The following is a 221,085-nucleotide window of genomic DNA, read 5'->3' on the forward strand; positions in this document are numbered from 1 at the left end:
CGCATATCCCTTCGCCGAAGCGAAAGTGCGACCCGCCCTGCGGCGAGGGGCGTCTGATATGTCGGGCGAAGACTCGTGTCAACGGCCATATCGAAGAAGCGGCAAATAGCCCGGCGGGGCTGGGCGATTTCATGTGGATGGAGCAGAGCGGGGCGGTCGCGCCGGTCCTTTGAGACACAGACGAAAGCGTTCGCGTGCAATCGATCGCCGTTAGCGGAAACAACTCTAGTTGCGATCGTTTCTCAATGTGGTTCCGGCGTTTGAAGCGTTGGCGACAGTGGGCTACAACCCGCTCGATTCAAGCCAAGGGCTGTCATGACCGCCTTCCTTCTCCAGTATCTGCCGATCGTGATCTTCCTAGGGATCGCGGCGGCCATCGGCATCGTCTTCATCCTCGCGGCAGCCGTGCTTGCGCCGAAGGCGCCGGACCCGGAAAAACTGTCCGCCTACGAATGCGGCTTCAACGCCTTCGACGATGCGCGCATGAAATTCGACGTCCGGTTCTATCTGGTGTCGATCCTCTTCATCATCTTCGACCTGGAAGTGGCGTTCCTGTTCCCCTGGGCGGTCACGCTGATGAAGCTGCCGCACGACGTGGCCCAGTTCGCCTTCTGGTCGATGATGACCTTCCTGGGCGTGCTGACCGTCGGCTTTATCTATGAATGGAAGAAGGGCGCCCTCGAATGGGAGTGATCGTTCCCGCCAATTCATCGTCGGTTCCGGCGCTTTCGGGCGGCCGTTCGACGGTCGAGGGCTATGACCCCAAACTGCACGACCCGTTCTTTGATGGCGTCTCGCAGCAGCTGGCGGACAAGGGCTTTATCACGGCCGCCGCCGATGACCTGATCACCTGGGCCCGCACCGGTTCGCTGATGTGGATGACGTTCGGCCTGGCGTGCTGCGCCGTCGAGATGATGCACTCGGCCATGCCGCGTTATGACCTGGAGCGCTTCGGCTTCGCGCCGCGCGCCAGCCCGCGCCAGTCGGACGTGATGATCGTCGCGGGCACCCTGACCAACAAGATGGCTCCGGCCCTGCGCAAGGTCTATGACCAGATGCCGGAGCCGCGCTACGTCATCTCGATGGGCAGCTGCGCCAATGGCGGCGGCTACTATTACTACAGCTACAGCGTCGTGCGCGGCTGCGACCGCGTCGTGCCGGTCGACATCTACGTGCCGGGCTGCCCGCCGACGGCCGAAGCCCTGGTCTACGGCGTGCTGCAGCTCCAGAAGAAGATCCGTCGCACGGGGACGATCGAGCGATGAGCCAAGACCTCGATACCCTGGGCCAGGACATCGTCGCCCGCGCGCCCGGCGTGCTGGGCCACTCGGTGGCGTTTGGTGAACTGACGATCGTGGCCAAGGCCGCGACCGTGGTCGAGACCCTGACCTTCCTGCGCGATGACGCGGCCTGCCGCTTCCACCAACTGGTCGACCTGACGGGCGTGGACTATCCGGAGCGAGCCGCGCGCTTCGACGTCGTCTATCACCTGCTGTCGATGGTGAAGAACACCCGCGTCCGCCTGAAGGTGATGACGGACGAGGACACCCCGGTGCCCAGCGCCACGCCGGTGTTCCCGGTCGCCGACTGGTTCGAGCGCGAGGCGTTCGACATGTTCGGTATCTTCTTCGAAGGCCATCCGGACCTGCGCCGGATCCTGACCGACTACGGCTTCCACGGCCACCCGTTGCGGAAGGACTTCCCGATGACGGGTTATGTGGAAGTGCGCTACGACGACGAGCTCAAGCGCGTCGTCTATGAACCCGTCAAGATCACCGAGTTCCGCGCGTTCGATTTCCTGTCTCCGTGGGAGGGTGCCAAGTACGCCCTGCCGGGCGACGAGAAGGCCGAGAAGCGGGCAGGGGACGCTTAAATCATGACTGGCGCCAATTCGCCCGCCGCGGCGACCGACTTCTTCCGCGATCAACCGACGACTCCGGCCATCCCGGAGACGCCCGTTCGCAAGTTCAACATCAACTTCGGCCCGCAGCACCCGGCCGCGCACGGCGTGTTGCGCCTGGTGCTCGAGCTGGACGGCGAAATCGTCGAACGCGTCGATCCGCACATCGGCCTGCTGCATCGCGGCACCGAGAAGCTGATGGAAGCGCGCACCTACCTGCAGAACATCCCGTACTTCGACCGCCTCGACTACGTGGCGCCGATGAACCAGGAGCACGCGTTCTGCCTGGCCATCGAGAAGCTGCTGGGCGTGGAAGTGCCCCGGCGCGGCCAGATCGTGCGCGTGCTGTTCTGCGAGATCGGTCGCATCCTCAATCACCTGCTGAACGTGACGACCCAGGCCATGGACGTCGGCGCCCTGACGCCGCCGCTCTGGGGCTTCGAGGAGCGCGAGAAGCTGATGGTGTTCTACGAGCGCGCCTGCGGCGCTCGCCTGCACGCCAACTATTTCCGTCCGGGCGGCGTCCACCAGGACCTGACCCCCAGCCTGATCGACGACATCGAGACCTGGGCGAAGGCTTTCCCCAAGATCTGCGACGACATCGAAGGCCTGATCACCGACAACCGCATCTTCAAGCAGCGCAACGTCGACATCGGCGTCGTGACCAAGGAAGACGCCTGGGCCTGGGGTTTCTCGGGCGTGATGGTCCGGGGCTCGGGTATCGCCTGGGACCTGCGCCGCAACCAGCCCTACGAGAACTACAACGAGTTCGAGTTCGACATCCCGCTGGGCAAGAATGGCGACTGCTACGATCGCTATCTCTGCCGCATGCAGGAGATGCGCGAGTCGACGAAGATCATCCTGCAGGCGGTCGCCATGCTGCGCGGTACGCCGGGTCCTGTGCTGACCGAAGACAACAAGGTCAGCCCGCCCCGTCGCGCCGAGATGAAGCGTTCGATGGAAGCCCTGATCCATCACTTCAAGCTCTACACCGAGGGTTTCAAGACGCCGGAAGGCGAGGTCTACGCAGCCGTCGAAGCCCCCAAGGGCGAGTTCGGCGTCTACGTGGTCAGCAACGGCGCCAACAAGCCGTATCGCGTGAAGATCAAGGCGCCGGGCTTCTCGCACCTGGCGGCGATGGACTGGATGAACCGCGGCCACCAGCTGGCCGACGTTTCGGCCATCCTGGGCTCGCTCGACATCGTGTTCGGCGAGGTCGACCGGTGAGCCTGGAAGCGATAGCCCAAGCTCAGCTGGACGCCTACAACGCCCAGGACCTGGACGCGCACTGCACCCACTTCGCCGACGACGTCGTCGTGGCGGGCCTGAACGGCGACGTGGCGCGCACGGGGCTCGACGCCTATCGCGCCTTCTACGCCAAGACCTTCGCCGAGTTCCCCAAGAACCAGGCCAAGCTGCTGAACCGCATCGTGGTCGGTGCGAACGTGATCGACCACGAGCATGTTGACCGCGGCAACGGCGATGCGCCGTTCCAGGTCGCCGCCATCTACACCTTCAAGGGCGACAAGATCGTCCGCGTGGATTTCGCCCGATGAGTGTTCGTCGTCTCGCCAAGGAACAGCCGGCCAGCTTCGCCTTCTCCAAGGACAGCCAGGCCAAGGCCGACTGGTGGAAAGCCAAGTATCCCGCCGCCCGCAAGCAGTCGGCGGTGATCCCGATGCTGTGGCTGGCCCAGAAGCAGGAAGGCTGGATCTCGGAACCGGCGATCCAGGAGATCGCCAAGCAACTCGAGATGCCGGTCATCCGCGTGCTGGAAGTGGCCACCTTCTACGTGATGTTCCAGCTGCAGCCGGTCGGCAAGGTCGCCTTCGTGCAGCTGTGCGGCACCACGCCGTGCCAGCTGCGCGGCGCGCTGGACCTGAAGGCCGTGCTGAAGGCCAAGATCGGCGACGCCAACCACGTCTCGGCCGACGGCAAGTTCAGCTGGGAAGAGGTCGAGTGCCTGGGCGCCTGCTGCAACGCCCCGATGGCCGCGATCAACGACTACTATTACGAGGACCTGACGCCGGAGAGCCTGGCTCAGATCCTCGACGACTTCGCGGCTGGCAAGTCGCCCAAGCCGGGCAGCTACGACGGTCGGGGCGCCTCGGAACCGAAGGGCGCGATCCACACCCTGACGGACCCGAAGCTGTACGACGGCAGCTACGCCAAGAAGATCAAGATCCCGAACCTGCCGGAGAAGCCCAAGGCCACGAAGGCCAAGCCTGAGGCGACCGCCTAACATGACCGCCGACGCCGCCCTGCAAAAGAAGCGCCTGACCGCGATGCTCGTCATCAACGCGGTGTGCTTCGTGCTGGCTGGCGTCGCGATCTATGGCGCGGTGTCGCTGCGGATCGACTGGCTGCGGCTGGTCTTTCTGGGCGCCATCATCGCGGGCCTGGGCTCGCACGTCTGGTTCATCCTGGGCTGGATGCGCGGCCCCAAGGGAGAGGGGACTTCGTCATGATTGACGACAGCGAACTCAACCTCCGCCGCGCGGCCTATGCCGACACCATCCGGGGCCTCCATCGCCGTGAACGCGGCGTGGGCTTCGTGGCGTGCCTGCTAGGCGCGATCCTGCTGATCTGGGGTCGCACCGTGCAGGGCGCCCCGTTCTGGGCGGTCGTCGCCGGTCTGGTCACGATTGGCGCCGGCTGGCTGCTTTTCGCCTATGTCATCATTCGTCGGACGCGCTATGTGCGCGCCCATCCATTCGATCCGCAAAGCTGAGTCATGGTCGGTATCCTCGAAGACAAGGACCGCATCTTCACGAACCTCTACGGTCTCCATGATTGGGGCCTCGAGGGCGCGAAGAAGCGCGGCTGCTGGAATGGCACCAAGGACATCCTGGACGCCGGGCGCGACTGGATCATCGACAACATGAAGAACTCCGGCCTGCGCGGCCGGGGTGGGGCGGGCTTCGGCACCGGCCTGAAGTGGTCGTTCATGCCCAAGGAAGTGAAGGACGGTCGTCCGCACTACTTGGTCGTCAACGCCGACGAATCCGAGCCGGGCACCTGCAAGGACCGGGAGATCATGCGGCATGATCCGCACCTCCTGATCGAGGGCTGCCTGATCGCCTCGCGCGCCATGCTGGCCCACGCCTGCTACATCTATATTCGCGGCGAATATGTCCGTGAGCGCGAAGTGCTGGAAGCCGCCATCAAGCAGGCCTACGAGGCCAAGCTGATCGGCAAGAACAACGTCCACGGCTGGGACTTCGACCTCTACGTCCACCACGGCGCCGGCGCCTATATCTGCGGCGAAGAGACGGCCCTGCTGGAAAGCCTGGAAGGCAAGAAGGGCCAGCCGCGCCTGAAGCCGCCGTTCCCGGCCGGCGCGGGCCTCTACGGCATGCCGACCACGGTCAACAACGTCGAGAGCATCGCCGTCGCCGGCACGATCCTGCGTCGTGGCGCCGCCTGGTTCGCGGGCTTCGGCCGTCCGAACAACGCCGGCACCAAGCTGTTCTGCGTCTCGGGCCACGTGAACCTGCCTTGCAATGTCGAAGAAGCCATGAGCATCCCCTTCCGTCAGCTGATGGAAGATCACTGCGGCGGCATCCGCGGCGGCTGGGGCAACCTCAAGGCCGTCATCCCGGGCGGTTCGTCCGTGCCGATGATCCCGGCCGAGCAGTGCGAAGACCTGCCGATGGACTTCGACGCCCTGCGGAACCTGCGCTCGGGTCTCGGCACCGCGGCCGTCATTGTCATGGACAAGTCGACCGACCTGGTCCGCGCCATCGCCCGCCTGAGCTACTTCTACAAGCACGAGAGCTGCGGCCAGTGCACGCCGTGCCGCGAAGGCACCGGCTGGATGTGGCGCGTCATGGAGCGCATGGCGACCGGCGAGGCCGATCCGAAAGAGATCGACACCCTGCTGGACGTCACGACCCAGGTCGAGGGTCACACCATCTGCGCCCTGGGCGACGCGGCCGCCTGGCCGATCCAGGGCCTGTTCCGTCACTTCCGCCACGAGGTGGAGGAGCGGATCGCTTCCTATCGTAGCGGTCGCCTGCACGTGCAGGGCGCCAAGCTGATCGCGGCGGAGTAACGATTATGGCTATCGCCAAGGTCAACGGCGTCGAAGTCGAGTTCGAACCCGGCATGACGGTTCTGCAGGTCGCGGAACTGGCTGGGGAAGAGATCCCGCGCTTCTGCTATCACGAGCGCCTGTCCATCGCCGGCAACTGCCGCATGTGCCTGGTCGAGGTGAAGCCCGGCCCGCCGAAGCCTCAGGCCTCGTGCGCCCTGCCGGCCGCCGAGGGCCAGGAGATCTTCACCAAGACCCCGATGGTCAAGAAGGCCCGCGAAGGGGTGATGGAGTTCCTGCTCATCAACCACCCGCTGGACTGCCCGATCTGCGACCAGGGCGGCGAGTGCGACCTGCAGGACCAGGCCGTCGGCTACGGCCGCGACGACAGTCGCTATGACGAGAACAAGCGCGCGGTCGAAGAAAAGGCCATGGGCCCGCTCATCAAGACCGTGATGACGCGCTGCATTCAGTGCACGCGCTGCGTCCGCTTCATCACCGAAGTCGCCGGCTCGCCGGAGATCGGCCTGATCTCGCGCGGCGAAGACGTTGAAATCACGACCTATCTGGGCGCGGCGGTGACGTCGGAGCTCAGCGCCAACGTGATCGACCTGTGCCCGGTCGGCGCCCTGACCTCCAAGCCCTACGCCTTCGAAGCCCGTCCGTGGGAGCTGAAGAAGACCGAGAGCATCGACGTCATGGACGCGCTGGGCTCGTGGATCCGCGTCGACAGCCGCGCCGCCGCCGTGCTGCGCGTGCTGCCGCGCAACAACGACGACGTCAACGAGGAGTGGATTTCGGACAAGACACGCTACGCCGTCGACGGCCTGGGCCGTCAGCGTCTCGACCGTCCGTACGTCCGCGTCGGCGGCAGCCTGAAGCCGGCGACCTGGGCCGAAGCCTTCGCCGCCATCGCCGCCAAGATCAAGACGACCGCGCCCGAGCGTATCGGCGTCATCGCCGGCGACCTGCAGGACGCCGAGAGCCTGAAGGCGACCAAGGACCTCTTCACCGCCCTGGGCGTGAAGAACCTGGACAGCCGCCAGGACGGCGCCGCGCTGGGCGCTGGCCCGCGCGAGAGTTGGCTGTTCAACTCGACGATCGCCGGCATCGAGAACGCCGACGTCGTGCTGTTCGTCGGCGCCAATCCGCGCATCGAGGCCCCGGTCCTCAATGCCCGCTTCCGCAAGCAGTGGATCGCCGGCAAGACCCGCTTCGGCGTCATCGGCGAGCAGGCCGATCTGACGTTCGACTACGACTACCTCGGCGCCGGCGCCAAGACCCTGTCGGGTCTGGCCAAGAGCAAGGGCGACTTCATCGACGCCCTGAAGGCGGCCGAGCGTCCCGCCATCATCATCGGCCAGGGCGCTCTGGCCCGCGCCGACGGCGCGGCCATCCTCAAGGCCGCCGCCGGCCTCGCCAAGACCGTCAAGGTCGTGCGCGAGGGTTGGAACGGCTGGAACGTCCTTCACACCGCCGCCGCGCGCGTCGCCGGTCTCGACATGGGCTTCGTCCCGGCCGAGGGCGGTCTGGCCACGGCCGACATGCTGAAGCCGGGCGCCCTGGATGTCCTGCTCCTGCTGGGCGCCGACGAGTGCGAGACGGCCGCCTCGGGCGCCTTCAAGATCTATCTCGGCACGCACGGCGACAACGGAGCCCACAAGGCCGACGTGATCCTGCCGGGCGCGGCCTACACCGAGAAGAACGGCCTCTACGTGAACCTCGAAGGCCGGGTCCAGATGGGCCGCCGCGCGGTGTTCCCGAAGGGCGAGGCCAAAGAAGACTGGTCGATCCTGCGCGCCCTGTCGGAGGTGCTGGGGCACAAGCTGCCCTACGACAGCCTGGACCAGCTGCGCGCCAAGCTGTTCGCCGACCACCCGACCTTCGGCCAGATCGACTACGCGCCGGGCTCCGTCGCGACCTCGTTCGATGTCGGCGCGCTCGGCGCTGACGGCGAGGTCTCGGACGCGCCGTTCGAAAGCCCGATCAAGGCTTTCCACCTGACCAACCCCGTCGCGCGCGCCAGCGTGACCATGGCCGAATGCGCGGCCGTGGCGTCCGGCGCCGCCAAGATCGCCGCGGAGTAAATCGTGGGCTCGACTTCTCCGCTTCTCTGGTTTGGGCTGACGACCGGCGGCATCCTGCTCGTCGTGATCTGGGTCCTGCTGAGCCTGGCCTTCCTGCTGCTGGCCGACCGCAAGATCTGGGCCGGCGTCCAGATGCGCAAGGGCCCCAATGTCGTGGGTCCGTTCGGCCTGCTGCAGTCCTTCGCCGACTTCTTCAAGTTCGTGCTGAAGGAGATCGTGATCCCGGCTGGCGCCGACAAGATCATCTTCATCCTGGCGCCGCTGATCAGCCTGGTCCTGGGCTTCGTCGGCTGGGCCGTGGTGCCGTTCGCGCCGGGCTGGGTCGTCTCGAACCTCAATGTCGGCATTCTCTATCTGCTGGCGATGAGCTCGCTGGGCGTCTACGGCATCATCATGGGCGGCTGGGCTTCGAACTCGAAGTACCCGTTCCTGGGCGCGCTGCGTTCGGCGGCGCAGATGGTGTCGTATGAAGTCTCGATCGGCCTGATCATCATCACGGTGATCCTGCTGGCTGGTTCGATGAACCTGTCGACCATCGTCGAGAAGCAGTCGGGCTGGTTCTGGAACTGGAACGTCTTCGGCGGCGGCCTGAAGAACATCATCCTCGTGCCGATCATGGTCGTCTCGATGGGCATGTTCTACATCTCGGCCCTGGCCGAGACCAATCGCCCGCCCTTCGATCTGCCGGAAGCCGAATCCGAACTCGTGGCCGGTTACCAGGTCGAGTACAGCTCGACGCCGTACCTGCTGTTCATGGTCGCCGAGTATTCGAATATCGTCCTGATGTGCGCCATGATCAGCGTACTGTTCTTCGGCGGCTGGAATCCCGGTTTCCCGACCGACTTCCTGAAGAGCTGGGGCTGGTGGGGCAATCTATTCCTGGCCTTGGTGTTCTACGCCAAGATCTGCTTCTGGTTCTTCATGATCGCCATGGCGAAGGCCATCGTGCCGCGCTACCGCTACGACCAGCTGATGCGCCTGGGTTGGAAGGTGTTCCTGCCGACCTCGCTGGTGCTGGTGGCCGCGGTCGCCGCCTGGCGCGTGTTCGGTCCGGGGGCCTGATGCGTCGCGCCGCGATCCTTGTGCTGGGTCTTTCCGGACTTGCCCTGACGGCCTGTGCGGGCGTCGCGGCGACGGATCGGTCCTATTCGCTGGGCGACGGGGTGGTCAGCTATGACGACCTCCGCCGCGAAGGCGACAAGTGCAAGGCCTCGGGCGGCGTGATCCAGGCCAAGCAGGACGGGGGCGACCCCGCTCAGCTGTCGAACTACACCTGCGTGATCCCGCGCGGGCCGAAATAGGGGCTTTCAGCCCAGATCGAGACGGGGAGGGGCCAACGCCCCTTCACGAAGTATAGGTTTAGGAGAGCTCTGGTGTTCCAGCGCATCACTCAAGCGGTCAAGGGCGCTGCCCTTCTGGACTTCGCCGGCGCCTTCGGCCTGGCCATGAAGTACATGATCGCGCCGAAGAAGACGGTGATCTATCCGAACGAGCGCGGCCCGCAGTCGCCGCGCTTCCGGGGCGAGCACGCCCTGCGCCGGTATCCGTCGGGCGAAGAGCGCTGCATCGCCTGCAAACTCTGTGAAGCCATCTGCCCGGCCCAGGCCATCACCATCGAGGCCGAACCGCGCGAGGACGGCAGCCGCCGCACGACCCGCTACGACATCGACATGGTCAAGTGCATCTACTGCGGCCTGTGCCAGGAGGCCTGCCCGGTGGACGCCATCGTGGAAGGCCCGAACATCGAGTTCGCGACCGAGACCCGCGAAGAGCTCTACTACGACAAGGAACGTCTTCTCGATAACGGCGACCGCTGGGAGCGCCTGATCGCGAAGAATCTGGAGTTGGACGCGCCCTACCGTTAAAGGGACGGGCGAATCCTAGGAGGCGGCGCGCCGTTCGGCCGCGTCGTCATTGGACTTAAGTTTTCAGGGGAGCACCTGGGCCAATGGCCTTGCAGGCGATCGCTTTCTATCTGCTGGCTTTCACGACCATCGCGGCGGGCTTGCTCGTCGTGTCGGCGCGGAATCCCGTGCACTCGGTGCTCTTCCTGATCACCGCCTTCTTCTCGGCCGCCGGCCTCTTCGTCCTGCTGGGCGCGGAGTTCCTGGCGATGCTGCTGATCGTCGTCTATGTGGGCGCGGTCGCGGTGCTGTTCCTGTTCGTCGTCATGATGCTGGACGTGGACTTCGCCGAACTCCGGCAAGGCTTCGTGCAGTACCTGCCGTTCGGCGGGGCGATCGCCCTGGTCATCGCCACCGAGATGGTGATGGTCGTGGCCGCGGTCGCCACCAACGGCGCGGCCTCGCGGAACGCGCTGCCAAACGCTTCGCCGGGCGGTGTTCCGAACACCGAGGCGATCGGTCGGGTGCTCTACACCGACTATGTCTTCTTCTTCCAGCTGGCGGGCCTGGTGCTGCTGGTCGCCATGATCGGCGCCATCGTCCTGACCCTGCGCCACAAGCCGGGCGTCAAGCGCCAGGACATCGGCAAGCAAGTCGCCCGTACGCCGAAGACCGGCATGGAACTGGTCCAGATCAAGCCGGGTGAGGGGATCTCCGAATGATCGGCCTGTCGCACTATCTCGTCGTCGCCGCGATCCTGTTCACGATCGGCGTCTTCGGCATCTTCGTGAACCGCAAGAACGTCATCGTCATCCTGATGTCGATCGAACTGATCCTGCTCGCGGTGAACATCAATCTCGTGGCGTTCTCTTCGTTCCTGCACGATGTGGCGGGGCAGATCTTCGCCATGTTCGTGCTGACCGTCGCCGCCGCCGAGGCGGCCGTGGGTCTGGCCATTCTCGTCACCTTCTTCCGAAACCGCGGCGACATCGCGGTTGACGACGCCAGCATGATGAAGGGCTAAGCGACGTCATGCAGACGCTTGTCACCATTCTCGTTTTCGCGCCGATCATCGCCGCGGCCATCGCCGGCCTGTTCGGTCGCCGCATCGGCGACGTGGCCTCGCAGTCGGTCACCACCGGCGCGCTGATCCTGGCCTGCGGCCTTAGCTGGTACACGTTCAGCCAGTGGACCTGGGGGCACATGGAAGCCTTCACCGTCCATCTGCTGCCGTTCATCCACATCGGCGACTTCCAGGCCGACTGGTCGATCCGCATCGACGCCCTGTCGGCGACCATGCTGATCGTGGTCACGACCGTTTCGATGCTCGTGCATATCTATTCCTGGGGCTACATGGCCGAGGACGACAGCAAGCCGCGCTTCTTCGCGTACCTGTCGCTGTTCACCTTCGCCATGCTGTCGCTGGTCACCGCCGCCGACTTCATGCAGCTGTTCTTCGGCTGGGAAGGCGTGGGCCTGGCCTCGTACCTGCTGATCGGCTTCTGGTACAAGAAGCCGTCGGCCAGCGCCGCGGCCATCAAGGCCTTCGTGGTCAACCGGGTCGGCGACTTCGGTTTCGCCCTCGGCATCATGACCACCTTCTGGGCGTTCGGCACGATCCAGTTCGCCGAGCTGTTCCCGATGATCGCCAGCCACGCCGGCAAGACCTGGGAATTCGCCGGCCACACCTGGCCGCTGATGGATATCGCCTGCTTCCTGCTGTTCATCGGCGCGATGGGCAAGTCAGCGCAGTTCTTCCTGCACACCTGGCTGCCGGACGCCATGGAAGGCCCGACCCCGGTCTCGGCCCTGATCCACGCGGCCACCATGGTGACCGCCGGCGTCTACATGCTGTGCCTGCTGTCGCCGATGTTCGAATACGCCCCGGTGGCCAAGAACATCGTCACGGTGATCGGCGCGGTGACGGCCCTGTTCGCCGCCACGGTCGGCCTGACCCAGAATGACATCAAGCGCGTGATCGCCTACTCGACCTGTTCGCAGCTCGGCTACATGTTCTTCGCCGCCGGCGTTGGCGCCTACCAGGCGGCCATGTTCCACCTGTTCACCCACGCCTTCTTCAAGGCGCTGCTGTTCCTGGGCGCCGGTTCGGTGATCCACGGCATGCACCACGAGCAGGACATGCGGAAGTACGGCGCCCTGGCCAAGCTGCTGCCGGTGACCTTCATCGCCATGACGATCGGCACGATCGCCATCACGGGCCTGGGCTTCCCGCCGCTGCACCTGGGCTTCGCCGGCTTCTACTCGAAGGACACCATCATCGAAGCGGCCTTCGCCGCGGGCGGCCAGAACGGCATCGCCATGTTCGCCTGGGTGATCGGCGTGCTCGTCGCGGGCCTGACCTCGTTCTACTCGTGGCGCCTGGCCTTCTTCACCTTCAACGGCAAGGCGCGCTGGGGTCATGACGACCACCACGCCCACGGTGACGCCCACGCCGCCCAGGGTCACGACGCCCATGCGCACGGGGCGCACGATGACCACGCGCATGACGATCACGGCCATGGTCACGACCACAAGCCGCATGAGAGCCCGTGGGTGATGCTGATCCCGCTGGTGGTGCTGTCGCTGGGCGCGATCTTCGCCGGCTTCGTGTTCACCGACTACTTCGTCGGCCACCACCAGGAAGAGTTCTGGCGCGGCGCGATCTACAACGCCCCGACCAACCACGTCCTCCACCAGGCGCACGAAGTGGCCGAGTGGGTGAAGTGGAGCCCGCTGATCGCCTCGATCCTGGGTCTGCTGGTCGCGGTCTACGTCTACCTCATCAAGGGCAACGAGCGGCTGGGCCTGAAGCTGGCCGAGCGCAAGGGCCCGCTGTACGTCTTCTTCTACAACAAGTGGTTCTTCGACGAACTTTACGACGCCACCTTCGTGCGCTTCGCCAAGTTCCTCGGCGACCTGTTCTGGAAGGGCGGCGACCAGAAGATCATCGACGGCCTCGGCCCGGACGGCGTCAGCAAACTCTCCTATGAGGTAGGCAGGCGCACCGGCAAGCTGCAGACCGGCTATCTCTATCACTACGCGTTTGTCATGCTGCTCGGCGTCGCCGGCCTGCTGACCTTCGCCCTGTACGCCTTCCGTTGAGGGGGACGGAGCTTATGAGCGGCCTTCTCAGCCTTACGACCTTCGCGCCGATCGTCGGCGTCGCGGTGATCCTCGCCGCGCGCGCCTTCAGCGGCGCGAGCGAAAAGACCGACACCCTGGCCAAGTGGATCGCGCTCGCGACCACCCTGGTCACGTTCGGCCTGTCGATCGTCCTGACCCTGCAGTTCGATCCGAAGAACCCGGGCTTCCAGTTCGTGGAAGACTTCGCCTGGTTCGCGGGCCTGCATTACCGTATGGGCGTGGACGGCATCTCGGTGCTGTTCGTCCTGCTGACCGCGTTCCTGCTGCCGATCTGCATCATCGCCAGCTGGAAGTCGATCGAGAAGCGCGTCGTCGAATATCTGATCGCCTTCCTGGTCCTGGAGACCCTGGTGATCGGCGTATTCTGCGCGCTCGACCTGATCCTGTTCTATCTCTACTTCGAATTCAGCCTGGTCCCGATGTTCCTGATCATCGGCATCTGGGGCGGCAAGCGTCGGATCTACGCGGCCTACAAGTTCTTCCTCTACACGCTGCTGGGTTCGATCCTGATGCTGGCCGCCATCCTGGCCATGATCAATATCGCCGGCACCTCGTCGATCCCGGCGCTGATGACGTTCAAGTTCGCTCCGTGGCTGCAGACCTGGCTGTGGCTGGCCTTCTTCGCCTCGTTCGCGGTGAAGATGCCGATGTGGCCGGTGCACACCTGGCTGCCCGACGCCCACGTGGAAGCCCCGACGGCCGGTTCGGTCATCCTGGCCGGCATCCTGCTGAAGCTCGGCGGCTACGGCTTCATGCGCTTCAGCCTGCCGATGTTCCCCAACGCCTCGGAGATGTTCCAGCCGCTGGTGTTCGCGATGTCGGCCATCGCCATCGTCTACACCTCGCTGGTCGCCTTCCGTCAGACCGACATCAAGAAGCTGATCGCCTATTCGTCGATCGCCCACATGGGCTTCGTGACCATGGGCATCTTCTCGGGTAACGCGGCGGGCGAGCAGGGCGCCCTGTTTCAGATGCTGAGCCACGGGGTGATCTCCGGCGCGCTCTTCCTCTGCGTCGGCGTGGTCTACGACCGCATGCACACCCGCGAGATCGCCTTCTACGGTGGCCTGACCAACCGGATGCCGCACTACGCCTTCGTGTTCCTGCTGTTCACCATGGGCAATGTCGGCCTGCCGGGCACCTCGGGCTTTGTCGGTGAAATCCTGACCATGACCGGCGTCTACAAGGCGTCGACCTGGACGGCGATCGTGGCGGCCACCGGCGTGATCCTGTCGGCCATGTACGCCCTGACCCTTTATCGCCGGGTCATGTACGGCGAGATCACCAATCCCGAGCTGAAGACCATCACAGATCTGGACGCGCGCGAGATCGTGCTGTTCGTGCCGCTGATCGCGATGACCCTGCTGCTGGGCGTCTATCCCAATCTCGTGTTCAACCTGACCGCGACGTCCGTCGACGCGCTCGTCGGCGCCTGGCGCGCCGCCGTGGGCGGGTGAGGAGCCTATGACCTTTTCCGCCCACTTCACGCTCGTCCTGCCTGAGATCGTTCTCGCGATCGCGGCGCTCGTCCTGCTGGTCGCCGGCGCCTTCCGGGGCAAGGTCGGGGCCATCTTCACCCTGGCCGCCGTCGCGGCGCTGATCGCGGCCGCCGCCACGGCCGTCCTTGGGCCGCATGGCCGCGCCTTTGGCGGCGTCTACGCGGCCGACGCCGCGGCGACCTACGCCAAGGTGGCCATCTATCTCTCCAGCGCCATCGCCGTGGTGCTGGGCGACCGCTGGCTGGCCCAACGTAACGACCAGAAGTTCGAATACGCCGTCCTGGTGATCCTGGCGGCGCTCGGCATGGGCGTCACCGCCTCGGCTGGCGACCTGATCAGCCTCTATGTCGGCGTCGAGCTGCAGTCCCTGGCCCTGTACGTGCTGGCCGCCATGCGCCGCGACGACGCCAAGTCGTCGGAGGCGGGTCTGAAGTACTTCGTGCTGGGCGCTCTGTCGTCGGGCCTGCTGTTGTACGGCAGCTCGCTGATCTACGGCTTCACCGGCTCGACCCACTTCAGCCAGATCGCCCTGGCCGCCGCCCACGGCGGCGCGCACGGCACGGGCCTGCTGTTCGGCCTGGTGTTCCTGATCTGCGGCTTGGCCTTCAAGGTCTCGGCGGCGCCGTTCCACATGTGGACCCCGGACGTCTATGAAGGCGCCCCGACCCCGGTCGTCGGCTTCTTCGCCGCCGCGCCGAAGCTGGCCGCCATGATGATGTTCGCCCGCGTGCTGGGCGACGCCTTCCCAGCCGCTGGCGACCAGTGGCGTCAGATCCTGGTGATCGCGGCCCTGCTGTCGATCTTCATCGGCGCCTTCGCGGGCCTGGCCCAGACCAACCTCAAGCGCCTGTGGGCCTATTCCTCGATCGCCAATGTCGGCTACGCCCTGCTGGGCGTCGCGGCGGGCGGCGAGGTCGGCCTGCATGCGATGCTGGTCTTCATGGTGCTCTACATGGTCGACGTCACCGGCTTCTTCGCCTGCCTGCAGGCGCTGAACCGCGACGGCAAGCCGATGGAGACGATCGAGGACATGGCGGGCCTGATCAAGGAACGTCCGGGCGTCGCCCTGGCCATGACGGCGTTCTCGCTGTCGGCCCTGGGCCTGCCGCCGTTCTCGGGTTTCTGGTCGAAGTACTACGTTTTCAAGGCCGCCCTGGGCGCGGGCGACGTGGTCCTGCAATGGGCCGCCGTCCTGGGTCTGGTCGGCTCGGTTGTCGCGGCGTTCTATTACCTGCGACTGATCAAATCGATGTGGTTCGACGCACCGGCCGGTTCGGTCGACGCGCCGTCGCCTTCGGCGCAAGCCGTCGGCATCGCGGCCGCGTTCTTCTCGTTCCCGATCGTGCTCGTGGCCCTGGTCTGGCTGGATCCCGCCGCCAAGGCCGCCGCGGCCGCCTTTGGTCACGCGTGACGTGACGGGCGTTCCGCCCGTCGTCGTCCCACCCATCGTCGTTCTCGATGAGATCGACTCCACCAACGCCGAAGCCCGTCGCCGGGCCGAGGCTGGCGAGGCCGGCCCCGTGTGGCTGGTCGGCCTTCGCCAGACCGCCGGCCACGGGCGTCGCGGTCGGGCCTGGGAAACGGGCGAGGGCAACCTCGCCGCTACCCTGCTTCTGCGTACCGACAAGCCGCCGGCCGAAGCCGCCCAGGTCTCGTTCGTCGTCGCCCTGGCCGTGGCCGACATGCTGGGCCAGTACGTGCCGGCCTCCCTGGTCAGCCTGAAGTGGCCCAACGACCCGCTGCTGGGCGGACTGAAGGTCAGCGGCATACTGATCGAGTCGGGCGCCTCGCCCTTGGGCGGCCTGTGGCTGGCCGTCGGCGTCGGCGTCAACCTGGCCCGCAAGCCGACCAACAGCGAACGACCCGCCACCTCGATCGCCAGCCATCGCGACATTCCGCCGCCGGGCGCGCCCGAGGCCGCCCAGGCCCTGGCCGAGGCGTTCGAGCGCTGGTCGCGGGTCTGGACCTCGCTGGGCTTTCCCGCGATCGCCGACGCCTGGACGGCCCGCGCCCATGGCCTGGGTGAGCCTTGCGTCGCGCGCCTGGGAACCGAGACGGTCGAAGGGATCGCCGAGGGGCTGGACGGCGACGGGGCTCTACGGCTTCGTCTGGATGACGGCAGGATCCGCCGGATCACCGCCGGCGATGTATTCTTCGGAGGCGCGTGATGCTTCTCGCCATTGAACAGGGCAACACCAACACCATGTTCGCCATTCACGACGGCGCGTCGTGGTTGGCTCAGTGGCGCGCGGCCACCGAGAGCACCCGCACCGCCGACGAGTACGTGGTGTGGCTCTCGCAGCTGCTGTCGATGCAGGGCATCGGCTTCCGCGCCATCGACGCGGTGATCATCTCCAGCGTCGTGCCGCAGTCGATCTTCAACCTGCGCAACCTCAGCCGGCGCTACCTCAACGTCGAGCCGCTGGTGATCGGCGAGAACGCCCGGCTGGGCATCGATGTCCGCATCGAGAAGCCCTCCGAGGCCGGCGCCGACCGCCTGGTCAACGCCATCGGCGCGCACATGGTCTATCCGGGCCCGCTGATCGTGATCGACAGCGGCACCGCCACCACCTTCGACATCGTGGCCGCCGACGGCGCGTTCGAGGGCGGGATCATCTCGCCGGGCATCAATCTTTCGATGCAAGCCCTGCACGAGGCGGCGGCCAAGCTGCCTCGGATCGCCATTCAGCGGCCGGCTGGTAACAGGATCGTGGGCACCGATACGGTGTCGGCCATGCAATCGGGCGTCTTCTGGGGGTATATCTCTCTGATCGAAGGGCTCGTCTCGCGTATCAAGGCTGAGCGCGGCGAGCCCATGACCGTTATCGCCACCGGCGGCGTCGCCTCGTTGTTCGAGGGCGCCACCGACAGCATCGACCACTTTGACTCCGACCTGACGATACGGGGTCTTCTCGAAATCTATCGTCGAAACACCATTTCCGAGACCTGATGAAAAAATCCAAGAGCGACGAGCTCGTCTTCCTGCCGCTGGGCGGGTCGAACGAGATCGGCATGAACTTCAACCTGTACGGCTTTGGGCCGGCGCACGATCGCAAGTGGATCGTCGTCGACCTGGGCGTGACCTTTGGCGACCAGACGACGCCGGGGGTCGAGATCATTCTGCCCGATCCGTCCTATATCGAGCCCTATGCCAAGGACATCATCGGCATCGTCCTGACCCACGCCCACGAAGACCACCTGGGCGCGGTGCACTGGCTGTGGCCGCGCCTGAAGGCGCCGGTCTACGCCACGCCGTTCACCGCCTTCCTGCTGCGCGAAAAGTTGCGGGACGCGGGCATCCTGGACGACGTGCCGATCACCGAGGTGCCGCTGGGCGGCAAGTTCTCGCTCGGCCCGTTCGACCTGGAACTGATCACCCTGACGCACTCGATCCCCGAGCCGAACGGCCTGGCGATCAAGACGCCGCTGGGCACGATCCTGCACACCGGCGACTGGAAGATCGATCCCGAGCCGCAGCTTGGCGCGCCGACCGATGACGCCGCCCTACGCCGCCTGGGCGATGAAGGCGTGCTGGCCATGGTCTGCGACAGCACCAACGTCTTTGTCGAAGGCTCGGCGGGATCGGAAGCCGATGTCCGCGAGGCGCTGGGGAACCTGATCCAGAGCTTGTCGGGCAAGATCGCCGTGGCCTGCTTCGCCTCGAACGTGGCGCGCATGGACACCGTGATCCGCGCCGCCCAGGCCTGCGGCCGTAAGGTCAGCCTCGCTGGCCGCTCGATGCACCGCATGGCCGCCGCCGCGCGGTCGGTGGGGCTGCTTCAGGGGCTCGAGCCTTTCATCAACGACGATCAGGCCAAGCACCTGCCCGAGAACGAGGTCCTGTTCCTCTGCACCGGCAGCCAGGGCGAGGCTCGCGCCGCGCTGTCGCGCATCGCCGACGGCAGCCACCCGCACGTGAAGCTGGGGCAGGGCGACCATGTGATCTTCTCCTCAAGGGTCATCCCGGGCAACGAGATCCCGATCCGCAACCTCCAGAACAAGCTGGCCGACCGAGGCGTGCGCCTGCACACCGAGCGCGACACGCCGGGCATCCACGTGTCGGGTCACCCGTGCCGTGAAGAGCTGCGCCAGATGTACGCCTGGGTCCGTCCGACGATCGCGGTGCCGACCCATGGCGAGCGCCGTCACCTGATCGAGCACGCCGCCTTCGCCAAGGACCTGCAGATCCCGCACGCCATCTCGCCGCGCAACGGCGACATGGTGCGCCTGGCGCCGGGGCATCCGGAGATCATCGACGAGGTGCCGGCCGGGCGCCTGTATGTCGACGGCGGCGTGGTCACGCCCGAGAACGGCGACGCCCTGCGCGAGCGCCGTCATGCTGCGTTCAACGGGATGCTGGTGGTGTCGATCGTCCTGGACGGTCGCAACAAGATCGTCTCGGGTCCGCAAGTGCGCGGCATCGGCTTGGCTGGCGACGAAGAGTATTCGCTGGACGACGCGCTCGACGATCTCGCCGAGGAGGCCGAGACCGCCTACAAGAAGCTGGCGGGCGATACCCGCGAGCAGGACGAAGCGATCGAAAGCGCCATCTCTCGCGCCGTGAAGAAGGCCGCGTTCCGGATCTGGGAACGCAAGCCGGTCGTGGAAACGACGGTCCTGCGCCTGTGATCTTCCGTCGTAGCCGTTCCGCCGAGCCCAGGATGTCGGCCTCGCCGACCTCGGGCGCCGGCGAGAACGGCTACGCGGTCCAGATCGTCCGCCACCTCTACCAGGATCTGCTCAAGCGCGAGCCGGATCCCGACGCCCTGGCCGCCTGCGTGGCCTGGATGGAGCGTGGTGCGGCGATCGAGGACATCAAGACCGAGATCATCGGTTCGCCGGAATATCGCGAGCGTGTCTCGGGGCATCCGATCGCCAAGTTCCCGGCCATCTACCGTCCGGAGCGGATCTCGTACTTCACCCACAGGGGCCGCTTCCGTCCGCTGGCGATCAGCATCGAGACGGTCAATATCTGCAACAACGACTGCGTGATCTGCCCGTACTCGATCCAGACCCGCAAGAAGCAGGGCATGGACATGGCGGTGTTCGCCAAGGTGGTGGCCGACTACGCGGCGCTGGGCGGCGGTCCGGTCACCCTGACGCCGATGGTCGGCGAGGTGCTGCTGGACAAGCAGCTTCTCGAACGCCTGAAGCTGCTGCGCGCGACGCCGGCGATCTCCCGCGTCTCGGCGATCACCAACGCCACCATGGCCTATCTCTATACGGACGAAGAGCTGGCCGAGCTGGCCGGCTATTTCGACCGCATCACGGTGTCGGTCTACGGCCTGGACGCCGAAGAATTCGCGCTGATGACCCGCAAGGACCAGTACGATCAGTTCATGGACTCGCTGGGCCGGCTGATCCGCATTTTCGGCGTCGGCAAGGTGGGGTTGGGCGCGCGGCACCTGCGGGAGCGCACGACCGACGAGATCGACGCCTGGCTGGCCGATGTCGCCCAGCGCGCAGGCATCGAACCGGGCCAGCTGTCGCTGCCCGGCACGCGGACCTACGCCAACTGGACGGTGTTCGATACGTCCAAGCCGTTGCCGCTGGACGCCGAGTGGATGCCGCCGCGGCGCAACACCGAGCAGTGCGCGCTGCCGCTGATCAGCCTGCAGGTGCTGTCGAGCGGCAAGGTGTCATTCTGCGGTTGCGCCGACTTCGACGGCAAGACGGCCCTGATGCTGGGCGATATTCGCGAGGCCAGCCTGGCCGAACTGCTGGGCTCGGAACGGGTCAAGGCGCTCTGGGATTGGCAGGGTTGCGGCGTTCCCGAGCCCTGCAAGGGCTGCAGCTTCTACATGCCCATCAGCCAATTGAACGATCTGCACTCGGCTTTCAGCGATCCGATTGGTACCTTCGGCGGCTAGGAGAATAACATGATCGGCAAGCTCAACCACGTGGGCGTCGCGACGCCCTCGATCGACGACTCGGTGAAGATGTACCGCGACCTCCTGGGCGCCACCTCGGTGACCGAGAAGTGGGCGATGCCGGAGCAGGGGGTCTGGGTCTGCTTCGTCAACCTGCCCAACAGTCAGATCGAACTGATCGAGCCCTATGGCGAGAACTCGCCGATCCATGGCTTCCTGGCCAAGAACCCCAAAGGCGGCCAGCATCACATCTGCTTCGAGGTCGAGAACATCTACGAAGCACGCGACGATCTGGTGGCCAAGGGCGCGACCGTGCTGGGCGAGCCCCGTATCGGCGCCCACGGCACGCCGGTCATCTTTGTTCACCCCAAGGACATGGGCGGCCTGCTGGTCGAGCTCATGGAAACGCCCCAAAACACTGCTGGTAAGGATGCTCACTGATGAGCCCGATCACCTGGTTCGCGATCTACCTGACCATCTGGTGGACGGTGCTGTTCGCCGTCCTGCCGCTGGGCTCGCGCAGCTACCACGAGGCCGGCCTCAAGACGCCGGGCGGGGGCGATCCGGGCGCGCCGATCAATCCGAACCTGAAGCGCAAGTTCATCACCACGACCTGGGTCTCGGCCGTCGTCTTCGTGCTGTTCTTCCTGATCGTGCGCTTCAACCTGATCACCCTGCCGGATCTTCCGCGATAAGGCCGGCGTGCGAATGCACAAGCCTTGGGCGCGAGGTGAGCAATCTGCCCTCGAACGCCCAAGTCTTGGGCGAACGGTCTCATTGTGAGCGCTTCCCTCGCATGGCCGTGCCCCAACAGATGTTTGGTTGGTAAGGTGACTTCAGGAGATCGGCCTTGCCGGTCTCGCTCTGTGGCGTCTTCCCCGACGATGACTTGATAGGCCGCGCGGCGATCCGCGCGGCCTCTCTTTTATTCGCGTCGGGAGCCATACTTTAGTCACGCGCGTTGCCAAGCTGTCGGACGAGAGGCTATCTCAGGCCTCCTTGAATTCCCGGAGTTTCCACGCGCATGCGCTTGTCGCGCTATTTCCTGCCGGTGCTGAAGGAAGCACCGTCCGACGCCCAGATCGTTTCGCACCAGCTGATGCTTCGCGCCGGCATGATCCGCCAGGAAGCGGCGGGCATCTATGCCTGGCTGCCGCTGGGTTTCCGCGTGCTGAAGAAGATCGAGCAGATCGTCCGCGAGGAAATGGATCGCGCCGGCGCCATCGAGCTGCTGATGCCGACGCTGCAGTTGGCCGACCTGTGGCGCGAGTCGGGCCGTTACGACGCCTACGGTCCGGAGATGCTGCGCATCACCGACCGCCACGAGCGCGAACTGCTGTACGGGCCCACCAACGAGGAAATGATCACCGAGATCTTCCGCGGTTCGGTGCGCAGCTACCGTGACCTGCCCAAGAATCTCTACCACGTGCAGTGGAAGTTCCGCGACGAGACCCGCCCGCGCTTCGGCGTGATGCGCGGTCGCGAGTTCCTGATGAAGGACGCCTACAGCTTCGACCTCGACGCCGAGGGCGCGCGCAAGGCCTACAACCGCATGTTCGTGGCCTATCTGAACCTGTTCGAGCGCATGGGCCTGAAGGCGGTTCCGATGCGCGCCGACACCGGTCCGATCGGCGGCGACCTCAGCCACGAGTTCATTGTCCTGGCCGAGACGGGTGAAAGCGCCGTCTTCTGTCACAAGGACCTGGTCGAGATGCCGGCGCCTGGTCCGGACGTCGACTGGTACGGCGACCTGCAGCCTCTGGTGAACCAGCGCACGGCGCTTTACGCCGCGACCGAGGAAATGCATGACGAGGCCGCCTTCGGCGCGCTGCCGGAAGGCGACCGCCTGTCGGCGCGCGGCATCGAGGTCGGCCACATCTTCTCGTTCGGGACCAAGTATTCCGAGCCGATGAAGGCCGTGGTCACGGGTCCCGACGGCAAGGACGTGCCGGTGCAGATGGGCAGCTACGGCGTGGGGGTCTCGCGCCTGCTGGGCGCGATCATCGAGGCCAGCCACGATGAGGCCGGCATCATCTGGCCGGAAAGCGTCGCGCCGTTCCATGTCGGTATCGTCAACATGCGCCAGGGCGACGCGGCCTGCGACGCGGCCTGCGAGACGGCCTATGCCGCGCTCAAGGCCGCCGGCAAGGATGTGCTCTATGATGACACCGACGCCCGCGGCGGCGCCAAGTTCGCCACCATGGACCTGATCGGCCTGCCCTGGCAGATGGTCGTCGGCCCCAAGGGCATCGCCGAGGGCGTGGTCGAGATCAAGAACCGCAAGACCGGCGAGCGCCACACCGCCTCGCTGGACTCGGTCATCGAGGGCCTGACCAAGAGCAAGACCGCCTGATGCCAGACGTCCGCGCCGCCGGCCCCTTCAGTCGCTGGGAGCGCTCCGTCGCTCGCCGGTATCTGTTCGCCAAGCGCAAGAACGGCGGCGTGGCGCTCATCGCGGTCATATCGTTCTGCGCGGTGATGCTGGCGGTCTTCGCCCTCATCACCGTGATGAGCGTCATGAACGGCTTCCGGGCCGAGCTCCTGGGCCGGATCGTCGGCTTCAACGGCCACCTCTACGCCCAGTCGCCGCTGATCAACGGCCCGGACCGCGACACCATCATCCGTCGCATCAAGGCCGCGCCGGGCGTGATCCAGGCCGCGCCGATGGTCGAGGCCCAGGCCATGGTCATCGGCCCGACCCAGGTGACCGGCGCCATCGTGCGTGGGGTGACGCCCAGCGACCTGCGACACATGTCGCTGATCTCCAGCAACATCAAGAAGGGCTCGCTGCAGGGCTTCGGCCAGGGCGAGTACGGCGGCGACATCGTCCTGATCGGCGATCGCATGGCCCAGACCCTGGGCGTGCAGCCGGGCGATCCGATCACCCTGATCTCGCCGACGGGACCGGCCACGGCGTTCGGCACCTCGACCCGCGAAAAAAACTACATTGTCGGCGGCCTGTTCAGCGTCGGCATGAGCCAGTTCGACGAGGCCTTCATCTATATGCCGCTGGAGCAGGCTCAACTGTTCTTCGGCCGCGACACCTCGGTCGACTATGTCGAGATCAAGGTCGACGACCCCGACAAGGCCAAGGAATACAAGCATGATGTCGAGGTCGCCTCCGGTCCCGGCGCGCTGGTGACCGACTGGCAGGACAAGAACCACAGCTATTTCACCGCCCTCCAGGTCGAGCGGAAGGTGATGCGATTGATCCTGTTCTGCATCGTCGCCATCGCCACCCTGAACATCATCTCCAGCCTCGTCATGCTGGTGAAGAACAAGGGCAAGGACATCGCCATCCTGCGCACCATGGGCGCCAGCCAGGGCGCGGTGCTGCGCATCTTCGTCATGGCCGGCGCCTCGATCGGCGTGGCCGGCACCCTGTGCGGCCTGGCCCTGGGCGTGGTGTTCTGCGCCTACATCACCCCGATCCAGAACTTCGTGGAGTGGGTCACCGGCACGGCCGTGTTCAGCGCCGACGTCTACATGCTCTCGCACATTCCGGCCAAGATCGACTGGACCGAGGTGGGCGGCATCGTCGCGCTGTCGGCCCTGATGAGCATCCTGGCGACGCTGCCGCCAGCCATGCGCGCCTCGCGCCTCGATCCGGTGGAGGCGCTTCGCTATGAGTGATCCAATCCTGGCCCTGCGCGGGGTCGAGCGCGTCTACAAGACCGAGGCCGGTGATCTGCCAGTGCTGCGCGGCGTCGACATCGACGTCTATCCGGGCGAGGTGGTCGGGCTGATCGGTCCCTCGGGTTCGGGCAAGTCGTCGCTGTTGCACTCGGCGGGCCTGCTGGAGCACCCCGACGCGGGGCTCGTGGCCCTGGAAGGCCGTGACTGCTCCAAGCTGTCCGAGCGCGCCCGCACCCGTATTCGCCTGGGCACGGTCGGCTTCGTCTATCAGTTCCACCATCTGCTGCCCGAGTTCTCGGCCCTCGAGAACGTGGCCATGCCGCTCAACATCGCCGGCAAGAGTCGTCGCGAAGCCGAGGCGCGCGCCAAGGATCTGTTGGAGGGGCTGGGCCTGGGTCCACGCATGAACCACCAGCCGGCCCAGATGTCCGGCGGCGAACAGCAGCGCGTGGCCATCGCCCGCGCCCTGGCCAACCGTCCCAAGCTGCTGCTGGCCGACGAGCCGACCGGCAACCTCGATCCGGCGACGTCGGCGACGGTGTTCCAGGCCCTGTACCAGACCTGCCGCCAGCAAGGCGTGGCGGCCCTGATCGCCACGCATAACATGGAACTGGCCCGCTACATGGACCGCGTTCTCGCCCTCAAGGACGGCCACCTGGAAGCGCAGCGGTTCTAGCCAGCACGCGCGTCGCCATTCGGTCGCCGAAACAGGGCCGAACCGCCCGCGACGCGGTTAAAGCAGCGCGCTCTTCATGGCCGCGAAGAAGCCGTCCCGGTCGATCTTCTTGATGACCCTGGCATTGGGTTGTCGCCGTTTCAGAGCTGGATCGGCGATCTCGATATCGGGCAGGATCGAGTGTGAGACGCTCAGGTAGCCGCGTGTCAGTTCGCCCTGGATCTCGACATCGACCACGCAGTCCTCGGCCTCCAGGATCAGGTTTTCATCAAGCGCGATGGCGCAGGTCATGGCGTCTGGGTGCAGGCTGCCGTCCAGCCCCTCCGTTTCCCGGGCGAAGGCGAGGGAGGCGCGGTTCACGTCGGTGAAGAACCCGGCCTTGCCAGTACCCACGGCTTCTAGCTCCGCTAGCTGCGCCGTGGTCCACAGGCCGTCCCGCAGGGTGAGGGTCCAGGTGGCGATCGACAGGTTGAAGCCGGCGTTGACGACGATCTTGGCGGCCTCCGGATCGACATAGAAATTGTACTCGGCCGCCGGCGTGACATTGCCGACGCCATTGTCCGTGCCGCCCATGACCCAGAGGTGTTTCACGGCCTTGGCGATGCGCGGCTCGCGCAGATAGGCCAGCGCGATGTTGGTCAGCGGCGCCTGGGCGATCAGGGTGATCTCGCCGGGCGCGTCCATGATCCGCCGGACCAGTTCGTCGACCGCGTGCCCCTCGGCGGGGCGCTGGGCGGCCCTGGCGAAGCCGCTGTCGCTCATGCCATCGTGGCCGAACACATAGGCGGCGTCGAGCGGCGCTCGCGTGAACGGCGTCTGGGCGCCCAGATAGACGGGGACCTCGCCGGCCTTGCCGCACCGCTCCAGCGTCACCAGCGCGTTCTCGGCATGCTGCTCGAAGCCGACATTGCCATGGGCGATCGTGATCGCCTCGACGGTCACGCCGGGGCGGGTGAGGGCCAGCATCAGCGAGAAGACGTCGTCGCCGGCGGTGTCGGTGTCGATGATCAGGCGCATGGCCTCGATCTGGACCGATCCGCTCGCCTTGACCATATCGAACATCGATGCGTTCGGCCGTGTGTTACAAGACGCGGGCCGGAAAAATGGGGTGGAACGTCGCGGAACATCTTGTGAACAGAACAAAAGCGGAATATGGAACAAAACAAGAAATCTGTGGAGGCTCCTATGATCCGTATCGCCCGTGAGTCTTTGGCCCTTGTGTCGGTCGTCAGCTTCGTCTGGATGATGTGTACGGTCGCCAATCTGGTGGCCTGAGTCGTATGACGACGGTCGTCTAGCGGAGGTTGGTCATGGCGGACGGGGAGGGACAGGGTTTCGTCCATCTGCGGGTTCGCTCGGCCTATTCGCTGCTGGAAGGGGCGATCAAGGCCGACCAGATCGGCAAGCTGGCCGCCGGGATCGGCATGCCGGCCGCGGCCATCGCGGATCGCGCCAATCTGTTCGGGGCGCTTGAATATTCGTCCTACGCCAAGGATGCGGGGGTCCAGCCGATCATCGGCTGCGCCATCCCGATCACCGGCATCGGCGGCGGTCCGACCGAACGCTGGGCCCGGGCCCCGACCATCGTGCTGCTGGCCCAGAACGAGCGGGGTTATCTCAACCTCTCGGAACTGTCGTCGATCGCCTATCTCGACAGCGCCGAGTTGCCCGAGCCAATCGTGCCCTGGGCCAAGGTCATCGAACACAATGAAGGCCTGATCCTGCTGTCGGGCGGTACGGACGGTCCGGTGGACGCGCTATTCGCGGCCGGCAAGTCGGCCGAGGCCTCGGCGGCCCTCGCCGAGATGCAGCGTGTTTTTGGCGACCGCTTCTATGTCGAGCTTCAGCGCCACGGTCTGCCCAAGCAGGCGGCGGCCGAGCCCGGGCTGGTCAACTGGGCCTACGAGCACGACGCGCCGCTGGTCGCCACCAACGACGTCTATTTCGCCAAGGAAAGCTTCTACGCCGCCCACGATGCCTTGTTGTGCATCTCGGACGGCTCGTTCGTCGGCCAGGATGAGCGCAGGCGTGTGACGCCCGAGCACTGGTTCAAGCCGGCGGCCGATATGCGCAAGCTGTTCTCCGACCTGCCGGAGGCCTGCGACAACACGCTCGATATCGCCCGCCGCTGCGCCTTCATGGTGCACAAACGCGACCCGATCCTGCCCAGCTTCCCGACCGGCGACGGTCGCAACGAGGCCGAGGAGTTGGAGCACCAGGCGCGGGAAGGCCTGAAGGCGCGCTTCGTGGGCCTGACCTTGTCGGCGCCCGAGGAGGAGTACTGGAAGCGGCTCGATTTCGAGCTCGACATCATCAAGAAGATGGGTTTCCCGGGCTACTTCCTGATCGTGTCGGACTTCATCAAGTGGGGTAAGGCGCACGGCATCCCGGTGGGGCCCGGGCGGGGTTCGGGCGCCGGTTCGCTGGTCGCCTGGGTGCTGACCATCACCGACCTCGATCCGTTGCGCTTCGGCCTGCTGTTTGAACGCTTCCTCAATCCCGAACGGGTCTCCATGCCCGACTTCGACGTCGACTTCTGCCAGGAGCGGCGCGAAGAGGTGATCTCCTACGTGCAGGAGAAGTACGGTCGCGACCGTGTGGCCCAGATCATTACCTTCGGTTCGCTGCAGGCCCGCGCCGTGCTGCGCGACGTCGGCCGGGTGATGCAGCTGCCGCTGGGGCTGGTCGACCGTCTCTGCAAGATGGTGCCCAACAACCCGGCCGCGCCGGTGACCCTGGCCCAGGCGATCGACCTGGAGCCGCGCCTCAAGCAGGCCAAGAAGGAAGACGCCAACGTCTCGGCCTGTCTGGACGTGGCGCTGCAGTTGGAGGGGCTGTTCCGCAACGCCTCGACCCACGCCGCCGGCGTGGTGATCGGCGACCGGCCGCTGACCCAGCTGACCCCGCTGTACAAGGATCCGCGCTCGGACCTACCGGCCACCCAGTTCAACATGAAATGGGTCGAGAGCGCCGGCCTGGTGAAGTTCGACTTCCTGGGCTTGAAGACCCTGACCGTGCTGGATCGCGCGGTGAAGCACCTGAAGAAGCGCGGCTTCGAGATCGATCTCGGAAAGTTGGCCTTCGACGACAGCAAGACCTACGAACTGCTCGCTTCGGGCCAGACGGTCGGCGTGTTCCAGCTTGAAAGCCAGGGCATGCGCGACACGCTGCGCAAGATGCGCTGCGGCTCGATCGAGGAGATCACCGCGCTGATCTCGCTCTATCGCCCGGGTCCGATGGACAACATCGACACCTTCGTCGACTGCAAGTTCGGCCGCAAACCCGTCGACACCCTGCACCCGTCGCTGGAGGCGGTGCTGAAGGAGACCTACGGCGTCATCGTCTACCAGGAACAGGTGATGCAGATCGCCCAGATCCTGGCCGGCTACAGCCTGGGCGAAGCCGATCTTCTGCGTCGCGCCATGGGCAAGAAGAAGAAGGAGGAGATGGATCTCCAGAAGATCCGTTTCGTCTCCGGCGCCAAGGAAAAGAACGTCCCCGAGGAGCAGTCGGGCTCGATCTTCGAACTGGTGGCCAAGTTCGCCGGCTACGGCTTCAACAAGTCGCACGCCGCCGCCTACGCCTTCATCTCGTATCAGACGGCCTGGCTGAAGGCGAACACGCCGGTCGAGTTCTTCGCCGCCTCGATGAGCCTCGATCTGTCGAACACCGACAAGTTGGCCGTCTTCCACCAGGACGCCCGCAAGTTCGACATCACGGTGCGAGCGCCGGACGTCAATGTCTCGGGCGCCGACTTCGAGGTCGAGAACGGCGAGGTGCTCTACGCCCTGGGCGCCATTCGCAACGTCGGTCTGGAGGCCATGAAGCATCTGGTGGCGATCCGCGAGGAGGGCGGGCCATTCCGCGACATCTTCGATTTCGTCGAGCGGATCGATCCAAAGCAGGTCAACAAGCGCGCCATCGAAAACCTGGCCCGGGCCGGGGCTTTCGACCAGATCCACAAGAACCGCGCCCAGATCGTCGCCTCGGCCGACGTGCTGATCGCCCATGCCCAGAGCTGTCACGCCGACCGCCAGGGCGGGCAGGGCGGCTTGTTCGGCTCGGACCCGGGCGCCGGGCGCCCGCGCCTCTCCAAGACCGAGAACTGGAACCAGGTCGACCTGCTGGACGAGGAGTTGTCGGCTGTCGGCTTCTACCTGACCGGCCACCCACTGGAAGACGTGGTCGGCATGCTGCGGCGTCGTCGCACCGTGATGCTGACCGAGGCCATGGCCCAGGCCGAAGCCGGCATGGAGGCCCTGCGCATGTGCGGCGTCGTCCGTCGCCGCCAGGAGCGGGCTTCGCAAAGCGGCGAGAAGTTCGCCTTCGTCTCGCTCTCGGACCCGACCGGCGAGTACGAGGTGCTGTTCCCGCCGGAATCCCTGCGCAAATGTCGTGACGTTCTGGAGCCGGGCAAGGCCGTGGTCATCAAGGTTCGCGCCAAGGCCCGCGACGGCGAGGTTCGCTTCTTCGGCGATGACGCCGAGCCAATCGAGAAGGCCATCGAAAACGTGGTGGCCGGCCTGCGGGTCCACCTGTCGCCATCGGCGACCGAGATCGAAGCGCTGAAGCGTCGCCTCGAGCCGGCGCAGGGGCAGAAAGGCGGAGAAGTGACCTTCGTCGCCGCTATCGGCGGGGGGCGCGAAATCGAACTGCGTCTGCCGGGGCGCTATACGCTGGATGCTGCGCTGCGCGGGGCGCTGAAGACCGCGCCCGGCGTGGCGCTGCTGGAGGATGTTTAGGAATAAATTCCTATTTTTGGCTTGATGTTCCGGTTTCGGGTTGGAGGTCTCGACGGGATTTCCACCGCCGGCGGCGGTCGCCGGCATCATTGCGATAGAAGAGCCGGAACGGGCGGACACAGGGGAGAGGGCCAATGGCCAGTCACGAAGGCGGTTGCCAGTGCGGACGCGTGCGCTACGCGGTCGATGTCGAGCTGGAGGGCGTGATCAGCTGCAACTGTTCCCGTTGCGGCAAGTTGGGCGCGATCCTGGCCTTCGCGCCGGAGAGCGCCTTTGAGCTGAAGAGCGGCCAGGACGCCCTGACCGAATACCAGTTCAACACCCACAAGATCTCGCACCTGTTCTGCGAGACCTGCGGCATCCAGTCGTTCGGGATGGGGACCGCGCCTGACGGCCGGAAGATGGCGGCGATCAATGTCCGCTGCCTGGACGGCGTCGACGTCTTCGCCCTGAAGCCGCGGCCGGTGGACGGCAAATCGTTCTGAGGGCGAGGCGGCGGCGCTAGCCGCTCGTCGCGAGCCCGGGTCGGATCTGGGTTCGACCTGATGCCCAGGCGAAGTCTGCGGTGACTGATGGGAGGGGGCGAGGCTGGATTTCAGGCGCGCAGCTTCAATCGAGCAGCGGATTGCCGACGCCGCTTAGGTCCACGTTTTCGCGAGGATGATCGTCGTCAGGTTCCGGGGGATCCTTTCGGGGACTTTCGACCGTGCTATGGCCCGGACGCCAGCGCGCCGGGCCGTGAGCAGGCCGGCCTACCAGGCCGCCGCCCGACCGTTGGCCAGTCCGGCTCGGAACAGTCGCCGCTCGGCCTTCTTGCCGCCCTTGACGATCACCGGCGTCTCCGCGCCGCGCAGCAGGGGCAGGTCGTCGAGGCTGTCGGTATAGGCATAGGCCCAGCGCGCGCCATGGCCGGCCTCGGCCAAAGCCTGGCACTTGCGCTGGTGGCGGCAATGGACATCGGCGACCCAGCCGCCGCCGCGGCGCTTCAGAGAGGTGCCAAGCACCTCGATCGGGTGGCCCAGAGGCCCGATCAACGCCTGCGCCAGGATGGCCGGGGCGGCGGTGACCACCACGACGCGGTCGCCGGCGTCCAGATGCGCCTTCAGCGCGGCGAGACCGCCGGGGCGCCAGGCCAGGGTGCTGCCGCCGGCCCGGAACGCTTCGCCGAACCCCGCGCAAGAGTCGCGCAAGGCCCGCTCGCCCAGGCCCGCCGTGGCGATCCACAGCAGGATCGAGGCGCCGAGCCGGCGCGTGCGCGGGATCATCACCATGGGCGCGGCGAACGGAACCACGGCCAGGACCGCCAGGGCGCGCAAGGGCGAACGCCTGACCCGTCCCCATAGCCAAAGGCCAGTGGAGTCGCCGTCCAGCAAGGTTCCGTCCAGATCGAAGACCGCGAGCATGACGTTCTCCAGCTATGCCTTGTGTAACGACGACGCCGGGTCGATCGGTCCACATCAGTATGTCGGAACGGCGACGACTTTCCGGTCGCCCTGTGGAGCGTCGGTGGATGTTCGCCGGTCTGGAGGGGATGGATCTGGCGGTCGGCGTGGTCGCGACGGATCAACCGTGCGGCCGGCGCCCCGATCGCGCCGAGGGCTTGCTTTTTCTTCGCCGAGAGACTATCTGCGCGGCCATTCCACACGTGGACGTTCGGTTGCACTGGGGAGACATCCCGGCGTCGCCGTTCCGGTCCCGCTCCAGAATGGTCTGGAACGGGGGTGTCCGCGGAGGTTCAACCGGAAAAAGGATATAGGCCCGATGGCTCTTCCCGAATTCTCCATGCGTCAGCTCCTGGAAGCCGGCGCCCACTTCGGCCACCAGACGCACCGCTGGAACCCGAAGATGGATCGCTACATCTTCGGCTCGCGCTCGAACATCCACATCATCGACCTGTCGCAGTCGATCCCGTTGCTGCACCAAGCCCTGGTGAAGGTCCGTGAAGTCGCCGCCGCCGGCGGCCGCGTGCTGTTCGTCGGCACCAAGCGCCAGGCCAGCGACCCGGTCGCCACCGCCGCCAAGCGCTGCGCCCAATACTACGTGAATCACCGCTGGCTCGGCGGCACCCTGACCAACTGGCGCACCGTTTCGGGCTCGATCGCGCGTCTGCGCGAGCTGGAAGGCGTCCTGGCCGGCGAAGGCCAAGGCCGTTCCAAGAAGGAGCTGCTGCAGCTGACGCGCGAACGCGACAAGCTGGAACTGTCGCTGGGCGGCATCAAGGACATGGGCGGCATCCCCGACATCATGTTCGTGATCGACACCAACAAGGAAGCGATCGCGATCCTGGAAGCCCGCAAGCTGAACATCCCTGTCGTCGCCATCCTCGACACCAACTGCGATCCGGACGGCATCACCTACCCGATCCCGGGTAACGACGACGCCGCCCGCGCCCTGCAACTGTACTGCGACCTGATCGCAGACGCCGTTCTGGACGGTCTGGCCGCTGGTCAAGCCGGCTCGGGCGTCGACCTGGGCGCCGCCGTGAACCCGACCGAGCCGGCCCTGGCTCGCGCCCTGGCTCCGGAAGCGATCGCTGAAGCCGTCCCGGAAGCCGCTGTCGAAGCCGCTCCGGAAGCGCCGGTTGAAGTCGCCGCCGAAGCGGCTCCGGAATCGGCCGAGGGCTGATTTCCCGCGCGCCTCTCTCCTGGCCTGGCCGGGGTGGAGAGGCCGTCGCGACCCTGACATGCGACCGGGCTACAAGCCCGGTCGCTACTCTTTATGGATTAGGCGGGCCACAAGCCCGGTCGCTAACCGTTTGAATCTGGAGATTTTCCATGGCTGAGATCACGGCTGCGCTCGTCAAAGAACTGCGCGAAAAGTCCGGCGTCGGCATGATGGACTGCAAGAAGGCGCTGTCGGAAAACAACGGCGACATCGAAGCGTCCATCGACTGGCTGCGCGCCAAGGGCCTGTCCAAGGCCGCCAAGAAGGCCGATCGCGCCGCCGCCGAGGGCCTGGTGGCCGTCGCCACGGCCGAGCAGGGCGCGGGTGAAACCGCCACCGCCGTCGAAGTGAACGCCGAAACCGACTTCGTGTCGCGCAACGACCTGTTCCAGGGCGCTGCTCGCCAGATCGCCGGCGCGGCTCTGACCACCGACGGTTCGGTCGACGCCATCACCGCGGCCAAGCTGGCCGGCGGCGAGAGCGTGCAGGATCACCTGACCAACCTGATCGCCACGATCGGCGAGAACATGATGGTTCGTCGCGCGGCCAAGCACACCGTCGAGAACGGCGTCGTCGCCTCGTACATCCACAACGCCACCGCGCCGGATCTCGGCCGCATCGGCGTGCTGGTGGCCGTCGAGTCGACCGGCGACAAGACCGCCCTGCGCGAACTGGGCCGCAAGATCGCCATGCACGTCGCCGCGACCGCCCCGCTGTCGCTGTCGCCGGACGATCTCGACCCGGCCGCCATCGAGCGTGAAAAGGCCGTGTTCACCGAACAGGCTCTGGAGTCGGGCAAGCCGCCGGCGGTCGTCGAAAAGATGATCGAAGGCCGTATCCGCAAGTTCCTGGAAGAAGTCGTGCTGCTGAAGCAGGCTTTCGTCATGAACCCGGACCAGACCGTCGAGCAACTGGTCGCCGAGACCGCCAAGACGCTGGGCGCGCCGATCGCCGTGAAGGGCTTCACCCGTCTCGCCCTGGGCGAAGGCGTTGAAAAGAAGCAGGACGACTTCGCCGCCGAAGTCGCCTCGATGACTGGCCAGGCCTAAGGCTTGAACGCTGGGTCCTTCGGGGCCCGGCAAACAATCAGGGCGCGGCGCGTCTAGACGCGCGCCGCGCCCTTTTTGCGCCTGCCGTTCGACAACCCCGTCAGAGGGTCAGGACGGTTGGCAAAACCCACCTCACTTCTGTAGAACGCACTTAATGTGCGTGCCGACGACTCAGGAATAGCGGTCCAATGTCCGATACCAGCGCGCCCCAGAAATACCGCCGCATCCTGCTGAAGGTGTCCGGCGAGGTCCTGATGGGCGACACGCCCTACGGTATCGACACCAACACCGTGCAATCCGTGGCCGAAGACGTGGCCGAGATCGTCAAGTCCGGCGTCGAATTGTGCCTGGTGATCGGCGGCGGCAATATCTTCCGCGGCATGGCCGGCGCGGCTAAGGGCATGGAGCGCTCCAGCGCCGACTACATGGGCATGCTGGCCACCGTCATGAACGCTCTGGCCATGCAGGACGCGCTCGAGCGTATCGGCGTCGAGACCCGCGTGCAGTCGGCCATCCCGATGGCCACGGTCTGCGAGCCCTACATCCGCCGCCGCGCCCAGCGGCACCTGGAGAAGGGCCGCGTCGTGATCTTCGCCGCCGGGACCGGAAATCCGTTCTTCACCACCGACACCGCCGCGGCCCTGCGCGCCGCCGAGATGCAGTGCGACGCCCTGTTCAAGGGCACCAGCGTCGATGGCGTCTATACGGCCGATCCCAAGAAGGATCCGAAGGCCGAGCGCTACGAGCGTCTGAGCTACATGGACGTGCTGGCCAAGGACCTGCGGGTCATGGACGCCTCGGCCGTGGCCCTGATGCGCGACAGCAACATTCCGATCGTGGTCTTCTCGATCAAGGGGCGCGGCAATCTGCTGACCGTCCTGCGAGGCGAGGGGACCCACACCGTGGTCGCCGCCGACCGCGCCGCCTGAAGATAGAGAACCGCGAGGAGAGCCCGCCATGGCCGCCGCCGAGAAACCCGTCCTGTCGCGCTACCGCGAGCGAATGGACAAGACCATCGCCGCCCTGAAGGACGAATTCGCCAGTCTGCGCACCGGTCGCGCTTCGGCCAGCCTGCTGGATCAGGTGATGGTCGAGGCCTATGGCTCGACCACGCCGCTGAACGCGGTGGCTTCGGTCAGCGTGCCCGAGCCGCGCCAGATCAATGTCAGCGTCTGGGACCGCGGCGTCGTGGTCTCGGTCGAGAAGGCGATCCGCGCCTCGGGCCTGGGCCTGAACCCGGTCGTCGAAGGTCAGAATCTGCGCATTCCGATTCCGCCGCTGACCGAGGAGCGCCGCAAGGATCTCTCCAAGATCGCCGGCAAGTACGCCGAGCAGCAGAAGATCGCCGTCCGCAACGTCCGCCGCGACGCCAACGACGACCTGAAGAAGGCCGAGAAGGACGGCGCGATCGCCGAGGACGAGCGCAAGAAGATGGAAACCGAGGTCCAGAAGATGACCGACGAGGCCATCAAGCGCGTGGACGAGGCCTTGAAAATCAAAGAACAAGAGATCATGCAAGTCTGATCGCCCTTCCTGCGAGTTGATGGGGGAGCGACGAGGGAAGGTTGAAGCGAATGCCGGCGACCACCGGTCCGCAGAACGTGTCGGGGCGCGCCGGGGGCGAGGCGACCGACCAACGTCTGCACGTGGCCATTATCATGGATGGCAACGGCCGCTGGGCGAAGCAGCGGGGGATGCCGCGCGTCCTCGGCCATCGAGCCGGGGTCAACGCCCTCAAGCGCACCGTCGAGGGCGCTCAGACTCAGAACGTCGGCGTGCTGACCGTCTTCGGCTTCTCGACCGAGAACTGGCGCCGGCCGGCGCACGAGGTCTCCGAACTGATGAGCCTGCTCAAGGCCTATGTTGAATCGGACCTGGAGCGCCTGGCCAAGGCGGGCGTGCGCGTCCGCATCATCGGCCGCCGCACGGGGCTGTCGGCCGATATCGCCGAGGTGATCGACCGGGCCGAGAAGCGCACCGAGGGTAACACCCAGTTCACGCTGCAGGTGGCCTTCAACTACGGCGGTCAGGCTGACATTACCGATGCGGCCCGCGCCTTCGCCGAGAAGGTCGAGCGCGGCGAAGCCAAGGCCTCGGACCTGACCGAAGAGACCTTCGAGCGCTTCCTGTCGACGGCTTCGGCCCCGGCGCCGGACCTGATCGTGCGCACCAGCGGCGAGCGCCGGATTTCCAACTTTCTGCTCTGGGAATGCGCCTACGCCGAGCTGATCTTCCAGGACGTGCTGTGGCCCGACTACGGGCCCGAGGCCCTGGCGGCCGCCATCGCCGAATATCGCCGTCGGGACCGACGCTACGGAGGGGTCGCTGCCGATGACGTCGCCGTCGCCGGCTAAGCGTTTCAACTGGGGCAATCTTCGGACGCGCGTGGTTTCGGCCACCGTGCTCGTGCCCATGGTCGTGGCCGCCGTCTGGTTCGGCGGCTTCTGGATTCTGGCCCTGGCCCTGGTCTGCGTGGCCCTGTTGGCACGGGAATGGGGCAAGATCAGCGCGCCCAAGGCCCCGCGCGCGGTCGGCGCCGTGGTTGGCGTCTTCTGCGCGATCGCCGTGCTCGCCGGCTTCTTGCACAACTTCTACATCGCCTGGTCGGTCGTGCTGGTCGGCGCCTTCCTGGCGGGGCTGATCGCGCGGGGCGCGGTCGAGCGGCGGGCCGACGCGGCCTATGGCGTGGTCTATATCGCCCCGGCGGTCATCGCTCTGGTCTGGGTTCGCTCCCTGCCCGACGGTCTGTGGTGGACGCTGCTGCTGTTCGTGGTGACCTGGTTCGCCGACATCTTCGCCTATGTGGTGGGCAGTCTGCTGAAGGGGCCCAAGCTGTGGCCCCAGATCTCGCCCAACAAAACCTGGTCGGGTTTCATCGGCGGCCTGGTGGCGGCGACGATCGGCGCGGTCCTGGTGGCCCACTTCGCCCATCTGAAACTGGTTTGGCCCGCGGCGGCCCTGATCGGCCTCCTCGGCGGTCTGGCGACCATGGCCGGCGATCTCTGGGAATCGATCCTCAAGCGCCGCTTCGGCGTGAAGGACAGCGGCGACATCATCCCGGGCCACGGCGGCCTGCTGGATCGCGTCGATGGCCTGATGTTCGCGGCGATCGTCATCGCCGCCGTCCGGCTGGTCGACCACGTGGGATGGGCGCATTGACCTTACCCCGCAAGGTGGTGGTGCTGGGCTCGACCGGGTCGATCGGCCTTTCGACCTTGAGCCTTTTCGAGGAATCCGGCGTCGAGATCGAGATTCTGGCCCTGACGGCTGGGCGCAATGTCGAGCGCCTGATCCAGCAGGCCCGGCGCTGGACGCCGACGGTCGCGGTCATCGAGGACGAGAGCAAGCTGCAGGCGCTGAAGGACGGTCTGGCCGGAACCGGCGTGCGCGCCGCCGCCGGCGCGGCCGCCGTGACCGAGGCCGCCGCCATGGGCGCGGACTGGGTGATGTCGGCGATCGTCGGCGCGGCGGGCCTCCCCCCCACCGTCGCGGCCGCCCGCACCGGCGCGATCGTGGCCCTGGCCAACAAGGAAAGCCTCGTCTGCGCGGGGCCGGCCCTGCTGGCCATCGCCAAGGCGGCCGGCGGTTCGGTGATCCCGGTCGATTCGGAGCACTCGGCCATCTTCCAGGTGCTGCAGCCCGACTGCGCCCACCGGGTGGCGCGGCTGATCCTGACCGCCTCGGGCGGGCCCTTCCGCACCTGGGACAGGGCCGCCATGGCCGCCGCGACCCCGGAACAGGCCATCGCCCACCCGAATTGGAGCATGGGCGCCAAGATTTCGGTCGATTCCGCGACGATGATGAACAAGGGCCTCGAAATGATCGAGGCTTCCTACCTGTTCGGAACGCCCGAAGACCGTATCGACGTCGTGATCCATCCCCAGTCCGTGATCCACAGCCTGGTCGAGTACGCCGATGGCTCGACCCTGGCCCAGATGGGCCCGCCCGACATGCGCGCTCCGATCGCCTGCGCCTTCGCCTGGCCGGACCGGCTGCCCTGGCCGGCGCCCCGCCTGGATCTGGCCGCCTACGGCCAGCTGACCTTCGAATCGCCCGACCTGGACCGGTTCCCGTCGATCGGCATCGCCCGCGAGGCTCTGCGCCTGGGCGGCGGCGCGCCGACGGCGATGAACGCGGCCAATGAGGTCGCCGTTGCTGCTTTCCTTGACCGGCGGATTGGCTTTCTCGATATTGCCGCCTCGGTGGCGGGAACCCTTGAGCGTATGAACAGTCTGGGCAACCTCGCCGTGGCGGAAAGTGACGCTGTCGATAATGCGATGATGATCGACGCCAGCGCTCGCCGCATTGCGGCCGAGGTTGTCGCGCAAAAGCATCGCCGGCTCTGATCCGGGGGACCGGCCAACCTATGACTGACGTCTTGATCTTCATCCTGTCCACGGCCTTCGTGCTGTCCGTCGTGGTGACCATCCACGAGCTCGGGCACTATTGGGCCGCGCGGGCTTGCGGGGTGGCCATCGACTGCTTCTCGATCGGTTTTGGCCCGCCGCTGCTGTCGTGGACCGACAAGCACGGCGTCGAATGGCGCGTCGCCTCGATCCCTCTGGGTGGCTATGTCCGCTTCTCCGGCGACGAGAACGCCGCCAGCGTGCCCGACCAGGACAACCTGGCCGCCATGCGCGACTCGATCGTGCGGCGCGAGGGCGAGGCGGGGGTCTCCAAGTACTTCCATTTCAAGCCGGTCTGGCAGCGGGCGATCATCGCCGTGGCCGGCCCGGTGTCGAACTTCGTCCTGGCCATCCTGATCATGGCGGTTTTCCTGGTGCTGGTCGGCTCGCCGCAGCGTGTGGCCAGCGTCAACGGTGTCGTGCCGGGCGGCGCGGCGGCGGCGGCCGGCTTCAAGAAGGGCGATATCATCGTCGCCGCCGACGGGCGCAAGATCGGCACGTTCCAGGACCTGCAAGGCTATGTCTCGCTGCGCGCCAACCTGCCGATCGACTTCACGGTCAAGCGGGGCGAGCAGCAGGTTCACCTGACCGCCACGCCGCGCCTGGTCGAGATCAACGACAAGATCAGCGGGCGCATGAAGACCGGCCAGCTGGGCATCGAGAACGCCGGGATCACCCAGTTCAAGCGCTCCAGCGTCCTGACCGCCATTCCCGACGCCACGGTCGAGGTGTGGGGCATGATCAGGACGATCGGCTTCTATCTGGGCCGCCTCGTCACCGGTCAGATGCCCGCCGACCAGATCAGCGGCCTGATCGGCATCGGCCACACCGCCGGCGCGGTGACCAAGGCCAGCGCCGCCGGCGCGCCCGACGTGGGCACCATGGCCCTGCGCGTCTTCATGTCGTCCATGCTGCTGATCGCCAGCCTGTCGGTCAGCATCGGCTTCATGAATCTGCTGCCGATCCCGGTCCTCGATGGCGGACATCTGCTGATGTACGCCTACGAAGCCGTGGCCAAGCGGCCTCTACGGGCGGATTTCCAGGCGGCCGGCTTCCGCGCGGGGCTTGCCTTGATCCTGGGTTTCATGCTGTTCGCGGCGTGGAACGACCTCAACCGCTACGACGTGTTCAAATTCATCGGCGGCCTGTTCACGTGAACGCCCGCTCTTCGTCCATGATTGGTCCCATGAACAAACTTCGCGCCCAAAGCGCCGCGTTCGCCACGGGTATGGCGCTGCTCCTCGGCTCGACGGCCCTGGTGGCTCCGCAACAGGCTTTCGCCCAGGCCGCTCAGACCGGCGTGGTCCAGCGCATCGTCGTTCAGGGTAACGAACGCATCGAGCAGGGCACGGTTCTGTCCTATCTGCCGATCCAGCCGGGCGACACGGTCGATTCCCAGCGCCTCGACCTGGCGCTGAAGACCCTGGCCCGCACCGACCTGTTCGCCGACGTGAAGATCGAGATGCAGGGCGGCGACCTCGTGGTGAAGGTCGTCGAGAACCCGATCATCAACCAGGTGGTCTTCGAGGGGAACTCGTCCCTGAAGGAAGACAAGCTGAAGGACGAAGTGCAGATCCGCCCGCGCGGCATCTTCACCCGCGCCAAGGTGCAGGCCGACGTCCAGCGCATCATCGAACTGTATCGCCGTTCGGGCCGCATCTCGGCGACCGTGACGCCCAAGGTGGTGGAACTGCCGCAGAAGCGCGTCGACCTGGTCTTTGAAATCAGCGAAGGCCCCAAGAGCGGCGTGCTGGGGATCAACTTCCTGGGCAACAGCGAGTATTCGGACAACGACCTGCGCGACGTGGTCGTGACCAAGGAAAGCCGCTGGTACAAGATCCTGACCAGCAACGACAACTACGACCCCGACCGGATCGAGTATGACCGCGAGCAGCTGCGCAAGCACTACCGCAACCGCGGCTTCTTCGACTTCCGCGTCGTCTCGTCGGTGGCCGAGCTGGCGCCCGACAAGAACGGCTTCGCCGTCACTTACACCCTCGACGAAGGCCCGAAGTACAAGTTCGGCAAGGTCACCGTCGAAACCGAACTGAAGAAGCTGGACGGCAACCTGCTGGCGCAGATCCTGCCGATCCGCGCCGGCCAGCTGTACGAGGACGAACGCATCGAGCAGGCCACCGACGCCCTGACCTTCGCGGCGGGCGCGGCCGGCTTCGCCTTCGTGGACGTGCGTCCGCGCTACGTGCCCAATCGCGAGACCAAGACCGTCGACGTGGTGTTCTCGGTCCGTGAAGGCCCGCGCGTCTATGTCGATCGCATCGACATCGTCGGCAACACCCGCACGCTGGACTACGTCCTGCGCCGCGAGCTGGAGGTGGCCGAGGGCGACGCCTACAACCGCGTGCTGGTCGACCGCTCGAAGAACAACATCCGCCGCCTGGGCTTCTTCAAGGAAGTCGACATCGAGGACACCCCCGGTTCGGCTCCGGACCGCACCAGCCTGAAGGTGAAGGTCGAGGAGCAGCCGACGGGCGAACTGTCGTTCAGCGCCGGCTACAGCTCGGTCGACAAGCTGGTGCTCGACGTCGGCATCACGGAACGCAACTTCCGTGGCCGCGGCCAGAACCTGCGGGCCCGCGCCTCGGTCGGTTCGCTGCGCCAACAGATCGACTTCGGCTTCAGCGAGCCGCGGTTCGCCGGTCGCAACCTGGTGGCGGGCGTCAACCTGTACACCTTCCGCTACAACCTGTCGGACTACGCGGCCTACGACACCAAGTCAGTCGGCGGCGACATCCGCTTCGGCTTCCCGCTGACCAACGACTCGTCGATGAGCCTGCGCTACACGATCCGTCAGGACGACGTCAGCGTGGCCGACAGCCTCTGCACCAGCGGCTCGGTCTCGCAGATCCTCTGCCTGCAGCGCGGCGCCTACATCACCTCGCTGATCGGCTATGGCCTGCGCATCGACAAGCGCAACGACCCGATCAACCCGACCCGCGGCTGGTTCGCCGACCTGAACCAGGACCTGGCCGGCATCGGCGGCGACGTGAAGTACCTCAAGACCGAAGCTGACGCCGGCTGGTACTGGGGCTTCACCAAGGACCTGGTGTTCAGCGCCACGGGCTCGTTCGGCTATATCGAGGGCTGGGGCGGCGACAATGTCCGCATCAACGATCGCTTCTATCGCGGCGGCACCTCGTTCCGCGGCTTCGAGATCGCCGGTATCGGTCCGCGCGACATCTCGAGCACCAACAACTCGATGGGCGCCAAGCTTTACGCGATCAGCACCTTCGAGCTGACCATCCCGACCTTCCTGCCCGAGCAGTACGGCATCAAGGCCGCCCTGTTCAGCGACGTGGGTACGGCGGGTCTGCTGGATGATGTGGATCGTCAGAAGTCGCCTGGCATCTTCGATCCGTTCATCAAGGATAACCTCGGCCTGCGTGCGACGGCGGGTATCTCGATCGACTGGAAGTCCCCCATGGGTCCCATCCGATTCGATATCAGCCGCATTTTGGCCAAGGAAGACTACGATCGAACCGAAACCTTCCGGTTCTCCACCTCCACAAGGTTCCAATAAACATGTCCAAGTTCCTGTCCGCGGCCGCGTCCAGCGTCGTCGCTCTCGCCCTCGCGACCAGCGCCTCGGCCCAGACGGCTCCGGCCGCCGCTCCCGCGGCTCCGGCTGTCACGCACGGCCCGGCTCTGCCGGGCGTCTGCATCTTCTCGAGCCAGGGCGCCGTCGGCAACTCGCTGGTGGGTAAGGCGGTCGACGCCCGCCTGAAGACCATCATCCAGCAGGTGAACGCCGAGCTGACCGCCGAGCGCACGGGTCTCGACAACGAAGCCAAGGCTCTCGACGCCAAGAAGGCCACCCTGGCCCAGGACGCCCTGGAGCAGCAGGCCGCCGCTCTGCAGGTCAAGGCCAACGCCTGGCAGCGCAAGGGCCAACTGCGCCAGAAGGAAGTGGAAACCACCGAGCAGAAGGCGCTGCAGCGCGTCTATCAGGAGATGGATACGCCGATCCGTCAGGTCTATCAGGCCCAGAAGTGCAGCATCCTGTTCGATCGCGAATCGGTGATGCTGGCCAACCCGGCGATGGACATCACCGGCGCCGTGGTCGCCGCTCTCGACGCGCGCATCAAGACCCTGACCTTCGATCGCGAACGTCTGGACCAAGGCGCTCCGGGCGCCGCGGCCCTGCAACCGACCAATAAGTAAGCGAATCGTCTCCTTTAGGATTACCTAGGGGAACTTATTCGTGAGGAGCCATGCCGGACCCCCGTTTCTTCGACAACCTGGGTCCGGCATCGCTTTCCGAGTTGGCCCGGGCCGGCGCCGCCGAACTGGCGGACGCCGCCCTGGGCGACCGGGCCATCGCCCGCGCCGCGCCGCTGGATAGCGCTGACGCGCAGAGCGTCGCCTTCTTCTCCGACGCCAAGCGCAGGGACGCCGCCGGGTCCACCCTGGCCGGGGCGTGTTTCGTGCGTCCCGAGCACGGCGATCTTCTTCCCGAGACCTGCGCCGCGCTGATCACCAGGCACCCACAGGCGGCCTGGGCCGCGGCCGTGGGCCGTCTTCACGCGCCGCGCCGTCACGATCCCTCCGCCGCCGCCCTTCATCCGGAAGCGGAGCTGGAGGATGGCGTCCTGCTGGCGCCCAACGTGACGATCGGGCAGGGGGCGAGAATTGGGCGCGGCACGAGGATCGGCCCTGGGGCCGTCATCGGTCCGGGCGTGCTGATCGGGCGTGACTGCGTGATCGGCCCCAATGCCGTGATCGGTTTCGCGCTGCTGGGCGACCGGGTGTCGGTCTCGGCCGGCGCGGTGCTGGGCGAGGCGGGCTTCGGGGCCGCCGTCGGGCCGCGCGGCATGGTCGACATGCCCCAGCTGGGCCGGGTGGTGATCCAGGACGACGTCACGATCGGCGCCAACAGCTGCGTCGACCGGGGCGCCTTCGCCGACACCACGATCGGCGAGAACACCAAGATCGACAACCTGGTGCATGTCGCGCACAACGTCCGTGTAGGACGCAATTGCGTGCTGGCGGCCTATACCGGGCTGTCGGGCAGCACGATCGTCGGCGACGGTGTCGCCTTCGGTGGCAAGGCCGGCGTCGCCGACCATTTGAACATCGGCTCGGGCGCGAGCATCGGGGCGGCCGCCTCGGTGTTCAAGGACGTGCCGGAAGGCGAAACTTGGACGGGATTTCCGGCGCGGCCGCTCAAGCGGTGGCTTCGGGAGACCGCATGGCTGTCGCGCATGGCGGGCGGTCGAGGGACGAGGGGCAGACCATGAGCGAGAACACCGAGCAAACGGTGCGGACCGACATCGACATCGCGGAGATCCTGGCGCGCATCCCGCACCGCTATCCGTTCCTGCTGGTCGACCGCGCCGAGGACTACAGGCCCGGCCAGTCGATCGTCGGCATCAAGTGCGTGACGATCAACGAGCCGTTCTTCCAGGGCCACTTCCCGGGCAACCCGGTGATGCCCGGCGTGCTGATCATCGAGGCCCTGGCCCAGACGGGCGCGGTGTTGATGAGCAAGACGCTCGAGGTCGACACCGAGGGCAAGACCATCTTCTTCATGTCGATCGACGGCGTGCGCTTCCGCAATCCTGTGCGTCCCGGCGACGTGATCCGGATGGAGGTCGAGGTGGTGCGCGCGCGCTCGTCGATCTTCAAGTTCAAGGGCGTGGCCAAGGTCGGCGACAAGGTGGCCGCCGAGGCCGAGTTCGCCGCCATGGTGGTCGAGACGGGACCCAAGGCATGACCATCCATCCCACCGCCATCATCGCGCCCGAGGCCAAGATCGCCGCGGATGTCGAGATCGGACCCTACAGCATCGTCGGCCCCGACGTGACGCTGGAAGCAGGCGTGCGGCTGTTGTCGCACGTCGTGGTGGAGGGCGCGACGACGATCGGCGAGGCTTGCGTCGTGCATCCGTTCGCCAATCTGGGCGGCCCGCCGCAGCATCTGGGCCACAAGGGCGAGCGTACTGAACTGCTGATCGGGCCACGCAATATCATCCGCGAGCACGTGACCATGCATACGGGCACCGCGTCGGGTAAGGGCGTGACGACGATCGGTTCGGACGGCCTCTACATGGTCGGCTCGCATGTCGCTCACGACTGTTCGGTCGGCGATTTCGTGGTGCTGGCCAAGGGAGCGACCTTGGGGGGGCACGTCGCCATTGGCGACTACGTGTTTATGGGCGGCCTGGCCGCCGCGCACCAGTTTTCGCGCATTGGCCGCTACAGCTTCATCGGCGGCCTGGCCGCCGTGACAAAGGACGTCATTCCGTACGGCTCGGTCTGGGGCAACCATGCCCATCTCGAGGGCCTGAACCTGGTGGGCCTCAAACGACGCGGCTTCTCGCGCGAGACGATCAATGCGCTGCGCGCGGCCTATCGCCTGATGTTCGCCGACGAAGGCACCTTCCAGGAGCGTCTCGAGGACGTGGCCGAAACCCATGCGGCGATCCCGGAGGTGATGGAGATTGTCGACTTCATCCGCGCCGACGCCAACCGCCCGCTCTGCCTGCCCGAGCGCGAGGTCTAGGGTCGGGTGATGCGCAAGCTCGGTCTGATCGCCGGCGGCGGGGCGTTGCCCGTCGAACTGGCGGCCCATTGCGAGGCCGCCGGCCGCGCCTTCGCGGTGATGCGCCTGCGCGGCTTCGCCGACCCGGCCTTGGCGCGCTATCCTGGCGCCGAGGTCGGCATCGGCGAGTTCGGCAAGGCGTTCAAGGCGCTGCGGGCCGAGGGCTGCGAGGTCGTCTGCTTCGCCGGCGACGTGAAGCGCCCGGACTTCGCCGCCCTGATGCCGGATGCGCGCGGCCTGCTGATCGTGCCCAGCCTGATCAAGGCGGCGCGCCAAGGCGATGACGCCTTGCTGCGCCGGGTGCTGGACGAGTTCGAGAAGGAAGGCTTCGAGATCGAGGGAGCACACGAGGTGGTCGGCGAGATGACCTTGCCGCGCGGCCGCCTGGGCAAGTTCTATCCGCGCGACGATCACATGGCCGATATCGACAAGGCCCTGCTGGTGGCGCGCGAGATCGGCCGACTGGACGTGGGGCAGGGCGCCGTGGTCTGCAACGGCCTGGTCCTGGCCGTCGAGGCCCAAGAGGGCACCGACGCCATGCTGCGCCGGGTAGCCGAGCTGCCTCAGGCGATCCGTGGCTCGGCCGAGCGTCCGCGCGGCGTGCTGGCCAAGGCGCCCAAGCCGATCCAGGAGACCAAGGTCGATCTGCCGACCATTGGCGTCGCCACTATCCAGCGCGCCGCCCGCGCGGGCCTGGCGGGCGTGGTCGGCGAGGCCGGCGGTCTGCTGGTGGTCGACCGCGAGGCCGTGACGGCCTGCGCCGACGATCTGGGGCTCTTCGTGCTGGGGGTTGATCCGCAGGAGCGGACTTGATGCTGAAGGTCATGCTGGTCGCCGCCGAGGCCTCGGGCGACGCCTTGGGCGCCAGTTTAGCCAAGGCGTTGCGGGCGCGGCTGGGCGACAAGGTCGCGTTCGTCGGCGTCGGCGGAGCCAAGATGGCCGAGCAGGGGGTCGACAGCCCCTTCGATATCGCCCAGCTGTCGATCCTGGGCATCGTGGAGGGGCTGAAGGCCTATCCGACGGTCAAGGCCCGCCTGAAGGACACAGTGGCCCTGGCGGCCCGCGAAAAGCCCGACGTCGCCATCCTGATCGACAGCTGGGGCTTCAACATTCGCCTGGCCCATGCTCTGCGGAAACTGGATCCCAGGTTGCCGCTGGTGAAGTACGTCGCGCCGCAGGTCTGGGCCTATCGCGCCGGCCGAGCCCGAAGCCTGGCCAAGGCCGTCGACCTGCTGTTGTCGATCCAGCCGATGGACAAGCCGTATTTCGACGCCGTGGACCTGCCCAGCGTCTTCGTCGGCAACTCGGCCCTGGCCAAGCGCTTCGACCATGCCGACGGTGCGAGATTGCGCGCGGCGATCGGCGTCTCGGCCTCCGATCAGATCCTCCTCGTGCTGCCCGGCAGTCGTCCGTCCGAGATCGAGCGCGTGCTGCCGGCCTTCGAGGACGCCGTGCGCCTTCTGAAGGCCGAGCGGCCTGAGCTTGAGATCGTCGTCCCCGCCGCCTACACGGTGGCCGAGGCCGTGAAGGCTCGTATCGCCGGCTGGCCGTTCCGGGCGCACGTGATCGAGGACGAGCAGCAGAAGGACGACGCCTTCGTCGCCGCCGACGTCGCCCTGGCCTGCAGCGGCACGGTGACGACCGAGCTGGCCCTGGCCGGCCGGCCGATGGTGGTCGGCTACAAGATCGCGCCCCTGACCTACGCCATCCTCAAGCGCTTGATGAAGCCGCGCTGGGTCACGCTGTTCAACATCGCCGCCGACCGGGAGATCGCGCCCGAACTGCTGCAGGACGCCTGCGAAGGTGAGGGCCTGGCCCGCGAAGTCTCGCGGTTGCTGGACGATCCGGCGTTGCGCGCCGAGCAGTCCGCCGAGCAGAGCGCCGCGCTGGACAAGATGGGCCGCGGCATGCCCGACCCGTCGGAAGCCGCTACCGACGCCTTAATCGACTTCCTGAAGGCGAGGGGCCTGGTTGCGGCCTGAAACCGCTCGGTCGAGCGCGCCCAGTAGCTTGGCGACGTCGATCGGCTTGCTGACGTGGTCGTCCATACCCGCCTCGATCAGCAGTTCTATCTGGTGGCGCATGGCGTTGGCCGTCAGGGCGATCACCGGCGTGCGCGGACGGCCTTCCTCGGCTTCCAGGCGTCGGATCTCCTTCAGCGCCGTCAAGCCGTCCATGACTGGCATGTGGATGTCCATCAGCACCGCGTCCCAGGGTTCGTCGCGCCACGCGGCCAGGGCCTTGGCGCCGTCGTCGACGATGAGGGGCTCGACACCAGCCTGGCTCAGCACTGAGCGCAGAACCAGCTGGTTGGTCGGATTGTCCTCGGCGGCCAGGATGCGCAGTCCCGGCGCGGCGTCGGGCGCGGTCTCGTCCTCGGCCTGCGCGAGCGTGGCGACCTTGGTCAGCGGCAGGACGACCGTGAAGGCGCTGCCTTCGCCCAGGCGGCTGAACAGGGTGACGTCGCCGTCCATGCGCCGGGCCAGTTCGCGGCTGATAGCCAGCCCCAGGCCCGCGCCGCCGTGGCGACGGGTGGCGATGTCGTCCAGCAGCACGAAGCGGTCGAACAGGCGCTCCTGCGCGTCGGCGGCGACGCCGGGACCGGTGTCGGCGACAGTCAGTTCCAGCCGGCCGGCCACGTAGTCAGCCACGATGGACACGCCGCCGGTCTCAGTGAACTTCACGGCGTTTGACAGCAGGTTGTGCAGGATCTGTCGCAGCCGGGCGGCGTCGCCCAGATAGGCGCCCTCGGCGGTCGGGGAGATGGACAGATCGTGGCTCAACCCCTTGCCCAGCGCCAGGGCGGCGAAGGTCTGGCCGCAGCCGACCAGTAGGTCGCGCAGGTCGAACGGCTCGAGCCGCAGCTCCAGTTGGCCCGACTCGATGCGGGCCAGGTCCAGCAGATCGTTGAGGATCGCGGTCAGGGCCTTGCCCGATTGGCGGACTACGCCCAGGCGCTCGCGCTGGGCCGGCGAAAGTTCGTCGGCCTGCATCACCTGCGCCATGCCCAGGATGCCGTTCAGCGGCGTGCGGATCTCGTGGCTCATGGTCGCCAGGAAGGCGGTCTTGGCGCGGTTGGCGCTGGCCGCCTCTGCCTCGCGGGCCTGGGCCAGCGCGGTGGCTTCGGCCATCTGCCGGACCGTCGCTTCGCGATGCAGGGCATAGCGCAGCACGTAGGCGAAGAAGCAGAGCACCGCGACCAGGGAGAGCGCCAGTTGGACGGGGCCGGTCGACGGGAGGGTCAGAACCGTGATCAGCAGCACTTGCAGCACCACGGCGGCCAGGGCGGCCAGGCCGATCCGGCGGGAGATCACGAACTCGGCCGTGCAGCTCAGCGCGATGGCGGCCATCATCGCGCCGCCGGCCAGCACCGACGCGCGCTCGCCCAGCAGCACCAGGGCCGACGGCAGGCTGGCATAGATGAAGGTGTAGACCAGGGTGAAGGCCGCCAGCACGGTCTCAAGGACCGGCGCGGCCTGGCCATGCTTGGCGATGAACCGGCAGAGCAGCTGGCTGGCGGCGACCAGCGCCAGGGCGGCCCCCAGCCAGACGACGCAGATCGAGGCATCGAGCCATGCGCAGCTCCCGGCGGCGGCCAGCAGGGTCATCGGCACGATGGACAGCAGATCGCGGCGGCGATGCTCGACGATGCTCAGCCACCGCGTATCCAGAACGCACCTCACACGCCGAAACTAGACTCGCCCTGAAGGCGAGACGCCTTGAGTTCATACTTTGAAGGTTAACCAGCGATTTACACCCGGGGGCTAGGATCCCCATAACTGTCGCCGTGGAGCCGTTGTCGTGGCCATCGACCCGACCACGCCCGTGACCCCGATCCTTCCAGCCCCTGCGGCTGGGACGGCGGCCGATTCTGTCGCGACGTTGCAGGCGATGGCGCGCCAGGCGCTTGCCAATTCCACCGCTCAGCTGGGTGAGATCGTCGGCCGTCCTCCCGCTACTCAGGCCCATGCCGGTGGTCCTGTCGAGCAGGCTGGGCAGGCCGCGACCCAGGACGCCGGCCATGCCGGCGACGCGCCGGGCGCCAAGGCCGTTCCACCGGCGCTGCAACAGGCTACCCCGGCCAAGCCCGAGACACGCCTGGTCCGCGCTGTGCGCACCGCCGCCGCCGAGGCGGTGCCGCGTCAGACGGGGATAGCGCCGCTGATGGCCAATGTCCGCGCCGTGATCGGTCGTCCTGACATGCCGACCGAGGTGCGCGAGGCGGGCAGGGCGTTGCTGGCCAAGGCCCCGTCGGCCGCCGAGATCGCCACGCCTCAGGGGCTGCGCCAGGCCATCGAGCGGTCCGGCGTCTTCCTGGAGGCCCGGATGGCCCGCGCGGCCGTGACGCCAGTTCAGGATAGCGCGCCCCGCGTTCCCGAGGTCAACGACATGAAGGCCGCGTTGCTGGTGTTCCGCGGCGCGCTGTCAGCCTGGCTGGCCAAGGCTCCGCCGCGGGTGTCGGACGCGCCAAGTATCGAGCCGGTCTCGACGTCCGCCGCCGGCGAAGCGCTAGAGGCGCCTGCGACCGAACCGCCTCGCGCGGCTCCATCAGTCCCCGCGACGGCGCAACGGCCGGCCGCCCCGAACACTCCCGTGACGAGCGGAACCGTCCAGCCCGATCCGGAAGTCGCGCCGACGTCGCCCCAGGCCGCCGAGGTCCACGAGGCCGCACCCGAGACTTTCCCGGCGACCGCCAAGGCGCCTTTGCCTCCGCCAGAGGACGACGGTCTGGCGGCGCGCTTCGGTGCTTTCGTGGCCCCGCCCAAGTCCTCGGCGCCCGTCCAGACGCCGGTTCGCGCCGCGATGTCGGCGCTGGTTCAGCTAGGTCTGATCGCCGAGGAGGCCCTCGCCGAGGGCTCGAACGCCGGACCGCCGGCTGAGCCACGCGCCTTGACGCCGCGGGGCTACGGCGCGGCGCCGGCCGACTCTGGGCGCTCCAAGGTCCCGCCGCCGCCCTATGCCGGCGGCCCGATGGCCGGGCAGAAGCCGGCCGCGCCTGAAATGCCCATAGACCAGGCGCCCGCCGACCTCGTGCGCCGTCTGCTGAAGGGGACCAACGGCGCCCTGGCCCGGCAGGACCTGATGCAGATAGCCTCACTGCCCGAGCCGCACGAGCCCGAGGCCGCCGAGGCTCGTCCGCAGCAGGCTGGCCGCCTGAACCTCGACCTGCCGTTCATGACGCCACAGGGCTTGGCCGTCGCCCAGTTCGAGATCAGCCATGACGGCGGCGGCTCTGGCGGTGGCGTCTTCGGTCCGGCGGAGCGCACCTACAAGGCCCGCTTCTCGCTCGACCTCGAGCCGCTGGGGCCCGTCCACGCCCTGATCACCCTGACCGGTTCGCACACGCGCGTATCGCTGTGGGCCGAGAGGGCCGAGACCATCGCGCGCCTTCGCGCTGGCGAGGAGAGCCTGGGCGCGGCCTTGCGCCGGGCCGAGCTATCGCCCGAAGTCGCTGTCCATTCCGGCGCGCCGCCCAGTCCGGGCGCCGCCAGTCCGCTGGGCCATTTCGTGGACCAGGCCTCATGAGCGGAATCACTGGACCCTCGGCGCGACCGCGCATCGCCGTCGCCTTGCTCTACGAAGATCCCAACGCGCCCAAGGTCGTGGCCTCGGGCCAGGGTTGGTTGGGCGAGAAGATCATCGAGACGGCCCGCGAGCACGGCGTGCCGATCGAGGAAGACCCCGTCCTGGCCCAGGCCCTCTCGACCCTGGAAATCGACGAGGAGATTCCCGAAGCGCTGTACCGCGCCGTGGCCGAGGTCCTGAGCTTCCTTCTCAAGCGCTAGAAACGAAAAAGGCCCCGCCGAAGCGGGGCCTGATCCGTTGTTCCGAAGGCGAAGCGCCTAGCGCTTCTCGACCGGCACGTAGTCGCGTTGCGTGGCGCCCGTATAGAGCTGGCGCGGACGACCGATCTTGCGGGTGGGGTCCTCGAACATTTCCTTCCACTGGCTGATCCAGCCGACGGTGCGGGCCAGGGCGAACAGCACGGTGAACATGTTGGTCGGGAAGCCCATCGCGCGCAGGGTGATGCCCGAATAGAAGTCGATGTTCGGGTACAGCTTGCGGTCGATGAAGTACGGATCGCTCAGGGCGACCTTTTCCAGTTCCTGGGCGACCTGCAGCAACGGGTCGTTGTTGTGGCCCAGTTCCGCCAGCACTTCGTGGGCGGTCTTCTGCATGACCTTCGCGCGCGGGTCGAAGTTCTTGTACACGCGGTGGCCAAAGCCCATCAGCTTGTACTTGCGGTCCTTCACGCCTTGGACGTAGTCCGGGATGTTCTCGACCGAACCGATGGTTTCCAGCATCTCCAGCGCTTCCTGGTTGGCGCCGCCGTGCGACGGGCCCCAAAGGCAGGCGATGCCGGCGGCGATGCAGGCGAACGGGTGCGCGCCCGACGAACCGGCCAGGCGGACGGTCGAGGTCGAGGCGTTCTGCTCGTGGTCGGCGTGCAGGATGAAGATCCGGTCCATGGCGCGGGTCAGCACCGGGTTCGGCTTCCAGTCCTCGGCCGGCACGGCGAAGCACATGCGCAGGAAGTTTTCAGAGTACGACAGGTCGTTGCGCGGCGACACGAACGGCTGGCCGACCGTGTACTTGTAGGCGCGGGCGGCGATCGTCGGCATCTTGGCGATCAGGCGATGGGCGCTGATCTCGCGCTCACGGGCGTCGTCGACATTGATGCTGTCGGCGTAGAAGGCCGACAGAGCGCCGACAGCGCCGGTCATGACAGCCATCGGGTGGGCGTCGCGGCGGAAACCCTGGAAGAAGGCGTCGAACTGCGCGTGCAGCATCGTGTGGTAGGTGATGTTCTTTTCGAACTGCGCGAACTCAGCGGCGCTCGGCAGTTCGCCGTTCAGCAGCAGATGGCAGACCTCGAGGAACGAGGACTTCTCGGCCAGCTGGTCGATCGGATAACCGCGGTGCAGCAGAATGCCGGCGTCGCCGTCGATATAGGTGATCTTGCTCTCGCACGACGCGGTCGAGGTGAAGCCCGGATCGAACGTGAAGTGGTCGCTTTCAGCGTAGACTTTCCGGATGTCGAGGACGTCCGGACCCGTGCTGCCCTTGAGGATCGGCAGGTCGTAGCTCTTGTCGCCGATCGTCAGCGTGGCTTTATCGGTCATACTTAGACCCCTTCATAAATTGGAACGAGCAGTCCAACTTTCGTTTTCGCAGGTGCGTTATAGCGCCTCATGCGCGCGGCGCCAGGGCGTCGTCAAGGCGCCCCAAACTCTCTTCGCGCGAGAGCGCGGCCATGGTCTTGTTCAGATCGGGAGCCTGGGCGCCGCCGGTCAGAATCCCGCGCAGGGCCGGACCGAACTTGCCAAAGCCGACGCCTTCGGATTCCGCGAACGTTTTCAACACGGTTTCCAGCGTCGCCGCGTCGAAGGCTGGGGCGGCGGCCAGCTGATCGCGCAGACGCTTGAGGCGCTCGACGGTTTCTTCGGTCAGCTGCTTTTGGGTTTTCTCTTCGAGCGCGAACGGCCGCGTCTTCAGTGCGAACGCACAGTGGTCGACCAGCTCCAGGATGGTCTTGGCGCCTTCCTTCACTTCCGGGACCGTGCGGGCGATGCGCTCGCGGGCGTCGGCGGGCAGGGGCTCGCCACGCTTCTGGGCGGCGTCCAGCGCCAGGTCCGTCAGGCGCGCGTCGTCGGCCTTGCGCAGGTGCTGGGCGTTGATGTGGTTCAGCTTGGCCCAGTCCAGGCGCGCCGGCGCCTTGACCACGTCGGCGATGTCGAACCAGGCGATCGCCTGCTCGTCGTTGAACACCTCGTCGTCGCCATGGCCCCAGCCCAGGCGCGCCAGGTAGTTGCGCATGCCTTCGGCGATGTAGCCGAGATCGGCGAACTCGCCGACCGCCTGGGCGCCGTGGCGCTTGCTGAGCTTGGCGCCGTCCGGGCCGTGGATCAGCGGGATGTGGGCGAAGGCCGGCAGGTCCCAGTCCATCGCCTGATAGATCAGGCTCTGGCGGGCGGCGTTGTTCAGGTGGTCGTCGCCGCGGATCACGTGGGTGACCCCCATGTCGTGGTCGTCGACCACCACGGCGAGGTTGTAGGTCGGCGCGCCGTCAGCGCGCAGCAGAACGAGATCGTCCAGCTCGATGTTCTTGAACGTCACCGGACCCTTCACGAGGTCGTTGACGACGGTTTCGCCGTCCAGCGGGCCCTTGAAGCGGATCACGTGGGGGACCGACAGGTCGCCTTCGGGCGCATCGCGCCACGGCGAGCGGATGGCCTTGCCTTCGGCGCGGGCCTTCTCGCGGGCGACTTCCAGTTCCTCGACGGTCATCCAGCAGCGATAGGCGCGGCCCTTGGCGAGGAGTTCATGGACCACCTCGACGTGACGCGGGGCGCGGGTGTGCTGGAAGATGACCTCTTCGTCCGATTCCAGGCCCAGCCAGTTCAGGCCCTCGAAGATCGCCGCGACGGCGGCCTCGGTCGAGCGCTCGCGATCAGTGTCCTCGACGCGAACAAGGAACTTCCCTCCCGTATGGCGTGCATATAACCAGTTGAACAGCGCCGTGCGAGCGCCGCCGATATGCAGGAAGCCGGTGGGCGAGGGGGCGAAGCGCGTGACGACGCCCGTCGAAACGGGGCCGGTGGAGGTGGGGTTCGACATGGGCTTCAAAACTGTGGGGCTGGACGCCGAAATGGCGTTGACGAGCACGAACCGCAAGGCGGCTTGGGCGGCGCGTCTTAGCACGCCGCTTCGTGCCGGACCTAGCGGTTTTCCGCGTCGCGGCGAACTTGGATCATCCGTCAAAAGCACAAGGGTTTCCGGATGTTAGGCGTTGAAGCGGCCGAGACGGCGCCGTCGGCGTCCGCGCCCCGCCTGTCATGGTCCGCCGTGAAAGCCGCGCTGCTGACGGAAGGGCGAGTCAATCTGGATCGGGCGTTTCTTTGGACGCCGGTGGCGTTCGGTCTCGGCGCGGCGGCCTACCTGGAGGTTGGCGTTGAACCCTCGCTCTGGATGCTGGCCTTGGCGACCGGATCACTGGCGGCGATCTGGTGGGTCTGTCGGCGCTGGAACGCCCCGCGTGGCCTTGTCGTGCTGGCCAGCCTGGCCGCGTTCGGGGCGGCGGGCGGTCTCGCCGCCAAGATCCGCAACGATCGCGTAGCCGCGCCGCTGATGGCGGGCGAGCGGGTCGTGCGACGAGTAGACGGCTTCGTGGTCGACGTGGTCAGTCCTGGCGCGGGCGGACCGCGCCTGCTGATCGCGCCGGTGGCGGTGTCAGGCCTGCCGCCCGAACGGACACCGCGCCGGATCCGGGTGACGATCGGTGAGAACCAGACGCCAGCGCCGGGCCAGGCCGTGCATCTGCGGGCCATGCTGGGACCGCCGCCGCCGCCGGCCGCGCCGGGGTCCTACGATTTCGGTCGCGACGCCTGGTTCGACTCGATCGGCGGCGTCGGCTTCGTGATCGGCGAACTGGGGACGACGCGGCTGGATCCGCCGCCCTTGAGGTTGCGCCTGACCATGGCGGTCAACGCCTTCCGCTGGAGCCTGGCCCAGCGGATCCTGGCGCGGATGGGCCCCAGCAGCGGCGGCATCGGCGCGGCCATGGTCACCGGCCACGAGGCCTGGATCACCGAGGATCAGACCGAGGCCATGCGCGCCTCGGGCCTGGCGCATATCCTCTCGATCTCGGGCCTGCACATGGCCATCGTCGGCGGCTTCGTGTTCGGCGCCGTGCGGCTGGGCGTCGCCGCCTGGCCGTGGCTGGCCCTGCGGGCGCCGGGCAAGAAGATCGCCGCCATCGCCGGCCTCGCCGCCGTGCTGGGCTACCTGGTCATCTCCGGCGCGCCGCCGCCAGCTGAGCGCTCGGCGATCACGGCGAGCGTCGCCTTCCTGGCCATTCTGTTTGACCGCCGCGCCATCACTCTGCACGGCCTGGCGGTCGCGGCGCTGCTGATCCTCGCCATGAAACCCGAAACAGCCGGCGAACCCGGCTTTCAGATGTCGTTCGCCGCCACCGCCGCCCTGGTGGCCCTGGCCGAAAGCTGGCCTCGGCCGGTGAAGGAGATCTCGACGCCGTGGTGGATCCGCTGGCCGCAGGCGGGACTGACCTGGCTGGCGGCCTCGGTCGCCGCGAGCCTGGTGGCGGGCCTGGCTACCGCGCCCTTCGCCATGCAGCACTTCAATCGCGTCGCCGTCTGGGGCCTGCCGGCCAATCTGGCGGTCGCGCCGCTGTCGTCGTTCGTGATCATGCCGTTCCTGGCGGTCGGGACGCTGCTGGAGCCGTTCGGCCTGGGCGCGCCGTTCCTGGTCCTGGCCGGTTGGGGGATCGACGGCATGGTCGGGATCGCCAGCGGCTTCGCCGACGCTCATGGCGCCCAGCGGATCGTGGCCAGCGCGCCGCCGCAGGTGCTGGTGGTCGCCTTCCTGGGCCTGATGACCCTGTGCCTCTGGCGGGGGCGGTTGCGCTGGATCGGCGCGCCCCTGGCCCTGGCGGTCGCCCTGTGGCCCAGGCCCGCCGCGCCGGACGCCTGGATCGCCGCCGACGGGGCGACCGCCGCCGTCCGCTCGGGCGACGCGGCCGTGCTGTTACGCACCGACGCCAAGCGGTTCGGCGCGGAACTGTGGGCGCGACGGCGTGGCCTGACCCCGGCGACCTGGAGCCTCTATGGCTGCGACAAACGGATCTGCGCGCCGGAGCCGGGCGCGCCCGTACGGCTGTCGCTGGCGTGGAGCCGCAAGACTCCCGACGCCGAGACGCTGGCGGGTCTCTGCGTGCGCAGCGAGGTCGTGGTGATCCGCGCCCCGGCCCCGGCGCGCATGCCGCCATTGTGCGCCGACACCGTGCTGCTGACCGCCGAGGATTTCGCGCGGGGCGGGGCCGCGGAGCTCTATCGCCGGCCCGATGGCTGGCGCATCGTCTGGGCTCAGCCCCTGCGCGGCGACCGGCCGTGGAGTCGTCCAGCGGGGAGCCGCCTGCTGACAGCCGATGTCACCAGCGCCCGTTAAGCCTTGTCGGAGCGCGGGACGCAATCCGCCGGAGGACCTGTCATGTCGAACCCTTTCGTCGCCCGCCGCGCCGCCTTCCGCGCCCTGCACGCCGACGGCTGCTTCGCCCTGCCCAATCCGTGGGATGTCGGCGGCGCCAGGCGTCTGGAAAAGCTCGGTTTCAAGGCCCTGGCCTCGACCAGCGCCGGCATGGCCTGGGCGATGGGCAAGGACGATGGCCAGATCACCCGCGATGAGGTCATCGATCACCTGCGCATGCTGTGCGCCGCCACCGACCTGCCGGTGAACGCCGACTTCGAGAACGGCTTCGCCGACACGCCCGAGGTCGTCGGCGAGAGCGTGACCCTGGCCATCGAGGCCGGCGTCGCGGGCCTGTCGATCGAAGACTGGTCGGGCTCGGCGCTCTACGACCTGCCGGTCGCCGTCGAACGTCTGAAGGCCGCCCGCGCGGCGATCGGCGCCTCGGGCCAGGACGTGATCCTGGTCGGCCGCACCGAGGGTTATCTGCGCGGAAACCGCGACCTCGCCCCGACCCTGGAGCGGCTCAAGGCCTACGCGGAGGCGGGGGCCGACTGTCTCTACGCGCCTGCGGTGACCGATCCGGAAGAGATCCAGGCGATCGTCCAGGCCGTGGCGCCCAAGCCGGTCAATGTGCTGTTCTGGGGGCCTGAGATGTCCGTCGAGAGCCTCGGCGCGCTGGGCGTGCGCCGGGTCAGCACGGGCGGGGCGCTGGCCGCGGCGGCCTGGGCCGGGTTCGACGCCGTCGCCAAGCGGCTGGCGGAGGAGGGGCGGCTGTAAGCGTCACCCGATACGAAAGGACCCCGATCCTCGGATGAAGATCGGGGTCGAATTTCAAGCGCTCGGAAGCGCCTAGTGATACCGGCGGATCAGCCCCACCAGCTTGCCCTGCACCTCGACCTGGTCGGGACCGAAGATGCGGGTCTCGTATTTGGGGTTGGCGGCCTCCAGGGCGATCGAGCCGCCCTTCTTGCGCAGGCGCTTGAGGGTGGCTTCCTCGCCGACCAGGGCGACGACGATCTCGCCCGAGGTGGCGGTGTCGCCTTTCTTGATGATCACGTAGTCGCCGTCGAGGATGCCGGCCTCGATCATCGAGTCGCCTTGCACCTCGAGAACATAGTGCTCGCCATTGCCCAACATGGATTCGGGCACCGGCAGACGTTCGCGCTCGTGCTGGATGGCGTCGATCGGCGTGCCGGCGGCGATCTTGCCCAGGATCGGCAGTTCGCGGCTGTCATTGGCCGGCGCGGCGGATACGGAGGCCGATGACGGCGCGCCGCCGCCTTCGAACACCTGCGGCCGGAAGGCGCCTCGCCCCTTGGGCGGGGCGGCCGTCGTGGCCTGCTGCGGCAGCTTCACCACTTCCAGCGCGCGGGCCCGGTGAGCGAGACGGCGAATGAAGCCACGTTCTTCCAGGGCCGTGATGAGCCGGTGGATGCCCGACTTGGACGCCAGGTCCAGGGCCTCCTTCATCTCGTCGAAGGACGGGGAGACGCCGGTCTCCTTGATCCGCTCGTGGATGAACATCAGCAGTTCGTGCTGCTTGCGGGTGAGCATGTCGACCTCGGCTGGAACGCGGAACAAACCGCAAACCTCGCGAATGTTCTCTAGGCGTTCCGCCTCAAAGTCAAGTCGAGCGTTGCCGCTGGCCAAAAGTCCAGGAAATTCAAAGGCTAGAGCATGAGGTCGCGGAAAAGGCGACCAGAATCAAAAGCTTAACGAAAGCTTTCAGAGGCGCTTGCGGGCGATGATGATGTCCTGGTCCTGCATCGGCTGACGGCGCCAGACGCCGAGGGCCTGGTTCAGGACGTCGAGGTTGAGCGCCTCGTACTGCGCCAGGATCGGCTCCAGGTCATAGCCGATCACCGCCTCCGGCAGGTCCGGCGTCGCGGTCCAGCAACCGTCCAGGGCGTGGACGAAGTCGAAGGCGATCTTGCCGGCGCCGGTATTGGCGCGGGCCTCGTCGTCGATCAGGTACCAGGAGACGATGCTGGTCCCGCCCGGCTTCAGCACCCGGGCGATCTCGCGGGCGAACTGGGCCTGGTCGGCGGCCAGCAGATGGGTGAACACCGAGCCCAGCCAGACATAGTCGAAGCTGGCGTCCGGATAGGGGAAGATGAAGGCGCTGGCCGGTTGCGAGCCGCCCGGATTGTACCGGTCGCTGTGCATGTCGGCATGGGTGAATTCGAAGCGCGGGTCGCCGACGGCGATATTGGCTTTGCACCAGTCGATGGCCTCGGCCATCACGTCGAAGCCGGCATAGCGGCCCGACTCATCCAGATAGTCGACCAGCGGGGCGGCGGCGCGGCCGATGCCGCAGCCGACATCGAGGATGGCGTGATGCGGCTGCAGGCCGGCGGCGACGAACAGTTCCTTGAACTGCTGGCCCACGCGGATGAAGTCGGCGTCGGCCGCGCCGACGAGGTGCCATAGCTCCTGAGGGGCGGCCACGGCGTCGGACGGCGGCGGTGTTGGCGTTGGCGAGAGGGCGCGCCGCAGCTTGGAGAGAAGGGCCCGCATCCGATTCCTTTCAACGAAAGAGCGGCGCGGACCCTAGCGAGCGACCAGGCTTCAGCCAACCCGGCCGTTGATCCACCCTAGGGAATGGTCTTCAGTTCCGGGTGCTTGGGCGTGACGGGCGCATAGAACGCCGCCAGCGTCGCCATGTCCTTCTCATAGTCGCCGCTGGGGATCATCGCCGGACCCAGGCCCACCACCTTGCGCTTGTAGTCCATGAAGCCGGGCACCATCGGCACGCCAGCCTTCAGGGCGATGTTGTAGAAGCCCGTTTTCCAGCCGCCCGCCTTGCCGCGTGTGCCCTCGGGCGCGATCGTCAGCATGAATTCGTCGCGGCGGGCGAACTCGTCGACCATGGCCTGGACCGTATCGCGTGACTGGGAGCGGTCGATCGGCACGCCGCCAAGGTCCTTCATCAGCGTCTCGAACGGCCAGCGGAACAGCGAGGCCTTGCCCATGAAGCTCAGCTTCAAGTTCAGGGCGTCAGCCGCGCCCAGGAAATAGACGAAGTCCCAGTTGCTGGTGTGCGGGGCGGCGATGATCACGAACTTGCGGGTCGTCGTCGGCGCCGAGCCTTCGATCGTCCAGCCCTCGCGCTTGAAAAAGGCGACGAGGGACCAATTCACCACGCGGGCGACCCAATGCATTCGCGCTTCCTCGCGTGGCGTCGCCGGCGTCGCGGCGCGGCGGCTTTCTTGTTGAGGCGACTGTGAGCGGACGAGGCCGAAAACGCCAGATGGCGCGTACCCGATCCTTTAGCCGCGCAGAGCGCGCGTGGCGGCCGTGACGTCGGCCTGACGCATCAGGCTTTCGCCGACCAGCATGGCCTTGGCGCCGGTGGCCTCCATCCGCACCACGTCTTCGTGGGTGAAGATGCCGCTCTCGGTGACCAGCAGGGCGTCGCTCGGCGCCTGCGCCGACAGCCGCTCGGTGACGGCCAGGTCGACGACGAAGCTTTTCAGGTCGCGGTTGTTGATCCCCACCAGGTCCGAGCCCAGGGCGCCGGCGCGGGCCATCTCGGCCTCGTCATGGACCTCCACCAGGGCGTCCATGCCCAGACGCCTGGCCTCGGCCATCAGCTCGGCGGCCAGCACGTCGTCGATCATCGCCAGGATGACCAGGATGGCGTCGGCGCCGAGGGCGCGGCTCTCGGACACCTGCCAGGGGTCCACCAGGAAATCCTTGCGGATGCAGGGCAGGGCGGTCGCCGCGCGAGCATCGATCAGATAGGCGTCGGCGCCCTGGAAGCTGGGTCCGTCGGTCAGCACCGACAGGCAGGCCGCGCCGCCGGCCTCATAGTTGCGGGCCAGGGCCGGCGGATCGAAGTCCGCGCGGATCAGGCCCTTGGAGGGCGAGGCCTTCTTGATCTCGGCGATCAGCGACAGCTTGCCGGGCGCGTGGCCCTGAGCGAGCGCCCGCTTGAAGCCGCGTGGCGACGAGGCGTTCCGGGCGGCGGAGTCCAGGGCGGCCTGGGTGCGACGGCGCTTGCGGTCGGTGACCTCGTCGCGCTTGTAGGCGGCGATCTTGGCGAGGATGTCGGTCATGCGGCGGCTTCCGTGTTCGTTGCGGCCACCAGGCCGGCGAGGGCCGCCTTGGCGCGGCCTTCGTCGATGACGTTGGCGGCCAGTGCGATGCCCTCGACCAGGGTCTCGACCTTGTCGGCGACCAGGAAGGCGGCGGCGGCGTTCAGCAGCACGATATCGCGATAGGGCCCCTTCTCGCCGTCGAGCAGGCGGGTGAGGGCGGCGGCGTTGAACGCGGGATCACCGCCGGTGATGTCCGACAGCGAGGCGCGCGGCAGGCCGACGGCCTCGGGCGTGATCTTGAAGAGATGGATACGGCCGTCGCGCCATTCGGCGACCTCGGTCTCGCCCGTGGTGGTCAACTCGTCCATGCCCGCGCCATGCACCGACCAGGCGCGCTCGGCGCCCAGGGCGCCCAGGGCCTTGGCGATCGGCTCGACGAAGCGCGGCGCCGAGACGCCGACCACCTGCCGCTTGGCGCCGGCCGGATTGGTCAGCGGGCCCAGCAGGTTGAAGATCGTGCGGAAGCCCAGCTGCTGGCGGATCGGCGAGACATGCTTCATCGCCCCGTGATGGGCCTGGGCGAACAGGAAGCAGATGCCGGCCTCGTCCAGGGCCCGCCGCTGCTGCTCGCGCGTGGCGTCGATATTGACGCCCAGGGCGGTCAGGACGTCGGCCGTGCCGGACTTGGAGGTGATGGCGCGGTTGCCGTGCTTGGCGACCTTGAGGCCGCCGCCCGCGGCCACGAAGCCGACGGCGGTGGAGATGTTCAGGGTGTGCAGGCCGTCGCCGCCGGTGCCGCAGACATCGATGACGTCGTAGGGATGCTCCAGCTGGACGGCCGCGCGGCGCATGGCGCGGGCGCTGGCGGCGATCTCGCCCACGGTCTCGCCGCGCAGGCGCATGGCGGTGACGGCGGCGGCGACCTGGGCCGGCGTCGGCTCGCCGCGCAGGCAGGCGGCGAAGAACACCTCGGCGTCCTCTTCGCCCAGGGTCTGGCCGTCGGCCAGCTTGGCCAACAGCGGCTTGAATGCATCGGACATGTTGACCGTCCTAGACCCAGACCGCCGCGTCGCGCTTGACGCCCGCCAGGTCCATGAAATTGGCCAGCATCTGATGGCCGCCCTCGGTGGCGATCGATTCCGGGTGGAACTGCACGCCGAACACGGGACGGGTCTTGTGCTGGACGCCCATGATCTCGCCATCGTCGGTCCAGGCGGTGACCTCCAGCTCGGGCGGCAAGTCCTCTTTGCGAACGGCCAGGCTGTGATACCGGGTGGCGGTGAAGGGGTTGGGCAGTCCCTTGAAGATGCCCTTGTCGTTGTGGCGCACCTTGCTGACCTTGCCGTGCATCACCTGCTTGGCGCGGATCACCTCGCCGCCATAGGCCTGGCCAATGGCCTGGTGGCCGAGGCAGACGCCCAGGATCGGCAGGTCGGCCGGCGCGGCGCGCAGCAGCGGCAGGCAGATGCCGGCCTGGTCCGGAGCCTTGGGGCCGGGCGACAGCAGCACCGCGTCGGGCTTCAGGCCCAGGGCCTCCTGCACCGTCAACGCATCGTTGCGGTAGACGACCGTCTCGGCGCCCAGCTCGTTCAGATAGTGGACGAGGTTGTAGGTGAAGCTGTCGTAGTTATCGATGACGAGGATCATGACGCCGCCTTTCGGAGGTCGGTTCTAGAGCGCGTTAGGCGAAAGTGTAAGCGGTTTCGCCGCACTAACGCGCTCCAGGTTTCTTGAAGGCGCAGCCATTTTGGATGCCATCCAAAATGGCTGTGGCTCGGGCGGAGCCGAAGTGTAGCGGCAATTTCGCGCGCGGCTTTCAGTTACGGTTACAGCGGTTGCGGTCTTCAAGCATCATATGGCGATGGACCCGCGTGATTCCGCCCTGGACCCTGTCGCCGTCGCCTATGTTCGCGCGTTGTTGCGGCGGAAGAACCGTGTCCAGAAGATGGGGCCGGTTCTGGCCGCCGCGGCTTTCGCCGCGATCTGCGCGCTGGCCTTCGCCACGGTGATGGTGCTGGCGCCGCCGGCGGTCACTCAGCATCTCCCGGACGACCGGCTCGGCGGTCCCTAGTCCAAAGGGAAGAAGTCAGCCCTAAGGCTCAGCTGAATCGCCAGGCTTCCTCGGCCGCGCGCTTGAGGGCGCGGGACTTGTGCAGGGTCTCGTCATACTCGGCGTCCGGGTCGCTGTCGGCGACGATGCCGCCGCCGGCCTGGACATACATCATACCGTCCTTGACCAGCGCCGTGCGCAGCACGATGCAGGTGTCGACCGAGCCATCGGCGCCGAAATAGCCCACGGCGCCGGCATAGCCGATGCCGCGCTTTTCGACTTCCAGCTCGTCGATGATCTCCATGGCCCGAACCTTCGGAGCGCCCGAGAGCGTGCCGGCGGGCAGGGCGGCCATCAGTACGTCGACTGGATCGACGCCATCGGGCGCCGTGCCCTCGACGTTCGAGACGATGTGCATGACGTGGCTGTATCGCTCGATCTTGAAGCTCTCGGTCACGCGGACGTTCGGGCCCTTGGGGCGCTCAGCCGGGGTATTGCGGCCCTGGTGGTTGAGCATGGCCACGCGGCCCACGTCGTTGCGGCCGAGATCCAGTAGCATCAGGTGCTCGGCGCGTTCCTTGGGATCGGCCAGCAGTTCGGCTTCCAGCGCCGCGTCTTCCTCGGGCGTGGCGCCGCGCGGACGGGTGCCGGCGATCGGCCGGATGGTGATCTTGTTGTCGCGCAGACGAACCAGGATCTCGGGGCTGGAGCCGACCAGGTTGAAGCCGTCCAGGTTCAGGAAGAACAGGAACGGCGACGGATTGGTCCGGCGCAGCGAACGGTACAGGGCGAACGGCGGCAGGTCGAAGGGCGCGCGGAAGCGGTGGCTGGCCACGACCTGGAAGATGTCGCCGGCGGCGATGTAGTCCTTGGCCTTGGCGACCACGTCGGCATAGTCGGCGCGGCTGACCGGCGTCGTGAAGTCCATCGGACCGCGCGGCGCGCGGGGCGCGTCGTGGGCCAGCGGACGACGCAGGTCGGCCATCACCGTCTCGATCCGCGAGCGGGCGGCGGCATAGGCGTCCTGGGCGGAGACGCCGGCTCGCGGGCGCACGGCCGTGGTCAGGATGATCTCCTGGGCGATGGCGTCGAAGACGGCGACGATCGACGGCCGGGTCATGATCCCGTCCGGTAGGCCCAGCGTGTCTTCGTTGATATCGGGCAGACGTTCGACCAGGCGCACCAGATCGTAGCCCAGGGCCCCGAACACGCCGGCGGCCATGGGCGGCAGGCCCTTGGGCAGCTCCATCCGCGCCTGGGCCACCAGGTCGCGCAGGCTGTCCAGCGCGCCGCCCGGCTGGGGCGTGTAGCGGCCGGCGGCGATGTCGTCGCCCTCGGCGATCTCGGCCTGGTCGCCGCGGCAGCGCCACACCAGGTCCGGGTTCATGGTCACGATCGAGTAGCGACCGCGCCAGGCCCCGCCTTCGACGCTTTCGAACAGAAAGCTGTAGGGACGCGCCTGGGCGATCTTCAGATAGGCCGAGACCGGCGTCTCGAGATCATCGATCAGGCGGGTCCAGACGACCTGCTGCCGTCCGGAATCGTAGATTTCCGAAAAGGCGTCGAACGCGGGCTCCAGACTCATTACTCGGCTTTCTTTCCAGACTTGGCGGCTTCGGCCTTGGCCAGGGCTTCGGTGTCGACGCCGATGGCCTGGCGCGCCAGGGTCAGGTTGCTCTTGGTCTTCAGCTGAACCTTGGCGGCGTTGCGCGCGGCTTCGCCGAGGTCGCGCATCAGGCCCTCGCCCGCCTGGGCGCCGGCCATGGCGGTGATCTGGGCGATGGCGGCGGTCGGGGCCGAGCGGATGGCTTCCAGCTTGGCGACGACATAGGCCTCGCCCTGCGGACCGGCGCGGGTGGCGAAGGCCTCGTTCTTCTTGGCCTGGAAGGCGGCGCCCAGGAACTCGCGGCCCAGGCCCATGTGCTGCTGGGCGTTCTGGCGCGACAGGCCCGGGACCTGCTGGACCTTGGACTGCACCGAAGCGGCGACAGCCTCGATCGACTCGCCCTTCTTGACGCGAGCGACCAGTTCGTCGGCCTTGGCCTTCAGGCGCTTGCTCATTTCCTGACCCATCCACACGGCGGTCAACTGCGGCTTGATCTCGGCCAGCGGCGGCATGGCGGCCGGGATCACCTTTTCCACCTTCACGGCGTAGTATTCGCCCTTGCCGGCCTCGATCAGATCGCTTTCCCCGCCTTGCGACAGGCCGAAGGCGGTCTTGACGATGTCTGGCGTCAGGCCGGCGACCGGCTGGCCGGTCTCGTCCGCGCCTTGCGCGGTGACCGGCGCGGTCGTCAGCACCAGGGCGCCGGCCTTGCTGGCCGCGGCGACCAGATCGGCGCCGCCGTCATGCGCGTCCTGATAGGTCTGGGTCTGCTCGTAGGCCTTGGTCTGCGCGGTCTGGGCGCGGACCTCGGCCTCGATCTGCGGACGCACGCTCTCCAGCGAGGCGGTCGAGCCCGGCGTGACCTTGACGATCTTGATGACCGAGACACCGAGTTCGCCCGTGATCGGGCCGCTGACCTGGCCGGCGGCCAGGCTGAAGGCGGCGTCGGCGACCTTGCGGTCCGGAACGGCGGTCTTGGGCTTGTCGGTCAGGACGAGCGGGGTCTTGCCGAACGTCTTGGCGACGGCGACCGGATCCTCGCCCTTGGTCAGGCGCTGCGAAATCGTGGCGGCGGCCTTGGCGTCCGGGGCGACGATCTGGATGATCGTGCGGGTCTCGGGCTTGGCCAGGCTGTCCTTGCGGAAGTCGTAGGCCTTCTGCACGGCGGCCGGGTCGATGGCGACGGTCGGCTCCAGGGCCTTGGCGCTGACGCGCATGATCGACAGCACGCGGGTTTCCGGACGCGTCAGGCGCTCGGCGTTTTCCTTCATGAAGGCGGTCAGCTGGGCGTCGGTCGGCGGAGCAGGACGCGTGACCGAGGCCGGGTTCACGGCGAAAGCGGCGACGTCGCGCTCTTCCAGAACGTAGGCGCCTTGCAGGGCGGCGTAGATGCGCGGGGCCTTCAGGCCGCCGGCGACGGCCGAGAAGAAGTGGGCGTTGGCGATCTCGTCGCGCAGCGAAGCTTCGTAGTTCGCCGGCGTCAGGTTGTTCTGGGCCAGGAGGCCGGCATACATCTGCGGGTCGAACTTGCCGGTGATCGGGTTGAACGGACGCTGGCTGGGCGGCAGCTGGCTCATCTGCTGGTGCACGATGTCGCCGACCAGCTTGTCGGACGGCTTCACGCCCATGCCCTGGATGGCCGCGGCGATCGATTCCTGCAGGGCCAGTTCCTGGACGATCTGCCGGTCGATGCCTTGCTCGACAGCCTGGTCAGGCGTCAGGGCTTGGCCGCTGCGCTGCTCCATGCCCTTGCGGTAGTTGTCGAAGCGCAGCTTGAAGTCCTGGGCGGACAGGGTGCGCGAGCCCGCGCTGATCACGCCCGAGCCCTTGGGGCCCTTGAAGACGTCGCTGATGCCGAAAATGGCGAAGCTGACGATCAGCAAGCCAAACAGCAGCACCGCGAACGGCGATTTGGCGAAGGAGCGGAAACCGGCGAGCATGCGTTCGAAAACCTTCCAGGCGGATCGCCGCGCGAATGAGCACGGCGGTCGAGAGCAGCGGGTATAGTAGAGCCGCGTGCGCGTGGGCAAGCGGCGTGGGCTTGACTTCCCAAGGGAGCGTGACCTCAAGAAGGCCTTTATGACCTTATCGAACACGACTCCCCGGCCGCTGATCGCCGGAAACTGGAAGATGAATGGCCTTTCGGCCGCGCTCGACGAGGCGCGCGCCATCGCGGCCGGCCTGGAGCGCCAGCCCGCCGGGGCCCGCGTCGCCATCTTCCCGCCCGCCACCCTGCTGCACCGCCTCGCCGAGGCCGTCGAGGGTTCTCATCTCCTGACTGGCGGTCAGGATTGCCACGGCAAGGCCAGTGGGGCGCACACCGGCGACATCTCGGCCGAGATGATCGCCGACGCCGGCGGAACCCTGGTGATTGTCGGCCATTCCGAGCGGCGCACCGACCATGGCGAGACCTGCCAGCAGGTGGCCGCCAAGGCCGAAGCGGCTATCGCGACGGGGCTGGAGCCCATCGTCTGCGTCGGCGAGAGCCTGGCGCAACGGGAAGCGGGGGAGGCGGTGGCCTTTGTCGTCGGCCAGCTGCGCAACTCCCTGACGCCCGGCCTGGCCGGCAAGGCCTTCAACGTCGCCTACGAGCCGTTGTGGGCCATCGGCACGGGCCACGTGGCCTCGGTCGACAACATCATCGAGATGCACGCGGCGATCCGCGCCGAGCTGATCGCTCTGTTCGGCGAGCAGGGGGGCGCCGTCCAGATCCTCTACGGCGGCTCGGTGAAGCCCGAGAACGCCCGGGAGATCCTGGCCGCGCCGGACGTGGGCGGGGCCCTGGTTGGCGGCGCCTCGCTGAAGGCCAAGGACTTCCTGGCCATCGTCGAGGCCGCCTAGGGCTAAAAAGCTTCCGCGGACGGGCCGTGCAAGCGCATGGTCCGTCCCAGAATCCTTGACATCATGGCGCCCACGTGCGCCTTACCGCGCCTTGCAAATCACCGCGTATTCAAGACTTTCATGACCTCCATGCACGCCTATCGCACCCACAACTGCGGCGCCCTGCGCGCCTCCGACACCGGTTCCTCGGTGCGCCTGTCGGGCTGGATCCACCGCAAGCGCGACCATGGCGGCCTGGTCTTTATCGACCTGCGCGACCATCACGGCCTGACCCAGCTGGTCCTGCACCCCGAGACCCCGGGCTTCGCGATCGTCGAGCGTCTGCGCGCCGAAAGCGTGATCCGCGTCGACGGCGAGGTCGTCGCTCGTGACGCCAGCGTGGTGAACCCGAACCTGCCGACCGGCGAGATCGAGATCCGTGTCTCGGCCGTCGAGGTGCTGAGCGAAGCCGCCGAGCTGCCGCTGCCGGTCTTCGGCGAGCCGGACTATCCGGAAGAGATCCGCCTCAAGCACCGCTATCTCGACCTGCGTCGCGAGACCCTGCACAAGAACATCGTCCTGCGCTCGCGCGTGATCCAGTCGATCCGCAACCGCATGTTCGCGCAGGGCTTCAACGAGTTCCAGACGCCGATCCTGACGGCCAGCTCGCCGGAAGGCGCGCGCGACTTCCTGGTGCCCTCGCGTCTGCACCCGGAGAAGTTCTACGCCCTGCCGCAGGCGCCCCAGCAGTTCAAGCAGCTGCTGATGGTCTCCGGCTTCGACCGCTACTTCCAGATCGCCCCGTGCTTCCGCGACGAAGACCTGCGCGCCGACCGTTCGCTGGAGTTCTACCAGCTCGACGTCGAAATGAGCTTCGTGACGCAGGAAGACGTGTTCGCGGCCATCGAGCCGGTCATGCACGGGGTGTTCGAGGAGTTCTCGAACGGCAAGCCGGTCTCGCCGATCGACGGCGCGCACACCTTCACCAACGACTTCGGCCAATCGTTCGAGCACAAGGGTTTCGAGCGCCTGACCTACGCCCAGTCGATGGCCTGGTACGGCAGCGACAAGCCGGACCTGCGCAACCCGATCAAGATGCAGAACGTCTCGGAGCACTTCCGTGACGGCGGCTTTGGCCTGTTCGCCAAGATCCTGGGCGCGGACGCCAAGAACCAGATCTGGGCGATCCCGGCCCCGACGGGCGGCAGCCGCGCCTTCTGTGACCGCATGAACAGCTGGGCTCAGGGCGAAGGTCAGCCGGGCCTGGGCTACGTCTTCTGGTCGGAAGACCAGGGCGGCTGGGGCGGCCCGATCGCCAAAAACCTGGGCGAGCCGACGCAAGCCCTGATGGAATCGCTGGGCCTTGGCGCGGGCGACGCCGCCTTCTTCGTGGCCGGCGATCCGTCGGTGTTCACCAAGTTCGCGGGCCTGGCCCGCACGCGGGTCGGCACGGAGCTGAAGCTAGTCGACGAGAACCAGTTCAAGTTCTGCTGGATCGTCGACTTCCCGATGTTCGAGTGGAACGAGGAAGAGAAAAAGGTCGACTTCTCGCACAACCCGTTCTCGATGCCGCAAGGCGGTCTGGAGGCTCTGGAAACCCAGGACCCGCTGACCATCCGCGCCTACCAGTACGACATCGTCTGCAACGGCTACGAGCTGTGCTCGGGCGCGATCCGGAACCACAAGCCCGAGATCATGCTCAAGGCCTTCGCCACCGCCGGCTACGGCCCCGAAGTGGTCGAGGACCAGTTCGGCGGCATGCTGAACGCCTTCCGCTATGGCGCCCCGCCGCACGGCGGTCTGGCCCCCGGCATCGACCGCATCGTCATGCTGCTGGCTGATCAGGTGGCCATCCGCGAGGTCATCGCCTTCCCGCTGAACCAGCAGGGCCAGGACCTGCTGATGAACGCCCCGGCCAACGTGCTCGATAAGCAGCTCAAGGAGCTGCACATCCGCACCGCGCCCCCCATCAAGGTCTAGGCGCGGGACGAGAGTCCGGAACAAAGAAGCCCTCCGATCTCGCGATCGGAGGGCTTTTTCATGATTGGTTGGCTTAAAGCCAGATCACCACTTCTTGGGCGACGGCGGGGCAGGGGGCGCGGGCGGGGCCGGCGGCGCCTTGGGCACCTCGCGCAGCAGCATGAAACGTCCGCCCTTGATCCCGTTGCACGGCCGGACGCTCAGGCCCGAGGGCAGGCGGGTGGAATTGTCGCCGCAGGCCTCGTCCAACTGGTCCTGTTCCAGGCCCCGGGCGCTCGACAGATCGGCGCCGCTGAGATTGACCATGGTCAGGTCGGCGTTGCGGAAGTCCGCGCCGTTGAAGATGGCGCCGCGCAGGTTCGAGCCGGTCATGTCGGCGTTGCGGAACCGGGCGCCGTCGAAACGCGCGCCCTGGAAATTGGCGTGGTTGATGTCGGCGTTCGAGAAGTCGGCGTCGCGGGCGTTGGCGCCCGACAGGTTGGCGGCGATCAGCTCGGCATTGGAAAAGCGCGCCTTCTGCAGGTTGGCGCCCACCATGTTGGCGGCGTGCAGTTCGGCCGACGACAGGTCGACGCGGACCAGGGTGGCCTGGGTGAAGTTGGCGCCGCTGCTCTCGATGCCGGACATGCGGGCGTCGGTGAAGTTGGCGCCGGTGAAGTTGGCGCCGCGCATCTCGGCGCCGCGCAGATCGGCGCGGCTCAGATCGGCCCAGCCGAAGTCCGAGCCGTAGAACATCGCGCCGCGCAGGTCCGAGCCGATCAGGATGGCCTTGACGAACTTGGCCCCGGCGAACTTGGCGTTCATCAGCTTGCGACCGGCCAGATCGCAGTTGGCGCACATCCCGCCGAAGGAGGTCAGCTTGGCGACGTCCTTGTCTTCGATCGAGGCCTGAGCCTGGCCGGACATGGCCAGCAGGCTCAGGGTCAAGGCGGCGATGGAGGCGCCCAGGCGGGACATCAAGTTCTCCGTTCAGTCATACGCGACTGTGTGAGTTACGGTTTGAACCGGCGGCCGCGTGGAAGCCACTTAAATTGCGGTAATGACGGGGATTTAACGGCAGAGCGGGATGCGCAGATTGCCCGGCAGATAGGTCGAACCGTCGCCGCAGGCCTGGTCCAGCTGAGCCTGGGTGAGACCGATCGCGCGGTCCATTTCGGCGCCCGAGAAGTTGGCGCCCGATAGTCTGGCCCCGGAGAAATTCGCGCCCTGCAGATAGGCGCCGACGAAGCTGGCGTTGGTCAGGTCCGCGCGGGCGAAGTTGGCGCCGGTCATGACCGCGCCATAGGCGTTGACGTCGCGCAGGTCGCCGCCGGTGAAGCGGGTGCGGTTCATGATCGCCGTCGAGAAGTCGGCCTGACGCAGGCGCGCGCCCGCCAGGTTCTTGTTCTTCAGCGTCAGGTTCGACAGATCGGCCTGGAACAGGTTGCAGCGCGGGCAGTTGGCGCCATTGCGGACAGCCGAGATCTGGGCGGCGTTCTGCGCCCCGGCCGAACTGGCGAAGACCAGCACGGCGAGGGCCGAAAGAAGAGCGATCGGTTTCATTCTGGCGCAGGTCCTACGCGAAAAGGGCGTTTTCACCCTGCCGCAGCAAGCTTAACGCCAGCCGAACGCGCTCAGGACGAGGCGACGGGCCCCGGGTGGTCAGATTGCGTTCCGCAGGTGTCGCAGACCGTCATGCCGCCGCGCCTGGTCAGCGAGAGGTCGCCGCAGGCTGGGCACATCTCGCCCTCGGCGCCCGGACGATTCTGGCCCTCCAAGCGGCGGCGGCCGAACGAGGCGAAGACCAGGTTGTCGTGCGCGGCGCCGCGCGAAAAACCCTTGGAAATGAACAGGCTGGCAGGCACTGGAGTGGGTTCGGCATCGTCGATATCGTCGCCCGGGCGGCCCTTGCCCGCGCCCAGGCCGTCGGCGTTGAACTCACCCGGGTCGCCATTGGCCAGATCGTCGCGGCCGAGATATGAAACGCCCAGCTCGCGAAAGACGTAGTCCAGGATCGAGGTCGCCGACTTGATCGAGTCGTTGCCGGTCACCGGGCCCGCCGGCTCGAACTTCGTGTAGACGAAGGCGTCGACGAACTCGTGCAGGGGCACGCCGTGCTGCAGGCCCAGCGACACGGCGATGGCGAAGTTGTTCATCAGGCTGCGGAACGCCGCGCCTTCCTTGTGCATGTCGATGAACAGCTCGCCCAGCTCGCCGTCCTCGTACTCGCCGGTATGCAGATAGACCTTGTGGCCCCCGACGGCCGCCTTCTGGATGTAGCCCTTGCGGCGATCGGGCAGGCGGCGGCGCGAGCGGTCGCGCTCGACGATCTTCTCGACCACGCGCTCGGTGACCGTGGGTTCGCGGGCCATCTGGTCTCGAAGGGACGCCGTGGCGCGCGGCGCCTCGGCGGCGGGCTCGTCAGGCAGGTCCAGCTTGAAGTCGGCCGGCGCGGCGGCGCGTTGCAGGCGGAACGCCCGGATCCCCGAGCGAGCCGCGGCGGCCTGGGCGCGGACGGCGTCGGCGGGACGGCTGTCGAAGGCCACGGGGATCGCCACCGGCGTCGGCAGGCAGGCGAAGGCTTCGACGGCGGCCAGCATGGCGAGGCGATCAGCGAAGGCCGGAGCCTCGACCGATTTGAAAGCCTCGCGCAGTTCCGGGTTCAGCGCTTCGCAGTCGCCCAAGGCGCCCGCGCCCAGGGCATGGCGCTCGGCGGCGGCGATCTCGGAGACCGAAAAGTCGGCGAAAGCCAAGGTGTCGAAGTCGCGGCGGGCCACGTCCTCGGCCGAGACCCCCAGCACGTCGCGCAGAAAGCCCGCGCCGATCACGGCCGGGGCGAAGGCGGCGCGCAGGCCGTGGTTCTCGCGCAGGGCGTGCTCGGCCTTCTCGATCTCGTGGGCGGTGAACCCGCGCGCCTGCAGCATGGCGTGGTCGATCGCCGGGCTCTCGGCCAGCGAGCCGTGGCCCAGGGCGTGACGGCGCGCGGCGTCCAGGTCGACGCCTTCGCTCGACAGGGCCTCGAAGGCGGCGGCGCTGAAGGTCGGCAGCAGGAAGCCGTCGGCGGTCTGGGCGACCGAAACCGGCGACATGGCGCCCGCCGGGCCGACCGGCGCGCCGCCGAGGCGCAGGGTCGCTTCCGGATCTTCGAAAGGACCGACCAGGGCGGCCGAACGCAGGCCATGCTTGCGGGCCAGGGCATGGGCGGTCGCCAGGGCGGCGGCGGCCTCGGTGGCCAGGGCCGAGCGCAGGGCGGCGGCGCGGACCCGGCGCTCGGCCAGGGTCTTGAGCACGCTCTGCTTGTCCTGGGCGAAGGCGGTGTCCGGTCCCATCGCGGCGGCGGCCTCGGCGCTGGCCGACAGGGCCGCGCCGACGGCCAGCGCCCACAGGGCGGCCGCGCCGTCACGGCCCTCGACGCCGGTCTGGGCCCAACCTTGGCTGAGCAGGCAGTCGCCGACGCCGGCCAGGCTCAGACGGGCGGGGCGCTCGCCGCGCTCCAGCTCAAGGGCCGTGCCCCACAGGTGGCAGACATAGGTGAATCGCTCGACGTCGAAGCCGTCGGCGTCGAGAAAGGCGCTGGCGTCGATGGCCGCGCCGACACCCACGCCGCGCGCCAGGATCTCGGCGTCCGTTGGCGACAGGGCCAGGGTAAGGGCGTTCGTCTCCCAGCCGACCTGGGCGGCGAAGGCGGCGGCTTCATCGCCGGCCGCCACGCCCTGGCGCGAGGCCGAAGCGACCATGGCCGGCTCGCGCTCGACCGACAGCTCGGGCAGCGCCGCCCGCGGCGCATCGGCCGTGGCGATGGCGTCGAGAAGGGTGCGGTCGTCGGCGCCCAGTTCGCGGGCCTTGCGGGCGGCGCGGGCCAGGGCCGGGTTCTTGCGGACGTCGGCGCAGGCGCGCGGGTCGCCCGAGCAGCGGCGGACAGCGTCGGCCACCTGGGCCAGGGCGGCGTCCAGCCGCGCGGCGGCCCGGGCGGCGAGGGCGCGGCCGCGGCGGCGACCCAGGCTGTCCTTGACGATGGTCTGGAATTCGAACTCGGCGATCTCGGGCAGCAGGTCCAGGCCCGCCTGGCCGCCGGCCGGGGTGGCGATCCCCGACAGCATGGTGGCCAGCAGGGCGTCGCGGAAGGCGCTGGCGTCGGCCTTGTCGCCGAACAGGCCCTGGGCCAGGCCCGCCTGGGCCACGCGCTCGGCGTAGCGGGCTGGACCGCCGCCCAGCGCGGCCTTGGGTTCGATCTCGCCGGCCCAGTCCAGCCAGGCCTCGACGCGGGCGTCGCTCCAGGCGGTCGGGGCCGAGACGACCACGATGCTGTCGCTGCGTTCGAGGTCGCGCCACTCCATGACGGGAGCAACTCCGGCGGCTTTGGCGGGCATGCGCATGGGCGAGTTCCGGGTTCGTCTGGCGATCGCGATATCTTGTCAAATCCTTAACGCGTGATTCCGCGCCGGCGGGACGCGCGTAAGGTCGCACCCCAAGCTAGAACCTCGATCGCCGAGCCTCAATAGATGTTGCGGGTGTGAGGGCTCTAATCCACAAGATGTTGAAGTCTTCTCCCGTGGAGCGACGCTGGACGCTGAGGCCGCGAAACCCTATAGTCCGGCCGCTTCGCCGTGCGTGTCGCGGCCTGCAAAGCCTTATAAATTCGGGTGCGAACGTAGTGCTGAAAGCGATCTTCACGTGGTGGAACGGCGCGACCATTGGTCAGCGCTTCCACATCGGCCGCCGCGGCGTGTTCGTGGGCAAGGACGACTATGGCAACCGCTACTTCGAAGCCCGCGACAACAGCGACAGCTATGACGCCCGCAAGCGCCGCTGGGTGATCTACAGCGGCTATGCCGAAGCCTCCAAGGTCCCGTCGGACTGGAGCGGCTGGCTGCACTACACGTTCGACGAGGTCCCGACCCAGACCCCGCTGAACCGTCGTGACTGGGAGAAGGATCACATCCCGAACCTGACCGGCACCGTGCACGCCTGGCGTCCGAAGGGCTCGCTGGCCCGTGGCGGCGAACGCGCGGCGGCCACCAGCGACTACGAAGCCTGGAAGCCGGAATAGTCTCGATGGCCCGCCGGGCGTCCCTGGTCGCCAAAGTCACTGCCCTTGGCGTGGTCCTGTCGGGTCTGACCGTAACGGGCGCCGCCATGGCGCGGCAGAACGGCGCCCCGCAGGCCCAGACCCCTCCGGCGGCCGTTCAGGCCCCCGCGGCGCCGACGCCGCGTCCCGTGACTCCCGCGCCGACGCCGGGCGAATTGCGGCCGGCCCAGCCGACCACGGTCTCGCCCGCGATCGCCAATCCCAATCCGCCGGCCTCTCCGCCGCCCGCCGCCGCGACGGCGCCCAAGCCGGCCGCGACGACCCCGGCCAAGCCGCCCGAGCCGGCCAAGCGCCAGCGCTACACGATCGCCATCCTGCAGGCTCTGGACAAGGTCACCACCGAGACCATGCGGTTCGAGGTCCCGGTCGGCCAGCCGATCCGCTACAAGACCCTGGTCTTCACCGTCCGCGCCTGCGAAACGGCGGCGGCCGACGAGGTCGCGCCGGAGACAGCCGCCTATCTCGTGGTCGACACCCAGCCCAAGGCCCAGGCCGGCCGCGCCGCGCCGCCCGGACGCCAGGTCTACAAGGGGTGGATGTACGCCAGCTCGCCGGGTCTGAACCCGCTGCAGCACCCGGTCTATGACGCCTGGCTGATCGCCTGCAAGCAGGCCGCCCCGGTCGCGCCGCCCGCCAAGCCGTAGAAGTCTCCCTGGACCGTCAGGGCCTTGGCCAGTCGTCGGCGATAGTCCGCGCGGCTGATCTCGATCGTCCCGAACTGCGTCAGGTGCTCGGTCAGGAACTGGGTGTCCAAGAGCTGGTAGCCGCCGGCCAGCAACCGCGCCACCAGGTGGACCAGCGCCACCTTGCTGGCGTCGCGCGCGGTCGAGAACATGCTCTCGCCGAAGAACGCCCCGCCCAGCGACACGCCGTAGAGGCCGCCAACCAACTCATCGCCCAGCCAGGTCTCGACGCTATGAGCCAGGCCGCGCGCGTAGAGCTGGCCATAGAGGCGTTGGATGGGGTGGTTGATCCAGGTCTCGACCCGGCCAGGCCTGGAGGCCGCGCAAGCCTCGATGACCGCGTCGAAGGCGGTGTCGATGCGAACCTCGTAGGGCCCGTTACGGACGGTGCGCGCCAGGCGCTTGGGGATGTGAAAGCCCCCGAGCGGCAGGACGCCCCGCCGCTCGGGATCGATCAGGAAAACGCTTTCGTCCTCGCGGGCGTCCGCCATGGGGAAGACGCCGCGCGCGTAGCAGGCGATCAGATCGTCGACCGTGAAGGCGTCGTCCATCGCCGGCTCCAGATCAGCTCTCTTGAGCTTTGATCCAGCGCTCCAGCCAGTGGATGTCGTAGTCGCCGGCCAGGATGTCGGGCTGCACCAGGAGGTCCTGGAACAGCGGGATCGTGGTCTCGATGCCGCCGACGACCATCTCACCCAGGCAACGCTTCAGGCGGGCGATGCACTCGGCGCGGTCGCGGCCATGCACGATCAGCTTGCCGATCAGGCTGTCGTAGTAGGGCGGGATCGCATAGCCGGTGTAGATCGCCGAATCCAGGCGAACACCCAGGCCGCCGGGGGCGTGGAAGTCGGTGATCGTACCGGGCGAGGGCGTGAAGGTCCGCGCGTTCTCGGCGTTGATCCGGCACTCGATGGCGTGGCCCTCGAAGACGACGTCTTCCTGGGTGAACGACAGCGGCAGGCCGGCGGCGATGCGGATCTGTTCCCGCACCAGGTCGATGCCGGTGATGGCTTCGGTGACCGGGTGCTCGACCTGCAGGCGGGTGTTCATCTCGATGAAGAAGAACTCGTCGTTTTCCCACAGGAACTCGATGGTCCCGACGCCCAGGTAGCCGATGGCCTTGACGGCGTCGACGACGACCTTGCCGATCTTGGCGCGACCTTCGGCCGACAGGGCCGGCGAGGGCGCTTCTTCCAGGACCTTCTGGTGGCGGCGCTGCAGCGAGCAGTCGCGTTCGCCCAGGTGGACCACGTTGCCGTGGCTGTCGGCGATGATCTGCAGTTCGATGTGGCGCGGCTTCTGGAGATAGCGCTCCATATAGACCGTGTCGTCGCCGAACGCGGCGCGGGCCTCCGCGCGAGCCGTCGAGACGGCTTCGGCGAGATCCTCACGCGTCTGGGCGACCTTCATTCCCCGCCCGCCGCCGCCGGCGGCGGCCTTGATCAGCACCGGGAAGCCGATCTTCTCGGCGGCCTCGAAGGCCTCTTCCTCGGTCGAGACGCCGCCGTCCGAGCCGGGGACGACCGGGATGCCGGCGTCCTTCACGGCCTGCTTGGCGGTGATCTTGTCGCCCATCATCCGGATGTGCTCGGGCTTCGGACCGATGAAGGTGAAGCCGTGCGCGTTGACGATCTCGGCGAAGCGGGCGTTCTCCGACAGGAAGCCGTAGCCCGGGTGGATGCCCTGGGCGCCGGTGATCTCGGCCGCCGCGATGATCGACGGGATGTTCAGGTAGCTTTTGGCGGCCGGCGCGGGGCCGATGCAGACGCTCTCGTCCGCCAGGCGCACCCACATGGAATTGCGGTCCGCCTCGGAGTGAACCGCCACGGTGGCGATGCCCATTTCCTTGCAGGCGCGGTGAACCCGGAGCGCGATTTCGCCCCGGTTCGCGATGAGAATCTTGTCGAACATGAGCGTTACTCGATGACGACGAGAGGCTCGCCGAACTCGACGGGCTGGGCGTCGGCGACCAGGATCTCGACGACCTTGCCGGCCTTCGGGGCCGCGATCGGGTTCATGGTCTTCATGGCTTCAACGATCAGCAGGGTCTGACCCGCCGAGACGGTGTCGCCCACCTTGATGAAGGCGTCGGCGCCCGGCTGAGGCGAGAGATAGGCGGTGCCGACCATTGGCGACTTCACGGCGTCGCCGCGGGCGGCGGCCGGAGCGGCTTCAGCGGCGGGCGCGGGCGCGGCGGCCGGGGCGGCGACCGGAGCCGGGGCATAGGCCGGCGCGGCGGCCTGGACGTAGTTGACCGGAGCCGCGGTCAGTTCGCGCGCCACGCGGATCTTCAGGCCGGCGTGCTCGACTTCGATCTCGGACAGGCCCGTGTCCTTCAGGATGTCCGCCAGCTTGCGGACCAGACGGGCGTCGATCGCGGGAGCTTCGACCGGATCGGCGGGGGCCTTGGGGTTCGACATGGAAGCTTACCTTGTTCTCTTGAGCGTCTCGGCGGCGGAAAACGCCGGGCGTTATCGTTGTTAAGCGCGGATCAGGCCGAAGGCGGCCTCGATCGCCAGTTCATAACTCGCCGCGCCGAAGCCCGAGACGATCCCGGTGGCGGCCAGCGAAACGAAAGTGTGGCGGCGGAATTCCTCCCTCGCCGCCGGGTTGGACAGGTGGCACTCGATCACCGGGATGCTCAAGGTCTTGAGCGCATCCAGAAGCGCGATCGAGGTGTGGCCGTAGCCGGCCGGATTGATGATCAGCGCCGAGGCCGACTCACGCGCCTCCTGCACCCAGTCGATCAGCACACCCTCATGATTGGACTGGCGGAAGACCACCGAAAAGCCACGTGAAGCCGCCCGCGCCTCACAGCGCGTACGGACATCCTCGAGGGTGTCCTTGCCGTAAATCTCGGGCTCCCGGGTCCCCAACAGGTTGAGGTTGGGCCCGCTCAGCACGTGGATCGGTTTTACCATGCGGCTCCGCCGTCGATTCCGAGGGTCTTGTATAGCCGGTTCCGCCGGGTCACAAGCACGGCTCGCTTCGGAGGTGAGATGAGGCTTTTACTGAACGGGGAAGAGCGGGACGTGGCCGACGTCGTCACGATCGCCGATCTGGTGGGCGCCCTGGGTCTGGACGCCCGCAAGGTGGCGGTCGAGCGCAACCTCGAGATCGCCCCGCGCTCGACCTACGCCGACACGGAATTGGCGGATGGCGACCGCATCGAGATCGTGACGTTTATCGGCGGCGGTTGATCCTCCGCATTTGAAACGCCGGCTTCCCGGGCGTAAACCACCCCCATGAACGCGCACGTTTCCCCCGACTCCGTCACGTCTCCGGACGCCGATGAAACCTGGACCGTCGCCGGCCGCACCTTCCGCTCGCGCCTGATCGTCGGCACGGGCAAGTACAAGGACTATGCGACCAACGCCGCCGCCGCCCGCGCGGCCGGGGCCGAGATCGTCACCGTGGCCGTGCGCCGCGTGAACCTGACCGACCCGACCCAGCCGCTGCTGGTCGACTATGTCAAGCCCAGCGAATTCACCTATCTGCCCAACACGGCGGGCTGCTTCACCGGCGAGGACGCCGTGCGCACCCTGCGCCTGGCCCGCGAGGCCGGCGGCTGGGACCTGGTCAAGCTGGAGGTCCTCAGCGACCCCAAGACCCTGTTTCCGGACATGGAAGAGACCCTGCGCTCGCTGAAGTTGCTGGTCGCCGAGGGGTTCCAGGTGATGGTCTATTGCTCGGACGATCCGGTCTATGCCCGCAAGCTGGAAGAGGCCGGCGCGGTGGCGATCATGCCGCTGGGCGCGCCGATCGGCTCGGGTCTGGGCATCCAGAATCGCGTCAACCTGCGGATCATCGTCGAGAACGCCAAGGTCCCGGTGCTGGTCGACGCCGGCGTCGGCACGGCCTCGGACGCGGCGATCGGCATGGAGCTGGGCTGCGACGCCATCCTGATGAACACCGCCATCGCCGAGGCCAAGGACCCGATCCGCATGGCCAGGGCCATGAAGCACGCGGTCATCGCCGGGCGGGAGGCGTATCTGGCCGGGCGGATGCAGAAGCGCCTGTACGCCGATCCGAGCTCGCCGCTGGGCGGGCTGATCTGACCTCGGACGCTGAAAACCTCGTCCTTCGACAAGCTCAGGATGAGGTTTTCAAATGATACGCGGGTGAAGTCGCCCTCATCCTGAGCTTGTCGAAGGACGAGGGCGGCTCCTCAGCCCGCCTTCGCCTTGGCCGCGCGGGTCTGATCAATCGCCAGCTTCAGCGCGTTGATGTCCGCGCCCGGAACCAGGGTGTCGCCGACGATGAAGGCTGGGGTGCCCGACAGTTGCAGGGTCTTGGCCAGGGTGTCGGTGTCGGCCAGGTGCTGGGTGACGGCCTCGCTCTCGCCGGCGGCCTTGGCCCTGGTCATGTCGATGCCCAGGCCGGCCGCGATCCGCAGGGCGGCGGCGGCGTCCAGGGCGTTCTCGGCCATCAGCGCCTTGTAGAGCTCCAGGCTCTTGCCCTGGTCCTTGGCGCCCAACGCCAGACGGGCGGCGGCCTCGCTGTCGTGGCCGAAGATCACGAAGTCCTTCAGCACCAGGCGGACATCCGGGTTCTTCTGAACGAGGTCGACGATCTCGGGCGCGGCGTGGCGGCAATAGCCGCAGCGATAGTCGAAGAACTCGGTGACGGTGATCGAGCCATTCGGATTGATCACGATGTCGCGCGGGTCGCGCTCGATGGCCTGTCGGTATTGGCCGATGGCCTTCTGGGCCGAGGCGGCCTGCTGCGAGGCCTGCTTTTCCTGCAGCTTCTGGCTGGCCTCCATCAGCACCTCGGGGTGCTCCAGCAGATAGGCGCGGACCTTTTCTCCGAACGCCTTGCTAGGCTTGGGCGCGGGGCGTTCGCAGCCGGCGAGGGCCAAGCCGGCGATGGCTAGCGGAACAGCGAGGGTCGCGGCGCGACGGAGCAGGGTCATGAAGATCTCGAACGTGGAAGAGTGAGGCGGCTAGCGCGCTTTAGCTTTAGATGGAATCTAAACGGGACAGGCTCTAGTGGCTAAGGTTGGATTGCGCCGCGCCGTCCTTGGCCAGATCCTTCAGGTCCTGGTTGGAGGGGCGCGAGGCCAGGACGATGTCGGTGGCGCGGCGCCAGTCGGGGGTGTTCTTGGTCAGCAGCTCTCGGGCGCGCATGGCGAAGACGCGGGCCTCGCGCACGGCGCCGAGCGAGTAGTACTGCTCGGCCGTGGCCAGACGCGCCTCGCCGTCCTTCTTCTGGGTGTCGTAGGCCTGGGCCAGCAGGCGCCAGGTCACCGAATTGTCCGGATCGTTCAGCAGGCTGCGCTTGAGCTCCTGGACGCCTTCCTCGACCTTCTTCGGATCGTTGAGATTGATCAGGGTCTGGCCGAGATTGACGCGCAGCAGGGCCGCGTCGGGCTTCAGCTGCACTGACTTGCGCTGCGGCTCCTCGGCCTGAGCCACGCGGTTGAATTCGAACAGGATCTGGCCCTTCAGCTCCCACAGGTAGGGATTGTCGGGATGGTCGGCGATCAGCGGCTCCAGCAACTGAAGGGCCCGGTCGGGCTCCTTCATCTGGTAGTAGGCGATCGCGCGCGCGTAGCGGGCCGGAAAGCCGGTGTCGGTTTCCTTGTATTTCATCAAGGCGACTTGCGGGTTCAGGAACCCTTCCAGCTTGGCCTTCATGATCTCGTGCTGGGCCAGGTCCTCGGGCGTGTCGACGGCGCTGTAGTGCGGCTGGCGTTCGACGCGGCTGCGCAGCACCTCGATCCGTTCGGACGACAGGGGGTGGCTGCGGAAATATTCGTAGCGGCGGGCCTGATCGAAGACTTCCTGATAGCGGAAGTTGTCGAAGAACTCGACGAGGCCGCGCCCTGACTGGCCGGTGGCCTCCAGGAAACCGGCGCCGGCCTGGTCGGCGCGCGATTCCTGCTCGCGGCTGTAGCCTAGCGCGCCCAGCGCCCCGGCGTACTGGGCGTTGCCCAGCAGGACGGCGGCGCCGTCGGCGGACCCGGCCAGGGCCGCCAGGACGCCCAGGCCCATGGTCAGGATCATCGGCTTGAGGCCCGCGCGCGTCATCTCGCCGGACCGGATCGGGTGGCCGCCGGCCAGGTGTCCGGTTTCGTGGGCGATGACGCCGCGTAGCTGGTTGGGGTTCTCGGTCTGCAGGATCAGGCCGGTATTGAGGCCCATCTGCAGGCCCTGGGTGGCGAAGGCGTTCAGCGACTTGTCGCCGACGATCAGGATGCGAACCGTCTTGGGATCCAGGCCGGCCGCCGCATAGATCGGGTCGGCGTCGTGGTGCAGGATTTCCTCGATCTCGGTGTCCCGGATCAGGGAAGGGCCGTCGTCCTGGGCCAGAGCGATCTGGGGAATACTGGACGCGAGCACGGCCAACGCGGACAAAGCCACGCCGAGTCGCTTCCCAGCTTGCCCGCTACGCGAGGTCATTAAGTGATCTCCAGATCGCGCCCCCGCGAACCCCGACCAGTCTAACTTGGAAGCTGGAGGCGAGGGAACAAGGGTCTCGCTTCCGCCTCAAGACGATTTCGGCCCGCGCATCCAACGATGCGCGGGCCGTCATCAGGTCAGCCTACCGGCGCCACCAGCCCTTGCGGGGCTTTTCGGGCGGGGTGGTGATCTCGTTCGGATCCGGCTCGGCCGGAGCGGCCAGGGCCGTTTCGACAACAGGTTCCGGCGGCGCTTCCACAACCGGCGCGGGCGCGGCCTCGACGACCGGTTCCGGAGCGGGCTCCGCGGTCGGTTCTGGCGCAACCACGGCGGCGCTCTCGGTCACGGCTTCGGCGACAGCCTGGACAGCCGCCTCGGGGGCGGCGTCCTCGGCGGCGGCCTTCTTGCCGCGCGAGCGGACACGCTTGGGCTTCTTCGGCGCTTCCTCGGCCTCGGGCAGTTCGACCCAGACGTCGGCGGGCGGACCCGAGATCACCGGCGGCGTCAGGACCGGCGTTTCGTAGGGCTCTACCGGTTCAACGGGGCTGATCGCGTCGACGGCGGCGGTCGCTTCGGCCGAAGTCTCGACCACGGGAGCGTCGTCGCGGTTGCGGCGACCACGGTCACGGCCACGACGGCCGCGTTCGCGGGCCGGACGTTCCTCGCGCTCGACGCGTTCCGGACGCTCCGCGGTTTCTTCACGCTCGACGCGGGCTTCCGGCGCCGGACGGCGCGGTTCGCTATTGCCGCCGACCAGGGCGGCGGGGTCGTGCCAGGTGAAGACGTTCTCGCCGAACGGGACGCGCGGACGGATCCAGACGAAGGCGTCGGTCGGACGATCGCCGTCCTCGCGACCGCCACGACGGCCGCCACGGCGACCGCGGCGGCGACGGCGACGGGCGCCGTCATCATCATCGCCGAATTCGGCGCGGTCGTCGGCGTCGCCTTCGAGCTCGTCTTCGTCGCCTTCGACTTCGGCTTCGGCCGGAGCCTCGCCTTCGGTCTCGCGTTCGTCACGACGACCCCGGCCACGGCCGCGATCGCGACGGCCCCGACGGCCCTTGCGGTCGCCGCGATCATCGTCGCGGGCCTGCTTGCGGGCCGAGGCGTCGTCGTCGTCGGTGTCCTCGCGCTCAAGACCCTCTTCGTCCTCGTCGTCGAGGATCTCTTCGTCGTCTTCCTCGTCCTCGAAGGCCGACGGATCGAAATCGTCGTCTTCCTCGACATACGGAGCCGGGGCGACGGCGATGCGCTCGCCCAGCTCGGTGCGCTCGATCTCCTGGTCGCCGGCGTGCAGGCTGTCGTCGACCACGACGGTCACGTGCAGGCCGTGCGTCTGCTGCAGGCGCTGCAGGTAGTCGCGCTTTTCGTTGAGGATGTAGAGGCCGACCGAGCGGGCGACCTTCAGGATCACCGCGCCGGAGCCCTTTAGGGCCTCGGCCTCGACCGCGCGGAGGGCGGCCAGGGCGCTGGACTCGACCGAGCGGACGCGGCCGGTGCCTTCGCAATGTTCGCAGACGTGGGTCGTGCCTTCCAGGACACCGGTGCGGCGACGCTGGCGGCTGATCTCCATCAGGCCGAAGCCCGAGATCTTGCCCATCTGGATGCGAGCGCGGTCGTCCTTGAGCGCGTCCTTCAGAACCTTCTCGACCGCGCGGTTGTTCTTGCCTTCATCCATGTCGATGAAGTCGATGACGATCAGGCCGGCCAGGTCGCGCAGACGCAGCTGGCGAGCGGCTTCCTCGGCCGCTTCCATGTTCGTCTTGAGGGCCGTGGCCTCGATGTTGCGCTCGCGCGTGGCCTTGCCCGAGTTGACGTCGATGGCGACCAGCGCCTCGGTCTGGTTGATCACCAGATAGCCGCCGGAACGCAGCGGCACGACCGGCGAATAGATCTGGGCCAGGTGGTCCTCGATCTTGTGCTTGACGAACAGCGGGGTCGGGTCGCGGTAGTTGAAGACCTTCTTGGCCTGGCTCGGCATCAGCATGCGCATGAAATCGCGCGCTTCCTTGTAGCCGGCGTCGCCCTCGACCCAGATCCCCTCCAGGTCCTTGTCGTACATGTCGCGGATGGCGCGCTTGACGAGGTCTTCTTCCTCGTAGATCAGCGCCGGGGCGACCGAGTGCAGCGTGTTGTCGCGGATGTTTTCCCACAGACGCAGCAGATACTCGTAGTCGCGCTTGACCTCGGCCTTGGTGCGCTTGGCGCCGGCCGTGCGGACGATCAGGCCCATGCCCTGCGGCACGTCCAGGCTGTTGACCACGCTCTTCAGGCGACGGCGGTCCGACACCGCGGTGATCTTGCGGCTGATGCCGCCGCCCCGGGCGGTGTTGGGCATCAGGACGCCGTAGCGGCCGGCCAGCGACAGGTAGGTGGTCAGGGCCGCGCCCTTGTTGCCACGCTCTTCCTTGACGACCTGGACCAGCATGATCTGCCGGCGGCGGATCACTTCCTGGATCTTGTACTTGCGCATCAGCCGGCGCTTGCGGCGGGCCAGCTCTTCTTCGACGTCATCATCGTCGTCGTCGACCGCGTGGCCGCCGTTGACGTCGTCCTCGTCGTCGCCGCCCGAGGCGCGACGCGAGACCGGGGTGTCGTCATCGTCGTCACCCGAATCGTCGCGCATCAGCGCTTCACGGTCGGCGACCGGAATCTGGTAATAGTCCGGGTGGATTTCGTTGAACGCCAGGAACCCGTGGCGGTTACCGCCGTACTCGATGAACGCAGCCTGGAGGCTGGGTTCAACGCGGGTCACCTTGGCGAGGTAGATATTTCCGCGAAGCTGTTTGCGGGTCTGGCTTTCGAAATCGAACTCTTCAACCCGGGTTCCGTCCACGACGACCACACGCGTCTCTTCGGCGTGTGCTGCGTCGATCAGCATCTTCTTCGACATTAAGGAAGTCTCCACGGCGCGCGGCGGGCGCGAGGCCCGGTCGCCGTTCTGAATGAAGGGCGCGCGCGTCGCCGACCGTCGCACCGTCAGCGCGGTTGCGAAGGGTCGGGTGCCAAAGGCGGTCGGGTGCGGCGCAGCCCATTGGGGGTTTCGTTTTTCCCTACCGCGCATGAAGCGCGGACTGGATGGTTTGCCTGTCGCGTCACGAGTGGCGCGAGGAGGTGGTGTTGTCGCGCCGGATGGCGCGGATCGGATGGCGCGTCGTCGCCAGAAGGGCGTTTGAGCCCGACGCGAGCCCTAGATCCGGCGTCTCGGTCGGCGTCTTGCCCGCCAGATCGGCCGTCTCTCGAACACTATCTAGTCTGCCGCCTTCGCGCCGGAAGAGGTTCAAGACCACTTTCGGGGCTCGGACGGCCCGCACGGAGTCGTGACGATCACGACATTCGCGCACGGCGGGACTGTAGCCACATCGACGCACAAAAGAAAAGCTTTCGACGGATGATCTGGACTTAACCCTTTGGCTACCGCCCCGGGAGATATTGACATTCAGTTCACCAGTTTCGGATTACGCGGGCGGGAATGCGTAAGCTTCTTATCAGTTTGGCCCGCATGGGCTGGGTCCGGGCGGCCCTGATTGTCGGGGGCCTCACGGTCGCCGGCGTCGCCGTGGCCACCGCCCAGGGACCGGCCGCGCCGGCCGGCGTGCAGAAGGTCCGCTTCGGCGGCGACCGCAACGAAACCCGCGTCGTCATCGACCTGGATCGCGCCGCGGTCGGCAAGCTGATCTCCGACGGCATGAGCGACCAGCGCCTGGTCATGGCCCTGCCGAACGTGCTGGTGTCCGGCGATCTGCAAGGTTCCGGCCAGGGCCTGGTCAAGCGCTGGGTGATCGACGAGGCCGCGGGCGGCGCCCGTCTGCGCCTGGACCTGACGGGCAAGGCCGAGGTCCGCCGCCGATTCCTGCTGCCGCCAGGCGACGGCGCGACCGCCTATCGCTACGTGATCGACCTGAAGGCCGTCGAGGCCGCGCCGCAGGTCGCCGCCCCGCAGGCTCCACGCCTGACCTTCGCCAGCGGACCGGTCAAGGCCGCGCCGCTGCGCCTGAAGAAGGTCATCGTCATCGACGCCGGCCACGGCGGCAAGGATCCCGGCTCGCTGGGCGCCACTGTCTTCGAGAAGGACGTCACCCTGGCCGCGGCCAAGGCGCTGAAGGCGCGCCTGGAGCGCACCGGCCGCTTCCAGGTCGTGCTGACTCGCGAGACCGACACCTTCATCCCGCTGGAAGGCCGCGTGCAGATCGCCCGTCGCGCCGACGCCGATCTCTTTATTTCCCTGCATGCCGACTCGGGGCCCGACGTCAGCACGCGCGGCGCTTCGGTCTACACCGTGTCTGACAAGGGCTCCGAGCGCGTTGGCCTCGTCCTCGACAAGGACGACTGGCTGATGAAGGCCAATCTGCCGGGCCGCGATCGCGCCGTCAGCCAGATCCTGCTGGACCTGTCGCAGCGCGCCACCAAGAACCGTTCGGCCGCCTTCGCCCAGCTGCTGCTGGCCAGCGTCGGCGAGGAAACCACACTGCTGCGCCGCAGCCACCGCGACGCCGGCTTCATAGTCTTGCTGGCGCCGGACGTGCCCGCCGTGCTGCTGGAGATGGGCTTCATCACCAATCCGGAAGACGAAGCCTTCCTGACCACCAAGGCCAGCCGCAATCGCCTGGTCGACGCGGTCGGCGACTCGATCGAGGCCTATTTCTCGGCGGGTCTGCGCAAGTCCTGACGGGATCGCGATCGCCGAAACTGAAAGCTAATTTCGGCGGCCATCGCGCGACCGACAAGGAACGGGGAGGGCAGCCGCTTCCCCTTTTGCCTGTCGCCCTCTAATCACAGGGACGATCGTTCGTGCTTCGCCCCGCGAGGTGCGACCGCAAAACCGCTTACGGTTCGGCGCCAAGCGATCTAGTGAAGTGTGTGCGGCAGGCGAGGGGGCCTGCCTCGACGGAGGTCGCGTGGATCTGAAACCCACCGAACGATGGATGGCCATCGCGGGCGTGGCGGTGCTTTCGGCCATCGCGGTCGCGGGTTTCGCGATCGCGATCTACGCCGCCTGGCTGTTCCATGACATGCCCGACGCCGGTGAACTGCAGGACTATCGTCCGCCGACGGCGACGCGCGTCTACGCCTGGGACGGCACCCTGATCGGCGAATACAGCAAAGAGCGCCGGATCTTCATCCCCTACGACCAGATCCCGCCGCAGCTGGCTCAGGCCTTCCTGGCGGCCGAGGATCGCAACTTCTTCCAGCACGGCGGCGTCGACGTCTCGGGCCTGTCGCGGGCCATGCTCAAGAACGTCGGCAATGTCGTTCGCGGCAAACGCCTCGAGGGCGGCTCGACCATCACCCAGCAGGTCGCCAAGAACGTCCTGCTGACCAGCGACGCCACGGTCGGGCGCAAGTTCAAGGAAGCGATCCTGGCCCATCGCCTCGAGCAGTCGCTGACCAAGCAGCAGATTCTCGAGCTGTATCTCAACGAAATCTGGCTGGGCTATCGCTCGTTCGGCGTCGGCGCGGCCGCCTACAACTATTTCGGCAAGTCGCTGCCGGATCTGACCCTGGCCGAATGCGCCTTCCTGGCCTCGCTGCCCAAGGGACCGGACAACTACCATCCGATCCGCAACAAGGCCAAAGCCATGACCCGGCGCAACTGGGTGCTGGGCCAGATGGCCGATCAGGGTTGGGTGTCGAAGGCCGAGGCCCAGAAGGCCATGGCCGAGGATCTGGTGGTCCAGGCCGCGCCCAAGCGGGCTGCCTATCGCGACGCCGACTATTTCGTCGAGGAAGTGCGCCAGCGCGGCATGGCCACGCTGGGGCCACGCCTCAGCGAGGGCGGTTACTACATGCGCACCACGCTGGATCCGCGTCTGCAGACGGCCGCGCGCTCGGCGCTGATGGACGGCCTGGAGAAGTACGACCGCCGCCACGGCTGGCGCGGAGCCTGGGGCCATGTCGAATCGACGGATCTGGCCTGGGAAAAGACCGCCCTGGCCAAGGCCCCGCCGGCCGAGCGCGGCAAGTGGCGCCAGGCCCTGGTCGTCTCCAACGACGGCCGAGTCCGCCTCGTCAAGGACGAAGGCGAAGGCCAGATCGTCGGCGAGGACCTCACCTGGGCCAAGAACGGCAAGGGCCTGAAGGCCGGCGACCTGGTGTTCGTCGAGAAGACCGACGCCGGCTATCGCCTGCGCCAGGTTCCGGCGGTCAATGGCGCCCTTGTGGCCATGGAGCCCTATACCGGCCGGATCGTCGCCCTGGTCGGCGGCTACAGCTACTCGCTGTCAAACTTCAACCGCGCCACCCAGGCGATGCGCCAGCCCGGCTCGTCGTTCAAGCCGTTCGTCTACGCCACCGCGCTGGAGAACGGCTACACCCCGGCCAGCGTCGTCGTCGACAGCGCCATCACCTTCAAGGGCGCGAACGGCCAGGACTGGAGCCCGGAGAACTACCACAAGGAGTTCTACGGCGCTCAGCCGCTGCGCAAGGGCCTGGAACAGTCGATCAACGCCATGACCGTGCGCCTGGCCCAGGGCGTCGGCATGAAGAAGGTCGTCGACTTCGCCCAGCGCGCCGGTGTGACCCGCAACATGGATCCCGTCCTGGCCATGGCCCTGGGCGCGGGCGAAACGACGCCGTTCAAGCTGACGGCGGCCTACGCCGCGTTCGTCAACGGCGGCCGCCGTGTCGACCCGCACCTGATCGAACTGGTGCAGGACCGCGAGGGCAAGGTCATCTTCCGGGCCGACAAGCGTGATTGCGAGCGCTGCGACGCGGGCTTCAACGGCGATGAAAGCCCCAGGTTCGCCGCGCCAGGCGAGCAGATCATGGATCCGGTCACCGCCTACCAGATCACCTCCATGCTGCAGGGCGTGGTCCAGCGCGGCACCGCCGCCGCGGTCAGCTCCCTCGGTCGCCCGCTGGCCGGCAAGACCGGCACGACCAACGAGTACCGCAGCGCCTGGTTCGTCGGCTATTCGCCCAATCTCGTGGTCGGCGTCTTCGTCGGTTTCGACGACAACCGCTCGCTGGGCGAGGGCGAGACGGGCGCCACCGACGCCGTGCCGGTGTTCATGGACTTCATGAAGGTGGCGCTGGACGGCCAGCCGGCCGTCGACTTCAAGCCGCCGAAGAACGCCAAGTTCGCCATGGTGCGCGGCGTCCGCGAGGCCTTCCGTCCGGGCACCGAGCCGAAGGTGGAGGTCGCGCCGACCGGACCGATCCCGTACGAGCAGATCTCGCCGGGCCTGCCGCAACCGGTCCAGCCGGCGCCTCAACCGGGCAAGCCGCCGCCGCAGAAGGTCGATCCCCTCAGTGGGCTCTATTAGGGCGGGCTCTACGAACTCTCATTGCGCGGGAGAGCGACGCGCGTTATTTCCCGCGCCCTTCAACACTGTCACGGAGTAACGTGATGCGACCGGATGTCGAGGCCGCCGCGGCTGACATCGAGCAGTCCATTGGACTGCTCAGGAGGCGTCTTTGACTGGGATGTCGCCCTTCGAAAGCTCGATGAGCTGAACGCCCGGGTCGAAGACCCGACCCTGTGGGATCGCCCGACCGAGGCCCAGGCCGTCTCGCGCGAGCGCGCCGCCCTGGCCGCCAAGGTCGAGGCCGTGCAAGGCATCGAGCGCGACGTCAAGGACGCGCTGGAATATGCCGAGCTGGCCGACATGGAGTCCGACGAGGATTCCCTGAACGACGCCCGCGCCCAGCTGAAGGCCATCAAGGAACGCGCCGGCCGCGCCGAACTCGAGGCTCTGCTCTCGGGCGAGGCCGACGGCAACGACGCCTATATCGAGATCAACTCCGGGGCCGGCGGCACCGAGTCGTGCGACTGGGCAGGCATCCTGCTGCGCATGTACACGCGCTGGGCCAACGCCCACGGCATGACGACCGAGCTGATCGAAGAGACCGACGGCGACCAGGCCGGCATCAAGTCGGCGACCTTGCTGGTCAAGGGGCCCAACGCCTATGGCTGGCTGAAGACCGAGGCTGGCGTGCACCGTCTGGTGCGCATCAGCCCCTATGACAGCAGTGCGCGCCGCCATACCTCGTTCGCCTCGGCCTGGGTCTATCCCGTGGTCGACGATACGATCGAGATCGAGATCAACCCGGCCGACGTGCGCACCGACACCTACCGCGCCTCCGGCGCCGGCGGTCAGCACATCAACAAGACCGACTCGGCCGTGCGCCTGACGCACATCCCGACCGGCATCGCCGTGGCCTGCCAGGCCGGGCGCTCGCAGCACCAGAACCGTGAAGAAGCGTGGAAGATGCTGCGCGCCCGTCTCTACGAGGCCGAGCTGCAACGGCGTGAAGCCGCCCAGCAGGCGCTGGAAGACCAGAAGACCGACATCGGCTGGGGTCACCAGATCCGCAGCTACGTCCTGCAGCCCTACCAGATGGTCAAGGACCTGCGGACCAACGTCGAGACTTCCGATACCCAAGGCGTTCTGGACGGCGACCTCGACGCCTTCATGGGCGCCTCGCTGGCCCAGCGCGTCGGCGCCACGCGCGACGCGACGGAAGGCTAAGGTCCACGCCCTGGAATACGAAAACGCCCCGGGTGATCCGGGGCGTTCTTGTATCTGAAGCCTGCGTTCGGAAAGTCCGAAGCCTCAGCCCGCGACGGGCTTGGCCTGGGCGATCGCCAGTTGCTCCGGGGGCGGCGCCGGCTGGGCGACCGGCGCGGGGCGCTGGAACTTCAGGCTGCGGCCCTGGAAGAAGGCCCCGGTTTCCATGGCCAGCTGCTCGTGGGTGATGTCGCCATCGACATATGAGGTGCCATAGAGGCGGACCTGCTTGGAGGTGATCGCGCCGACCACGCGGCCGCGCACTTCCACCGCCTCGGCATAGACGCCGCCCTCGACGTGGCCGGTCTCGCCGACGGTCAGGCGGCCGACGCGGACATCGCCCTTGACCACGCCGTCGATCTGCAGCTCGCCTTCGCCGGTGACGCTGCCCTCGATGGTCAGGTCGGCCGACAGCAGGGACGCCACTTTCGGCGGCGCGCGGCGGGCCTGGTCGGCGGGGGCAGCCGTCATCGGAGTCGGCAGGGGCTCGATGCGAGCCGGGTTTTTCGAGCCCGACTTAGCTTGTTTGCTGAACATACTCACCAGCCTTCAAGTAGCGATTGGGATTCTGAGCCTTACCGTTGACCCAGACTTCGTAGTGGAGGTGCGGCCCGGTCGAACGGCCGGTCGAGCCCATGGCGCCGACGCGGCTGCCGATGGTCACGCGCTCGCCGACGCGGACACTGATGGAGGCCAGGTGGGCGTAGCGGGTCTTGAAGCCGCCGCCGTGGTCGATCTCGACCGTGTTGCCGTAGCCGGAGCGGACGCCGGTGAACGAGATGACGCCGGGCGCCGTGGCCATGATCGGGGTGCGCATGGCGCCGGGGAAGTCCAGGCCTGAATGGAAGGCCGGACGGTGCGTGAACGGGTCGAAGCGGACGCCGTAGCTGGACGATAGGGCCGGATTGCTGGTCGGACGGTAGAAGGGCAGCTTCTTGGCTGCCGCGCCCAGGCTGCGCATGTCCGACATGTCGTTGGCCGCGTGCTGGATGCGGCTGGCGAAATCCTCGTCGACGTCGAGGACCGCGGCCAGGGCGCGCGGATCCTTGGCCTCGATCAGCGGGCCGCCCAGCGACACGCCGCGACCCGTGAAGTTGCCGGCGTCCAGGCCCGCCATCCGCATGGCCAGGCGCAGGCGCTCGGCGCGGCTCTTGGCGAAGCTTTCGGCGGCGTCGATCAGGCGCTCCTGATCCATCCGGGTGGCCTGGATGCGCTGCACCGGGCTGGCGGCCAGCAGGCGGGGCTTGGCGACGGTCAGGGCCTGGGCGGCGCCGGGCACGCCCTTGAAATCGGAAACCAGCAGGGCGAGGGCGGCGTGACGCTTCTCGACCGAAGCGGCCAGGTCTTCCAGCGAGCCATTGGTGGCCGACAGCTGGGCCACGGCGCTGTTCAGGCGAGCCTGGCGGTCGGCGTTCAGGCGCTCGTAATAGGCCTTCTGGCGGATGACCTGCTGGTCGGTCGAGCTGACCGCCAGGGCGTTGACCGCCATCGACGCGGTGCAGACGCCCATCCACAGCGCGGTGACGGCGACGACGGACGCGCCCAGCAGCTGCTTGTTGGTGGAAAAGACGTAGCCGCGCATCTCGCCGCCGGAGCGGATATAGATGTGCCGTTCGGGAAACAGGGCTTCGAGAGAGTGCCGCAGTCGCTTAAAGCGCTTGATCGCCATCGCCCAAGAAACCCCCCGTTTCAGGTCTGGGCGATATGCTACGAGAAAGCGGAAACGCGCAAGACTCTTCGCGCCCTAAGTGAGCGCGACTCGCGAAAAGTCACATTGCGCCTCGATCCTTAACGTTTCCTCACCGTCAGGACCAAACGTTAAGGCTGTATTCAAACGCAAAAGCCACAGGGGGATGCGCCGATACAACACCTCAGCGACCAACGGGTTCCCCCGAGAGACGAAAGCAGCGAGGCGAACAGAGCGAGACGAAAATCTACTTGATGGCCTTGGCGGCGGTCATCACGGCCTTGATGTGGCCGGGCACCTTCACCTTGCGCCAGACTTCGCGGACGACGCCTTCGCGGTCGATCAGGAAGGTCGAGCGGTCGATGCCCATGTACTTGCGGCCATACATGCTCTTTTCGACCCAGGCGCCATAGGCCTCGACAACGTCGCCCAGCGGATCGGCGGCCAGGTCGATGGTCAGGTCGTGCTTGGCGCGGAACTTGGCGTGCGAGGCGACGCTGTCCTTGGACACGCCGACGATCACCGCGCCCAGCTTCTGGAACTCCTCGACTTCCGACGAGAACTGCAGGGCTTCCGACGTGCAGCCGGCGGTGTCGTCCTTCGGATAGAAGTACAGGACGACATTCTTGCCCCTCAGGCTGGCCAGGCTGACGCGGCCGGTGTCGGTCGGCAGGTCGAAATCAGGGGCCTTGTCGCCGGGCTGCAGCATCGAACGCGTCTCCTGGGGGAAAGGGTCACCCCGGCCCTTGGCTACGCCAGGGCCGGGAGCACAATCAACCGATAACTAAACGGGCTTCACCAACACGATCTTCTTCTTGCCGGCGGCCAGCTTGACGACGCCTTCGACGAGGTCGGCCGAGGTAATCACCCGGTCCGCGCTGGCCTCGGCCTTGTCGTTGACCTTCAGGCCGCCGCCCTGGGCCAGACGACGGGCCTCGCCGCGTGAACCAGCCAGGCCCGCGTCGGCGAACAGGGCCGCCAGCACGATACCGGCTTCCAGTTCGGCCGCCGGGACCTCGAAGGTCGGCAGGTCGGCCGACAGCGCGCCCTGCTCGAAGGCCTTCTCGGCGGCGTCGCGGGCCTTGCGGGCCTCCTCTTCGCCGTGGGCCATGCGGGTGGCTTCGTCGGCCAGCACCTTCTTGGCGTCGTTGATCTGGGCGCCTTCGAGGGCTTCCAACTCGGCGATCTTCTCCAGCGGCAGGTCGGTGAACAGCTTCAGGAAGCGGCCGACGTCGGCGTCCTCCGTATTACGCCAGAACTGCCAGTAGTCGTAGGGGCTCAGTTGCTCGGCGTTCAGCCACACCGCGCCGGCCATGGTCTTGCCCATCTTGGCGCCCGAGGCGGTGGCCAGCAGCGGCGTCGTCAGGCCGAAGGCGGCCTTGTGGTCGACGCGGCGGGTCAGCTCGACGCCGTTGAGGATGTTGCCCCACTGGTCCGAGCCGCCCATCTGCAGCACGCAGCCGTGGGCGCGGTTCAGCTCCAGGAAGTCCACCGCCTGCATCAGCATGTAGTTGAATTCGAGGAAGGTCATCGGCTGCTCGCGCTCGAGCCGCAGCTTGACCGAGTCGAAGGCCAGCATCCGGTTGACCGTGAAGTGCACGCCGTAGTCGCGCAGGAACTGCACGTAGCCGAACTTGCTGAGCCAGGCGTCGTTGTCGACCATGATGGCGTCGGTCGGGCCGTCGCCGAAGGTCAGGAACTTGGCGAAGACCTGCTTGATGCCGGCGATGTTGGCGGCGATGTCGGCGTCCGACAGCAGCTTGCGGCTCTCGTCCTTGCCGGTCGGGTCGCCGACCTTGGTCGTGCCGCCGCCCATCAGGACGATCGGCTTGTGACCAGCCTGCTGCAGGCGGCGCAGCATCATGATCTGGATCAGGCTGCCGACGTGCAGGCTGGGGGCCGTGGCGTCGAAGCCGATGTAAGCGGTGATGATCCCGCTGGCGGCCGCGGCGTCCAGCTCGTCCGGATGGGTGATCTGATGGATGTAGCCGCGCGCCTCCAGGGTTCGCAGGAACTCCGACTTGAAGGACGGCGCGGCGGACATGGTTCGACTCTCTGAAATGGATGGCGGGCCGTCTAGCACGGCGAGGCCTGAATGTGAGGGTTTCATTTCAAACTCCGGGCAGGGGAGCCGGAGCGCATGATCGACTGGATGAGAGCGACCCCGGCGAGGCGGGGCGGCGACGTGTCTGGTCAGCCTCCCGCTATGGCAGCGGGCGGTAATAGGGGCGGGCCAGGACGAAAGCGTCGATCATGGGTCTAGCTACCGTTAGCCGCCCGTGGCAGTCAACGTCTCCATGAAGATCCTGGGATTTATGACCGGCACCTCGCTCGACGCGGTCGACATGGCGGTGCTGGAAACCGACGGCGAAGACATCCAGGGCTTCGGCCCGGCCGGCGAGCGCAAGCTGCGCGAGGCGACCCGCGATCTGCTGCTGAAGACCACCGACATCGCCCGCGCCTGGCCGCGCGGCGAGCCCGAGCCGGCGATCTTCGACGAGGCCCGCAGGGCCGTCGCCGACGAACATTTCCATGCCGCCGAGAGCTTCATCGAGGAGCACGGCCTGGCGTGGAGCGACTTCGACCTGCTGGGCGTCCACGGCCAGACGGTGCTGCACGAGCGGCCGACCGCCGAGCGTGTTGGACGCACGGTCCAGTTGCTGGACGCCGAGCGCCTGGCCAAGGCCACGGGCCGTCCGGTGGCCTTCGACTTCCGCACCGCCGACGTGGCGGCCGGCGGGGAGGGCGCGCCCCTGGCGCCGATCTACCATGCCGCCCGCGCCCGGGCCTCGGGGCTGGCCGCGCCGGTGGCGGCGCTGAACGTCGGCGGGGTGGCCAACATCACCCTGATCGGCCCGGACGGAGCCTTGCTGGCTTTCGACACCGGCCCCGGCAACGGCATGATCGACCTGATGCTACAGGCGCGCGGCATCGCCCGCTTCGACGAGGACGGCAGGCTGGCCTCGGTCGGGCGCGTCGACGAACGGGCGCTGAACGCCCTGCTGTCGAGCCCGTATTTCGACGCGCCGGTCCCGAAGTCGCTGGACCGCTACGATTTCTCGCTGGAGCCCGTGGCGCACCTGTCGCCCGAAGACGCCGCCGCGACCCTGGTGGCCTTCACCGCCGAGGGGGTGTTCCGCGCCTTCAGCCAAGGCGGCGAGACGCCCAGCGCCCTGATCGTCTGCGGCGGCGGCCGGCACAATCCGGCGATCATGAGGACCCTAGCCGAGCGGGCGCCCGTGCCGGTCGAGGCCGCCGAAGCCCACGGCTGGCGCGGCGACAGCATCGAGGCCGAGGCTTTCGCCTACCTGGCGGCGCGGACGGCCAAAGGGCTGCCGATCAGCTTTCCGGGGACGACGGGGGTGAAGGCGGCGATGACGGGCGGAAGAATAGTTACACCCTAGATCCTCCCCCGCGTCGCGGGGGAGGTGGCCCAGAGGGCCGGAGGGGGCGAGTGCCGCCGACCTCCAGCTAGCCCCCTCAGTCGCTCCGCGACAGCTCCCCCGCAACGCGGGGGAGCAGCCCTTCAGTGCAATTTCAGCCGTCCCGACACCCGCTGCTGCAGCAGTCGCGCCAGCGCCAGGGTCGCCGTGCGGCCCACGCCCAGGATCGCCCGGTGGTGATCCAGGTGCAGCGACATGTAGGCCCACTTGGCGATCAGGCCCTCGACGAAGAAGTTCGGCCCGCCCAGGCCGCCCATCAGTGCGCCCACGCCCTTGTCGTTGCCTAGAGACACCAGCGAGCCGAAGTCGCGATAAACAAAGGGCGCGTTGATCCGGCCCTGGTGCAGTCGTGCGATCAGGGCCCGCTCCAGATAGCTGGCCTGCTGGTGCGCGGCCTGGGCGCGGGCGGGGATGGTCTTGCCGTCCTTCCACGGCGCGGCGGCGCAGTCGCCCAGAGCCCAGACGTCGGGGGCCGAGGTCTCCAGATGGTCGTTGACCACGAACTGGTTGCCGCGATTGGTCTCAAGCCCGAAGCCGGTATTGGCCTCGGCCGCCTTGACGCCGGCGGCCCAGACGATCAGGTCGGCCGGAATGTCGCCCTGGCTGGTCTCCAGCCGGTCGGCGTGAACGGCCAGCACCTTGGCGTCCGTTCTCACCGCGACACCCTTGCGCTCCAGGGCCAGCGTGGCCTTGTCGGCGATCTTTTGCGGCAGGCCATTGAGGATGCGCGGCGCGGCCTCGACCACTGTGATGTCCAGGCGGAAACGCTGTTCGTCGCCGACGCTGTCCAGCAGTTCGCGATGCGCCTCGATCAGCTCGGCCGACAGCTCCACGCCGGTGGCGCCGCCGCCGACGATGGCCACGCGCATGATCTTGTCGGGCGAGAACGAGGCCTTGGTGAAGGCCGCCAGCAGCCGGGCGTGGAAGGCCTCCGCGTCCTCGGTGCGCTCCAGCAGGTGCGCCCGTTCGGCGCCGGGCGTGCCGAAGAGGTTCGAGCCCGAGCCGATCGCCAGCACGCCGAAGGTGAAGGTGATCGTCCGCTCCGGGGCCAGCAACTGGCCGTCCGCGTCGGTGATGGGTTTCAGGGTCAGGCGCTTGGCGGCCGGGTCGAAGGCGGCCAACTCGCCGAGCAGGAAGTTGAAGCCGTTCGAGCGGCCCAGGATCGAATAGGAGACGCCCTCCTGGTGGACGTCCAGGGTGCCGGCCGCCACCTCGTGCAGGGTCGGCTTCCAGATGTGGAAGCTGGAGCGGTCGATCAGCAGCACGCGGCGCTTACCGTGGCGGCCGCCCAGCCTGCGCCCCAGCCGCGAGGCCAGTTCCAGGCCGCCGGCGCCGCCGCCGACAATGACGATGTCATAGTGCATCACCGCGCCCCCGATATTCATCAATCCGTGAAAACATAGGATCGTGACCGATGTTACGCCATCGCCGCCCCGCCACGCCGCATAAACGAAAAAGGCCTCCCCGGAGGGAGGCCTGGAATTCGAACCGGTAGGCTCGTCTAGATCGGGTTTTCGGCCAAACGCTTGTCGAGATACTCGCTGACGCTCTTCTCGACGCTGGGCAGGTGCTCGGTCCAGAAGTGGCTGGCCTTGTCGATGACCTCGTAGTCGATCGTGATGCCCTTCTGGGTCCGCAGCTTGGTGACCACGCGCTCGACCTCGACCGGCGGGGTGATGGTGTCGGCCGAGCCCGTCAGGAACAGGCCGGACGCCGGGCAGGGGGCCAGGAAGCTGAAGTCGTACATGTTGGTCGGCGGCGACACCGAGATGAAGCCGTCCGTCTCCGGGCGACGCATCAGGAGCTGCATGCCGATATAGGCGCCGAAGTCGAAGCCGGCGACCCAGGTCTGGCTGGCGGCCGGGTTGCTGGTCTGCAGCCAGTCGAGCGCGGTGGCCGCGTCGGCCAGCTCGCCGATGCCGGCGTCGAACTCGCCCTGGCTACGGCCGACGCCGCGGAAATTGAAGCGCAAGGTCGCGAAACCGCGCTTCATGAACAGGTGATACAGCTGGACAGACACCGGGTGGTTCATGTGACCGCCGGCCTTCGGGTGGGGGTGCAGGATCAGCGCGATCGGCGCCGTCTCGGTCTTGCCCGGAGAATAGCGACCTTCGATCCGCCCGGACGCGCCGGTCAAAATCACATCAGGCATGTCGTTCCCTTGAGCTCGCGAGCGGCCTGTCATCCGACGATTGGATCGCCAGAATACTTGACTACTGCGCTTGGTCTTCCTAGATCGCAACCAGTCGCGGGCTTATAGGGCCCGCGCGCGAAGTCGCGGCTTGTAGCACACGCAAAAGCCGATGCGCGCGGAATCTGCAAGGGGTAAGGCGATGCGCCTGAGCACCAAGGGTCGATACGCGGTCATGGCGATGACCGACCTGGCCAAGCGCCAGGACGAAAGCGAGGGCCGCGCCGTGGCCCTGGCCGAGATCGCCGCGCGCCAGCAGATTTCGCTGTCGTACCTGGAGCAGTTGTTCGCGCGCCTGCGCCGCAAGGGCCTGGTGATCAGCGCTCGCGGCCCCGGCGGCGGCTATCGCCTGGCCAAGGGCTCGGGCGAGACCTTCATCTCCGACATCGTGCTGGCGGTCGACGAGCCGCTCCGCGCCACCCGCTGCAATTTCAACAAGGGTCAGGCCAAGGGCTGCATGGCCGGCGGCGAGCGCTGCATGACGCATGGCCTGTGGGAAGAGATGGGCCGTCAGATCCACGGCTATCTGGCCTCGGTCTCGGTGGCCGACGTGCTGAAGGGCGAGCTTCGCCCCCAAGGCGGCCCGGTGGGCCGTCCGATGGAGATCGCGGCCGAGTGAGCATGTCCCGCACATCGGTCTATCTCGACTATAACGCCACGGCCCCGATGCGGCCGGAGGCGCGGGAAGCGCTGCTGCGCGCCCTGGAGAGCCCAGCCAATCCCTCGTCGGTCCACGCCGCCGGCCGCGCCGCGCGCGACTTGGTGGAACGCGCTCGCGCCGAGGTCGGGGCCCTGGTCGGCGTGCCGGCCGGCTCGGTGACCTTCGTCAGCGGCGGCACCGAGGCCAACGCCCTGGCCATCGAGAGCGCCAAGGTCGCCGGCGTCCAACGCATCGTCATTTCCGCCATCGAGCACGACGCGGTGACCGAGACCGCCAAGGCGTCCGGCCTCCCGCTAGAGGTCATGCCTGTGGATAGCCTGGGGATCGTCGATCTCGACTGGCTGGCGCAAGCGCTTGAAAAGCCAGGCAAGACCCTGGTTTGCCTGATGCTGGCCAACAACGAGACCGGCGTGATCCAGCCTGTGGATAAAGCCTCGGCCCTGGTCCGCGCCGCTGAAGGCCTCCTGCACGTCGACGCCGTCCAGGCGGCCGGCAAGATCGCCGTCGACTTCTCGGCCCTCGGCGCCGACACCCTGGCGCTGTCGGCCCACAAGCTGGGCGGCCCGCAAGGCGTCGGCGCCCTGGTCGCCGGAACCCGCGCCACCGTCAGCCGTCGCCAGCACGGCGGCGGTCAGGAGCGCGGCCGCCGGGCTGGCACCGAGAATGTCGCCGGCATCGCCAGCTTCGGCGCGGCCGCCCGCGTGGCCCGGGAAAGCCTTGCCTCCATGGCCGAACAGGCTCATTGGCGCGACGCCCTGGCCCAGCGGCTCGAGGCGCAAGGCGCGGTCGTGCTCGGCGAGGGCGCCGATCGGTTGCCGCAAACCCTGTGTTTCGCCGGCGAGGGCTTCGGCTCCGAGGTCCAGGTCATGAACATGGACCTGGCCGGAGTCATGGTCAGCGCCGGCAGCGCCTGCTCGTCGGGCAAGGTCAAGGCCAGCCGCGTGGTGGAGGCGATGGGCCGTGCCGATCTGGCCCCGTTCGCCCTGCGTGTGAGCGGCGGCTGGGCCAGCACGGAAGACGATTGGATCAAGTGCGGCGACGCCTGGCTCGCCGCCTGGAAGCGTATCGGCGCTCGGCGCCGGGAGGTGGCGTAGTGGCCGCGGTCAAGGAAACTGTCGAAACCGTCGCCGCGCTCGAAAAGTACGAGCACGGCTTCACGAGCGATATCGCGCAGGAGTTCGCCCCCAAGGGCCTCTCCGAGGACATCGTCCGCTTCATCTCGGCCAAGAAGGACGAGCCGCAATGGATGCTGGACTGGCGGCTGGAAGCCTATCGCCGCTGGCTTGAGCTGGAAGAGCCGACCTGGGCGAAGGTCAATTTCCCCAAGATCGACTACCAGGACAGCTACTACTACGCCGCGCCCTCGACCAAGGAAGGGCCCAAGAGCCTGGACGAGGTCGATCCCGAGATCCTGGCCGTCTACGCCAAGCTGGGCATTCCGCTTAAGGAACAAGAGGTTCTGGCCGGAGTCGAAGGCGCGCCGCGCTACGCCGTGGACGCGGTGTTCGACAGCGTCAGCGTCGTCACGACCTTCAAGAAAGAGCTGGCCGCCGTCGGCGTCATCTTCTGCTCGATGAGCGAGGCGATCCGCGAACACCCGGAACTGGTGCGCCAGTACCTGGGCAGCGTCGTGCCGACCTCGGACAACTATTTCGCGTGCCTGAACAGCGCGGTCTTCTCGGACGGCTCTTTCGTCTACATCCCGCCCGGCGTGCGCTGCCCGATGGAGCTGTCGACCTATTTCCGGATAAACGCCAAGGATTCCGGGCAGTTCGAACGGACTTTGATCATCGCCGACAAGGGTGCCTACTGCTCGTATCTGGAGGGCTGCACCGCCCCGATGCGTGACGAGAACCAGCTGCACGCGGCCGTGGTCGAGCTCGTCTTGCTGGACGACGCCGAGATCAAGTACTCGACCGTCCAGAACTGGTACCCGGGCGATCCGGAGACCGGCAAGGGCGGCATCTACAACTTCGTCACCAAGCGCGCCGACTGCCGCGGCGACCGCTCCAAGGTGTCGTGGACCCAGGTCGAGACCGGCTCGGCCATTACCTGGAAATATCCGTCCTGCGTGCTGCGCGGCGAGGGGAGCTCGGGCGAGTTCTACTCGATCGCCGTGACCAACGGCCACCAGCAGGCCGACACCGGCACCAAGATGATCCACCTGGGCGCCAACACCCGCTCGCGGATCGTCGCCAAGGGCATCAGCGCCGGCAAGTCGACCTCGACCTATCGCGGCCTGGTCTCGGCCCACCCCAAGGCCAAGGGCGCGCGCAACTTCACCCAGTGCGACAGCTTGCTGATCGGCAAGACCTGCGCGGCCCACACCGTGCCGTATATCGAGGCTCGCAACGGCCAGACGGTGTTCGAGCACGAGGCCACCACCACCCGCTTGTCGGACGACCAGCTGTTCTACTGCCAGCAGCGCGGCCTGTCGCAAGAGGAGGCCGTGGCCCTTTTGGTCAACGGCTTCGTCAAGGACGTGCTGCAGCAACTGCCCATGGAATTCGCCGTCGAGGCCCAGAAGCTGGTGGCGATCAGCTTGGAGGGCTCGGTGGGATGAAGACCGTCACTCTCTACCAGCCGGTTGCCTTGGAAGAGCTGCGGGATATCAAGGCTTCGGACTGGAAGGCCTTTCCGCCGCACGATATCGAGCAGCCGGTCTTCCGCCCCGTCACCAACGAAGCCTATGCGGCCCAGCTGGCGTGGAACTGGAACGCCGCCCACACGACCTATCGGCGCGGCTACGTCGTCCGTTTCGAGGTCTCGAAGGCCTTCCTGGACGCCTACGAGAACAAGGTCTCAGGCACGCCGGGGCACGAGGAATACTGGATCCCGCCCGAGGATCTTTCGCTGTTAAACGCCGCCATACAAGGCCAGATCGCCGTCGCCGGAACCTTCGCGGGCCACGAGGCGGAATACAGAAAACTCAACGAGACCCATGCTTAAGATCCAGAACCTTCACGCCCGCGTCGAGGACAAGCCGATCCTGAAGGGCGTCACGCTCACCGTGCCCGCAGGCGAGGTCCACGCGATCATGGGCCCGAACGGGGCCGGCAAGTCGACCCTGTCCTACGTGCTGAGCGGCCGGGGCGGCTATGAGGTGACCGAAGGCTCGGCCAGTCTCAACGGCGAGGACCTGCTGGCGCTGGCCCCGAACGAGCGGGCCGCCAAGGGCCTGTTTCTGTCCTTCCAGTATCCGCTTGAAATCCCAGGCGTTCCGGCCCTGACCTTCATCCGCACCGCCCTCAACGCCCAGCGCCGCGCGCGGGGCGAGGACGAGATCGCCGCCCCGGCCTTCCTGAAGCTGGCCAAGGAGAAGGCCGCGGCGCTGAAGATCGACTTCGAGATGCTCAAGCGCGGCCTGAACGTCGGCTTCTCGGGCGGCGAGAAGAAGCGGATGGAAATCTTCCAGATGTCGATGCTGTCGCCCAAGTTCCTGATCCTGGACGAGACCGACAGCGGCCTGGATATCGACGCCCTGAAGATCGTCTCCGAAGGCGTCAACGCCCTGCGTTCGCCCGAGCGCGGGATGCTGGTGATCACCCACTACCAGCGCCTGCTGGACTATATCAAACCCGACAAGGTTCATGTGCTGGCCGCCGGCCGTATCGTCGCCTCGGGCGGGCCGGAACTGGCGCTGCAGCTGGAAGCCGAGGGCTACGACAAGTACGTGGCCGCCGCATGAGCCTCGCCTCCGCCCTGAAGACCGGCGACGTCACCGAGCTGCCCTCGCGGCGCGACGAGGACTGGCGCTGGACGGATCTGCGCGGCCTGCTGCGGACTCTGCCGCCCGCCGCGCCCGCGCATGCCGGCGAGGTTCCAGCCGGTCCGTTTGCTGGCCTGGCTTCGACCGAGACCGTGTTCGTCAACGGCCGCCGGATCGCTGGCGCCGACATCGCCTCGGGCGTGACGGCCTTGCGCTTCGTCGCCCTGGCCGACAAGGCCTCGCAAGCCGCCAGCCACGCCCTGGTGGTCAAGCCGGGCGAAAGCCTGGTCCTGCTGGAAAGCCACGAAGGCCGCGCCGCCGGCTATGTGTCCGACGTCGTGCTCGACATCGCCGTGGGCGAGGGCGCTTCGGTCGAACGCATCATCCTGGTCGAGGACGACGCCGAGGCGATCAGTGTCGTCACCGCCGAGATCGACCTGGCCCCCGGCGCGACCTACGCCCAGACCGTGATCACCTCGGGCGCGCGTCGCCAGCGGATCGAGACGCGGGTCAATCATCCCGGCGCCCACGCCCAGGTTCGCCTGGACGGCGTCTACCTGCTGGACTGCCAGCGCCACGCCGACCAGACCACGGTCGTCACCCACGCCGGCGTCGACGGGATCACCAGCCAGCTGACCAAGGGCATGGTCGCCGACCAGGCGCGCGGCGTCTTCCAGGGTCGCATCGTGGTCTCGCCCGGCGCGGACCAGACCGACGCGCGGATGGGCCATCACGCCCTGATCCTGTCGGACAAGGCCGAGATCGACGCCAAGCCGGAACTGTTGATCTTCGCCGACGACGTCTCCTGCGCCCACGGCAACACGATCGGCGCCCTGGACGAGGAAGCCATCTTCTACGCCCGCCAGCGCGGCATCCCGGAGCTTGAGGCCAAGGCCATGCTGACCGTCGCCTTCGTCGGCGAGGTGGTCGAGCGCATCACGCACGAGGGCGCGCGCGCTATCGCCGCCGCCTGGGTCGCCCGCAAGCTGGGGAGCCCCGAATAATGGCCCTCGACGCTCCGTTCGATGTGGAGGCGATCCGCGCCCAGTTCCCGATCCTGCAACGGACGGTTCACGGCAAGCCGCTGATCTATCTGGACAGCGCGGCCAGCGCCCAGAAGCCGGACGCGGTGCTGGACGCGATGATGAACCTGGCGCGCACCTCCTACGCCAACGTCCATCGCGGCCTGCACACCCTGGCCAACGAGACGACGGAAGCCTATGAAAAGGCGCGAGAAACCGTCGCCAAGTTCATTAACGCCGAGCCAACTGAAGTCGTCTGGACCAAGAGCGCCACCGAGGCGGTGAACCTGGTCGCATCCTCGTTCGGCCTTGGCCTGAACGCCGGCGACGAGATCGTGATCTCCGAGATGGAGCACCACGCCAACATCGTGCCGTGGCACTTCCTGCGCGAGCGCAAGGGCGTGGTCCTGAAGTTCATCCCGGTGCTGGACGACGGGCGCCTCGACATGGAGGCCTTCAAGGGCCTGCTGTCGGCGAAGACCAAGATGGTCGCCGTCACCCACATGTCGAACGTGCTGGGCACGGTCAATGACGTGGCCGAGATCGTCCGCCTGGCCCACGCGGCCGGCGCGCCGGTGCTGCTGGACGGCTGCCAGGCCATCGTCCACGCCAAGGTCGACGTGAAGGCGCTGGACGTCGATTTCTACGTCTTCTCCGGCCACAAGCTGTACGGCCCGACCGGTATCGGCGTGCTCTACGGCAAGGCCGAGCGGCTCGCCGCGCTGCCGCCTTATCAGGGCGGCGGCGAGATGATCGGTTCTGTCTCGATGGATCGGATCACCTATGCCGACCCGCCGCATCGCTTCGAGGCCGGCACGCCGGCGATCCTGGAGGCCGTCGGCCTGGGCGCGGCGATCGACTGGCTGAACGACCTGGATCGCGACGCCGCCTTCGCCCACGAGCACGCCCTCTACGAGCGGGTCGCCGAGCGGCTGCGTGGCGTCAACGGCGTGCGGATCCTGGGCGAAGCGCCCGGCAAGGGCGCGGTGCTGTCGTTCACGGTCGAGGGCGCTCACGCCCACGACATCGCCCAGGTGCTGGACCGCTACGGCGTCGCCGTGCGCGCCGGGACCCATTGCGCCGAGCCCTTGATGCGCCGTTTCGGCGTCACATCGAGCGCGCGCGCCTCCTTCGCCCTATATAATACGGAAGCCGAAGCCGACGCGTTCGTGGACGCGCTGGCCAAGGCCCGCAGCTTCTTCAGTTGAGCTTTTCGATGACCGACGCCGCCTCCTCTTCCGAGCCTGTCACCGCCCTCTCGAAGGACGAACTGAACCGGTTGACGGATCAGCTGATCGAGAAGCTGAAGACCGTCTACGATCCGGAGATCCCGGTCGACATCTACGAGCTGGGTTTGATCTACAAGGTCGACGTCAGCGACGACAAGGACGTGGCTATCGACATGACCCTGACCGCCCCGGGCTGCCCGGTGGCCGGGGAAATGCCGGGCTGGGTGCGCGACGCGGTCATGGAAATCCCTGGCCTGAAGTCGTGCAATGTCGAGCTGGTCTTCGAGCCGCCGTGGGATTCCTCGCGGATGAGCGACGAGGCCAAGCTGCAGTTGAATATGTTCTAGTTTTCTTTCTTCCGATCTCCCCGGCGGATGCCGGGGAGATCGGAAAAAGGGAGTGTTCGAGCCCATGGAACCGACCGTTACAATCCGTCCCCGCCGCCCGCGCCCCAAGGTCGTCACCCTGACCGACGCCGCGGCCGCGCGCGTGAAGGAGATCATGGCGCGCGCCGACAAGCCCTATGCCGGCCTGCGGGTGGGCGTGAAGAACGGCGGCTGCGCGGGTTCGGAATACGTCTTCGAATATGCCGCCGAACGCGGCCCGATGGACGAGGTGGTCGAGGACAAGGATGTCACCATCCTGATCGAGCCCAAGGCGGTGCTGTTCCTGATCGGGACCGAGATCGACTACGAGATCACCAAGCTGTCCTCGAAGTTCGTGTTTCACAATCCCAACGAAACCGACGCCTGCGGCTGCGGCGAGAGCGTGACGATCCAGCCGGCCGCCGAGGTTCAGGACTGATGCTCGCCAAGACCCCTTCCTGCGTCGAATGCGGCCTGGCCTGGGGCGCGCCGCGCTTCAAGCACGAGGACGAGGCGCCCCTGTACTGGTCGGACACCGGCCTGCTGTGCTCCTCGACCTGCGCCCAGACCCACTTCGACAAACGCCGCGCCGAGGGGACTTTCGTGGCGATTCCCGCGGAGTGCCCGGTCGAGGTCTAGCTACAGCCAGGACCCGGTGACCTGCATCGTCGCCAGCATGGCTGTCAGGAAGGCGCTGATGATTTCAATCAGCCCGACAGCCGCCGCGATCCAGCGCGCGCCCTTGAGTGCAAGGACCAGCCAGAGCGAGATCGGGACGCTGGCGAGCGCAAATCCCAGCGGCGCCTTAGCCACTAGAGAGCTGGGGTCCGCTCCTATCGCGCCCGGCGTGACCTTGAAGTGCGAACCCCAGAGCATGCACAGGACAAAAGGCAGAGCCGTCAGGAGCAGAAGAAGACCCTTGCGACCGCCATTAGGGTGTCGAACCGCAAAGAAGACCAGACCGAGAGCGGCGAGCTGAGCCGCCCAGAAGGCGAGCAGGGTGTTCATGCGGTGACCGCCTTCGGCGTCGCCAGCACATTCTCCCGGCCGTTCCATTCGACCAGCACCGATGGCTTCACCGGCTCACCACGCGCCTGGGCGATCAGTTCATTCGTGCGGCCTTCGATCGCCGCCTCCATGCGCTGCATGAAGTCGTCCTTCTCCAGGCCTTGGGGCAGGGCGGGCAGGAACTCGATGGTGGCGATCCCGGGCGTCTTGGCCTTCTCCTGCTGCTTCCAGAAACAGCCCAGGTTCGTGGCCACCGGCACGACCGGCAGGCCGAAGTCCTTGCTCATATAGTAGACGCCGGTGCGGTAGCGGAACCGTTCGCCCGGGGCGGCTAGGTGGCCTTCGGGATAGATCAGGATGCGCCGGCCCTCGGCGGCGACCTGGGCGGCGCTTTCCGACAGGGCCGCGCGAGCTTCCGGGCCGCCGCAGCTGTCGACGACGATAGCCCCGAACTTCTTGAGGATCGCTCCAACCAGCGGGAACTTCTCCAGGTGATCGCCGGTCACGAAGCTGAGGTTGTCGACATGGGCGAACATCACGAAGCCATCGCCCCAGCTGTGGTGCTTGGCGGCGAGGATGCAGGGGCCGTCAGGCAGGTTTCCGCGGCCTTTCAGCTCAACCTTCACCCCGGCCAGGACGTCCAGCCCCCACAGCATCCGGCGGCTGTAGAGCCGCAGCGTGAAGGTCACGGCGTCGCGGCCCGGCGCCAGGGCGGCGAAGGCCGCCGACAGACCGTAGAAGATCGACAGGACCCAGTAGTAGGCGTTGAACAGCGCGCTGCGCACCGACGATCTCCTCCGTGAGAGCTCGGAGGCTAGCGGATCGGCGCGCCGCGGTCTAAGCCGGCGCATGGTCCAGACGGTTCTGATCTATTCGATGGGCGAGGTGATCGGGGACGGCCTGATCAAGCTGCCCTTCATCGCCGGCCTGCGCGCGGCCTTCCCGGAAGCCCGCATCAGCTGGTGCGCGGCCAAGGGCGAGACGGTCTATGCCGGGCCTCTGAAGGCCGTGGTGGCCGGCTATGTCGACGAGGTGATTCTGCAGGGCCGCAACGGCGCGCGGCCCCTCGATAGCCTGCCGTGGAGCAAGCCGTTCGGCGGCCGCAAGTTCGACCTCGTCATCGACACCCAGGAGAACCTCCGCCGCAGCGGCGTCGCCCGGCGCGGCGTGAGCGGGCGCTTCGTCTCGGCCGCCCGTCACGCGCGCGACAAGGACTGGCCTGTGGCTGTCACCGACCGCCTGGCGCGACTGCTGGCTCTGGCCACGGACGGGCAGGGCGCGCCGAAGCCCCTGGCGCTCAATAATGTCGATGCTCTCAACGCCGCCGAGGCCCTGCTGCCGACCGGCCCGACCTATGTCGGCCTGGCGCCCGGCGCGGGCGGTCAGGACAAGCGCTGGCCGCTGGAGCGCTATCTTGAGCTCGCCCGTCGGATCGTCGCCAAGGGCTGGACGCCGGTGTTCTTCTTCGGCCCCGACGAGGCCGAAGACGCCGCCGTGGTCGCGCGAGAAATCCCTCAGGCCCTCCAGCCCGAGCGCCACCGCACGGACGGCTTCACGGCCGTGAAGGGGCCGCTGCTGGTCATCGCCCTGGCCGGACGACTGGCGGCGGGTGTCGCCAACGACGCCGGCCCCGGCCACATGCTGGCCGCCGGCGGCGCGCCGCTGCTGTCTCTGCAGCAGGACCGCCGCAAGTCGGTGAAGTTCCGCCCCGCCGCTCGGCGCCTTGAGATGCTGGTCGCGGAGGACTACGGAAGCGGCATGGGCGCCCTGCCGGTCGACGCGGCCTGGGCGGCGCTCGAACGTCTGGTCACGGGAACCGCCTGAATGTCCATCCTCGCGCCGATCTCGGCGGGCGAACTGGTCGACAAGATCACCATCCTGCGGGTCAAGGCTCAGCGCATCGGCGATCCGGCCAAGGAAGCCAATGTCCGCAAGGAACTGACCCTGCTGGAAGCCACGGCGGCCGAGCACCTGCCCGACAATCCCGAGATCGCCCGGCTGACCGAGGAACTGACCACGGTCAACGCCGCCCTCTGGGATATCGAGGACGGCAAGCGCGACTGCGAGCGCCGCCAGGACTTCGGCCCGGACTTCGTGGCCCTGGCCCGCCGCGTCTATATCGACAACGACAAGCGCGCCGCCATCAAGCGCGCCATCAACGAAGCCGCCGGCTCGGAGATCGTCGAGGAAAAGAGCTACAAGCCCTATCTCGCGACCTCGAAAGGATGACGCAAGTCATTCGCGGCGCTCGGGAAATGGTCGCCGGCATGACGCCGGACCTGAAGCCCGGCGCCTATGTCTTCTGCGCCGCCGGCGACCGCGACTGGGCGACGCTGGCGCCGCTGGCCATGTTCCGCGAAGCCGAGGGCGTCAGCCTGATCCTGGAGCACGGCGCGGCGCGGGCGGCCGGCTTCCCGGTCGAAGCGCCGATGGCCCTGATCACCCTGAATATCTATTCGGCGCTGGACGGCGTCGGCCTGACCGCCGCCGTGGCGACCGCTCTGGCGCGGGCGGGGATCGCCTGCAACATGGTCGCGGCGCTCAATCACGACCATGTCTTCGTGCCGATCGAACGGGCTGAGGAGGCCTTGGCCGTGCTGTTGGCGTTACAGGCCTCGGCCTAGGGCGTCGCGATCGAACCGGGCGATCTCGACGGCGACCTTGAAGGCCTCCCTGGCTTGCAACGCCATCGCGATCACCAGCCATGCGACCAGGAGCGCCGCAATGGGCAAGAGCCGCTCCCAATGGCGCCCAGCGGCGATGGCGAGGCCGATGAAGGTCACCCACAGCCCTGGCAGCAGCGGCGCCACGAAAATAACCCATCCGCCCAACGCCGCCTCGCGCCGCCGGACAAGGCTCTGCCGCAGGAAGGCCACGCAGGTCTCCGCGGTGTCGGGCGGTGTCCGCGCCAGCCGACGCCAGCCCAGGACCAGGAAGAGCAGAAACCCCGCCGCGAGCAGGCCCTCGCCAAGTCGCACCAGCAGGGTCGACGCCAGGACGGCCTGAAGCACACCTATGCTCATGCCCGCCAGGGCGGCCAAGACCAACAGGACCCGCGCGCGTCGAACGCGGGCAAGTTCGGCGTGGACCTTCGCCTGGAGGCCTTCCAGGCGCATGTCCTGTCCTTCCAGGGACTGTTCAAGCCAGAGGGTTTTCGGGTCAATCATGGCGATCTCTTTCCGCGAAGGCGGCGGCCAGCAAAGCCTTGGCGCGATAGATGCGCGTCGCCACGGCGCCCGGCGACAGGCCCGTGACTTCGGCGATCTCGCTCGCTTCAAAGTCTTCCAGATAGAGCAGCATCACCTGGCGATCGGGCGGCTTCAGGCGCTGAACGATCGTCATCAATCGACGGTGCGCCTGCCGGTCGCCGACGGCCTCCTCGGGCGTGGGATCGGACGCTGGCGGGTCGATGTCGTCCAGGGTCACCAGACCCGACAGGTGCGCGCGCTGCTTGACGATGTGCGATGCGCCGACATTGTGCGCCACGCGATAGGCCCAGGTCCGCAGGCTGCAACGCCCGTCGAAGCGGGCGAGGCTGCGCCACAATGCGACATGAATCTCCTGAAGGAGATCGCGACATAGATCGGTGTCGGCCTCGTAGGCCCTGGACAGGCGAGCTAGTCCCGCCCCGAACGCCTTCGAGGCGAGGACATACTGTTCGTGCTGTTGTGAACGCTCGGCCATGGGCTCCGACTTCCCCCAGATACAGAGGTAGTCGGTTCGCCGGCCGATTTCTCACAGCATGGCGAGGCGCTACCGCCCCTTGAACGCCGCCGCGCGCTTTTGCAGGAAGGCGCTGACGCCTTCGAGGAAGTCCTCGGTCTTGCCGGCGAGCTTCTGGGCCTTGCGCTCGGCGTGAAGTTGGCCAGTCCAGTCGGCGTCGAGGCTGTCCCACACCAGCTTGCGGATCAACCCCAGCGCCGCCGGGCCCCGCGCCAGCTCCAGGGCGATCGCCGTGGCGGCGCCGATCAGCTCGTCGTCCGGGACGCAGCGGTTGACCAAACCCCATTGCAGGGCCGTGGCCGCCGGGATCTTGTCGCCCAGCAGCATCATTTCCATGGCCCGCGCCTTGCCGATCAGGCGCGGCAGCAGGTAGGTCGAGCCGCCGTCGGGCGCTAGGCCGATGCGGCGGAAGGCCTGCAGGAAGTAGGCGCTCTGCGCCGCCACGATGATGTCGCCCATCAAGGCGATCGAGCAGCCGACACCGGCCGCCGGGCCGTTCACCGCCGTCACGATCGGCAGCGGGAAGTCCTTCAGCAGGGTCATCAGCGGGTTGTAGGTGCTTTCCAGCGCCGACCCGGCGTCGGGTTTGCCGTCAACGTCCAGTTCGCGCCCGGCCGCGCCGCCGCCCGACAGGTTGGCGCCCGAGCAGAAGCCACGGCCTTCGCCGGTCAGGATCACCGCGCGCGCCTCGATCTTGCCAGCGGCGATCGATGAGAAGGCGTGGATCAGTTCGCGGGCGACCTCCAGGCTGGCGGCGTTCAGCGTGGACGGATCGGCGAGGGTCACGGTGGCGACGCCGCCCTCGGTCGAGACACGGATCTTCTGATAGTCCACGGCAGGCCTCCCTTGGTCTTTGGCGGGAGTCTAAGCGCCTTTGCCCCTTGGGAAGGCTAGTGGAATCTTCAAAAGGAAACGCCGCCGATCGTGAGACCGGCGGCGTCCAAGGTAGGTCTTCTGCTGAAGAGGTTTAGGCCGCGTTGGCCGAGGCCGGCATGGATTCCGCCGCCGTGACCCGGTTGCGGCCGCCACGCTTGGAGGCGTAGAGCGCCACGTCGGCGCGTTCCATGATCGAGTGTCCGCTCTCGCCCGGTTTGCGCTCGGCGAAGCCCGACGAAATGGTGATGGCGCCCAGGTCCTCGTTGGTCGAGCGGCGCTTGAGCATGCGCGAGGAGACCTCGACGCGGATTTCTTCCAGGGTGGCGCCGACGGTCGCGGCCGACTCGCGCGGGAAGATCATGGCGAATTCCTCGCCGCCGTAGCGGGCGGCGAACCGCGGCGGGGCGGCGACGCGGCCGATCACCGAGGCGACATAGCGAATGACCTGGTCGCCGGTCTGGTGGCCCCAGGTGTCGTTGAAACCCTTGAAGTGGTCGATGTCGAGCACGGCCAGGCAGATGCTGGCGCTCTGCTCGTCGGCCTCGGCGCAGGCGCGCTCCAGCTCTTCGTCGAAGGCCTTGCGGTTGGCGAGGTTGGTCAGGCCGTCGGTGGTGGCGTCGCGGCGGACCTGTTCCAGGTGCTCGCGCAGGCGCTCGACCTCGGCGGTGGAGTCGGCCAGGCGCGTTTCCAGCGACTGGTTTTCCTTGTGCACGCGGCGGGTGGCTTCGGCCAGGCTGCCGACCAGGGTCTTGATGGCGTCGACGTCGGTCGTCTTGTCCAGGCTCTTGGTCGCCCCGGCCAGTTCCTTGCCGAAGGCGGCGTTGGATTTCTGGGCGTTGTGGATGGCCTTGGAGACCGCTTCCAGTTCCTTCGACAGAAGGTCGCCGGCGTCACGGATCTGTTCGTTCAGGCGCGCCTTGGGCAGGTAGGTCGCGGCCAGCTCTTCGCTGACCAGTTCGGTCATTGGCTCGCCGAGGGAAATCAGACGCGTCAGTTCGCGGGCCAGGGCGCCGTCGGGATCGGCCACATAGTGGGTCCACAGCTCGAAATTCAGCGCGGTCGGCCACACCTGGTGACGCTCCATGAGCTCCAGAGCGCGCGAAGCAATCTTGTAGGCCTCGGGACCGCGCAACGTGGTTTCGACGTCCGACATCTCTTCTTCCCCCGTTCAGCGGTTCCCCTCGCGGAAACGCCGACGCTTGGAGCGCGACCTTAAGGCGGAGAGTTCTTACGAGGCGTTAAGAACGACGTTCTCTTGCGTAAGAAACGACCAACCTTCATGGTTATCATCGATAAGATGAGCACCGCGCCGCCATGGCGCCGGGTGAGGTAGGGAGGCGAACATCATGAACGCACCGGTCAATCTGTCGTTCGACGCCCACAAGGCGGCCATGAGCGACGTCCTGCGGCGTCAAAAGGCCGCGCATCTGCGCGATGGCGCGCCCAGCGCCGAGAAGCGGATCGACTGGCTGAACCGTTCGATCGACCTGCTGGTCGGCCACCAGGCGCAGATCGCCAAGGCGGTTAACGAAGATTTCGGCTCGCGCTCGCCCGAGGCCACGGCCCTGACCGACGTCGCCGGCTCGATCGGCCCGCTGAAGTTCGCCCGCGAGAACCTGGCCAAATGGATGAGGCCGGAGAAGCGCAAGACGACGCCGGCGATTCTGGGCCTGTTCGGCGCCAAGGCGACGGTGCAGTGGCAGCCCAAGGGCGTGGTCGGGGTGATCAGTCCCTGGAACTTCCCGGTCAACCTGACCTTCGCGCCGCTGGCTGGGGTGTTCGCGGCCGGCAACCGGGCGATGATCAAGCCCTCGGAGTTCACGCCGGCGACCTCCGACCTGCTGAAGGCGATGTTCGCCAAGGCGTTCTCTGAGGAGGAGGTCGCGGTGTTCGTCGGCGGCCCCGAGGTCGGGCAGGCCTTCTCGGGACTGGCCTTCGACCACCTGGTGTTCACCGGCGCGACCTCGGTGGCGCGGCACGTGATGCGGGCGGCGGCCGAGAATCTGGTGCCGGTGACCCTGGAGCTGGGCGGCAAGAGCCCGGTGATCCTGTCGCGCGGGGCCGACATGGCCACGGCCGCGGCGCGGATCATGAACGGCAAGACCCTGAACGCCGGCCAGATCTGCCTGGCCCCGGACTATGTCCTGGCGCCGCAGGAAGAGGTCGAGAACTTCGTCAAGGAAGCCCAGGCCGCCGTCGGCCGCTACTTCCCGACCATCAAGAACAATCCCGACTACACGGCCGTGGTCTCCCAGCGTCACTACGACCGGGTCAAGGGCTATGTCGACGACGCCCGGGCCAAGGGCGCGCGGGTGATCGAGATCAATCCGGGCGGCGAGGACCTGTCGCAGCAGGAGCACCGCAAGATCGCCCCGACCCTGATCCTGGATCCCACCGACGACATGACGGTGATGCAGGAGGAGATCTTCGGCCCCGTCCTGCCGGTGAAGGGCTACAAGACCGTCGACGAGGCCGTGGCCTATGTGAACGCCCACGACCGGCCGCTGGCCCTCTACTGGTTCGGGACCGACGAAGCCGAGAAGGACCGCGTGCTGGCGGGCACCACCAGCGGCGGCGTGACGGTCAACGACGTGATCTTCCACGTCGCCCAGGAAGATCTGCCGTTCGGCGGCGTCGGTCCGGCGGGCATGGGCGCCTATCACGGCCACGACGGCTTCCGAGAGTTCAGCCACCGCAAGGCGGTGTTCCAGCAGTTGAAGAAGGACATCGCGCCGATGCTGGGCCTGCGCCCGCCCTACGGGGAGGGGATCCGCAAGTACCTGGCGGGCGAAATCAAGAAGTAGGGTTCCAAGACGTAGCCAAGCGCGGCGGGTCATGCTCCAAGCGGCGCATGACCGCGCCGCTGCCCCTGCGCCCCATCGTCGAAGCCCGCGACCTGCCGCCCATGCTGAAGGCGGAGCTGCGCGAGCGGTTCAGGCGGGGCGAGACCGGGGTGGCGTTCGCGCCGGAATATGACGCCTCCATCGGCGCGCCGCCGGGAATGCTGGCCGGACCGGAGGCCGCCGCCTGGCCTTACGACATCGCCGCCCGCCCGCCGGTCAATGTTCCGGCGTTCTGCGCGGTCGGAGACAGCTGGTGGTTTCCGCGGTTCGGCGGGCTGATCGGCGCGGACGGCGCGCTCTACAACGCCACGATCGGCGAGGCCCGACATGGGTCGGGGGATCTGTCGGCCCTTCCGGGCGTGCTGGACAACGCCGCGCGCTTCGTCCCGCCGGCGTCGGCGCCTGAGATCGAGGCCGGCGCCGTGTTCCTGCCCTGGGGCGCGACCTTCAACTACGGTCATTTCGTCATCGACGCCCTGCCGTCGCTGCTGACGTTGGAGCAGGCGGGTCTGCTGGACGGCGTTCCGGCCCTGGCGCCCAAGCTAACCGCCTGGCAACGCGACCTGATCGGCATGGCCTTTCCGGATCTTGAGATTCGCGAGGTCGCCGCGCCAGTCGCGTGGGTGAAGCGGGCGGTGTTCGCCACCAGCATGGACCACTTCCTGCATCACCCGAACGGTCTGGTCGCGGATGTCGCCGCCCGCGTGCTGGCCCGGGCGCCGGCCGGGCGGGGCGCGCGCCGCGTCTATCTCTCGCGGCGCGGCCAGTCGATGCGGGTGATGATCGGCGAGGCGGCCTTCGAGACGGCGTTGGCCGCGCGCGGCTTCACGATCGTTCGGCCCGAGACCCTGGGCGCGGCCGAGCAGGTCGCCCTCATGCGTGACGCCGAGGTCGTGGTCGGCGCCAGCGGCGCGGCCCTGGCCAACGCGGTCTTCCTGCCCAAGGGCGCGCGGGTCGTGGAAATCCAGCCGCTGAACTTCACCAGCCAGTGGGTGCGGGCGGCCTGTCGCCAGGTCGGCGTCGACTGGCGCGGCTATGTCTGCGCGTCACCGGCCCCGTCGCGGCAGGCGCCGGTTCTGGCCCGACTGCGTCGCGGCTTCAAGTTCGCCTTCAGGCCGCCGCTCGACGACCTGCTGGGCGTCGTGGACGCCGCTCTCTAGAAATCAGGGCGCTTTAGAGGATGCCCTTGCGGCCGGGCGCCCAAGGGTCGAGCGACTGCTGCTCCTCGCGGTGGACCATGCCGTAGTAGCCGGAGACCCAGACCACAAGGAAGGTGACGAGGCCGCCCCAGAAGCCGCCCGGCGTCGCGAACATGACCGTCAGCGCACTGATCGTTGACGCCAGACCCAGCATGCACCAGCGCAGCAGCACCGAGAAACCGTGATAGGTCTTCTCGTGCGCGATCAGGACGGCTTCCTTATCGGCGAGCAAGGTGTCGGGTTCGATGGCGGCCATGTGCGTCTCCCATATTCTTGTGGGGCGCGACCGGCCTGTTCGGCGCGATCGAGCCGAAAACGAGCATCAGGATAACAGCGTTCCGCGAATGGAGCCATCCTTCCCACGCGGCGGGGAGGCGCAAAAAGAAAAGCGCCGGACGAGAGCCCGGCGCTTCTGCTTTTCGGAGGATCGGCCTGGGCTTACTTGCCGCGCGGCGGACGCACCAGGAAGGCGGGGACGTCGTTGCCGAAGCCGACCACGCGACGGTCGTCGTCGTCGCGATCACGGATCGGCTGGACGCCGCGCACCGGGCGCTCGGGACGTTCGCTGGCGCGTTCGCCGCGTTCCGGACGATCGGCGCGTTCGGCACGCTCCGGACGTTCGGCGCGAGCGGGGCGTTCCGTGCGTTCGGGACGCTCGGTCTCGGCGGCGGGGGTGGCGGCGCGGGGTTCGCGTTCGCGGCGCAGGCGACGCTCGCGGGCGGGACGTTCCTCGGCGACGGCGGCTTCCGGCGCCTCGGCGGCGGCAACGGCGGCCTCGACTGGCTCGGCGGCGGCTTCCTCGGTGCGACGGCCACGGGCGCGCGGCGCCGGACGCTCACTACGGTCGCCACGTTCGGGGCGGTCGCGATCACGGGGACCGCGCTTGCGATCACGATCGCCTTCGCGCTTCACCGTCACGGCGTTCGAGTAGTCGAGGTCGAGCTTCTCTTCTTCGGGGGTCGAACCGATCAGCTTGACGACCTTGTCAAAGCCCTTGTCGTCGCCCGGGGTGACCAGCATGTAGGTGATGCCGGTGCGTCCGGCCCGGCCGGTGCGGCCGATGCGGTGGACGTAGTCGTCGGCATGGTGCGGGACGTCATAGTTGAAGACGTGGCTGACGGCCGGGATGTCGAGGCCGCGCGCGGCGACATCCGAGGCCACCAGGATCTTCAGCGCGCCCGAGCGGAAGTCCGCCAGGGTCTTCGTGCGCTGCGACTGGTCCAGGTCGCCATGGATCGCGGCGGCGTCGAAGCCATGCGACCGCAGCGACTTGGCGACGATGTCGACCTCGGTCTTGCGGTTGCAAAACACGATGCCGGTCTCGATCTGGGCCTTCTCGATCAGGGCCCGCAGCGCCAGGCGCTTGGCCTTCGGGTCGGAGGAGGGGACCTTGACCAGCAATTGGGTGATATTGGCGTTGGTCGTGGCGGGCTTGGCCACCTCGATCCGCACCGGATCCTTGAGGAACTGCTTGGTCAGGCGCGTGATTTCCGGCGGCATGGTGGCCGAGAAGAACAGCGTCTGCTTCTTGGGCGGCGTCATCTTGAAGATGCGCTCGATGTCGGGGATGAAGCCCATGTCCAGCATGCGGTCGGCTTCGTCGACGACCAGGAACTGCACGCCGGTCATCAGCAGCTTGCCGCGCTCGAAGTGGTCGAGCAGGCGGCCGGGGGTGGCGATCAGGACGTCGACGCCGCGGTCCAGCTTCTTTTCCTGGTCGCCGAACGACACGCCGCCGATCAGCAGCGCCCACGAAAGCTTGGTGCCCTTGGCGTACTTCTCGAAGCTGGAGGCGACCTGGTCGGCCAGCTCGCGGGTCGGGGCGATGACCAGGGCGCGCGGCATGCGCGCCTTGGCGCGGCCGTTCATCAGCTTGTCGATCAGCGGCAGGGTGAAGGCGGCGGTCTTGCCGGTGCCCGTCTGGGCGATGCCGAGGACGTCCTGGCCCGCGAGGGCGACCGGGATGGCCTGGGCCTGAATGGGGGTCGCAGTGGTATAGCCGGTATCGGCGACCGCCTGCAGGGTCGTGGGCGAAAGCCCGAGGTCGGAAAATTCGGTCATTTACACGCTGGTCTGAAACCCGGAGCCGCCCGTGCTTGGGCGAGCGGGCGGCGCGGATTCGCCAGACCTGCTCCGAAGCTGGGGATAAATAAGCCGAAAGTCGCCAAAGTCAATCTAGGCAAGGTGATAGGCGCATTGGGAAGACCAGGTTGGGTCATCATGGAGTGGCGCAAGCCCTGACGCCGCTCTATATCGGCCGACACATGACCATCGACCACGACTCCCGCCTAAGGCGCCTTCGTTTCCGCGCCTGGCATCGCGGCTTCCGGGAAGCGGACCTCATTCTGGGCCCGTTCGCGGACGTCCATGGCCCGAACCTGACCCCGGCGCAGATCGACACGCTCGAGACGCTGCTCGAGGAGTCGGATCGCGAGATCTACGCCTGGATTGTCGGCCAGGAACCGACCCCGGAAAAGTTCGAGACGGACGTCCTGGCGATGATCCGCGCGTTCAGGTTCCAGGCGCACGCCTCGCGCCCGGCCGGGGACGGCGCCTAGAAACATGAGTTACGACGCTAAACAGATCGCCAAGGCCGCCGGCGGCCTGACCCTCGCCGGCGCGCCGGAAGGTTTCGACGCGCTGGTGATGGCCGACATCGCCCGGGCGCGCGGCGGCCTGACCGCGTTCGTGGCCCGCGACACCGCTCGCGCCAACGCCTTCGTCGACGCCCTGAAGTTCTTCGCCCCCGAGATCGAGGCGGTGCTGCTGCCCTCGTGGGACTGCCTGCCTTACGATCGCATCGGTCCGTCCTCGGGCGTCTCGGCCACGCGGATGGCGACCCTGTCGCGTCTGGCCCGGGGGCTGGGCGAGACGAAGCCCGCCATTCTCGTCATGCCCGCGCCGGCCCTGCTGCAGCGCGTGCCGACCAAGGATGTGCTGCTGCGCGCCAGCTACAGCGCCAGGGTCGGCAATGTCGTCGATATCAAGGACCTGGAGCGCTATTTCGCGGTCAACGGCTACGCCCGCGCCTCCACCGTCTCCGAGCGCGGCGAGTTCGCGATCCGCGGCGGCGTCATCGACGTCTATCCGCCGGCCGCCGAGGAGCCGGTGCGCCTGGACCTGTTCGGCGACACGCTGGAAAGCATCCGCGCCTTCGACCCCGAGACCCAGCGCTCGACCAAGCAGCTGAAGGCGATCGACCTTCTGCCGGTCAGCGAGGCCCTGCTGGACGCCGACGGAATTTCGCGGTTCCGTAAGGGCTATGTCGCGGAATTCGGCGCGCCGGGCGACGATCCGCTGTACGCCGCCGTCAGCGAAGGCGGTCGCCGCGCCGGCCTCGAGCACTGGCTGCCGCTGTTCTACGAGCGGATGTCGAGCCTGTTTGACTATCTGCCCGACGGATCGCTGATCGGCGTCGACCACCAGACCACGGAGGCGCGCGACGAGCGCCTGTCGATGATCCTGGACGCCTACGAGGCCCGCGCCAGCGCTGACCGCAAGTCGGCCTATCGCCCGCTGGCGCCGCAGGCCCTGTACCTGACCGCCGCCGAGTGGGACCGCGAGCTCACCGACCGCACGCATCGCCTGTTCACGCCGTTCCAGCCCCAGGGCCTGGACGTCGTCGACATGGGCGCGAAGCTCGGCCGGGTCTTCGCCGCCGAGCGGGCCCAGGACAGCGTCAACCTGTTCGAGGCCACCGCCGACCACGCCAAGGCCCTGGCCGCCGCCGGCAAGCGGGTGCTGTTCGGCTCGTGGTCCGAGGGCTCGTCCGAGCGCCTGGGGACCATGCTGGCCGACCACGGCCTGAAGAAGATCCCCTATGCCGCCTACTGGCAGGCGGCCAAGGCCAACGATCCGAAGACGCCGCAGCGTGTCGTGTTGCCGCTGGACCACGGCTTCGAGACCGACAGCCTGGCGGTCATTTCCGAGACCGACATCCTGGGCGACCGCCTGGCCCGCCCGCGCAAGAAGCGCCGCGCCGCCAACTTCCTGGCCGAGGCCAGCGCCCTGACGCCGGGCGACCTGGTCGTCCACATTGATCACGGCATCGGCCGCTACGAGGGCCTGAAGACCCTCGACGTCCAGGGCGCGCCGCACGATTGCCTGGACCTGCTCTATGGCGGCGAGGCCAAACTGTACCTGCCGGTCGAGAACATCGATCTGCTGACCCGCTACGGCGCCTCGGATCCCGAGACGGTGCAACTGGACAAGCTGGGCGGCGCGGCTTGGCAGGGGCGCAAGGCCAAGGCCAAGGAACGGCTGCGGGTCATGGCCGAGGGCCTGATCCAGATCGCCGCCGCCCGCCAGCTCAAGTCCGTCGAGGAGACCGACCCACCACACGGCGTGTTCGACGAGTTCTGCGCCCGCTTCCCCTACGAGGAGACGGACGACCAGCTCAGCGCCATCCACGACGTGCTGGAGGACCTGTCGTCCGGCAAGCCGATGGACCGCCTGATCTGCGGCGACGTGGGCTTCGGCAAGACCGAAGTGGCCCTGCGCGCGGCCTTCGTGGTGGCGATGAGCGGCAAGCAGGTGGCGGTCGTCTGCCCGACGACCTTGCTGGCCCGGCAGCACTACAAGACCTTCAAGGACCGCTTCCAGGGCTGGCCGGTCAAGGTCACGCGCCTGTCGCGCCTGGTCACCGGCAAGGAAGCCGCCGAAACCCGCGAGGGTCTGGCCAATGGTCAGATGGAGATCGTGGTCGGCACCCACGCCATCCTGTCCAAGCAGGTGTCGTTCAAGGACCTGGGCCTGGTCATCGTCGACGAGGAGCAGCACTTCGGGGTCAAGCACAAGGAGAAGCTGAAAGAGCTTCGCGCCGACGTGCACATGCTGACCCTGACCGCGACGCCGATCCCGCGCACCCTGCAGATGGCGCTGTCGGGCATCCGCGAGATGTCGATCATCGCCACCCCGCCGGTCGATCGCCTGGCGGTGCGCACCTATATCAGCCCGTTCGATCCGGTAACCCTGCGCGAGGCGCTGCTGCGCGAGAAATATCGCGGCGGCCAGTCCTACTACGTCGTGCCGCGCATCAAGGACCTGGAGGATATCGAGAAATTCCTCCGCACCCAGGTGCCCGAGGTGAAGTACGTCGTCGGCCACGGCCAGATGGCGGCCACCCAGCTGGAAGACGTGATGACGGCCTTCTACGAAGGTCAGTACGACGTGCTGCTCGCGACGACGATCGTGGAAAGCGGCCTCGACATCCCGTCGGCCAACACCCTGATCGTCCACCGCGCCGACATGTTCGGCCTGGCCCAGCTCTATCAGATCCGGGGCCGCGTCGGCCGCTCCAAGGCCCGCGCCTACGCCTATCTGACCACGCCGGTCGAGAAGTCGCTGACCCTGTCGGCCGAGAAGCGCCTGCAGGTGCTGCAGTCGCTGGACAGCCTGGGGGCCGGCTTCCAGCTGGCCAGCCACGACCTGGACCAGCGCGGCGGCGGCAACCTGCTGGGCGACGAGCAGAGCGGCCACATCAAGGAGATCGGCGTCGAGCTCTACCAGCAGATGCTGGAGGACGCCGTCGCCGAGCTGCGCCAGCGGCAGGGCCAGGAGGCCTTGCTGGAAGACCGGGGCTGGTCGCCGCAGATCAACACCGGCGCGGCCGTGATGATCCCGGACGAGTACGTGCCCGACCTGAACGTGCGCCTGTCGCTCTATCGCCGCCTGTCCGACGCCGAGAAGGCCGCCGACCGCGAAGCCCTGGCCGCCGAGATGATCGACCGCTTCGGCCCGCTGCCGCCCGAGACCGACAGCCTGCTCAAGGTCGTCGCCATCAAGGGCCTGTGCCGCGAGGCCAATGTCGCCAAGATCGACGTCGGGCCCAAGGGCGCGGTCGCCAGCTTCAGGAATGATAGTTACGCCAATCCGCTGGGGCTGATGCAGTACGTCGGCAAGAACAGCCTGATCTGGAAGGTGCGTCCGGACCAGAAGGTCGTGATCAAGGGCGAGTGGGACACCCCGGCCCAGCGCCTCGACGCGGCGGAGAAGATTCTCGCCGTGCTGGCCCGGCTGGCCAAGGAGTAGGGCGGGCCGCCAATCCCGTCGGAGCAGGAGCGCTGAACCCCTCTCTCTTTGAGAGAGGGAGGGGCCCGCGCCGCAGGCGTGGGAGGGTGAGTGGTTAGGCGAAGCCCCGTCCGGGTTCGGCATCCCGCTGATTTTCCAGGATTTATCTGCGAGCGGTGTAACCACTCACCCTCCCATGCTGCGCATGGGCCCCTCCCTCTCTCTAAGAGAGAGGGTTTGGGTGACTCACGAGCATTCGCCGCCCTCCATCCCCGGCCTCAAAACCTGTCGTATTCTCTCTCCACCTCGTCGCGAGGAAAGGGCGCATGGCCAGCGACCGATTGCGGCGGCGGGGGGTGATCGAGCGGGACTGGGTCCGAGGGGGATACTCGGACGGTCCGGGGATGGGCTTGCTGGGCTCACCCGCCCGCCGTCGGCGTGGTCGAAGGCAAAGGGGCGTGTCAGGCTGTAAGCCCGTCCTCTTCGACCTCTGGGCGCTTCCGGAAACGGAGGCGCCTGGGTCCCGGTAAGGCCTGAACAGGGCCACCCGACGGGACGCTGGCGGATAACGATCGCGCGGGGCGTCAGACTTCGTCGAAACGGTACACACAACACACACACTCCGGACGCTGTCCGGCGCTCCGCATCCCTTTCCACACCTTCAGCGAAGCGATCGCGTGAAGCGGCGGAGCCGTGCGTCTACAGCCGCAGCCCGTACAGCCGCCGATCCCGACGCTCGCCGTCGCGGTGCACCGCGCCCTTCAGGTAGCCCTCGGCCTTGAAGCCTAGCTTGTCCAGAAGGCGCTCGGCGCGGTTGTCGCCGACATGGATGCTGGCCACCAGGCTCTTGAGGCCGCTGCCGGCGGCATGGGCGAGGAGGGCGCTGACCGCCTCGGCGCCGAAACCCTGGCCCCAGCCCTTGCGGTCGATGACGAAGCGAATCTCGGCCCGATCGTGACGCCGGTCGATGTCGACGAATTCGCAATAGCCCAGGTACTGGCCGCTCTGGGCATGGCGGATGCTCCAGTAGGCGGCGTCGCCGGCGGCCATCTCCTCCACCTGGGCGGCGACGCGGCTGGCCACCTCGTCGGGATCCTCGATCGGCTCCTGGTCGAGGTTGGACATCACCTCGGCGTCGCTGAGGAACGGATAGATCAGGGGCGCGTCGTCGACCGTCAGCGGCGTGAGGGTCAGGCGTTCGGTCTCGATGATCATGCGATGGGGCGGTCTGGCTTTCGGGGTTGCGTTTGTCGGCGCGCTTCCCAGCTATGGCGCGGAGCGCTCGCTAGTGGTAGAGGGGCCGCTTCGTTTTTAACGCGGCATTTCGCCCGCGCCCGGATCGAGAATACATTCCACATGCTTATCGGCGTCCTGCTGGCCATCAATATCGTCGTCTGCCTTTGCCTGATCGGGGTAGTGCTCATGCAGCGCTCCGAAGGCGGCGCGCTGGGCATGGGTGGCGGCAACTCCGGCTTCATGACCGCCCGCGGCGCCGGTGACCTGCTGACCCGCATCACCTGGATCCTGTTCTCGGTCTTCCTGCTGATCAGCCTGACCCTGACCATTCTGACGGGGCGCGCCAATACCGGCGGATCGGTGGCCGACCAGGTCAAGGGCCTGGACGCCAAGACGCTGAACGCCGCGCCGACCCCGCCGCCCGGGTCGCTGAACTCGCTGCCGGCCTCACCGGACAACCAGCCGGGCGCCATCCAGGCCCCGACTCCGCAGATCAACACGCCGGCCCCGGCCGCCGCGCAACCGGCGCTGCTGGCGCCGACGCCCTCGGCCCCCAAGGCCGAAGCCAAGAAGCCGGCCAAACCGGCTGAAAAGCCGGCCGCCGCCGCCCCGACCCCCACGGTCGCGGCCCCGCCGGCGGAACAGCCCAAACAACAATAACCGTCCCAAGACGGTCTTCCACTGACCCCCGAGGGCGACCTCGGGGGTTTAATCTTGTTGATGAACGCAGGTCTTTTTCCGGCGTCGTCGAATCACGGGTAAACTGATCGCCCATGACGCGGTACATTTTCATCACCGGCGGCGTGGTTTCCTCGCTTGGCAAGGGTTTGGCCTCGGCGGCGCTCGGCGCGCTGCTGCAAGCGCGTGGCTACACGGTTCGCCTTCGCAAGCTCGACCCCTATCTCAACGTCGATCCGGGCACGATGAGCCCGTATCAGCACGGCGAGGTCTTCGTGACCGATGACGGGGCCGAGACCGACCTCGACCTGGGCCACTACGAGCGCTTCACCGGCGTGTCGGCCAAGAAGGCCGACAACATCACGACGGGCCAGATCTACAAGACGATCATCGAGAAGGAGCGCCGCGGCGACTACCTCGGCGCGACCGTCCAGGTGATTCCGCACGTCACCAACGAGATCAAGGACTTCGTCCTGTCGCCGGCCATGGACGAGACGGGCAAGAAGCCCGTCGACTTCGTGCTGGTCGAGATCGGCGGCACGGTCGGCGACATCGAGGGCCTGCCGTTCTTCGAAGCCATCCGCCAGCTGCGCCAGGACCTGCCGCGCGGCCAGAGCTGCTACCTGCACCTGACCCTGCTGCCGTTCATCAAGACGGCCGGCGAGATGAAGACCAAGCCGACCCAGCACTCGGTCAAGGAGCTGCGCTCGATCGGCATCCAGCCGGACATCCTGCTCTGCCGTTGCGAGCAGGAGATCCCGGCCGAGGAAAAGCGCAAGATCGCCCAGTTCTGCAATGTCCGTCCCAGCGCGGTCATCCAGGCCATGGACTCCTCGTCCATCTACGCCGTGCCGATCGATTATCACGAGCAGGGCCTGGACGCCGAAGTCCTCGACGTCTTCGGCATGAGCGATGCGCCGGCCCCGGACCTGGCGCGCTGGAAGACCATCGACGACACCGTCCAGCACCCCGACGGCGAGGTGACCATCGCCGTCGTGGGCAAGTACACGGTGCTCAAGGACGCCTACAAGTCGCTGATCGAGGCCCTGCACCACGGCGGCCTGGCCAACAGGGTCAAGGTCAACCTGGACTGGGTCGAGAGCGAGACCTTCGAGGGCGACGAGGGCGCGGCCGCGGCCCGTCTCGAGAACGCCCACGCCATCATGGTGCCCGGCGGCTTCGGCGAGCGGGGCGCGGAAGGCAAGATCCGCGCGGCCCAGTTCGCCCGGGAGCGGAAGGTGCCTTACTTCGGCATCTGCTTCGGCATGCAGATGGCGGTTATCGAGACCCTGCGGAACGTCGCCGGCATCAAGGACGCCAGCTCGTCCGAGTTCGGCCCCACCGAGCGTCCCGTGGTCGGCATCATGACCGAGTGGATCAAGGGCAACGAGACGGTCCAGCGCCGCGCCAACGACGATCTGGGCGGCACCATGCGCCTGGGGGCCTATGACGCCGTCCTGACCTCGGGATCGAAGGTCGCCGAGATCTACGGCGCGACCGAGATCAGCGAGCGCCACAGACACCGCTACGAGGTCAATATCGGCTACGCCCACCTGATGGAGGACGCCGGCCTGAAATTGACCGGCCGCTCGCCCAATGGCGTGCTGCCCGAGATCGTCGAGCGGGATGACCATCCGTGGTTCATCGGGGTGCAGTATCACCCGGAACTGAAGAGCCGTCCGTTCGCTCCGCACCCGCTTTTCGCCAGCTTCATCGCCGCGGCCAAGGAGCATGGTCGACTGGTCTGAAGCGCGGTGTTGCATCCCCGAAGAGATTCGGGCATAAGCGCGCCCTCACGCGGCGACCTGGGCACCCCCGAGTCGCCGCTCTCGATTTTCACGCTCAACGAGCAGAGTCACTTCGATGGCCGTTCCTAAAAGAAAAACTTCGCCTTCTCGCCGGAACATGCGCCGGTCGCACCACGCCCTGGGCGCCAACTCGTTCATCGAGGACAAGGACACCGGCGAGCTGCGCCGTCCGCACCATGTCGATCTGAAGACCGGCATGTACAACGGCAAGCAGATCCTGACGCCGAAGGAAGACTAAGGTCTCCTTTCGTCAGTGACGATTTCGAAAACGCCGCCTGGTTCGCCCGGGCGGCGTTTTTCGTCGTATTTTCGTCGTATGCACAAAAAAGGTGTTAGCCTCCGAGCTGGGAGGTACGCCCATGCTCACACGCCGAAATATCACGGCGGGACTGGGAATTTCAGGACTAGGGCTTTATGGGGCCGCGTCGTCGGCCATGGCCGAGGTCATCACCCCCGTTTCCGTCAATCAGACTCTGCCGTCAGCGACCGCGCCGACGCCGCCGGACGATCCGGTGCTGATCCTCGACGCCTCGCTGGACGCTGACGATCGCCTCACGGTCGAGGTCGAGATCAACGGGCAGGGCCCTTTCAATTTCGTGGTGGACACCGGAGCCGGGCGCAGTGTGCTGACTCCGGCGGTCGCCGAGAAGCTGAACCTGGCGGCGGGCCCGCAGATCCTCATCCACGGCATCTCCAGCGCCATAACCAGTCCGACGGCGCGGATCGACAGCATGCGGGCCGGCGAAGCTCGGATGGGCGCGGCGGTCCTGCCCGTGCTGCCCTACGAACGCGTCGGGGCCGACGGCCTGCTGGGTGTCGACATCCTCGACCGGCGCAACGTCGTCATGGACTTCCGCAACCGGCGCCTCCTGATCCGCCGCAGCCAGTTCTTCTCGGAAATGACCCGCAAGGCCGATGAGATCTCGTTGCCGGCCGACGCCCGCTTCGGGCGCCTGACCCTGACCGACGCCCGGGTCGCCGGCACGCGCTCGGTGGCCTTCATCGATTCCGGCGGCGGCGTATCGATTGGAAACATGGCCCTGCAGCGGGCGGTCGCCGCCAAGCGGCGGCGCGTGCCGGACTTCGTCAAGCCCGCACGCCTGCTGACGGCCGGCGGCGAGGTCTATCTGGGCGAGTTCCGCGTCGTGCCGTCGATCACCATGGGCAATCTGCAGCTGACCAACATTCCCATGGCCTTCGCCGACGTGCACATCTTCGACGTCTGGTCGCTGAATGACCGACCGGCGGTTCTGCTGGGCGTGGACGTGCTGAAGCTGTTCGCCAAGGTCGAGCTCGACTTCGGCTCGGACCGGGTCCTGTTCAAACTGGGCCAGAGGAACGGCCTCACGCCGATCTACAACGTCTGAGGCATGTTTCCGCCGTTGTGACCGGTGATCGGCGCCTGTCCAGGGGAAGTCAAGTTGCGCCCGCGGCGCTTGGCGGCTAAAGGCGGGCGCGCCTTTTGGCCTCTAGGAGCAGCCCATGACCGAGATCGTCGACATCATCGCCCGCGAAATTCTCGACAGCCGGGGCAACCCGACCGTCGAAGTCGACGTGATCCTGGACGACGGCGCCTTCGGCCGCGCCGCGGTGCCATCGGGCGCCTCGACGGGCGCCCATGAGGCCAACGAGAAGCGCGACGGCGACAAGGCCCGCTATCTGGGCAAGGGCGTCCTGCAGGCCGTGGACGCGGTCAACGGCGAGATCTTCGACGCCCTGGCCGGCGTGGACGCCGAGGACCAGCGCCGCGTCGACAACCTGCTGATCGAGCTGGACGGCACGCCGAACAAGGCCCGCCTGGGGGCCAACGCCATCCTGGGCGTCTCTCTGGCCACGGCCAAGGCCGCCGCCGAGTCGGCCGGCCAACCGCTCTACAAGTACGTCGGCGGCGTGAACGCCCGCGTGCTGCCGACCCCGATGATGAACATCATCAACGGCGGCGCCCACGCCGACAATCCGATCGACATCCAGGAATTCATGATCCTGCCGACCGGCGCCAAGGAATTCCGCGAAGCCCTGCGCATGGGCGCCGAGATCTTCCACAGCCTGAAGAAGGCTCTGAAGGACGCCGGCCACAACACCAACGTCGGCGACGAGGGCGGCTTCGCCCCGAACCTGGCCTCGGCCGAAGCCGCGCTCGACTTCATCGTCAAGGCTGGCGAGAAGGCCGGCTATAAGGCTGGCGAGGACTTCGTCCTGGGCCTGGACGTCGCCTCGACCGAGTTCTTCAAGAACGGCAAGTACGAGCTGGAAGGCGAGGGCAGGTCTCTCGACCCGGCCCAGATGGTCGACTACCTGGCCGGCCTGGCCTCGAAGTTCCCGATCCTGTCGATCGAGGACGGCATGGCCGAGGACGACTTCGACGGCTGGAAGCTGCTGACCGACACCCTGGGCAAGAAGGTGCAACTGGTCGGCGACGATCTGTTCGTGACCAACCCCAAGCGCCTGCAGATGGGCCTGGACAAGGGCCTGGCCAATTCGATCCTGGTGAAGGTCAACCAGATCGGCACGCTGTCGGAAACCATCGACGCCGTCGATCTGGCGCACCGCCACGGCTACACCAGCGTCATGAGCCACCGCTCGGGCGAAACCGAGGACAGCACGATCGCCGACCTGGCCGTTGCGCTGAACTGCGGTCAGATCAAGACCGGCTCGCTGGCCCGCTCGGACCGCACCGCCAAGTACAACCAGCTGCTGCGCATCGAAGAGATGCTGGACGATCAAGGCGTCTATGCCGGCCGCGCGGCGCTGAAGGGCCGCTAAGACCCTCCAGATCGCTAGATCTCGCGAAGGCGCGGCTTCCGAAAAGGGCCGCGCCTTTTGCATTTCGGGTGCGATTCTGGTCCGCCAGGCCGAATGACGAAGACGTTCGTGCGGTCCCCGACACCGTTAACCCACAAATTTTCTAAAAGCTCGGCAGTGGTTTCAAGCGAGACCATTTCCGCGCCCTTCGCGGTCGCGAAATGGCTTCGGCGGCGCAGTATCTAGATGCGCGTGAAACGATCTCACGTGAAAGCATCGTTCGCCTGAGTGGCGAACTGTTAAAGACACCGCTCAACGCCTGGATTTAGAAGGCGTTAAGCACGGTCGGCGATCCTACGAATCCCTCTCTGGGACCCTGAGATGTTCGCCCGACTGCAACCCTTCCTGCCGACCGCGGCGATCTTTTTCCTGATTTTCTACTTCGCCTTTCACGCTCTGACAGGTGATCGGGGTCTGCTGTCCATTTCGCAGCGCAATGCGGACCTCGCAGCAAAAACAAAGGAACTCAGGAAGATACGCGCGGAGAGGATGGACCTTGAGGCCCGTGCTCGTCTATTACGCAGCGGCAGTCTGTCGGCTGATCTCCTGGAGGAGCGCGCGCGCTCGCTTCTAGGATATGCCGACCCGAGGGACTATGTGATCCGGGTCAAGCGTCCGAGCTGACGGGTCGCCTATTCCTGGAATCGGCTGTCGGTCAGTACGTGGATCACCCGATCCCGGATTGATCTTGGCGAGACACCAGGGCGCCTCCCACGCGGAACCGACGTTTTTTCGGCGGGTGGCGCTCTCAGGACGAAGGCCGCGATGAAGATTGGCCAGGGAGATTTGAATGGCGCGCACGCGCAAGGCTGAGGCCTCGGCGGGGAAGGCGGTAGACACCGGTGTCAACGCTTTCGTCGGGAAAGACGAACTCCTGAAATTCTATCAGGACATGCTGCTGATCCGCCGCTTCGAGGAGCGCGCCGGCCAGCTGTACGGCATGGGCCTGATCGGCGGCTTCTGCCACCTCTACATCGGTCAGGAAGCCATCGCGGTCGGCATGCAGTCGATTTCGCAGGAGGGCGACCAGATCATCACGGGCTATCGTGACCACGGTCATATGCTGGCCGCGGGCATGGATCCCCGAGAAGTCATGGCCGAGCTGACCGGCCGCGCCGGCGGCTCGTCCAAGGGCAAGGGCGGGTCGATGCACATGTTCGACGTCGCCGCCGGCTTCTACGGCGGCCACGGCATCGTCGGCGCCCAGGTGGCGCTCGGCACCGGCCTTGCGCTGGCCAACCACTACAAGGGCAACGGCAAGGTCTCGTACGCCTATATGGGCGACGGCGCGGCCAACCAGGGCCAGGTCTACGAGAGCTTCAACATGGCCCAGCTGTGGAAGCTGCCGGTCGTGTACGTGATCGAGAACAACCAGTACGCCATGGGCACCAGCGTCGAGCGCGCCGCCTCGGAAACCGCGTTTCACAAGCGCGGCACGTCGTTCCGGATTCCGGGCGAGGAAGTCGACGGCATGGACGTCGTCGCCGTCCGTGAAGCCGGCGCCCGCGCCACGGAGCACGCCCGCAGCGGCCAGGGTCCGTACATCCTCGAGATGAAGACCTATCGCTATCGCGGCCACTCGATGTCGGACCCGGCCAAGTACCGCACCAAGGAAGAGGTCGACGAGGTCAAGACGACCCGCGACCCGATCGACCACATCAAGGAACGCCTGGCCGCGGCCGGCGTGACCGAGGACGACCTGAAGGGCGTCGACGCGGACGTGAAGCGCATTGTCGCCGAGGCCGCCGAGTTCGCTCGCACGAGCCCCGAGCCTGATCCCTCGGAACTGTATACCGACGTCTACCTGGAGGCCGCCGAGTGACGGACATCCTGATGCCCGCGCTTTCCCCCACGATGGAGGAAGGCACCCTGGCCAAGTGGCTCGTCAAGGAAGGCGACACCATCAAGGCTGGCGACGTGATCGCCGAGATCGAGACCGACAAGGCGACGATGGAAGTCGAAGCCGTCGATGAAGGCGTGGTGGAAGCCATCCTGGTTCCGGCCGGCAGCGAGAACGTCAAGGTCAACACCCTGATCGCGCGCCTGAAGGGCGAGGGCGAAGCCGCGACTCCGGCCGCTCCGGCCGCCGCCCCCGCCGCTGAAGCCGCCCCGGCTCCGGTCGCCGCTGCTCCTGCCGCCGCCGGCCCGATCTCGGCCGCCTCGACCTTCGCCGACCCGGAAATCCCGGCGGGTACGCCGATGAAGAAGATCACGGTCCGCGACGCCCTGCGCGACGCCATGGCCGAGGAAATGCGCAAGGACGACCGCGTCTTCCTGATGGGCGAGGAAGTCGCCCAGTACCAGGGCGCCTACAAGGTCAGCCGTGAACTGCTGCAGGAGTTCGGCGACAAGCGCGTCATCGACACCCCGATCACCGAGCACGGCTTCGCCGGCATGGGCGTCGGCGCGGCGATGGCCGGCCTGAAGCCGATCGTCGAGTTCATGACCTGGAACTTCGCCATGCAGGCGATCGACCACATCATCAACTCTGCCGCCAAGACGCTCTACATGTCGGGCGGCCAGATCAAGTCGTCGATCGTGTTCCGCGGTCCGAACGGCGCGGCCTCGCGCGTCGGCGCCCAGCACAGCCAGGACTACGCCGCCTGGTACGGTAACGTCCCGGGCCTGAAGGTCATCGCGCCCTATGACGCGGCCGACGCCAAGGGGCTGCTCAAGGCCGCGATCCGCGATCCGAACCCGGTCGTCTTCCTCGAACACGAGATGATGTACGGCCACGAGTTCGACATTCCGGACGTCGAGGACTGGGTCGTGCCGATCGGCAAGGCCAAGGTCCGCCGCGAAGGCTCGGACGTCACCCTGGTCGCCTACAGCCGCATGGTGGGCTTCGCCCTGAAGGCGGCCGAGGAACTGGAGAAGGAAGGCATTTCGGCGGAGGTCGTCGACCTGCGCACGATCCGCCCGATGGACCACGCCACGGTCCTGGAAAGCGTCAAGAAGACCAACCGCCTGGTCACGGTCGAGGAAGGCTGGGGCCCGATGGGCGTCGGCGCCGAGATCGTCGCCCGGATCACGGAGTTCGGCTTCGACTACCTGGACGCCCCGCCGCTGCGGGTTCACCAGGAAGACGTACCGCTCCCGTACGCGGCCAACCTGGAAGCCCTGTCGCTGCCTTCGGTCGAGAAGATCGTCAAGGCGGCCAAGGCGGTCAGCTACCGCTAAGACCGGCGCGGCCCTTGCTCCAGACGGGCGGGGGCCGCATCGTCTCGGCCAATGAATTCATCCCGTTTCAAGCGGGGTATCGCGGACGGCGACCCAGCACACCATGGGCCGACACAGTCCCGAACGATTGAGGAAAAAGCTCAATGTCGATCGACATCCTGATGCCCGCCCTGTCGCCCACCATGGAGGAGGGAACCCTCGCCAAGTGGCACGTCAAGGTCGGCGACACCGTCAAGGCCGGCGACGTGATCGCCGAGATCGAGACCGACAAGGCGACGATGGAAGTCGAAGCCGTCGATGAAGGCGTCGTCGAAGCCATCCTGGTCGACGCCGGGACCGAGAACGTCAAGGTCAACGCCCTGATCGCCAAGCTGGCGGGCGAGGACGAAAGCCCCGCGCCGGCTCCGAAGGCTGAAGCGCCCAAGGCCGCCGCCGCTCCGACGCCTGCCGCCGCGCCCGCAGCGGCCCCGGCTCCCGCCGCGCCGGCGCCGGTCGCCGCCGACGGTTCGCGTGTCTTCGCCTCGCCGCTGGCCCGCCGCCTGGCTTCGGCCGCCGGCCTGGACCTGAAGGGCATCAAGGGCACCGGCCCGCACGGCCGCGTGGTCAAGACCGACGTGGAAGCCGCCAAGTCGGGCGCTCCGGCCGCCAAGGCTGCGCCAGCTTCGGCGCCCGCCGCCGCTGCTCCGGCCGCCGCCGAGCCGCGCAAGGTCCAGTCGCTGGAGCAGATGGGCATCCCCGCCGGCTCCTACGACCTCATTCCGCTGGACGGCATGCGCAAGACGATCGCGCGCCGCCTGACGGACAGCTTCCGCGACGTGCCGCACTTCCCGCTGACGATCGATCTGGAGATCGACGCCCTGCTGGCCGCGCGCGCCAAGATCAACAGCCTGCTGAGCGACCAGGGCGTGAAGGTGTCGGTCAACGACATCATCATCAAGGCCGTGGCCGTGGCCCTGAAGCGCGTGCCGGAGGCCAACGCCTCCTACACGCCGGAAGGCATCGCCATGCACAAGCATGCCGACATCGCCGTGGCCGTGGCCATCGACGGCGGCCTGATCACCCCGATCGTCCGCGCCGCCGAGACCAAGGGCCTGGCCCAGATCTCGGCCGAGGTGAAGGATCTGGCCGCTCGCGCCAAGTCCAAGAAGCTGAAGCCCGAGGAATTCCAGGGCGGCACCTTCTCGGTCAGCAACCTCGGCATGTTCGGCATCAAGGCGTTCGCCTCGATCATCAACGAGCCGCAGGGCGCGATCATGAGCGTCGGGGCCGGCGAGCAGCGTCCGGTGGTCAAGGACGGCCAACTGGCCGTGGCCACCGTGATGAGCGTGACCCTCACCTGCGATCACCGCGTGGTCGACGGGGCTATCGGCGCCAAGTTCCTGGCGGCCTTCAAGCCGCTGATCGAAGAGCCGCTGACCCTGATCGTTTGATCTGGTTCAGGGCTGGAGGCGAGCATGTCGGTCTACGACTATTCGGCCAAGACGCTGGACGGCCAGGACGTGAGCCTGGCCGACTATCGCGGCCAGGTGCTGCTGATCGTGAACACCGCCAGCAAGTGCGGGTTCACGCCTCAGTACGAGGGCCTCGAGACGCTCTACAAGGCCTACAAGGATCGCGGCTTCACAGTCCTTGCCTTCCCCTGCAACCAGTTCGGCGCTCAGGAGCCGGGGAACGCCGAGGAAATCGCGAACTTCTGCTCGCTGACCTACGACGTGACCTTCCCGGTGATGAGCAAGATCGAGGTCAACGGCGCTGACGCCCACCCGCTCTACCGCTTCCTCAAGAAGGAGCAGAAGGGTCTGCTGGGCACCGAGGCGATCAAGTGGAACTTCACCAAGTTCCTGATCGGTAAGGACGGCGAGGTCGTCGAACGTTTCGCGCCGACCGTGAAGCCCGAAGACCTCAAGGTCGCGATCGAGGCGCTGCTTTAGTTTCTCCCGGATCGGCTCGCGGGCCGATCGATCTAGGCCGTCCGGTTTCCCACGGACGACGTCCAAGCTAGGGTTAGATGAACATGTCCACGGAATTCGATGTCGTCGTCATCGGCGCCGGTCCTGGCGGCTATGTGGCCGCGATCCGCGCCAGCCAGCTGGGTCTGAAGACGGCGATCGTCGAGCGCGAGAACCTGGGCGGCATCTGCCTGAACTGGGGCTGCATCCCCACCAAGGCCCTGCTGAAGTCGGGCGAGATCTTCGAACAGCTGTCGCACCTGGACAGCTACGGCCTGTCGGTCGAGAAGCCGGCCTTCGATTTCACCAAGATCATCGAGCGTTCGCGTGGCGTGGCCAAGACCATGTCGGGCGGCATCGCCTTCCTGATGAAGAAGCACAAGATCGAGGTCATCGAGGGCGAGGCCAAGCTGGAGAAGGGCGATCCCGCGCCCAAGCTCGTCATCGCCCTGAAGGCCGGCGGCAGCCGTACGGTCCAGGCCAAGAACGTCATCCTGGCCAGCGGCGCCCGCGCTCGCGAGATTCCGGCGATCGGCGCGGTCTCGGACGGCGACAAGATCTGGACCTATCGCGACGCCCTGGCGCCCAAGACCATGCCCAAGTCGCTGGTCGTGATCGGCTCGGGCGCCATCGGTATCGAGTTCGCCAGCTTCTACCGCGCCCTGGGCGCCGAGGTGACCGTCGTCGAAGCCCTGGACCGGATCATGCCGGTCGAGGACGCCGAGGTCTCCAAGGCCGCCCAGAAGGCGTTCGAGAAGCGCGGCATCAAGTTCCGCATCGGCGCCAAGGTCAGCAAGGTCGAGAAGACCAAGGACGGCGTCTCGGTCACCGTCGACGTCGGCGGCAAGATCGAACAGTTGACGGCCGAGAAGTGCATCGTCGCCGTCGGCATCGCGCCGAACAGCGAGGGTCTGGACGCCGTTGGCCTGAACCTGGATCGTGGTCACGCCGTCACCGACAAGCACGGCAAGACCAATGTCCCGGGCCTCTACGCCATTGGCGACATCGCCGGCGCGCCCTGGCTGGCCCACAAGGCCAGTCACGAAGGCATCCACGCCGCCGAGGCCATCGCCGGCTACAAGACCCCGAACGTTCACTCGCCGATTCCGGGCTGCACCTACGCCAATCCGCAGGTCGCTTCGGTCGGCTATACCGAAGCCGGCGCCAAGGCGGCCGGTATCGAGGTCAAGGCGGGGCGCTTCCCGTTCAAGGTCAATGGCAAGGCCGTGGCCGCGGGCGAGACCGAAGGCTTCGTGAAAACCGTATTCGACGCCAAGACCGGCGCCCTGATCGGCGCCCACATGATCGGCCACGAAGTGACCGAAATGATCCAGGGCTTCGTCACGGCCATCACCCTGGAAGCGACCGAGGAAGACCTGCACGGCATCGTCTATGCCCACCCGACCATGTCGGAGGCCATGCACGAAGCCGCTCTGGACGCTTACGGCCGAGTCCTGCACATCTAGGCCTCGCTTGAGGAAACTGGATGGCGCGCAAGGCCGCGACGACGACGGACGACGCTCCGGACAAGGTGAAGCCGGTCAAGGCTCGGAAGGGATCGAAGACGACCCTTTCCGAGGCCAATCTGGTCGACCTGGGTCCTGAGCGCCTGGCCGCCATCCTCCTCGACCTGTCCAGCGACAGCCACGTCAAGCGCGTGTTGCGGCTGGAACTGTTCGCCGAGTCGAACACCGAAGGCTTGGCGCTGGAGATCTCCAAGCGTCTGACGGCGATCGGCAAGTCGTCGTCTCGCATCAACTGGCGCAAGCGCGCGGCCTTCGCCAGGGATCTCGACTTGCATCGCGGGATGATCGAGCGGTTGGCGCAGGACGACGCCACCGCGGCGCTCGACCTGATGCTGGACCTGCTGGATCTGGCGACGCCGACCCTGGATCGCCTCAGCCAGGCCGAGGGCCCCATCGGCGACGTGTTCCTGGCCGCTCGCGACGGGGTCGGCGCGATCGCCGCCGGGGCCATGCCGGATCCGATTGTCCTCGCCGACCGGATCGCCAACCTGCTGCGTCGCGACGATTATGCCCAGTTCGGACCGGTGGTGAACGCGCTGGGGCCGTTGCTTGGCGAGAAGGGGCAAGCCCACCTCCGCGAAACCTTGGAAAAGCTGCTGGCCGCGCGCACCATCCGCGACGCTCGCAGCGGGATCTACAGGGACGCCCTGCGCCGGTTGGCCGACGCCAGCGGCGATGTCGACGCCTTCGAGGCGACCTTCGCGCCGGAGCTGCGCCGTACGCCCCTGGTCTCGGCCGAGATCGCGCGCCGCTTGCTGGAGGCCGGGCGCGCCGAGGACGCCTTGGCGACCCTGCATGCCGGCGCGCCCAGTGACCAGCGCGGCCGTCACCAGAGCTCTCTGGAGGAGCGCGACGCCTGGGAAGAGGCGATGCTCGACGCCTTGGAGGCCACCGGTCACCACGAGGAGGCCCAGAAACGCCGCTGGTCGGAGTTCGAGCGCACGCTGTCGATCCCGCGTCTGAGGACCTATCTGAAAGGCCTGCCGGACTTCGACGATGTCGAGGCCGAGGATCAGGCCAAGGCGGTCGCCAAGCGTTTCCCGCAATTCGACAGGGCGCTGGCGTTCTTGGTCTCGTGGCCGGACCTGATGGCCGCCTCACGCCTTGTGCTGGCCCGCGCCGGCGAGATCAGCGGCGCCGACGACACCCTGATAGCCGAAGCCGCGCGCCGGCTGGAGGGCGCCTATCCCATGGCCGCGACGCTGCTGCTGCGCGCCTCGATCCAGTACGTGCTGACCTACGGCGTCGCGGCGCGCTACGCGGAGGCCGCCCGTCAGCTGCTGGAAGCGGAGTCGCTGTCGGTCATGATCGGCGACTACGGCGAGTATCCCGATCATCAGGCCTTCGTGGCCGACCTGCGCGCCATGCATGGCCGCAAGCAGGGCTTTCGGGCGGAGCTCGAAGCCCTTGGAAGCGTGTTCTAGGCAGCGCCCAAAGACCTTAGGACAGGAACGTTCCGGCGAAGCTTGATCAGCTTCGCCGGATTTCGACCTAGGCGGCGCGCGCGTCGGTTTCCGCCATCCGCTGGATGGCGACATAGTCGGTCTTGCCGCTGCCCAGAACGGGCACTTCCTGCACCTTGAGAATCTTGCGCGGCACGGCCAGTTCGGGCGCGCCGATCGTCTGGGCGTGGGCGACCAGCGAGGCCACGGCGGCGTCGGGACGGTCGGTGACCAGGATCAGTTTCTCGCCCTTCTTCTTGTCGGGCATCGAGATCACGGCGTGGCGGCCGTCGGGCCACACGGCCGAGGCCAGGTCCTCGGCGGCTGTCAGCGAGACCATCTCGCCGCCGATCTTGGCGAAGCGTTTCACGCGGCCCTTGATGGTGATCCACAGGTCGTCGGTCATGGTGACCACGTCGCCCGTGTCATGCCAACCGCCTACCGGGGCGTCGACGCCGCCATCCTCGCGAAGATAGCCCGCCATGATGTTCGGGCCGCGCACCAGCAGCTTGCCGCCCTCAGGGATGCCTTCGACGGGCTCGATTTTCCACTCCTGGCCCGGCAACAGGCCGCCGACGGTGCCCCGTCGATTGTCATCGGGCTTGTTGACCGCGATCACCGGCGACGCCTCGGTCGCGCCATAGCCTTCCAGCACCGGCACGCCGCCGAACTTTTCGGCGATGAGGTTATGCGTCTCGTCGCGAACCTTCTCGGCGCCACAGACGATGAATTTCAGGCCCGACATCTCGTCGGGTTCGGCGGAGCGGGCGTACTGGTTGACGAAGGTGTCCGTCGCCAGAAGCACCGAGGCTCCGACGTCCTTCATAAGCGGCGGGATCTGCTTGGTGTGTAGCGGCGAGGGGTACTGGAACGCCTTCATGCCGGTCATCAGCGGCAGGATCACTCCAGCGGTCAGGCCGAAGCAATGGAAGACCGGCAGTGGATTGAAGAACACCCAGGCCGGATCCAGCGCGATGTGGGCGGCGATCTGCTGGGCGTTCGACACCAGGTTGGCCTGGGTCAGCACCACGCCGCGCGGCGCGCCGAAGCTGCCCGAGGTGAACAGCACGACGCCCTTGTCCGACGGCTTGGCCGGGGCGCGGAACCGCCGTGGGAAGAGGCCCGCGGCGGCGGCGAACAGCTTGTCGCCGAAGCCGATCGTCCCGCGCACGTCTTCCAGATAGGTGACCTCGGCGTGCTCGCCGATCGCATCGACGATGTCGTGCAGCTTGCCCAGTTCGATGAACTTGTGGGCGGTCAGCACGCGCTTGATCTTGGCCAGCTTGCAGGCGGCCTTGATGTTCCGCAGACCCGCCGTGAAGTTCAGCATGGTCGGCACGCGGCCGAAGGCGTGCAGGGCGAAAAACGTCACCACCGAGCCCGAGCCCGACGGCAATAGAATGCCGACGTTCTCACCCGGCTTCGTCATGGCCGCGATCTTACGGCCCAGTGCGAAGCTGGCGCGGATCAGATCCGTATAGGACAGAGGATTGCGGTCCTGGTCCTCCAGGATCGGCTTCTTGGCGCCATACTTGTCGCGGGCGTCGATGAGGGCGTCGAAGATGGCCTTGTGGCCAGCTTGCGCGTCGTAAGCTACCGGCATCCCGGCGAAACCTCCCCGAAGAGCGAAAGCGCGCTCCCGTTCTTAAACGTCGAGTCTGCCGGGGAAGGTCCGGTTTTGCAAGAAAGAGTCACAAACCGTGAGGATCACCCCCTGCGAGGCAGGGCCTTGGCGGCTGTCCGGGTTCGGGTGAAATCTACGATCGCGGCCAGCCAGGCCTGGCGAACCGCGTCCGATTCCATGTGCAGGTCATGTCCCGACATCGGGTAACGGGTCTCCTGACAGGTGGCCATCGCCGCGCAAAGCCGGGTCTGCGGCGTGGCCGAAACGGCCTTGTCGTGGTCGGCGGTCAGCATCAGCGTTGGAACGTTCGTTCTACGGATGTCATGGGCGGCGGCTTCGGAGGCATCGAAGAACGCCGCGAACCAACCCAGGCTCCGGCCCCCCATACGCAGGTCGGGATTGGCCAGCATCCAGGCCGCCTGCACCCTGCCGCGAACCGGGTCGTGGGTAAGGCCGTCATCCGGCGCGTCCCGCCGCCAGCCGGGCTGGTCCGGGGTCTTGATCCAGCCCAAGCGAAGGAACCGCATCGCGGGGGTGAACCTGGCGAAGTCCGAGCGCGGCCGGGGCAGGGCGGTCAGCCCGAAGGCGGGGGAAGAGAGGACGAGTCCGTCCATGGCCAGGCCTTGCTGAGCGGCGCGCAGGGCCACGAGTCCGCCCTCGGAATGGCCCAGCACCACAAGCGGCATGTCGGGTCCCGGCCGGATCACGCCTTTCACCAGGGCGCGTACGGCGTCGACGTCGGGATCGAAGCTGTCGACATGGCCGAGGTCGCGCCAGGGTGTCTCGCGCTCGGATCCGCCCTGGCCCTGACGCTCCAGCACCCACACCGAAAAGCCTTGCGCCGTCAGGTTCGTGACGGTCTCGAACCATTTCTCGGCGCTTTCGCCGTAGCCGGTCAGAATCAGGATCGTCGCCCTGGGCGCGACGGGCGGCGCGGTGACGCCGTAGCGCTGCACCAGGCCCTCGCCGCTGCGCACGTAGCCCCAGGCCCAGCCCTGGGGCGGGTAGAACCGCGCGCTCAGTGACGGCGGCGTCCGGCTCTCGGCGAACGGCGCGCGCGAGCCCCCGTCGCCACAGGCGGAAACGGTCAAGGCTAGGGCGATAGCGAGGAGGCGGCGACGCATACCGGCACAGTCATTTCGCGCGTTGCTGACTTAAGCAAGATCAAGCGCTTGATCCGCGAGCCAAGAAGACCGATTTAGGCGCCATGGCCACGGTGATCGACACCCTCAAGGCTCGCGGCTCGGATGACCGGGCGGCGCGCCACCCCGAAAAGCAGAACCGCCCGGACACGCCGGTGCTTCGCAAGCCCGAGTGGCTGCGAGTCCGCGCGCCTGGCACGGGTCAATACAACGAGACCAAGGGCATCGTGCGCGAGCACAAGCTGACCACGGTCTGCGAGGAAGCGGCCTGTCCGAACATCGGCGAGTGCTGGAGCCAGAAGCACGCGACCATGATGATCATGGGCGAGATCTGCACGCGCGCCTGCGCCTTCTGCAACGTCACCACCGGCTTGCCGACCCAGCTGGATCCCGACGAGCCGCGCCGCGTGGCCGAGGCTGTCGCCAAGATGGGCCTCAAGCACGTGGTCATCACCTCGGTGGACCGCGATGACCTGCTGGACGGCGGCGCTCGCCACTTCGCGGAAGTGGTCACCGCCATTCGCGCGGCCGCGCCGAGCACCACCATCGAGATCCTGACGCCGGATTTCCTGCGCAAGGACAACGCCGAGAACGTGGTGATCGACTCCAAGCCGGACGTCTTCAACCACAACCTCGAGACCGTGCCGCGGCTCTACCTGAAGATCCGCCCCGGCGCTCGCTACTACAACTCGCTGCGCCTGCTGGACCGCGTGAAGCAGCGCGATCCCTCCCAGTTCACCAAGTCCGGCCTGATGGTCGGTCTGGGCGAAACCAAGGAGGAGGTCATGCAGGTCATGGACGACATGCGCTCGGCCGGCGTCGACTTCATCACCATCGGCCAGTACCTGCAGCCCACCCGCAAGCACGCGGCCATCGACCGGTTCGTGACGCCGGAAGAATTCAAGGCCTATGAGGCGATCGCCCGGGCCAAGGGCTTCCTGATGGTGTCGTCCAGCCCGTTGACCCGCTCGTCGCACCACGCGGGCGACGACTTCGCCAAGCTGCAGGCCGCTCGTCGCGCGCTCGACGCCCGCACCGCGTAGAAAGCCGTGCATCGTCACGTGGTCACGCGGGTGCTTCCGTACGCGCCCGAGCAGCTGTTCGAACTGGTTGGCGACGTCGAGGCCTATCCGAAGTTCGTGCCGTGGATCACCGGCATGCGCACCTGGAACGGCCGCGTCGACGGCCCCATCAGCACAGTCGACGCCGAGGCCCAGGTCGGCTTCTCGTTCCTGCGCGAGAAGTTCGCCACCCGCGTCCGCCGCGATCGCGACGCGCTGAGCATCGACGTCAGCCTGCTCTACGGCCCCTTCAAGCGCCTGACTAATGGCTGGCGCTTCGCGCCCGAGGGCGACGCGACCCGCGTCGAGTTCGTGATCGACTTCGCCTTCAAGGCGGCGCTGCTGGACGCCATGCTGGCCGCCAATATCGACAAGGCCGCCAACAAGCTGATCGCCTGCTTCGAGGATCGGGCGAGGCAGATTTACGGCGCAAAGCCCGATCGTTCCTAGCTTAGTCCTTCTTGGCCACGGCTTCCTCGATCCGCTCCTCGAAGTCGCCGAGGTTGCCGAACAGGTTCTCGATCGCGAAGACCAGGCCGAACACCCGCGCGGCGTCGTCGAACTCAAGCCCGCGGGTGAGACCCTTCTGGCGCAAACCCTCGACGCAGGCCTGGAAGGTCTGGTGGACTTCGGCGAAGGCCACGCGGTCCGGACGCGGGCCGCCAGCCAGCAGGTCGGCCGCGCCGCGCAGGAACTTGGCGCTGGCCTCCAGCATGTCGGCGGCGGCCGGCGCCAGCCCCTCGGCCGGCAAGGGCTCGCGCAAGGTGCGGCCGACCATCACCGTGTCGTTGCGCAGCCGCCAAAGCGTGCGTGGAAGGGCGTCTGACACCGATCGCTCGCTGAGTTTGCTGGCGTTCTCGCGATCGGCCTCGGTCATCGACGTCTGCAGCTTGGCCAGCGCCGCGCGCAGGTCGTCCTGGGCCTTGAGATAGTCGGTTGGTCCCGGCGCGCCGCGCAGCATGAGAATATAGCTGTCGAGGATGTGCGCCTGCAGGCCGGCGATCTTCTGGACGCTGGTCACCACCGAGGCGTGGGCGCGGGCCGGGAAGATCAGCAGGGTGGCGGCGACGCCCACCAGGCTGCCGACCGTGATCTCGGCGACCCGCAGGCTGGCGGCGATCAGCGGGTCCATATGGGTCGTCTGGCCGATCAGCATGATCACGGCGGTGACCGGCGCGACCTTCAGCGCCGGCCGCATCGAGACCACGAACGACAGCAGCGCCACCGTGACGCAGAGGATCACGCCGCCGAACTCCGGCCACTTGGCATGGAAATAGGCCGCCACGGCGCCGGCCAGGGCGCCGACGACCGTGCCCATGAAGCGCTCCATCGAGGCGGTGATGGTCGCCCCCAGGCTGGACTGCACCACGATCACGGCGGTGAACACCGCCCAATACCCTTGCGGCAGGCGCAGCAGGGTGGCCAGGGCGAAGGCCGCGCCGACCGCGGCCGACACTCGGATCGCGTGCCGGATTTCGGTCTTGCGGGCCGCCGCGGCCTTCAACGCCTTCTGCGAGAGGCCAGCGCCCGCGAAGCGCCGCCAGTCGCTGGGCGCGGTTTCGGGCACTAGGCCACCGCCTCGCGGAGCATTTCCAGCGCGGTTCGCACCGCCGCCAACTGCACGGCCTCGCGGGTCTCGCCGGCGAAGTGCTCGCGCCTATGGACCACGGAGCGATTGGCGCGAGCCACGGCGAAGTGGACCGTGCCAACCGGCTTCATCGGCGTGCCGCCGCCAGGACCGGCGATGCCGGTGATCGATACAGCGACATGGCCATTGCTCTCGCGCAGAGCGCCCTCGGCCATCATCCGCGCCACCGGCTCGGACACCGCGCCGTGGTCGGCGATCAGGTCGCCCGGCACGCCCAGCATCTCGGACTTGGCGCGGTTGGTGTAGGTCACGAACCCGCGCTCGAAGACGTCGGACGCGCCGGAGATCGAGCAGATCGCCCCGGCCACCAGGCCGCCGGTGCAACTCTCGGCCGACACGAGGCGAAGCGACTTGGCGCGCGCCTCGTCGATCAGCAGCCGGGCCAGGGTCTCGATTTCCAGCGGGAACATCGGCGTCTCCGGATTCGTAGGCCTTAGCTTAGACCGTTCAGGCCGGCGTCTCGACCGCCACGACGGCGGACGCGGCCAAACCCTCGCCACGACCGGTGAAGCCCATCTTCTCGGTCGTGGTCGCCTTGACGCTGACCCGGTCGAGCGGGAGGTCGAGGATCTCGGCCAGCCTCTCACGCATGGCCAACCGATGCGGTTTGATCTTCGGGCGCTCGCAGATCAGGGTCACGTCGACATTGACGATCGCCCCGCCCTTGGCCGCGACCAGCTCGGCGGCGCGCCTGAGGAACTGGTCCGAGGCCGCGCCCTTCCACTTCGGGTCGGTCGGCGGGAAGTGGTCGCCGATGTCGCCTTCGCCGATCGCGCCCAGGATCGCGTCGGTCAGGGCGTGCAGGCCAGCGTCGGCGTCCGAATGTCCGATCAGCGTCTCGTCGTGCTTGATGGCCACGCCGCAAAGCCAGACCTCTTCGCCCGGCCCCCAGCGGTGGGCGTCGAAGCCCTGGCCGACTCGAGTGATGCGCGCCGCGCCGGCGAGCCTTTCAGCCATGGCGAAGTCCTCGGGATAGGTGAGTTTCATCAGAAGCGGGCCGCCCGGCGCGATAGCCACGCGCCCCCCCGCGGCTTCCACCACCTGGGCGTCGTCGGTCGGCTCGTCCCCGGCCCAGGCGGCATAGGCGGCGAGCAGAGTGTCGCGGCGCGCGGCCTGCGGCGTCTGGGCGCGCCAGAGGTGCTCGCGCGAGATCGTCATCAGGTTCTGGCCGGGCTCGCCGCGCTTGAGCGTGTCGGCGACGGGCAGGGCGGGCAAGACCGCGTCGGCGCTCTCGAGCGCCTTCAGCACGCCGTCGATGATCGCGCCGGTCAGGAAGGGGCGGGCGGCGTCGTGGATCAGGACCGCCTCGTCCTGGGGACGATCGGTGAGCGCCGCGAGGCCCGACCGCACCGACAGCGCCCGCGTCGCGCCGCCACGGGCCACACGCCAGCCAGGGAGGCCATTCAGCACCTCTGGGAGCGCGTTTTCGCCGTCTTCGGTCGTTACGATGACGATTTCGGCAGCCCCGGCCGCCAGGAAGGCCTCGACCGACCAGCGCAGAACGGCTTTACCCGCCACGGGACGCCACTGCTTGGCCTGGCCCGGACCGGCTCGGCTTCCCGAACCGGCGGCGACGATCACGGCGGAAAAGGTCATGGCGGCTGTTTAGTCCGGTGGCCGCCGAAGTCTAGTCGATCTGGGCTTTACTGCGCTGCACAATGTGCCTAAAAAGAATGCTGCGGGGATGATCATAAAATGAGCAACACGCTCGAGATCGGCGGGGTCGAAGTTCCCGGTCGGGTGTGGATCGCGCCCATGACCGGGGTTTCGGATCTGCCTTTTAGAGAAACGGCCACGGCGCTCGGCGCGCCTTACGTGGCGACGGAGATGGTGGCCAGCGCGGAGCTCGCGCGGGGGCGGCCGGATGTCGTGCGCCGCGCGGCGGTCGGCGATGGCCTGCCGCTGACCGTGATCCAACTGGTCGGCCGCGACATCGCCTTCATGGCCCAGGGCGCCCGCATGGCGCAGGAGGCCGGGGCCGAGATCATCGATCTGAACTTCGGTTGCCCGGCCAAGGAAGTCACCAAGGGCGTCGCCTGCGGCTCGGCCCTGATGCGCGAGCCTGACCTTGCCGAGGCGCTGGTCGCCGCCGCCGTCAAGGCCGTCGACGTTCCCGTGACGGTGAAGATGCGCCTGGGTTGGGACGTCGATTGCCTGAACGCACCCGATATCGCCCGCCGGGCCGAAGCCGCCGGGGCCAAGGCGATCACGGTTCACGGCCGCACCCGCAACCAATTCTACAAGGGCGTCGCCGACTGGACCGCTGTCGCGGCGGTCAAGAAGGCTGTCTCGGTGCCGGTGCTGGTCAACGGCGACATCATCGACGGCGACAGCGCCCGCATGGCGCTTGAACAATCCGGCGCCGATGGCGTGATGATCGGCCGGGGCGTCTATGGCCGCCCCTGGATAGCCTGCGCGATCGAGGCCGCGCTCGAAGGCAGGGGCTTCGCCGAGCCGGAAGCCGAAGAGCGCCTGGCCATCGCCCTCACTCATTTCCGCCGCAGCCTCGAGTTCTACGGCGAGAAACTGGGCTTGAAGATGTTTCGCAAGCACCTGGCCTCATACATCGAGGCCGCGCCCTGGCCGGAAACGGCCGAGGCGCGCCGGGCCGCTCGCGCGACCCTGTGCCGCTTGGAAGACCCCGCCGCCGTTGAGGTCGCCTTGCGCGATCTCTGGCTGGCGGGCGGGAGATTAGCCGCATGACCGACCACGCCCGCGTATTCGGCGGCCTCACGCCCGAGGCCCTGAAGGCCGCCGCCTTCGATCTCAGCCCCGAGCCCGCCCTGGTGGTGGACCGCGACGGTGGGCTGGTGGCGGTGAACGAGGCCGCCGAGGCTCTGTTCGGACACGGCCTGTCGCTGTTGGCGCGCGGCCGCTTCCGCGCCGCCCTGCCGCCGGGTTCGGTGCTGGTCTCGCTGTTGGACCGTGCGATCTTCGAAGGCGCGCTGGTCCGCGAGCATGGCGTCGAGGTCAACCTGTTCGGCCAGCCGCCGTTCGAGGCCGACGGCGCCGCCGTCCCGCTGGGCGATGGTTCGGTGCTGCTGACCCTGCACGTCAAGGGCGTCCTGGGTGTCGACAAGGCCGCCGATGCGGCCGGCCTGCGCTCGGTCGTGGGCCTGGGCAAGATGTTGGCTCACGAGATCAAGAACCCGCTGGCCGGTATTCGCGGCGCCGCCCAGTTGCTGAAAACCGGCGCCAGCGCCGTCGACCAGCCGCTGGCCCAGCTGATCGTCGATGAGACAGACCGCATCCGCCGCCTGGTCGACCGCATGGAGGCTTTCTCCGAAGCCGCGCCGACGCCGCGCGAGCCGGTCAACATCCACCAGGTGCTGGACCGTGTCCGGGCGCTGGTCGCCAACGGGGTGGCCGACGGCCTGACGCTGAAGGAAAGCTACGACCCGTCGCTGCCGCCTGTGTGGGGCGATGAGGATCACCTGATCCAGGTCTTCCTGAACCTGACCAAGAACGCGGCAGAAGCCGCCCACATGCGGGGTGACGATCGCGGCCAGATCTCGATCCACACCGCCTGGCGCCCCGGCGTCCGTGTGCGCGGCGCCGACGGCAAGACCGCCAGCGGCGCGCCGATCGAGGTGAAGGTGATCGACAACGGACCGGGCGTGCCGGCCAGCCTGCGCGACCACCTGTTCCAGCCCTTCGTGACCACCAAGGCCAATGGCACGGGCCTGGGCCTGGCCCTGGTCACCAAGCTCGTCACCGCCCACGGCGGTCTGATCGATTTCGAGTCCGAGCCCGGCCGCACCGTCTTCCGCGTGCTGCTGCCGGTCGCCCCAGAAATCTCGAACACTGAAACTGCCTTCGGAGACGCCTGAGCATGAACGCCGCGAGCAAGAAGATTCTGATCGCCGACGACGACAGCTCGGTGCGTCTGGTGCTCAGCCAGGCCTTCACCCGCCTCGGCTATCAGGTCCGCGCCACGGGCAACGCCACCACCCTGCTCAAGTGGGTCACGGACGGGGAGGGCGACCTGGTCGTCACCGACGTGATGATGCCGGACGAGAACGTGTTCGATGTGCTGCCGCGCATCCGCAAGGAGCGGCCCAAGCTGCCGATCATCGTGATGAGCGCGCAGAACACCCTGCTGACGGCGGTCAACGCCGCCGACGCCGGGGCGTTCGAATATGTCTCCAAACCCTTCGACCTCGACGACATCACCGCCGCGGCGCGCCGGGCCCTGTCGCGGCCGGCCGACGCCGAGGCCTCCAAGGCCCAAGCCCGCGCCATGCGCGATGAGCGCCTGCCGCTGATCGGCCGCTCGGCGCCGATGCAGGAGGTCTATCGCACCATCGCCCGACTGGTCGGAGCCGACCTGACGGTCCTGATCCTGGGCGAAAGCGGCACCGGCAAGGAGTTGGTCGCCCGCGCTCTGCACGAGCTGGGTCGCCGCCGCGACGGCAAGTTCGTAGTCATCAACCTGGCCGCCGTGCCGCGCGAGCGGGTCGAAACCGAGCTGTTCGGACGCGGGGAGGGCGACAATGGGCGCCTGATAGAGGCTGATGGCGGCACCCTGTTCCTGGACGAGATCGGCGACATGCCGTTGGACGCCCAGACCCGCCTGCTGCGCGTGATCGACGGCACGGAGCCGGTAATCAATCCCAAGACCGGTCGTCGCCCCAACGTGCGGATCATCGCCGCCACCAACCGGGACCTGCGCGGCCTGATCCAGCAGGGTCTGTTCCGCGAGGATCTGTTCTTCCGCCTGAATGTCGCGCCGGTGCGCCTGCCACCGCTGCGCGATCGCGTGGAAGACATCCCGGACCTGGCCCGCACCTTCCTGCTTCGCGCCGCCCGAGAAGGCCTGCCGGCCAAGACGATCGACCAGAGCGCCCTGGACCGCCTGAAGACCCATCCGTGGCCGGGCAATGTCCGCGAGCTTGAGAACCTGATGCGCCGGATGTGCGCCCTCTATGCCGAGGAACTGATCACCGCCCGCATCGTCGACCGCGAACTGCAGGATCACACCCCGGCCGTCCGGTCGGAAGAGGGGCCGCTCACCCTGTCGATGCTGGTCGAACGCCATCTGGCCTCGCACTTCGCCGACCAGCCCGACGGCGTGCCGCCGCCCGGCCTCTACGACCGGATCCTGGAGGAGGTGGAGCGTCCTCTGATCCAGCTGACCCTGTCGGCCACGCGTGGCAACCAGGTGCGGGCCGCCGAGATCCTAGGCCTGAACCGCAACACCCTGCGCAAGAAGATTCAGGACCTGGGCGTGGAGATGACGCGCGGTCGCCGGTAGGGCCTGCTTGAGCAGGCCCTAGTCTCGAAAAGGAGCGGAGCGCGCCGGGCGCACTCCGTGGCGCTGAAGCTTTCTCGGCACATAGCTGTTGAATTTAGGACACACGCTCCTAAACTCCCCGCCGATGTCTTCAGTGGCTTACGCGACGGGATCGGAAGCCCCGCCGACCCGGTTCAGCCGGGCCTGGTGGCGAGAGCTTCTGCGGTCGCGCTACCTGACCGGCGGGGCCTACGCCTTGGCGGTGATCCTGACCGTCGCCAGCGTCGCCCTGGCCTCGTCGCCGCCCAAGACCGATTCGATCAGCACGGCCTCGACGGTCATCCTGGTGGTGCTGGGCTTCAATCTGGTGCTGATCCTGGGCGTGGCCACCGTGGTGGGCCTGCGCCTCTACGACCTGATCGACGCCCGGGCCAGCGACGCCGGCGCCCGTCTGCACCTACGCTTCGTCGGCCTGTTCTCGTTGGCGGCGGTGGCCCCGGCGGTGATCGTGGCGCTGTTCTTCGGGGTGCTGGTCAACCGCGGCGTGGATGGCTGGTTCAGCCAGCGAGTCCAAACCGTGGTCGGCAACTCGGCCAAGGTCGCCATCTCGTATGTCGAGCAGCAGAAGAACTATATCTCCGAGCACATCGGCCCGATGGCGGCCAACCTGAATGAGGCCGCGCCGGCCCTGGCCCATTCGCCGGTGGCGTTCGGGCACTTCCTGGCGGACGAGACCAGGAACAACGGCTTCGCCGCCGCCTACATCCTCGACCGTGACGGCCGCGTCCTGGCCCGGGCCGAACTGCGCGACGCGCCGCCATTCCTGGCGCCGCCACCGTCCAGCTACCAGGCCACCGACAGCGGCGAGGTCACCGCCCAGCGCTTCGTCTCGACCGATCTTTTCCGAGCGCTCTACAAGCTGAACGGCTTCCCGGACGCCTATCTCTATGTCGTCCGGCCAATCGAAAAGGGCATCCTGACCCACCTGATCGAGACCCAGGACGCCCTGGTCTCGTACCGCGACGCCGAACGCAGCCGCGGCCGGATCCAGGCGATCTTCGGCCTCAGTTATCTGGAGACGGCGCTGCTGGTCCTCGTGGCCGCCATCTGGGTGGGGATCGCCGCCGCCAACTCGATCGCCGGCCCGGTGGCGGGCCTGGTCGAGGCGGCGGGCCGCGTCTCGGGCGGCGACCTCGACGCCCGGGTTGAGGCCGACACCGGCCCCGAGGAAATCCGGGCGCTGTCCAACGCCTTCAACATGATGACCAGCGAGCTGCAGTTGCAGCAGGCCGCGCTGAAGGCGGCCAGCCTCGACGCCGAGAGCCGCCGCCTGTTCATCGAAACGGTGCTGTCGGGCGTCAGCGCCGGCGTCGTCAGCCTGGACGAGCACGGCAAGGTCTCGGCGGTGAACCGTCGCGCCGTGACCTTGCTCGGCTTGCCGGAGGGCGCCCTTGGTACCGACCTCATTCAACTGGCGCCCGAGTTCGAGACGGTGATGCAGGCGCTGCAGGAAAGCCGCCCCGACACCGACGTCGAGGTCGATATTCAGCGCGAGGGCGAGACCCGCCGCCTGCGAGTGCGCGCCGCCGGCCACGTGGCCGAGGGGCTCGTTCTGACCTTCGACGACATCACGCGCCTGATGGCCGCCCAGCGCAACGCCGCCTGGAAGGATGTGGCGCGCCGCATCGCCCACGAGATCAAGAACCCGCTGACCCCGATCCAGCTTTCGGCCGAGCGCCTGAGGCGCAAGTATCGCAAGGAGATCGCCAGCGACCTGGAGACCTTCGACCGTTGCACCGAGACGATCATCCGCCAGGTCGGCGATATCGGCCGGATGGTCGACGAGTTCTCGGCCTTCGCCCGGATGCCGGCGCCGCGCTTCGAGCCGGCCAACTTGACCGAGATGCTGCGTCAGGCCGTCTTCGCACAGCGGTTCCAGGACGCCGAGATCGAGGTCAAGCTGCAGGAGCCGGGCGGCGAGGATGTCTGGATCACCTGCGACGAACGGATGATCGGCCAGGTTCTGACCAATATCCTGAAGAACGCCGGCGAGGCGGTCGGCGCGCGCCGGCTGGCCGATCCCGACCTGAAGGGCCGGATCACCGCGATCCTCAGCTCGGACGCCGACGAGCTGTGCGTGACGATCGAGGACAACGGCGTCGGCCTGCCCGCCAAGGACCGTGATCGCCTCACCGAACCTTATGTGACTACCCGCGAGAAGGGGACGGGCCTGGGCCTGGCCATCGTCAAGCGGATCATGGAGGACCACGGCGGCGGCCTGGCCCTGACCGACGCCCGCGAGCTTCCCGGAGCCCGCGTGATCCTGAAATTCCCGACGACCGTACGACTGCACGCCACGGCCCCCAATTATGCGGACCAGAGTGGCGCCGAGGAGATGATATGAGCGCCGACGTTCTTGTGGTCGATGACGAAGCCGATATCCGCGAGCTGGTGGCCGGCATCCTCGAGGATGAGGGCTATGCCGTGCGTACGGCCGCCGATTCCGACCAGGCCCTGGCCGCGATCCGGGCCCGCAAGCCAGCCCTGCTGGTCCTGGACATCTGGATGCAGGGCGGCGGCATGGATGGCCTGGAATTGCTGGACATGGTCAAGGGACTGGACGCCGACCTGCCGGTGATCATGATCTCGGGGCACGGCAATATCGAGACCGCGGTCAGCGCCATCAAGCGCGGCGCCTACGAGTTTCTGGAAAAGCCGTTCAAGTCCGACCGGCTGCTGATGATCGTCGAGCGGGCGCTGGAGGCGGCGGGCCTGCGCCGCGAGAACCGCCGGCTGCGGACCCAGACCTTGACGCCGGACGGCCTGATCGGCAAGTCGGCGCCGGCCCAGGCCCTGCGCCAGCTGATCCTCAAGGTCGCGCCGGCCAACAGCCGCATCCTGGTCTCCGGCCCGCCCGGCTCGGGCAAGGAACTGGTGGCGCGCCTGATCCACGGCGCCAGCGCCCGCGCCAAGCAGGAGTTCGTCGCCGTCAGCGCCGCGGGCATGGCCCCCGAGCGGCTCGATGTCGAGCTGTTCGGCGAGGAAGGCGAGGGCGGTCGCCCGCGCAAGATCGGCGTGTTCGAACGCGCTCATAACGGCACGCTCTATCTCGACGAAGTCGCCGACATGCCGCGCGAGACGCAAGGTCGCATCCTGCGCGTGCTGGTCGAGCAGCGCTTCCGTCGGGTCGGCGGCGACAACGACGTCCAGGTCGACGTGCGGGTGATCTCGTCCAGCTCGCGGGACCTGCGCGACGAGATCACCAGCGGTCGCTTCCGCGAGGATCTGTTCCACCGCCTGAACGTGGTGCCGGTGCGCGTGCCGGGCCTGGCCGAGCGCCGCGAGGACATCCCCGAACTGATCGCCTATTTCGTCGACAAGATCAGCGAGGCCACCGGCCTGGCGCGCCGCAAGCTGGGCGAGGACGCCCTGGCCACGCTGCAAGTGCAGACCTGGCCCGGCAATGTCCGCCAGTTGCGCAACAACGTGGAGCGCATGCTGATCCTGGCCTCGGGCGAGCCCGGCGAGGTGATCACCGCCGAGATGCTGGCGGGGGCCGATCAGCCCAGCGCTGGCAACGCCGGAGCGATCGGGGCCGAGCGGATCATCGCCCTGCCGCTGCGCGAGGCCCGCGAGCTGTTCGAGCGCGAGTACCTGAACGCCCAGATCCTGCGGTTTGGCGGCAACATCTCGCGCACCGCCAATTTCATCGGCATGGAGCGCTCGGCGCTGCACAGGAAGCTCAAGTCCTTGGGCGTGGCCGGCGCCCGGGCGGAAGAGGAAGAGTAGATGTCGCGTTTCGCCTATGTGAACGGCCGCTTCGTGCGTCACGGCGAGGCCGCCGTGCATATCGAGGATCGCGGCTATCAGCTGGCCGACGGCGTGTACGAGGTCTGGGCCGTGTTCGACGGCAAGCTGGCCGACGCCGAGGGGCACTTCGCCCGCCTGTGGCGCAGTCTCGACGAGTTGCGCATCGCCCATCCCATGAGCCAGGCGGCGCTGACCATGGTCCTGCGCGAGGCCGTGCGTCGCAACAAGGTCAAGGAGGGGCTCTGCTATCTGCAGATCACCCGCGGCGTCGCCAAGCGCGACCATGCCTTCCCGAACCCGGCCGTGTCGCCGGCGATCGTCGTCACCGCCAAGTCGCTGGATCGCGCGGCTACCGAGGCCAAGGCCGCCAAGGGCGCTTCGGTGATCTCGGTCCCCGAGAACCGCTGGGCCCGCTGCGACATCAAGTCGATCGGCCTGCTGCCCAACGTCCTGGCCAAGCAGGCGGCGCGTGAGCGCGGCGCGCTGGAGGCCTGGTTCGTCGACGACATGGGCCTGGTGACCGAGGGCGCATCGTCCAACGCCTGGATCATCGACGCCGAGGGCGCCCTGCGGACCCGCGACACCAACGCCAACATCCTGCGCGGCGTAACCCGTTCGACCCTGCTGGAAGTGATCCGCGAAACCGGCCTGCCCTTCAGCGAGAAGCCGTTCACCATCGCCGAGGCCCAAGCCGCCAAGGAAGCGTTCATCACCGGCGCCGGCTCGCTGGTCACCCCGATCACCCAGATCGACGGCGTCAAGCTGGGCGACGGACAACCGGGGCCGGTGGCGATCGGCCTGCGGCGTTCCTATATGGAGCGAGCGCGCCTGAAATCCGTCTGAGATCGGAGCAATATTCGATCCAAACGTTTTGATGGCGTACGGCCTTGCGGAAATTTTCCCTGCGCGCTTGTCGCTTTCAGCGAAAAATCCTCTAGCATGGCCTTGTTTGTGTGGGGGGCGTGTTGCCCTCCGATAACAACGAGAGGGGAACCCCCGATGTCTGCCGAGAAGAAGCAAAACCTTCAGGACACCTTCCTGAACAGCGTGCGCAAGTCGAAGACGCCGCTCACCATTTTCCTCGTCAACGGCGTGAAGCTGCAGGGCGTGGTCAGCTGGTTCGACAATTTCTGCGTCCTGCTGCGTCGCGACGGTCAGTCGCAACTGGTCTACAAGCACGCCATTTCCACCATCATGCCGGCTCAGCCTGTTCAGCTCTACGAGCCCAGCGCCGACTCCGACGACTGAATTTAGAGACGCTTGTCCAAATCCACATCCAGGTCGATTGACCACGCCGCGCCGATCCTGAAGGCGCTCGTCATCCATCCGGCGCGGCAACTTCGCGGCCAGGCGGCCCTCGAGGCCCGGGATCCCAATGCCCGGCTCGAGGAAGCCGTCGGTCTCGCCACCGCGCTTGATCTCGACGTCGTCGAGACGATGATCGCGCCACTGCGCGCCGTCACGCCCGCCACCTTGTTTGGCAAGGGCAAGGTCGAGGAGTTCGCGGCGATCTGCGAGGTCGAGCACATCGACGTCGCCGTCTTCGACGATCAGCTCACGCCCATCCAACAGCGCAATCTCGAGAAGGCGCTGGGGGTGAAGGTCGTGGACCGCACCGGGCTGATCCTCGAGATCTTCGCCCGCAGGGCCCGGACCCGGGAAGGCCGCCTGCAGGTCGAGCTGGCCAGGCTCGAATACGAACGCTCGCGCCTCGTCCGCACCTGGACCCACCTTGAGCGCCAGCGCGGCGGCACCGGCAATACCGGCGGTCCTGGCGAAACCCAGATCGAACTGGACCGCCGCCTGATCCGCGACAACATCCTCAAGCTCAAGAAGGAGCTGGAGGAGGTGCGCCGGACGCGGACCCTGCACCGCAGCGCCCGCAAGAAAGTCCCGTACCCGACCGTCGCCCTGGTCGGTTACACCAACGCCGGCAAGTCCACGCTGTTCAACCGCCTGACCGAAGCGGAAGTCCTGGCCAAGGACATGCTGTTCGCGACGCTGGACCCGACCCTGCGCACCGTGAAGCTGCCCGACGGGCGGCCGGCGATCATGTCCGACACCGTCGGCTTCATCTCCGACCTGCCGCACGAGTTGGTCGAGGCCTTCCGCGCCACCCTCGAGGAGGTGCAGGAGGCCGACGTGGTTCTGCACGTCCGCGACGTGGCCAATCCCGACAGCGAGGCCCAGGCCCGCGACGTCCAGAGCGTGCTGGCCGAACTGGGCGTGACGTTCGACGAGGGCAAGACCGTCGTCGAGGTCTGGAACAAGATCGACCTGCTGTCCGAAGAGGATCGCGAGGTCATTGAGGGCCAGGCCCGGCGCAAGGAGGCCTCGACGGTGTCGGCCGTCACCGGCGAGGGTTGCGAGGCCCTGCTGCGCCGGATCAGCGGCCTGATCGACGACTCCCCGCCGGTCGAGATCCAGCTGAAGGCCCAGGACGGCCAGGCCATCGCCTGGATCTACCGCAACGGCCGGGTGCTGAACCGCTACGACGGTCCGGACGGCGACGTCACCATCGTCACCCGGCTCGACAGCCAGGCGCTGGGGCGGTTCGAGCGACAGTACCCCGGCGCCCTCGTGGGGACGATCGACTAGAAGGCGCGACGAGAGGGGCGGCTAGCCCTTCTTTTCCGCCGCCTTGGCGTCGTTCCAGAGAGCGTCCATTTCCGCCAGATCGGACTGGTCGGGCGTCTTGCCGCGCTCGGCCAGGCCCGCCTCGACGAAGGCGAAGCGGCGGGCGAACTTGGCGTTGGTGGCGCGCAGGGCGTCCTCGGGGTCGACGTCCAGCTTGCGGGCCAGGTTGGCGCAGACGAACAGGATATCGCCCAGTTCCTCGCGGGCCTTGGCCATGTCGCCGGCCTCGATCTCGACCTCGATCTCGGCGGTCTCCTCGCGCAGCTTGTCCAGCACCTCGCGGGCCGAGGGCCAGTCGAAGCCGACGCGGGCGGCGCGCTTGGTCAGCTTGACGGCGCGGGTGAGGGCGGGGAGTCCCGCCGGCACGTCGTCCAGCACGCCGGTCTTGGCCTTGGCCTTGCGCTCCTGGGCCTTCAGCTCTTCCCAGCCAGCGACCTGGGCCGAGAGGTCTTCATAGGCGTGATCGCCGAACACATGTGGATGCCGGCGGATCATCTTGTCGGAGATGGCGGCCGCCACGTCCTTCAGGTCGAACGCGCCCTGTTCCTCGGCCATCCGCGAATGGAACACCACCTGCAGCAGCAGGTCGCCCAGTTCGTCGCGCAGCTCCGGCAGGTCGTTGCGCTCGATGGCGTCGGCGACCTCGTAGGCTTCCTCGACCGTATAGGGCGCGATCGTCGCGAAGGTCTGTTCCAGGTCCCAGGGGCAGCCGCCGTCCGGATCGCGCAGCTTGGCCATGATCTCGATCAGGCGGAAGATGGGGTGCCCATCTTCGCCTTGAGAGCCTTCATTCGGCGGGGCCAGGGGCGGGGATTTGCTGGGGGAGGACATTCGGTGGCGGCTCCGCTGTGGGGGCGTCCCCCTCGGCCGCGTCCCGCGCCCCGAGCTGGCGCTGAATCTCGGCGACCCGGGTCGCATCCAGCGGATAGCGCAACATGACGGCGGCGACCACCAGTCCCATCGTCGCCGGGACGACGGCGTACATGGCGATCAGCGCGTTGTCGCCGGAGACGGTCGGAACCTTGGGGTCGAAACCCATCCATTGCAGGACAGGGAAGGCCCCGATCGCCAGGGCGTAGCCCAGCTTCACCGTGCCGGTCAGGATGGCGTAGAGCAGGCCGGTGCGGTCGACGCCGCTGGTGAGCCGCTCCTCGTCGCCGATGTCGGCCATCATGGAGCGCACCAGCACCGGCGCGGCGGTGTAGGGGATCCCCGCCAAGATCAGGACGAGCGTGCCGATGCCGGAATTGCCGACCGGCGTGAACACGGTGGCGACCTGGACGATGGCGTAGATCACGGCCGCGACGGACAGGGCCCGGTGCTTGCCGATTCGCTTGGCCAGCAGGGGCCACAGCGGCGCGCTGAGCAGGCCGGCCAGGAAATAGATCAGCAGCAGCACGCCCGACTGGGTCTTGTCGAAGTGCTTCACCCGCTCGAAGAAGAACAGGAACAGCGCTCCGGCGATGCCTGGCGCCAGACCCATCAAAAGGTCGGCGAACAGCAGCATGCGCACCGACGGACGGCCCAGCAAGGCCAGGTACTGCTTGATCCCGGCCGCATGCCGCGCGACCGGCGCGGCCGGCTCGCCCACGACGCGGACGGCCATCAGGATGGTGATCGGCAGCAGGGCGACGATGAACCAGCCCATGGCGCGCACGCCCTCGGCGTGACCCGTTTTGAAGACGCCCACCAGCAGCGGCGGCAGGCACAGCACCAGGATCATGCCGACCATGTTGCCAGCCTGCCACCAGCCATAGATCCGCGAGCGCTGCTGATAGTCGCTGGAGAGGACGCCGCCCCAGGCGGTGTGCGACAGGACGACCATCGAATAGCCGGCATAGGTGACCAGCAGCCAGGCCCAGAGATAGAAGGCGCTCGCGCCGGGCTGGCCCATGAACAGGGCCAGCGCCCCGATTCCCACCATCGGCATGCCGCCCAGCAGCCAGGGCCTGAAGCGTCCGAGCTTGGTGCGGGTGCGGTCCATGATCCCGCCCAGGAACGGGTCCAGCGAGATGTCGATCAGCCGCACGAACAGGAAGGCCGCGCCGACCGCCGCCAACGAGAGCCCAATCGTGCTGACGTAGAATTCGGGCAGGTAGACCACGAGCGGAAGGCCGAGCGCCGCGATCGGAATATTGGGCGAGGCGAAGGCCGCCAGGGCCCACGAAGATCGTCGTTGAGTTGATGGGCGCTCGGACATTTCTGTACTCCTCCCCGCGCTGTTGGTCGCGCTCGGACACTGGAAGGCCGATGAACGGCCGTTTGAATGAGTGTGCGAGCATTGTTCGCCGAGCGCCAGCCTCTTCCTTGGGATGGGGGACGCGCGTCCGCCGCTTCACGCGATCGCTCGCTGAAGGTGTGGAAAGGGAGGCGGAGCGCCGGACAGCGTCCGGAGTTTGGAAATAGAAATACCGTTTCGACGAAGCCAGACGCTCCGCGCAACCGTTATCCGCCAGCGTCCCGTCGGGTGGCCCTGTTCAGGCCTTACCGGGACCCAGGCGCCTCCGTTTCCGGAAGCGCCCAGAGGTCGAAGAGGACGGGCTTACAGCCTGACACGCCCCTTTGCCTCCAACCACGCCGACGGCGGGCGGGTGAGCCCAGCAAGCCCATCCCCGGACCGTCCGAGTATCCCCCTCGGACCTGTCCCCGCTCGATCACCCCCCGCCGCCGCAATCGGTCGCTGGCCATGCGCCCTTTCCTCGCGACGAGGTGGAGAGAGAATACGGCGGGTTTTGAGGCCGGGGATGGAGGGCGGCGAACGCTCGTGAGTCACCCTTCTCCCCTTGCGGGAGAAGGTGGCCGCCGAAGGCGGTCGGATGAGGGGTCACACGGGGGCTAACCGCTTGCGCCGTAAAGCTAATCCGACAGGCTTATCACCCCCTCATCCGGTGCCGCGCGCCACCTTCTCCCGCAAGGGGAGAAGGAAAAGCGCCCGCACGCCGACGGGAATTCACCCCTGCGGCTTCAGCTTCAACGGCAGCCCGGCCGCCACGAAATAGACCTCGTCGACCGCCTGCGCGAGCCGCTGGTGCAGCCGTCCGGCCTCATCCCGAAACCGTCGACCGAGCGGTGTCTCGGGCACGAGGCCCAAACCGACCTCGTTGCTGACCAGCCAGAGGCGGGCGGGGCAGGCGGCGACGGCTTCGACCAGAGCGGTCGCCTCCGTCGCGATGTCGCGCTCGTCCAGCATCAGGTTCGACAGCCACAGGGTCAGGCAGTCGACGACCGCCACGGCGTCGGCGGGCAGGGCGGCGATCGCCTCCGCCAGGGCCAGCGGCGCCTCCACCGTGGTCCATGATTCGCCCCGGTCGGCCTGGTGGCGGGCGATGCGCTCGGTCATCTCGTCGTCGAAGGCCTGGCCGGTGGCGATCAGCACCGGACGCACCGCTCCAGCGGCGATTTCCGCCGCTTTCTGGGCGAAGGCGCTCTTGCCGGAACGGGCTCCGCCCAGCACCAGGATCGACGTCATGGAAGCTCCACATTGACCGTAAGCGGCGCAGTCTATAGGGCTGCCCCCGCACTAGGCTCCTCGAAAGAGGATTAAAAGGGAACGAGGTTCAAGACCTCGGCTGCCCCCGCAACTGTAAGCGGCGAGTTCTAGCGTCACATGCCACTGGGGTCTCCGGACCCTGGGAAGGCGACGCCAAGAGCGACGACCCGTGAGCCAGGAGACCTGCCCGGCGCAGTCGTTCATCGCTCGGCCGGGGTGCGCCGAACGAACGGGATCTCCCGCGAAACGACAGTCAAAGGGCCGCGCGACGGTCCGGGGCGTACGTATGGCTTTCCAGCTTGCGGGTGCGTCGCGGTCAGCCGTGCGGGTCGTTCAACTGGGAAGATTGAAACATGATCCGAACGTTTTTGAGCTCCACCGCGCTCGCAACCCTCCTTGTCGCCGGTTCGGCCATGGCGGAAGAGCAGAAGGCCCCCGAGGCCGATGTCGCCGGCGCTGTCGGCGCCAACGGCGTCGCCGAACTGATCGTCACCGCCACCCGCACCGCCCAGCCGATCGAGAAGGTCGGCGCGTCTGTCACCGTCCTGACGCAGGCCGCCATCGAAGCCAGCCAGGCGATCTCGGTGACGGAGCTGCTGGCCCAGACGCCGGGTGTCAGCTTCACCCGCAACGGCGGGCCGGGCACGGCCACCAGCCTCAACATCCGCGGCGCCGAGACCCAGCACACCGTGGTGCTGATCGACGGCGTCAAGCTGAATGACCCGTCCTCGACCCAGGGCGGCTTCAACAGCGGCAACCTGCTGATCGGCGACATCGCGCGCATCGAGGTGCTGCGCGGCGCTCAGTCTACCCTGTGGGGCAGCCAGGCCGTCGGCGGCGTGGTCAATATCGTCACCGCCGATCCCACCGTTCCGTTCACCAGCTCGATCGAGGCCGAAGGCGGCGCGCGCAAGACCGGCTACCTGCGGGCCGGCGTTGGCGGCGCTTCGGACAAGATCACCTGGCGCCTAGCCGGCGGCTACTACACCACCGACGGCTTCTCGACCTACAAGCTCGGCAAGGAGAAGGACGGCTACCAGAACACCGGCCTGTCGGGCCGTGTCCGTGTGGCGCTGGCCGAAAACGTCTCGGCCGAGGTCCGCTCGGTCTATTCGAAGGGCAAGAACGACTTCGACGGCTTCAACGTCGACAGCGCCGAGTTCGGCCGCACCGAGGAACTGGTCGTCTATACGGGCCTGAACTTCACTCTGCTGGACGGTCGCTGGAACAACCGCCTCGGCTACGCCTATACCGACACCGACCGCGAGAACATCAATCCGGCCCGCCCGGCCGCGCCACTGACCTTCGACGCCGCCGGCAAGAACAAGCGCTTCGAATATCAGGGCGTGTTCGCGATCTCGGACATCTGGACCGCCACCTTCGGCGCCGAGACCGAGAGGGCCCGTATGCGCACGCGCTCGCCGACGGTCCTCAAGCCGAACCCCGCATTCAGCACCGGCCGCGTCGGCGTCGACAGCCTTTACGGCCAGCTGCAGGTCGAGCCGGTGAAGGGCCTGACCCTGACCGGCGGCCTGCGCTACGAGGACCACGACACCTATGGTTCGCACACCCTCGGGCAAGTCGCGGCCGCCTGGGCGCTGAACGAAGGTAATACGGTCGTGCGCGCCAGCTTCGGCCAGGGCTTCCGCGCCCCGGGCCTCTACGAGCTCTACAGCGAGTACGGCAACCTCAGCCTGTCGCCGGAAGATTTCGACAGCTGGGACGCCGGGATCGAGCAGCGCTTCTTCGGCGGCAAGGCCCGCGCCTCGGCCACCTGGTTCCACCGCGAGGCCGACAACGAGATCCGCTTCTTCTCGTGCGCCTCGGGCTCGACCACGGCCCTGTGCAATCCGAACGGCGCGTTCCGCTTCGGCTACTACGACAACGTCCAGAAGACCAAGGCGCAAGGGGTGGAACTGATCGGCGAGGTCAAGCCGGTCCCGGCCCTGACCATCACCGGCAACTACACCTATACCGAAGCCGAGTCCGACTCGGGCGCCAGCAAGGGCAAGCAGCTGACCCGTCGCCCGAAAAACATGGGCAACCTGTCGGCCGCCTATCGTTGGCCGGTCGGTCTGACCACGACGGTGGCGGTGCGTTACGTCGGCAAGACCTACAACAACGACGCCAACACCCAGGTGGTGAAGGACTATACCCTGGTCGATCTGCGCGCGGCCTATCCGATCAACGAGACCCTCGAGGTCTTCGGCCGGGTCGAGAACGCCTTCGACAAGGACTACCAGACCATCCTGAACTACGGGACGCCGGGACGCGGAGCCTTCGTCGGCTTGCGGGCGCGCTTCTAGGCCCATGAAGGCGTCGATTTCCACCATCGGCGCCTTCCGGCATGGCGGCCGTCTCCGCGAGGCGATGGCCGCTTTTCCGGACGCGCCGCGTCCCTGGCTGGACCTGTCGACTGGGATCAATCCCGAGCCTTGGTCCGGCCAGCGGGCGCCGGCCGACGCTCTGCGCCGGCTGCCGGATCCGCTTGAGCTGGCCGAACTGGAGGCGGTCGCCGCGCGGGCGTTCGGCGTCGCCGACCCCGGCCGCGTGGTCGCCACCTCCGGCGCGGAGGCGGCGCTGCGGCTGCTGCCCGGTCTGATCGGCGGCGGGCAGGTCGCGCTGCTGGCCCCGATCTATGGCGGCCATGCCGAGAGCTGGGTGGCGTCGCCTCCGAACTTCATCGCGTCGCTGGACGATCCGGGCGCCGTCCGCGCCGACGTGCTGGTGCTGGTCAATCCAAACAATCCCGACGGCCGGCGGATCGAGCGCGGCGTCTTGGCCGCCCTGGCGGCGGAACGGTCGGACGCCGGGCGCTGGACGGTCGTCGACGAGTCTTTCGGCGAGGTCGCGCCCGAGCTCAGCGTCGCTGACCTGGAGATCGACCGGCTGGTAATTTTGCGCTCATTCGGCAAGTTCTATGGATTGCCTGGGGTGCGACTGGGTTTCCTGATTGGAAACAAGGTTTTCACGCGAGAATTTCGCGCGCTTCTGGGCGACTGGCCGGTCGGGGTCGACGCCCTGACGATGGGGCTGGAGGCCTATGCCGATGACGCCTGGAGGGCGCAAACTCGGACGTGGCTGGCGAGCCAGGCGGGCGCAGTCGACGCTGTTCTAACCAAGGCGGGCCTCAAGCCGCTTGGCGGCTGCGATCTCTTCCGTTGGGTCGGGGCGCCGGACGCGCTTGGTCTGTTCAGCCGGCTCTGCGCTCAGGGCGTGCTGACGCGGCCCTTCGCGGACCGGCCGGATCAACTTCGGATCGGCTTGCCTTCGCGCAATGAATTCAATCGCTTTGAGCAAGTACTTCGCGCGGTGACATCATGAACCGCCGCGAGGTCGTGGCCGGAGCCCTGGCGATGACGGCGGGCGGTCCGCCGCCGCTTCCAAAGCGCATCGTGTCGCTGAACAGCTGCCTGGACGCCATGCTGGTCCACCTGGCCGACCGCGGCCAGATCGCCGCCCTCAGTCACTATGCCCGAGACGCGCAGGCCTCCACCGTCGCCGCCCAGGCCCGGACGCTGCCCTACACCTGGGAGAGCGCGGAGGAAGTCATCGACCTGATGCCCGATCTGGTCCTGGCCAGCCAGCACTCGGCCCTGGCGACGCGCAACGCGCTCAAGCGCCTGCACGTGCCGGTCCAGCGCTTCAAGGTTCCCAGGTCGATCGACGAGAGCCTGGGCCAGGTGCGCGAGCTGGCCAGGCTGATCGGCCATACCGATCGCGGCGAGGCCCTGGTCGCCCGCATCGAGGCGGCGATCGCGGCCGCCAAGCCCGCGCCCGGCGCGCGACGGCTGACGGCGCTGATCTATCAGCCCAATGGCTTCGCGGCCGGTCCCGGCACCCTGGTCGACGAGATGATGGACCATGCCGGCTTCGACAATGTCGCCCGCCGATTCGGCCTGAAGACCTGGGGCAATGTCGGGCTGGAGCGCCTGCTGGCCGATCCGCCGCAGGTGCTGCTGGTCGGCGTTTCCGCGCCAGGCGCGCGCAGCTGGGCCGACCGGATCATGACCCACCCGGCCCTGAAGGCCGTGTCCGGGCGGATGCGCCAGGCGCCGGTGCCCGAGAAGCTTCTCTATTGCGGCGGCCCGGTCCTGATCGAGACCGCCGCCGCCATGGCCCGCGCGCGGGTGCAAGCCTTGAAGGAGGGCGCATGAAGCCCCGATCTCCTCCTGTGAAGCCGTGGGCGATCTGCGGCGTTCTGCTGGCGCTGCTGATCGTGCTGTTCGGCGTCAGCCTGTGCGCCGGACGCGTATGGGCGCCGTGGAGCGCCTGGACCTCGGGCGGCGCCGATCCGCGCTGGGCCATCGTCTTCGGCCTGCGCCTGCCGCGCACCATCCTGGCCATCCTGGTCGGCGGAGCCTTGGGCCTCTCCGGCGCGGCGCTGCAGGGCTACACCCGCAACCCACTGGCCGATCCCGGAGCCCTGGGCGTCTCGGCGTCGGCGGCGCTGGGCGCGGTGCTGACGCTGTATCTGGGCGCGGCGGGCGAGGCGACCTGGATCCTGCCGGCCGCCGCCATGGTCGGGGCGGGCCTGGGCGTCGCGGCCCTGCTGGGCCTGGCGGGCGTCACCTCCAGCATCGTCACCTTCATCCTGGCCGGCTTCGTCATCCAGACGGTCTGCGGCTCGGCCATCGCCCTGGCCTTGAACCTCGCGCCAAACCCCTGGGCGGTGAACGAGATCGTCAACTGGACCCTTGGCTCCCTGGCCGACCGCAGCGTCGACGAGGTCAAGCTGGCCGCGCCGGGGATCGTCGCCGGTGGCGTCCTGCTGCTGACCCTCGGCCGCTCGCTGGACGCCCTGACCCTGGGCGAGCAGGGCGCGCGCTCCCTCGGTGTCGACCTGTCGCGCACGCGCCTGCTGATGGCCATCGGCGTCGCCGTGGCGGTCGGGTCCAGCGTGGCGGTGACCGGCGTCATCAGCTTCGTCGGCCTGATCACTCCGCACCTGCTGCGGCCGCTACTGGGCTCCAGGCCGAGCGCGGTGCTTTTGCCATCGTTCCTGGGCGGCGCGGCCCTCACCCTGGCCGCCGACATCCTGGTGCGCATGACCCCGGCCGCCAGCGAGGTCAAGCTCAGCGTCGCCATGGCCATGCTGGGCGGCCCGTTCTTTCTGGCCATGTTGATCTCGATGCGCCGGAGGCTGGCATGATTTCCGCCCGGAACGTGACCCTGGCCCTGGGCGGACAAGCGGTGCTGGACGGCGTCACCGCCGACTTCGCCAAGGGCGGCGTGATCGCCATCGTCGGTCCCAACGGGGCGGGCAAGTCGACCTTGCTGGCGTGCCTGGCCGGCCTGCGGCATCCGGACAGCGGCGCGGTCACCCTGGACGGCGCGGCGGTCGCGGCCATGCCCGGCCGCCAACGCGCGGGCCGCATCGCCTTCCTGGCCCAGACGCCCGATATCGCCTGGGACGTCGACGTCCGCGCCTTCGTGGGCCTGGGGCGCACGCCGTATCTCGGGGCCTTCGGTCCCAGCGCCGAGGACCGCGCGGCGATCGACGACGCCATCGCCGCCGCCAGCCTGGAGCGCTTCGTCGACCGCGCCGTCACCCGGCTGTCGGGCGGCGAGCGGGCCCGCGCCTTGATCGCACGCGGTCTGGCCGGCCAGACCGACTGGCTGCTGGCCGACGAGCCGCTGACGGGCCTTGACCCCGGCCACGCCCTGGACGCCCTGGCCCTGTTCCGCCGCCTGGCCCACGACCAGGGCAAGGGCGTGATCGTCACCCTGCACGACCTGAACCTGGCCGCGCGCTTCGCCGATCGGGTGCTGGTGCTGAGCGAAGGCCGTCTGGTCGTCGACGGCGCGCCCGACACGGCCCTGACACAAGAAACCCTGTCAGCCGTCTATGGCGTCGTCGTCCGCCTTCACGGGGGCGAGGGCGGGCCGCTGATCGAGGTGCTAGGCCGTGCCGGCTAGGCTCTTACCCACCAGCCCCTGGATCGTCCTGGCGGCGGCGGTCGTGGAGGCCGCCGTCGGCTATCCAGACGCTCTGCACAGGCGCGCGCCGCATCCGGTCGTGTGGATCGGCGGGCTAATATCTGCGCTGGAGGCGGGCCTCAACCTGCCGGGGTTCGGCGAGATCGCGCGCCGCCTGCTGGGCGTGGTGACCCTGGCGCTCATCGTCGGGGCCAGCGCCCTGGCCGGCTGGATAGTCGCGGACCTCGGCGGACCGGTGGCGATCGTGCTGGTCGGGACCGTGGGCCTGGCCCAGCGCAGCCTGTTCGACCATGTCCGCGCCGTCGCCAAGCCCTTGGCGGCGGGCGACCTGGACAGTGCGCGCATCACGGTCGGCCACATCGTCGGCCGCGACGTCGCCCGACTGAGTGAGAGCGACATCGCCACCGCCGCCATCGAGAGCCTGGCCGAGAGCTTCTGCGACGGGATCGTCGCGCCGCTGTTCTGGTTCGTGGTCGCCGGCCTGCCGGGCCTGTTCGTCTACAAGGCCGTCAACACCGCCGACAGCCTGATCGGTCACCGCGAGCCACGCTGGCGCGCGTTCGGATGGGCCTCGGCGCGCTTCGACGATGTGATGAACCTGATCCCGGCGCGCCTGGCGGGCGGGGTGATCGCCCTCGCCGGGCGCGGCGGCTGGCGGATCATGCTGCGCGACGCCGGCAAGCACGCCTCGCCCAACGCCGGCTGGCCCGAGGCGGCGATGGCCGGCGCCCTCGGCGTACGCCTGGGCGGTCCGGCCTGGTACGACGGCGCGTTGTCCCAGCGTCCGGTTCTGGGCGAGGGCAGGGCGGCGACACCCGCGGATCTGACCCGCGCCCTGCGGATCTATCTTGTCGCCTGCGGGCTGCTCTGGGTGATGCTGGCCGTCGCCGGGTTTGCCTGGGGAGGATTCGCATGGCCGCTTTGATGATCCAGGGCTGCGGCTCCGACGTCGGCAAGTCGGTGCTGGTCGCCGGCCTTTGCCGTCTATTCGCCAATCGCGGCCTGAGGGTGCGGCCGTTCAAGCCGCAGAACATGTCCAACAACGCCGCCGTGACCGCCGACGGCGGCGAGATTGGCCGCGCCCAGGCCCTGCAGGCCATCGCCTGCCGCGTCGCCCCGACCGTCGACATGAACCCGGTGCTCTTGAAGCCCCAGAGCGACGTCGGCGCCCAGCTGATCGTGCGCGGCCGGATGGCCGGGACCTGGAAGGCGCGCGGCTATCAGGAACGCAAGGGCGCGCTGCTGGACACGGTGCTGGAGAGTTTCCGCGCGCTGCAGGCGCAGAGCGACCTCGTCATCGTCGAAGGCGCCGGCAGTCCCGCCGAGATCAACCTGCGGGCCGGCGACATCGCCAATATGGGCTTCGCGATCGCGGCCAACGTGCCCGTCGTGCTGGTGGGCGACATCGATCGCGGCCACGTGATCGCCGCCCTGGTCGGGGCCCATGTGGTGCTGGACGACGCCGACCGGGCGATGATCCGAGGCTTCCTGATCAACAAGTTCCGGGGCGATCCCAGCCTGTTCCAGGACGGCCGCGCCGAGATCGTTCGCCGCACTGGCTGGGCCGACCTGGGCATGGCGCCCTGGCTGGCGGCGGCGCGGCGCCTGCCGGCCGAAGACGCCGTGGTGCTGGATCGCGCCGCGACCGCTGACGGCCGCAAGGTGCGGATCGTCGTGCCGATTCTGTCGCGGATCGCCAATTTCGACGAGTTCGACGCCCTGCGCACCGAGCCCGAAGTCGAGTTCGCCTTCATCCCGCCGGGTGCGCCGCTTCCGGGCGACGCCGACCTGGTGATCCTGCCGGGGACCAAGGCGACCCTGGCCGATCTGGCCTTCCTGCGCGCCCAGGGCTGGGACATCGATCTGGCCGCCCACGTCCGGCGCGGCGGCCGTGTGCTGGGCGTCTGCGGCGGCTACCAGATGCTGGGCCGGCGGGTGTCGGATCCGGATGGCGTCGAGGGCCCGCCGGACTCGGTCGAGGGTCTGGGCCTGCTCGACGTCGAGACGGTGATGACCGGCGACAAGACCCTGCGGCCGGTCGCGGGCCGACTGACCGGCGGCGCGCGCTTCGAGGGCTACGAGATGCATGTCGGCCGCACCACCGGCGCGCTCTCGCCGATGCTGACCTTCGACGACGGCGTCACGGACGGCGCGGTTTCGACCAGCGGTCAGGTGCGCGGCGCCTATGTCCACGGCCTGTTCGACCGAGGCGAGGCGCGGGCGGCCCTGCTGGCCGAGCTGGGCGCGGTGTCCGATGCGATCGACCAGGCCGTCCGCGTCGACCAGGCGCTGGACGAGATCGCCGCGGCGCTGGAGCAGGCCTTCGACATTCCCACCCTCGCCGCGATCGCCGGCCTGGAGAATTTCCGATGAATTTGCCGCCCGTCACCGCCGTCGACCATGCCCAGACGGGGCGGCTACGCGCCCTGATTGACGGCAAGGCCAAGCCGCCGGGCGCGCTGGGGCGGATCGAGGACCTGGCCGTTCGGCTGGCTCTGATCGCCGGCGAGCGCAGCTTGGACAAGGCGCTTCTGCTGGTCTTCGCCGGCGACCACGGGCTGACCGCCGAAGGGGTGTCGGCCTATCCGTCCAGCGTCACCCAGGCCATGGTCGCGACCTTCCTGGCCGGCAAGGCCAGCGCCAACGCCTTCGCCCGCGCGGTCGGCGCCGAGTTGCGCGTCGTGGACGCCGGAGTCGACGCCGAACTTCCGTCCCATCCGAACCTGCTGGCGCGGAAGGTGCGGCGCGGGACGCGCAACGCCGCCATCGAGTCGGCCCTGACACAGGAAGAGGTCGCCCAGGCCCTGGAAACCGGCGCGCGCATCGCCCGCGACGCGGCCGCCGAGGGTTTCGAGATCCTGGCGCTGGGCGAGATGGGCATCGGCAACACCGCTTCGGCGGCGCTGCTCATGCACCGCCTGACGCCCGCGCCGTTGGCCGAGTGCGTCGGGCGGGGGACCGGTCATGACGACGCGGGCCTGGCCCACAAGCTGGCCGTGCTGGAGCGCGCGGCGGCGCGATCGGACGCCACCGAGCCCGTCGCCGTCCTCGCCGAGTTCGGCGGGCTGGAGATCGCCATGATGACCGGGGCGGTGATCGGCGCGGCGTCGGCGCGCATCCCGGTGCTGGTCGACGGCTTTATCGCCTCGGCGGCGGCCCTGGCGGCGATCCGGTTGGTCCCGGCGGTCCGGGACTACTGCGTGTTCTGCCATTGCTCGGCCGAGCGAGGGCATCAGCGGATGCTGGCGGCGCTTGAGGTCGAGCCGCTGCTGGACCTGGGTCTGCGTCTCGGCGAGGGCACCGGCGCGCTGCTGGCCCTGCCGGTCGTGCGCGCCGCCTCACGGCTGATGAGCGACGTCGCCAGCCTGGACGACGTTCTGAGCGGACGGCTCTGAGCATGGGCTGGCTGGCGCATCAGGTCCGGCTGCTGCTCTGTGCGGTCCAGTTCCTGACGCGCGTCCCGACCCCGGCGCTGAAGACCTTCGAGCCCGACTGGATCACCCGCTCGGCCCGCTATTTCCCGCTGGTCGGGCAGGGCGTCGGGGCGGTCTGCGCCGGGGTGCTGCTGGTCGGCGAGCGGGTTTGGAGCGCGCCGGTCGGGGCGATCCTGGCCCTCGGCGCGGGCCTTCTGATCACCGGGGCCTTCCACGAGGACGGCCTGGCCGACACCGCCGACGGCCTGGGCGGCGGCCAGACGCCGGCGCGGCGGCTGGAGATCATGAAGGACAGCCGCATCGGGACCTATGGCGTCTGCGCCCTGGTCGCCGTGCTGGCGCTGAAAGTCGCCGTGCTGGCTGGAACGCCGGCCGCCGCCGTTCTGCTGCTGGCCGCCCACGGCCTGGGCCGCGCCGCCGCCGTGGCGGTCATGCGCCTGACGCCCTACGCGCCCAGCGGCGAGGCGGGGAAGTGGAAGCCCGTTCCTAAAGGCGTGCGGACTGGCGAGGTGATCGTCGCCCTGCTGATCGCCGGCTGGCCGCTGATCCTGCTGCCGCCGAGCGCAGTCCTGGTCGGCCTCGCGGGCGGCGCGCTGCTGGCCGGCTTGCTGACCCTGACGGCCAGGCAGCTGATCGGCGGCCACACCGGCGACGTGCTCGGCGCTGTCGAGCAGGTGTTCGAGCTCGGCTTCCTGCTCGGCGCGGCGGCGCTGGCATGAGGCTGCTGGTCGGTCCGATCACGGCGGTCGCGCGGTTGGCGGGCCAGGCCGATCACGTGCTGTCGCTGATCTCGCCGAACGCCGCGCCGCCGACCTTAACGCAACCTGTAACGACGTTATATTTCAATGATATAACTAAACAACATGAAGGCTTGATCGCGCCCTCGGCGGCAACGGTTGAGGCCATACTGGCGCTGCGCGAGACGCCCACTCTGCTGATCCACTGCTTCGCCGGGGTCAGCCGCTCGACGGCGGCGGCCTATGTCCTGGCCTGCGCTAAGCGGCCGGCGGGCGAGGAGGGGGCCCTGGCCGCTCAACTCCGTTCGCTCTGCCCGGAGGCCACGCCCAATGCGCTGATGATCGCCCTGGCCGATACGATCCTGGGTCGCGGCGGGGCCATGATCCGCGCCGTCGCCGGGATCGGGCGCGGGAAAGACGCCTATGAAGGGACGGCGATCGACTGGCGGCTGGCCTAGCCTAGCCCAGGCCCGGCAGTTCGATCTTCACCAGCTTCCACTTGAACAGTCCGCGACGCTCCAGCACCAGGCCGAACGGCTCCTGATCGCCGTCCTTGCGGTCGCGATAGGTGGCGCGGAAGTGATCAAGGTCCACGTAGCCGTAGTGGACCTCGGTGTCGGACTTCGCCTTCTTTACCTCGGGCTGGGGCTGCTCGACGACCGGACCGCCTGGCGTGGCGCCGATGTTCTTCGGCGGCTCGTTGGTGGCGACCATGTTGGCGATCGCGTCAGGCGTCGCATAGGTCTCGACCGCCTTGTCGACCACGCCGACCAGCAGCATCTGGCCGAAGGCGGCGAACGGGTTGTCGCGCAGCTTGGGGTCTTCCTCCAACTTGCGCGTCATGCTGGCCTTGAGCTGGCTCTTCAGGCCCTCGCGCACGGCCGGGAAGTCGACGGCGCTCTCCAGCCGGGCCTTGTCACCCGCCTTGGCCGCCGCCGTCAGCCCCTGCAGCGCCAGGATCGGCGAGGCGAAATAGCCGGCGATCACCAGCGCGGCCAGGACGCCCAGGCCGACGCCAGTCAAGATGCGGTTCGAGCGAGTCATCAGGTTCTCCCGCGAGGATCAAGGCAGGCGGGAGAACCCGGGTCAACTCATGGCCGCGAGGCGCGCAGAATATCGGTCCAGGGCGCCGGCTTCTTGCCCGTGCGCTTCACCAGGTCGTCGCGAAGCGGCAGGTATCGGGCGTCCAGCAGGCTGGCCAAGGTGTAGGTGCTTACGCCGTTGGAGACGTCCCAGTCGTGCGGCGCATACTCCTTCTGGCCCGAATTGGCGCGGTCGCGGTCGAATTGGATCTTGGAATTGACGAACTCGCTGTGGGTCTTTTCCCCGCGCGCGAACGCCGCCAGCCAATCCAGCGAATGGGACAGACTGGACCCTGTCGGGCTCTTCCAGATGAACCAGTCCTCGCCATGCGCCTGGGCCGACAGGGCGGCCATCATCAGCGGATCGAGATTGTAGGTGACGTAGTGCAGGGCGTCGCGTTCGTGGAAGTCGAAGGTCGAGCCGTCAGCATAGAGGTTGACGCCGATCTGCTTGCGGAAGGCGTCGCGGGCGCGGGCGATCAGCTTGGCGTCGCCGGTCTGGTAGGCGGCCAGGGTCGCCATCTTGATCCTGTGGCTCTGCCAGTTGGTGTGGGCGTTCGTCGGCCCCGCGTCCATGGCGTCGAGATAGCCGACCGCCATCCTGCGCCAGAAGGCGTCGACCTTGGCGCGGATCGGGGCGGGGAGATCGCTCTCCGTCAGGTCGGTGGCCATGACCAGGGTGTCGAAGCCCGTCTCGTCGATCGGGTTGAACGAGATCTGGTAGATGTCGGCCCAGTTCTCCAGATAGCGGCCCGTGACCTCCAGGAACCTGCGGTCGCCGGTCAGGCGGTAGGCCAGCGCGAAGTTCAGCACGATCGGCTGGTCCTCGCGGGCCTTGATGCTGATCTCGCGGATGCCCTTGCCGGGCAGGGTGCCTTCGGTGTGCGCGTGGGGGATGGCGCCGGGCGGACGATCCAGGGTCGCGTTGGCGCGCGAGACGATCGCCGCCTTCAGCGCGGGCGACACCGCGCCCTTGCCGAAGGTCGGGCCCAGCAGGCCGTAGTCGGCGGCGTGCGCGGCGGACGCCGCGGCCATCAGGGCGCACGCGGCGAGCCATGCGGTCTTCATAGGAAGCCTCCCAAGCTTTCACGGTTTGGGAAAGATATCTGGCCAGTCGCGCGACTTGTCAATTATTGGTCATGCCAATTTTGGTGATTGGCCGGACCGGATTGCGCGGCGGTGAGTGTCGCGATGCCGGCGGGACGGTTCACGGCCACCGCTGCGCCTCGGCGTACGATCATCGCGATTCCACCTTTTCATTTATTCATGACTAAATTAATGAAACGGATATCAAGCGCCCGCTGTGATCGTCCCAGTAGAGGGCTGCAGGGGCGCCGTCAGGGAGGCGTACCCACCATGTCGACCGATCGCGTCGCGCTCAGCTCCATCCTCGCCCACCACGCGGGCCAGTCGCCGTCCCGAAACGCGCTGATCTTGGAAGACGGGGCCATCACCTATGGCGAACTGGATGCCCGCACGAACCGGCGCGCGCGGATGCTGGCGGCATACGGCGTGGAACAGGGCGACTTCGTCACCGTGGCCCTGCCCAACGGACTGGAGTTCTATGAGACGGTGTTCGCCTTGTGGAAGCTAGGCGCGGTCCCCAACATCGTCGCCGCCAAGCTGGCGCGCCCCGAGATGGAGGCGATCCTCGACATCGTTCGTCCTCGACTGTTCATCGGCGCGCCGCCGAGACCTGGCGTTCCGGTGATGACGGGGGATCGGAGCGAGCTCGATCGGTACTCGGCCGAGGCGCTCCCCGAGGTCATCTCGCCGCATTGGAAGGCCATGACCAGCGGCGGTTCCACCGGGCGGCCGAAGGTGATCGTCGACGCCATGCCCGGGGCGTGGAACCCGGAGGAGGGCTTTCTGGGCCAGCGGCCTGGCGACGTCATCCTCAATCCGGGGCCGCTCTATCACAACGCCCCGTTCCACTGCATCACCATGGGGATGTTCACCGGCGCGACGATCGTCGAGATGGGCAAGTTCGATCCGCTGCGCGCGCTGCGGCTGATCGAGGCGCACGGCGTCAACTGGGTGACCCTGGTGCCGACCATGATGAACCGTATCTGGCGGCTGGGTCCCGACGTCCTGTCCGGCTTCTCCCTGCCCAGCCTGCGCATGATGCTTCACATGGCCGCCCCCTGCGCCCCATGGCTCAAGGAGGCCTGGATCGACTGGCTCGGCAGCGAGCGGGTCTGGGAATATTACGGGACCACCGAAGGCACGGGCTCGACCATGATCTCGGGATCCGAATGGCTGACCCACCGCGGCTCGGTCGGCCGCGTTCGCGACGGTTACGCCCTGAAGATCCTGGACGGGGAGGGGCGTGAACTGCCGCCAGGCGAGGTGGGCGAGGTGTTCTTCCGGCCCCAGGGCGGGGCCGGATCGACCTATCACTACCTGGGCAGCGAGGCCCGCCGGCGCGGCGATTGGGAAGCGCCCGGGGATCTGGGTTCAGTGGACGCCGACGGCTATCTCTATCTGTCCGATCGTCGCAACGACCTGATCATTTCGGGTGGGGCCAATATCTATCCGGCCGAGGTCGAGGCCGTGCTCGACGCCCACCCGGCGGTGCGCGGCAGCGCGGTGATCGGCCTGCCCGACGAGGACTGGGGCGCGCGCGTCCACGCGATTGTCCAGGCCGTCGAGGACAGCGGCCTGGAGCCAGACGAACTGCTCGACTTCGCCGCCGACCGGCTGACCCGCTACAAGCTGCCCAGGAGCATCGAGTTCACGACCGAGCCCCTGCGCGACGAGGCCGGCAAGGTGCGGCGGGCGGCGCTGCGGGACGCGCGACTTGAGAAGGTCGCCACTTGAGGGATGGCGGTCAGGCCGGCTTGCGGCGCCTGTACAGGGCGTCGAAGCCGCCGGCCATGAAGGTCACGAACCGCTCGCGGATCGCCTCGAAGTCGTCAGAGGCGCAGAGGTTGTTCGAGAGGCGATCGATGCGGCCAGTGCGCGATAGAAGGAGCGAATAGGCCCCCGAGGTGAACTGGAAGCTCCAGAACAGGTCCTCGGGCGCGGCGTCGGGCAGCGACTTCTGCAGGAGGCCGATCAGGCGCAGCACCATAGGATCGAAATAGGTGTCCATTTTCTCGGCCCCGTAGCCGGGGGCGTTGTTCACCTGGGCGAAGATGCGGCCGAAGTTGCGCCACCCCTCGTCGCCGTTGATGTAGACGTCGAACGCCTGGTCGTAGTAGGCGCGCAACGCGCCCTCGACGGTCGGATGATCGCCGACCTCGGCCTCATAGGCGTCCAGGCCCGCCGTCCGCGAGGTCACGGCATATTCGACACGACGTTCGAAGACGGCGTCGAACAGGGCCTTCTTGCCCTCGAAATAGTAGTGGATCAGCGCGGGATGGATGCCCATGCGATCGGCGACGTCCTTGATGGTCACCCCGAAATAGCCGAGCTGAGCGAACAGATCCTCGGCCGTGTCCAGGATCGTCTTCACTGTCGTGGCCCGCTGTTCGGCGCGCGTGCGACGTCCCTCGGCTTTCGGCGCTGCTGGCATGGCTCCCTGTCTTCCTGATCGGATCCGTCCGGTGAAGACGCTCTCCAACGATTCAGGATGGGACGATGAGGCGGCGACCCCAAGGGGTCAAGCAAACGTCTCAACAAATTTCATTTAGCGCTAAATAAATGAAATTGACGAGGCAGCGCCCCTCGGCTACGCCTTGAGCAAGCAAAAAACAAAAGGGGAGGGTTGAATGAAAACCTGGAACACCGCGCGCCACATGGCGCTGTCCGGCGCGTCGCTGGTCGCCATGCTTTTCGCTGGGCAGGCCTTGGCGCAGGCGACGGACGAGACATCCGACAATACACTTGAAGCCGTCGTCGTCACCGGATCTAGTATTCGGGGCGTGCCGCCCGTCGGCTCGAACCTGATCGGCGTCTCGCGCGACGACATCAAGACCATTGGCGCGACCACGACGCCGGACCTGCTGGCCAGCGTGCCGCAGCTCAACAGCTTCAACACCGCGCCGCGCGCCAACAACGCCGGGGCCGGGTCTTTCGCGCCGGGTCTGCGCAGCCTACCGGCGACGGCGACCCTGCCGTTGCTGAACGGCCACCGGGTGGTGGCGGGCGGCGCCAACGAGACCAATCCCGACTTCCCGTTCCTGCCGGACCTGGCGATCGAGCGCGTGGAGATCGTGGCGGACGGCGCCTCGTCGATCTACGGCTCGGACGCCATCGCTGGGGTCGTCAACTTCATCACCCGCAAGCGCTATTCCGGCCTGGAGATGTCGGCGCGTTACGGGACGGCCGACGACTACCATACGGCCAGCATCAGCGGCCTGGCGGGTCGCGACTGGGGCAGCGGCTCGATCCTGGCCGCCTACCAGTATTCCGAGAACGGCAACGTCACCGGCGCGGATCGCGATTACCGCAAGGTGGATTTCCGTAACTTCGGCGGCGTCGACACGCGGGGAACCAGCTGTCCCGCGCCGAACGTGGTGGTCGGCGGCGTCGTTTACGGCGCGCCCGGCCTGACGCCCAACGCGACGAACTATTGCGACGTCGGCGGCCCGGTCGATCTCGTCCCGGCCTCGCGCCTGCACAGCGGCTTCGTCAGCGCGCGGCAGGAGATCGGCGAGCGCGTCACCCTGTGGGGCGACCTGCTCTATTCGGACCGCAAGGACGAGGTCCGGGCGGCGATCCCGGCCCAGACCGTGACGATGACGGCGGCCAACCCGTTCTTCAAGGCCCCGCCGGGAACAGCGGCGACGGCCGCGACCATCTTCTTCCGGCCCGACAACCTGGTCGGCGCCGACCACTTCGACCAGACCTATCGCGTCAAGGCTGGCAACTCGTCGGCGGGCGCGGACTTCAGCCTGCCGAACGACTTCAAGCTCAGCGCCTACGGCACCTATGACTGGGCCGAGCACGTCGCCCATCAGCCGATGATCAATCCAGCGGCCCTGGCCGCGGCGGCGGCCGGAACGACCACGGCGACGGCGCTCGATCCTTTCGGCCAGGGCACGAGCCCGTCGGTCGTCTCCAACATCACCAACTACTCGACCAGCGTCACGATCCAGCAGCGCACCAAGCTGGCCGCGGTCAAGTTGGATGGCCCGCTGCTCGCATTGCCCGGCGGCGAGCTGAAGTTCGCGGCGGGCGCCGAGTATCGGCGCGAGACGTTCCAGCAGCGCGGCTTCGTGGGCGTCACGCAGGTTCCCGAGAACCTGGGCCGCAATATCAAGTCCATCTATGGCGAACTGTTCGTGCCGATCTTCGGCGACGGCAATGCGACGCGGCTCATGCACCGCCTGTCGCTGTCCGTGTCGGGGCGCTACGACAAGTACAGCGACTTCGGCTCGACCAGCAATCCGAAGGTCGGCGTCAACTGGGACCCGGTGGAGGGCCTGACGCTGCGAGGGACCTACGGCCGCTCGTTCCGCGCGCCGGGTTTGCGGGACGTCGGCGCCACCGTCGGCGCCTACTACTACGACGCCACGACGGCCGGTGTGCTGGCCCGCGATCCAACGCGGGGCGCGGCCCAAGTCAACACGGTCTTCCTGCTGGGCGGCAACAAGACCCTGCAGCCGGAAAAGGCGCGGACCTATTCGTTCGGGGTCGATATAGCGCCGCCGTCCCTGCCGGGCTTCCGGGCCAGCGCCACCGTCTACGACATCAACTTCACCGACGTGATCGGCACGCCGCCGACCAGCCTGGTCTTCACCGACCCGACCTTCGCCTCGGTCGTCTATCGCAATCCGTCGGCGGCCCAGCTGTCCAGCCTGCTGGCGCTTGGCGTGCCGGTGACCCTGCCAACGCCCCTGCCGGCGATCGGCAACGCCCTGGACCTGCGTCGCGGCAATTTCGGGGTGCGCAAGACCCGCGGCCTGGATTTCGACGTCAACTACCGGCGCGCCACCAGCTTCGGCAGCGTGTTCGGCGGCGTCGCAGGCAACTACATCTTCAAGTTCGACACCCAGCTGTCGCCGACGGCGCCCGTGTCGGACGCCCTGAAGCTGGGCGTGCCCAAGACGACCGTCCGCACGACGGCGGGCCTGGCGGCCGGCGCGTTCCGTGTCGTCGGCTTCGTCAACTATCACGATGGCGTCACCAACAGCTACGCCACCCCGACGGGGACAAGCACGTACGACGCCAAGGCCTACACGACCGTCGATCTGCGGATCGCGATGACCTTGCCGGATACGGGCCTGACCAAGGGTTCGGAACTAGCCCTGCAGATCAACGACCTGTTCGACAAGACGCCGCCGTTCTTCCCGGCGACCGACGGTATCGGCGGGACCTACAACCCCATCGGGCGCTTCGTCGCGGTGAACCTGCGCAAGACCTTCTGACCGATCCCAAAAAGTCCTTCGGGAGGCGGCCTCGGCCTCGGCCGTCCGACCCGCCGCGGGGTAGCCTGGCCTTGCCGCCGGCCCCCGCGGTCTTTCTTCCAGTACCCAGGCCGGAGCGCCCTTTTTTATGATCGATGACGACGCCTGCCGCGCCCAGGGCTTCGACCCCGCCAAGCTCGCGGAGGCCGGGGCGGTCCTCCAGGGTTTCGTTGATCGGGGCGAGCTCTCGGGCGCGGTGACCCTGACCTCGCGCGGCGGCCAGATCGTGCAGGCCGACGCGATCGGCTGGCGCGACCTCGAGGCCGGCGATCCGATGCGGCCCGACACGCTGTTCCGCATCGCCTCCATGACCAAGCCCATCACCTCGGTGGCGGCCCTGATCCTGATGGAGGAGGGGAGGTTCGCCCTCGATGACCCGATCTCGCGCTGGATCCCGGAACTGGCCGAGCCCCTGGTGCTGCGCGACACGGCCGGATCCCTGCGCGAGACCGAGCCCGCGCGCCGCCCGATCACCATCGAGGACCTGCTGACCCATCGCTCGGGGATCGCCTACGGCTTCTTCTCCGAGGGGCCGTTGAAGCTGGCCTATGAGCGCGCCCTGGGGGATCCGGCCATGACCCGCATGACGCCGGACGAGTGGCTGATCGCGCTGGGCGGTCTGCCGCTCGCCTACCAGCCGGGCGAGCGCTTCCACTACGGCCATTCGACCGACGTCCTGGGCTTCCTGATCGGCCGGGTCGAGGGCAAGCCGTTGCGTGAGGTGTTGAAGGCGCGGGTCTTTGAGCCGCTCGGCATGGTCGACACCGACTTCTGGCTGCCGCGCGCCCAGCGTCACCGCCTGGCCAGCCTCTACGGCTATGACCAGACTGCGGGCGGGCTCGCGAAGGTGGAACCCGAGATGTACGACGAACCGCCGAGCTATACGCCGGGCGGCGGCGGGCTGATTTCCTCGGCTCCGGACTATCACCGGTTCGCGCGAATGCTGCTGGGCGAGGGGGCCCTGGACGGCGTGCGCCTGCTCCGTCCGGAGACGGTTCGCCTGATGCGGACCAACCGGCTGACCGACGTCCAGCGCCAGATCCCGTTCGCCGGCATGCCGCTGTGGCGGACGAACGGCTTCGGCCTCGGCGTCTCGATCGCCGAAGACCCGCTCGATAACCCGTATGCCTGCGGCGCGCCCGGCGCGATGACCTGGCCTGGCATCTTCGGCACCTGGTGGCAGGCCGATCCGGTCAATGATCTGGTGATGATCTATCTGATCCAGCACCAGGTGCCGGTGTCGGCCAAGTCTGGAGCGACCATCGCTACCGGGCGCGGGGCCGCCGGACGCCGTGCTCTGCCCGAGCACCAGCGGGGCGTCTACGCCGCCCTGAACAGGGAGGAACGATGATGCGCCCGATCGAGGATGTCGCACCGATGGCCGCGCCCGCCGTCCAGGAACCCGACCGCCGGGCCTGGGTCGCCCTGGCCTGCCTGTGGTTCATCTATGTCCTGAACTTCCTGGACCGGCAGTTGCTGTCGATCCTGGCCAAGCCCATCCAGGACACGCTGCAGATCACCGACAGCCAGCTGGGGCTGCTGGGCGGTCTCTATTTCGCGGCCTTCTACTGCTTCATCGCCATTCCGGTCGGCTGGCTGGCTGACCGGACCAACCGCGTGACCGTACTGGCCATCGCCTGCGGCGTGTGGAGCGCGGCGACCATGGCCTGCGGCCTGACCAGGACCTATGGCGGCTTCGCGGTCGCGCGGATGACCGTCGGCTTCGGGGAGGCGGGAGGCGTGCCCCCGTCCTATGCGATCATCACCGACTATTTCCCGCCCGGACGCCGGGGCACGGCGCTGGGCCTCTACAACCTGGGCCCGCCGGTTGGCGCGGCCCTGGGGATCGCGTTCGGCGCCTCGGTGGCGGCCGCGTTCAGCTGGCGCGACGCCTTCGTGATCACCGGCGCGGTCGGCGTCGTCGCCGCCCTGGTTCTGAAGTTCGTGGTGCGCGAGCCCCGGCGCGGGGGGCTGGATCCCGCGACGGCTCATATCGTGCAGACGCGCGCGGGCTTCGGCGAGACCCTGAAGATGTTCTTCTCGCATCCGGTGCTGCTGCTGGCTTCGCTGGGCAGCGGCGCGACGCAGTTCGTCACCTACGGCCTGGGCAATTTCGCCACGCTGTTCCTGATGCGCGAAAAAGGAATGACGCTCGGCGAAGTCGCCGTCTGGTACGCGATCGTCGTCGGCGTCGGGATGAGCGTGGGGATCTTCGGCTCCGGCTGGCTGATCGACCGCTTCACCCGCGAGTCCAAACGCGCCTATGGCCTGGCGCCCGCCTGCGCCCTGGTCCTGGCCGTGCCCTGCTATCTGGGGTTCGTGGCCGCCCCGCACTGGCCGACGGCCCTGGCCTGCCTGCTGCCGGCCATGTGCCTGAACCATGTCTATCTGTCGTCGGCCGTGACCCTGGTTCAGAACACGGTCCGCCCCAACCAGCGGGTGATGTCGGGCGCCTTGCTGCTGCTGGTCATGAACTTCATCGGCCTGGGCTTGGGCCCGACCTATGTCGGCGCGGCCAGCGACTTCTTCCGGGCCGCGTATCCGCACAACTCGCTCCAGGTGGCGTTGTTCACCCTGGTCCCGTTCTACGGCGTGGCCATCACGCTCTTCCTTCTGCTGGCGCGGACCCTTGGCAAGGTCCCGAAGACCGGAGCCGCTCGATGAACCTCTGCAAGGCCGCCTTCGCCGCGGCGCTGCTGATCGCCGCTCCCGCCCAGGCCGCGGACAAGCGGCCCGTGATCTCCGCGCCCGCCGGCGCCGTGAAGGGCGTCGTCGACGCCGGAGCACTCGCCTTCAAGGGCCTGCCCTATGCCGCGCCGCCGGTCGGGGAGAGGCGCTGGCGGGCGCCCGCGCCGCCCCCCCGCTGGAGCGGGGTGCGTGACGCCAGCCAGTTCGGCGCCGCCTGCGTCCAGCCCACGCCCGGACCGCCGTCGGTCTATTCCGCCGAGATCGGGACAACCAGCGAGGACTGCCTGACCCTGAACATCTGGACGCCGTCCACCCAGGGCAAGGCGCCCGTGATCGTCTGGATCCACGGCGGCTCCCTGACTTCCGGCTCGGGCAAGTCGTCCCTGCAGAACGGCGCTCGGTACGCGAAGGCCGGAACGGTGCTGGTCACGATCAATTACCGCCTGGGCGTGCTGGGCTACATGGCCCATCCCGAGCTGAGCCAGGAGACGCCGGAGGGCATCTCCGGCAACTACGGCCTGCTCGACCAGATCGCGGCCCTGCGATGGGTGCGCGAGAACATCGCCGCGTTCGGCGGCGACCCGGCCAATGTCACCATCGCCGGAGAGTCCGCCGGCGCGCTCAGCGTCATGTACCTGATGGTCTCGCCGCCCGCGAAGGGGCTGTTCGCCAAGGCCATCGCCCAGAGCGCCTACATGATCTCCACGCCGGAGCTGAAGGCGGCCAGCCATGGCGCGCCGTCGGGCGAGGCCGCCGGCGCCTATGTGGCCGGCGTGGTGAAGGCGCCGGACCTGGCGGCGCTGCGGGCAATGGACCCGCAGGCGCTGACCGACAAGGCGGCCCAGGCCGGCTTCCTGCCCTTCGGCGCCATCGACGGCGTCGTCCTGACGCGGCAGCTGGTCGACACGTTCGATCGCGGCGAGCAGGCCAAGGTCCCGATCCTGACGGGCTTCAACAGCGGCGAGATCCGCTCCGTGCGCTTCCTGGCTCCGCCGGCCCCGAAGACCGCCGCCGAATATGAGAAGATGATCCGAGAGCGCTATGGCGATCTCGCCGACGATTTCCTGAAGCTCTATCCGGCCACGAACCTGGAGGAGAGCGTCCTGGCGACCACCCGCGACGCCCTTTACGGCTGGACCTCCGAGCGCCTCGTCCGTTCGCAGGCCAAGGCGGGGCAGCCCGCCTTCCTCTATCTGTTCGATCACGGCTATCCGGCCATGGATCAGGCCGGGCTGCACGCCTTCCACGCCAGCGAGATCCCCTACATGTTCGGGGCGCTGGATCGCGTCCCGGCCCGCTGGCCCAAGGCGCCGGAGACGGCGGAGGAGAGGGCGCTGTCGGACGCCATGATCGGCTACTGGACCAGCTTCGCGCGGACCGCTCGGCCGCGGGCCAGCGGCGCGCCGACCTGGAAGGCCTATACGCCCGACGGCGCCTACATGGCCTTCCGCGACAAGCCGGTGGCCGACACCAACCTGATGCCCGGGATGTTCGCCTTCCACGAACGCGCCGTCTGTCGTCGCAAGGCCGCCGGCGACCAGCCCTGGAACTGGAACGTGGGCCTGGTCTCGCCGGTTCTGGTCGGCCCGTCCCAGACGTGTCCGTAGCCGGGCGCGAGTACGATCGAACCCATCATGGATGGGCCGACTTCAGAACCGTCTGGGTGTCAGGCCAAAGTGGGGCCGACGGTGCGCGAGCTCTTGAAGCGGACAGGGGCGTCGACGGCGGCTTTGAAGCAGAGGGCGGTGATCTCGCCCACGCCGGCACGCCCATGAAGCGCCGGCGGACCTGATCAGCGTGGGCGGGCTTGCGCTCGCGCCGATCAAGCTCGGTTGTCACTGACTCTTTAAGTCGCGACTGTCGGCCGAACGATTTCGGTGTGAGGCCTGACTCGATAAGCCGCGACTGACTCCGATATCGCGCGATCAGACTCCAAGCGGCATACGGTTGATCGTCCACGACCCCACCGTGGCGGCTCTGCGTGTCTGAGGTCGCTTCAAGGTGAACGACCTTGCCGCGCCTTGGGCGCTCGCCTCCCTGTTGCGCCCGTTCAGCTCGGCCCCACGGCGCGAGCAACTAATGCGCTGACAAGCCTCGGGGACGCATGCGTCCAAGTCGCAGGAACGCTCCGCCCGCAAAGTGCAGCCCTTTCCCAACCCTGAAAGGAACGCGACCATGCCCTTTGTGAACGTAAAGCTCGTCGAAGGCGTCTTCACGCCGGATCAGAAGCACGAAATGGCCAAGGCCCTGACCGAGGTCATGGTCAGGTTCGAGGGCTCGGAGGCCTTCCGAGAAGTTGTCTGGGTGCTGATCGAGGAGCTGCATCCCGACGGCTGGCATATCGGTGGACGGCCGTTCCAGGGGCCCAAGTCCCTGCAGGAAACCCTCGACAAGTCCGCCGCCATCGCCGCGACCATCAAAGGACGCCCGACGACGCGCGCCGAGTGGGCCGAGGCCGCGCCGTTGCCGCCTTCCGCCTAGGCCAGCGCCCTCGCTTAGCGGCGCCGAAACACGTTCGGCTTCGCTAGGCGAGGGCCTCGCCGACCAGGGCGTGAGACACCGTCCACAGCCGCTCGGCGTTTTCGGGATCGAGGGCGTAGGGCGCATAGCCGCTGACCAGGTCGGCCGGGCGTTTCGCGATCGGCCGGGACTCGTTGCAGTCCTCGAAATAGCGACCACCGACACCCTCCAGCAACGGCGAAGCCGCCAGAAGGACCGAGGTCGCCGCGCCCTGTTCGACGGTCTTTCGGCGCTCCACAGGGGCCCTCAGCCCTCCGGTGTGTTTCTGCAAGCCCGTCGCGATCGCGCCTGAATGCAACGCATTTGCGATGATGCCCGCAGGCTTCGGTGACGAGCAGACCTCCGGCGAGTCTCGCAGCGACGGATCATGCACGACGGAAAAGACGGGCTCGCCACCGATGATCAGAGCCAGTGAGCTCGACCAGAGGGGCGGGCCCTGAAGGAAGTGATAGGCCCCATCGATGGGGGCATGGAGCTAGTAAGGACGTCCATCCTGCTCGTTGACGTGCTCTTCGTCCGCCCAGCTGATTTCGGGATAGTCGATCGCGAGCGTCTTACGAAGATCCCCGGCGGCCTGAGCGCTGAGGCGCCTGATCCAGTCAATCACGGCTTGGATCGGTTGATTGGGCCCCGGCCACTCACCGATTGAGGTGAGTTGGAGCGCGTTCTTGCGAACGAGTTCAGCGACCCGCGTCGCGTCAATGCCGAGGTGGTGCATACCGGCGACTTCTCTGATCAAGCTTCAAAATGGATGTGTCGGCGCGCCCTCGTCCGGCCGTCAGTGAGGAGCAAGACGAGGGTCCGCCATCTGTCGCGGATCGGTGGCGCTTTAGCCGCGGATGAAGGCGAGCAGATCCTGATTGATTGTATCAGCCTGGGTCGTCGCCATCCCGTGCGGAAAGCCTGGATAGGTCTTGAGCACGCCGTTCTTGACCAGCTTGATGGCCAGGTGGGCGCTGTCGCCGATCGGGACGATCTGGTCGTCCCACTCGTCGGCGGTCAGCGGCCAGCCGTGATGGAAGACGATCGGCTGGCCGCCGGCCGGGCCCCAGTCCTTGTAGAACAGCTCGACGCCGTCCTTGGTCTTGACCAACCCGCTGCTCGGGCGGGACGGCGTGAACGTGGTCGCGGCCTGGGTTTTGGACGGCGATAGCGTTGGCGCCGTCGCGATGGCCGCCAGGCCTAGGCCGGACGTCATCACCGCGCGTCGTGACGCGGTTTGGTCGTTGGGTGAACAGTCGCTCATTTCAAACCTCCTCTGATGACCGACTGGGTCGGCTCTGGGAGGAGGCTGATCCATGCCGCGGAGAGGGGCTTGAGCGTATCGGGCCCTTCTTGGATCCGTAGAGCTGGGCGGCGTTAAGAGGCGAGGGCGGGGATTCGCGCGATCAGAAGGTCGGCAAGAGCCCGCAATCGCGGCAGGCGCCGCAGGTCCCGGTGATAGCCCAGCCATTGCGTCCGGCTCGGCGGGTCCTCATCCAATTCGATCCGCTGAATGCCAGGGGCGGAGTCGCCCAGCGGACGCGGCAGCACCGCCAGACCGGCGCCCAGAGCGCAAAGCTGGGCCTGCACCTCGCGACTGTTGCTGCGCGAGGCGATCCTGGCCCCCGGTAGACGTCGCGTGATCCAGCCCACGTCAGGCATGCCGCCGAACGCGGTGTCCATGACCACCAAGGCGTGGCCTTCGCCGTCTCCGATCGGCTCAACGCAAGCCTCGGGGCGACCGTATAGGCCGTAAGAGATGGTCACGAGCCGGCGGGCGATCACCTCGGCTTCGCTGAACGGCACCATGCGCACGACGAGGTCGGCTTCGCGGCGCGCCAAGCTGTAGATGCGCGGATCGGTCAAGGTCTCGACCACCACGGCAGGATGGAGGTCAGCCAGTTCGGCCAGGACCGGCGCGAGCAGTACGCGGGCGAACCAGTCCGAACAGGAGACGCGGAGCTCGCCGGCGAGAGCCGCGTCGCTGCCTGACAAGGCACGCAGCAAGGCGAGCGACTCCGTCTCCATCCGTTCAGCATGAGCCAGCAGTGTCTGGCCCTCATCGGTCAGGACAAAGCCGTCCGCGGTGCGTTGGAAGAGCGCCGCGCCGATCGCCGCTTCGAGCACTTTCAGTCGCCGTCCCATAGTCGGCTGCGAATGACCAACCCGACGGCCGGCCGCGCCGAGCGTGCCCTCCCGCGCGATCGCCAGGAAAATCGGAAGGTCGCTCCACTCGAACGCCGCCACGCCTCACCCATTCAAAACTGAATGATTATCGTGTCAAGTCTTCTATTCCAGTCAATCCTGTTTGGGTGGTTTCTTGAGCTCATCCAACTGGAGTTGCTCCGATGAGCTCGATCCAAACCATGACCGCCGCCGTCGTCACGTCTCGCGACGGCCCCTTCGCCCTCCAGCCCGTGGCGCGCCCGACACCCGGTCCGGCCGAAGTGCTGGTCCGCGTCGAGGCCAGCGGCCTCAATCCGCTCGACCTGAAGATCCGCGCCGAGCAGGCGGCGCACGCGCGCAATCCACTGCCGGCGGTGCTGGGCATGGACCTGGCCGGCGAGGTGGAGGCCGTCGGCGCCGACGTGGCGGGTTTCACGCCGGGCGATCGCGTCTTCGGCCTTGTCGGCGGTGTTGGGGGACTGCAAGGCGCCCACGCCCATTATGTCTCCGTAGATGCGAGCCTTCTCGCCAAACGGCCGACGAGCCTCGCCGCGCGTGAGGCCGCCGCTCTGCCGCTGGTGGCGATCACCGCCTGGGAAGGTCTTGTCGATCGCGCGAAGGTCCAGCCTGGACAGACGGTGCTTGTCCAAGGGGGCGCGGGCGGCGTTGGCCATCTGGCCGTTCAGATCGCCCTGACCAAGGGCGCCCGGGTCTACGCCACCGCCCTGGGCGAGGCGGATCAGAACTACTTGCGCGACCTGGGCGCGGTCGCCATCGACGGCGCGCGCGCGGTCGAGGACTATGTCGCCGAGCATACCGCGGGCGCAGGTTTCGAGATCGTCTACGACACCGGCGGCGGAGCGCTCCTGGACGCCTCGTTCCAGGCCGTCAAAAGGTTTGGCCACGTTGTCAGCTGCCTGGGCTGGGGCGTGCACGCGCTGGCGCCGCTCTCGTTCAAGCAGGCGACCTATTCGGGCGTGTTCACGCTGCAGCCGCTTTTGAGCGGCGAGGGGCGCCGCCACTTCGGCGAGATCCTGGCCGAGGTGGCTGCTCTGGCGGACCTGGGGGCGTTGAAGCCGCGCCTGCACGAAGGCCGGTTTGGCCTGGACACCCTGGACGCGGCCTACGAGACGCTGGCGCGTGGTCGCGCTGGCGGCAAGGTCGTTGTCGATGTCGCGCATCCCTGACGCCCGCGTCGGGGGCCCGCAAAAGGACGCCGACAGCCGCTCTCCGCGTTTAGTCGGCCCGATGGTCGGTGTCGGCCGCCAAGCCGCCCCAGGTGGCGAGGATCTCGCTATCGCGGGCGTGCTTGGCGACAATCGCGGCGACCGTATCGCCGCCGAGAGGCAGGCGCACCGGGGGCGTGGGCATATTGGCCAGCCGCAGGATCGCGTCGGCCAGTCTCGCCGGATCGCCCGGCTGCTGGTGATTGAGTCCGCCCACCCGCGTACGAACAGCGCCAGCCGTCTCGGCATAGTCGGCGATCGGCGGCTGGCTGATCTTCAGCGAAGCTGGGTCCAGGAAGTCGGTGCGGAAGTATCCCGGTTCGACCGCCGTGACGTGGACACCCAGCGGCGCCAGTTCCGCCTGCATCGCTTCAGACAACCCCTCGACCGCGAACTTTGTGGCGCAATAGACGCCAAAGCCCGCCGCGCCCCGGTAACCGCCGATAGACGACATGTTGATCACGTGGCCGCGACGCTGCGCGCGCAGCGACGGCAGGACCGCGCGCGTCACCGCCAGCAGGCCAAAGACATTGACGGCGAAGAGCTGCTCGATCTCGCTGGCGCTGGCCTCCTCGACCGCGCCCACCAGGCCATAGCCGGCGTTGTTCACCAGAACATCGATCGCGCCGAACCGGTCGAGGGCCTTCTGCACGGCGACCTTGGCCTCTGTCGGTTGGGTCACGTCCAGCCGCACAGCCAGGAGGTTCGCGCGCTCGCCAAATCGAGCGGCGACGGCGTTCGGATCGCGCGCTGTGGCGACGACGTTGTCACCGGCTTGCAGGGCGGCTTCGGCGATCTGGGCGCCGAGACCGCGCGCCGCGCCGGTGATGAACCAGGTTTTCATGGGGGAGAACTCCTTGGGGCTCGACGGCCTTCGTCGAACCTGGTGAGCAGACTAGGTCGCTCGTGCCCGCCTTGGATGTTGTGCGGTGTTGCGCGCTGTGAAGCCTCGCAAGCGGGTGGACCGCCATGGCGCTAGCCGCGCCCGAAGCCCGCGCGCCGCGGCCGCTGCAGTTGAGGGTCGCCGTCCTGCTGGATCAGGCGCTCGGCGCGCTTCCGGCCGACCCCATCGCGGCCCAGGTGCTGATCGGTCGGGCGCGGGAACTTCTAGAGCCGCCGCCGCGTGACGAGCGCCGTGCATTGGGAGGATCGGCCAGTTGTGTGCTGCCGGCTTGGCGCGCGCGCCAGATCGCCGCCTTTGTCGACGGCAATATCGGGCGCACGCTCTATAGCGCCGAACTAGCCGGCGCCGCCAAGATGAGCACGGGGCAGCTTGGCCGGGCCTTGAAGGCGACGTTTGGTCTGTCGCCGTCTGAATTCATCATGCAAAGGCGACTGCTGATGGCCCAGCGCCTGATGCTGGAAACCGACGACGCCCTGGCGCAGATCGCTCAGCTTTGCGGCCTCTGCGACCAAGCCCATCTTAGCCGCGCCTTTCGCAAGGCCTATGGCCAGACGCCGGCCGCTTGGCGTCGCGGCGCGCGGAGCTAGGCCCCGCGCGCCATAAACGTGATGACCTAGACCGTTGGCAACGCGTCCAACGCGTCCAGCGTCCGCGTCGAATAGACCAGGGCCGCGCCCGCGTTGATGGCGATGGCCACGCCAAGGGCTTCGGCGATCTCCTCCCGCGTGGCCCCCAGTCGATGCGCCGCCTCGGTGTGGACGCTGATGCAGCCATCGCACCGCAGGCTGACGGACGTCGCCAGGGCGATCAACTCGCGACTCTTGGCGTCGAGATGGCCGGTCTTGGCGCCGGCGCCGCTGAGCGTGGCGTAGCCGCGCACGGAGTCGGGCGACAGCTTGCTGAGATCGCCGACGCCTTTCATCAGTTGGTCGCGATAGTCATTCCAGTTGAGCATGGTCATCAGGGGCTCCTTTTCCTAAGGTCGAAGGGAGAATGGTGAGGGATCAGAGACCCAGATCGGACAGCGAGGGATGGTCGGCCGGCCGCGCGCCGAGCGGCCAGAAGAACAGGCGCTCGGACTCGCTGATCGGGAGGTCGTTGATGCTGGCCAGGCGCCATTCCATCAGGCCGTCGGCGCCAAACTGCCAGTTCTCGTTGCCGTAAGAGCGGAACCAGGCGCCCGTCGTGTCGCGCCATTCATAGGCGAAGCGAACGGCGATGCGGTTCTCGGTGAAAGCCCACAGCTCCTTGATCAGCCGATAGTCGAGCTCCTTCTCCCACTTGCGGGTGAGGAAGGCGACGATCGCCTCGCGGCCCGTAAGGAAGTCGCTGCGGTTCCGCCAGACGCTGTCCGGCGTATAGGCCTGGGCCACGGCGACGGGATCTCGGCTGTTCCAGCCATTCTCGGCCGCCTGCACCTTCTGCCGGGCGGTCTCGAGGGTGAACGGGGGGAGTGGGGGACGCATGACGGCCTCTTTGCAGTCTGTTGGAGGGGGCGAGAGACGCCGACGCCCTTCGCCCTTTGATCTGCGCACGGACCTTGCCGAGCCACGAGTCAGGCGACGTGAAGCCTTGTGAAGCCTCCCGGCGAACGCTGTTGTGCGAGGAGCGGCGAAAACCTTCGCGAGGCCTCACGCCCGGTCACGGCGCTTAACGCGCACTCGGCGCGATCCGGGTCGATGCTCCTGTCATCACGACAAGGAGGCTCTCATGCACAGCATCGCCCTGACAGACCGCCCCACCTGGGCGACGCCCGGCCAAGACATGGTCCGTGCTCTGATCGACGACGCGCTCAAGTCGCTGGACCGCGATCGGCATGCGGCGCGCACCTATCTGGGCCAGGCGCATCGGATCATCGATCGCGAACTGGATGTCGCGCCGATCGCTCCCGAAAACACGCCGCCCCGCTCCAAGGGCGCGCGTCTCACAGGCTGGCGGGTGCGCCGCCTGGCGGAATTCATCGAGGCGAACATCGAGCGGACCATCAAGGTCGGCGAGCTGGCCGGCGTAGTCCGCATCAGCACCAGCCAGCTGGGCCGCTGCTTCAATGTCACCTTCGGCCTGACGCCGTCGGACTACATCATGCGCCAGAGGCTGGAGCGGGCTCGGCACATGATGCTGAACAGCGACGAAGGCCTGGCCCGGATCGCCTATGCCTGCGGGCTATGCGACCAGTCCCACCTGACCCGCGCCTTCCGTAAGCACTATGGCTGTCCCCCGGCGGCCTGGCGCCGTGGTCACCGGGACGAGCGTCGAACCGCTCAGGCCTCGTGGGCGGTGGCGGAGGCGGTCGCGTGAGGCCGCCGCCCCCGCCACGCGTGCGGCCTTACCGGGCGATCCGCTCGGAAACCTGGGCGGACCTGACCGCCGTCCTCGCTCGCGGCGAGGCCGGCGTGATCTTCGGACGCCTCCAGGGCTTGCAGGCGCAAACCGTCGAAAGCCAAGCACGCGAAGGGGACTTGAACGAACGCGCTTACGGACAAGCCCACGAACCCTGACTGTGGCTAAGCTGCGGGACCGCGCGGCGCTGAAGGCTGTGGCCGCGGCGGTTCTATCGGAGCCTTATAGAGGACAGTCCGTTTGGGGGACGCACGCGCCATCGACTCCGGCGAGGCCGCTGGCACACGCCAGGCGCTGTTCGGGCCCTACATGCTCGCGCCGGAGCAGCGGTTGCTGACGCGGCAGGGCGTTCCCGTCGCCGTCGGGGCGCGCGCGCTTGAGGTCCTGATCGCTCTGGTCAGCGAGCATGGCCGAGTGCTGACCCACCGGCAATTGATCGAACGCGCCTGGGCGGGGCTGACCGTCGAGGAGTCAAATCTGCGGGTCGCCGTATCGGGACTGCGCAAGACCCTGCGCGAAGGCGAGGAGGGCGCGCGCTACATCGAGAATGTGGTTGGGCGAGGCTATTGCTTCGTAGCGCCGGTGCGGTGGCTCGACCTTGCATCTGAAGAGCCGCCGCCCTCCGTTGCACCGCCTCCGGTTCACAGCCTTTCAACCCGCCTACCGCTGCCTGCCGCACGCGTGATCGGTCGCGACGTTGTCGTCGATTGCCTCGTCGCTGCGATGGGGGAGCGGTGTCTGACCTCCCTGGTCGGCGCCGGTGGTCTGGGCAAGACCACCGTCGCGGCGCTTGTCGCCCAGGCCCTGAAGGCGCGGGCGGCGATCGAGCCGGTGTTCGTTGACCTCAGCGCGGCCGATGATGAAGCCAGTCTGGTCAAGACGGTGGCGGCCGCGTTGGGCCTGGACGGATCGGGTCGCGAACTTGAGGAGACGGTGCTCACCGCCCTGGCTAGCCATCGCCTGCTGCTGGTCCTCGACGGCTGCGAACATCTGGTCGAAGCGGTCGCTGCGTTCTGCGATCGGCTCACCCGCCGCCTCGACGCCTATCTCATCCTTGTCACCAGCCGCGAAGCCCTGCGCGTGGAGGCCGAGACCGTCCATCTGCTCGAACCCCTGGCCTTCCCGCCCGCCGATGACGTCGCCGTCGCACGCCAGCCGCTCAGCTATTCGGCGGTGCAGCTCTTTATCGAGCGGGCGGAGGTCAGTGGTCGACGCGGGCCTTGGACGGATGAGGAGGCGCGCCTCGCCGGGGACATTTGCCGACGCCTGGATGGCGTGGCGCTGGCGATCGAACTCGTGGCCAGCCGCGTCGGCGCCCTTGGCCTCAAGGGTGTCGCGGACCTCCTGGACGAGAGCCTGGGCCTGCAATGGCCTGGACGCCGTGACGCCGCCCCGCGCCACCAGACGCTGCAGGCGCTGCTCGACTGGAGCCACGACCTCCTGGGCGAACGCGATCGGCGCGTGCTGCGGCGCCTGGCGGTGTTCACCGGCCCCTTCAGCTTGAAGGACGCCCATGCGGTGGCCGGGGACGTGGGCGATGACGCGCTCGAGGTGGCCAACGCCCTGACGAGCCTCGTCGACAAGTCACTGATCTGGACGTCTCACGGCGGTGTGGGGCCTGTGCAGTTCCGGCTGTTGGACACGACCAGGGCCTACGCCCTCGCCAAGCTGACGCGCAGCGGGGAGGCGGAGATCACCGCCGAGCGACACGCCCTGCAGATGCTCGCGCGTCTCGCGGACGGCGCTCGTCCTGGCGCGTCGCTCTTCCAAAAGTACGCCCCTTCGGCGGCGCCTGCCATCGGCGACGTGTTGGCGGCGCTGCGATGGGCGCAGGCCGCCCGTCCCCAAGACCTTTTCCCCAGCCTCGCCGTTGGCGCCGCGCCTCTGCTGCTGTCGCGCGCCCAATTAGAGGAGTGCGAGACCTGGTGCCTGAGGGCTTTGAACCTGCTCACCGAGGCGCGGCGTGGCGGGGTCGACGAACTGAGGCTGCTGGAAGCCGTCGCGATCGCCCGCATGTTCGGTCGGGGCAACCACGACGCCGTCCGCGAAACGATCGAGCGCGGCCTGGCGCTCGCCGAGCGTTTGGGCGCGCGCGCCGACCAGGTGCAGCTACTGGCGGGCCAGCACATCTTCCTCACGCGGATCGGCGAGTTCTCAGCGGCGCTCGACTGCGGGCGCCAATGCGCGGAGCTATGCGACCCCGCGCGTGATCCGGGTGGGGCGGCGCTGGCGCAATGGATGCTGGGCACCTCGCTCCATCTGGTCTCGGACCAGCGCCTTGCCCAGGAAGCGATCGACCGCGGCTTTGCCTACTGGGCTGGCGCCGACGCCGACGGCGCGGATGTCTTTGGCTACGACCACAAGGTGCGCGCGCTGATCGTGTTGTGCCGCGCGCTCTGGCTCCGCGGCGAGCGCGCGCGGTCGATCGAGGTGTGCGAGGCCGCCGTGGCCGAAGCCGAGCGCGGCGGCCGTCCGGTCAGCCTGTGCATCGCGCTGATCTACACCGCGACGGTCGCGCTTTGGGACGAGGACTGGGAAACGGCCGAGCGCTTGATATCGCGTTTGATCGAGCATGCGGCTAGACACGGCATCGGTCCCTATCACGGCGTTGGCTTGGCCCTGGCAGGAGAACTGGATATCGGTCGGGGGCGATACGCCGAAGGCGTCGAGGGGTTGGATCTGGCGCTCGAGCGACTTGACCGGGAAGCCCACCGGCTTCTTTCGCCAGCGTTTTCCGGGACGCTCGCCTGGGGACTCCACGCCCTGGGCGACCAGGCTAAAGCGCGACGGCGGATCCTCGCGGCGTTGGAAGACGCCAAGGCGATCGGCCAGCACTATGACCTGCCAAGGCTCTACCTGATCGCCAGCGAGGTAATGGCGGGCGATGGCGAAGAGGTCTCGCGTGGCTATGTGCTCCAGGCGCTGGAAGCCGCGCGGGCGGGTTCGGCGCTTAGCCTGGAACTCGCGGCGGCCATGGCGTTGCTGGCCTGCGGCGCTCCGGAGGCGGCGCGCGGCGAAGCGCGTGAGCGCGTCCAACAGCTGCTGGCCGCGATGCCCGACCAAGACGGTCCCTTGGCGCGGCGAGCGGCCGATATGGTGTCAGCTCCGACCTAGAGTTCGACGCTTTCACACCGATTCACGCCCTTGAACTGGCGGCCGCTCTGGCGGCGCCCCAGGCTTGAGAAGCCGTCCGGAGCGCGTTGCCTGGCCGTGCGATGATCGCGAAAGAGCTCATACCGACATGCTCTCCTATCGGCGGAATTTCATAGGCGGCCGGCGACAAGCGCCGCTTGGCCGCCTGCGCGTTGAGGTCCGTTCCCCTTATGACGACGCTTGGCTTGGTCAGGCGCCCCTGGCCGGCCAGGCCGACATCGAACTGGCGATCCAGGTCGCGCGTCAGGCGTTCCAGCGGCGGAGTTGGTCGGGATTGAGCCATCAGGCGCGCCTGGCTGTTCTCGATCGCTTCTGGCGTCTCTATCTCGCACGGGTCGATGAACTCGTCCTCCTAAGCGCCCGCCAGACGGCTCTGCCCGTGACGGCGGCGCGCGAGCTGATGGCGCAGGCCCTTGAGGCTGGCGAGGCTCGGCTGACCCATGCGCGCGGGACTGTTGGCGGGGCGGACGCCGCCCCGCGCCGCGCCGCCGGGGTTGTGGCGGCCATCGCGGCCTGGAACGCAACCCAGCCCAGCGCCTTGTCCTGGTTGATGCCGAGCTTGCTTGCCGGCTGCTCGATGATCTTGGCGCTCCCGCCGGTCTGCCCGCTGGACGGCCAGTGGCTGGGCGAATTGCTGGCCGAAGCGGGTATTCCTGACGGGGTGTTCAACATCTTGGTCGCCGACGAGGCCGCTTGCCTGGGGATGGCGGCGCATTCCGAGATCGATTGGCTGGCCTACTCCGGCCCCGCCGCGCTGGCCACGGATCTGGCCCGCGCGCGCGCAGCGGCGGGGAAGTCACTTGTCCACGGCGTGCAGAGCCGCACGACGGGCATCCTACTGCCGGACGCGGACCTCGGCGCGGTGATCTCGGCGCTTGGACCACGTCTGTTTCTGGCCAGCGGCCAGGGACCCTCCAATCCCAGCCGCTTGCTGGCGCCGCGGCACAGGCAGGCGGAATTGGTCGCGTCCCTGTCCAGCTTGGCCCGCACGTTGCCGGTCGGCGATCCGCGAGACGCCCGTACGATAATCGGGCCCCTCATTTCAGAGTCGGCGCGGGCGCGGGCAGCATTGCTGCTCGACGATGCGGCGGTCTCCGGCGCCGAAATCGTTCTGCGGGGTGACGACATTTCGCCAAGGCAAGGCGCGGTCATGGGCGCAGTCATGGGCCCGGCCCTAGCGGCCAATGTCTCGCCGACGATGAGCCTCGTTCGCGATGAGCCCTGGGCGCCGGTGGCGACGGTGATCCCCTATGGCGATCTCGACGAAGCGATCACGATCGCCAATGCTCTGCCAGGCCGGCCGAGCGCGGTCGTCTGGTCCGAGGAACCGGAGATCGCCCTGGCGGTCGCCACCCGTCTCCAGGCCCCGCACGTCGCCCTGAATCCCAAGGCGCTGGTCGCCGACCTCGCGGCGGTCGCACGCGATCGCGAGGATCCATTCTCGCGCCTTCAGGTCCTTACCAGCTCGGAATAGCGATCCATGGCCCGTTTCCTTCTGGTCCACGGCGCCTGGCACGGCGCATGGTGCTGGTCGCGCCTTGAACAGCGGCTCCAACGGCAGGGGCATGCAGTGGAGACGATAGATCTTCCAGGCGTCGGCGAGGCGCTGGACGCGCTCGGTGGAGTCGGCCTCGATGACTGTGCGCGGGCGATCGCCGCCGCCATCGGCGACGATCCGGTTTGGCTGGTCGGTCACTCCCTCGGGGGCGCGGCGATCACCGCCGCAGCGGCGATGCGCCCCGAAGGCGTCAAGGCATTGGTCTATGTCGCCGCCAGCGCGCCGCTTGCCGGCGAGTCGCATCTTCAGGCGCTTGGCCTCGGCCCCGCGGGCGCAGCGGTTCCGAGGATGATTGTCGACGCCGAACGCGGCGTGGCGGCGCTGAGCCGGCAGGACCGTATCGCGGCCTTCTATACGCGTTGCCCCGATGACCTGGCCGCCTGGGCCGCCGACCGTTGCGCGACCTGGCAGGCCCTGGGGCCGGCGGCCGATACGATACCGGGCGATCCGCCAGCCAGCATCGCGCGCTTCTATGTCCAATGCGCCCGCGACGAGGCCATTCCTTTGGAAACCCAGGCGGCCATGTGCGCGCGTCTGACCCTGGCCGGACTGGCGGTGCTCGACGCGGATCACTCGCCGTTTCTGTCAGACCCTGTCGCCTTGGCGGAAGCCTTCGCCGAGTTTGGGCGCTCGCTCGGTTGATCGGCGTAACACGCTGGGCAGGTTCGTCGCCGACCTAGGCATGTACCGCCGCCCACGCGACCATTTTGGGAACGGGTTGGCCGCGGCTTGTACGTCTGATCCGTGGCGCGGTTGTTGCGAAGCCCTCCCCAGTCATAGACCGAGGAGGGTTTCATCATGAGCATCATGGGCCTGACGGCCGGGCAGTCTATCGCGAGCCTGTCTCGGAAGGGCGCCGCGCCAACCGCTTCGCCTTCGCCAGCCGATCCCATCTCGCTTCCCAAGACGGCCTCGCTGCAAAGCCCGACGAGCCTGTTCGACTCCGACACCGCCAACGGCTTTTCATTGACGTTGCTGGGACCTTCCGGCGGCAGCCTGGACCCCGCGCTTAAGGCGCTGCTGAACGGCCAATTGGAGCAGCTTGGCGCCGTCGACACCGACGCCGGAGCCCGCGAGCCAGCGCCGGACGGCGCCCCGGCCGGTCAGCGGTTTAGGACCCCGGACACGTTCCACATGGACCTGGGCGGTGGGCGTTCCGTGGAGATCCATCACGGCGCGCCGGGGCAGGGGGAATACAACCCCGCCGCCATGCGGGCGATGATCGCCACGCTTGAGGCCATGCGCCACGCGCTCGGCGACCCCGTCGCATGAGCGGCTCGTCGCCCCCTTCTGGGGGAGGGGGAGGGCGACGAGCCTACCGAAGCTCGAACTGTGAGCTTCGGATCCGGTTACACGCCGCGATAGACGAGGCGCGTGAAGAGCTCGGGGCTGATGATCGCCTTGCCCCAGACGTCGTCGAAGGCGGCCGTGGGACGGGCGGCGATCACTTGATCGACGCTCAGGCCCCGGGCCTTGAGCTTGGCGACGTTGTCGCGAATGGTCGCGAGCATGGCGCGATAGGCGATCAGGTCGTCGCGGCTGCCGACCGGCCCATGGCCCGGAACAACGATCGTACGCGGCCCGGCCTGAGCGATGCTGGCGTCTGCGGCCGCGATCATTCCGTCGATGCCGCCGCCGGCGACGTAGTCGATGAACGGATAGAGGCCGTTCCACCAAGTGTCGCCCGTGAGCAGAATGTCGGCCTGGGCGAAGTAGGCCGACAGGTCGCCATCGGTGTGGGACGGGGCGTAGGGGCGAAGGACGAGTTGATCGCCGGCGAAGGCGATCGTCGTCGACGCCGTGATGCGCACGTCGGCGCGCCCGCTGGCCGCGACTGGGGTGAAGGTGTGGCCCCATTCCTCGACGCGGATGGTCTCCTCCAGGTGGCGGGCGGTGTTGGCGTGGGCCACCACGACCGCGCCGTCCTGGCGCGCCCAGCCGTTGCCATCGGTGTGGTCCCAATGCCAGTGGGTGTTGATCACATAGCGCAGCGGACCCTTGCCGACGCGCGTGAGCGCGGTCCGCATCTTGGTCTTCGACAGCGCGATGCCGTCGTCGACTAACAGCAGGCCATCGGGACCGCCGATGGCGGCCATGTTCCCGCCGGAGCCCTCGACCAGATAGACGCCGCCACGCAGCGGCGTGAGGGTGATGTCTGCCGCGGTCGCCGCCTTGTTGATATTGGCGTAGGGCGTCTGGGCGGCCGCGGGTCCGGGCTGGGCGCCGAGCAGAGCGGCGACCAAGATGGTGAGGACCGCGCCTTGGCGCGAGAGGAACTGGGGATCGCTCATGGCTTTTCCTTGGGAATTCGGCGCGCAGCAACTGTCGCGTCCCCGGAATCTGCGCCTTGCCTCACCAATGGGCTTGAAGCCGGGCCGCACGCATTTGGCTGAACACCGCCTTCAGCCTCCTCATCCAGCCTGGGTGGCGTCCAGGCGGTGGACCACCGGCGCCACCGTCCACGAGACTGTCCCTTGGTCGATAGCGTCGTGAACGGGCGAGTCGGCCAGTTCGGACATCAGACGACTGGCGGCCGCCCGACCTTGCGCCGCGCTTTCCCAGACCAGCATGTCGATGACCTCGCCGTCCGCGTCCTGGGCGATACGCCGCGATATGAAGCCGGGTTGGCGCTGGAGCCAGGGATCGACGTCGGCGTTGGCGCGGATGAAGTCACCGATCGTCAGCCCGTCGATGAGATGGAAGCGAGTGATTTCAATGGCCTGGGCCGGGGCGGACTTGGTCATGAAAGGAACCTTCGAAAAGGGGCGCGGCGCCGTCGGAGGCGGGGGGCATAAGCGGCCCCGCATGGTCGGCCGCCGCCTCCGGCGCGGCTTGAAGCCACGCCGCGTGCTCTTGGATTATCTCGTCCCGATCCTCGGTCAGATCAGGTAACCGCCCGCCACCTCGATCGACTGGGCGTTGATCCAAGCGCTCTCCTCGGAGAGCAGGGCGGCCACGACCCGGCCGACGTCGTCCGGCTCGCCGATACGGCCCAAGGCGGTCTGCCCCGCGAGCAACGCTTCGAAATCCGTCGTCAGGCCGCCGCCGAGCTCGGTGCGGATCGCGCCCGGGGAGACGGCGTTGGCGCGGATGCGCCGATCGCCGAACTCCTTGGCCATGTAGCGGGTCAGGACCTCGAGGCCGCCTTTGAACGCCGCATAGGGGGCGACGCCGGCGGTGGCCGCGCGGGTCGTGGCGCTGGTGATGTTCACGATGGCGCCGCCGTCGTTCATCAGCGGAAGCAGGGTCTGCGTCAGGAAAAACGGCCCCTTCAGATGCACGTTCAGGAGCCCGTCGAACTGGGCTTCGGTGACGCTTGAGATGGGCTCGAAGAGGCCATGGCCGGCATTGTTGACGAGGAAGTCGAAGCGCTCGCGCCCCCATTGGCTCTCGAGCGCCGCGCTCACAGCGTCACGAAACGCCGTGAAGCTCGAGACCTGGGCGACGTCGAGCGCCAAGGCCTTGGCCTTACCACCCATCGTCTCAATGCTGGCGACGACCGCCTCGGCGCCCTCGGGATGACGGTTATAGGTGACGATCACACCCATGCCGCGCTGGGCGCACTGCAGGGCGGCGCTACGACCCAGGCCGCGGCTTCCCCCCGTGATGATAACGACTGACATGCCCGCTCTCCGCGCTGATTGAGGCGCGGGAAATAGGCCAGCGGGATCTTTTCGGCGCTGGGAGATCCTGCCTTATCCTTGCCTGATCCTGCTTTGTGCTTGCGCGCAGCCGAGCCGCCGCGCAAGCAGTACGGATGGAACAGCCCTTGGACGCGCTGCGCCGTCTTGCGGCTCGCGCCGAAAGCCGGCGGACCGAGACTGGCGTCCCGCGCTTGGCGATGGCGCAGGGCGTCATCCCCGAGCACGAGCTGGCCGCGGTCTATGAGCCGATGATCAATCTGATCCTGCGTGGATCAAAGTCCATGACCATCGGCGGCAAGACGCTGCGGTATGATCCGTCGACCTATTTCGTCATGTCGGTCGACTTGCCGGCCATAGGAACGGTCCACGCTGAGCCAACCGGAGAGCCTTATCTCGCCGTCAGCTTGACGCTGGACCGCGCGGTGATCGCATCGCTTCTGGAGAAGACTCCGCTTTCGGCGGGCGAGGGGGACGGCTATTCCGTCGCCGCGACAACGCCCGAACTGCTCGACGCCTGGGTCCGGCTCATGCGGCTAATGGAGCGGCCCGAAGACATTCCCGTCCTCGCGCCAGTTTATGAACGTGAAGTTCTCTATCGCGTGCTCCAAGGGCCTCAAGGCTGGATGCTCCGCGACATCGCCACGCCGGGCGCGGCGCTGTCTGGCGTTCATGCGGCCGCCCGATGGATGCGGGAGCACTTCGATCAGCCGGCGTCGATTGACGACCTGGCTAGCCTGGCCGCCATGAGCGTCTCAGCGTTCCATCGACGCTTCAAGGCCGTGACCAGCATGACACCCCTGCAGTTCCATAAGACAATTCGCCTGATCCAGGCGCGAAGTCTCATGGTGACCGAGGGCCTAGGCGCGGCGGCGGCTTCCGACCGAGTTGGCTACGAAAGTCCGTCTCAGTTCAATCGCGAATACGCCCGGCTATTTGGTCGCTCTCCACGTCGGGACGCCGAGGCCCTGATCGGCCAGTGGCGAGGTTCTGGAGGAGGCGAGAGATAGGGTGGGGCTTAAAGCCAGGTTCCAGATCCGCTAATTCTGCTGACCATGGAGTTGCCCGGCGATGCCATTTCACAGCTCAGCTTTCGCGCTTGCAGATGGCCGTCGCAGCGAAAAGAGTCAGCCAGTTGCAGAGAATTGAGTCAGAAGCGCCAGAAAGCCGGAACATCGGTAGAACTGGTGTCGAAGAACGCGCCAGTCGCGGAATTTGGAGTCAGTGACAACACAAGTACCCAGGATGACGCAGGTAAGCTCGTCTAAGATATATTATCGGAAATAATGGAATTCTATCGCTGTCGGACACCTCTGATGTCACGGGTCATATTTGATGGCCCCGTTAGTCGTTTCGATATTGGCATGGTACGACCAGAACAGCGGCTGCGCAGGTACTGGTAGATGCGGATCGACCAGGCCTTGACGCTGTCATAATCCGAGAGGCCGCACGTCGGCGCGCCGCGCCGGCGTCACCCAGAAGGGCGCGGCGAAGAGGTCGGCGATGTCCGTGCGCCACGTCGGAAACGTCGCCTCGGGTCGTGGATGTCCAACCATCGCGCTCTCCCTGTCGGGAAGAGAGCCATGGCGTTAAATACACGTCAAGGTAGGATTTGTGAGAAATGCAAGATATACTCGCATAACAGGCCGGAGTGGGCGCTCGTTATCGGGAGGGAGCAGAGGTCATGACCCATCCGTCGCCCAGCGCGGGCGCGGCCCTGCTGGGCGCGCTGAACCTTGTCCTCGCGCCCATGGCCTGCGCCGCGCCCGTCGGCATGATGATCTGTACGGCCAAGGGGCCACGCCCGGCGCCGTCCGGCGATGACCGTCGCGACGCTCCCGCCCTGCCCTGTCACGGCGGCGCGCTGGCCGGCCGCAAAGGCGTGGCGATCATGCCGCCCGATGGCGACGAGACGGACGGGGATTGACGCTCCCGCCTTGATGACAGCGCGCTAGCGCGTCGCCCAGGCGCGGCCGATCTCGGATAGTGGCACGCAGCCGTGATAGGCGCCAGGCACGGGTTCGTACTTCAGGGCCACCGTCGCCCCGGGCTCGGAGGTGAAGTAGCCAACCGTGACCATGTCCTCCAGCGCCGGGAAGAAGTGGGACTGCCCCTGCCCTCGCGCGACACCGGCTTCCTGGTCGTAGGCCGTCAGCAGCGCGACCTGCTGCTCGGGCGTCAGCGCCACGAAGATGTCGCCGTGCGCGGCGCGCGCGTCAGCGTCCATGCGGGCCAGTCCGCCCAGCAGTTGATCGATCTGACCCTTCTCGTAGAAGTCGCCCACGGCGCGGTCGATGAACTGTGGAACGCCAGCCTCGCGGGCGCCGGGCGTGTCGGTCGCCGGGATAATCAGCTCGGCCACCACGTCGAGCAACCGGGCCTGGTCCGCCGTCAGGGCCGTCGGGGTCCAGGTCAGGGCCGGCGCGGGCGCCGCGGCGGCCAGGGCGCGCTCGGCCCAGCCCGTCGAGGCGACGCCGACCGCCAGGGCCAGGCCGCGAAGCGTGTCGCGTCGGTTCAGCATCACAGGTCTCCCCGCTTGCGAGCCTTCACCGCGTGGTCGGCGGCGCGGGCGGTCAGGGCCATGTAGGTCAGGGACGGGTTCACGCACGAGGCCGAGGTCATGGCGGCCCCGTCGGTGACGTAGACGTTCTTGCACTCGTGGACCTGGTTATGGGCGTTCAGCACCGAGGTCTTCGGGTCGCGCCCCATGCGGGCGGTGCCCATCTCGTGGATGCCCAGACCCGGGGCGTAGCCGCCGTCGTGGCCCTTGACGTTCTTGAAGCCGGCGGCCTCCAGCATCTCGACCGCCGCCTGCTGCATGTCGCGGCGCATGGCCATTTCGTTCTCGCGCATGGTGACATTGAACGACAACGTCGGCAGGCCGAACTGGTCCTTCACGTCGCGGTTCAGGGTGATGCGGTTGTCCTCGTAGGGCAGGATCTCGCCGAAGCCGCCCAGACCCATGCTCCAGGGGCCCGGCTGGCTGAGCGCGGCTTTGCGCGCCGCGCCGAAGCCCTTGGCGCCCTGCCCGCGCTCGCCGAGGTCGCGATCCCAGATCGGACGCGAGGCGCCGCCCTGGTAACCGAAACCGCGCAGGTAGTCGGTTCGCTTGGTGGCCGCGTCACCCAGGTTTCGGAAGCGCGGCACGTAGATCCCGTTCGGACGCCGCCCCGAATAGTACATGTCGGCGAACTCGGGCGCCTCGCCCGACGCGCCCACGCCCAGATGGTGGTCCATGACGTTGCGGCCCAACTGGTCGCTGCCGTTGCCGAAGCCGTTCGGGAACCGCGAACTGGTCGAGTTCATCATGATCCAGGCCGAGTTCAGGGCCGAAGCGCACAGGAAGATGACGTCGGCGTGGAATTCCTCGTCCCGCCGGGTCACGGCGTCTAGGATCCGCACCCCGGTCGCCTTGCCGGCCTTCTCGTCATAGATCAGCTCGGTGACGATCGAGTTCGGGCGGATCACCAGGTTGCCGGTGCGCTCGGCCGCGACCAGACCGCCGGAGTTGGAGCTGTAGTAGGCGCCGAACGGACAGCCCCGGATGCACTGGTTGCGGTACTGGCACTTGGTGCGGCCCAGGCTGAGCTGCTCCTCTGTCGGCTCGGTCAGGTGGGCCGCGCGGCCGATGCTGACGCGGCGTTCCGGGAAGCGAGCCTCCGAGCGGCTCTTGAAGGCCTTCTCGACGCAGTTCATCTCCATTGGCGGCTGGTAGTGGCCGTCGGGGAAATGCGGCAGGCCCTCGGGCTGGCCCGAGACGCCGATGAAGCGCTCGACATGCTCGTACCAGGGGGCCAGTTCTTCATAACGAATCGGCCAGTCGACGCCGATGCCCTCCTTGGCGTTGGCCTCGAAGTCGATCGGGCTGTGGCGATAGCTCTGGCGGCCCCAGGTCAGCGAGCGGCCGCCGACGTGATAGCCGCGGATCCAGTCGAAGCGGTTTTCCTCGGTATAGGGGTTCTCGTCGTCCCTGACGAAGAAGTGCTGGCTGTACTCCGTCATCGTGTAGCCGGTGCGGCGCTGCACCGGGTAGTGCGCGTCCAGCTCGGCTTTCGGCAGCTGTCCCTGCGGGTACTTGGTCTGCCAGGGATCGAGGACGGCGGTCGGATAGTCCTCGAGGTGGCGGACCATGCGCCCCCGTTCCAGCACCAGGACCTTGAGGCCCTTCTGGGTCAGCTCCTTGGCCGCCCAGCCGCCCGTGATACCGCTACCAACAACGATCGCGTCGTAAGTGTTCTTACGCCGCGCGCGGCCGTTCAGATTGGCCATGTTCACTCCCTTCGCGGTCGCTCGATGGACCACGTCGGAAGCTGTAAGCCACGCGACGCCCCGACCTCGGCGAACCCCTCATTCTTGCCTGGAGGCTTCCATGAAATGGGTTACATTGCAAGAAAGCTCAGCGTTTCACGTCAAAATCGCCGAGCGCCTGGGAGGGATATGATGACGCGTTCGATGAGGCGTGCGCGCCGGATGGCGGCGGGTCTGCTGCTGGCGCTGTGCGCGGGCGCGGCGAACGCCCAGGACGTCAAGGCCGGGCCCTGGCGGCCGCTATTCGACGGCAAGACCCTGACCGGCTGGACGGCGAAGGTCGCCAAGCATCCGACCGGCGAGAACTACCGCCAAACCTTCGTCGCGGACCACGGCGTGATCCGCGTGTCCTATGCAGGCTATGACAAGCTGGACGGTCAGTTCGGGCACCTGTTCTACAACACACCGTTCAAGGCCTATCGCCTGAAGCTGACCTATCGTTTCCTGACCGAAGGCGGCCTGGCCGACACCCCGGCGTGGGCGCGCAGCAATAGCGGCGTCATGTTCCTCAGCCAGAGCCCCGAGAGCATGACCGTCGAGCAGCCCTTCCCGGTCTCGGTCGAGTTTCAGCTGCTGGGCAAGGATGGTGACGCGCCCCGCCCCACCGGGGCGGTCTGCACGCCCGGCCTGACCATCACCATCGACGGCGCGAAGGTGAAGGAGCACTGCACCCCGCCCGCCAAGGCTCCGACCATCCCAGACGGGACCTGGGTCCAGGCCGAGTTGGAAGTCCTGCCCAATGGCGAGATCACCCAGAAGATCAACGGCGTGGCCGTCCACCACTACGCGGGAGTGACCCTCGATCCCGACGACACCGTCGCGGGCGGGGCCAAACCCTACATCCTCGCGCGCGGCGCCCAGCCGGTCACGGAAGGCTACATCGCCCTGCAGAGCGAGGGCCATCCGATCGAGTTCAAGGACATTCAAATTCAAGAGCTGACGGCGCGGTAAGGCGCGCTGTCATTTCGCGCCGGGCAGTTTGACGCCCAGCAGGACGAGCCGCTCGCCGGTGATCCCGAACCAATGAGGCACGCCCGCGGGCACCAGGATGACGTCGCCAGGGCCCAGTGTCCGGGTGACGCCGCCTTCGATCTGGCCGCCCTCGGTCAGGTTGGCGTTCTTGACCTTCGGGTCGGTCATGGTCCCGCCCGAAACCAGCGTGCCGGCGCCGTCCAGAACGATGGCGTATTCGGCTTCGGCGGGGTGGACGGCGGGGCGACCGGGCTTCTTCCAGACCTCGATCGCCGCCACGGTCGCGCCGTCGCGGACCAGGGGGCGCCACATGAACCCTTGGTCGGGTTTCATCGCGGCGAGCATGTCGCGGAGCTGGCCCTGGACATCCGCGCCGCTCGCGAAGCCGGTTGGGTCGGCGGCTTGAGCGCCGGCGATGCCCGGCGCGGCCAGCAGCAACGACGTCGCGCAGATCGTGAGGATCCTGGCTATTGTCTTCACCGCGTCTCTCCCTTGCCAGGCCTACTTCTTCACCGACGTCAGGTACTCAATCACCGCCGCGCGCTGCGCGTCATCCGGCGCGCCCAGCAGCATCTTGGTGCCTGGGACCTTCTTGCCGGGCGCCTTGATGAAGGCGTCCAACTCCGCCGGCGTCCAGGTGATGCCCGAGGCCTTCATGGCGGCGCTGTAGGCGAAGCCCGGAGCGGTCCCGGCCTTGCGGCCCGCGACACCGGCCAGCGGCGGCCCCATCTTGCCTGGGGCGGGCCGCAGCGAATGGCAGACCGTGCAGCGCTGCTCGAACACCTGCTGCCCCGTGGGCGCGGCGACGGCGCTGGTCGCCATCCCTGCCAGAACGGCGGCGAGCATGAGCGGATACTTCATCGAGAAAACTCTCCGTCGGAATTTGGCGGCGGCCTTACAGGCCCAATAGCCGGCGATTGCGGCCAGCGTCCGGCGCGCTGCCGGCGAAATCGTCGAACGCCTTGTCGGTCACCTGGATGATGTGGTCACGGATGAACGGCGCGCCTTCGCGGGCGCCCTGCTCCGGGTGTTTCAGCGCGCACTCCCACTCCAGCACCGCCCAGCCGTCGAAATCGTACTGGGCCAGCTTGGAGAAGATCGCCTTGAAGTCGACCTGACCGTCACCCAGCGAACGGAAGCGGCCCGGCCGCTCGGCCCATCCCTGGTAGCCGCCATAGACCCCCGACTGGGCCGTCGGCCGGAACTCGGCGTCCTTGACGTGGAAGGCCTTGATCCGCGCGTGGTAGCGATCGATGTAGCCGAGATAGTCCAGTTGCTGCAGCACGAAGTGACTGGGATCATAGAGGATATTGGCGCGCGGATGGCCGCCGACCTCGTCCAGGAACCGCTCGAAGGTGGCGCCGTCGTGCAGGTCCTCGCCCGGATGGATCTCGTAGGCGACATCGACGCCGTTGTCTTCGAAGACGTCCAGGATCGGCTTCCAGCGACGGCCCAGTTCGGCGAACGCTTCCTCGATCAGGCCCGCCGGACGCTGTGGCCAGGGATAGAAATACGGCCAGGCCAGAGCGCCCGAGAAGGTGGCGTGGGCCTTGAGGCCCAGGCGCCGGCTGGCGACGGCGGCGGCCTTGACCTGCCCCACGGCCCACGCCTGGCGCTCCTTGGGCTTGCCGCGCAGTTCGGGCGGCGCGAAGCCGTCGAACAGCGCGTCATAGGCCGGATGCACGGCGACCAGCTGGCCCTGCAGGTGGGTTGAGAGCTCGGTGATCTCTAGGCCGTACTCGGCCAGCAAGCCGGCGATATCGTCGCAATAGGTCTGGCTCTCGGCGGCCAGAGCCAGGTCGAAGAACGAGTCCGCACCGCCCGTCGGCATCTGCACCCCGACATAGCCGAGGTCGGCGACCCATTTGGCCATGGTCTCGAGCTTGTCGAACGGCGGCTTGTCGCCGATGAACTGGGCCAGGAAGATGGCTGGTCCCTTGAGTGTCTTCATCGCGCGTCTCCTTCCAAGGCGACCCAACCGGCGTCGTCGCGGCTGGCGGCCACGGCGCGTTCGACGAAGGCCATGCCGCGAACGCCCGCTTGGATATCCGGCACGAACCCGCCGCCCCGCCCTTCGATGGCGTCGGCGAAGTCGCGATAGATATTGGCGAAGGCCTCGATGAAGCCTTCGGGATGGCCCGTGGGGAGCCGGGTCACCGCGCGCGCGGCGGGGCCCAGATAGCCCGAGCCGGCATGCAGCACCTGGCTGGGGCCGTCCAGCCAGTCGATCGTCAGCACGTTGGGATCCTCGTGCGACCAGGTCAGGCCGCCCTTCTCGCCATAGACGCTGAGCCGCAGGCCGTTGCGGGCCCCGGCCGAGATCTGCGAGGCGATCAGCACGCCGCGCGCGCCGCCTTCGAACCGCAGCAGCACATTGCAGTCGTCGTCCAGGCCGCGCCCAGGCACGACGGTCGAAACGTCCGCGCACAGGCGCTCGACCCGGTGGCCGGTCACGAACTCGGCGATGTTGAAGGCGTGGACGCCGATGTCGCCGATGCAGCCGCCGACGCCGGACTGCTTGGGATCGGCGCGCCAGCTGGCCTGCTTGTTGTCGCCGTCGCGCTCAAGCGGCCTTGACAGCCAGCCTTGGGAATATTCGACCACGACCTTGCGCACCGCGCCCAGATCGCCGCGCGCCACGATCTCGCGCGCCTCGCGGACCATCGGATAGCCCGTATAGGTATAGGTCAGGCCGTAGAGCTTGCCCGACGCCGCGACGATGCCCGCCAGATCCTGGGCCTCGGCCAGGTTCAGGGTGGCGGGTTTGTCGCTGATCACGTGCAGCCCGCCCTTCAACGCGGCGGCCGATACGTCGAAGTGCAGGTGGTTGGGCGTGACCACCGAAACGAGGTCTACGCCGTCCTCGCGCGCTGTCTCGGCGGCGATCATGGCGTGATGGTCCGGATAGACCCGGTCGGGCGCGACGCCCCAGACAGCGGCGGCCTGGGCGCTCTTGGCCGGGTCACGGCTGAACACCCCGGCGACCAGCCGGATGCGGCCGTCCAGCTCGGCGGCCATGCGGTGCACCGGCCCGATGAACGAGCCCGGACCGCCGCCGACCATGGCCATTCGCAAGGGGGCCATCCGCAAGCTCATCAGGCGACGACCTTGGCCAGGTAGTCGTAGCTGATCTTGGCCGACTCCAGGCGGGCGTGGGCGAACGGCGGCTCCTGCTCGTAGTAGAAGCCGCGGACGCCGGCGGCGTAGGCGGCGGGCAGCAATTTCTTCCAGTCGATCATGCCGCTGCCGACCTCGGTCGGGTCCTGCTTCAGTTCGAAGTTGGTCTTGGTCGTCGCCTTGACGTCCTTGACGTGCATCTGGGTGAAGCGGCCCGGATGAGCCTTCAGCAGGGCCAGCGGATCATGGCCGGCGGCCGTGACCCAGCCGGCGTCCATTTCGAAGGTCACCACGCTGGGATCCGTGCCGTTCAGCAGGATTTCCATGCCGTTGGTGTCGGCGCCCTTAGCGTCCTTGAGGGGCGCGAACTCGAAATTGTGGTTGTGATAGCCGGCGGTGATGCCGGACTTCTTCAGCACGGCGGCCTTCTCGTTGAGGAAGTCGGCGTTCCACTTCCAGTCGTCGGCGGTCATCTGCACGCCCGCCTGGCGCAGGTCGGCGCCCAGGCGGTCGGGGATGTAGAAGATCGGCATCATCACCGACGTCACGCCGATCACGTGCATCTCGTCGGCCAGCTTGGAGAGATCCCCACTGAAACCGCCTGGCCCCTTGGGCGCGATGTGGGCGCTGGGACAGACCAGGCCCGCCTTGTCGAAAGCGGCGCGCAGTTCGGCCGGGGTGCGGCCGAGGTAGCCGGCCAGCTCGACCGACTTGAAGCCGATCTTGGCGACCGTGGCCAGCTGGGCGTCCAGCTCCTTGGCCAGGTCCGGACCCAGGCTGTAGAGCTGGATGCCGACCGGCAGCTTGTGGCGCTGGAAGAACGGCGTCGCCGCCGCGCTGGCGCCGCCGGCCAGGGTCGCGCCCAGGAGGGCCGCGCCGGCGCCCAGAAGGCCACGCCGAGAAAGGTGTTCGTGCACGAGGCTTTCCTTTGCTGAAGGGGCTTAGACTTGGGCCGGGCTGGCCGTGGCGGGGAGCTCATCGGTCTCCGTCACCGGGCCGCGCGACGGCGGACGGAAGAACACCGCCAGCAGGCAGACGGCCGCCAGAGCCATGCCGGTCGGAACCATGAACAGGGTGGTGTAGTCGACGGATCCGCCCGCGCTCAGACGGCTGACCAGCGACGGGAACAGGAAGCTGGCCACGACATTGCCGACGCCCAGGATCAGCAGGTTGAACAGGCCCTGGGCGCTGGAGCGGACGTCCTTGGGGAACACCGCGTCGACGAAGATGTACACGGTGGCGAAGAAGAAGGCGTAGCAGATCCCGTGCAGCAGCTGCACGGCCACGATGACCGGGATGCTGTCGGCGAAGAAGGCGAACACCGCGAAACGCGCGGCGTGGCCCAGCACGCCGATGATCATCGTCACTTTCCAGCCCAATCGCACCAGCACCCGGCCCAGCAGGAACATGGTCAGGATCTCGGCCACCTGACCCAGGCTCAGGACCACCATGCTGAGGTTGCCGGCGATCCCGACCCTATTGGTCAGGAAGGCGTCGGCCATCACGAAATAGCCGTTGTGAATGACGCTATCGATGAAGGTGACCACGAACAGCACCAGCACGAACGGCGCGGCCAGCAGCTTGAAGGCCCGTCGCCAGGCCAGTTTGTCGATGCCTGGCGCGTCCTTGCGGGCCGGGGTATGCGGCAGGGTCAGGGCGTAGCCGGCGAACGCGAACGAGACGATCGCCGCGACCAGGAAGATCCAGCGCACCTGCTCGACCGAGGAATGCGCGCCCAGCAGGAACACGAAGGGCCAGCTGACCAGCACCCAGCCGACCGTTCCGCCCATGCGCACCGGGCCGAAACCGGCGGCCGGGTCCTTCAGGTTGGCGAAGGCGATCGAGTTGGTCACCGACAGGGTCGGCACATAGACCAGGCTGAAGATCAGGTAGCAGCCGAAGAACGGCCAGAAACTGGTCGCGAACGCCGTACCGACCAGGGCCAGGCCGCCGATCAGGTGGCTGGCGGCCAGGAACCGCTCGGCCGCGAAATTGCGGTCGGCGAACTGGTTGGAGAAGAAGATGCCGACCAGGGCGGCCACGCCCCAGGCGCTGCCGACCATCGACTGCTGCCAGGGCTCGAAGCCCAGCATGCCCATGTAGGGAAAGATCTTCGGCGCCCAGGCGCCCCAGATCGCCAGCTGCAGCACCATCATCACGAAGAGCCGGACGCTCGTGTTCATGGACCTGGCCTCCCCGACCAGTTTGGGCGGCTGGTTTCGCCCTTTTGGACGCCCTCCGCTCCGATGTAATCGAAATCATCGATAACAGGGGTCGGTCTGCTTGCCAAGCTGTCGGCTTGTCGCCAGTGTCCGGCCGATGGCGACCATTCAAGATGTTGCGCGCGAGGCGGGCGTCTCCACGGCGACGGTTTCACGCGTGTTCAGCGCGCCCGAGCTGGTGCTGGAGACCACCCGCAACAAGGTGATGGAGGCGGTCAACCGCCTGGGCTACGAGCCGAACTTCGCGGCCAAGAGCCTGCGCACTCTGCGGACGGAGAAGATCCTGGTCACGGTGCCGGACATCTCCAACCCGTTCTTCTCGCAGGTGATCCGGGGCGTCGAGGAAGCCGCTCTGGCCGCCGGCTATTCGGTGCTGCTGGGCGACACCCGCCACGAGGAAGCGCGCGAGGAGCAGTACGCGGCCATGTTCCGCCGCAAGGAGGCCGACGGCCTGATCTTCCTGGGTCACCGCCTGCCCGACGTGCTGGCCGACATGGTCGCCGCCAAGGGCCCCAGGACGCCAATCGTCAACGGCTGCGAGTTCCGGCCGGGCCTGGCCGTTTCCAGCGCCCATATCGACAACGACCGCGCCGCCGCCGAGGTCGTCGACTACCTCTACGGCCTGGGCCACACCCGCATCGGCGTGGTCACTGGTCCGCTGGCCAGCCCGATCAGCAGCGACCGCCTGGCCGGCGTGCTGTCGGCGGCCCAGCGCCAGGGCCGCGCCAGCGCCCTGCGCATCGCCATCGGCGACTTCTCAATCGAGTCCGGCGTGCGCCAGACCGGCGAGCTGCTGGACGAGCCCGGCCGGCCGACCGCCATCTTCTGCTTCAGCGACGAGATGGCCATGGGCGCTCTGGAGGCGATCCGCCAGCGCGGCCTCACCTGCCCCGATGACGTCTCGCTGGTCGGCTTCGACGACATCCGCTTCGCCCAATACCTGCATCCGAAATTGACTACGGTCAGCCAGCCCAAGGAGCAGATCGGCCACGAGGTGGTGCGCCTGCTGCTGGACATCCTCAGTGGCCGGGCCACCGCGCTGCAGAACGTCACCCTGCCCCACCAGCTGGTCATCCGGTCGAGCACGGCCTCGCCGCCCAGTTAGCGCGGCGCCAGTTCGCGGACCCAGATGTTACGGAAGCTGATCGGCGCGCTGGGGTCGCCGTGCGCCTGCAGCTTGATCGGCGCGGGCCCGTGGGCCCTGTAGCTGGGCTTGCCGATATAGACCGTCTCGCCGGCCAGCACCGCGTGGTCCTGTACGAGTACCCCGTTGTGGATCACAGTGACCACGGCCGGCGTGAGCAGCGCCCCGTCCGCGCCGAACACCGGCGCGCGCCAGACGATGTCGTAGGTCTGCCACGCGCCCGGCTCGCGGCTGGCGTTCACCAGGGGCGGACGCTGCTTGTAGACGCTGGCCGCCTGACCGTTGACGTAGGTCGGGTTCTGGAAACTATCGAGGATCTGCACCTCGTACCCTTTATCGCCGGCCCCTGTGGACGCCAGGAAGACGCCGCTGTTGCCGCGTGCCTGGCCCGAGCCCGTGATTCCGGCCGGGACGCGCCATTCCAGATGCAGCTGGTAGTCGCGGAACGCCCGCCGGGTTTCGATATTGCCCTTCGACTTGTCGACGGTCAGCACGCCGTCCGCCACCGTCCAGGCCGCCGGCGACTTGTCGTTGGCGGCGACCCATTGGCCCAGATCTTGGCCGTCGAACAGCACGATCGCATCGGAGGGCGCGCCGCCGGGCGCCGCCGCGGGCGAGACGATCGGCGGAACGGGCTTCCAGGCCTCGGTCTCCTCCGGCTTGCTTTGGGCCAGGACAGAGGACGCGGCCAACAGACCGAAAAGCGTGAGGATGGATCGGGTCAGCATGCGGCACCTGGGCTCCCTGTCGGACGGACCAGACTATGCGGCGCCCGGGCGTCGGCCAATACGACCACGACATTCTTGACAACGCTGTCCGACAATCGGCGACTGGGGGCGGGATCGCGGGAGGACCACATGATCAAGACCCTGGCCTTCATGGCGTTACTGGCCGCCGCGTCCTCGGCGCTGGCGGAGACACGTCCGTCCTTGGCGCTCGGCGAAATCCCCGAGGCCTCAGGGCCGGCGACGACGTTGTTCAACGGCAAGGACCTGAACGACTGGCGCCCGTGGCTCGGCTATGCCGATCCGGCCCTGACCTACAAGCGCCCCGCCTTGGCGCCGCTCGGGCAGACGCCGCTGAGCAGCGAGATCTTCAAGGTCGTGGTCGAGGACGGCCGTCCGGCGATCTATGTCAACGGCAAGACCTGGGGCAGCCTCGTCCATACGGGCGACTTCCGGGACTATCACCTGCGCCTGCAATACAAGTGGGGGCCCGGCCGCTGGCCGCCGCGCGAGACGCAGGCGCCGAACAATGGCCTGCTCTACCATTCGCACGGCGCGCCGGGCGTCGTGTGGGGCACCTGGAGCCAGGCGGTCGAGTTCGAGATCATGACCGGCTCGATCGGCATGGTGGTGCCGGTCGGCGAGGCGATCAGCGTCGTCGCCGACGCGGTCGACGACCCCAGCCTGATCAAGCCCAACCTGCGCTTTTCGCCGAAGGGCCGAGCGGTCACCGCCAAGGGCGGCGCGGCGAACTGGAATATCGAGGCTTACAGCGACGCCGAGAAGCCGGCCGGCCAGTGGAACACCCTGGATCTCTATGTGCTGGGCGATCGCGCCGTCCATGTCGTCAACGGCGTTCCGGTCATGGGGGTCCGCGACCTGAAGGCCAATGGCCTGCCCCTGACCCACGGCGCGATCCAGTTGCAGTCGGAGGGCGCGGAGACCTTCTTCCGCGACATCGTGCTGGAGCCGATCACCACGCTTCCGAAAGTGACGGTCGGCGCGCCGCGATAGTCCTATGAATGGACCCTGCGTCTTTCTAGGATCGGGCTCTTCGTCATTCGCCGCGCCCCATGACCGACTCGCTCACGCAGAACGCCTGGACCCTCATCGATCACGGCCGAGCGGCTGAAGCGCTGAGCCTCACTGAACGCTCGGCCCAGACCGGCGGCGCGACGCCGAGCCTGCTGATGGCGCACGCCGCGGCGCTGAAGGCCCTGGGTCGGGTCGACGACGCCGTGGCGTTCAACCGGCGCGCCGTGAAGCGGGCGCCGACCGATCGCTTCGCCTGGTACAATCTGGCCGCCACGCTGGGCGACCTGAACATCGACGCCGAGGCTGAAGCCGCCGCGCGGCGGACCCTTTCTCTGGGTCTGGACGCTCCGGAGGTCTGGCTGGTGCTGGGCAAGGCGCTGCAAGGCCTGCGCCGCTACGATGACGCCGAACAGGCTTTCATGGCGGCCCTGGCGCGCCGGGCCAACTATGCGGCCGCGCATCTGGACCTGGCTCAGCTGCGCTGGATGCGCTCGGGAAGACAGCACGAGGCTCTGGCCGTGCTGGAGGCCGTGCTACGGCAGCATCCCGACGATGCCGGCCTGTGGCTGATCAAGAGCACCGTGCTGACCTTCGCCGGCGATCACGCGGCGGCCGACACCACGCTGGCGAAGGCGCTGAGGACCTCGCCAAACGATGTTCTGCTGCGGCTGGCGGCCGCGCGCGCGGCCGGCGCGGTCGACGACGCCGGCCGCATGCTCGCCCATGCCGAGGCGGCCCAGCGCCTGGCGCCCGCCGCGCCGGAGGTCCACGCCGTGCTCTGCGAGGCCTTGCTGGCGAACGGCCAGGCTCGGGCGGCCGCCGAGACCGCCGAGCGTCTGGTCGCGGCCACGCCCCAGGACCAGTACGCCCTGGCCCTGCGCAACACCGCCTGGCGGCTGACGCGGGATCCTCGCCTGGCGCCGTTTGGCGACTACGATCAGTTCGTGCGCGCCTATCGCCTGGAGACGCCGGACGGGTGGAGCGACCTGGAGACCTTCCTGGAGGCGTTGCGCGCCCGGCTGCTGGAGCTACACGACCTCAAGACCCATCCGCTGCAGCAGTCCCTGCGCGGCGGCACGCAGGTTCCGTCGCTGGACCGTTCGGCGGATCCGCTGGTGCGAGCCTTCTTCGCCTCGGCCCGCAAGGCCGTGGCGCGCTATATCGAGGATCTCGGGCCAGGCGAGGATCCGATCCGGAACCGACGCTCGGCGGCCTTCGACTTCGCCGGCGGCTGGTCGGTGCGCCTGCGCTCCGACGGCTTCCACGCCGATCATGTCCATCCCAAGGGCTGGATTTCCTCGGCCTTCTATCTGGACCTGCCGGCCGTCGTTGATGACGGCGAGGCGCGCGAGGGCTGGCTGCAGTTCGGCCGGCCGGGATGCGGGACCTCTCCCGCCCTGCCCGCCGAGCACATGGTCAAGCCCGAGCGCGGGACGCTGGTGCTGTTCCCCTCATGCTTCTGGCATGGGACCCGACCGTTCTCCGACCCCGGGCACCGCCTGACCGTGGCCTTCGACGTCACGCCCCGTTGAGGTTTCGCCAAGACGCTGAAACAGAACAAAAAAGGCCCGCCCCGAGTGATCGAGGCGGGCCTTTTCCGAAGAAATCCCCTCCCCGACGCGGAAGCGCCGGAGAGGTTCGGGTCTCTTAGTAGCGCAGGCGAGCGTTCAGGAAGAACATCCGGCCCATCACGTCGTAAACGGCCGGATAGCCGCTGTTCGACGGAGAGGCGTTGCCGCCCAGGATCGGATAGGATTCCTGGGTCAGGTTCCGAACACCAGCGGTGAAGGCGACGTTGTCGTTGAGGTTCCAGTCAGCCGACAGATCCCAGTAGTTCTTCGCGCCGATACGCTCGACCGTGTACTTGGTCGTCGGCGCGTCGTCGATCACGTCGTCCAGGTGGCTCCACACCAGGTTGACGCCAACATTGTTGAAGCGCCAGTTGGCGGCGGTCCGCAGCTTATGACGCGGGATCGGGTTGACGCCGAAGCCACGGCAGCGGTTACCGAACTTGTCGGCGCACTTGACCGGGGCGGAGATCTCGTCCGGCGTGATCGTGTACAGCCACGTGTTGGTGTACAGCGAGCGGATCGCCAGCGTACCCCAGTCCGGCAGACCCAGGTTTTCAAGCGAGGTCTTATAGGTCACGCCAAGGTCGAGACCTTCCACTTCACGCGCGGCGACGTTCTGGTTGGTCGAAACCACGTAGTCGATCGAGCCGTTGGCCAAGCGAACGATGGCCTTGCAGTACGGCGAGTTCGGGTTGCCGTTGACCAGCGGGCCGTAGCAGACGTTCATCAGGTTGGCGGTGCCGCCACCGAAGGTGTCGATCGCGTTGTTCACCTTGATGTTGTAGAAATCAAGGGTGAACGACAGGCCCGAAATCCACGACGGGGTGTAGACCGCGCCGAGGGTCAGCGTCTTGCCTTGTTCCGGACGCAGGTTCGGGTTGCCGCCCGTCAGGGTCTGGGTTTGCTGGTTGGCGTTGATCAGACCAACGACGCTGGCCGACACGCCCGAGTTGATGCAGGCCTGACGGACCGCGGCGTTCGGCGCGCCTCGAGCCGAGCACGGGTCGGTGGAGGTCGGGAAGCTGTTGCCCTGCGGGGCGTACAGTTCGCCGATCGACGGGGCGCGGATCGCCTTGTTGTACGAGGCGCGCAGCATCAGGTCGTCGAACACCTTCCACGAACCGGCGACCTTATAGGTCTTCACCGGGTGCGGTTGGCCCGTGTAGTCCGAGGTGCGGCCAGCCAGCTCCAGGTCCAGGGACTTGATGAGCGGCAGGTCCTTCAGCAGCGGGACGAGCAGTTCTGCGTAGCCTTCGTAGACGTCGAAGCGACCGGAAACCGGCGGGCTAGCGTTGAAGCCCGTAAGGTTGCCAGTGGCCAGGTCCTGGCTGGGGTTGAAGGCGAAATCCTCGGCGCGATACTCGAAGCCGACGGCGAAGCCGATCGGACCGGCTGGCAGCGAGAATTGGTTGGCCGTGTCACCGTTGATGTTGAAGCCGCCGTACTGCTGCTCATAGTCCTGCGCCGAGTTGATGCGCGTCTTGATGAACTCGGCCGCGGCCGGCGACATGGTGCCTTGACCGAAGATGTTCACCGGCACGCAGCCGCCCGACGGATCCGCGCAGGCGGTGCCGGTCGAGTTCAGCAGCAAGCCCTGCTGGATGCGGGCCAGGCTGGTGTCGCCCAGCAGCGTATTGCTGCCGTGGGTGTTGCCGTATTGATAGTAAAGATCGAAACCGCCGTTGATGGCCTCGATGTCGCCCTTCAGGCCCAGTTGCATCTGGAAGCCCGAGAAGTTGAACGACGAGACACGCGGGCCAACGTCGCTGAGGCGCTTGTTGAACACGCCGGTGACGGTGTCGTAGAGGCCGTCGCCGTCGGTGTCGACGTCGGTGTAGGTGCCGGTCGCCCACGGGCTGGAGGTGGGGATCGAATAGCTCAAGCTCGAACCCAGGCTGTTCAGGGCGGTCTTGGAGGCCGCAGTCAGGAACGGGTTGTTGTCCAGCGAGAAGCGGAAGATGCGGCTGCCGACCGGGGTCGGGGCCAGTTGGGTGACGACCTTCGAGTTGACGAAGTTACCCTTGGCGTAGGCGGTCAGGCCCGGCTTGATCTCGTAGCTGGCCAGCGACGTGACCGAGAAGCGCTCTTGCGGGGTCTGCAGATAGTTGACCGGCGCGAAGTTGTAGGTGTCGGTGTTCTGGTCATACAGGCGGACGTCGCCGGTCGGCAGGAAGTAGGCCGAGTTGGCGGCGCTGTTGGTGACGCCGGGCAGGGTCACGAACTTGCCAGACACGAACGGATCGACGCGGCCCGGCTCCATCGAGCCCGAGCCCGAGGGCACGAAGCCGGTGCGAGCGGCGTTGTCACCCCAGGCGCTGGCCAGCATACCGCCGCGCTCGCCCTGAGTCAGGGCTTCGCGCTTGTTGTAGCCCAGGCTCAGAACGACGTTGCCCTTCCGATCGGCGAAGTTGGCGCCCATCGTGAGGTCCGCCGTGTAGATCGGGGCCTCCCCCTTGTCGGTCTGCTGGTAGCCAGCCGAGAACTCAAGGCCCTCGAAGTCGTTCTTCATGATGAAGTTGACCACGCCGGCGACGGCGTCCGAACCGTAAACGGCCGAGCCGCCGCCCGACACGACGTCGATGGCCTTGATCAGGGCGGTCGGGATCAGGTTCAGGTCGACGGTGCCGCTCGAACTGGTCGGGGTCTGGCGCTTGCCGTCCACCAGCACCAAGGTGCGGTTAGAGCCGAGGCCGCGCAGGTCGACCGTGGCCGTGCCGTTGCTGCCGTTGTTGACGTTCGAGGTGATGCCCGGAACGGCCTGCGGCAGAGTGTTCAGCAGGTTTTCGGTGTTCACCACGCCCGACTGCTTCAGTTCGGCGGCGCCGACTTGAGCGATCGGGCTCGAGGACGTCAGGTCCGGACGCGCGATGCGCGAACCGGTGACGACGATCTCTTCGACCTGAGCGGAGTCGCTCGGCGCGGCCGCTTGCTGCGCCCAGGCGCCGGCGGCCGGCAGCATGAAGCCGCAGAGGATCGAAGACGCCAGCAGGCGCTTTCTACGAGTGGTTACACTAAACAAATTCCACCTCCAAAACCTATACGCCGAGCTCTGCGGATGAGCATGCGGCGCTCCCCCTGTCCCCCCTGGAACCGGGTTTTGCGGGCAAGAGTGGAATTGGACGACCTCTGGTCAATCAGCCAGAAGGCGCGAATGCCCAGGAAATTTCCACCTGTTACCCAAATGTAACGCACCTGACACAAGCCCCGGCATCGATGCGGTCAAGACTGTGCGTTTTCAAGGGGATGGATGCAGCCAGCTTCTTTGCAAATCCGCAATGCTGTAGATTATATACGAAGTAATCAACCACCCAGAGATGACTTCGCCTCAGTGCAGTGACGACGCCGATACAGTTCGCCCCCCAACGAGCGGGAGGAAAATATTCTTTCATAAACTCAGTTCGAGGCGTCGGTATGCTGGCCTAGGGGCGATGACGGGGCCTTCCGTGCGATAATATTCACTTCTCGACTTGAATGGCGCGCAGGTCCGCGACAAGTCGCCCCAGGTACTGGCGATTTAAGCCACAGCGGCAGTTGCACGGGAACGAAAAGCACCGCTTGAATAAAATCCGAGCAAATCCATGCTCGCGATCCCGCACCGACGAGTCCCGCATGCCCGCGCACCCTCCCCTCAGAATCAACAGCGACTTGCCGATCGAGACGTTCGCGAAGCGGTTCGCGCGGGAAGGCTATGTGCAGATTCCGGTCTTCCTGGTTCCGGCCGACGCCGAGGCGGTCGCCGGAGCGATGGAAGGCCTGACCTGGAACATCGTCGCGCCCGACGAGACGTCGGAGACGCTGGTCATCACTCCCGACGTGATCAAGAAGTTCGGCGAGGCCCAGGTCCGACAGTTCCTGCAAGGGGCGATCAAGCGCGCCGCGACGGGCTTTTCCTTCGTGCACCTGTCCTATGCCATGCAGGACGAATATCTGCGCGCTCCAGAAGCGCCGATCCATCGCGCGACGCAGTTCCTGCAGAGCGAGGACTTTCTCGATTTCGGCCGCCGCGTGATCGGCGCGCCGGCCGTGACGGGCGTCCGGATCCAGGCGTCCTACTATCGCCCCGGCGATTTCCTGACGCTGCACGACGACCGCCACCGCAAGGATACGCGCCTGGCCGCCTTCACCTTGGGCTTCACCCGGAAGTGGCGCGCCGACTGGGGCGGCCAACTTCTCTTCCATGACGCCGATGGCAACGTCACGCGCGGCTTCAAGCCGGAGTTCAACGTACTGACCTTGTTCAAGGTGCCCGCCGCCCATTCGGTGGCCCAGGTCGCCTCGTATGCCGACGCCAAGCGGATGTCGCTGACTGGATGGCTGCTGGGCGACGCCCAGCAAGCCGCATAAGGAGTTCGAGATGACCAAGCTGTTGCTCGCCGCCGCGATCGCTCTCGCCGCCGCTCCCGCTTTCGCCGCCGAGCCCGCCGAGCCGGCGGTCATCGCGGCGCTGAAGGCCTGCCGCGCCATCACCACCGACGCCGAGCGGTTGGCCTGCTACGACAAGGCCGCCCAGTCGGTGACCAAGGCCCAGGAAACCGGCGAGGTCATCATCATCGACAAGCAGACCGCCCGCGCCGCGCGGCGCCAGGCCTTCGGGCTGGAGCTGCCGACGCTGTCCATCCTCGACAAGGGCGCCGACAAGGCCGAGACCGAGAAGCTGCAGTCGATGGTCAAGAGCGCCAGGGTCGACGCCGAGCAACGGCTGGTCGTCACGCTGGAGGACGGCGCGGTCTGGCGCCAGATCGACGACACCATGCTGGGCAAGCCGCCCAAGGCCGGCGACATGATCGAGGTCCGCAAGGCGGCCATGGGCAGCTACATGATGAAGATCGGCAGCCAGCCGGCCATCCGCGTGCGTCGCATGGAGGTCGGTGGGCGTTAACTCGCGTCGTCGGCGAATCGGTAGCCGACGCCCGGCTCGGTCCGCAGCAGCTTGGGCGACGCCGGGTCGGCCTCCAGCTTCTGGCGCAGTTGGCCGACGAAGACGCGCAGGTACTGGGTGTCCCGTGCATGCGCGGGGCCCCAGACGGCGGTCAGCAGTTCCTTGTGGGTCAGCACCTTGCCATGACCCAGCGCCAGGCGGATCAGGACGTCGTATTCGCGCGGCGACAGCTTCACGGCCTCGCCCGCGCGGGTGACGCGACGCTTCTCCAGGTCGATCTCGATGTCGCCGGCGCGGATCGGCCCACTGGGCGCCTGGGCGCGACCGGACTGGCGCATCGCCGCGCGCAGCCGGGCCAGCAGCTCTCCCACGCCGAAGGGCTTCTCGACATAGTCGTTGGCGCCGCGATCCAGCGCCTCGATCTTCTCGATCTCGCGGTCGCGGGCCGACAGGATCAGGATCGGACCGTCGTAGAACGCCCTGGCCTTCTCCAGCACATCCTTGCCGTCCATGTCGGGCAAGCCGAGGTCCAGCACCACGGCGTCGGGCGACCACAGGGCGATGGCGCGCAGGCCTTCCTGGCCGCCGTCGGCGCGTAGCGGCTCGTAGCCCGCCGCATCCAGGGCCGGGCCTAGGAAGCGATGGATCTGCGGCTCGTCGTCGATGACGAGGATGCGTTGGCGCGCGCCGGTCGCAAGGGAGCTCATGAAGCGCTCATAGCAGATCACGCGGAGAGGCGACGACCTTGAGCGGACTGATGAGGTTAGGGGGCCGGATCGTCGCGGATCAGGCCGCCACTCGGGCGTCGAGCAGCGCCAGCTTGGCCAGGATGCGCTCGAGGGTCGAGCGCTTCACCGGCTTGCCGTCGCGCAGCTTGGTCCAGGTGGTTTCGCTGATGGCGTAGCAATCGAACAGGTGCTCGCGCGTCACCGCCGGCAGGCGCGAGCGGAGGCGCTGGAAGACTTCTCGGGAAATGGTGACGGTTTCAGCCATGGGAGGTCTGGTCGGTGACGCACGGGAGAATGACTCTACCGCGTCCCTATGACGGTGTTGTTGGACAAGCTTATTTCAACGCTGTTACGTGAAGCCAAGTTTTCGCCAAACTCGGCAAAAGTTGCGAAGATGCGAGCGCAGCGCCGCCTAAAACGCGAACGGCGCCTTGAAGCGGCGCGGCTAGAGAACTCCGCGGCGCTCCGAAAAGTTGCCTAGAGCGTGAACCGCAAGCCGTCATAGCCGGCCTCGACGCCCGGCGGCAGGCGCGCGGTCAGGGCGTTGTAGTCGAGGTCGATGTGCAGATTGGTCAGGATGGCCCGCTTCGGCCTGACCTTGGCGATCCATTCCAGGGCCAGCTCGACGTGGGCATGGGTCGGATGCGGGGTCCAGCGCAGGGCGTCGACGATCCAGACGTCGAGATCGGCCAGGTCGGCCCAGCTTCCGTCGGGAATGGCGCGGACATCCGGGGTGTAGGCCACCCCGCCGAAGCGATAGCCGACCGCGCGGATCTCGCCGTGGTCCACGTCAAAGGTGTGGACGGGGATCGAGCCGCTGGGGCCGTCGATCTGGAAATCCTCGCCCAGCGGCGGGATCAGGCGGGGTTCTAGGATGGCCGGATAGCCGCCGCGCGTCTTGAAGATGTACTCGAACCGCGTCAGCAGGCCGTCGTGCGTGGCCTGGTCCATCCAGGTCGGGATGCGGACCCGCTGATTGAGGAAGAACGGTCGCAGGTCGTCGATGCCGTGGGCCTGGTCGGCGTGATCGTGCGTGAACAGCGCCGCGTCGACCCGCTTCACCCCCGCCTTCGCGGCCTGCAGGCGCAGGTCCGGCGAGGTGTCGACAACGACCGTGGTCTCGTGGAGCGCCCCGCCCTCGTCCTCGCCCTTCCTCCGCACGAGCAGCGAACAACGCGAGCGGTGGTTCTTGAGCTCGGCCGGATCACAGTCGCCCCAATTGCCGTCGGCGCGCGGAACGCCGCCGGACGAGCCGGAGCCCAGGATGGTGAACTCCAGCGGGCCGGTCATGGACGGGGGATCCTGTCGAAGAGGTTGAAGAAGGCGTCCTCGGTGCGGGCCTCCGTGTCGGCTCGGCTCCAGCCCCGGATTTCGGCCAGCTTGTCGTAGATATGCGGCAGATAGGCCGGCTCATTGCGGCGGCCGCGCATCGGTACGGGGGCCAGGTACGGGCAGTCGGTCTCGACGATGATCCGGTCGGCGGGCATGTCGCGGATCACCTCGCGCACGTCCTCGGCCGCCTTGAAGGTGGCGATGCCCGACACCGAGAACCAGGCGCCCAGCGCGATGGCGCGAGCCGCCAGGGCCGGACCGCTGGTGTAGCAGTGCATCAGGATCTTGAATGGCCCGGCCGCGTGCTCCTCCTCGAGGATCTGACCCATCACATCGTCGGCCTCGCGGGTGTGAACCACCAGCGGCAGGCCGCTCTCGCGCGCGGCGATGCAGTGCTGGCGGAACACCTGGGCCTGCACCTCGCGCGGCGACAGATCGTAGTGGAAATCCAGACCGCATTCGCCGATGCCGATGACGCGCGGACGCTGGGCCAGTTCGACCAGGCGCGCGGCGGTCAGGCCGGGGTCTTCCTTGGCTTCATGCGGGTGCGTGCCGACCGTGCACCAGACATCCGGCTCGGCCATGGCGATGGCGTGGACGGCCTCGAAGGACGAAACCTTATCGCAGATGGTGACCATCAGGGCGACGCCCGCCTCGCGGGCGCGGGCGATGACGGCGTCCTTGTCCTCGGCGAACTGAGGCGCGTGGAGATTCACGTGGCTGTCGATGAGCATGCCGCTCAAATCGCCGTCTTGGCCGCCGCGCGCAAGTCCGAGATGACGCTCCAGAACACATCGGCGCGGTCGAGGTTCACGGCCTCGGCCTCACCCGGCGCATTGGACAGCCGCTCCCACGCGACCGCCCAACGGTCGAGCCCGGGCGAGTTCTTGCCGTCGGCCGCGACTTGGGTGGCGAAGATCCGCACCTGATCGGCCATGCGGTCCATCAGGAGTTCGAACCGCGCCGCGCCCTCGGCGCCGCGGAAGGTGTCGGTCAGGGCCAAGAGCGCGCCTTCGTCCAGCTTGGGCAGGCCGCGCAGAATCTCGTTGGCCGCGTCGTCCATCTCGATGGCCTTGGCGGCGGCCAGTTGCAGCGCCTTGCCTGGCGCGCCGTGGGCCATGCGGGCCAGGCGTTCGGCGTCGCGCCCGGAGACATCCGCCATGCGCTCGACCATCTCGGCGGCGGCCCGCACGCCCGGCGCGGGCACGGCCAGGCGGCGGCAGCGCGAGCGGATGGTGGGCAGGAGCTTACCGGGCGCATGGCTGATCAGCAGGATCACCCCGCGCGGCGGCGGCTCCTCCAGCGTCTTCAGCACCGCGTTGGCGGCGTTGACGTTGAGATCGTCGGCCGCGTCGATGATCGCCACCCGATAGGGCGAAATGGCCGGCGTCGTGGAGAAGAACTCCGGCAACTGGCGGGCTTCGTCGACCGGGATCGATTTCCTTGCCTTGCCGTCGTCGGTCAGCCGCTCCAGCACCATCAGGTCGGGATGCGAGCGGGCGGCGACCTGGCGGCTGACCACGTCGGAAGGCGCGGCGCCCAGCAGCCCCATGGACGGATCGGGCTTCGCGCCCAGCAGGCGGCGGGCCATGCGATAGGCCAGGGTCGCCTTGCCCACGCCCTCCGGGCCGGTCAGCAGCCAGGCGTGGTGCAGCCGGCCACGATCCAGGGCGTCGAGGAACGCGGCCTCGGCGGCGGACTGGCCCTCCAGGCCGTACACGTCGCGCGGATGGGCCGGGGTCATCAGAGCGCCAGCCGTTGGGCCACGGCCTCGCTGATCGCGGCGGTCACCGCGTCCAGTTCGGCGTCGGCGTCGATGACGACGCAGCGCTCGGGTTCGCGGCGGGCGATCTCCAGATAGCCGGCGCGCAGACGCTGGTGGAAGTCGAGACCCTTGGACTCGAACCGCGCCGCCCCGCCCCGCGCCTCGGCCCGGCTCAAGCCGACCTCGGCCGGCAGATCCAGGATCAGGGTCAGGGTCGGGATCGTGCCGTTCAGAACGTGATCCTCCAGCGCCGCGATCAGGCTGGCCGGCGCGTCGCCGCCCGCGCCCTGATAGGCCCGCGTGGAATCGGCGAAGCGGTCGCACAGCACGACCTTGCCTTCGGCCAGCGCCGGACGGATCACCCGCTCCAGGTGGTCGCGACGCGATGCGTACATCAACAGGGTCTCGGTGACTGGCGACCAGCGGTCGGCCGCGCCGTTGACCAGCAACTCCCGGATAGCTTCGGCGCCCGGGCTGCCGCCCGGCTCACGGGTGACGACGACGTCATGGCCGGCCGCGCGCAGCCGCTCGGCCAGGCGGCGGATCTGGGTGGACTTGCCCGCCCCCTCCCCGCCTTCGAAACTGATGAAAGAACCCTGGGTCACCCGGCCTCATTCGACCGGTTTCCGAGGCTTGTCCAGAGGCGCTTACGCCCCCTTGTTACGGACGAAGGACCGTGGCGCCCTGATAGCCCAGTGACTCGACCCGCTGGCGCAGGCTCCAGGCCTCGCCCTCGTTCGGGCCGGCCGAGACCGTGACGCGGTAAAGCGTGCCGCTGGCCCGCTCGATCGCGTCGATCTGGGCCTGGCCGGCGCCCGAAAGCTGACGCACGGCCCTCTCGGCGTTCTCGCGGCTGGAGAACGAGCCGGCCTGAACCCGGAAGCCGGACTTGGCGGCCGAGGCATAGACGCGATCGGGGACCCGGTCGGGCGGATTGATCTGCGGCGCGGATTGCTGGATCGGCGCGCTCCAGTCCGGATCGGGCTGGCGCGACGGGATGATCTGCACGCGCTGAATCGGTTCCTTGATATCGTCGAAGCTGCGCTCGCGCGGCGGAGGCGGAGCTTGCGTGACAGCGTACTGGCGCGGGCCGTCGAAGGCGTTCCTGGACGCCGGGCCGACGTACTTCACCCGCACGCGGGCCACGCCCTGGCGATAGTAGCCCAGTTGCTGGGCGGCGGCCTTGGACAGGTCGATGACGCGATCGCCGACGAACGGCCCGCGGTCGTTGACCCGCACGATCATCTTCTTGCCGTTGTCGAGGTTGGTCACCTCAACCAGGCTGGGCAGCGGCAGGGTCTTATGAGCGGCCGACGGGACATCCATGTCGAACATCTCGCCATTGGCGGTGCGGCGGTTGTGAAACTGCTCGCCGTACCAGGAGCCGACGCCGACGACGTTGTAGTCCTTGTCCTGGCGCGGATAGTACCAGACGCCATTGATCTGATAGGGCTTTTCCGTGCCGCGCAAAGGCTTGCCGTCGCGGCCGACCGTGGAGCCGGAGCGCGGCGACGAACCGCGCGTGGTGTCATTGCGGGCGCTGGCCGTGTAACCGGACTTGCCGACGCCGTACTTGGGCGTGGCGCAGGCGGCCAGACTCGCGGCCGCCAGGGCCATGAGGCCGAGGGTGCGCGCAATCCGCCAAACCTGATCGATACGCTGGTTCATCCAATGGTCGTCCAGACGGGCCCACACCCCTTCCGAGTTCACATCGTCGCCGGTTTGTTTTGAAGTCTGGTTAAGGCGCGGACGCGCTGATATAGCCGCCTGCTCCGGGCAGGTGGCCGAGTGGTTTAAGGCAGCGGTCTTGAAAACCGCCGTAGGTGAAAGTCTACCGTGGGTTCGAATCCCACCCTGCCCGCCAGAACTCTTGGCGACCGGAAAACCCTTTCAGGACAAGCATGTCGGCTTCCAATACCGCGATCTATGGCCAGGCCGATCATGATCTGGCGCCGTCCGCGGCGGACGCCGCGCAGCTGTCGCCGCTGATCGCCGGTTCGCGGGACATCGCCTCGGTTCCGGACGAATCCTTTACCACCGTGACCGTTCGCGCGCCCGCCGGCGCGGTGGAGCGACGATTTGTCCTCGCCCAGGCGTTGCGCGTCCTGGCCCCGGGCGGCCGCCTGACCGCCTTCGCCCCGAAAGATCGGGGCGGCCTGCGCCTGAAGAAGGAACTCGAGGCCCTGGGCTGCGAGGTTGGCGAGAGCGCCCGTCGCCACAACCGCATCTGCCTCGTGGTCCGCCCCGCCGTGATCAAGGGCCTGGCCGAGGCCATCGCCGCCGGAGCCCCGCGCCAGATTTCCGAGAACGGCCTATGGACCCAGCCCGGCGTGTTCAGTTGGGATCGCCTGGACGCCGGCACCAACGCCCTGCTCCAGGTTCTGCCGCCGTTCGCCGGAGCCGGGGCCGATTTCGGCGCGGGCATCGGCCTGCTGGCGCTCAACGTCCTGGCTTCGCCGAAAGTCACCAAGCTGACCCTGGTCGAGCTGGACCGCCGCGCGCTGGACGTGGCCCGCCGCAACGTCTCCGACCCGCGCGCCGAGTTTGTCTGGGGTGACGTCCGTCAGACCGAACTGAAGGATCTCGACTTTATCGTCAGCAATCCGCCGTTCCATGATGGCGGCGGCGAGGACAAGACCCTGGGCCAGGCCTTCATCGCCTCGGCCGCCGCCGCCCTTCGCAAGGGCGGGGCGCTGTGGATGGTGGCCAATCGCCACCTGCCGTACGAGGCGATCCTGGGCGAGAGCTTCGCCAAGGTCGGCCTGATCGCCGAGGGCGGCGGCTACAAGGTCTTCGAGGCCCGTAAATGACGAAAGCGCTGATGGCCCGGCTGGACCGGCTGTTGGCCAATCTCGGCTACGGCAGCCGCAAGGACGTCCAGGCCCTGGTCGCCAGCGGCAAGGTCGTGCTGGACGGCAAGATCCTGAAGGACGCCGGGGTCCGCATCGCCGTCGACGCTGCGCTGCCCGAGCGTATGACCATTCGCGGCGTCGCGGTCGATCCGCCGGCCCCGCTGGTGCTGCTGATGCACAAGCCGCTGGGTGTGACGTGCTCGCACAAGGAAGACGGCGAGAAGATCTACGATCTGCTGCCGCGCCGCTGGCGGTTGCGCGATCCCGGCCTGTCGACGGTTGGCCGCCTGGACAAGGACACCAGCGGCCTGATCCTGATCACCGACGACGGCGACTTCCTTCACCGGGTGATCTCGCCCAAGAGGCACGTGCCAAAGACCTACCTGACCACGCTCGACCGCGCGCTGACGGGCCCGGAGGGCGAGATCTTCGCCGCCGGAACGCTGATGCTCGAAGGCGAGGAAAAGCCGCTGCTGCCGGCCCAGCTGGACGTCATCGACGACAAGACCGCGCGGCTGACCATCACCGAGGGCCGCTATCACCAGGTCCGCCGGATGTTCGCCGCCGTCGGCAACCACGTGGTCACGCTGCATCGCGAGCGGATCGGCGGCCTCACCCTGCCGGCCGACCTGGAGCCCGGCCAGTATCGCATCCTGCCGGCCAACGAGGCCGAGGCTGTCTTCGATGTCTGAGCCGATCCTGGTCGATGCGCGCGGCCACCACTGCCCCGTTCCGACCCTGAAGCTGCGCAAGGCTCACGAGGCCGCTGCGCCGGGCGTCGAACTCGTTCTGCTAGCCACCGATCCTATGGCCCGGATCGACGTCCCGCACTTCGCCAGTCAGATCGGCGCGAGCGTGCTGGAGATCACCGACCAGGAGGGCGGAGTCATCCGTTTTCATATTCGGAAGGCGCCTTGAGCGGGATCGCCCTGGGCCCCTCCAGCAGGGCCCGGGGACGTTCGTCCAGGGCGATCTCGACCTCGGTGGCCAGGGCGCCGCCGAAGAAGATGGCGTTCACGCTCCACGACAGCCAGATCAGGAAGATGATCACGGCCGAGATCGAGCCGTAGGTCGCGCCCAGGTGGACGACCTTCTCGACATAGAAGGCGCTAGCCCAAGACATGAAGACGCACAGGGCCGCAGCCGCGACACCGCCCGAGATCGAGGCGCGCCAGCCCACGACCTCGCGCGACATGGCGTAGCGGTAGACCAGACTCATCCCGACCACGATGCCGAAGCTGGCCCAGGTCCATTCCGACTGGATCCACGAGACCCCGGCCAACGGCTTCAGGTCCAGAGCCGCGCTCAGCAGGCGCAGGGTCAGAAACACGCCTGACATGAAGAACAGCAGTCCGAAGGCGGCCATCAGCACCAGCAGCGCCATCAGGTTGAAGCCGAAGAAGCCGCGCTGGTCCTCCTCGTCGTGGATGAACGAAAGCCCCGCCAGCAAGGCCTTGAAGCCGCGGTGGGCGGCGTAGGCGCCGACGATCAGCACCACGCCGCTCTGCAATGAGATGGTCTGGCCGGGCGCATGGGCGAGGCGAGAAAGCTCGTCCTGGAACATCGAGCGGGCGCCGGAGGGAATCAGTTCGGCCAGCTTGGTCGCCTGGCGCGCGGCGCTCTCGGGCGTCAGGAAGAAACTGTAGAGGCCGATCAGAATCGCTAGCCCGGGAAACACGGCCAGCAGCGCGAAAAACGAGACGCCGCCGACGTACAGCATGACGTCGCGACCCCATAGGCGCGACAGGGCCAGGCCCAGAACGCGGAGGATTTCACGCACCCAGTGGATCGGATCTAGCTGAAGGTCGCGCCAACGAATGTGGTGCTGCGGATCTTGCATCCGGCGGACCATGGCGATGCGGGCCTCCAGAGTCAAAGACGCGCCGCCTTTGGGAAGGCGACGCGTCTCCGCAGGAAGCACCTGTGAACCGACCGCCGCATCGAGGGACGGATGGCGCGACGGCCGGTCGACACACGCAACCTGGGACTTCGCGCCTGAACCGAACCTGAACGCGATCAGCAGGTTTCAGAGCGCTCCGGCCGCCTTCAGCCCGGCGATGGCGTCGGCCGAGAAGCCCCAATCGGCCAGGGCCTCGTCATTGTGGGCGCCGATCTTCGGCGGCGGCCCCTGGATGACGCCGGGCGTGGCCGAGAAGCGCGGCGCGGGAGCCGGCTGAACGACGCCCTCCACCTCGACGAAGGTCTCGCGGGCGGCGTTGTGGGCGTGCTTGGGCGCCTCGTCCATGGTCAGGACCGGGGCGAAGCAGACGTCGGTGGCGTCCATGATCGCGCACCAGTCGTCGCGTGACTTGGTCTTGATGACGGCGGCCAGCTTCTCACGCAGCTGCGGCCACTCCTCGCGGCTCATCTGATGCTGGAACTGCGGGTCGGAAATCCCCGTCTTTTCCAAGAGAAGCAGGTAGAACTGCGGTTCGATCGAGCCGATCGAGATCCACTTGCCATCGGCGCACTCGTAGGTGTCGTAGAAGTGCGCGCCGCCATCCAGCAGGTTGGTCCGCCGGCCCTCGTTCCACATGCCGCCGGCCTTGAAGCCGTAGAACATGGCCATCAGTGAGGCTGCGCCGTCGCTCATCGCGCAGTCGATCACCTGGCCCTGCCCCGTGGCGCGGGCGTGGATCACCCCGGCCAGCAGGCCGAAGGCCAGGTAGAGCGCCCCGCCTCCGAAGTCCCCGACCAGGTTCAGCGGCGGCACGGGCTTGTCGCTTGTGCCGATCGCGGCCAGGGCCCCGGTGATGGCGATGTAGTTCATGTCGTGGCCGGCGGCCTTGGCGTAGGGACCCGTCTGACCCCAGCCGGTCATGCGGCCATAGACGAGCTTCGGATTGCGGGCCAGAACCACGTCCGGACCCAGGCCCAGCCGCTCCATGACGCCCGGTCGGAAGCCCTCGATCAGACCGTCGGCATGGTCCAGCAGCTTGAGGCAGGTCTCGATCGCCTCGGGATGCTTGAGGTCCAGGGCCACCGAGCGACGCCCGCGCGCCGTGACGTCGGCCGGCGAGCCGCGACCCTGGCCCTGGCCCTTGCGGTCGATCCGCACCACGTCCGCGCCGAGGTCCGACAGCAGCATGCCGCAGAACGGTCCCGGACCGATGCCGGCGAACTCGACGATCTTCAGTCCCGAAAGCGGCCCCTGGCCCATGATACGTCTCCCTTCCGGCGCTCTTCGGACGGCCGGTTGCGGCCACTAGAACGGCCCTGACGTTC

General features: G+C 67.6%; 213 protein-coding genes, 1 tRNA gene, 5 pseudogenes and 1 riboswitch. Of the genes and pseudogenes, 137 read left to right on the forward strand and 82 right to left on the reverse strand.

From position 1 onward, the window contains the following. The first annotated feature begins 315 nt into the window (after positions 1 to 315). The 28 genes and pseudogenes from AC1RNC_RS07460 (at position 316) to AC1RNC_RS07595 (ending at position 24,689) form a co-directional block, all read left to right on the forward strand. A complete protein-coding gene (locus AC1RNC_RS07460; protein WP_125158569.1) occupies positions 316 to 693 on the forward strand; it encodes an NADH-quinone oxidoreductase subunit A in 378 nt (125 codons plus the stop codon). Beyond that, positions 663 to 1,265 (forward strand): NuoB/complex I 20 kDa subunit family protein, encoded by a 603-nt coding sequence (locus AC1RNC_RS07465; protein ID WP_492838606.1) that lies wholly within the window; start codon positions 663 to 665, stop codon positions 1,263 to 1,265. Before AC1RNC_RS07460 ends, AC1RNC_RS07465 begins: the two co-directional genes overlap by 31 nt. Then, positions 1,262 to 1,873, forward strand: coding sequence for an NADH-quinone oxidoreductase subunit C (locus AC1RNC_RS07470; RefSeq protein ID WP_492885014.1), 612 nt, complete (start codon positions 1,262 to 1,264; stop codon positions 1,871 to 1,873). Before AC1RNC_RS07465 ends, AC1RNC_RS07470 begins: the two co-directional genes overlap by 4 nt. 3 nt (positions 1,874 to 1,876) lie before the next feature. Then, positions 1,877 to 3,127 carry an NADH-quinone oxidoreductase subunit D gene (locus AC1RNC_RS07475; RefSeq protein WP_492838602.1) on the forward strand — a complete coding sequence of 417 codons (1,251 nt, stop codon included), beginning with the start codon at positions 1,877 to 1,879 and terminating at the stop codon, positions 3,125 to 3,127. Continuing rightward, positions 3,124 to 3,456, forward strand: coding sequence for a nuclear transport factor 2 family protein (locus AC1RNC_RS07480; RefSeq protein WP_492885016.1), 333 nt, complete (start codon positions 3,124 to 3,126; stop codon positions 3,454 to 3,456). Before AC1RNC_RS07475 ends, AC1RNC_RS07480 begins: the two co-directional genes overlap by 4 nt. Continuing rightward, positions 3,453 to 4,142 (forward strand): NADH-quinone oxidoreductase subunit NuoE, encoded by a 690-nt coding sequence (gene nuoE, locus AC1RNC_RS07485; protein WP_492885018.1) that lies wholly within the window; start codon positions 3,453 to 3,455, stop codon positions 4,140 to 4,142. Before AC1RNC_RS07480 ends, nuoE begins: the two co-directional genes overlap by 4 nt. 1 nt (position 4,143) lies before the next feature. Continuing rightward, positions 4,144 to 4,368 carry a hypothetical protein gene (locus AC1RNC_RS07490; RefSeq protein ID WP_492885020.1) on the forward strand — a complete coding sequence of 75 codons (225 nt, stop codon included), beginning with the start codon at positions 4,144 to 4,146 and terminating at the stop codon, positions 4,366 to 4,368. Further along, positions 4,365 to 4,631 carry a hypothetical protein gene (locus tag AC1RNC_RS07495; RefSeq protein ID WP_395443429.1) on the forward strand — a complete coding sequence of 89 codons (267 nt, stop codon included), beginning with the start codon at positions 4,365 to 4,367 and terminating at the stop codon, positions 4,629 to 4,631. Before AC1RNC_RS07490 ends, AC1RNC_RS07495 begins: the two co-directional genes overlap by 4 nt. A 3-nt stretch (positions 4,632 to 4,634) precedes the next feature. Further along, positions 4,635 to 5,954, forward strand: coding sequence for an NADH-quinone oxidoreductase subunit NuoF (nuoF, locus tag AC1RNC_RS07500; protein ID WP_492885022.1), 1,320 nt, complete (start codon positions 4,635 to 4,637; stop codon positions 5,952 to 5,954). Between the two features lie 5 nt (positions 5,955 to 5,959). Continuing rightward, positions 5,960 to 8,020, forward strand: a complete 2,061-nt coding sequence (gene nuoG / locus AC1RNC_RS07505; RefSeq protein WP_492885024.1) for an NADH-quinone oxidoreductase subunit NuoG — start codon at positions 5,960 to 5,962, stop codon at positions 8,018 to 8,020. Continuing rightward, positions 8,021 to 9,082 (forward strand): NADH-quinone oxidoreductase subunit NuoH, encoded by a 1,062-nt coding sequence (gene nuoH, locus AC1RNC_RS07510; protein ID WP_492885504.1) that lies wholly within the window; start codon positions 8,021 to 8,023, stop codon positions 9,080 to 9,082. It begins immediately after the preceding gene. Beyond that, the gene (locus tag AC1RNC_RS07515; RefSeq protein ID WP_492104506.1) at positions 9,082 to 9,321 is read left to right on the forward strand and encodes a hypothetical protein; all 240 of its coding nucleotides are present in this window, start codon (positions 9,082 to 9,084) and stop codon (positions 9,319 to 9,321) included. The genes nuoH and AC1RNC_RS07515 overlap by 1 nt, the downstream gene beginning before the upstream one ends. Positions 9,322 to 9,393: 72 nt before the next feature. After that, complete coding sequence (gene nuoI, locus AC1RNC_RS07520) at positions 9,394 to 9,885, forward strand: NADH-quinone oxidoreductase subunit NuoI (RefSeq protein WP_056051151.1); 492 nt, start codon at positions 9,394 to 9,396, stop codon at positions 9,883 to 9,885. A gap of 83 nt (positions 9,886 to 9,968) precedes the next feature. Then, positions 9,969 to 10,586: an NADH-quinone oxidoreductase subunit J gene (locus AC1RNC_RS07525; RefSeq protein ID WP_492838584.1), complete on the forward strand. Its 618-nt coding sequence runs from the start codon at positions 9,969 to 9,971 to the stop codon at positions 10,584 to 10,586. Further along, positions 10,583 to 10,888, forward strand: coding sequence for an NADH-quinone oxidoreductase subunit NuoK (gene nuoK / locus AC1RNC_RS07530; protein ID WP_099577602.1), 306 nt, complete (start codon positions 10,583 to 10,585; stop codon positions 10,886 to 10,888). The genes AC1RNC_RS07525 and nuoK overlap by 4 nt, the downstream gene beginning before the upstream one ends. Before the next feature lie 8 nt (positions 10,889 to 10,896). Continuing rightward, on the forward strand, positions 10,897 to 12,966 hold the full coding sequence (nuoL, locus tag AC1RNC_RS07535) for an NADH-quinone oxidoreductase subunit L (RefSeq protein WP_492885027.1): 2,070 nt from the start codon (positions 10,897 to 10,899) through the stop codon (positions 12,964 to 12,966). Then, positions 12,963 to 14,465, forward strand: coding sequence for an NADH-quinone oxidoreductase subunit M (locus AC1RNC_RS07540; RefSeq protein ID WP_492885029.1), 1,503 nt, complete (start codon positions 12,963 to 12,965; stop codon positions 14,463 to 14,465). Before nuoL ends, AC1RNC_RS07540 begins: the two co-directional genes overlap by 4 nt. A gap of 7 nt (positions 14,466 to 14,472) precedes the next feature. Then, entirely contained in the window at positions 14,473 to 15,918 is a 1,446-nt protein-coding gene (gene nuoN / locus AC1RNC_RS07545; RefSeq protein ID WP_492885031.1) for an NADH-quinone oxidoreductase subunit NuoN, read from the forward strand. Position 15,919: 1 nt separating this feature from the next. Further along, complete coding sequence (locus tag AC1RNC_RS07550; RefSeq protein WP_492885506.1) at positions 15,920 to 16,675, forward strand: biotin--[acetyl-CoA-carboxylase] ligase; 756 nt, start codon at positions 15,920 to 15,922, stop codon at positions 16,673 to 16,675. Then, positions 16,672 to 17,457, forward strand: a complete 786-nt coding sequence (locus tag AC1RNC_RS07555; RefSeq protein WP_492838575.1) for a type III pantothenate kinase — start codon at positions 16,672 to 16,674, stop codon at positions 17,455 to 17,457. Before AC1RNC_RS07550 ends, AC1RNC_RS07555 begins: the two co-directional genes overlap by 4 nt. Continuing rightward, positions 17,457 to 19,136 carry a ribonuclease J gene (locus AC1RNC_RS07560; protein ID WP_492885033.1) on the forward strand — a complete coding sequence of 560 codons (1,680 nt, stop codon included), beginning with the start codon at positions 17,457 to 17,459 and terminating at the stop codon, positions 19,134 to 19,136. The genes AC1RNC_RS07555 and AC1RNC_RS07560 overlap by 1 nt, the downstream gene beginning before the upstream one ends. A gap of 32 nt (positions 19,137 to 19,168) precedes the next feature. Next, positions 19,169 to 20,377 (forward strand): radical SAM/SPASM domain-containing protein, encoded by a 1,209-nt coding sequence (locus AC1RNC_RS07565; RefSeq protein ID WP_492885035.1) that lies wholly within the window; start codon positions 19,169 to 19,171, stop codon positions 20,375 to 20,377. Positions 20,378 to 20,386: 9 nt separating this feature from the next. Continuing rightward, complete coding sequence (mce, locus tag AC1RNC_RS07570; RefSeq protein WP_492838573.1) at positions 20,387 to 20,818, forward strand: methylmalonyl-CoA epimerase; 432 nt, start codon at positions 20,387 to 20,389, stop codon at positions 20,816 to 20,818. Then, positions 20,818 to 21,072, forward strand: a complete 255-nt coding sequence (locus tag AC1RNC_RS07575) for a DUF1467 family protein (RefSeq protein ID WP_492838572.1) — start codon at positions 20,818 to 20,820, stop codon at positions 21,070 to 21,072. The genes mce and AC1RNC_RS07575 overlap by 1 nt, the downstream gene beginning before the upstream one ends. 42 nt (positions 21,073 to 21,114) lie before the next feature. After that, positions 21,115 to 21,304, forward strand: a pseudogene (locus tag AC1RNC_RS07580) (hypothetical protein); the annotation flags it as partial. A gap of 97 nt (positions 21,305 to 21,401) precedes the next feature. After that, entirely contained in the window at positions 21,402 to 22,730 is a 1,329-nt protein-coding gene (gene proS / locus AC1RNC_RS07585; protein ID WP_492885038.1) for a proline--tRNA ligase, read from the forward strand. Continuing rightward, positions 22,730 to 24,010 carry a lipoprotein-releasing ABC transporter permease subunit gene (locus AC1RNC_RS07590; protein WP_492885040.1) on the forward strand — a complete coding sequence of 427 codons (1,281 nt, stop codon included), beginning with the start codon at positions 22,730 to 22,732 and terminating at the stop codon, positions 24,008 to 24,010. The genes proS and AC1RNC_RS07590 overlap by 1 nt, the downstream gene beginning before the upstream one ends. Beyond that, the gene (locus AC1RNC_RS07595; RefSeq protein WP_492838567.1) at positions 24,003 to 24,689 is read left to right on the forward strand and encodes an ABC transporter ATP-binding protein; all 687 of its coding nucleotides are present in this window, start codon (positions 24,003 to 24,005) and stop codon (positions 24,687 to 24,689) included. Before AC1RNC_RS07590 ends, AC1RNC_RS07595 begins: the two co-directional genes overlap by 8 nt. 57 nt (positions 24,690 to 24,746) lie before the next feature. Here the strand turns inward: AC1RNC_RS07595 and AC1RNC_RS07600 are convergent, their stop codons facing one another. Further along, the gene (locus tag AC1RNC_RS07600; RefSeq protein WP_492885508.1) at positions 24,747 to 25,706 is read right to left on the reverse strand and encodes a nucleoside hydrolase; all 960 of its coding nucleotides are present in this window, start codon (positions 25,704 to 25,706) and stop codon (positions 24,747 to 24,749) included. Positions 25,707 to 25,874: 168 nt separating this feature from the next. Between AC1RNC_RS07600 and sidA the strand changes: the two genes are divergently transcribed. From sidA to AC1RNC_RS07615, 3 genes are all read left to right on the forward strand, one after another. Continuing rightward, positions 25,875 to 25,964 (forward strand): cell division inhibitor SidA, encoded by a 90-nt coding sequence (gene sidA, locus AC1RNC_RS07605; protein ID WP_492838565.1) that lies wholly within the window; start codon positions 25,875 to 25,877, stop codon positions 25,962 to 25,964. 35 nt (positions 25,965 to 25,999) lie between these two features. Beyond that, the gene (dnaE, locus tag AC1RNC_RS07610; RefSeq protein ID WP_492885042.1) at positions 26,000 to 29,431 is read left to right on the forward strand and encodes a DNA polymerase III subunit alpha; all 3,432 of its coding nucleotides are present in this window, start codon (positions 26,000 to 26,002) and stop codon (positions 29,429 to 29,431) included. Positions 29,432 to 29,565: 134 nt separating this feature from the next. After that, positions 29,566 to 29,916, forward strand: a complete 351-nt coding sequence (locus AC1RNC_RS07615; RefSeq protein ID WP_492885043.1) for a GFA family protein — start codon at positions 29,566 to 29,568, stop codon at positions 29,914 to 29,916. Positions 29,917 to 30,183: 267 nt separating this feature from the next. Here AC1RNC_RS07615 and AC1RNC_RS07620 read toward each other — a convergent pair whose 3' ends face one another. Next, positions 30,184 to 30,834 (reverse strand): haloacid dehalogenase-like hydrolase, encoded by a 651-nt coding sequence (locus AC1RNC_RS07620; protein ID WP_492885045.1) that lies wholly within the window; start codon positions 30,832 to 30,834, stop codon positions 30,184 to 30,186. A 358-nt stretch (positions 30,835 to 31,192) separates the two neighbouring features. Here AC1RNC_RS07620 and rpsB point away from each other — a divergent pair, with 358 nt between their 5' ends. The 15 genes from rpsB to lpxB all read left to right on the forward strand — a co-directional run bounded on the left by rpsB (position 31,193) and on the right by lpxB (position 46,090). Further along, a complete protein-coding gene (gene rpsB, locus AC1RNC_RS07625; protein WP_492885047.1) occupies positions 31,193 to 32,056 on the forward strand; it encodes a 30S ribosomal protein S2 in 864 nt (287 codons plus the stop codon). Positions 32,057 to 32,205: 149 nt separating this feature from the next. Continuing rightward, positions 32,206 to 33,144: a translation elongation factor Ts gene (gene tsf / locus AC1RNC_RS07630; RefSeq protein WP_492885048.1), complete on the forward strand. Its 939-nt coding sequence runs from the start codon at positions 32,206 to 32,208 to the stop codon at positions 33,142 to 33,144. A gap of 188 nt (positions 33,145 to 33,332) precedes the next feature. Beyond that, on the forward strand, positions 33,333 to 34,073 hold the full coding sequence (gene pyrH, locus AC1RNC_RS07635) for a UMP kinase (RefSeq protein WP_492838556.1): 741 nt from the start codon (positions 33,333 to 33,335) through the stop codon (positions 34,071 to 34,073). Between the two features lie 28 nt (positions 34,074 to 34,101). Further along, positions 34,102 to 34,668 carry a ribosome recycling factor gene (gene frr / locus AC1RNC_RS07640; protein WP_492838555.1) on the forward strand — a complete coding sequence of 189 codons (567 nt, stop codon included), beginning with the start codon at positions 34,102 to 34,104 and terminating at the stop codon, positions 34,666 to 34,668. Between the two features lie 50 nt (positions 34,669 to 34,718). Next, positions 34,719 to 35,498 (forward strand): polyprenyl diphosphate synthase, encoded by a 780-nt coding sequence (gene uppS / locus AC1RNC_RS07645; protein WP_492838554.1) that lies wholly within the window; start codon positions 34,719 to 34,721, stop codon positions 35,496 to 35,498. Further along, the gene (locus tag AC1RNC_RS07650) at positions 35,476 to 36,303 is read left to right on the forward strand and encodes a phosphatidate cytidylyltransferase (RefSeq protein ID WP_492838553.1); all 828 of its coding nucleotides are present in this window, start codon (positions 35,476 to 35,478) and stop codon (positions 36,301 to 36,303) included. The genes uppS and AC1RNC_RS07650 overlap by 23 nt, the downstream gene beginning before the upstream one ends. Further along, the gene (dxr, locus tag AC1RNC_RS07655; protein ID WP_492885051.1) at positions 36,291 to 37,490 is read left to right on the forward strand and encodes a 1-deoxy-D-xylulose-5-phosphate reductoisomerase; all 1,200 of its coding nucleotides are present in this window, start codon (positions 36,291 to 36,293) and stop codon (positions 37,488 to 37,490) included. Before AC1RNC_RS07650 ends, dxr begins: the two co-directional genes overlap by 13 nt. 20 nt (positions 37,491 to 37,510) lie before the next feature. After that, positions 37,511 to 38,707 carry a M50 family metallopeptidase gene (locus AC1RNC_RS07660; protein WP_492838551.1) on the forward strand — a complete coding sequence of 399 codons (1,197 nt, stop codon included), beginning with the start codon at positions 37,511 to 37,513 and terminating at the stop codon, positions 38,705 to 38,707. Between the two features lie 17 nt (positions 38,708 to 38,724). Further along, the gene (bamA, locus tag AC1RNC_RS07665; RefSeq protein WP_492885052.1) at positions 38,725 to 41,088 is read left to right on the forward strand and encodes an outer membrane protein assembly factor BamA; all 2,364 of its coding nucleotides are present in this window, start codon (positions 38,725 to 38,727) and stop codon (positions 41,086 to 41,088) included. Between the two features lie 2 nt (positions 41,089 to 41,090). Beyond that, positions 41,091 to 41,729, forward strand: a complete 639-nt coding sequence (locus AC1RNC_RS07670; protein WP_492885053.1) for an OmpH family outer membrane protein — start codon at positions 41,091 to 41,093, stop codon at positions 41,727 to 41,729. 50 nt (positions 41,730 to 41,779) lie between these two features. After that, positions 41,780 to 42,805, forward strand: a complete 1,026-nt coding sequence (lpxD, locus tag AC1RNC_RS07675) for a UDP-3-O-(3-hydroxymyristoyl)glucosamine N-acyltransferase (protein WP_492885055.1) — start codon at positions 41,780 to 41,782, stop codon at positions 42,803 to 42,805. Next, on the forward strand, positions 42,802 to 43,281 hold the full coding sequence (fabZ, locus tag AC1RNC_RS07680) for a 3-hydroxyacyl-ACP dehydratase FabZ (protein ID WP_492838548.1): 480 nt from the start codon (positions 42,802 to 42,804) through the stop codon (positions 43,279 to 43,281). The genes lpxD and fabZ overlap by 4 nt, the downstream gene beginning before the upstream one ends. Next, a complete protein-coding gene (gene lpxA / locus AC1RNC_RS07685) occupies positions 43,278 to 44,069 on the forward strand; it encodes an acyl-ACP--UDP-N-acetylglucosamine O-acyltransferase (protein WP_492885057.1) in 792 nt (263 codons plus the stop codon). The genes fabZ and lpxA overlap by 4 nt, the downstream gene beginning before the upstream one ends. Before the next feature lie 9 nt (positions 44,070 to 44,078). Then, positions 44,079 to 44,921, forward strand: a complete 843-nt coding sequence (gene lpxI / locus AC1RNC_RS07690; RefSeq protein WP_492885059.1) for a UDP-2,3-diacylglucosamine diphosphatase — start codon at positions 44,079 to 44,081, stop codon at positions 44,919 to 44,921. Beyond that, on the forward strand, positions 44,921 to 46,090 hold the full coding sequence (lpxB, locus tag AC1RNC_RS07695; protein WP_492885061.1) for a lipid-A-disaccharide synthase: 1,170 nt from the start codon (positions 44,921 to 44,923) through the stop codon (positions 46,088 to 46,090). Before lpxI ends, lpxB begins: the two co-directional genes overlap by 1 nt. Here lpxB and AC1RNC_RS07700 read toward each other — a convergent pair. After that, positions 46,049 to 47,791 carry an ATP-binding protein gene (locus tag AC1RNC_RS07700; protein WP_492885063.1) on the reverse strand — a complete coding sequence of 581 codons (1,743 nt, stop codon included), beginning with the start codon at positions 47,789 to 47,791 and terminating at the stop codon, positions 46,049 to 46,051. The two genes, lpxB and AC1RNC_RS07700, sit on opposite strands and share 42 nt — an antisense overlap. 118 nt (positions 47,792 to 47,909) lie before the next feature. Here AC1RNC_RS07700 and fliK point away from each other — a divergent pair, with 118 nt between their 5' ends. After that, a complete protein-coding gene (gene fliK, locus AC1RNC_RS07705; protein WP_492885065.1) occupies positions 47,910 to 49,634 on the forward strand; it encodes a flagellar hook-length control protein FliK in 1,725 nt (574 codons plus the stop codon). After that, positions 49,631 to 49,894, forward strand: a complete 264-nt coding sequence (locus AC1RNC_RS07710) for an EscU/YscU/HrcU family type III secretion system export apparatus switch protein (RefSeq protein WP_099577655.1) — start codon at positions 49,631 to 49,633, stop codon at positions 49,892 to 49,894. The genes fliK and AC1RNC_RS07710 overlap by 4 nt, the downstream gene beginning before the upstream one ends. Positions 49,895 to 49,951: 57 nt before the next feature. Here the strand turns inward: AC1RNC_RS07710 and gltA are convergent, their stop codons facing one another. Both gltA and gltX read right to left on the reverse strand, forming a co-directional pair. Next, the gene (gltA, locus tag AC1RNC_RS07715; protein WP_492885066.1) at positions 49,952 to 51,232 is read right to left on the reverse strand and encodes a citrate synthase; all 1,281 of its coding nucleotides are present in this window, start codon (positions 51,230 to 51,232) and stop codon (positions 49,952 to 49,954) included. A 67-nt stretch (positions 51,233 to 51,299) separates the two neighbouring features. Next, a complete protein-coding gene (gene gltX / locus AC1RNC_RS07720; protein ID WP_492885068.1) occupies positions 51,300 to 52,727 on the reverse strand; it encodes a glutamate--tRNA ligase in 1,428 nt (475 codons plus the stop codon). Positions 52,728 to 52,889: 162 nt separating this feature from the next. On the opposite strand from gltX, the gene AC1RNC_RS07725 reads away from it, so the two are divergent. Next, positions 52,890 to 55,073 carry a ComEC/Rec2 family competence protein gene (locus tag AC1RNC_RS07725; protein ID WP_492885070.1) on the forward strand — a complete coding sequence of 728 codons (2,184 nt, stop codon included), beginning with the start codon at positions 52,890 to 52,892 and terminating at the stop codon, positions 55,071 to 55,073. A gap of 42 nt (positions 55,074 to 55,115) precedes the next feature. Then, entirely contained in the window at positions 55,116 to 55,871 is a 756-nt protein-coding gene (locus AC1RNC_RS07730) for an isocitrate lyase/PEP mutase family protein (protein ID WP_492885072.1), read from the forward strand. A 72-nt stretch (positions 55,872 to 55,943) separates the two neighbouring features. On the opposite strand, the gene lexA is transcribed toward AC1RNC_RS07730, so the two are convergent. The 6 genes from lexA to AC1RNC_RS07760 form a co-directional block, all read right to left on the reverse strand. Then, a complete protein-coding gene (gene lexA, locus AC1RNC_RS07735) occupies positions 55,944 to 56,648 on the reverse strand; it encodes a transcriptional repressor LexA (protein WP_492838538.1) in 705 nt (234 codons plus the stop codon). 171 nt (positions 56,649 to 56,819) lie between these two features. Further along, the gene (locus tag AC1RNC_RS07740; protein ID WP_492885074.1) at positions 56,820 to 57,611 is read right to left on the reverse strand and encodes a class I SAM-dependent methyltransferase; all 792 of its coding nucleotides are present in this window, start codon (positions 57,609 to 57,611) and stop codon (positions 56,820 to 56,822) included. A gap of 77 nt (positions 57,612 to 57,688) precedes the next feature. Beyond that, complete coding sequence (locus AC1RNC_RS07745; protein ID WP_492885076.1) at positions 57,689 to 58,255, reverse strand: lysophospholipid acyltransferase family protein; 567 nt, start codon at positions 58,253 to 58,255, stop codon at positions 57,689 to 57,691. A gap of 108 nt (positions 58,256 to 58,363) precedes the next feature. Beyond that, on the reverse strand, positions 58,364 to 59,152 hold the full coding sequence (gene trpC / locus AC1RNC_RS07750; protein ID WP_492885078.1) for an indole-3-glycerol phosphate synthase TrpC: 789 nt from the start codon (positions 59,150 to 59,152) through the stop codon (positions 58,364 to 58,366). Continuing rightward, positions 59,149 to 60,174, reverse strand: coding sequence for an anthranilate phosphoribosyltransferase (trpD, locus tag AC1RNC_RS07755; RefSeq protein WP_492838534.1), 1,026 nt, complete (start codon positions 60,172 to 60,174; stop codon positions 59,149 to 59,151). Before trpD ends, trpC begins: the two co-directional genes overlap by 4 nt. A gap of 10 nt (positions 60,175 to 60,184) precedes the next feature. Beyond that, the gene (locus tag AC1RNC_RS07760) at positions 60,185 to 60,781 is read right to left on the reverse strand and encodes an anthranilate synthase component II (RefSeq protein ID WP_492885080.1); all 597 of its coding nucleotides are present in this window, start codon (positions 60,779 to 60,781) and stop codon (positions 60,185 to 60,187) included. Positions 60,782 to 60,995: 214 nt separating this feature from the next. Between AC1RNC_RS07760 and AC1RNC_RS07765 the strand changes: the two genes are divergently transcribed. Then, a complete protein-coding gene (locus AC1RNC_RS07765; RefSeq protein ID WP_492885510.1) occupies positions 60,996 to 61,205 on the forward strand; it encodes a hypothetical protein in 210 nt (69 codons plus the stop codon). 28 nt (positions 61,206 to 61,233) lie between these two features. Here AC1RNC_RS07765 and trpE read toward each other — a convergent pair whose 3' ends face one another. Together trpE and AC1RNC_RS07775 are read right to left on the reverse strand one after the other, a co-directional pair. Continuing rightward, positions 61,234 to 62,769 (reverse strand): anthranilate synthase component I, encoded by a 1,536-nt coding sequence (gene trpE, locus AC1RNC_RS07770; protein ID WP_492838532.1) that lies wholly within the window; start codon positions 62,767 to 62,769, stop codon positions 61,234 to 61,236. Beyond that, positions 62,769 to 64,730, reverse strand: coding sequence for a peptidyl-prolyl cis-trans isomerase (locus AC1RNC_RS07775; RefSeq protein ID WP_492838531.1), 1,962 nt, complete (start codon positions 64,728 to 64,730; stop codon positions 62,769 to 62,771). The genes trpE and AC1RNC_RS07775 overlap by 1 nt, the downstream gene beginning before the upstream one ends. Positions 64,731 to 64,869: 139 nt before the next feature. On the opposite strand from AC1RNC_RS07775, the gene tpiA reads away from it, so the two are divergent. Both tpiA and aspS read left to right on the forward strand, forming a co-directional pair. Next, positions 64,870 to 65,631 carry a triose-phosphate isomerase gene (gene tpiA, locus AC1RNC_RS07780; RefSeq protein WP_492885082.1) on the forward strand — a complete coding sequence of 254 codons (762 nt, stop codon included), beginning with the start codon at positions 64,870 to 64,872 and terminating at the stop codon, positions 65,629 to 65,631. 120 nt (positions 65,632 to 65,751) lie between these two features. Beyond that, positions 65,752 to 67,590: an aspartate--tRNA ligase gene (gene aspS, locus AC1RNC_RS07785; protein ID WP_492885084.1), complete on the forward strand. Its 1,839-nt coding sequence runs from the start codon at positions 65,752 to 65,754 to the stop codon at positions 67,588 to 67,590. A gap of 84 nt (positions 67,591 to 67,674) precedes the next feature. Here the strand turns inward: aspS and AC1RNC_RS07790 are convergent, their stop codons facing one another. The 3 genes from AC1RNC_RS07790 to AC1RNC_RS07800 form a co-directional block, all read right to left on the reverse strand. Further along, positions 67,675 to 68,547, reverse strand: coding sequence for a pentapeptide repeat-containing protein (locus tag AC1RNC_RS07790; RefSeq protein WP_492885086.1), 873 nt, complete (start codon positions 68,545 to 68,547; stop codon positions 67,675 to 67,677). Positions 68,548 to 68,640: 93 nt separating this feature from the next. After that, entirely contained in the window at positions 68,641 to 69,132 is a 492-nt protein-coding gene (locus tag AC1RNC_RS07795; RefSeq protein ID WP_492885087.1) for a pentapeptide repeat-containing protein, read from the reverse strand. Between the two features lie 71 nt (positions 69,133 to 69,203). Then, on the reverse strand, positions 69,204 to 71,945 hold the full coding sequence (locus AC1RNC_RS07800; RefSeq protein WP_492885089.1) for a TSCPD domain-containing protein: 2,742 nt from the start codon (positions 71,943 to 71,945) through the stop codon (positions 69,204 to 69,206). A gap of 278 nt (positions 71,946 to 72,223) precedes the next feature. Between AC1RNC_RS07800 and AC1RNC_RS07805 the strand changes: the two genes are divergently transcribed. Then, positions 72,224 to 72,619 (forward strand): NADH:ubiquinone oxidoreductase subunit NDUFA12, encoded by a 396-nt coding sequence (locus AC1RNC_RS07805; protein WP_492885090.1) that lies wholly within the window; start codon positions 72,224 to 72,226, stop codon positions 72,617 to 72,619. A 5-nt stretch (positions 72,620 to 72,624) separates the two neighbouring features. Continuing rightward, positions 72,625 to 73,302, forward strand: a complete 678-nt coding sequence (locus tag AC1RNC_RS07810; RefSeq protein ID WP_492885091.1) for a DUF2155 domain-containing protein — start codon at positions 72,625 to 72,627, stop codon at positions 73,300 to 73,302. Here the strand turns inward: AC1RNC_RS07810 and aat are convergent. The 4 genes from aat to aroQ are packed head-to-tail and all read right to left on the reverse strand — an operon-like array spanning position 73,239 to position 76,262. Continuing rightward, positions 73,239 to 73,892, reverse strand: a complete 654-nt coding sequence (aat, locus tag AC1RNC_RS07815) for a leucyl/phenylalanyl-tRNA--protein transferase (RefSeq protein ID WP_492885092.1) — start codon at positions 73,890 to 73,892, stop codon at positions 73,239 to 73,241. The genes AC1RNC_RS07810 and aat overlap by 64 nt on opposite strands. 13 nt (positions 73,893 to 73,905) lie before the next feature. Beyond that, positions 73,906 to 75,252 (reverse strand): acetyl-CoA carboxylase biotin carboxylase subunit, encoded by a 1,347-nt coding sequence (accC, locus tag AC1RNC_RS07820; RefSeq protein ID WP_492838522.1) that lies wholly within the window; start codon positions 75,250 to 75,252, stop codon positions 73,906 to 73,908. A gap of 5 nt (positions 75,253 to 75,257) precedes the next feature. Then, positions 75,258 to 75,761, reverse strand: coding sequence for an acetyl-CoA carboxylase biotin carboxyl carrier protein (gene accB / locus AC1RNC_RS07825; RefSeq protein ID WP_492838521.1), 504 nt, complete (start codon positions 75,759 to 75,761; stop codon positions 75,258 to 75,260). 60 nt (positions 75,762 to 75,821) lie between these two features. Next, positions 75,822 to 76,262 carry a type II 3-dehydroquinate dehydratase gene (gene aroQ / locus AC1RNC_RS07830; protein WP_492885094.1) on the reverse strand — a complete coding sequence of 147 codons (441 nt, stop codon included), beginning with the start codon at positions 76,260 to 76,262 and terminating at the stop codon, positions 75,822 to 75,824. Between the two features lie 78 nt (positions 76,263 to 76,340). Between aroQ and thiS the strand changes: the two genes are divergently transcribed. The 3 genes and pseudogenes from thiS to AC1RNC_RS07845 form a co-directional block, all read left to right on the forward strand. Continuing rightward, positions 76,341 to 76,541, forward strand: coding sequence for a sulfur carrier protein ThiS (gene thiS, locus AC1RNC_RS07835; RefSeq protein ID WP_492885095.1), 201 nt, complete (start codon positions 76,341 to 76,343; stop codon positions 76,539 to 76,541). 45 nt (positions 76,542 to 76,586) lie between these two features. Continuing rightward, the gene (locus AC1RNC_RS07840; RefSeq protein WP_492885096.1) at positions 76,587 to 77,399 is read left to right on the forward strand and encodes a thiazole synthase; all 813 of its coding nucleotides are present in this window, start codon (positions 76,587 to 76,589) and stop codon (positions 77,397 to 77,399) included. Beyond that, positions 77,396 to 77,559: pseudogene (locus AC1RNC_RS07845) on the forward strand (hypothetical protein); the annotation flags it as partial. The gene AC1RNC_RS07840 and the pseudogene AC1RNC_RS07845, both read left to right, overlap by 4 nt. Here AC1RNC_RS07845 and AC1RNC_RS07850 read toward each other — a convergent pair. The 4 genes from AC1RNC_RS07850 to AC1RNC_RS07865 all read right to left on the reverse strand — a co-directional run bounded on the left by AC1RNC_RS07850 (position 77,510) and on the right by AC1RNC_RS07865 (position 82,780). Next, positions 77,510 to 78,256, reverse strand: coding sequence for a DsbA family protein (locus tag AC1RNC_RS07850; protein ID WP_492885098.1), 747 nt, complete (start codon positions 78,254 to 78,256; stop codon positions 77,510 to 77,512). The pseudogene AC1RNC_RS07845 and the gene AC1RNC_RS07850 sit on opposite strands and share 50 nt — an antisense overlap. A gap of 73 nt (positions 78,257 to 78,329) precedes the next feature. Further along, positions 78,330 to 79,745, reverse strand: coding sequence for a M48 family metalloprotease (locus AC1RNC_RS07855; protein WP_492885100.1), 1,416 nt, complete (start codon positions 79,743 to 79,745; stop codon positions 78,330 to 78,332). 142 nt (positions 79,746 to 79,887) lie between these two features. Next, positions 79,888 to 82,638, reverse strand: coding sequence for an Rne/Rng family ribonuclease (locus AC1RNC_RS07860; protein WP_492885102.1), 2,751 nt, complete (start codon positions 82,636 to 82,638; stop codon positions 79,888 to 79,890). Beyond that, positions 82,562 to 82,780 carry a hypothetical protein gene (locus tag AC1RNC_RS07865; protein ID WP_099577706.1) on the reverse strand — a complete coding sequence of 73 codons (219 nt, stop codon included), beginning with the start codon at positions 82,778 to 82,780 and terminating at the stop codon, positions 82,562 to 82,564. Before AC1RNC_RS07865 ends, AC1RNC_RS07860 begins: the two co-directional genes overlap by 77 nt. 437 nt (positions 82,781 to 83,217) lie before the next feature. Here AC1RNC_RS07865 and AC1RNC_RS07870 point away from each other — a divergent pair, with 437 nt between their 5' ends. The 3 genes from AC1RNC_RS07870 (at position 83,218) to prfB (ending at position 88,216) form a co-directional block, all read left to right on the forward strand. Beyond that, positions 83,218 to 84,414, forward strand: a complete 1,197-nt coding sequence (locus AC1RNC_RS07870) for an N-acetylmuramoyl-L-alanine amidase family protein (RefSeq protein ID WP_492885104.1) — start codon at positions 83,218 to 83,220, stop codon at positions 84,412 to 84,414. A gap of 229 nt (positions 84,415 to 84,643) precedes the next feature. Beyond that, positions 84,644 to 87,010, forward strand: coding sequence for a penicillin-binding protein 1A (locus AC1RNC_RS07875; protein WP_492885106.1), 2,367 nt, complete (start codon positions 84,644 to 84,646; stop codon positions 87,008 to 87,010). A gap of 83 nt (positions 87,011 to 87,093) precedes the next feature. Beyond that, positions 87,094 to 88,216 (forward strand): peptide chain release factor 2 gene (gene prfB / locus AC1RNC_RS07880; RefSeq protein WP_492885108.1). Its coding sequence is split into 2 segments (ribosomal slippage): positions 87,094 to 87,162 and positions 87,164 to 88,216, totalling 1,122 coding nucleotides; the frame shifts between segments, so codons are not numbered across the junction. 84 nt (positions 88,217 to 88,300) lie between these two features. Here prfB and AC1RNC_RS07885 read toward each other — a convergent pair. The 5 genes from AC1RNC_RS07885 to AC1RNC_RS07905 all read right to left on the reverse strand — a co-directional run bounded on the left by AC1RNC_RS07885 (position 88,301) and on the right by AC1RNC_RS07905 (position 92,197). Next, positions 88,301 to 88,792 carry a bactofilin family protein gene (locus AC1RNC_RS07885; protein WP_492838505.1) on the reverse strand — a complete coding sequence of 164 codons (492 nt, stop codon included), beginning with the start codon at positions 88,790 to 88,792 and terminating at the stop codon, positions 88,301 to 88,303. Next, positions 88,773 to 89,924 carry a M23 family metallopeptidase gene (locus AC1RNC_RS07890; RefSeq protein WP_492838504.1) on the reverse strand — a complete coding sequence of 384 codons (1,152 nt, stop codon included), beginning with the start codon at positions 89,922 to 89,924 and terminating at the stop codon, positions 88,773 to 88,775. The genes AC1RNC_RS07885 and AC1RNC_RS07890 overlap by 20 nt, the downstream gene beginning before the upstream one ends. Positions 89,925 to 90,189: 265 nt before the next feature. Continuing rightward, positions 90,190 to 90,651 (reverse strand): peroxiredoxin, encoded by a 462-nt coding sequence (locus AC1RNC_RS07895; protein ID WP_492885110.1) that lies wholly within the window; start codon positions 90,649 to 90,651, stop codon positions 90,190 to 90,192. Positions 90,652 to 90,726: 75 nt separating this feature from the next. Next, entirely contained in the window at positions 90,727 to 92,052 is a 1,326-nt protein-coding gene (gene tyrS, locus AC1RNC_RS07900; protein ID WP_492885111.1) for a tyrosine--tRNA ligase, read from the reverse strand. 94 nt (positions 92,053 to 92,146) lie between these two features. Continuing rightward, positions 92,147 to 92,197 (reverse strand): hypothetical protein, encoded by a 51-nt coding sequence (locus AC1RNC_RS07905; protein WP_024265744.1) that lies wholly within the window; start codon positions 92,195 to 92,197, stop codon positions 92,147 to 92,149. Positions 92,198 to 92,239: 42 nt separating this feature from the next. Between AC1RNC_RS07905 and AC1RNC_RS07910 the strand changes: the two genes are divergently transcribed. After that, positions 92,240 to 93,346: an anhydro-N-acetylmuramic acid kinase gene (locus AC1RNC_RS07910; protein WP_492885112.1), complete on the forward strand. Its 1,107-nt coding sequence runs from the start codon at positions 92,240 to 92,242 to the stop codon at positions 93,344 to 93,346. A gap of 122 nt (positions 93,347 to 93,468) precedes the next feature. Here AC1RNC_RS07910 and AC1RNC_RS07915 read toward each other — a convergent pair whose 3' ends face one another. Together AC1RNC_RS07915 and AC1RNC_RS07920 are read right to left on the reverse strand one after the other, a co-directional pair. Then, complete coding sequence (locus AC1RNC_RS07915; protein ID WP_492885512.1) at positions 93,469 to 94,749, reverse strand: NAD(P)/FAD-dependent oxidoreductase; 1,281 nt, start codon at positions 94,747 to 94,749, stop codon at positions 93,469 to 93,471. A gap of 137 nt (positions 94,750 to 94,886) precedes the next feature. Beyond that, a complete protein-coding gene (locus tag AC1RNC_RS07920) occupies positions 94,887 to 95,537 on the reverse strand; it encodes an alpha/beta hydrolase (RefSeq protein WP_125158488.1) in 651 nt (216 codons plus the stop codon). Between the two features lie 181 nt (positions 95,538 to 95,718). On the opposite strand from AC1RNC_RS07920, the gene AC1RNC_RS07925 reads away from it, so the two are divergent. From AC1RNC_RS07925 to AC1RNC_RS07970, 10 genes are all read left to right on the forward strand, one after another. Then, complete coding sequence (locus AC1RNC_RS07925) at positions 95,719 to 96,195, forward strand: Rrf2 family transcriptional regulator (protein WP_492885114.1); 477 nt, start codon at positions 95,719 to 95,721, stop codon at positions 96,193 to 96,195. Further along, a complete protein-coding gene (locus AC1RNC_RS07930) occupies positions 96,192 to 97,331 on the forward strand; it encodes a cysteine desulfurase family protein (RefSeq protein WP_492885116.1) in 1,140 nt (379 codons plus the stop codon). The genes AC1RNC_RS07925 and AC1RNC_RS07930 overlap by 4 nt, the downstream gene beginning before the upstream one ends. Next, a complete protein-coding gene (gene sufB / locus AC1RNC_RS07935) occupies positions 97,331 to 98,800 on the forward strand; it encodes a Fe-S cluster assembly protein SufB (RefSeq protein WP_492885118.1) in 1,470 nt (489 codons plus the stop codon). The genes AC1RNC_RS07930 and sufB overlap by 1 nt, the downstream gene beginning before the upstream one ends. Next, a complete protein-coding gene (locus AC1RNC_RS07940; RefSeq protein WP_492885120.1) occupies positions 98,797 to 99,186 on the forward strand; it encodes a hypothetical protein in 390 nt (129 codons plus the stop codon). The genes sufB and AC1RNC_RS07940 overlap by 4 nt, the downstream gene beginning before the upstream one ends. Next, the gene (sufC, locus tag AC1RNC_RS07945) at positions 99,179 to 99,925 is read left to right on the forward strand and encodes a Fe-S cluster assembly ATPase SufC (RefSeq protein WP_492885122.1); all 747 of its coding nucleotides are present in this window, start codon (positions 99,179 to 99,181) and stop codon (positions 99,923 to 99,925) included. The genes AC1RNC_RS07940 and sufC overlap by 8 nt, the downstream gene beginning before the upstream one ends. Beyond that, positions 99,922 to 100,950: a Fe-S cluster assembly protein SufD gene (gene sufD, locus AC1RNC_RS07950; protein ID WP_492885124.1), complete on the forward strand. Its 1,029-nt coding sequence runs from the start codon at positions 99,922 to 99,924 to the stop codon at positions 100,948 to 100,950. Before sufC ends, sufD begins: the two co-directional genes overlap by 4 nt. Further along, positions 100,950 to 102,176 (forward strand): aminotransferase class V-fold PLP-dependent enzyme, encoded by a 1,227-nt coding sequence (locus AC1RNC_RS07955; RefSeq protein ID WP_492885126.1) that lies wholly within the window; start codon positions 100,950 to 100,952, stop codon positions 102,174 to 102,176. Before sufD ends, AC1RNC_RS07955 begins: the two co-directional genes overlap by 1 nt. An 8-nt stretch (positions 102,177 to 102,184) precedes the next feature. After that, a complete protein-coding gene (locus tag AC1RNC_RS07960) occupies positions 102,185 to 102,544 on the forward strand; it encodes an SUF system Fe-S cluster assembly protein (RefSeq protein ID WP_492885128.1) in 360 nt (119 codons plus the stop codon). A 64-nt stretch (positions 102,545 to 102,608) separates the two neighbouring features. After that, positions 102,609 to 103,001: a HesB/IscA family protein gene (locus AC1RNC_RS07965; RefSeq protein WP_492885130.1), complete on the forward strand. Its 393-nt coding sequence runs from the start codon at positions 102,609 to 102,611 to the stop codon at positions 102,999 to 103,001. Further along, positions 103,001 to 103,201, forward strand: a complete 201-nt coding sequence (locus AC1RNC_RS07970; protein WP_492885132.1) for a hypothetical protein — start codon at positions 103,001 to 103,003, stop codon at positions 103,199 to 103,201. The genes AC1RNC_RS07965 and AC1RNC_RS07970 overlap by 1 nt, the downstream gene beginning before the upstream one ends. Here the strand turns inward: AC1RNC_RS07970 and AC1RNC_RS07975 are convergent, their stop codons facing one another. Both AC1RNC_RS07975 and AC1RNC_RS07980 read right to left on the reverse strand, forming a co-directional pair. Beyond that, positions 103,202 to 103,570, reverse strand: a complete 369-nt coding sequence (locus AC1RNC_RS07975; protein ID WP_492885134.1) for a hypothetical protein — start codon at positions 103,568 to 103,570, stop codon at positions 103,202 to 103,204. It abuts the gene before it with no gap. Beyond that, positions 103,567 to 104,355, reverse strand: a complete 789-nt coding sequence (locus tag AC1RNC_RS07980) for a lysophospholipid acyltransferase family protein (RefSeq protein WP_492885135.1) — start codon at positions 104,353 to 104,355, stop codon at positions 103,567 to 103,569. Before AC1RNC_RS07980 ends, AC1RNC_RS07975 begins: the two co-directional genes overlap by 4 nt. A gap of 64 nt (positions 104,356 to 104,419) precedes the next feature. Between AC1RNC_RS07980 and AC1RNC_RS07985 the strand changes: the two genes are divergently transcribed. Genes AC1RNC_RS07985 through AC1RNC_RS07995 form a run of 3 tightly spaced genes read left to right on the forward strand, consistent with a single transcriptional unit; the run spans position 104,420 to position 106,194 of the window. Further along, positions 104,420 to 105,394: a glycosyltransferase family 9 protein gene (locus AC1RNC_RS07985; protein ID WP_492885137.1), complete on the forward strand. Its 975-nt coding sequence runs from the start codon at positions 104,420 to 104,422 to the stop codon at positions 105,392 to 105,394. Continuing rightward, positions 105,395 to 105,799, forward strand: coding sequence for a DUF6165 family protein (locus tag AC1RNC_RS07990; RefSeq protein WP_492885139.1), 405 nt, complete (start codon positions 105,395 to 105,397; stop codon positions 105,797 to 105,799). It abuts the gene before it with no gap. Continuing rightward, on the forward strand, positions 105,796 to 106,194 hold the full coding sequence (locus AC1RNC_RS07995) for an ACT domain-containing protein (RefSeq protein WP_492885141.1): 399 nt from the start codon (positions 105,796 to 105,798) through the stop codon (positions 106,192 to 106,194). Before AC1RNC_RS07990 ends, AC1RNC_RS07995 begins: the two co-directional genes overlap by 4 nt. On the opposite strand, the gene AC1RNC_RS08000 is transcribed toward AC1RNC_RS07995, so the two are convergent. The 4 genes from AC1RNC_RS08000 to AC1RNC_RS08015 form a co-directional block, all read right to left on the reverse strand. Continuing rightward, complete coding sequence (locus AC1RNC_RS08000) at positions 106,177 to 106,737, reverse strand: hypothetical protein (protein ID WP_492885143.1); 561 nt, start codon at positions 106,735 to 106,737, stop codon at positions 106,177 to 106,179. The two genes, AC1RNC_RS07995 and AC1RNC_RS08000, sit on opposite strands and share 18 nt — an antisense overlap. Then, entirely contained in the window at positions 106,730 to 107,254 is a 525-nt protein-coding gene (locus AC1RNC_RS08005; protein ID WP_492885145.1) for an RNA polymerase sigma factor, read from the reverse strand. The genes AC1RNC_RS08000 and AC1RNC_RS08005 overlap by 8 nt, the downstream gene beginning before the upstream one ends. Before the next feature lie 69 nt (positions 107,255 to 107,323). Next, on the reverse strand, positions 107,324 to 108,127 hold the full coding sequence (locus AC1RNC_RS08010) for an enoyl-CoA hydratase/isomerase (RefSeq protein ID WP_492885147.1): 804 nt from the start codon (positions 108,125 to 108,127) through the stop codon (positions 107,324 to 107,326). 133 nt (positions 108,128 to 108,260) lie between these two features. Then, positions 108,261 to 109,322, reverse strand: coding sequence for a GGDEF domain-containing protein (locus AC1RNC_RS08015; RefSeq protein WP_492885149.1), 1,062 nt, complete (start codon positions 109,320 to 109,322; stop codon positions 108,261 to 108,263). A gap of 193 nt (positions 109,323 to 109,515) precedes the next feature. Between AC1RNC_RS08015 and AC1RNC_RS08020 the strand changes: the two genes are divergently transcribed. Together AC1RNC_RS08020 and AC1RNC_RS08025 are read left to right on the forward strand one after the other, a co-directional pair. Continuing rightward, positions 109,516 to 110,973 carry a coniferyl aldehyde dehydrogenase gene (locus AC1RNC_RS08020; protein WP_492885150.1) on the forward strand — a complete coding sequence of 486 codons (1,458 nt, stop codon included), beginning with the start codon at positions 109,516 to 109,518 and terminating at the stop codon, positions 110,971 to 110,973. A 47-nt stretch (positions 110,974 to 111,020) separates the two neighbouring features. After that, entirely contained in the window at positions 111,021 to 112,172 is a 1,152-nt protein-coding gene (locus tag AC1RNC_RS08025) for a glycosyltransferase family 61 protein (RefSeq protein WP_492885151.1), read from the forward strand. A 13-nt stretch (positions 112,173 to 112,185) separates the two neighbouring features. On the opposite strand, the gene AC1RNC_RS08030 is transcribed toward AC1RNC_RS08025, so the two are convergent. Both AC1RNC_RS08030 and AC1RNC_RS08035 read right to left on the reverse strand, forming a co-directional pair. Beyond that, positions 112,186 to 112,467, reverse strand: a complete 282-nt coding sequence (locus AC1RNC_RS08030; RefSeq protein WP_492885153.1) for a hypothetical protein — start codon at positions 112,465 to 112,467, stop codon at positions 112,186 to 112,188. Between the two features lie 182 nt (positions 112,468 to 112,649). Beyond that, positions 112,650 to 114,272, reverse strand: a complete 1,623-nt coding sequence (locus AC1RNC_RS08035; protein ID WP_492885155.1) for a DEAD/DEAH box helicase — start codon at positions 114,270 to 114,272, stop codon at positions 112,650 to 112,652. Positions 114,273 to 114,475: 203 nt separating this feature from the next. On the opposite strand from AC1RNC_RS08035, the gene AC1RNC_RS08040 reads away from it, so the two are divergent. The 3 genes and pseudogenes from AC1RNC_RS08040 to AC1RNC_RS08050 all read left to right on the forward strand — a co-directional run bounded on the left by AC1RNC_RS08040 (position 114,476) and on the right by AC1RNC_RS08050 (position 118,750). Next, positions 114,476 to 114,769 (forward strand): FAD assembly factor SdhE, encoded by a 294-nt coding sequence (locus tag AC1RNC_RS08040; RefSeq protein WP_492885514.1) that lies wholly within the window; start codon positions 114,476 to 114,478, stop codon positions 114,767 to 114,769. A 4-nt stretch (positions 114,770 to 114,773) separates the two neighbouring features. Then, positions 114,774 to 118,241, forward strand: coding sequence for a transcription-repair coupling factor (mfd, locus tag AC1RNC_RS08045; protein WP_492885157.1), 3,468 nt, complete (start codon positions 114,774 to 114,776; stop codon positions 118,239 to 118,241). A 271-nt stretch (positions 118,242 to 118,512) separates the two neighbouring features. Further along, positions 118,513 to 118,750: pseudogene (locus AC1RNC_RS08050) on the forward strand (hypothetical protein). 169 nt (positions 118,751 to 118,919) lie between these two features. On the opposite strand, the gene AC1RNC_RS08055 reads toward AC1RNC_RS08050, so the two are convergent. Then, positions 118,920 to 119,435, reverse strand: a complete 516-nt coding sequence (locus tag AC1RNC_RS08055; RefSeq protein WP_492885159.1) for a GNAT family N-acetyltransferase — start codon at positions 119,433 to 119,435, stop codon at positions 118,920 to 118,922. 141 nt (positions 119,436 to 119,576) lie between these two features. Here AC1RNC_RS08055 and secG point away from each other — a divergent pair, with 141 nt between their 5' ends. From secG to AC1RNC_RS08115, 12 genes are all read left to right on the forward strand, one after another. Then, complete coding sequence (secG, locus tag AC1RNC_RS08060) at positions 119,577 to 120,116, forward strand: preprotein translocase subunit SecG (protein ID WP_492885161.1); 540 nt, start codon at positions 119,577 to 119,579, stop codon at positions 120,114 to 120,116. A 113-nt stretch (positions 120,117 to 120,229) separates the two neighbouring features. Then, positions 120,230 to 121,882 carry a CTP synthase gene (gene pyrG / locus AC1RNC_RS08065; protein ID WP_492838472.1) on the forward strand — a complete coding sequence of 551 codons (1,653 nt, stop codon included), beginning with the start codon at positions 120,230 to 120,232 and terminating at the stop codon, positions 121,880 to 121,882. 115 nt (positions 121,883 to 121,997) lie between these two features. Further along, on the forward strand, positions 121,998 to 122,180 hold the full coding sequence (rpmF, locus tag AC1RNC_RS08070) for a 50S ribosomal protein L32 (RefSeq protein ID WP_010919589.1): 183 nt from the start codon (positions 121,998 to 122,000) through the stop codon (positions 122,178 to 122,180). A gap of 196 nt (positions 122,181 to 122,376) precedes the next feature. Next, on the forward strand, positions 122,377 to 123,309 hold the full coding sequence (locus tag AC1RNC_RS08075) for an aspartyl protease family protein (RefSeq protein ID WP_492885164.1): 933 nt from the start codon (positions 122,377 to 122,379) through the stop codon (positions 123,307 to 123,309). Positions 123,310 to 123,424: 115 nt separating this feature from the next. Next, on the forward strand, positions 123,425 to 124,705 hold the full coding sequence (gene eno / locus AC1RNC_RS08080; RefSeq protein ID WP_492885166.1) for a phosphopyruvate hydratase: 1,281 nt from the start codon (positions 123,425 to 123,427) through the stop codon (positions 124,703 to 124,705). 360 nt (positions 124,706 to 125,065) lie between these two features. Then, positions 125,066 to 125,368: an FtsB family cell division protein gene (locus AC1RNC_RS08085; RefSeq protein WP_047405705.1), complete on the forward strand. Its 303-nt coding sequence runs from the start codon at positions 125,066 to 125,068 to the stop codon at positions 125,366 to 125,368. A 166-nt stretch (positions 125,369 to 125,534) separates the two neighbouring features. Further along, entirely contained in the window at positions 125,535 to 126,566 is a 1,032-nt protein-coding gene (gene pdhA, locus AC1RNC_RS08090; RefSeq protein WP_492885168.1) for a pyruvate dehydrogenase (acetyl-transferring) E1 component subunit alpha, read from the forward strand. Further along, positions 126,563 to 127,924 (forward strand): pyruvate dehydrogenase complex E1 component subunit beta, encoded by a 1,362-nt coding sequence (locus AC1RNC_RS08095; RefSeq protein WP_492885170.1) that lies wholly within the window; start codon positions 126,563 to 126,565, stop codon positions 127,922 to 127,924. The genes pdhA and AC1RNC_RS08095 overlap by 4 nt, the downstream gene beginning before the upstream one ends. 143 nt (positions 127,925 to 128,067) lie before the next feature. After that, positions 128,068 to 129,354, forward strand: a complete 1,287-nt coding sequence (locus tag AC1RNC_RS08100) for a pyruvate dehydrogenase complex dihydrolipoamide acetyltransferase (protein WP_492885172.1) — start codon at positions 128,068 to 128,070, stop codon at positions 129,352 to 129,354. Between the two features lie 24 nt (positions 129,355 to 129,378). Continuing rightward, positions 129,379 to 129,855 carry a glutathione peroxidase gene (locus tag AC1RNC_RS08105; protein ID WP_492885174.1) on the forward strand — a complete coding sequence of 159 codons (477 nt, stop codon included), beginning with the start codon at positions 129,379 to 129,381 and terminating at the stop codon, positions 129,853 to 129,855. An 83-nt stretch (positions 129,856 to 129,938) separates the two neighbouring features. Continuing rightward, on the forward strand, positions 129,939 to 131,339 hold the full coding sequence (gene lpdA, locus AC1RNC_RS08110; protein WP_492885176.1) for a dihydrolipoyl dehydrogenase: 1,401 nt from the start codon (positions 129,939 to 129,941) through the stop codon (positions 131,337 to 131,339). A gap of 20 nt (positions 131,340 to 131,359) precedes the next feature. Further along, positions 131,360 to 132,823 carry a DUF6880 family protein gene (locus AC1RNC_RS08115; protein ID WP_492885178.1) on the forward strand — a complete coding sequence of 488 codons (1,464 nt, stop codon included), beginning with the start codon at positions 131,360 to 131,362 and terminating at the stop codon, positions 132,821 to 132,823. Positions 132,824 to 132,890: 67 nt separating this feature from the next. Here AC1RNC_RS08115 and AC1RNC_RS08120 read toward each other — a convergent pair whose 3' ends face one another. After that, the gene (locus AC1RNC_RS08120; protein WP_492885180.1) at positions 132,891 to 134,444 is read right to left on the reverse strand and encodes an AMP-binding protein; all 1,554 of its coding nucleotides are present in this window, start codon (positions 134,442 to 134,444) and stop codon (positions 132,891 to 132,893) included. 104 nt (positions 134,445 to 134,548) lie between these two features. Next, entirely contained in the window at positions 134,549 to 135,589 is a 1,041-nt protein-coding gene (locus tag AC1RNC_RS08125) for an alpha/beta fold hydrolase (RefSeq protein WP_492885181.1), read from the reverse strand. Positions 135,590 to 135,672: 83 nt separating this feature from the next. Here AC1RNC_RS08125 and lipA point away from each other — a divergent pair, with 83 nt between their 5' ends. Continuing rightward, entirely contained in the window at positions 135,673 to 136,650 is a 978-nt protein-coding gene (lipA, locus tag AC1RNC_RS08130; protein ID WP_492885182.1) for a lipoyl synthase, read from the forward strand. A 6-nt stretch (positions 136,651 to 136,656) separates the two neighbouring features. Continuing rightward, the gene (locus AC1RNC_RS08135) at positions 136,657 to 137,118 is read left to right on the forward strand and encodes a type II toxin-antitoxin system RatA family toxin (RefSeq protein WP_492885183.1); all 462 of its coding nucleotides are present in this window, start codon (positions 136,657 to 136,659) and stop codon (positions 137,116 to 137,118) included. Between the two features lies 1 nt (position 137,119). On the opposite strand, the gene AC1RNC_RS08140 is transcribed toward AC1RNC_RS08135, so the two are convergent. From AC1RNC_RS08140 to AC1RNC_RS08150, 3 genes are read right to left on the reverse strand one after another with little or no spacing between them, the layout of a single operon-like run. Further along, on the reverse strand, positions 137,120 to 138,235 hold the full coding sequence (locus AC1RNC_RS08140; protein WP_492885185.1) for an FUSC family protein: 1,116 nt from the start codon (positions 138,233 to 138,235) through the stop codon (positions 137,120 to 137,122). Further along, complete coding sequence (locus AC1RNC_RS08145) at positions 138,235 to 138,726, reverse strand: CinA family protein (protein ID WP_492885187.1); 492 nt, start codon at positions 138,724 to 138,726, stop codon at positions 138,235 to 138,237. Before AC1RNC_RS08145 ends, AC1RNC_RS08140 begins: the two co-directional genes overlap by 1 nt. A 37-nt stretch (positions 138,727 to 138,763) precedes the next feature. Beyond that, positions 138,764 to 139,912, reverse strand: coding sequence for a bifunctional 2-C-methyl-D-erythritol 4-phosphate cytidylyltransferase/2-C-methyl-D-erythritol 2,4-cyclodiphosphate synthase (locus tag AC1RNC_RS08150; RefSeq protein ID WP_492885189.1), 1,149 nt, complete (start codon positions 139,910 to 139,912; stop codon positions 138,764 to 138,766). Positions 139,913 to 140,011: 99 nt separating this feature from the next. Between AC1RNC_RS08150 and dusB the strand changes: the two genes are divergently transcribed. From dusB to hflX, 8 genes are all read left to right on the forward strand, one after another. Beyond that, positions 140,012 to 141,019 (forward strand): tRNA dihydrouridine synthase DusB, encoded by a 1,008-nt coding sequence (dusB, locus tag AC1RNC_RS08155; RefSeq protein ID WP_492885191.1) that lies wholly within the window; start codon positions 140,012 to 140,014, stop codon positions 141,017 to 141,019. Beyond that, positions 141,016 to 142,146 carry a two-component system sensor histidine kinase NtrB gene (locus AC1RNC_RS08160; RefSeq protein WP_492885193.1) on the forward strand — a complete coding sequence of 377 codons (1,131 nt, stop codon included), beginning with the start codon at positions 141,016 to 141,018 and terminating at the stop codon, positions 142,144 to 142,146. The genes dusB and AC1RNC_RS08160 overlap by 4 nt, the downstream gene beginning before the upstream one ends. Positions 142,147 to 142,148: 2 nt before the next feature. Continuing rightward, positions 142,149 to 143,570, forward strand: a complete 1,422-nt coding sequence (locus tag AC1RNC_RS08165; protein WP_492885195.1) for a sigma 54-interacting transcriptional regulator — start codon at positions 142,149 to 142,151, stop codon at positions 143,568 to 143,570. 124 nt (positions 143,571 to 143,694) lie between these two features. Continuing rightward, positions 143,695 to 145,953, forward strand: coding sequence for a sensor histidine kinase NtrY-like (locus AC1RNC_RS08170; protein ID WP_492885197.1), 2,259 nt, complete (start codon positions 143,695 to 143,697; stop codon positions 145,951 to 145,953). Continuing rightward, positions 145,950 to 147,338, forward strand: coding sequence for a nitrogen assimilation response regulator NtrX (gene ntrX, locus AC1RNC_RS08175; protein WP_492838449.1), 1,389 nt, complete (start codon positions 145,950 to 145,952; stop codon positions 147,336 to 147,338). The genes AC1RNC_RS08170 and ntrX overlap by 4 nt, the downstream gene beginning before the upstream one ends. Continuing rightward, positions 147,339 to 148,202 (forward strand): D-amino-acid transaminase, encoded by an 864-nt coding sequence (locus tag AC1RNC_RS08180; RefSeq protein ID WP_492885199.1) that lies wholly within the window; start codon positions 147,339 to 147,341, stop codon positions 148,200 to 148,202. A gap of 156 nt (positions 148,203 to 148,358) precedes the next feature. Further along, positions 148,359 to 148,607 carry an RNA chaperone Hfq gene (gene hfq, locus AC1RNC_RS08185; protein ID WP_013079113.1) on the forward strand — a complete coding sequence of 83 codons (249 nt, stop codon included), beginning with the start codon at positions 148,359 to 148,361 and terminating at the stop codon, positions 148,605 to 148,607. A gap of 12 nt (positions 148,608 to 148,619) precedes the next feature. Next, the gene (gene hflX / locus AC1RNC_RS08190; protein WP_492885201.1) at positions 148,620 to 149,957 is read left to right on the forward strand and encodes a GTPase HflX; all 1,338 of its coding nucleotides are present in this window, start codon (positions 148,620 to 148,622) and stop codon (positions 149,955 to 149,957) included. 21 nt (positions 149,958 to 149,978) lie between these two features. On the opposite strand, the gene mazG is transcribed toward hflX, so the two are convergent. The 5 genes and pseudogenes from mazG to cobU form a co-directional block, all read right to left on the reverse strand. After that, complete coding sequence (mazG, locus tag AC1RNC_RS08195; protein WP_492885203.1) at positions 149,979 to 150,827, reverse strand: nucleoside triphosphate pyrophosphohydrolase; 849 nt, start codon at positions 150,825 to 150,827, stop codon at positions 149,979 to 149,981. Further along, positions 150,784 to 152,196, reverse strand: a complete 1,413-nt coding sequence (locus tag AC1RNC_RS08200) for an MFS transporter (RefSeq protein WP_492885205.1) — start codon at positions 152,194 to 152,196, stop codon at positions 150,784 to 150,786. The genes mazG and AC1RNC_RS08200 overlap by 44 nt, the downstream gene beginning before the upstream one ends. A gap of 255 nt (positions 152,197 to 152,451) precedes the next feature. After that, a pseudogene (locus AC1RNC_RS08205) lies at positions 152,452 to 152,517 on the reverse strand (hypothetical protein); the annotation flags it as partial. A gap of 30 nt (positions 152,518 to 152,547) precedes the next feature. Continuing rightward, positions 152,548 to 152,670, reverse strand: a pseudogene (locus AC1RNC_RS08210) (hypothetical protein); the annotation flags it as partial. A 276-nt stretch (positions 152,671 to 152,946) separates the two neighbouring features. Further along, on the reverse strand, positions 152,947 to 153,465 hold the full coding sequence (gene cobU, locus AC1RNC_RS08215; protein WP_492885207.1) for a bifunctional adenosylcobinamide kinase/adenosylcobinamide-phosphate guanylyltransferase: 519 nt from the start codon (positions 153,463 to 153,465) through the stop codon (positions 152,947 to 152,949). 36 nt (positions 153,466 to 153,501) lie between these two features. Beyond that, a riboswitch (cobalamin riboswitch) is annotated at positions 153,502 to 153,691 on the forward strand. A gap of 148 nt (positions 153,692 to 153,839) precedes the next feature. On the opposite strand from cobU, the gene AC1RNC_RS08220 reads away from it, so the two are divergent. The 10 genes from AC1RNC_RS08220 to AC1RNC_RS08265 are packed head-to-tail and all read left to right on the forward strand — an operon-like array spanning position 153,840 to position 164,055. Continuing rightward, positions 153,840 to 155,792 carry a TonB-dependent receptor plug domain-containing protein gene (locus AC1RNC_RS08220; protein ID WP_492885209.1) on the forward strand — a complete coding sequence of 651 codons (1,953 nt, stop codon included), beginning with the start codon at positions 153,840 to 153,842 and terminating at the stop codon, positions 155,790 to 155,792. A 4-nt stretch (positions 155,793 to 155,796) separates the two neighbouring features. Continuing rightward, positions 155,797 to 156,810 (forward strand): threonine-phosphate decarboxylase, encoded by a 1,014-nt coding sequence (locus AC1RNC_RS08225; RefSeq protein ID WP_492885211.1) that lies wholly within the window; start codon positions 155,797 to 155,799, stop codon positions 156,808 to 156,810. Further along, positions 156,807 to 157,643: an ABC transporter substrate-binding protein gene (locus AC1RNC_RS08230; RefSeq protein WP_492885213.1), complete on the forward strand. Its 837-nt coding sequence runs from the start codon at positions 156,807 to 156,809 to the stop codon at positions 157,641 to 157,643. Before AC1RNC_RS08225 ends, AC1RNC_RS08230 begins: the two co-directional genes overlap by 4 nt. Further along, a complete protein-coding gene (locus tag AC1RNC_RS08235) occupies positions 157,640 to 158,638 on the forward strand; it encodes a FecCD family ABC transporter permease (protein ID WP_492885215.1) in 999 nt (332 codons plus the stop codon). Before AC1RNC_RS08230 ends, AC1RNC_RS08235 begins: the two co-directional genes overlap by 4 nt. Continuing rightward, entirely contained in the window at positions 158,635 to 159,405 is a 771-nt protein-coding gene (locus tag AC1RNC_RS08240) for an ABC transporter ATP-binding protein (RefSeq protein ID WP_492885217.1), read from the forward strand. Before AC1RNC_RS08235 ends, AC1RNC_RS08240 begins: the two co-directional genes overlap by 4 nt. Then, on the forward strand, positions 159,395 to 160,351 hold the full coding sequence (gene cbiB / locus AC1RNC_RS08245; RefSeq protein ID WP_492885219.1) for an adenosylcobinamide-phosphate synthase CbiB: 957 nt from the start codon (positions 159,395 to 159,397) through the stop codon (positions 160,349 to 160,351). Before AC1RNC_RS08240 ends, cbiB begins: the two co-directional genes overlap by 11 nt. Next, on the forward strand, positions 160,339 to 161,799 hold the full coding sequence (locus AC1RNC_RS08250; RefSeq protein WP_492885221.1) for a cobyric acid synthase: 1,461 nt from the start codon (positions 160,339 to 160,341) through the stop codon (positions 161,797 to 161,799). Before cbiB ends, AC1RNC_RS08250 begins: the two co-directional genes overlap by 13 nt. Beyond that, entirely contained in the window at positions 161,796 to 162,821 is a 1,026-nt protein-coding gene (gene cobT, locus AC1RNC_RS08255; protein WP_492885223.1) for a nicotinate-nucleotide--dimethylbenzimidazole phosphoribosyltransferase, read from the forward strand. The genes AC1RNC_RS08250 and cobT overlap by 4 nt, the downstream gene beginning before the upstream one ends. A gap of 2 nt (positions 162,822 to 162,823) precedes the next feature. Then, positions 162,824 to 163,579: an adenosylcobinamide-GDP ribazoletransferase gene (gene cobS / locus AC1RNC_RS08260; RefSeq protein ID WP_492885225.1), complete on the forward strand. Its 756-nt coding sequence runs from the start codon at positions 162,824 to 162,826 to the stop codon at positions 163,577 to 163,579. Beyond that, on the forward strand, positions 163,576 to 164,055 hold the full coding sequence (locus AC1RNC_RS08265) for a tyrosine phosphatase family protein (protein ID WP_492885227.1): 480 nt from the start codon (positions 163,576 to 163,578) through the stop codon (positions 164,053 to 164,055). The genes cobS and AC1RNC_RS08265 overlap by 4 nt, the downstream gene beginning before the upstream one ends. A gap of 1 nt (position 164,056) precedes the next feature. Here AC1RNC_RS08265 and AC1RNC_RS08270 read toward each other — a convergent pair whose 3' ends face one another. Next, the gene (locus AC1RNC_RS08270; RefSeq protein WP_492885229.1) at positions 164,057 to 164,641 is read right to left on the reverse strand and encodes a DUF2939 domain-containing protein; all 585 of its coding nucleotides are present in this window, start codon (positions 164,639 to 164,641) and stop codon (positions 164,057 to 164,059) included. A 47-nt stretch (positions 164,642 to 164,688) separates the two neighbouring features. Then, positions 164,689 to 165,747 (reverse strand): alginate lyase family protein, encoded by a 1,059-nt coding sequence (locus tag AC1RNC_RS08275; protein WP_492885231.1) that lies wholly within the window; start codon positions 165,745 to 165,747, stop codon positions 164,689 to 164,691. 288 nt (positions 165,748 to 166,035) lie between these two features. Here AC1RNC_RS08275 and AC1RNC_RS08280 point away from each other — a divergent pair, with 288 nt between their 5' ends. Further along, positions 166,036 to 167,499 (forward strand): AMP-binding protein, encoded by a 1,464-nt coding sequence (locus AC1RNC_RS08280; RefSeq protein WP_492885233.1) that lies wholly within the window; start codon positions 166,036 to 166,038, stop codon positions 167,497 to 167,499. Positions 167,500 to 167,509: 10 nt separating this feature from the next. Here AC1RNC_RS08280 and AC1RNC_RS08285 read toward each other — a convergent pair whose 3' ends face one another. Beyond that, positions 167,510 to 168,196 (reverse strand): TetR/AcrR family transcriptional regulator, encoded by a 687-nt coding sequence (locus AC1RNC_RS08285; protein WP_492838427.1) that lies wholly within the window; start codon positions 168,194 to 168,196, stop codon positions 167,510 to 167,512. A 196-nt stretch (positions 168,197 to 168,392) separates the two neighbouring features. Here AC1RNC_RS08285 and AC1RNC_RS08290 point away from each other — a divergent pair, with 196 nt between their 5' ends. From AC1RNC_RS08290 to AC1RNC_RS08310, 5 genes are all read left to right on the forward strand, one after another. Beyond that, positions 168,393 to 170,993 carry a TonB-dependent receptor plug domain-containing protein gene (locus AC1RNC_RS08290; protein WP_492885235.1) on the forward strand — a complete coding sequence of 867 codons (2,601 nt, stop codon included), beginning with the start codon at positions 168,393 to 168,395 and terminating at the stop codon, positions 170,991 to 170,993. 127 nt (positions 170,994 to 171,120) lie between these two features. Further along, positions 171,121 to 172,383, forward strand: coding sequence for a serine hydrolase domain-containing protein (locus AC1RNC_RS08295; RefSeq protein WP_492885237.1), 1,263 nt, complete (start codon positions 171,121 to 171,123; stop codon positions 172,381 to 172,383). Next, on the forward strand, positions 172,380 to 173,696 hold the full coding sequence (locus AC1RNC_RS08300) for a spinster family MFS transporter (protein WP_492885239.1): 1,317 nt from the start codon (positions 172,380 to 172,382) through the stop codon (positions 173,694 to 173,696). The genes AC1RNC_RS08295 and AC1RNC_RS08300 overlap by 4 nt, the downstream gene beginning before the upstream one ends. Beyond that, positions 173,693 to 175,327, forward strand: coding sequence for a carboxylesterase/lipase family protein (locus tag AC1RNC_RS08305; protein ID WP_492885241.1), 1,635 nt, complete (start codon positions 173,693 to 173,695; stop codon positions 175,325 to 175,327). The genes AC1RNC_RS08300 and AC1RNC_RS08305 overlap by 4 nt, the downstream gene beginning before the upstream one ends. A gap of 568 nt (positions 175,328 to 175,895) precedes the next feature. After that, a complete protein-coding gene (locus tag AC1RNC_RS08310; RefSeq protein WP_492885243.1) occupies positions 175,896 to 176,201 on the forward strand; it encodes a tautomerase family protein in 306 nt (101 codons plus the stop codon). A 43-nt stretch (positions 176,202 to 176,244) separates the two neighbouring features. On the opposite strand, the gene AC1RNC_RS08315 is transcribed toward AC1RNC_RS08310, so the two are convergent. The 4 genes from AC1RNC_RS08315 to AC1RNC_RS08330 form a co-directional block, all read right to left on the reverse strand. After that, entirely contained in the window at positions 176,245 to 176,703 is a 459-nt protein-coding gene (locus AC1RNC_RS08315) for a hypothetical protein (RefSeq protein ID WP_492885516.1), read from the reverse strand. A gap of 12 nt (positions 176,704 to 176,715) precedes the next feature. After that, a complete protein-coding gene (locus AC1RNC_RS08320) occupies positions 176,716 to 176,958 on the reverse strand; it encodes a hypothetical protein (protein WP_492885244.1) in 243 nt (80 codons plus the stop codon). Between the two features lie 111 nt (positions 176,959 to 177,069). After that, entirely contained in the window at positions 177,070 to 177,486 is a 417-nt protein-coding gene (locus tag AC1RNC_RS08325; protein WP_492885245.1) for an alpha/beta fold hydrolase, read from the reverse strand. 113 nt (positions 177,487 to 177,599) lie between these two features. After that, positions 177,600 to 178,469 carry a LysR family transcriptional regulator gene (locus AC1RNC_RS08330; RefSeq protein ID WP_492885247.1) on the reverse strand — a complete coding sequence of 290 codons (870 nt, stop codon included), beginning with the start codon at positions 178,467 to 178,469 and terminating at the stop codon, positions 177,600 to 177,602. A 101-nt stretch (positions 178,470 to 178,570) separates the two neighbouring features. On the opposite strand from AC1RNC_RS08330, the gene AC1RNC_RS08335 reads away from it, so the two are divergent. Beyond that, positions 178,571 to 179,575, forward strand: a complete 1,005-nt coding sequence (locus tag AC1RNC_RS08335) for a zinc-dependent alcohol dehydrogenase family protein (RefSeq protein WP_492885249.1) — start codon at positions 178,571 to 178,573, stop codon at positions 179,573 to 179,575. Between the two features lie 49 nt (positions 179,576 to 179,624). Here the strand turns inward: AC1RNC_RS08335 and AC1RNC_RS08340 are convergent, their stop codons facing one another. Continuing rightward, complete coding sequence (locus AC1RNC_RS08340; protein WP_492885250.1) at positions 179,625 to 180,458, reverse strand: oxidoreductase; 834 nt, start codon at positions 180,456 to 180,458, stop codon at positions 179,625 to 179,627. Positions 180,459 to 180,583: 125 nt separating this feature from the next. Here AC1RNC_RS08340 and AC1RNC_RS08345 point away from each other — a divergent pair, with 125 nt between their 5' ends. Next, complete coding sequence (locus AC1RNC_RS08345; protein WP_492885252.1) at positions 180,584 to 181,105, forward strand: helix-turn-helix transcriptional regulator; 522 nt, start codon at positions 180,584 to 180,586, stop codon at positions 181,103 to 181,105. A 26-nt stretch (positions 181,106 to 181,131) separates the two neighbouring features. On the opposite strand, the gene AC1RNC_RS08350 is transcribed toward AC1RNC_RS08345, so the two are convergent. Both AC1RNC_RS08350 and AC1RNC_RS08355 read right to left on the reverse strand, forming a co-directional pair. Next, positions 181,132 to 181,479 carry a carboxymuconolactone decarboxylase family protein gene (locus AC1RNC_RS08350; RefSeq protein WP_492885254.1) on the reverse strand — a complete coding sequence of 116 codons (348 nt, stop codon included), beginning with the start codon at positions 181,477 to 181,479 and terminating at the stop codon, positions 181,132 to 181,134. Between the two features lie 43 nt (positions 181,480 to 181,522). Then, entirely contained in the window at positions 181,523 to 181,984 is a 462-nt protein-coding gene (locus AC1RNC_RS08355; protein ID WP_492885256.1) for a nuclear transport factor 2 family protein, read from the reverse strand. Between the two features lie 244 nt (positions 181,985 to 182,228). Between AC1RNC_RS08355 and AC1RNC_RS08360 the strand changes: the two genes are divergently transcribed. The 5 genes from AC1RNC_RS08360 to AC1RNC_RS08380 all read left to right on the forward strand — a co-directional run bounded on the left by AC1RNC_RS08360 (position 182,229) and on the right by AC1RNC_RS08380 (position 188,841). Next, on the forward strand, positions 182,229 to 182,816 hold the full coding sequence (locus AC1RNC_RS08360) for a helix-turn-helix domain-containing protein (protein ID WP_492885258.1): 588 nt from the start codon (positions 182,229 to 182,231) through the stop codon (positions 182,814 to 182,816). A 282-nt stretch (positions 182,817 to 183,098) separates the two neighbouring features. Beyond that, positions 183,099 to 185,972, forward strand: a complete 2,874-nt coding sequence (locus tag AC1RNC_RS08365) for an ATP-binding protein (RefSeq protein WP_492885260.1) — start codon at positions 183,099 to 183,101, stop codon at positions 185,970 to 185,972. 127 nt (positions 185,973 to 186,099) lie between these two features. Further along, positions 186,100 to 187,485, forward strand: coding sequence for an aldehyde dehydrogenase family protein (locus tag AC1RNC_RS08370; protein ID WP_492885262.1), 1,386 nt, complete (start codon positions 186,100 to 186,102; stop codon positions 187,483 to 187,485). Positions 187,486 to 187,491: 6 nt separating this feature from the next. After that, positions 187,492 to 188,211 (forward strand): alpha/beta fold hydrolase, encoded by a 720-nt coding sequence (locus AC1RNC_RS08375; RefSeq protein ID WP_492885264.1) that lies wholly within the window; start codon positions 187,492 to 187,494, stop codon positions 188,209 to 188,211. A gap of 156 nt (positions 188,212 to 188,367) precedes the next feature. Continuing rightward, complete coding sequence (locus AC1RNC_RS08380) at positions 188,368 to 188,841, forward strand: hypothetical protein (protein ID WP_492885266.1); 474 nt, start codon at positions 188,368 to 188,370, stop codon at positions 188,839 to 188,841. Between the two features lie 77 nt (positions 188,842 to 188,918). Here the strand turns inward: AC1RNC_RS08380 and AC1RNC_RS08385 are convergent, their stop codons facing one another. The 3 genes from AC1RNC_RS08385 to AC1RNC_RS08395 form a co-directional block, all read right to left on the reverse strand. Then, the gene (locus AC1RNC_RS08385; protein WP_492885268.1) at positions 188,919 to 189,860 is read right to left on the reverse strand and encodes an MBL fold metallo-hydrolase; all 942 of its coding nucleotides are present in this window, start codon (positions 189,858 to 189,860) and stop codon (positions 188,919 to 188,921) included. A 120-nt stretch (positions 189,861 to 189,980) separates the two neighbouring features. Continuing rightward, positions 189,981 to 190,313 (reverse strand): hypothetical protein, encoded by a 333-nt coding sequence (locus tag AC1RNC_RS08390; protein WP_492885270.1) that lies wholly within the window; start codon positions 190,311 to 190,313, stop codon positions 189,981 to 189,983. Between the two features lie 135 nt (positions 190,314 to 190,448). Next, on the reverse strand, positions 190,449 to 191,192 hold the full coding sequence (locus tag AC1RNC_RS08395; protein WP_492885272.1) for an SDR family NAD(P)-dependent oxidoreductase: 744 nt from the start codon (positions 191,190 to 191,192) through the stop codon (positions 190,449 to 190,451). 146 nt (positions 191,193 to 191,338) lie between these two features. Here AC1RNC_RS08395 and AC1RNC_RS08400 point away from each other — a divergent pair, with 146 nt between their 5' ends. Both AC1RNC_RS08400 and AC1RNC_RS08405 read left to right on the forward strand, forming a co-directional pair. Further along, positions 191,339 to 192,220 carry an AraC family transcriptional regulator gene (locus AC1RNC_RS08400; protein ID WP_492885274.1) on the forward strand — a complete coding sequence of 294 codons (882 nt, stop codon included), beginning with the start codon at positions 191,339 to 191,341 and terminating at the stop codon, positions 192,218 to 192,220. 674 nt (positions 192,221 to 192,894) lie between these two features. After that, complete coding sequence (locus AC1RNC_RS08405; RefSeq protein WP_492885276.1) at positions 192,895 to 193,137, forward strand: hypothetical protein; 243 nt, start codon at positions 192,895 to 192,897, stop codon at positions 193,135 to 193,137. Positions 193,138 to 193,161: 24 nt separating this feature from the next. Here AC1RNC_RS08405 and AC1RNC_RS08410 read toward each other — a convergent pair whose 3' ends face one another. Together AC1RNC_RS08410 and AC1RNC_RS08415 are read right to left on the reverse strand one after the other, a co-directional pair. Further along, positions 193,162 to 193,731, reverse strand: coding sequence for a gluconate 2-dehydrogenase subunit 3 family protein (locus AC1RNC_RS08410; protein WP_492885278.1), 570 nt, complete (start codon positions 193,729 to 193,731; stop codon positions 193,162 to 193,164). Then, positions 193,731 to 195,479 carry an FAD-dependent oxidoreductase gene (locus AC1RNC_RS08415; protein WP_492885280.1) on the reverse strand — a complete coding sequence of 583 codons (1,749 nt, stop codon included), beginning with the start codon at positions 195,477 to 195,479 and terminating at the stop codon, positions 193,731 to 193,733. Before AC1RNC_RS08415 ends, AC1RNC_RS08410 begins: the two co-directional genes overlap by 1 nt. A gap of 171 nt (positions 195,480 to 195,650) precedes the next feature. On the opposite strand from AC1RNC_RS08415, the gene AC1RNC_RS08420 reads away from it, so the two are divergent. After that, positions 195,651 to 196,469: a 3-keto-disaccharide hydrolase gene (locus AC1RNC_RS08420; RefSeq protein WP_492885282.1), complete on the forward strand. Its 819-nt coding sequence runs from the start codon at positions 195,651 to 195,653 to the stop codon at positions 196,467 to 196,469. A 9-nt stretch (positions 196,470 to 196,478) separates the two neighbouring features. Here AC1RNC_RS08420 and AC1RNC_RS08425 read toward each other — a convergent pair whose 3' ends face one another. Genes AC1RNC_RS08425 through AC1RNC_RS08450 form a run of 6 tightly spaced genes read right to left on the reverse strand, consistent with a single transcriptional unit; the run spans position 196,479 to position 201,790 of the window. After that, positions 196,479 to 196,970, reverse strand: coding sequence for a cupin domain-containing protein (locus AC1RNC_RS08425; RefSeq protein WP_492885284.1), 492 nt, complete (start codon positions 196,968 to 196,970; stop codon positions 196,479 to 196,481). A 21-nt stretch (positions 196,971 to 196,991) separates the two neighbouring features. Further along, positions 196,992 to 197,351 (reverse strand): c-type cytochrome, encoded by a 360-nt coding sequence (locus AC1RNC_RS08430; protein ID WP_125158406.1) that lies wholly within the window; start codon positions 197,349 to 197,351, stop codon positions 196,992 to 196,994. 34 nt (positions 197,352 to 197,385) lie between these two features. After that, a complete protein-coding gene (locus tag AC1RNC_RS08435; RefSeq protein WP_492885287.1) occupies positions 197,386 to 198,441 on the reverse strand; it encodes a sugar phosphate isomerase/epimerase family protein in 1,056 nt (351 codons plus the stop codon). After that, positions 198,438 to 199,574 (reverse strand): Gfo/Idh/MocA family protein, encoded by a 1,137-nt coding sequence (locus AC1RNC_RS08440; RefSeq protein WP_492885289.1) that lies wholly within the window; start codon positions 199,572 to 199,574, stop codon positions 198,438 to 198,440. The genes AC1RNC_RS08435 and AC1RNC_RS08440 overlap by 4 nt, the downstream gene beginning before the upstream one ends. 11 nt (positions 199,575 to 199,585) lie before the next feature. Beyond that, positions 199,586 to 200,524, reverse strand: a complete 939-nt coding sequence (locus AC1RNC_RS08445; RefSeq protein ID WP_492885291.1) for a sugar phosphate isomerase/epimerase family protein — start codon at positions 200,522 to 200,524, stop codon at positions 199,586 to 199,588. Between the two features lie 24 nt (positions 200,525 to 200,548). After that, on the reverse strand, positions 200,549 to 201,790 hold the full coding sequence (locus AC1RNC_RS08450; protein ID WP_492885293.1) for an MFS transporter: 1,242 nt from the start codon (positions 201,788 to 201,790) through the stop codon (positions 200,549 to 200,551). 136 nt (positions 201,791 to 201,926) lie between these two features. On the opposite strand from AC1RNC_RS08450, the gene AC1RNC_RS08455 reads away from it, so the two are divergent. Then, on the forward strand, positions 201,927 to 202,934 hold the full coding sequence (locus tag AC1RNC_RS08455) for a LacI family DNA-binding transcriptional regulator (protein ID WP_492885295.1): 1,008 nt from the start codon (positions 201,927 to 201,929) through the stop codon (positions 202,932 to 202,934). Here the strand turns inward: AC1RNC_RS08455 and AC1RNC_RS08460 are convergent. Further along, positions 202,931 to 203,701: a 3-keto-disaccharide hydrolase gene (locus AC1RNC_RS08460; RefSeq protein ID WP_492885297.1), complete on the reverse strand. Its 771-nt coding sequence runs from the start codon at positions 203,699 to 203,701 to the stop codon at positions 202,931 to 202,933. The genes AC1RNC_RS08455 and AC1RNC_RS08460 overlap by 4 nt on opposite strands. Positions 203,702 to 203,830: 129 nt before the next feature. Between AC1RNC_RS08460 and AC1RNC_RS08465 the strand changes: the two genes are divergently transcribed. Beyond that, a complete protein-coding gene (locus tag AC1RNC_RS08465; protein WP_492885299.1) occupies positions 203,831 to 204,712 on the forward strand; it encodes a 3-keto-disaccharide hydrolase in 882 nt (293 codons plus the stop codon). A 59-nt stretch (positions 204,713 to 204,771) separates the two neighbouring features. Next, entirely contained in the window at positions 204,772 to 206,265 is a 1,494-nt protein-coding gene (locus tag AC1RNC_RS08470) for a putative 2OG-Fe(II) oxygenase (RefSeq protein ID WP_492885301.1), read from the forward strand. Positions 206,266 to 206,380: 115 nt separating this feature from the next. Here AC1RNC_RS08470 and AC1RNC_RS08475 read toward each other — a convergent pair whose 3' ends face one another. Further along, positions 206,381 to 209,263, reverse strand: a complete 2,883-nt coding sequence (locus AC1RNC_RS08475; protein WP_492885518.1) for a TonB-dependent receptor domain-containing protein — start codon at positions 209,261 to 209,263, stop codon at positions 206,381 to 206,383. Positions 209,264 to 209,913: 650 nt separating this feature from the next. On the opposite strand from AC1RNC_RS08475, the gene AC1RNC_RS08480 reads away from it, so the two are divergent. Beyond that, positions 209,914 to 210,648: a 2OG-Fe(II) oxygenase family protein gene (locus AC1RNC_RS08480; RefSeq protein WP_492885303.1), complete on the forward strand. Its 735-nt coding sequence runs from the start codon at positions 209,914 to 209,916 to the stop codon at positions 210,646 to 210,648. A 10-nt stretch (positions 210,649 to 210,658) separates the two neighbouring features. Then, the gene (locus AC1RNC_RS08485) at positions 210,659 to 211,183 is read left to right on the forward strand and encodes a hypothetical protein (protein WP_492885305.1); all 525 of its coding nucleotides are present in this window, start codon (positions 210,659 to 210,661) and stop codon (positions 211,181 to 211,183) included. Here the strand turns inward: AC1RNC_RS08485 and AC1RNC_RS08490 are convergent. The 7 genes from AC1RNC_RS08490 to AC1RNC_RS08520 form a co-directional block, all read right to left on the reverse strand. Next, positions 211,180 to 211,890: a winged helix-turn-helix domain-containing protein gene (locus AC1RNC_RS08490; protein WP_492885307.1), complete on the reverse strand. Its 711-nt coding sequence runs from the start codon at positions 211,888 to 211,890 to the stop codon at positions 211,180 to 211,182. The two genes, AC1RNC_RS08485 and AC1RNC_RS08490, sit on opposite strands and share 4 nt — an antisense overlap. A gap of 79 nt (positions 211,891 to 211,969) precedes the next feature. Next, positions 211,970 to 212,176, reverse strand: a complete 207-nt coding sequence (locus AC1RNC_RS08495; protein ID WP_492839168.1) for a hypothetical protein — start codon at positions 212,174 to 212,176, stop codon at positions 211,970 to 211,972. A 212-nt stretch (positions 212,177 to 212,388) separates the two neighbouring features. After that, positions 212,389 to 213,201, reverse strand: coding sequence for an MBL fold metallo-hydrolase (locus AC1RNC_RS08500; RefSeq protein WP_492885309.1), 813 nt, complete (start codon positions 213,199 to 213,201; stop codon positions 212,389 to 212,391). Continuing rightward, on the reverse strand, positions 213,198 to 213,986 hold the full coding sequence (locus tag AC1RNC_RS08505) for a TatD family hydrolase (RefSeq protein ID WP_492885311.1): 789 nt from the start codon (positions 213,984 to 213,986) through the stop codon (positions 213,198 to 213,200). The genes AC1RNC_RS08500 and AC1RNC_RS08505 overlap by 4 nt, the downstream gene beginning before the upstream one ends. Then, on the reverse strand, positions 213,983 to 214,987 hold the full coding sequence (locus tag AC1RNC_RS08510) for a DNA polymerase III subunit delta' (protein WP_492885313.1): 1,005 nt from the start codon (positions 214,985 to 214,987) through the stop codon (positions 213,983 to 213,985). Before AC1RNC_RS08510 ends, AC1RNC_RS08505 begins: the two co-directional genes overlap by 4 nt. Continuing rightward, on the reverse strand, positions 214,987 to 215,613 hold the full coding sequence (gene tmk, locus AC1RNC_RS08515) for a dTMP kinase (protein ID WP_492885315.1): 627 nt from the start codon (positions 215,611 to 215,613) through the stop codon (positions 214,987 to 214,989). Before tmk ends, AC1RNC_RS08510 begins: the two co-directional genes overlap by 1 nt. A gap of 55 nt (positions 215,614 to 215,668) precedes the next feature. Further along, on the reverse strand, positions 215,669 to 216,676 hold the full coding sequence (locus AC1RNC_RS08520; protein ID WP_492885317.1) for a septal ring lytic transglycosylase RlpA family protein: 1,008 nt from the start codon (positions 216,674 to 216,676) through the stop codon (positions 215,669 to 215,671). A gap of 106 nt (positions 216,677 to 216,782) precedes the next feature. Here AC1RNC_RS08520 and AC1RNC_RS08525 point away from each other — a divergent pair. The 4 genes from AC1RNC_RS08525 (at position 216,783) to AC1RNC_RS08540 (ending at position 218,778) form a co-directional block, all read left to right on the forward strand. Next, positions 216,783 to 216,872, forward strand: a tRNA-Ser gene (locus AC1RNC_RS08525). Between the two features lie 37 nt (positions 216,873 to 216,909). Further along, positions 216,910 to 217,818, forward strand: a complete 909-nt coding sequence (locus tag AC1RNC_RS08530) for a class I SAM-dependent methyltransferase (protein ID WP_492885319.1) — start codon at positions 216,910 to 216,912, stop codon at positions 217,816 to 217,818. Further along, on the forward strand, positions 217,815 to 218,552 hold the full coding sequence (locus tag AC1RNC_RS08535) for a pseudouridine synthase (protein ID WP_492885321.1): 738 nt from the start codon (positions 217,815 to 217,817) through the stop codon (positions 218,550 to 218,552). Before AC1RNC_RS08530 ends, AC1RNC_RS08535 begins: the two co-directional genes overlap by 4 nt. Then, positions 218,545 to 218,778, forward strand: a complete 234-nt coding sequence (locus AC1RNC_RS08540; RefSeq protein ID WP_492839269.1) for a sulfurtransferase TusA family protein — start codon at positions 218,545 to 218,547, stop codon at positions 218,776 to 218,778. The genes AC1RNC_RS08535 and AC1RNC_RS08540 overlap by 8 nt, the downstream gene beginning before the upstream one ends. Here AC1RNC_RS08540 and AC1RNC_RS08545 read toward each other — a convergent pair. Further along, positions 218,747 to 219,712 carry a YihY/virulence factor BrkB family protein gene (locus tag AC1RNC_RS08545; RefSeq protein WP_492885520.1) on the reverse strand — a complete coding sequence of 322 codons (966 nt, stop codon included), beginning with the start codon at positions 219,710 to 219,712 and terminating at the stop codon, positions 218,747 to 218,749. The genes AC1RNC_RS08540 and AC1RNC_RS08545 overlap by 32 nt on opposite strands. Positions 219,713 to 219,886: 174 nt before the next feature. Continuing rightward, positions 219,887 to 221,020 (reverse strand): CaiB/BaiF CoA transferase family protein, encoded by a 1,134-nt coding sequence (locus AC1RNC_RS08550; protein ID WP_492885323.1) that lies wholly within the window; start codon positions 221,018 to 221,020, stop codon positions 219,887 to 219,889. Positions 221,021 to 221,085: the final 65 nt, after the last annotated feature.

The organism is Caulobacter sp. GW822-FHT01G02, from assembly GCF_058802865.1.

Excerpts from the sequence above, each read along its gene's own strand:
- AC1RNC_RS07460 (WP_125158569.1), top strand. The coding sequence starts at position 316 with ATGACCGCCTTCCTTCTCCAGTATCTGCCGATCGTGATCTTCCTAGGG.
- AC1RNC_RS07465 (WP_492838606.1), top strand. The coding sequence starts at position 663 with ATGGAAGAAGGGCGCCCTCGAATGGGAGTGATCGTTCCCGCCAATTCA.
- AC1RNC_RS07470 (WP_492885014.1), top strand. The coding sequence starts at position 1,262 with ATGAGCCAAGACCTCGATACCCTGGGCCAGGACATCGTCGCCCGCGCG.
- AC1RNC_RS07475 (WP_492838602.1), top strand. The coding sequence starts at position 1,877 with ATGACTGGCGCCAATTCGCCCGCCGCGGCGACCGACTTCTTCCGCGAT.
- nuoE (WP_492885018.1), top strand. The coding sequence starts at position 3,453 with ATGAGTGTTCGTCGTCTCGCCAAGGAACAGCCGGCCAGCTTCGCCTTC.
- AC1RNC_RS07490 (WP_492885020.1), top strand. The coding sequence starts at position 4,144 with ATGACCGCCGACGCCGCCCTGCAAAAGAAGCGCCTGACCGCGATGCTC.
- AC1RNC_RS07495 (WP_395443429.1), top strand. The coding sequence starts at position 4,365 with ATGATTGACGACAGCGAACTCAACCTCCGCCGCGCGGCCTATGCCGAC.
- nuoF (WP_492885022.1), top strand. The coding sequence starts at position 4,635 with ATGGTCGGTATCCTCGAAGACAAGGACCGCATCTTCACGAACCTCTAC.
- nuoG (WP_492885024.1), top strand. The coding sequence starts at position 5,960 with ATGGCTATCGCCAAGGTCAACGGCGTCGAAGTCGAGTTCGAACCCGGC.
- AC1RNC_RS07515 (WP_492104506.1), top strand. The coding sequence starts at position 9,082 with ATGCGTCGCGCCGCGATCCTTGTGCTGGGTCTTTCCGGACTTGCCCTG.
- AC1RNC_RS07525 (WP_492838584.1), top strand. The coding sequence starts at position 9,969 with ATGGCCTTGCAGGCGATCGCTTTCTATCTGCTGGCTTTCACGACCATC.
- nuoK (WP_099577602.1), top strand. The coding sequence starts at position 10,583 with ATGATCGGCCTGTCGCACTATCTCGTCGTCGCCGCGATCCTGTTCACG.
- nuoL (WP_492885027.1), top strand. The coding sequence starts at position 10,897 with ATGCAGACGCTTGTCACCATTCTCGTTTTCGCGCCGATCATCGCCGCG.
- nuoN (WP_492885031.1), top strand. The coding sequence starts at position 14,473 with ATGACCTTTTCCGCCCACTTCACGCTCGTCCTGCCTGAGATCGTTCTC.
- AC1RNC_RS07560 (WP_492885033.1), top strand. The coding sequence starts at position 17,457 with ATGAAAAAATCCAAGAGCGACGAGCTCGTCTTCCTGCCGCTGGGCGGG.
- AC1RNC_RS07565 (WP_492885035.1), top strand. The coding sequence starts at position 19,169 with ATGTCGGCCTCGCCGACCTCGGGCGCCGGCGAGAACGGCTACGCGGTC.
- mce (WP_492838573.1), top strand. The coding sequence starts at position 20,387 with ATGATCGGCAAGCTCAACCACGTGGGCGTCGCGACGCCCTCGATCGAC.
- AC1RNC_RS07575 (WP_492838572.1), top strand. The coding sequence starts at position 20,818 with ATGAGCCCGATCACCTGGTTCGCGATCTACCTGACCATCTGGTGGACG.
- proS (WP_492885038.1), top strand. The coding sequence starts at position 21,402 with ATGCGCTTGTCGCGCTATTTCCTGCCGGTGCTGAAGGAAGCACCGTCC.
- AC1RNC_RS07590 (WP_492885040.1), top strand. The coding sequence starts at position 22,730 with ATGCCAGACGTCCGCGCCGCCGGCCCCTTCAGTCGCTGGGAGCGCTCC.
- AC1RNC_RS07595 (WP_492838567.1), top strand. The coding sequence starts at position 24,003 with ATGAGTGATCCAATCCTGGCCCTGCGCGGGGTCGAGCGCGTCTACAAG.
- AC1RNC_RS07600 (WP_492885508.1), bottom strand. The coding sequence starts at position 25,706 with ATGCGCCTGATCATCGACACCGACACCGCCGGCGACGACGTCTTCTCG.
- sidA (WP_492838565.1), top strand. The coding sequence starts at position 25,875 with ATGATCCGTATCGCCCGTGAGTCTTTGGCCCTTGTGTCGGTCGTCAGC.
- dnaE (WP_492885042.1), top strand. The coding sequence starts at position 26,000 with ATGGCGGACGGGGAGGGACAGGGTTTCGTCCATCTGCGGGTTCGCTCG.
- AC1RNC_RS07615 (WP_492885043.1), top strand. The coding sequence starts at position 29,566 with ATGGCCAGTCACGAAGGCGGTTGCCAGTGCGGACGCGTGCGCTACGCG.
- AC1RNC_RS07620 (WP_492885045.1), bottom strand. The coding sequence starts at position 30,834 with ATGCTCGCGGTCTTCGATCTGGACGGAACCTTGCTGGACGGCGACTCC.
- rpsB (WP_492885047.1), top strand. The coding sequence starts at position 31,193 with ATGGCTCTTCCCGAATTCTCCATGCGTCAGCTCCTGGAAGCCGGCGCC.
- tsf (WP_492885048.1), top strand. The coding sequence starts at position 32,206 with ATGGCTGAGATCACGGCTGCGCTCGTCAAAGAACTGCGCGAAAAGTCC.
- pyrH (WP_492838556.1), top strand. The coding sequence starts at position 33,333 with ATGTCCGATACCAGCGCGCCCCAGAAATACCGCCGCATCCTGCTGAAG.
- frr (WP_492838555.1), top strand. The coding sequence starts at position 34,102 with ATGGCCGCCGCCGAGAAACCCGTCCTGTCGCGCTACCGCGAGCGAATG.
- uppS (WP_492838554.1), top strand. The coding sequence starts at position 34,719 with ATGCCGGCGACCACCGGTCCGCAGAACGTGTCGGGGCGCGCCGGGGGC.
- AC1RNC_RS07650 (WP_492838553.1), top strand. The coding sequence starts at position 35,476 with ATGACGTCGCCGTCGCCGGCTAAGCGTTTCAACTGGGGCAATCTTCGG.
- dxr (WP_492885051.1), top strand. The coding sequence starts at position 36,291 with ATGGGCGCATTGACCTTACCCCGCAAGGTGGTGGTGCTGGGCTCGACC.
- AC1RNC_RS07660 (WP_492838551.1), top strand. The coding sequence starts at position 37,511 with ATGACTGACGTCTTGATCTTCATCCTGTCCACGGCCTTCGTGCTGTCC.
- bamA (WP_492885052.1), top strand. The coding sequence starts at position 38,725 with ATGATTGGTCCCATGAACAAACTTCGCGCCCAAAGCGCCGCGTTCGCC.
- AC1RNC_RS07670 (WP_492885053.1), top strand. The coding sequence starts at position 41,091 with ATGTCCAAGTTCCTGTCCGCGGCCGCGTCCAGCGTCGTCGCTCTCGCC.
- lpxD (WP_492885055.1), top strand. The coding sequence starts at position 41,780 with ATGCCGGACCCCCGTTTCTTCGACAACCTGGGTCCGGCATCGCTTTCC.
- fabZ (WP_492838548.1), top strand. The coding sequence starts at position 42,802 with ATGAGCGAGAACACCGAGCAAACGGTGCGGACCGACATCGACATCGCG.
- lpxA (WP_492885057.1), top strand. The coding sequence starts at position 43,278 with ATGACCATCCATCCCACCGCCATCATCGCGCCCGAGGCCAAGATCGCC.
- lpxI (WP_492885059.1), top strand. The coding sequence starts at position 44,079 with ATGCGCAAGCTCGGTCTGATCGCCGGCGGCGGGGCGTTGCCCGTCGAA.
- lpxB (WP_492885061.1), top strand. The coding sequence starts at position 44,921 with ATGCTGAAGGTCATGCTGGTCGCCGCCGAGGCCTCGGGCGACGCCTTG.
- AC1RNC_RS07710 (WP_099577655.1), top strand. The coding sequence starts at position 49,631 with ATGAGCGGAATCACTGGACCCTCGGCGCGACCGCGCATCGCCGTCGCC.
- gltA (WP_492885066.1), bottom strand. The coding sequence starts at position 51,232 with ATGACCGATAAAGCCACGCTGACGATCGGCGACAAGAGCTACGACCTG.
- gltX (WP_492885068.1), bottom strand. The coding sequence starts at position 52,727 with ATGTCGAACCCCACCTCCACCGGCCCCGTTTCGACGGGCGTCGTCACG.
- AC1RNC_RS07725 (WP_492885070.1), top strand. The coding sequence starts at position 52,890 with ATGTTAGGCGTTGAAGCGGCCGAGACGGCGCCGTCGGCGTCCGCGCCC.
- AC1RNC_RS07730 (WP_492885072.1), top strand. The coding sequence starts at position 55,116 with ATGTCGAACCCTTTCGTCGCCCGCCGCGCCGCCTTCCGCGCCCTGCAC.
- lexA (WP_492838538.1), bottom strand. The coding sequence starts at position 56,648 with ATGCTCACCCGCAAGCAGCACGAACTGCTGATGTTCATCCACGAGCGG.
- AC1RNC_RS07740 (WP_492885074.1), bottom strand. The coding sequence starts at position 57,611 with ATGCGGGCCCTTCTCTCCAAGCTGCGGCGCGCCCTCTCGCCAACGCCA.
- AC1RNC_RS07745 (WP_492885076.1), bottom strand. The coding sequence starts at position 58,255 with ATGCATTGGGTCGCCCGCGTGGTGAATTGGTCCCTCGTCGCCTTTTTC.
- trpC (WP_492885078.1), bottom strand. The coding sequence starts at position 59,152 with ATGACCGACATCCTCGCCAAGATCGCCGCCTACAAGCGCGACGAGGTC.
- trpD (WP_492838534.1), bottom strand. The coding sequence starts at position 60,174 with ATGTCCGATGCATTCAAGCCGCTGTTGGCCAAGCTGGCCGACGGCCAG.
- AC1RNC_RS07760 (WP_492885080.1), bottom strand. The coding sequence starts at position 60,781 with ATGATCCTCGTCATCGATAACTACGACAGCTTCACCTACAACCTCGTC.
- AC1RNC_RS07765 (WP_492885510.1), top strand. The coding sequence starts at position 60,996 with ATGGACCCGCGTGATTCCGCCCTGGACCCTGTCGCCGTCGCCTATGTT.
- trpE (WP_492838532.1), bottom strand. The coding sequence starts at position 62,769 with ATGAGTCTGGAGCCCGCGTTCGACGCCTTTTCGGAAATCTACGATTCC.
- AC1RNC_RS07775 (WP_492838531.1), bottom strand. The coding sequence starts at position 64,730 with ATGCTCGCCGGTTTCCGCTCCTTCGCCAAATCGCCGTTCGCGGTGCTG.
- tpiA (WP_492885082.1), top strand. The coding sequence starts at position 64,870 with ATGACCTTATCGAACACGACTCCCCGGCCGCTGATCGCCGGAAACTGG.
- aspS (WP_492885084.1), top strand. The coding sequence starts at position 65,752 with ATGACCTCCATGCACGCCTATCGCACCCACAACTGCGGCGCCCTGCGC.
- AC1RNC_RS07790 (WP_492885086.1), bottom strand. The coding sequence starts at position 68,547 with ATGTCCCGCCTGGGCGCCTCCATCGCCGCCTTGACCCTGAGCCTGCTG.
- AC1RNC_RS07795 (WP_492885087.1), bottom strand. The coding sequence starts at position 69,132 with ATGAAACCGATCGCTCTTCTTTCGGCCCTCGCCGTGCTGGTCTTCGCC.
- AC1RNC_RS07800 (WP_492885089.1), bottom strand. The coding sequence starts at position 71,945 with ATGCGCATGCCCGCCAAAGCCGCCGGAGTTGCTCCCGTCATGGAGTGG.
- AC1RNC_RS07810 (WP_492885091.1), top strand. The coding sequence starts at position 72,625 with ATGGCCCGCCGGGCGTCCCTGGTCGCCAAAGTCACTGCCCTTGGCGTG.
- aat (WP_492885092.1), bottom strand. The coding sequence starts at position 73,892 with ATGGACGACGCCTTCACGGTCGACGATCTGATCGCCTGCTACGCGCGC.
- accC (WP_492838522.1), bottom strand. The coding sequence starts at position 75,252 with ATGTTCGACAAGATTCTCATCGCGAACCGGGGCGAAATCGCGCTCCGG.
- accB (WP_492838521.1), bottom strand. The coding sequence starts at position 75,761 with ATGTCGAACCCCAAGGCCCCCGCCGATCCGGTCGAAGCTCCCGCGATC.
- aroQ (WP_492885094.1), bottom strand. The coding sequence starts at position 76,262 with ATGGTAAAACCGATCCACGTGCTGAGCGGGCCCAACCTCAACCTGTTG.
- thiS (WP_492885095.1), top strand. The coding sequence starts at position 76,341 with ATGAGGCTTTTACTGAACGGGGAAGAGCGGGACGTGGCCGACGTCGTC.
- AC1RNC_RS07840 (WP_492885096.1), top strand. The coding sequence starts at position 76,587 with ATGAACGCGCACGTTTCCCCCGACTCCGTCACGTCTCCGGACGCCGAT.
- AC1RNC_RS07850 (WP_492885098.1), bottom strand. The coding sequence starts at position 78,256 with ATGACCCTGCTCCGTCGCGCCGCGACCCTCGCTGTTCCGCTAGCCATC.
- AC1RNC_RS07855 (WP_492885100.1), bottom strand. The coding sequence starts at position 79,745 with ATGACCTCGCGTAGCGGGCAAGCTGGGAAGCGACTCGGCGTGGCTTTG.
- AC1RNC_RS07860 (WP_492885102.1), bottom strand. The coding sequence starts at position 82,638 with ATGTCGAAGAAGATGCTGATCGACGCAGCACACGCCGAAGAGACGCGT.
- AC1RNC_RS07865 (WP_099577706.1), bottom strand. The coding sequence starts at position 82,780 with ATGGGCTGCGCCGCACCCGACCGCCTTTGGCACCCGACCCTTCGCAAC.
- AC1RNC_RS07870 (WP_492885104.1), top strand. The coding sequence starts at position 83,218 with ATGCGTAAGCTTCTTATCAGTTTGGCCCGCATGGGCTGGGTCCGGGCG.
- AC1RNC_RS07885 (WP_492838505.1), bottom strand. The coding sequence starts at position 88,792 with ATGTTCAGCAAACAAGCTAAGTCGGGCTCGAAAAACCCGGCTCGCATC.
- AC1RNC_RS07890 (WP_492838504.1), bottom strand. The coding sequence starts at position 89,924 with ATGGCGATCAAGCGCTTTAAGCGACTGCGGCACTCTCTCGAAGCCCTG.
- AC1RNC_RS07895 (WP_492885110.1), bottom strand. The coding sequence starts at position 90,651 with ATGCTGCAGCCCGGCGACAAGGCCCCTGATTTCGACCTGCCGACCGAC.
- tyrS (WP_492885111.1), bottom strand. The coding sequence starts at position 92,052 with ATGAAACCCTCACATTCAGGCCTCGCCGTGCTAGACGGCCCGCCATCC.
- AC1RNC_RS07910 (WP_492885112.1), top strand. The coding sequence starts at position 92,240 with ATGAAGATCCTGGGATTTATGACCGGCACCTCGCTCGACGCGGTCGAC.
- AC1RNC_RS07915 (WP_492885512.1), bottom strand. The coding sequence starts at position 94,749 with ATGCACTATGACATCGTCATTGTCGGCGGCGGCGCCGGCGGCCTGGAA.
- AC1RNC_RS07920 (WP_125158488.1), bottom strand. The coding sequence starts at position 95,537 with ATGCCTGATGTGATTTTGACCGGCGCGTCCGGGCGGATCGAAGGTCGC.
- AC1RNC_RS07925 (WP_492885114.1), top strand. The coding sequence starts at position 95,719 with ATGCGCCTGAGCACCAAGGGTCGATACGCGGTCATGGCGATGACCGAC.
- AC1RNC_RS07940 (WP_492885120.1), top strand. The coding sequence starts at position 98,797 with ATGAAGACCGTCACTCTCTACCAGCCGGTTGCCTTGGAAGAGCTGCGG.
- sufC (WP_492885122.1), top strand. The coding sequence starts at position 99,179 with ATGCTTAAGATCCAGAACCTTCACGCCCGCGTCGAGGACAAGCCGATC.
- sufD (WP_492885124.1), top strand. The coding sequence starts at position 99,922 with ATGAGCCTCGCCTCCGCCCTGAAGACCGGCGACGTCACCGAGCTGCCC.
- AC1RNC_RS07955 (WP_492885126.1), top strand. The coding sequence starts at position 100,950 with ATGGCCCTCGACGCTCCGTTCGATGTGGAGGCGATCCGCGCCCAGTTC.
- AC1RNC_RS07960 (WP_492885128.1), top strand. The coding sequence starts at position 102,185 with ATGACCGACGCCGCCTCCTCTTCCGAGCCTGTCACCGCCCTCTCGAAG.
- AC1RNC_RS07965 (WP_492885130.1), top strand. The coding sequence starts at position 102,609 with ATGGAACCGACCGTTACAATCCGTCCCCGCCGCCCGCGCCCCAAGGTC.
- AC1RNC_RS07970 (WP_492885132.1), top strand. The coding sequence starts at position 103,001 with ATGCTCGCCAAGACCCCTTCCTGCGTCGAATGCGGCCTGGCCTGGGGC.
- AC1RNC_RS07975 (WP_492885134.1), bottom strand. The coding sequence starts at position 103,570 with ATGAACACCCTGCTCGCCTTCTGGGCGGCTCAGCTCGCCGCTCTCGGT.
- AC1RNC_RS07985 (WP_492885137.1), top strand. The coding sequence starts at position 104,420 with ATGGTCCAGACGGTTCTGATCTATTCGATGGGCGAGGTGATCGGGGAC.
- AC1RNC_RS07990 (WP_492885139.1), top strand. The coding sequence starts at position 105,395 with ATGTCCATCCTCGCGCCGATCTCGGCGGGCGAACTGGTCGACAAGATC.
- AC1RNC_RS07995 (WP_492885141.1), top strand. The coding sequence starts at position 105,796 with ATGACGCAAGTCATTCGCGGCGCTCGGGAAATGGTCGCCGGCATGACG.
- AC1RNC_RS08000 (WP_492885143.1), bottom strand. The coding sequence starts at position 106,737 with ATGATTGACCCGAAAACCCTCTGGCTTGAACAGTCCCTGGAAGGACAG.
- AC1RNC_RS08005 (WP_492885145.1), bottom strand. The coding sequence starts at position 107,254 with ATGGCCGAGCGTTCACAACAGCACGAACAGTATGTCCTCGCCTCGAAG.
- AC1RNC_RS08015 (WP_492885149.1), bottom strand. The coding sequence starts at position 109,322 with ATGTCGGACGTCGAAACCACGTTGCGCGGTCCCGAGGCCTACAAGATT.
- AC1RNC_RS08020 (WP_492885150.1), top strand. The coding sequence starts at position 109,516 with ATGAACGCACCGGTCAATCTGTCGTTCGACGCCCACAAGGCGGCCATG.
- AC1RNC_RS08025 (WP_492885151.1), top strand. The coding sequence starts at position 111,021 with ATGACCGCGCCGCTGCCCCTGCGCCCCATCGTCGAAGCCCGCGACCTG.
- AC1RNC_RS08030 (WP_492885153.1), bottom strand. The coding sequence starts at position 112,467 with ATGGCCGCCATCGAACCCGACACCTTGCTCGCCGATAAGGAAGCCGTC.
- AC1RNC_RS08035 (WP_492885155.1), bottom strand. The coding sequence starts at position 114,272 with ATGACCGAATTTTCCGACCTCGGGCTTTCGCCCACGACCCTGCAGGCG.
- AC1RNC_RS08040 (WP_492885514.1), top strand. The coding sequence starts at position 114,476 with ATGACCATCGACCACGACTCCCGCCTAAGGCGCCTTCGTTTCCGCGCC.
- mfd (WP_492885157.1), top strand. The coding sequence starts at position 114,774 with ATGAGTTACGACGCTAAACAGATCGCCAAGGCCGCCGGCGGCCTGACC.
- AC1RNC_RS08055 (WP_492885159.1), bottom strand. The coding sequence starts at position 119,435 with ATGATCATCGAGACCGAACGCCTGACCCTCACGCCGCTGACGGTCGAC.
- secG (WP_492885161.1), top strand. The coding sequence starts at position 119,577 with ATGCTTATCGGCGTCCTGCTGGCCATCAATATCGTCGTCTGCCTTTGC.
- pyrG (WP_492838472.1), top strand. The coding sequence starts at position 120,230 with ATGACGCGGTACATTTTCATCACCGGCGGCGTGGTTTCCTCGCTTGGC.
- rpmF (WP_010919589.1), top strand. The coding sequence starts at position 121,998 with ATGGCCGTTCCTAAAAGAAAAACTTCGCCTTCTCGCCGGAACATGCGC.
- AC1RNC_RS08075 (WP_492885164.1), top strand. The coding sequence starts at position 122,377 with ATGGCCGAGGTCATCACCCCCGTTTCCGTCAATCAGACTCTGCCGTCA.
- eno (WP_492885166.1), top strand. The coding sequence starts at position 123,425 with ATGACCGAGATCGTCGACATCATCGCCCGCGAAATTCTCGACAGCCGG.
- AC1RNC_RS08085 (WP_047405705.1), top strand. The coding sequence starts at position 125,066 with ATGTTCGCCCGACTGCAACCCTTCCTGCCGACCGCGGCGATCTTTTTC.
- pdhA (WP_492885168.1), top strand. The coding sequence starts at position 125,535 with ATGGCGCGCACGCGCAAGGCTGAGGCCTCGGCGGGGAAGGCGGTAGAC.
- AC1RNC_RS08100 (WP_492885172.1), top strand. The coding sequence starts at position 128,068 with ATGTCGATCGACATCCTGATGCCCGCCCTGTCGCCCACCATGGAGGAG.
- AC1RNC_RS08105 (WP_492885174.1), top strand. The coding sequence starts at position 129,379 with ATGTCGGTCTACGACTATTCGGCCAAGACGCTGGACGGCCAGGACGTG.
- lpdA (WP_492885176.1), top strand. The coding sequence starts at position 129,939 with ATGTCCACGGAATTCGATGTCGTCGTCATCGGCGCCGGTCCTGGCGGC.
- AC1RNC_RS08115 (WP_492885178.1), top strand. The coding sequence starts at position 131,360 with ATGGCGCGCAAGGCCGCGACGACGACGGACGACGCTCCGGACAAGGTG.
- AC1RNC_RS08120 (WP_492885180.1), bottom strand. The coding sequence starts at position 134,444 with ATGCCGGTAGCTTACGACGCGCAAGCTGGCCACAAGGCCATCTTCGAC.
- AC1RNC_RS08125 (WP_492885181.1), bottom strand. The coding sequence starts at position 135,589 with ATGCGTCGCCGCCTCCTCGCTATCGCCCTAGCCTTGACCGTTTCCGCC.
- lipA (WP_492885182.1), top strand. The coding sequence starts at position 135,673 with ATGGCCACGGTGATCGACACCCTCAAGGCTCGCGGCTCGGATGACCGG.
- AC1RNC_RS08145 (WP_492885187.1), bottom strand. The coding sequence starts at position 138,726 with ATGTTCCCGCTGGAAATCGAGACCCTGGCCCGGCTGCTGATCGACGAG.
- AC1RNC_RS08150 (WP_492885189.1), bottom strand. The coding sequence starts at position 139,912 with ATGACCTTTTCCGCCGTGATCGTCGCCGCCGGTTCGGGAAGCCGAGCC.
- dusB (WP_492885191.1), top strand. The coding sequence starts at position 140,012 with ATGAGCAACACGCTCGAGATCGGCGGGGTCGAAGTTCCCGGTCGGGTG.
- AC1RNC_RS08160 (WP_492885193.1), top strand. The coding sequence starts at position 141,016 with ATGACCGACCACGCCCGCGTATTCGGCGGCCTCACGCCCGAGGCCCTG.
- AC1RNC_RS08165 (WP_492885195.1), top strand. The coding sequence starts at position 142,149 with ATGAACGCCGCGAGCAAGAAGATTCTGATCGCCGACGACGACAGCTCG.
- AC1RNC_RS08170 (WP_492885197.1), top strand. The coding sequence starts at position 143,695 with ATGTCTTCAGTGGCTTACGCGACGGGATCGGAAGCCCCGCCGACCCGG.
- ntrX (WP_492838449.1), top strand. The coding sequence starts at position 145,950 with ATGAGCGCCGACGTTCTTGTGGTCGATGACGAAGCCGATATCCGCGAG.
- AC1RNC_RS08180 (WP_492885199.1), top strand. The coding sequence starts at position 147,339 with ATGTCGCGTTTCGCCTATGTGAACGGCCGCTTCGTGCGTCACGGCGAG.
- hfq (WP_013079113.1), top strand. The coding sequence starts at position 148,359 with ATGTCTGCCGAGAAGAAGCAAAACCTTCAGGACACCTTCCTGAACAGC.
- mazG (WP_492885203.1), bottom strand. The coding sequence starts at position 150,827 with ATGTCCTCCCCCAGCAAATCCCCGCCCCTGGCCCCGCCGAATGAAGGC.
- AC1RNC_RS08200 (WP_492885205.1), bottom strand. The coding sequence starts at position 152,196 with ATGTCCGAGCGCCCATCAACTCAACGACGATCTTCGTGGGCCCTGGCG.
- cobU (WP_492885207.1), bottom strand. The coding sequence starts at position 153,465 with ATGACGTCGATCCTGGTGCTGGGCGGAGCCCGTTCCGGCAAGAGCGCC.
- AC1RNC_RS08220 (WP_492885209.1), top strand. The coding sequence starts at position 153,840 with ATGATCCGAACGTTTTTGAGCTCCACCGCGCTCGCAACCCTCCTTGTC.
- AC1RNC_RS08225 (WP_492885211.1), top strand. The coding sequence starts at position 155,797 with ATGAAGGCGTCGATTTCCACCATCGGCGCCTTCCGGCATGGCGGCCGT.
- AC1RNC_RS08230 (WP_492885213.1), top strand. The coding sequence starts at position 156,807 with ATGAACCGCCGCGAGGTCGTGGCCGGAGCCCTGGCGATGACGGCGGGC.
- AC1RNC_RS08235 (WP_492885215.1), top strand. The coding sequence starts at position 157,640 with ATGAAGCCCCGATCTCCTCCTGTGAAGCCGTGGGCGATCTGCGGCGTT.
- AC1RNC_RS08240 (WP_492885217.1), top strand. The coding sequence starts at position 158,635 with ATGATTTCCGCCCGGAACGTGACCCTGGCCCTGGGCGGACAAGCGGTG.
- AC1RNC_RS08250 (WP_492885221.1), top strand. The coding sequence starts at position 160,339 with ATGGCCGCTTTGATGATCCAGGGCTGCGGCTCCGACGTCGGCAAGTCG.
- cobT (WP_492885223.1), top strand. The coding sequence starts at position 161,796 with ATGAATTTGCCGCCCGTCACCGCCGTCGACCATGCCCAGACGGGGCGG.
- cobS (WP_492885225.1), top strand. The coding sequence starts at position 162,824 with ATGGGCTGGCTGGCGCATCAGGTCCGGCTGCTGCTCTGTGCGGTCCAG.
- AC1RNC_RS08265 (WP_492885227.1), top strand. The coding sequence starts at position 163,576 with ATGAGGCTGCTGGTCGGTCCGATCACGGCGGTCGCGCGGTTGGCGGGC.
- AC1RNC_RS08270 (WP_492885229.1), bottom strand. The coding sequence starts at position 164,641 with ATGACTCGCTCGAACCGCATCTTGACTGGCGTCGGCCTGGGCGTCCTG.
- AC1RNC_RS08275 (WP_492885231.1), bottom strand. The coding sequence starts at position 165,747 with ATGAAGACCGCATGGCTCGCCGCGTGCGCCCTGATGGCCGCGGCGTCC.
- AC1RNC_RS08280 (WP_492885233.1), top strand. The coding sequence starts at position 166,036 with ATGTCGACCGATCGCGTCGCGCTCAGCTCCATCCTCGCCCACCACGCG.
- AC1RNC_RS08285 (WP_492838427.1), bottom strand. The coding sequence starts at position 168,196 with ATGCCAGCAGCGCCGAAAGCCGAGGGACGTCGCACGCGCGCCGAACAG.
- AC1RNC_RS08290 (WP_492885235.1), top strand. The coding sequence starts at position 168,393 with ATGAAAACCTGGAACACCGCGCGCCACATGGCGCTGTCCGGCGCGTCG.
- AC1RNC_RS08295 (WP_492885237.1), top strand. The coding sequence starts at position 171,121 with ATGATCGATGACGACGCCTGCCGCGCCCAGGGCTTCGACCCCGCCAAG.
- AC1RNC_RS08300 (WP_492885239.1), top strand. The coding sequence starts at position 172,380 with ATGATGCGCCCGATCGAGGATGTCGCACCGATGGCCGCGCCCGCCGTC.
- AC1RNC_RS08305 (WP_492885241.1), top strand. The coding sequence starts at position 173,693 with ATGAACCTCTGCAAGGCCGCCTTCGCCGCGGCGCTGCTGATCGCCGCT.
- AC1RNC_RS08310 (WP_492885243.1), top strand. The coding sequence starts at position 175,896 with ATGCCCTTTGTGAACGTAAAGCTCGTCGAAGGCGTCTTCACGCCGGAT.
- AC1RNC_RS08320 (WP_492885244.1), bottom strand. The coding sequence starts at position 176,958 with ATGCACCACCTCGGCATTGACGCGACGCGGGTCGCTGAACTCGTTCGC.
- AC1RNC_RS08325 (WP_492885245.1), bottom strand. The coding sequence starts at position 177,486 with ATGAGCGACTGTTCACCCAACGACCAAACCGCGTCACGACGCGCGGTG.
- AC1RNC_RS08335 (WP_492885249.1), top strand. The coding sequence starts at position 178,571 with ATGAGCTCGATCCAAACCATGACCGCCGCCGTCGTCACGTCTCGCGAC.
- AC1RNC_RS08340 (WP_492885250.1), bottom strand. The coding sequence starts at position 180,458 with ATGAAAACCTGGTTCATCACCGGCGCGGCGCGCGGTCTCGGCGCCCAG.
- AC1RNC_RS08345 (WP_492885252.1), top strand. The coding sequence starts at position 180,584 with ATGGCGCTAGCCGCGCCCGAAGCCCGCGCGCCGCGGCCGCTGCAGTTG.
- AC1RNC_RS08350 (WP_492885254.1), bottom strand. The coding sequence starts at position 181,479 with ATGACCATGCTCAACTGGAATGACTATCGCGACCAACTGATGAAAGGC.
- AC1RNC_RS08355 (WP_492885256.1), bottom strand. The coding sequence starts at position 181,984 with ATGCGTCCCCCACTCCCCCCGTTCACCCTCGAGACCGCCCGGCAGAAG.
- AC1RNC_RS08360 (WP_492885258.1), top strand. The coding sequence starts at position 182,229 with ATGCACAGCATCGCCCTGACAGACCGCCCCACCTGGGCGACGCCCGGC.
- AC1RNC_RS08370 (WP_492885262.1), top strand. The coding sequence starts at position 186,100 with ATGCTCTCCTATCGGCGGAATTTCATAGGCGGCCGGCGACAAGCGCCG.
- AC1RNC_RS08375 (WP_492885264.1), top strand. The coding sequence starts at position 187,492 with ATGGCCCGTTTCCTTCTGGTCCACGGCGCCTGGCACGGCGCATGGTGC.
- AC1RNC_RS08380 (WP_492885266.1), top strand. The coding sequence starts at position 188,368 with ATGAGCATCATGGGCCTGACGGCCGGGCAGTCTATCGCGAGCCTGTCT.
- AC1RNC_RS08385 (WP_492885268.1), bottom strand. The coding sequence starts at position 189,860 with ATGAGCGATCCCCAGTTCCTCTCGCGCCAAGGCGCGGTCCTCACCATC.
- AC1RNC_RS08390 (WP_492885270.1), bottom strand. The coding sequence starts at position 190,313 with ATGACCAAGTCCGCCCCGGCCCAGGCCATTGAAATCACTCGCTTCCAT.
- AC1RNC_RS08395 (WP_492885272.1), bottom strand. The coding sequence starts at position 191,192 with ATGTCAGTCGTTATCATCACGGGGGGAAGCCGCGGCCTGGGTCGTAGC.
- AC1RNC_RS08405 (WP_492885276.1), top strand. The coding sequence starts at position 192,895 with ATGACCCATCCGTCGCCCAGCGCGGGCGCGGCCCTGCTGGGCGCGCTG.
- AC1RNC_RS08410 (WP_492885278.1), bottom strand. The coding sequence starts at position 193,731 with ATGCTGAACCGACGCGACACGCTTCGCGGCCTGGCCCTGGCGGTCGGC.
- AC1RNC_RS08415 (WP_492885280.1), bottom strand. The coding sequence starts at position 195,479 with ATGGCCAATCTGAACGGCCGCGCGCGGCGTAAGAACACTTACGACGCG.
- AC1RNC_RS08420 (WP_492885282.1), top strand. The coding sequence starts at position 195,651 with ATGACGCGTTCGATGAGGCGTGCGCGCCGGATGGCGGCGGGTCTGCTG.
- AC1RNC_RS08430 (WP_125158406.1), bottom strand. The coding sequence starts at position 197,351 with ATGAAGTATCCGCTCATGCTCGCCGCCGTTCTGGCAGGGATGGCGACC.
- AC1RNC_RS08435 (WP_492885287.1), bottom strand. The coding sequence starts at position 198,441 with ATGAAGACACTCAAGGGACCAGCCATCTTCCTGGCCCAGTTCATCGGC.
- AC1RNC_RS08440 (WP_492885289.1), bottom strand. The coding sequence starts at position 199,574 with ATGGCCCCCTTGCGAATGGCCATGGTCGGCGGCGGTCCGGGCTCGTTC.
- AC1RNC_RS08450 (WP_492885293.1), bottom strand. The coding sequence starts at position 201,790 with ATGAACACGAGCGTCCGGCTCTTCGTGATGATGGTGCTGCAGCTGGCG.
- AC1RNC_RS08455 (WP_492885295.1), top strand. The coding sequence starts at position 201,927 with ATGGCGACCATTCAAGATGTTGCGCGCGAGGCGGGCGTCTCCACGGCG.
- AC1RNC_RS08460 (WP_492885297.1), bottom strand. The coding sequence starts at position 203,701 with ATGCTGACCCGATCCATCCTCACGCTTTTCGGTCTGTTGGCCGCGTCC.
- AC1RNC_RS08465 (WP_492885299.1), top strand. The coding sequence starts at position 203,831 with ATGATCAAGACCCTGGCCTTCATGGCGTTACTGGCCGCCGCGTCCTCG.
- AC1RNC_RS08470 (WP_492885301.1), top strand. The coding sequence starts at position 204,772 with ATGACCGACTCGCTCACGCAGAACGCCTGGACCCTCATCGATCACGGC.
- AC1RNC_RS08475 (WP_492885518.1), bottom strand. The coding sequence starts at position 209,263 with ATGCTGCCGGCCGCCGGCGCCTGGGCGCAGCAAGCGGCCGCGCCGAGC.
- AC1RNC_RS08480 (WP_492885303.1), top strand. The coding sequence starts at position 209,914 with ATGCCCGCGCACCCTCCCCTCAGAATCAACAGCGACTTGCCGATCGAG.
- AC1RNC_RS08485 (WP_492885305.1), top strand. The coding sequence starts at position 210,659 with ATGACCAAGCTGTTGCTCGCCGCCGCGATCGCTCTCGCCGCCGCTCCC.
- AC1RNC_RS08490 (WP_492885307.1), bottom strand. The coding sequence starts at position 211,890 with ATGAGCTCCCTTGCGACCGGCGCGCGCCAACGCATCCTCGTCATCGAC.
- AC1RNC_RS08495 (WP_492839168.1), bottom strand. The coding sequence starts at position 212,176 with ATGGCTGAAACCGTCACCATTTCCCGAGAAGTCTTCCAGCGCCTCCGC.
- AC1RNC_RS08500 (WP_492885309.1), bottom strand. The coding sequence starts at position 213,201 with ATGACCGGCCCGCTGGAGTTCACCATCCTGGGCTCCGGCTCGTCCGGC.
- AC1RNC_RS08510 (WP_492885313.1), bottom strand. The coding sequence starts at position 214,987 with ATGACCCCGGCCCATCCGCGCGACGTGTACGGCCTGGAGGGCCAGTCC.
- AC1RNC_RS08520 (WP_492885317.1), bottom strand. The coding sequence starts at position 216,676 with ATGAACCAGCGTATCGATCAGGTTTGGCGGATTGCGCGCACCCTCGGC.
- AC1RNC_RS08530 (WP_492885319.1), top strand. The coding sequence starts at position 216,910 with ATGTCGGCTTCCAATACCGCGATCTATGGCCAGGCCGATCATGATCTG.
- AC1RNC_RS08535 (WP_492885321.1), top strand. The coding sequence starts at position 217,815 with ATGACGAAAGCGCTGATGGCCCGGCTGGACCGGCTGTTGGCCAATCTC.
- AC1RNC_RS08540 (WP_492839269.1), top strand. The coding sequence starts at position 218,545 with ATGTCTGAGCCGATCCTGGTCGATGCGCGCGGCCACCACTGCCCCGTT.
- AC1RNC_RS08545 (WP_492885520.1), bottom strand. The coding sequence starts at position 219,712 with ATGGTCCGCCGGATGCAAGATCCGCAGCACCACATTCGTTGGCGCGAC.
- AC1RNC_RS08550 (WP_492885323.1), bottom strand. The coding sequence starts at position 221,020 with ATGGGCCAGGGGCCGCTTTCGGGACTGAAGATCGTCGAGTTCGCCGGC.